This is a genomic window from Sphingomonas faeni (assembly GCF_040407495.1).
GTDB lineage: Bacteria > Pseudomonadota > Alphaproteobacteria > Sphingomonadales > Sphingomonadaceae > Sphingomonas > Sphingomonas faeni_D.
In genome coordinates, this window is record NZ_JAPZPP010000002.1 from 55,310 (window position 1) to 280,249 (window position 224,940).

Below are 224,940 nucleotides of genomic sequence, written 5' to 3' on the forward strand. Positions count from 1 at the left end.
GGCACGCTGACGCCCCGCCAGCGGTCGCCCCAGCGCCGATCGTCGTGAAGGTGAAGGACACGCCCCCGGCAGAGCTTCTTACGTGCGCTAGGCGCCCCGAGGGCCTGCCAGAGGATCCGTCGCTGATCGCGCAGATCCCGACGAAGATCCGCGCCGGCATTATCCGCCTCGCCCGCGCCTTCGCCGGCAACGCCGATCGCAACGATCGCCTGGTCAACTGGAATGCGCCAGGCAGCTGCCCGGTCACGAAGTCGGCACCGTGAAAAAGGTTGATAGCCTGCGCGCGCATCTGCTCGCATCTGTTCCCGAAATCAGGAACAGTCCGGAGTTGATGGAGATTTTCGTCGACAAGGGCGATGTGGCTGTGCGCGCAGGATCACTCTCGTTCGAGTATTCTTACACTGCTTCGGTATGGGTGCAAGACTACTCGGGCAGTGTAGACAACCTCTTAGTGCCGATCCTCGCGTGGATCGCTGCAAACCAGCCTGATCTATTCGAGAAGGGCAACCGCAAGCCGTTCACGTTTGAATCGGAGCTGCTCGACGCCGAGACGTGCGACATCACAATTTCGATCGACCTGACCGAACTGGTCCGCGTCGAGCAACAGCCGAACGGCCTCAAGGTCACGCATCTGCCCGAACCGGTTATGAACGACGCCTTTGCCGGCGTCCCGACTGGCACCAACCTATGGGCCGGCCTGATCGAGGACGGCACCGGCATGGTCGAGATCGTCACGCGATGAACGACTTCGCGCCGATCGAGCAGCTATGCCGCGATCTGCTGCTGCGTACCGCCGCGCCCGAACGCGCGCGGTTGATGCGCTCGATCGGCCGCGAGATCCGCAAAAGCCAGTCGGATCGCATCGCTGCCCAGCTCGATCCCGAGGGCGGAGCGTTTGCCCCACGCCGTCCCAAGCCCGATCGCGGCCGGAAGAAAGGCAAGCTTCGCCAGCAGAAGATGTTCCGCAAATTGCGCATGGCAAAGAGCCTGAAGGCGGGCGGCAACGGCGACGAAGTTTGGGTCGGCTTCGGCGGTCGTGCATCGCGGATCGCCAACATTCACCAGGCCGGCCTGTCGGATGCACCCGCACCTGGTCAGCCAAAGGTACGCTATGCCCGACGCGTCCTGCTCGGCCTGACGGAGGCGGAACAGCAGCGGATCCTCGACCTCATCCTCGCACAGGTTACGCCCGGCTGATCTTGTAGAAAGCGTTTCTACAAGAGTGGCCTGTGGCCACTAGCAGGACTGCCCGCCGACATGCCCGGCATGGCCGCCACCTCCAGTCCTACCACCGTCGATCTGTCGCGCTTCGATCCCCCGACGATCGTCGAGGCGCTGGATTACGAGACAATTTTCCAGCGCAAGGTCGCCCGCATGAAGGTGCTGTTGCCAACCTTCGACGCGACCGTCGATAGTGATCCGGCGACGAAGGTGCTGCAGGTTGCGGCCTATGATGAATTGCTGTTGCGGCAGGACTTTAACGAACGTTTGCAACAGCGCCTGGTCGCATATGCGACCGGCTCCACGCTCGACCATATCGGTGCCGCCATCGGTATTGCGCGACTGGTCGTCACGCCCGCGAACACCGCCACCGGTGCGCCGGCTGTCTACGAGACCGACGATAGCTTTCGCGCCCGCATCGTCCTCGGCCCCGAGGGCTTCTCCGTCGCCGGTCCCGAGCTGGCCTATGTGAAGCACGCAAAGGACGCGAGCGGCCTCGTCCTCGATGCCAGCGCCACGTCGCCGGCACCCGGAGAAGTCCTGGTCTCGATCCTGTCGGCCGAGGGCGACGGCACCGCGTCGGACGTGCTGCTCGACCAGGTCCGCGCGATCGTTACCGACAAGGCCATCCGCCCGCTTGGCGATCACGTCACGGTTGCGTCGGCCGTCCAGCGTCGCTTCGCCCTGGTCGCGACACTGTGGACGTTTGCCGGTCCCGATCCCGCATTGGTATTGAGCGCCGCAAGAGCGAAGCTGGCGCGCTATCTTGCCGACTCGCGCAAGCTCGGTCGCGACATCACCATGTCCGGCCTTTACGCGGCGCTGACGGTCGAAGGCGTCCAGCGCGTCGAGATCGCCTCGCCGGCCGCGTCGATCGTGTGCGATCTGACCGAGGCCGCGCTCTGCACTGACATCACCGTGACGCACGCCGGCTATGACGAATAGCCTGCTGCCGCCCAACGCGACCCTGCTCGAGCGCGGGCTTGAAGGTGCTTCGCTGGTCGTCGGGCTCGATCTCCCCGCCGATATCGACGATCCCTATACGTGCCCCGTCTGGCTGCTGCCCTGGCTCGCGTGGGGCCTGTCCGTCGATACATGGGACGCCGACTGGTCGGAAGCCGATAAGCGCGCCGCAGTAGCCGGGTCGATCGAGCTGCACCGCCGCAAGGGCACGCGCATGTCGGTCGAGCAGGTGCTCGCTCGGTTCGACCAGCTCGCGCACCTGGTCGAGTGGCATGAAGCCTCGCCGCGCCGCGCGCCGCATACGTTCGACGTCGTTGTGCCGATGGTGCTGCCGAACGGCACCGCGCCCGGTGGCCGGCGTGCGACGGCCGCGTTCGCCGAAGCGATCATCCGCGAGGTTTCGCGCGTCAAACCGCTGCGCGAACACATGACCGTCGTGCAGTCGATCGTCGCGCGCGGCTCGATCGGCATTCAGGGCGCGGCCCGCGTCGCGACGTTCCAACGCGAAGATTTCGCGCTCACCCCCGACACTTCCCCCGCATGGGCCAGCTACCTCCAAACCGAGGACGGCGAGCCGATCGAGGCGGGTGACGGCACCTTTCTGGACACCACGCCATGACAGCGCTCACGCTCACTATGACGACGGCCGGCCTTGGCCGCTTCACCGCCGCCCAGGCATCCGACGACATCGATCTGACGATCGCCACGGTCGGATTGACGGCGTCCGCGTTCGCCGTCGCGCCGACGCTCACCGCACTGCCTGGCGAGTTTCGCCGGATCGCGACGATCGCAGGCAGCGCGATCGGCGACAACCTCGTGCACATGATCGTCCGCGACGAGGCGGCGCTAGCCTATGACGTATTCGGCTTCGGCCTGTTCCTGGCGGACGGCACGCTGTTCGCCGTCTACGGCCAGGCGACGCCGATCGCCGGCAAGTCGGCCGCATCGACGCTGTTGTTCGCCCTCGATATCGCGTTCCCCACGTCGGACATCACGCAGCTCACCTTTGGCGACACCGACTTCCTCAATCCGCCTGCGACGTCTGAGACCAAGGGCGTGGTCGAGCTGGCGACGCTGATCGAGGCCGAAGCCGGCGATACCGCCCGCGCCACCACCGGTGCCGTCGTGAAAGCCATGCTCGCGACCGCCATCGAAGCGGTCGGCGAAGCGATCGAAGGGCTGATGCGCCGCACGATCTACGGGGCCGGCCTTGTCAAAGGTGGCGGCGACGGCTCGGCTAATCGGACACTTACGGTCGACGCCGCGACGGCCGAGCAGATCCGCGCCGGTACCGCGCCCGATAGTGTCGCCACGCCCGCCGCCCTCAGAGCTGCTGGCGCGGTTTATGTCATCCAGCAGGCTCTCACCGCCGATGGTGGGCATCGCGTCTGGAGCGATGGGCTGAAGGAATGCTGGGGGTCGGTCAACGTCGGTCCCGATGCCACCGCAAACGTGCTGCTGCCGGTCAATCACGAGACATTCGTCGTTCCCGCAGGCGTCGCTGGCTCGATAAACCAAGACGAGCAGAGCGTCGGCGTCCTCAACGTCACCACGGTAGGCTTCGCCGTGCGCAACCAAAATCCGCTGGCCACCACCTTCTACTGGCACACCAAGGGTCTCTGAAAATGTCGAAGATCTCCCAGCTCCCCGCGATCTCGCCCACCGGCAAGGAACAGGTCGTCCTGTTCGACGGTGAGAAGACCGCGCGCTCATTCCTGTCGGAGCTGAAGCTCGACGATGCGACTGGCAGCTTGCTCACCTCGGCGATCCTTGCCGGCACGCTGATCGCAGTCCCGATCGCCGGCGACACTAGCCACCTCCGCGTAGATCTCGACAGCGCAGCCGACGGCGCGCCCTTCGATGCGCTGATCGTCGCTACGAACGACGCGCCAGTCACCCGGATGACGGCGGGCGGAATCACGCGCGATGTCGTTGATCCTGGCGCGGTGGCGATCAAGGAGGGCGAACTTGGTCGCGGCAAGATCGCAACCTTCGCCTACTCGATCGGTGGGGGCGGCTTCGTGCTGCTCGGCCAGCGCGATCTAACCATCAGCGGCGGTGGAACGTCGTCGACGTATGACGAGGACTTCGTGAAGCAGCCTTGGGGCGCGGTGTCGTTCGCAGACGGTGCGCGCAAGGTCGAGACGATCACCAAGTTCCTTGTGGTCCCCGGCAGCTCGAACGCGCATCCGGGCTATGTGCCAGCCGGCGAGTTGCCCGCCGATGTCGGCGCTGCAGCGCTCAACGAGTTCTTCCCCGGCAACGACATGCACGTCACCGGCGTGACCGTCGCTGCACCGGGCGCTCCGATGGTGACGATCCTCGACCAGCTCGCCAACTCTCCCGAGTATATGGCCGGCAAAGCATCGTGGGTCATGCCGTTCTACTGGATGAACGACGCGCGATCGGTGTTCTATCACGACCAAGGCGGCATCCTCGCAGAGATCGCGGCCCTGCGCGCTGCTATCCCAGCCATTCGCCGCAAGAACGCCGAACCCGTTCTCGTCACCGGCTACCCGCCCGATCTGCGCGCCAGTCCCGTCGCGCTCGACCCGGACTATTATGCGGACCCTACGCGGAGCATGGCATTCCCGGCGGTGAAGGCCGCGCCGGTCGATGCCGAAGCCGACATGTGGCCGCCGAAGTCCGCGCCACTGACCGAACCCGTCGCCTGGACAGCAACGGGCATCAAGCGCGTCGGCTACAAGCGCATCGAGCATGTGAATCGGCTGATCCGCGAGGTTGCCGCTGAATTCGGCTGCGTCCTGCTCGACATTGAATATTCGGCATACTTCAACGCCATCGAGCATGTGCCGGATCTCGGGCCGGAGCTGGACGCCTATTACGACCAGGCCGACCCGCTTCATGGCAAGGGTATCTATGCCGCAGCCGTCCGGCCGGTGCTGCGTCAGTGGGCAGCGGCGGTAGCCAAGGGCGACACCTCGCAGCGCGTTTTCCGCGGCGATATGAAGGTGTCGACTGCCGAGATCGACGCTGCGGTTGTCAATGCCACCGCGCTTGCCAACGCGGCGCGCGACAAGGCGCTGGACTGGGCCGAAGGCACCGGCACCCCCGGTGGCGCTGGCACGCGATCGTCGAAAGCTTGGGCAGGCGTCGCTGGGTCGCAGGCCAGCGCCGCAGATGCCGCGCGCTTGGGCGCTGTCCAGGCGAAGACGTCGACCGAGAATATCCGCGACGGTTTCGCAGTCACCACGGCAATGGCGCAAGCGTCCGTGATGACGACGGCGCGCGTCTACTTGTCGGTCGCGGCGGGCCTGGCAGCAACCGCCGCCAATGACTTCTTCGACGTGTCGTCATCCGGTGACATCTTCGCGATCCGCTACCAGAAGGTCAACGGCGCGGCGGTCCTCGTCAACGTGTTGGTAAGCCGCGTCGGTATCGACCGGCTCGGCCGCTACATTCCGCCTTCGACCGCGACGGATATGTCGGTTGCGATAAACGCGGCGCTTGCTGATCCGTCAGTTGGTGGCGTGTTCCTGAGCCTTGGCGAGTATCGACTCGATCACGCGATCGTTATCCCAAGCGGCAAATTCCTTTCGGGCGCGGGGGAGGAACTCACCCGGCTTGTCCGCTTCAACAACATCGCCTCGTCACCGTACCTCGACTGCGCCCTGATCCGGTTCGAGAATGGCGCATGTGGGATCCGCGTTCGCGATCTGACGATCGTTGCCCCGAAGACGGGCACCAAGGTGACCGGCGTATGGGCCATCACCAATCAGAACTTTCTCGTCGAGCGCGTCACCGCCTTCAACATGGGCTACGCCTTCTTTGCGATGGAGCGCTCGCAGTTCGGTACGTTCCGTGACTGCAAATCCTACAACGCAAACGTACATTTCGAGACGACGCAGGCATACGATATCCTGTTCGACCGCGGTATCTGCGGCGCTGGCGACGGCGACAACCCGCTCGGCACCGAAGCGTGGTGGCACTGCCTGCTGGCTTCGCGCCGCATCACGTTCCGCGACATGGTCGGGTCGGGTCCAGGAGCGCCCTACCTGATCGTCGCCAACGACATCAACGGCGACCCGCTCGGTGGCCTGATCGATGATATTCGATATGAAGGCTGCAAAGTTCTTTCGATGTCGCAGGGCATTATCTGCATGCTGATATCGAAATACAACGGGATTGTCGGCAATATCTACATGACCGATTGCGTTACGAATGCGCTGTCGATTGTTGCCTTCATTCAGGAAGGACACGTGCAGCAGAAGAACTGCAAGTGGATCACGCCGGACTCTACGGTTTACGACGTGTCCTTGGCGGGGAAACTGGACGCGACTGATTGCGACGTCCTGTGCACCAACGCCGAGACGGGGAAATCCGGCGCTCTGCATGCAGGAATCGGATCTGCGAATATCCGCGTTACGGGCGGGCGCATTTCCATCCCTAACAATCCGCTGATCTCGCCTGCGGTTGCGGAAGTCTATATTTCCGCGACCACAGAGATTGTTACGCCTGGCGTAGCGACTGTCGCAAGATTTGGTCAGGTCTGGCCGGGTCGCCCTTACTCTTATGCCCTTCCCATCGATAACGATAACCCGCTCAAGCCCGGTGGTTATTATCTGTATGGACCGCCCCAAGGCAAAATTAATCGTTTCCGCATGAAGGGAGGGATCAAGAATACCGGAACGGCTGGTAAGTTTCGTTTTTACATCGATGGCTCATCGGGCCTGTCGAAACCATACGGGAATATGAGCTTTCAAAATTCCGATGGTACTTACGTCACGACGCCCGGATCGACGCCATACAATGTTGTAGATGTTAGCGTGGGGCCGAACGAGGTTCGCATGATTGATGTTGAATTGACGTGGATCGGTACCGACAACGGCTTTGCGCCGCAGCTTTTCGGTATCGAAGGTGCAGCCGTACTATGCCTTGCAGGCATGGAAATCGAAACTTCGCGGCTCAACTAAGGAAGCTGGAATGACCGACGAAATGAACCCCATAGAAATTCCGCCCGTTGACCCCGAATTCATTGCAGTCGCGATCGAGCGTCTCGACGTCGCGACGCATAATTACGAGGTGGCCTTGAAGGATGTTTGGGGCACCCGGCTCTCCTACTTCGTCGACGGCGGTATCGCGCTCGCTCGCGCCAAAGCGATTAACGCGATCGACCAGTTCAAGAACCTCGTGCCGGATCTCGAACGGCCGACGATGATCGAAAGCCCGCCGGCCATTCGCCATACCGACGCCGATCGACAAGCCTTTGTTGCGGTTCACCAGTCGAACATCGACGCGCTAAAAGGTTTTCTCGCGATTGCGGGTGACGGCTGACACCGGCGTCTAAACCAACGTCAACGCCGGGGCCGCTCTTGTAGAATACGTTTCTACAAGAGCGGCCTCTCGCCTCCGCAACCGTGCCGCGCATGGTCGCCGCTATGGTCGCCGCAACCGATAACCAGCGCCTGATTGGCGATCTTATCCGCGAAGGCGTGGTCGTATCCGTCGACCACGCTTCGGGCACTGCGCGGGTGGAAATTGCCGACGAACTGACAACGGGCGATATCCCATGGCTCGAAAGCCGCGCCGGCTCTACGCGCACCTGGTCGCCGCCAGCAGTCGGTGAACAGGTCGTTGTCCTTGCACCCGAGGCGGATACCGCGCGCTGCATGATCATCGGCAGTTTAAGCTCCGATGCTCACCCGCACCCGGCGAACGATGCCTCCACCCTCGCCGAATATGAGGACGGCGCGCGCATCGGTTATGATCCGGTGTCGCATGCGCTGACGGCTCTTCTGCCAGGTGGCGCAACAGTGCTGATCGTTGCGGACGGTGGCTTGTCGCTCAAGGGTCATTTGACGGTCGACGGCGACATCAACTCGACGGGCACCATTACAGGCGCAACCGACGTCGTCGGCGCAGGCAAGAGCCTGAAGGGCCATGTTCACCTCGGTGTGCAGCCCGGTGGCGGGCTTTCGGGGAAGCCGCAGTGAACGGCATGGACCGCACCACGGGTAAGCCGCTGGCCGGAACCGATCACCTCAAACAATCGATCGACGACATCCTCGGCACGCCGCTCGGCACCCGCCTCTGTCGCCGGGAGTATGGCTCGCTGGTTCCCCAGCTGCTCGATCAGCCGAACAATGAGTTGGGTCGGATGCGTATCTTTGCCGCGGCTACATTCGCTTTGCTTCGGCAGGAGGGCCGTGCGCGGATCTCGCGCGTCACGCTTTCCCCAGGCAACCGTCCGCATGAGGCCATCCTCACCGTCACCGGGCGGCGCACGGACGCTGTCGGCGCACCCGCCTTTTCCGTTTCGTCCTCCATCCGCGCCTTGTCGGCGCTCGCCTGAAAGGTCCGCATATGAGCTTCCTCCACGGGATCAACGTAGCCGAGGTCAAGACAACGACCCGCTCGATCGCCACCGTCGCTACCGCAGTCATCGGCCTGATTGCCACCGCCCCTGACGCGGTTGCCGGCGCATTCCCGCTCGACACCGCGGTCAAGGTCACGAACCTCAACGACGCGATCGAAAAGGCCGGCGCGGGTGGCACGTTGCGCGCCGCGTTGAAGGCTATCGCCGGTCAGGTCACCGCGCCGATCGTCATCGTCCGCGTCGCGCCTGGTGCCACGCCGGCCGACACGATCAACGCAGTCGTCGGCACCGACGTAGCCGGCGTTAAGACCGGCATGCAGGCGCTGCTCACCGCCCCTGCGCAGTTGAACCTCCACCCCCGAATCATTGGCGCACCTGGTCTGGAAGGCGAGCTAGTGACGAAGGCTATGGTCACGGTCGCCAAGCGCCTGCGCGCGCGGGTGTACGCCAAGGCGATCGGCAACGATCGCGGCGAGGCTATCGCCCACCGCGCCCTGTTCCTCGACGCGCGCGAGCTGACGTTGCTCTGGCCCAGCGTTACCGCGCCCTACGGCGCAGACGGTGCCAGCATCGGCGTGCCGGTTGCGGCGGTCGCCATGGGCGCGCGCGCAGCGATCGACCAGACGCAGGGTTGGCACAAGACGTTGTCGAACGTCGCGCTGCCGGAGGTCGACGGTCTGGCGGCTGACGTCACGTTCGATATTCAGGACGCGGCCTGCGACGCAAACGTGCTGAACGCATCCCAGATCGTAACCGTCGTCCGAATCGCGGGTGAGCTGCGTTTCTGGGGCAACCGCACCTGCGCCGCGCCGGAAAGCGACTTCGTGTTCGAAAGCGCTTGCCGCACGGCGCAGATCCTCGCCGACACGGTCGCCCTCGGCTTGGTGTGGGCAATGGACAAGCCGCTGTTGCCCAGCCTCGCCAAGGATATCGTCGAGCAGATCAACGAGAAGTTCCGCCAGGAGAAGCGCGCCGGTCGCATCTTCGGCGCGGTGGCCGTGTTCGACGGGACCAAGAACCCGGTCGAGCAGCTGAAGGCCGGCAAGCTGCTGATCGGCTATCGCTACACCTTCGTACCGCCACTGGAGGCGCTCGGGCTCGAGCAGGAGATCTCCGACGAGTTCTTCGCCGATTTCACCAGCCTCGTTTCGGACAGCTGATCGGTGAAAATCCCGCGCCGCGCTTACGTCATCTTCCTGCTGCTCGGCCTCGTGCCGTCCGTCCTGCTGTGGGCGTTCGGCAAGGTCGCCTGGTGGGCGGTGCCGCTCCTGACAATCCCGTTCGCCATCACCCTGATCGTCGCCCTCGCACTGCTGGCGACGATCCTGTGGATGGCGAACGGCTCCCACTGACCTCCCGCACGAAAGGCCGACGCGATGGCGTTCCCCAGCAAGCTTAAGCAACTGATGATGTTCAACAACGGCACCGCCTTCATTGGCGAAACTGTTTCGATCACGGTCCCGAAACTCGTCCGTAAGCTCGAGGACTACCGAGGCGGTGGTATGAACCGCCCGGTCAAGATCGATATGGGCGGTGAGGCGCTCGAAATGGAAGCGGTCTACGGCGGGCCGATGCGCGACATCTTGCGCCAGTACGGTCAGCTCAATCTGTCTGGCGTCCAGCAGCGCTTCGTCGGTTCGCACCAGAATGACGATACCGGCGCGGTCGACGTCGTCGAGATCGTCACGCGCGGCCGACACGAAGAGATCGACATGGGCGAGTGGAAGCCCGGCGAGGATACCGAGTTCAAGGTCAAGAGCCAGCTCAGCTACTTCAAGCTGACGTGGAACGGCGTCGTTGAGGTCGAGATCGATGTGCTTGGCATGATCGAGATCGTCGGTGGCGTGGACCTGATGGCCGAACATCGCGCCGCGATGGGCTTCTAACTTCCGCCGTTTCTCCTCCGCTCTGACCCAGCCACCGACCAAGTCCTGACAGGAACCGTACAATGACCGACCAGAACACCGCCAGCACTGGCAAACGCTTTTCCTCGTTCAAGCTGGATGCCGACATCACTATCAACGACCAGGTCGTGCATCCCGCGGGCACGGAGATTCAAGTTCGTCGACCTGGCGCGGGCGAACTGCGTGGCGTCGACATCTCCGCGACCATCAGCAAGTGCGACTTCACGCAGATCGAGAAGATCGCGCCGCGTATAACGCTGCCGATCCTGCATAAGGAACATATCGCAGTGATGGATCCTGCTGACTTCGTGCAGCTCGGCGGGGAAATCATCGATTTTTTGCTGCCGAAGGTCGTGAGGCAGGCGGCCTCCCAGCCCGAATAGAAGACATGATGGCGGACCTTGCCGAGTGCTGGGGGTGGGGTCCGCCGACGATGAACGACATGGGCGTTGCCGAGCTGATCGGCTGGCGGGCGCAGGCCCTGGAACGCCGCCAAAAGGATCGCTGACCGATGGACCGCAACCTCCGCATCCGTATGTTGCTCGAAGCCGGCGACCGCGCCAGTCGCCCGCTACGCGAGATTGCGGGGGGCTCGGTCAAGGCGGCACAGGGCCTCAAGGCCGCCAGAGAACAGCTCAAGGGCATTGACCGCGCGCAGGCCGACATCGGTAGCTTTCGCAGCCTGAAGGCCGGTCTGGCCTCCACCAGCGTCCAATTGGACCACGCTCGGTCCCGCGCCACTGCCCTCGGCAGGGAATTTGCGCAGACCGCCAATCCCAGCCGCGCACTGACGCGTGAGTTCACCCGAGCGCGAACCGAGGCGCAGAAGCTCGAACAGCAACATCACTCGGAAACGCGCGAACTATCGGCGTTGCGAGATCGGCTACGCGCGGCCGGTATCGCAACCGGTGACTTGGCGCGTCATGAGCGCGAGTTGCGTGACCGGGCACGACAGACGAACGAAGAGATAGCGGAACAGGAACGCCGCGTCGGCCGTCTCGCTGATCGCCAGCGACGCATGGCAGCGGCACGCGCTGGCTTCAGTGGTATTCAGGACCGCGCCGGTGGCGTCGCTGCTGGCGGGGCCGCTGCCCTTACTGCAGGCGTTGCAGTCGCTGCTCCGCTGATCGGTGTCGCTTCCGGTGCGATGGATCTCGAAGAAGGCATGGCCGGGGTTGCGAAGGTGACCGGCATGGCCGGCCCGCAGCTTCAGAGGATGACCGACAAACTGGTCGGCCTCAGTACCCATATGCCGATGACGGCCGTCGAGCTTTCTAGTATCGCCGCAGCGGCCGGTGCGGCCGGCGTTGGTATGGATAAGTTCGGTCGGCCACTGCCTAGCCAGGCCGACGACCTGGTCGCGTTCACCGACGCCGCGGCGCGCATGGGTATCGCGTTCGATATGACCGCCGAGGACGCCGGCAGTACGATGGCAAAATGGCGTCAAGCGTTCAAGATGACGCAGCCGGAGGTCGAGGCGCTCGGTGACCGCGTCAATGCTCTGACGAACAAGTTCGGTGGTCAGGCGACAACGGTCGCCGGCATCATCACGCGCATTGGACCACTTGGGGAAGTCGCCGGCATCGCCGCGCCACAGGTATCCGCGTTGGCGTCGTCGTTGAACTCGATCGGCGTCGAGGAAGAGGTTGCCGCAACTGGCATTAAGAGCCTGTTGCTGAATCTTACCAAGGGCAGCGCGGCTAGTAAGTCACAGAGCAAGGCGCTTAACACTCTCGGACTCGATGCAACCAAACTTGCGAAGTCGATGCAGGTCGATGCGAGCGGCACGATCATCACGGTGTTGGAAAAGATCCGCGCGCTCAGTAGGGATAAGCAGGCCAGCATCCTAAGCGAGATTTTCGGGACCGAATCGGTCGGTGCCATCGCGCCCCTGCTCACGAACCTCGACGGGCTAAAGCAACGCCTCAATCTCGTGGGCGATAGAAGCAAATACGCAGGGTCAATGACCGCCGAATTTTCTTCGCGCATTAGCACGGCTAAAGGGATGGCCGAGGTCGCTAAGAATTCGTTCGCAGCCGTGAGCCTGACCCTCGGGCAATCTATGTTGCCAGTCGTAAAAACGGGCGCACTTCGCCTCGGCGCTATCGCGCTCCGCATGCAGGCGTTCGCGACGCGTCATCCGGAACTGACGAAGAACGTTCTCATCGCGACGGGGGTTCTGGCGGCGCTGTTCTTTATGCTTGGCATGGGCGGCATTGCGATCGCTGCCATCATGGGGCCGATCGCGATCCTCAACGCTGGTCTGATCGCGCTCGGGGTTGCTGGCGGCATCGCGGCTATCCCGCTTCTTCCGATCGTAGCCGGGCTTGCTGCTGTTGCGGGGGCGGTTGCCCTCGTCGTCGCCGCGTGGAACCATTGGGACTCACTACAAGCAGCGTGGTTCGCATTCTGGGGCGGGTTGCGGCAAGGTTTCGTCGCTGCCGGCAATTTCATGGCCGCATGGGGGCCAACGGTCGGCCGGTACATCATGAATGGCCTGCTTTCCGGTTTGAGCGCTGGCCCGGTTATCCGCGCGATTTGGGGCATCGCGAAGGGCGCGATCGGCGCATTTAAATCCGCGCTCGGTATTCATTCGCCTAGTCGCGTCTTTGCCGGGTTGGGTGGTTATATGATGGAGGGCTTGGCTGGCGGCATTGCCGGTGGCGAAAGTCAGCCAATCCGACGAGTAGGATCCGTCGCACGTCGGCTCACGTCAGCAATGGCAATAGGGACGATCCCGGCCACGATGGCGGTCGCGAGCCCAGCGACGGCAGGCCCCTCAGTAAATCGGCCCGGTGTCAGCGCTACGTCTGGCGCACGGATCTATAACATCACCGTCAACCAGCTACCCGGGCAAGATGCCGAGGCACTCGCGCGCGCTGTTGCCGATGAGATTGATCGCCGTGAACGTGAAGCGGACGCGCGCGGCCGTTCCGCGTTCGCCGACACCCCCGACTATGAGACTGTCTGATGCTGCTTGCGCTTGGCCTGTTTACTTTCTCGATCGACACGGTCGCGTTCGATGAGATCGCTCGCCGCGCAGACTGGCGGCACGCGACATCACCCAGGATCGGCGCGCGTGATGCAACGCAGTTCACCGGTCCCGGCGTTGAGACGATCGGACTACCTGGCACCGTTTATCTTGAAATCGCAGACGGCCGTGTTTCGATCGACGAGCTGCGGCGCATGGCCGACACCGGGGAGGCTTGGCCGCTCGTCGACGGCCGCGGCTATGTCTACGGTGCATATGTCATCACCGGCATCGACGATCGCGGTAAAGCGTTCTTCCCAGACGGGACGCCGCGCCAGATCGACTTCTCGATCGACTTGCTCCGCGTCGATAGCGACGTCGCATGATTTCCAATATCGCAGCGATTCGCGTCGTCGTTGACGGCGACGACATCACGCCCCTGTTGGAGGGAAAGGTTCCGCAGCCGAACGGCCGTCCACCGCGTCGCCGTCTGGTGTCGCTCGGGATCAGCGAGAAGCGGGGCGAGGAAGCCGACCAGCTCGATCTGGTCATTGACGATACCGACGGGGCCGTAGCGCTGCCTCCCACCGGGGCGAGGATCCATGTCTGGCTTGGGTGGAAGCAGGGCAGCGAAGTTACCGCGGGCTTGGTCGACAAGGGGTGGTTCATCGTCGACGAGGTTGCGCATGGCGGCCCACCCGACCTCGTGACGATCCGCGCTCGATCGGCGGACTTCACCAGCGATCTAAAGACACGCCGAGAAAAGGGCTGGCACGGCACGACGTTGGGCGCGATCGTGACGGAAGTCGCGGAGCGCCACCAGCTCACGCCTCGCTGCGCCGCGAGCCTCGCCGGCATCGCCATTACGGCGAAGGCTCAGAACCGTGAAAGCGATCTGGCGTTCTTGCGTCGGCTCGGCCGTGAGCGGGGTGCTGTTGCCAAGATCGCCCGCGGCGTGCTGATTTTCTCGCCAATATCTGCCGGCGTCACCGCGACGGGCAAGCCAATTGCGACCGTCACTATCGCCAGGCGCGACGGCGATGCCCACCAATACAGCCGACAGAAGCGCGAGGACGTGCCCGGCGTGAAGGCGACATGGCACGATCGCAAATCTGGCAAACGGCAGCACTTTGTCGCGGGCAAGGCCGAGGGGGCGAAGTCGCTATCTCGCGTTTACGCCAACGAGACCGACGCTCAAACCGCTGCGAATGCGGCGAATGGTCGCGCCGGCCGCGAACCGGTTTCGCTGTCGCTCACCCTTGCGCTTGGTCGGCCCGATATACATCCCGAGACGAAGGCGACCGTCACCGGCTTCAAAGCTGCGATAAACACTACGGCCTGGTTGGTCGCGGAGGTCACGCACTCGTTTGGGGATCGTGGCTACACAACAGGGCTTAAGCTCGAAGCCGCGTGACCGGTTCTTGACGTCTCTAAAGGTCAGACAGTCCCGCCTGTCTGCATCGCTGGATAGCGACCGAAAGTACACCGCCTGGAGGATAGGTTAGCTTGCCATACTGTTGCAGATCCGGGTTGGGGGCCAGCAACGCGCGCTGATCTTCCGTAACCGCGTACTTACCGGTGTACGCGCCGGGCCTACTCTCTGCCGCGCCATTAAATGCGTACGCCTTGCCTTCAGCTTCAAGGAAAATGGTCGTATGACCATCGCCACAGTTAACTGTTACCGGCTCCTTTATTAGCGGCCACGTTTCGCCAACGTCAGACTTTGATATAGTCATATTTACGACCGGCTTTTTCGGGGGGGCACTTTCGGTGCATCCCGTCAGTATTACGGCTACCAATACTGCATAGCGGGCCTTGGTCTTCATATTTAAAACCCCATCGCCTCGTCCCAACGCATCACGCGATGAACGCAAGAAACCTGCTCGTTCGGCACTTCGAATTCGATGCCTGGATTAAACTGCCGTAGTACGACTAAGCCGGGGCGGCGACGGACCAGTTGCTTGATTAAAACGTGACGGACTTCTTCACCGTCGAACGTCGGCCCCCGCAGCTGCACCACGACGTCGTCTCCTACGCCGGGCGGGCGCTTCGGATCGACCAGAAGTCGTTGGCCGGAGTCGAACCTCGGCTCCATAGAATGGCCTGACACGGAAACGACGTATAGGTCTGGTCTGCCAGTGACCCCGACCGGACGGGCCATGAAGTCAGTGGGAGCCGTCATATGTACCTCGGTTTGCTCGACGTTCACGACGACTCCGTTCCCGTCGCCAAATTCGAGATCCGCGCCCAGTGCGGTGCCGTAAACCGGTAAAGTCTTTGGTAGGCGGCGGAACGCCTCGGTGGTCAGCGGTTGACCGGCGAAGGTGCGCTCGATGCCCTGCTCGCGGCCAAGCAACCAGTCCGAAGAAGTGCCTAGATGCTCTGCGATCGCTTCGAGACGCTCAGCGCCGGGCATTACGCCGCGCTTCAAGATGTTTCGAAGCGCGTCGGGCTGTCCAGCCGCCGCCATGGAGATCTCGCGTGCCGATACGTTCAGTTCGTCTAACTTCGCTTGGATGCGTTCTTTCAGGATATCCGGCGTTCGTTTCATGCGGAACTCATGCCGCACTCATGCACCACACGCGAGCGGTATGTATTCCGTTGACGTCGCGGCTTAAAAGCCGCATATCTGCGGAATGGAAGCTGCATACGAGAACGCTTTGCGAACGATCGCTGATTCGTACGCTGGTGAGGTCGCCCGCTGGGGCGGTAAGTCCCTCCCGCGGGTCGCGACGATCGTCGTGAACAGCGGGTCGTTCTTCAAGCGTCTTCAGAAGGGTCACACGTTCTCCGTTTCGAACCTAGACAAATTCGCAAGCTGGTTTCGCGTGTCAGCGAACTGGCCCGACCATTCGATACCTCACGAGGCAGTGGCTGCTCTGACAAGCATCGGTCGCCCGCCTCTTCCCGCCAACACCATGCCGCATCCGTACCGCACACCCGCCGCACCGGTCGATTGTAATCGAACGACAGTTTTCCAGTCCAAGGCTGCACGATGACCAAACCGCGTATCCCCGACAGCTTTCCGGACGCGATGGGCAAGGTCATTGCGCAACTCGGTCGCAAGCGCGCGGCCGCGGTCGTCGGTAAATCTGAAAGCACGGTCTACGAGTGGGCCAAGGAAGACACGGTGACGCTTCCGTCACTGTTGGAGGCCCTGGCGCTCGATACGGCGCACCGGCTTGCCGGGGGCGAAGACGCACCCTTCCGCGACGCGTTCAGCCATCAACTCGACGGCAAGGTTGATCAGCAGGACGCCTGCCGCCGCGCGCTTATCAGCGACTCCGTCGAGTTTATTGGCGAGGCCGCCGATCTTCAAGCCGCCCTTTTTATTGCCGCCCAACCCGGCGCTTCCCCGCTCGATCTTCATCGCGCGCTGGTCGAGGTAACGCAGGTTAGCGGCATCGTGGCCCGCATACGTCGGCGCCTGCCCAATTTCCTTCGTCCTGCCATGTCGACGGGGCCGGGGAATGCCGGGGGGACCCATCAGTGACTAAGATGACGAAGAGAAACTACACGCCTCGCATACCCGCGACGGAGTGCCCGCACTGCCTGACGCGCGCGATCGCGTACGACTCCGTCAAGCTCGACGTGTTTACGCGCGAGATTCGCTACGTCTGTCAGGACGCGGATTGCCTCCACACCTTCGTGGCGCAACTCGCCATTTTCCGTACCGTGCGGCCGAGTATGAAGCCAAACCCCGCGATTACCGAAGCAATCCTGCCGCACGGTCAGTGGCGCTCGAAGCCCGCGAACGATGACCAGCGGGTTCCTGCCAACGACGATCAGCCTGACGCGGCGGAGGTCGCGCCTTCCCCTGGCTAATCCCCTGACCTGATCCCCGCGGCCTCGGCCGCACGCCTCCTGAACCATCCCCCCGCCATCCGGAAGCACCCGCTTCCGGCAACGCTACCCCCTTGCCGAAAGGAATGCCCGATGATGCACGTCTTCCCGCGTACATTCACGATGCCGATGCAGCGAGGCGAGCGCGCCGCGACCGCCAGCGCCGCGCCCCTGACGTCCGCTGCCTACATCAAGCTGCGCCGCGAGGCGGCTGGCATGTCGATCAAGGAAGTCGCGGGCATGCTCGCCCGGAACGCTGATGAGGTCGCCCCTGCGCTCGACCTGATCCACGCGTTGGAAACGCCCGGCAACACCGCCCGCCGTCCCGAAACGCTTGAAGCCCTGCGCAGCGTCTTCCCGTTCGATCCGGACGTCTACCGCCAGCTCGCCACCGATCCAGTCGACAGCCGCCCTCGCATCTGCCGTGGCTGCGGTTGCAGCCATTGGGATCCCTGCACCAGCGACGAGCATGGTGCCTGCGCCTGGGCGACCGATACGGCCTGCACCGCGTGCCTGCCCGACACCGCCCCAGTGGAGTGCTGCCAGTGATCGCCGTGGCAACCAGCGCCACGCAGCTCGAGCGCGCCATGCGCCGTCGCCGCATCGCCAAGATCGTCCTCGCGATCCTGTTCGCGGTCATCTGGATCCCCGTCGCGATCGTCATGCTCGTCGCCGGCACATCGGATCGGCGTCGCTGATGCTGCACGATGTCCTCACAGGCTTGGCCCTGACCGTGTTCGGCAGCGCAGGCGCGACGGCGATCGGCGTCATGCGCGCGTCGCTCGCGCCGCAATGGAGCCGAATTTGCCGGCTGGCGCTCGGCAACGTCGAGCCCGAGTTCAAACCCCTGTCCGCGATGCCGTTCGCCAAAACGGTCCGCTCGTGACGTGGGCGACGTCGCAGTCTGTGGCGGCGACCGTGCCCTCTTCCAAGGGCTCGGCCGCGCCGGAAAGCAGTGCGACGTCCTCGCCGTCCGCAAGGCTTTTGCCTCGGTCCGCTTCGACGACGGACAAGCCGTCCTCTGCCTCGCCAAGGATTTTCACCCGATCAAGCGACGCCCGCCGCCCATGTTCTGACCCGCTCGCCGCTCTTGGCGAAACGCTTTCTACAAGAACGGCCGCTGGCGCGACCGCTCGATCCCCTCGCACCAACAGGATCTCCATGATGATCAGCGACGCTCCCCCCGAAGCTCGCCAGTCTCAGCCCTCGCCAAAGCCGACCAACCGTTCCACAAAACCGGAACAGCGCGGACTTCCGATTGCGATGCAGCGCATGATGGGCCTCGAAACGGCTTACCCGATGCTAGGCGGGAAAACCAAGTTGGCCGCGATCATGGGCGTTTGCCCCCGGGACCTTAGCTATAAGCTCAGCGCTGAACGCGGCATTTCAAACGTCGACTTATTTCTGACCGCCAAGGCACTCGAAGCGCGCGGTAACAAGATGCTGGAGCACGCCGCCAAGCTGCGCGCAGTGCTGGCCGACTGCGGTGACCACGGCCAGTGAAGCGTAACCCCGGATACCTGCCCAGCGAGGCAATCGGCAAGCGCGTACGCGTGAAGCTGGCGCACGGTGGCGAAGGCGCGACCGACGCCAACCCCATGAGCCCGCTCGGTTGGGCCGCGGACGGCAAAGGCGGCTGCAACTGGCGGCGCTCAGGCAGCCCTTTTGACATCGCGGAATACGAGGTGATCGCATGAACATGATCGCCACCGATTTGTCGCGCCGCAGCCTAGCGGCCGACAAGCTTGACGGCCGGCCAAGCGACAGCGGCCGCTTCCTTCGCATAAACGACGTCGTCGCGACCGTCGGCCTTAGCCGTGCAACGATTTACCGGCTGATCGATGCAGGCGATTTCCCAACCAGCACGGCGCTGACGAAGCGGTGCGTTGGCTGGTGGGAGGAAGAGGTCTGCGGCTGGGTAAACGCCCGGCGCTCAGGGGCATCCCGTACGCAGTGATCTCCAGGCTGGGGTCACCAAAGGGGGCACCGGGCATTTACAGAACAAAATATCTAGAGCATTTTCAGGGATTTATGATGGTTTACGCAGCAGCCACCTCTTCCGCCGGTACCGATCGATGGCGGGTCAGTTGGCCTTGTTCGGTGGGATCACCAGCATTGGTAGCGGGGCGACGGGTATGCCCTCCTCGACAAGCGCCTTGGCTTCGGCGAGGCTTGCCTGACCGTGAATCGTCGCTCGCTTCTCTTCGCCGAGATGCATGGCGCGGGCGCGATCGGCGAAGGCCGCGCCGACCCATTCCGAGGATTCCAGCGCCTTGGCCTGCTGCCGGGCAATTACCGTCATCGCCGCCTTGATCGCGTCCGGACTTGGCGGCGAGGGCCTCGCGTTGCCCTTGGACGGTATCGAGGGCGCCATCGGTGCCTTGACGACGTCGCCGTCGTTGCAGAGCGGGCAGCGGACATAACCGGCGGCGCGCTGCGCTTCGTACGCGTCGCTCGACGCGAACCACGCCTCGAACACATGCTCGCCACCGCATTTGAGGTCGAAGACGATCATGCCGCGGTCGTAACCGGGGGAATGGCGCGACGATGCGCGATCGCGGGGATGCGCGCGCGGACCTGCTCGACCTGCGTCAGATCGATGTCCGCGAACCCCAGTCCGGCTGCCTCGTCCATGTCGAGGATCACCTCGCCCCAGGGATCGACGACGAGCGAATGCCCGTATGTTGCGCGCCCATCCTCATGCACGCCGGTCTGCGCGGCGGCGACGACGAATGCGCCGGCCTCGATCGCCCGGGCGCGAAGCAGGACGTGCCAGTGCGCGGCGCCGGTCGGGCGCGTGAAGGCGGCGGGAACGGCGAGCAGCGTCGCACCGGCATTGCTCAGCGCACGGTAGAGATCGGCAAAGCGGATGTCGTAGCAGATCGAGGCACCCAACCGGCCGACGGGCGTATCGATCACGACCGCCGTCTCGCCGCCGACATAGGCTGCGGACTCGCGCCAGCTTTCCCCGGTCGGAAGGTCGACGTCGAACAGATGCAGCTTGTCGTAGCGGGCACGGATCGTCCCGGTCGGATCGATGACGAACCCGCGATTGGCGAACTTGTCATCCGGGCGGTGGACCGCGAGCGATCCGAGATGCACCCAGATACCGGCGTTCGCGGCCGCGGCGCGCACTGCGGCCAGCACCGGGTCGGCGTCTTCCGCGACGATCGACGCGGCGCCGCGTGTACGATCGCGGTCGATCAGCCCCGACATTTCCGGGGTGAACAGCATCGCGGCGCCGGCCGCTTCAGCCTCACCGATCGCGTCGACCAATGTCGCGGCGTTGACGGCGGGATCGATCCCGCTCGTCATCTGAAGAACGCCGATCCTGGTCATCAGGCGAGGAGGGGGTCGAGACCACCCTTGGCATCGAGCGCGGCGAGATCGTCGGATCCGCCGATATGCCTGCCGTCGATGAAGACCTGCGGCATGGTCATGCGGCCGCCCGACCGCTCGACCATCTCGGCCTTTTTAGGGCCGCCCATCGTGACGTCGAACTGTTCTGGCTCGACGCCCTTCGATGCGAGGAGTTTCAGCGCGCGCGTGCAGTATGGGCAGAACGCTTTGGTGTAGATTTCGACTTTAGCCATGCAGGCGGAAATGTGGTTTCACCTTCTGCTTGTCAATCGTCCGGCGACAGGACGCGCGCCCAACACAGGATCGTCACCGACCGCGCGCCCGCTTTTAACAGCGCACGAGTGCACGCGTCGGCGGTTGCGCCGCTGGTATAGACGTCGTCGACCAGCGCGACTGCCCTGCCTCGTATGCGATCTGGCGCGACCACCCCGAACGCGCCGGCCACGGCCTTTGCGCGCTGCCGACCGCCGAGGCCGCGCAACAAGCTGGTACGGCGTGTGCGGATCAGCACATCGCGGTCATGACGTACGCCTGAGAGCAGCGCGACCGCATTGGCGATCAAGGCGGCTTGGTTGAAGCCGCGCGACCATATCCGCCAGCGGTGCAGCGGCACCGGGACAAGCAGATCGATGCCGGGCGGCAGCAACCGGCGCATCTGTCGCGCCATGGTCTCTGCAAACGCGATCCGGCCACCATATTTCAGCCGCAGCGCCAGCGCGCGCGCAACAGGTCCGTAGGCGACGGCGGCGCGGACTCCGGCATGACTGGGCGGTGCGGCAAGGCAGGCTGGGCAACAGGCGCCCTCGCCGCGATCGAACGCAAAGGGTTGGTTGCAGCCTGCGCACCAGGGCGGACCGAGAAACCGAAGGGTAACGCAGCAGATCGCGCAGAACCGGTGATCCTCCGCGACCGGCACGCCGCAGCCAGGGCATCGCGGTGGCAGGGCGAACCCGACGATGTGACGGAAGGGGTCGCGTATTCTCATGCAGACCTCCCGCCACGCGACTGTTGACCTTGTCGGCGACGCGCGACCACGGCACAAGCGCAGACGTGTCCGATATCGTTTCAGAAAATGCCGCACCCGAAATCTTCGACCGTGCCGCTCGCCGCCTGCGCCGTGATAGAGCTGCGCCCCGCTATGCCGAGCACGACTTCCTGCGTGCGACGATGCTGGACGGGATCGGCGAACGCCTCGACGCGGTGACGCGGGATTTCGTCGACGTTCTCGATCTCGGCTGTTTCGACGGAAGCTTTGTCACACCGCCGGGCTCTCGCGTCGCGCGCTGCGATCCGGGATACGCCTTTGCCGCACAGTCTGACGGCGTGCAGATGGACGAGGACCGACTGCCCTTTGCCGATGCGTCGTTCGATCTAGTGGTGAGTGCGGGCGTCCTCGATCAAGTCGCAGACCTACCGGGCGCACTCGCACTCATCCGCCGGGTACTGCGCCCCGACGGCCTGTTCCTTGGTGCGTTTGTGGGCGCGGGAAGCCTGCCGACGTTGCGCAACGCACTTCGGACTGCCGAGGAGGACCGCCCCGTCGCACGGCTTCATCCGCAAATCGACGTGCGATCCGCTGGCGATCTACTCATGCGGGCGGGGTTCGCCTTGCCGGTCGCCGATGTCGAAACGCTCGACGTAGGCTATCGCGATCCAGGCCGGCTGTTCGGCGACCTTCGCGGCATGGCAGGCGGCAATATCCTGGCGCAACGCCAACCGTTGACGTCGAGTGTAGTCGGGCGCACGGTCGCGGCCTTCATGCAGGCCGCGGACGCGAGCGGGCGTACGCACGAGACATTCCGGATCGTCTTCCTGACGGGCTGGTCGCCCGATCCCTCACAACCCAAACCGGCACGGCGTGGCAGCGCGACCGCGTCGCTCGGCGAGGCGCTCAAGCCTCGCACCTGAGACGCTAGCCGATCATCCCGTCGCCCGCGGCATCACGGGCCAGGATCGCGCCCATCGCATCGAACAGCGCATCCATCGCGACGGGTTTGAAAATCACGTCGTCTGCACCCGCGCGAAGACACCGTTCGCGAAGTTGGGGCGCGATGTCCGCAGTAACGACAATGATCGGAACCCTGCCCTTCGCGTCCGTTCGCGCGCGGATATGTTCGATCGCCGTGATGCCATCCATGCCGGGCATCCGCAGATCCACGAGAACGATTATGAAGTCCTGCTCATCGAGGATTTCCAGCCCCCGTTCCGCACTTTCCGCCTCGACCATCGTCACGCCCGCCACATCGAGCATGTCTTTGACAACACGTCGGTTCATCCGGTCGTCTTCGATGAAAAGCACCTTCACTTCCGCCCCCGCAAGATATCAGTCAGCAAAGGCGAAATGGGCATCATATTGCAGCATCTACGCGTCAAGCGGCGTTCGATACAAGGTTCGGATTTGAGTTTTTAAAAGAGACTGATTTATGTAATAGGTACGAAATCAGTTCATGACCTGTTACCGGTTTTGAAATCACTCGGGTAATTCCGGTAGCGAGCAATTCCTGCCGTTCTGTTTCAGCGGAAACCGGCCATAGCAACGACGTTTCCGCCCCAGATGCCGCCGCTGCGACGGCGATCTTCGACAGTGCCGAAAGAGGATCTGCACAGGCCCTGATCGTCAGATCGTCGATCAATACACGCACCATGTCACCAGCTTCCAAGAGCGCGATCGCGTCCTTGACCGATCCCGCGAAGGCGGTGGCCCCGAAGTCGGGCGCCAGCAAGGTCTTGAACATGCTTCGGGTGATCGGGTTGCGATCGACGACCAACGTCACCGCGTCGGCGATCCTGGCGGCAGGTACGGCCTGAACGTCAGGTGCGCGAACGACCGGCAGCATGAGCGTAAACGTCGTGCCCTCTCCTACGACGCTGCTGACCGAGACGTCGCCGCCCATCGCGCGCGCCAGATTGCGGCAGATCGCAAGCCCCAGCCCGGTTCCGCCGAACTGTCGCGTGGTTCCGGCATCGGCCTGACGGAACGCTTCGAAGATGTCCTCCAGCTTGTCGGCAGGAATGCCGATACCCGAATCGGTCACTGCGACATTGAGTTGGTCGTCCTTGTCGACCTCGACCCGCAACGTCACCCGGCCGGATTTGGTGAACTTCAGCGCATTGGACAGGAGGTTGAAGATGATCTGTCGAATGCGCGCGGCATCGCCCATGATCATTGCCGGGCACCCGCCGAATTCGACGGCGAACGACAACCCCTTGGCCCCGGCCTGCTCCTCCCACATCCGGGCAGCATCGGTGATGGTCGCGCATATGTCGAATGGCGCCGATTCGATCGCCAGGTTTCCTGTCTCCATCTTTGCGACGTCGAGGATATCATCGACCAGCGTACGCATGCGCACGCCTGCATCATGCACCACGCCGATCCTTTCGCGCAGCGCCGGGTCGATTCTCATATCGGCAAGCATGACCTCGCTCATACCCAGGATCCCGTTCAATGGCGTCCGGATCTCGTGGCTGGTCGTGGCCAGAAACTCCGTCTTGGCCGCCAGCGCCTTGCCCAGCGCGTCGTTCGTCACAGCGAGGTCGTCGTTAGCCGCGCGGATCTGATCGCGGCTGCGGCGCAGCGTGACGATGCCGAACGCCAACAACGCGATGACGACCGCCACCGCGGCCGCGGCGCCCAGGAATACATAGCGCTGCGTTTGTGCCCGCGCTCGCTCGAAGGCGATGCTGCGTTGCAATTCGCTAGCCTTTAACTGGCTGATCTTCAGTTCCTGATTGGCAAAATCGAACCGCGCCGCCATCAGCGCGGTCTTCGTATTGGTCGCGAGTTTTGTCGCGTCGTCGTCCAGCCGCTTGAGCACCTGCAGTTGTGCTAGCGCCTGTTTCATGTCGCCCGTTGCGAGGAAAATGTCATACGCTGTCTTGCGAAAGTCCTGGTACGAATCGTCGGCCTTTTTCGGATCGACGCCAACTAGCGCCTCCATGATCAGTTTCCGAGCTTTCGGCAGATTGCCGTGTTGCAACGCGGACTGCGCGGCGGTCGCTTTCAGTCGCCCGATAAGGCTTTGATCGCTCGGATCGGCAAGCGCCTGGCCACGCGCAAGTGCCTGGTCGGCGAGGCCCAGATTACCCATGTCAAGCTGGACCCGCGCGATATTACCATAGATTTGCATGAGCAGGTTGTTGCTGCCTAGCTGCTTCGCTAAATCTAAGGCTTTTTTGAACTGGTCCGCTGCCATGGCGTATTGGTGCGATTCACCAAAGGCCAGGGCCCTGTTGTTATAGATCGATACCGAGATATTAATATCCGAACGGTATATGTCCATTGCCTGCTTATAATATTTGTCCGCCGTTTCGTTATCCTTCGCCTGCACGTAAAGAAGGGCGATAAACACCAGCGCGCGTGACTGTCCTCTGGGATCCTTGATCTTTCCGTAGATTTCGAAGGCCCTTTGATAATCCACCAGCGCGTTGCCGACGAGCAGCTCGTAGCTGTCCAGCCAGCCCAGCGAGATCAGGAGATCCGCGTATAGCTTCGATTGAGGCTGGAAGCGGACGATCGATGCCACCGCCTTTCGTACCGGCCCGTCGGCTTTGCCGGGCTGGTTGGTCCTCAAATACGCTTCGCCCTGCAACCACTGGGCGGTGGCGACTGCAATCCCGCGCGCACGTCGATCGACGATCTTTCCGCCAAGCTGCTCGGCAACGATTGCCTTGGGGAGCGCCTTGGCCGGATCGATCAGCATCGTGGCCTTGGCGTCGGCTGCGGCAACCTCGTAGTCGAGCGTGGGTGATCGCTGCGCATGCGCGTCGGTCGCCGACATCGCGCCGGCCGCCATGATCAGACCGAGGATGGTCCTGGCGACCGCGGACTTCATCGTCCTCAGCCCCGCTTCCACACCGTTGCAAGCCGGTTGAACGGCGCCCGGACGTCGGCGGCGAGGGCCTGATATTTCCCATCGTCCAAAAAGTGGATCAGGGCCTCCAGATTGATCGGCCGGCTGATGAGAAAGCCTTGGATCATGTCACAGCCCATCACCGAGAGCAGCGCCATTGCAGCCTGCGTCTCGACCCCCTCCGCGACGACCTCCATATCCAGAGCGTGCGCGAGATCGATGGTCGAGCGAACGATCAGCGGATCGCGGTTGGAACTGGTCAGCTGTGTCACGAACAGCTTGTCGATCTTCAGTTCGCGCGCGGGGAGCTGCTTCAAATACGCGAGCGACGACAAGCCGGCGCCATAATCGTCGATCGCGATGACAATGCCGATACCGGCGAAGACGTTGAGGTTCGCGATCGCACTGTCGGGGTCACGGATCACCGAGGTCTCCGTGATCTCGAAACCAAGCTGCGCGCCACTGGTCTCGACCAACGCGCAGGCCAAGCTCACGAACCCCGTGTCCGCCAGAAGTGCACCGGCGATGTTGATGAAGATACGGAGGTCGTGACCGTGCGCGGCAAGACTGACCTGATCCTTGATCGCGCGTCGAATCGTCCACAGCGTCAGCGCGACTATATCGCGCGATTCCTCTGCAAGCGGAATGAAGTCATTGGGCAGTACCAGGCCGCGAGTCGGGTGGTTCCACCGTACCAGCGCCTCCACGCTGGTAATCTTCTGCCGACGCAGATGGACCTTTGGCTGATATTGGAGGAACAGCTCTTCCCGCTCGATGGCGCGACCAAGATCTTGCGCGAGCTCCATCCGATCGATCGCGGCGGGACTGCCTGTCACATCCCGCGCTATCGCAACATGCTCGGTGCGCGCGTCGACCAGCGCGCGTTCCGCCTCCTCGATCAGATGAACCTCGTCGCGGTGCGCGGCCGCCGCCGCCGCGCCGAGTTGAACGTTGATCATGTGCGATTCGCCATCGATATCGAACGGAACCTCGAAAGCGACCTCGATCGCTGCGATCGCGACGTCGAGCGCCAGCCGCGCCTCGCTCTCGAACGCGATCTCGGCGACTTCGCGACCTGCAATCTCGACCCTGGAATCGGGTAACGCATCCCGGATTCTAGCCGCTACGTCGACGATCAGCGTGTCCGCTCGCGGCCGTCCGAGGTACCGACGCAAGACCGCAAAATTGGCGATCTCGGCCAAGACCAGGAACCGCCAACCGGACTGAGAAGCCTGGCAAAAACTGTCGTGAGCACGCGCCGCACGTGAATCGAGATCAACGAGTCGCGGGCCAGTCAGCGGCACTCCGCCCTTGAATTGCTCGTGCGGGACATTCCTCATGCTCCCCGAATAGGCGGGACGCATAAACATACCCTTAAGCTCTTACCACGCGTTCGCGACCAAATGATGGTTAACGATTTACAAAGATCATTGTTTAACGCGCCATTAAGCAGTATGAATCGGTTGCACCTAAACGGGTGCAACAAGGGAGCATAAAAATGCTGAATTTCATCATCGCACTCATCTACGGCACGGGCATTCGCCCCTGGTGAATGACTCGGTCGGCCCGAACATCGGTATTGTGTTGGTTTGTGGCACTTTTCGGTAGTCGGGCCGACATTCAAACCGATATGAATATACCAGCAGGTTCATGCTAAGCTTTGTGACTTTGCTGAGAACCCGCTTGGCATCTTTTCGTATGCCAGCACGGCTGGCGTAATCAGTGGTCATCGCCGACTGACAGAAGAATACTTCGTGCTAACTCTTTAGCTTAATAGGTGAACAGCACCACTTGGAGTTTGGACAAAAGTCCACCGATCCGTAGGACCGTGGACGCGATTGTCATTCAGCTAGACGATGGTCGTAGCGGACCGCGACGGAGCACTCGATGGTGTTCCGCCGGGGTTCCTGCGGCTTAGCGGGCACCGGCCTTGACGGCGTGGCGTGCGACGACCTGCCCTGGGTTCGAAAACTGCATCGCATCGTCGACGGAGCCGAACTTCAACGCCATCAGATCCAGCGCGTAATTCTGGTTGAGCTTCCACGGCTTGCGTTCGCCCTGCGTGGGTAGTGCCGCGGCGGCGCGCTGGACATAGCCCGAGGTGAAGTCGAGGAACGCCTCGTTCTTCATCGTCGGATCGTCGTTGTGCGGCGTCGCCTGGCGCAAGCCGCGCTTGGTCATCGTGTTGAGTAGGCGGCAGACGTATACTGCGGTCAGGTCCGCCTTCAGCGTCCACGACGCGTTCGTATAACCGAAGGTCGAGGACAGGTTCGGCACGCCGTCGAACATCATGCCCTTGTATTGGAGCCGTCCAGCGAGTTCGATCGGCTTGCCGTCGAGGCTGAACACGACTCCGCTCATCAGTTGCAGTTCGAGGCCCGTCGCGGTGACAATCACGTCGGCGGGCAGGTCCTTCCCCGAATCGAGATAGATGCCGTCGGGCGTGATTCGTGCGATCGTGTCGGTGACGATCGAGGCGGTGCCGGCGTTGATCGCCGCGAACAGGTCGCCATCGGGGACCAGGCAGACGCGCTGGTCCCACGGATTGTAGCGCGGGGTGAAATGCGTCGCGACGTCGTAGTCGGGGCCGAGATGATCGCGGACCATGCCGATCATCCGTTCCTTCACGACCGCGGGCTTCTTGCGGGCCATCCGGTAGAAGAACATCCCCATCAGCACGTTCTTCCACCGCGTGATGCCGTATGCCGCCTTGGCCGGCAATTTCCCGCGTAGCCAGTTCGCCACGCCGTCCTCACCGGGGCGCGCGACGATATACGTCGGCGAGCGCTGGAGCATCGTCACGTGCGCCGCGGTCTTCGCCATCGACGGGACCAGCGTCACGGCGGTCGCGCCGCTGCCGATCACGACGACTCGCTTGCCGCTATAGGCAAGGTCCTCGGGCCAGAACTGCGGGTGGACAATCTGTCCGGCAAAGCTCTCTGCGCCCTCGAACTCGGGGGAATAGGCCTTGGCGTAGTTGTAATAGCCCGCACACATGGACAGGAAGTTGCAGGTGAACGTGACCTGCGCGCCGTCGGGGCCGGTCGCTTCTACGGTCCAGCGCGCGTCCTCGGTTGACCACGCGGCGGACTTGACCTGGTGGCCGTAGCGGATCTTTCGGTCGATTCCGTACGCTTGCGCCGTTTCCTCGACATAGGCGCGGATCGAGGGGCCGTCGGCGATCGACTTTGCCGCCGTCCAGGGGTGGAAGACGAATCCCAGCGTGTGCATGTCCGAGTCGGAGCGGATGCCGGGATAGCGGAACAGGTCCCACGTCCCGCCCATCGACTGCCGCCCCTCAAGGATCATGTACGTCCGGTCGGGGCAGCGCGTCTGAAGGTGGTAGCCGGTGCCGATCCCGGAAATGCCGGCACCCACCACGATCACGTCGACATGTTCGGTCATGCTGCATCCTCGCGCCCCGGCGTTACGCCGTAGGTTTCATAACCGAACCTATCCTGTTGTGATCTTTACTCAATAGTCCTTCGTATATTTCACGCTCGCGCTCTGCCCGCCGCTTGATCCCGCCGCCGACAACAGGCTGAGCGCCTTGGTCAGCGCGACCTCGAGTTGCGTCGAGGTGAAGCCCTTCGCGTCGGTCACGATCTCAACATAAATGTTCTTCGTGATGTACTTACCCGCGGCGAGGCTAGTGCCGCGGCCGGTCGCCGAGTCGGCACCGAGCACGCGCAACCGGTCGAACCCGGTCGCCGAGCGGAGCTTGCCGAGCGGGTTCAGGCCACCGCCGCCTGACCCGCGCAGCGAGTTCAGTGCAGACGCCAACTGGATCGCCTCGGTAGCCGACAAATTGGCCGGGCTCGAGCCGAACAGCAGGCGGCTGAGCACTTCGTCCTGCGGCAGGACCGGCGTCGACGTGAACGCGATCTGCGGCTTCTGGCCGGTCCCGGTGACGTTGATGACGACGGTGATGTCGCTGGTGGTCGTGGTCGCCTGGATGTTGATATCCGGATCGGTCAGAGCGCCACCACGGAAGCGGATTTGGCCCTTGTTGACCTCGAACCGCTTGCCCGAGAACGAATACGTGCCGCGGACGATGTCGAGCCCGCCCGTCACGATCGGCGCGGCCGACGTACCGCCGATGTGCATGTCCATCTCCCATTCGGACTCGAGGCCCATGCCCGAGACGAACAGCTGGTTCGGCGCCCGGACACGAAGGTCGAGCTTGAACTTGCCGATCGGAGGCACGTCCGAGCGATCGGTCGAGACCGGCGTACGGATGTCGCTCTTGCGGCGAACGCCGGTGAGTTCGGGAACTTCGGCCTGGCCTTGGCGGATGATCTGGTAGCGTGCTTCGGGGATCTGGAGATCGCCCTGGATCAGGCCTCCATCGCGCCCGTTGGTCAGATGGATCGTCCCCGTTGTGGTCGCGCTGATCGCGTCGCTCTTGGCGAGCTGCGCATTGTTCAGCGTCGCGCGCAGATCGATCGGGAAGCCGCTGTCCGCCGCGAACCCGATCGTACCCTGCGCCTGCACGGTGCCGTCGCCGGCCTTCGCGTTGAGCTGCGTCAGTTGCAGGTCGGTGTTCGAGAACCGCCCTGCGATCCGCATCTGCGACAGACGCGTGCCATACGTCTCGTTGTCGTAAGTCAGGTTATCGGCGCGGACGACGCCGTTGAGTTGTGGTGCCTGCAACCGGCCCGAGAAGTCGGCGGCGACCGCGATCGGCCCCGACAGCTGCTGGTTCGGGATCGCGGCAAAGCTGAACAGCACCGCGGACGGGCCATTATAGCGGATCCCGCCCGACAGCGGCGCGGCCATCAGGCGCGTGCTCCACGAGCCATTGCCCGCTGGTAGCGGCCGGAGGTTGGCGACCATCCGGCCGATCACCGACGTCCCGCGACGCACCAGCGCACGACCGGTCGCACCGTCGCCGCCGAGGGTCCCGGCGAACACGATGTCGACGGGATCGGAGACGGCAGCGAGACCCGAGCGGGTGAAGTTGGTGACCGTCACGCGCACGTCGGCGGTCGGAAGTGCGGCCGAATTTGCTTGCGAGAAGTCGAGGCTGCCGGTCGCCTTGCCGCCGATCCCGAGGTTCGGGACCAGAGCGGAGAGCGTCGACAGGTCGAGGCGATCGAGGCGCACTTGGGCGTTCGTGCCGCTGCCGTAGCTGCCAGCCAAGCGCGCCGAGCCACCGCCTGCCCCACCGAAATCAATCCGGGTCGGCGACAGGCGATAAACGCCCTTCACCGTCTGGATGCGGGCCGGGTTTACGGTGCGGAAGGCGATGCCGTTGGCTTGGCCTTGGGCGGCTACGAGGTAATTGTTCGGGCTCAGTTTGGCGTTGACCGCTAGGCGGAAGGGGACGCCGTTGGAGCCGGTCAGCAGCGCCTGCGCGGTGCCGTTGCCGCCCACATAGTTGACCTTGGCGCGCGCCGCCGAGAGGACGATCGCACCATAGCGCATGTCCGCGACCTGCGCGTCGGCGACGATCTGTGGCGTCGGGGTCAGCACCGCGGTCGCACTGACGATCGCGCGGCCGATGGTGAAGTCGACCATGCCGGGGATCTTCGCGCCGTTGGCACGCGCCGCGACGTCGGCGCGCTGGTAGCCGCCCTGGTTGGCGAGGCGGACATTGCCCGACAAGCCCTGCCCGGCGAACTGGAGCGCACCCGCGAACGGGCCGGCCGCGGTCTGGACGATGCGGCCGCTGCCGACGATCCCGGCGAATACGACGCGACGTACGTCGACCGCGAGTTGCGCGCCCGGCTTGACCAGCACGTCGGCGGTGAATGGCCCGTAATTGGTGCCGCCGCTCGCGGTGACGGCATAGGCGCCGCCGCGGCCGACGATGCGCGCGTTGAGATTGACGAGGCCGACGCCGACACCCGGACGCGGCGCCCGCAGGACGACGACGGGAGCTGTCGCGCTCCCCGTCACGCGAGCAGACAAGGGGCCATAGGCCGTCGAATACGCGTCGGCATTCACCAGCACCGCGCCGGTGGCCGGATCGAACCGGCCTTCGCCGCTGGTCACACGGAATTGTGGCGCGTTCATGCGGAGATTGCGGAAGGTGACGATGCCTTCGGGGCTGTAGCCGATGTCCGAGCGGACGATCGCGTTACCGCCGAGGAAGCTGCGCGCGCCTTCGTTGAAGATCTGCGAGGTCTGCGCGACCACGCGACCGGTGATCCCGAAGCCGCCCTTGGGCCCCGGTACCAGCTTCGCATCGGTCGTCAGGTTGACGATGCCGATGCCATCGACGCGGTAGTTGTTGATCCGTCCCTTCAGCGCGCCGGTGTAGCGACCGGTCGCCATGTTCGCGACGACCACCGCGGTCGCGTCGATCTTGTCCGAGCGGATCTTGAGGTTGTCGGAGAGGACGTTGACGCCCGAGATCGCGAAGTCGCCGTCGATCGCAACGTTCGTGGCGAGCCCGCCGACCGCTGCGTTCAGACCGGTCACGCGACGTGCGCGTGCTTTCACCGGCACCAGAATGCGGTCGGAGTTCACGCGTGCAAGACCCTCGGCGTAGAGGTTCTCGACGCCCATGTCGCCGAACGCGATCGTTGCCGCGCGCACCTTGTAGTCGACGGTCGGCGTCGCGAACGCGCCGTCCAGCACGACGCGGGCCGTGACGTCGCGGCCGCGCAGGTTCGGGAGGATCGCGCCGGGCGTCAGCAGCTTCGCGTTGACCGCGAAATTGCCGAACCGGCTGTTGGCGAGATCGATCAGGCCACCGGCGTCGACCGCGAGCGCGTCCGACTTCAGCGTCATCCGCGTGTCGGCCTTGCGGTCGTTGAGCGTGGTGTCGATCGCGACGTCGAGCTGTGGCGACGTCAGGCGCTCGACCGGACCTTCGAGGTACAGGCCGGGACGCGTCGAGCCGCGGACTTCGATATGACCGTTCTTCGCGGTCAGCCCGAGGTTCGCCAGCTGTCCGCCGCCGAGTGTTGCGACGGCGCGACCCTGCCACGATGCCCAGCTGCCGCGGCCATCGACGCTTGCCGTCAGTGGCGCCTTGAACGCGCCCATCGTCGAGACGACTCCGCCGACCGGCGCGGTCAGCTTCACGTTGACGTCGAGCTTGTTCTGTTCGGGCACCGCGTCGAGCTTAAGCACGAGGCGATCGCCGCCAGCGATGCCGGGGCCAGTCAGCGCGGTGGCGTTGGTGGTCAGCTGCGCGCGCTTGTCGGCGATGTGGACCGCGCCGTCGATCTTGACGATATGCGTCTGGCCGGTGACTGGCTTGGCGATCAGGAAACGATCGATCACCAGACGGTTCACGTCGATGTCGAGATCGGGGAGCAGCGGCGCGTTGGGATCGGTCGGCGTCGCGTTGAGCACCGGGCGGCGCTGCAACGTGACCAGCGGCGTGGTCAGCGAGCGGACGTCGACATGGTTCTTGGCGAACGCGAATGGGCGCCAGTCTACTGCCAGCTTCGGGCTAGTGAGGAACACACCCTTGGGGTCGGACACGCGCACGTCGCTGAGTGTCATCGCGCCGTAGATCGAGCCGTCGATCCGACCGACCTTGATGTTGAGCCCAGATGCGGTGGTGTAGCCGCCGATCTGGTCGGCAACGAGGCGCCGGCCCGGATCGGTGTTGATCCCGAACAGCACGATCAGGACGAGCGCGACCAAGCCGACGATCAGGATCGCAAGCCATTTCAGGATGCGCTGCCACAGCGGGCGCCGTTCGACGATTACCGTTTCGGTCTGCTCGAACTGGTCCCGCTCAGCAGGGCCCTGTTCAACAGGTGGGGTGCCGTTTTCGGCCATCAGAATGCCTGCCCGATCGAGATGTAGAGGGCGACCTTGCCGTCACCCTTGCGGGGGTTCAGCGGAGTCGCGACGTCGAACCGCATCGGGCCGAAGCTGGTATAGAAGCGCCCGCCGATACCCGCACCGTAGCGCAAGGACGACAGGTCGGGCGTGCTGCTCTCATAGCTGTTGCCGGCGTCGATGAACGGCACGATGCCGAAATCGCCGAACCGGTAGCGGGCTTCGAGCGCAAATTCGTTGAGCGAACGGCCGCCGACCGGGTTGCCGTTGGGATCGAACGGCCCGAGCCGCTGATAGCCATAGCCGCGCACCGATCCGCCGCCGCCGCCGTAATAGCGCCGCGAGGGGGCGAGGTCGTCGCGGTCGACGCCTTGGATCGAGCCCGCCTTGGCACGGCCCGCGATGACGATGCTGCTGGATACGGGATAGTAGAACGTCCCCTCGATCATCGTCCGGATGTATGGCTTCACCGACCCCTGCACCGACGTTTCGGGGCTGAGGTTGAGCGTGAGGCGATAGCCCTTGGTCGGGTTGAGCAGGCTGTCCGAGCGATCGAACTTAATTTGGCCGGGCAGTGCGACGATGCCGTAGGTCCGGCGGACGTCCTTGCCTTGCGTAAAGTCGTAGACGCTTTCGTTCGTGCCGACGAGTTCGCCGCCGTAATAATAGGTCAGCGGCTTCTGCCAGATCGGCGTGGAATCGTAGCTCCAGCGGACGCCGACGCTGGTCGTGAACGCGTCATAGGCGTCGTAATTCGAGTGGTTGGCGCCGGCGGTCAGGCTGAACGTCTTGTCGCGCTTGCCCGCGTTGGCGCGGCGGAACGTGCCGGACACGCCCTGCTCCTGCGTACCAGCGATCACCGAGGCGATCAGGGCGCCCTCGTAGGGGAACAGGTTGCGGTGCTGCCATGTGCCTTCCGCGCGGAAGCCCTGCCCGGTCGAATAGCCGACATTGCCGCCGAGCGAGCGCGCCTTGCCTTCGCTCTGGCGGACCAGCAGGTCGACCTGCTCGGTGCCGTCGGGGTTGATCGTGCCGGTGCGGACCGGCTCGACCGACACAGTCGAGAACAGCGACGTCGCGACCAGCGCATCGCGCAGGTCGTCGGTCATCCGGTTGTCGTAGAGTTCGCCCGCCTTGAACCGCGGGAACAGGTTCAGATGCTCGAGATCGAACACCGGATCGCCTTCGGTGCGAAGCTGCCCGAACGACGAGCGCGGTCCGGTATCGACGGGCAGCGTGTAGGCGCCGGTCGGCGTCTGGTCGTCGAGCAGGATGTCGCGCTCGCCGACCTTGACGAACGGATAGCCCTGCTGCGGCAGCGTCAGGCTGACATTCGCCTCCGCGCCCTGGATCCGTGCGGCCTCGATCGGATCGCCGACCTTCAGCGGCAATTGCGTGCGGACGAGATCGGGCGGGGTCGTCGCGTCCGCCTTCACGGTGATCGACGAAAGCGAATAGAGGCGGCCGGGTTGCGCGCTGACCGTCGCCTTCAGCCGCGCGGGCCTGGTCTTGTCGGCGTCGGGGATCGTCTCGATCGTCGAGATCGCGGTCGCATCGTAATAGCCGAGCGACTTCAGCAGCCGCACCGCCAGCGCCTCGTCCTCACGCGCGCGCGCTGCGACCTGCGTGGCGTTCGCCGCCTTGCCCTTGCCCTCGGCGAGTGCGGACAGCGCCTTGTATTCGCCCTCGAGCCCGTCGCCAGCCTTGTCGAGCCCCTTGGTCGCGGTCTCGTAGCGGATCTCGGGCGCGTCCTTGTCCTTGATGTCCGCCGCGGTCTGGAGCGGGGTCGTGTCGAAGCTCGACAGCGGCGTCAGCGGTTGGGCGAGTTGCGGATCGCTGGGGCCGGTCGGCGGCAGGACGTCGCCCGTCAGCGCTGTTGCAGCAGTTGTTGCGGTGGCGGGTGTCGCGGGCGCCTGGGCGGGTATTTGCGTCGACGGAGCGGGCAACGGCGCCATCGCTTCCAACGGCGCGTTCAGGTCGCCGCTCAACGGCGGCAGGGCGCTGTCGAACTCGGCGTCGGGCACGATCGGCGCGTCGGAACGCGGGTCGTTCGACTGCGGTTGCTCGCTGGGCTTGGGCGCGTCGGGACCCTTTGCCGGGGCGGTGCCCGGCTTCACCAACTGCGCGGAACCGACGCCCGCGAATCCCGTTGTCGACGCTACCAACGCCAGAGCGAGCCAATGATGCCGGCTGTTCGAAGCTGTCACACGATCCCCTTCACGGGCAGCGATCGTGCTCGATTCACCCCCATCTTCGTCCACGTAACGCACATAGGACGGCTTGGTTTCACAAAAATTAACCTCAGACACAGCCGATTAGGCCACCGACCGGTATAACGACGGTATCGCGGCCGGGCCGGTCGATCCGTAGCGTCGCGGACGTAACGGTCGCGCCTGCGGAGATATCGGCGCGGACGGCGACGGCCATGTCGAGCGTCGCGGTCACGTCGCCGCCGCGGTATTGCGTGACGCCGCCGAAGCCGAAACCGATCGCGGGCGACTGCGTGGTCATCGCGTAATCACCGGCCTTGCCGTCGATCGCGAGACGGATCTGCGCGGGGTCGGCGGTCGCCATCGCGACGAGTTGCCGGCCGGCGTCCATGCTCCAGAGATACGCGCCGCACCCCTTGGCGGGGAGCTTCTGCGTGCCGATCGCGCCAAGGGGCCCCGGACCTGCATTGGCCGCAGCCGATGGGGCCGCGGCCTGCAGCGCGAGCATAAGAGCGAGCGATATCATGGCGTCAGGCCTATCATGAACAGCCACGCGGGATAAGCCGCGATCGCCAGCAACGCGCCGAACGGAAGCGCGGTGTCCGCTGCCATGGCACGTCCCTTGAGGTGCGCGGCGAGGACGACGCCGAGGCCGATCATGCTTGCGATGAGCAGGACGGCGGGCAACATCTGCCACCCGAGCCACAGCCCGATCGCGCCGAACAGCTTCGGGTCGCCGCCGCCCATGCCGTCGCGGCCGCGTATGCGTCGATAGCCGACCGCAACCAGCCACAGCGTGCCGAACCCGGCGAGACCGCCGATCAGCCGTTCCTGAAGCGGTGGGTCGATACCGAGCGCCGCGCCGACGAGCCCGGTCGCGGCGAGCAGCATCGTCAGCCGGTCGGGCAGCCAGAATGCGACGAGGTCCAGGCTTGCCAGCGCGAGCAGCAACCATCCGAATATCGCGCCGGCGATACCGACTACCCCCGGTGCGACGATCCCCGCTGCCACGCCGATCACAAGTCCCGCCAGTTCGATCCGCCAATGCACCGGACTGATCGCGACGCCGCACCCTTTGCACCGCCCGCGGAGAACGAGCGCGCTCAGCAGCGGTACCAGTTCGACCGCGCGGAGCGTCCGACCGCAGCCATCGCACGCCGAACGCCCCTGCATCACCGTCCGCCCGTCGGGCCAGCGCGTCACCAGCGCCGCGACGAAACTGCCGAGGATCGCGCCGAGCACGCCCAGCAACACCGCCCAGAACGCAGCCTCAGACACCTGTCTTGCGAACCAGATAGCGATACACGCCGAGGAGGTTGATCCCGAACAACACGATGTTCTGCGTGCCCAGCGCCCAGTCCCCGGTCAAGGCCGCACCGCTCAGCCAGGCGATCGACGAGCCGACGAACAGCACGAACCCCCACCCCGTCACGCGTCGGCCGAAATCGAGCGACACCATGAAGGCGGCGATCACCCCCGACGCTGCGGCACACCATTTGAGCGTCGTGATGAGTGTTTCCATGACGCGAGGTCTAGGCGCAACCGGCCGCGCTTTGTATTGCCGCACATCAACCCCAGATACGGGGCAGAAGAATATATGGAGAGTGAAGTGGCCGCCGATCGAGATCCCATCGTCATCCTGTCCTACGCACGCACGCCGATGGGATCGTTCCAGGGCGCACTTGCCGGCGCGACCGCGACACAGCTTGGTGCCGATGCGGTGCGCGGTGCGGTCGAGCGCTCGGGCGTGTCGGCGGCCGAGATCGAGCGGATTTACATGGGCTGCGTGCTGCCTGCTGGCTTGGGCCAGGCGCCGGCGCGGCAGGCGGCGATCAACGCCGGGCTCGGCGATCATGTCGAGGCGACGACGGTCAACAAGATGTGCGGATCTGGCATGCAGGCGGCGATCCTTGCCGCGGATGCGCTGGCGGCCGGGTCGGTCGACCTGCTCGTCGCGGGGGGCATGGAGAGCATGACGAATGCGCCGTACCTCTCGAAAAGCCACCGCGGCGGCGCGCGAATCGGTCATGACCGGATGTACGACCACATGTATCTCGACGGGCTCGAGGATGCGTACGAACCCGGCAAGCTGATGGGCAATTTCGCCGAAGATACCGCGCACGAATACCAGTTCACGCGTCAGCAGATGGACGACTACGCGATCGAGTCGCTGCACCGGGCGCAAGCCGCGCAGAAGTCCGGCGCGTTCGACCGCGAGATCGTGTCGGTCGATATTGCCGGTCGCAAGGGCACGACCACGGTCTCGCTCGACGAGCAGCCGGCCAAGGGCGACGTCGCCAAGATCCCGACGCTGAAGCCCGCCTTCTCGAAGGACGGCACGATCACCGCGGCCAACGCCTCGTCGATCTCCGACGGCGCGGCGGCCTTGGTCATGACGCGTGCGAGCGTCGCGGAGCGGCTCGGCATCACGCCGATCGCGCGGGTCGTGGCGCATGCCGCGCATGCCCATGCCCCGGCGTTGTTCACGACCGCGCCGGTGTTCGCGATGCGCAAGGCTATGGTGAAGGCCGGCTGGTCGGCGTCAGACATCGACCTGTTCGAGGTCAACGAAGCCTTCGCCGTCGTCGCGATGATCGCGATGCGCGACCTCGGCCTGCCGCATGACAAGGTGAACATCCACGGCGGCGCGTGTGCGCTCGGCCACCCGATCGGGGCTAGCGGTGCGCGAATCCTGGCGACGCTGCTGTCGGCGCTGGAGACGACGGGGCAGAAGCGCGGGCTTGCCTCGCTTTGCATCGGCGGCGGCGAGGCGACTGCGATGGCGGTGGAATTGATGAACTAGTATTTCTTCCCCTCTCCCTGAAAGGGAGGGGCCGGGAGTGGCATGCTCTCCGCATTTCCCGAGCGCAGGCTGACACGATGCCGCGTGTTCCTTCCGAGATGACGCGGCGTGCGCGAGAGTTGCGCAATCATCCGACGGATGCCGAGATCGCGATCTGGCATAGGATCGCGTATTCTCGCCCGCGGTTTACGCGGCAGTTGGTGGTGGAGCGGTTTATCCTCGACTTGGCGTGCCGGGAGGTGCGGCTGGCGGTGGAGTTCGACGGCAGCCAGCACATCGACTCGGTTCGCGACGCGGCGAGGACGCGGCGGTTGGAAGCGCTGGGGTGGACGGTGATCCGGTTCTGGAACTCGGATGTCGCGGGTAACCCAGACGGCGTAGCGGAAACAATTCTGGCAAACGTCTTCCGTCTTCAGCGGCCAACCCACCCCCAGCCCCTCCCCTCCAAGGAGGGGAGCTAAAAGGAAGCCGCCCCATTGTTAACTTCTTCCCCCCTCACTGGAAGGGAGGGGTTGGGGGTGGGTCGGCTTCCGGATCAAGCGATGCTTTCCAAAACGCCCCTCAAACCCTCAAGGCAAGACCTCCCCAGCCTCGACTCCCCAAAGCCCGCCAACGGCAACAAACCCCGCCTGCCCCTTCACGTCCATCCGGCACCAGCCATTGCCGCACTGGCTCAGCCGTCCGACCACGCCCGGCGCCGCGCGCCATAGCAGCCGGCTTCCCGCATCGGGCTTCTCCCGCAACTCCACCGGCCCCGAGCCATGCACGATCGCGGTCCGTGTGCCGCTGAGCAGGTTTGCCTGCATCCAGCCTTCCGTCCCGTCGGGGTCCGCGACCTTGCGCCATTCCTTAAAGATCGCGACGACCTTGATCGGCAGATCCTGGCGTTGATACAGCCAGCTCGCCGGATACGTCCGCGCCGGGCCGGTCCGCATCCGCGCGCGCGACGCCGAGATCGATGCGTAATAGGGCACGCGCTTCTTCGTCGCATCGGCCGCCGTCGCCGGGTCGGGCACCAGCGCGGCGGCAACAAGAGCGGAAAGCGCGACGGCGAGAATGCGCATTGTCATGTCCTAACTGGCGAACCGCCGTCCTATCGCGACGAACCGCTTTCCTCAACCGAAGTTGACACCCCGACGTCGACGGGACGTTGACGGGCACGAGCGGCTTCGCCAAGCCATCCGCATGATCGACACACGCCGCTGTCCGAACCCCAAGGTCGTCGTCACCCGCGAGCTGGCCGATACGCTGATGGACCGGATGGAGGCGCTGTTCGACACGCAGAACAACCGTGCCGACGTGAAGCTCGACCGCGACCAGCTTGCCGCGGCCATGGCCGATTGCGACGTGCTGGTTCCGACCGTGACCGACGACATCGACGCCGATTTGATCGCTGGCGCAGGCGACCGGCTCAAGCTGATCGCGAATTACGGCGCGGGCGTGAACCACATCGATCTGAAGGCGGCGCGCGCGCGCGGGATCATCGTCACCAACACGCCGGGCGTGCTGACCGAAGACACCGCCGACATGACGATGGCGCTGATCCTGTCGGTGCCGCGGCGGCTGGCGGAGGGTGAAAAGCTAGTGCGCTCTGGCCAGTGGAACGGCTGGAGCCCCGGCGGAATGCTCGGCCACCGGATCGGCGGCAAGGCGCTCGGGATCGTCGGGATGGGGCGGATCGGCCAGGCGGTCGCGCTGAGGGCGCGCGCGTTCGGGCTGACGATCCATTATCACAATCGCACCCGCCTGCCCGCCGTTCGCGAGGCGCAGCTCGCCGCCACCTTCCATGCGTCGCTCGACGATATGCTCAGCAGCGTCGACATCGTCACGATCCACACACCGCTGAACGCCGACAGCCGCGACCTGATCGATGCGCGCCGGATCGCGCTGATGCGACCGCATGTGTACCTGATCAACGCGGCGCGCGGCGGGATCGTCGACGAGGTTGCGCTGGTCGATGCGCTGGAGGCCGGACGTTTGGCGGGCGCCGGTCTCGACGTCTGGGCGCACGAGCCGATGATCGATCCCCGCCTGCTCGCGTTGCCCAACGTCGTGATGCTGCCGCACATGGGCTCGGCGACACTCGAGGGCCGGATGGCATCGGGCGAGCGCGTCATCCAGAATATCCGGATGTGGGCGGATGGCCATCGCCCGCCGGATCAGGTGCTCGACGGCTGGATCTGACTCCGCCGATACAATCTGCATCAATAGTTCGGAACCGATGCCGCGATGCAGCATTAGTTGGATACCCCCGGGAAAACAGGAGTATCCGAGATGAAGAAGTTCGCCGTTTCCGCCCTGCTGGTCGCATCTGCCGTGTCGATGAGCGCCTGCTCGACACTCAAGGGCGCGGGTATCGGTGCTGCCGGTGGCGCAGGCGTTGCCGCCGCGACCGGTGGTAGCGTCGAGAAGGGTGCAGCCGTTGGTGGCGCTGGTGGTGCGGTCGTCGGTACTGTTGCCGACTGATCTGTTAGCCCGCAACATGAACGATCCTCCCTCGCCTAGGGAGTGGCACCGAAGGTGACGGGGGTAGGACACGGAACCTACGTTTCGCTTTCCTCCCTCTCTGACTGGCAAGCGCCAGCCACCTCCCCCTGACGGGGGGGATCGTTTCTTTGATTTCAGACCGCGCGCATCCAGTGGGTCCGCGCTACCGTTCCGGTCAGGACTTTCGACCCGAACGCTTTGATGATCTTGGCCGCATCCGCGCTGTTCATCAGGACGACGCGCGTGCCGCCCGATGGCAGCGTCTCGATCGCACTGATGATCGCGCCATGCTTCTTGCACATCGCAACGACCTGCGGCTGTTCGACGCTGACGTTCACCGCGCGCGAGATCGGCACGACCGTATCCGCACCCGTCGTCACGATGCGGCCCCTGTGGTCACGATGGCAGAATAGATCGTCATGCGGCATTCCCGGCTCGGAGCGGGAGCGCAAAGCATCTCTCAGTCGCAGCCTGCCCGTACAAAGCGCCGCGATGGCTCAGCTATGCGCGCTAACGCCCCAAACGGCAATGGCGCGGCACGCTTTCGCTATGCTCGCACCCGCAGCAAAGCGAGACCGAAACCCACGAAGATCGCCCCCGTTACGCGGTCGAACGTGCGCCGCAACGCCGGGCGCGTCATATACCGCGCGAGCGTCCGGCCGCCGGCTGCGTACACGCCGTACCAGAAGCTCTCGACCACCGCGAAGGTCACCACCAGGATCGCGAACTGCGGTGCCTGCGGCGAAGCGCGGTCGACGAACTGCGGCAGGAAGGCGGCGGCGAACAGCAGCAGTTTCGGATTGCTGATGCCGATCACGAACCCGCCGCGAAACAGGCGCCACGCCGACACGGTCGGGGTGAGCGCCACCGGCGTCGTATCGTCGCCGACGTCGATCGGAGACCCCGCCCCTCGCCACGCCTTGATCCCAAGGAATATCAGATACGCGACGCCGGCATAGCGCAGCGCGTCGAATACGCGAGGCCATGCCGCGAGCAGCGCCGACACGCCCGCCGCCGACGCCGCCAGCACGAGCACCAGCGCGGTCAGGCAGCCCGCCATCGCAGCGACGCTGCGCCGTGCGCCGAACGCGATGCTGCGCGTCATGACGTGCAGCATGTTGGGTCCTGGCGTTCCGCATAGGAGGAATATCGCGACTACGAACAACCACCAGGCGTGTAGCGTCATTGTTGTTCCTACCTGCTGATCCCGCGGGGAAGGGAAGCGGATCGTTGGCAATTCCGAAGTGTTGGCTCAGGACCTCAGCAAACTCAAACTGTCGGTCTTGACCGTGTCGACAGCTACCGCATCTCCCCGGCGAAGGCCGGGGTCCAGTTGGGAGACGCTGCTACGTCTTGCAGCGCTCCGTTACCGCGACCTTTCCAACTGGACCCCGGCCTCCGCCGGGGAGGCGCTTTAATCGATCTGAATATTTATCCGACCTAATCCGGCACCCGCGGCATCGCGATCCAGCGCTATCGATCGGGCAGTATCGTGGATGCCGGACCGAAAGGTGCTGCCTGATGGAAAGGGCTCAGTCCCCCGTCAAAATCCGATCGACCAGCTGCCCGACACTCGGCACGAAGCCGTTCGAATAGAACGGATCCTTCTTGAAGTTGTACGCGGCATGGCCTGCGAACATCAGGTTCTGGTCGATGTCGCCGCCGTGCGCGATGTCCTGCAACGTCTTCTGGATGCAGAAGCTGCGCGGATCCGCGAGACGTCCGGTCGAGTTGGTCTCGGTATCCGCCCAGCTCGAGAACGAGCATTGCGACAGGCAGCCCATGCAGTCGGCCTGGTCCTTGCGGATCATGCCCTTCTCGGTCGGGCTGACGAACACCAGCGTGTTGTCCGGCGTCTTGAGCGCGTCGGTATAGCCCTCGCCGAACCACTGCCGCGCGCGCAGCAGGTCGTTGCGCGTGACCCAGAAGTTCTTGCCCTTCACGCCGACGTCGAGCTGGAACACGTGATCACCAGCCTCCTGCGTCGAGAACGCGATCTGGCGCTCGGAGCGTGCTTCCAGCGAGCGCAGGAAAGGGTTGCGCACCGCCGACGAATAGAACCCGGTCGGCGAGAATTTGTGCAGCAGCACGTCGCCTTCCTCGATCTGCGTGAGCGCGTCCTTCCAACCCTGCGGGATCGGGCTTTCGCGCGTGAGCAGCGGCCGCGTGCCGAACTGGAAGGCGATCGTGCCGAGCTCGGGATTGTCGATCCAGTCGTTCCAGTCGCGCAGATACCAGACGCCGCCCGCCATCACGATCGGCACGTCGTCCGAGATGCCGCCTTCGCGCATCACGTCGCGCAGCTCCTTCACGCGCGGATACGGGTCCTGCGGCTTCAACGGGTCCTCGGCATTCGACAGGCCGTTATGCCCGCCCGCGAGCCACGGATCTTCGTACACTACCGCGGCGAGCCACTCGGCCGCCTTCGAATAGGCACGCTTCCACAGCGCGCGGAAGGCACGGCCGGAGCTGACGATCGGCAAATAGCTGACGCCGTAGGACGCGGTGATCTCGGACAGCTTGTACGGCATCCCCGCGCCGCAGGTGACGCCGGCAACCTTGCCGCGCGTCCGCTCTAGAACACCGTGCAGGATCCGCTGCGCGCCGCCCATCTCCCACAGCACGTTGATGTTGATCGCGCCCTTGCCGTCGGCGATCTCGTAGGCGCGCTCGACCTGCTGGACCGCACCTTCGATGGCGTATTCGACCAGTTCCTCGTGACGGGCGCGCCGCGTCAAGGCTTCGTAGACCTGCGGGATGATCTTGCCGTCGGGATCGTAGCTGTCGGCGTTCACGGCAGAGACCGTGCCGATGCCGCCGGCCGCAGCCCAGGCGCCGGCGGACGCGTGGTTGGTCGCCGCGACGCCCTTGCCGCCTTCCACCAGCGGCCACACTTCGCGACCGTTATAGACGATAGGCTTCAGGCCCTTGAACACGACGTTACCTCTCCCGGAAAATACGGCCTACTAGAGCGCACGGACGCATCGTGCGAGCAATATTACGACCTAGGTTAGCGCACCCGGACGGTTCAATGCATCTTCGTACAATGCGCGATAGCGAGCGATCATGACCGCTTCGTCGAATTCCGCCCTTGCCTTGGCCTGGTTCGCAGCGCCGACCGACGCCCGCAGCGCCGGATCCGCGACCAGCGCCTGCATCGCGTCGCGTAGCCGCACCTCGTTGGCGATCTCGGTGACGAACGGCATATTTTCTGGCGATACCATCCGCTTGATGTCGCCGACCGGATAGCTCGCGATCGGCAGCCCCGCCGCCATCGCCTCGACCACCGAGATCGGAAACTGTTCGCTTCGCGACGACACGGCCAGCATGTCGAAATGGCCGATATAGCGGTAGGGGCGATCGAGAAATCCGGGTAGCACCAGCTTGTCCGCCATCCCCATCGCCGCCGCGGCCTGCAGGATATTGGCGCGCTCCGGCCCCCCCCCGATGATCACGAGCCGCACCCGGCCCGAGACCCCGCCGACCGCCCGCACCAGCGCCGGAAGATCCTTCACCTCGCGCAAACCCGCGAGTGCACCGATCACGACTTCCTTGGCGTTAGGCGTGAACCCCGGGATCGCCTTCGGTTCGGGCTTCTGTGCGTAATAGGCGGTGCCGATCCCATTGACGATCCGGTGCACCCGCTCGCGCGGCTGCTTCCAGGTTCGCAGCGCGATATCCTCGAGGACTTCGGACGGCACCGCCAGCGCGTGCGCGGCGCCCAGCGCAAGCCGCCGATAGATGTTGCGCTCGATCTTGAGCCCGCCTGCCTCGTCCGCGTTGAACCCGTCCTCGTGGTGGACGAGCGGCGGCGCACCCTTGGCGAACGCCCGCCTCGCCATCGCCCCGTCGATCGCCCCCCAATTATAGGTCAGCACCAGATCGAACCGCCGCATATACTGCGCGATCGCCTCGTAGCGCTTGACCGAAGGCTTGCCGTTCAATGGCGGCGGGTTCTGCGCGATCTCGTAGCGAATGCCCTTCGCGATCGAATCCCGCGCGCCCAAGGCGTCGGGCATCCCCGAGACGATCGTATGCTTCGCGCGATCCCCGAAGGCATTCATCAATCGAACGGCCCGCGCCTCCTTGCCACCAAGGTCGAACGTGGAATGGAGGTGCAGGATGTTCACGGGGGAAGCCATCAGCGTGCGATGCCGATTTCCTCAGACGGTTTCAAGCCGTGCCACGCCGTCAGCGAGCGCCAGGACGCTCGCTGAAGCGCGAAATGCCGGGGAGGACCTACCAGCTCAACCCCGCCCGCGCGTAGAGATAGCGGCCGTTGAACCCGAAGGGCGAGTAATAGGGGAAGCCGATCACGCCGGTAACGTTGTTGGCGACGATCGTCGCGTCGGGATACACGTCGAACAGGTTGCTGACGCCCAACCCGAGTTGCGCGCCCTTGGTCGCCTGATAGCGCAGCTCGACATCGGTGATGAGATGCTTGCCGCTGTGCACATCGGCGGCTTCGGTGGTCCCCGGCTGGTTGACGTCGCCGTAATAGGTGACGCGGGCAAGCGCACCCAGACGGTCGAGCGACCAGTCGATCGATCCCGTCACCTTCTCGCCCGGGGTACCGTCTTCGAGCGTCAGGATGCGACTGCGCGCGAACAGCACCGGCGCGGGGTTGAGCGTCGATGTCGAGGTCGGCACGCGCGTCACGTCGCTGTCGTTGATATTGCCTGCGATCGTGAAGTCGAACGTGCCCGCCGCGTCGGTCGGCAGGCGGTAATGCGCGACCGCGTCGATACCCTTGGTGGTGGAGGCAAGCCCGTTGATGAAGAAGCGCGCGGCGGTGGCGCCCGAGCCGGCAAGCAGACTGGTGATCTGTGCGTTGACCGCCGCAGACTGGCTAGCCGACGTCGTGATGTTCTCCGACAGGCCGATCTGGTTGCGGATCCGGATCCGATAGGCATCGACGGTCAGGTCGAACCGGCCGAAGCGGAAGACGGTGCCGACCGACAGGTTGGTCGATTTCTCGGGTTCGAGCGGCAGGCCACCGAGCCGCGTCGCGACCGGGCTGACCGACGGGAAGGTGCCGGTCTGGATCGGATTGCCGTTCTGGATGACGGTCGCGATCGAGGTGAAATACTGCTGCTGGAGAGCGGGTGCGCGGAACCCGGTCGAGGCCGTGCCGCGGAGCGCGAACCACGGCGCGAAATCGTAGCGTGCCGAGATCTTGCCGGTACCGGTGGTGCCGAAGTCCGAATAATCCTCGCCGCGACCGGCGAGTCCGACGAGCAGCTTGTCTGTCACCTGCGCTTCGAGATCGAGGTAGACGCTGCCGTTGCGGCGATGGCGATCGACTTCGTTGGCCGGCGAGAAGCCGCCAAAGCCTTGCGCGCCGGGTGCAGCATTCGCCGCGGCGCCGGTGACAGTACCGACAACCGGATAATCGTACGACGCGCGTTCGCCCGCCTGGATCTGGAAGCCCTCGCGGCGGCCTTCGAGACCGAACGCGATGTTGAGGCCCTGCAGGACGTCGAGTTTGCGGCTGACGTCGAGGCCTGCGACGAGCTGGTCGTACACCAGCGCGCCATCGGAGAAGTCGGTCGGCGTGGTGCGGCCATAGGCGTAGTTCGCCGAGTTCAGCGTGCGGAAGCCGATCTTGTTGCGGCCGTAGCTTACGTTCAGATCGACCGACCAGTCGGCGACCTCGCCCTTGATGCCGACCGCCGAGTTGAGATCGCGCGACTTGGTGTTGATGATCGGAATGAAATCACCGGTATAGCCGGCTAACGCCGTCGTGGCGCTCGCCAGACGAGGAAACGCGGCGCTGCGCGTATCGCGGTCCTGATAGCCGAGCCAGCCATACAGCTTCCACGTGCCGGTCAGCGTCGTGCCCGCGTTGGCGAAGATGCTGTACTGCTCAACGGTGGGATCGCCGAACCGGCCGGTCACGCGCAACGGCGTAACACGCTGATCGAAATCGGCGCGGTTGGTGGCCTGGCGGTTCAGATACTCGCCCGACACGGTCAGGAAACCGTCTTCGCCGAAGCCGACGCCCTGCCAGCCCGACACCGTCACGGCATGCTCGCCGTTCGTACTGCGGCTGCCACGCGCGGTATCGATGTCGGTGTTGTAGAAGCCGTAATTGACCGTCGCGCCGCCGCCCGACCGGGCCTCGCGCAGGCGAAGGTTGACGACGCCCGCGATCGCGTCGGAGCCATATTGTGCCGATGCACCGTCGCGCAGCACCTCGATGCGGTCGAGCGCGACGGTCGGAATGGTGTTCAGATCGACCGCTGCCGAGCCACGCCCGACCGAGCCGCCGACGTTGAGCAACGCCGCGGTATGCCCGCGAACGCCGTTGATCAGCACCAACGTCTGATCGGGCGACAGGCCGCGCAGCGTCGCCGGCCGGATCGCATCGGTGCCGTCGACCGCCGACGGCCGCGGGAAGTCGATCGAGGGTGCGATCGCCGACAGCGCCGCCCCCAGTTCGGTAGTCCCCTGCCGCTGAAGCGCGGCCGAACTCAGCACGTCGACCGGCGACGCGCTGTCGAGCCGCGAGCGACCGACCGACCGGGTCCCGGTGACGATGATGTCGTCCTGCGTATCGGGCAGCGCTGCAGCCGGGTCCTGTGCAGCGGTGTCGGCAACGGCGGGCGCTGGCGCATCCTGCGCATACGCCGCCTGCGCGCTGGCGAAGGCAAGGGTCGAAGCGGCGAGCGTCAGCGCGGTACGATAGGCAGTCATGCGATAATCCCTGATAGTGGATCGTTCTGCGACGATCTCGATGCGTAATGAAAGAAAGGACGCATTCAGCGGTCCCGATAGGTCCCGAGTGCACGGCCGATAAGTGAAAAGAACGCGCGACTGGATGCACGTCCTGCAACGTCCCATTCGGGATGCCACTGTACGGCCAGCACGTCGCCGCCGCATGGCCGTGCCGAGAACGCCTCGACCAGACCATCCGGCACCGCATGCGCCTCGATGCGGAGCCCCTCGCCCAGCCGATCGATGCCTTGGCGGTGGACCGAGGTGACCGTGATTTCGGGCCGTTCGATCGCCGCAGCCAGCAATCCGCCCGCGGCCAGCGCGACGTCGTGCGTATGATCGAACAGCGTCTCGTACGCGGTGGCGTCATCGGTCGGCCCGTGATGACCCTCGTCGAGCGCGTCGGTCAGCGTTCCCCCGAACAACACGTTCAGCTCCTGCAAGCCTCGGCAGATGCCGAACACCGGCCGACCCGCTTCGATCATCCGCCCGGCCAGCTCCATCGCCACGGCGTCGCGGTCGAGATCCAGCGCATCGTCCGCCGTATCTGCCTTGCCATAGCGCGCGGCGGCGACGTTCGACCGCGATCCGGTCAGCAACAGGCCGTCGAGCCGCCCCGCCAGCGCACGCGTATCCATCGCATCGGCCACCGCGGGTACCAGCAGGACGGTCGCGCCGGCATAGCGCACCAGCGGCTCGACGAACCGTGTCGCGACCGCCTGGATCGGTCGTTCGGCGATCTCGTTGCAGCACAACACGCCGATCACCGGCTTGATCGGCCCATCGTCGCTCCGGCAGCACGCAAACCGCATCATCGACTCGGCCGATGCCTCGGCACGCGCAGTTGGCCTGCGCCGTCCTCTGCCCTTCGCCGCATCGTCGCCTCCATCCAAGGCAACGATCATCCCCTATCGTGGTGGGATTTCCCAGTCGATTGAGCTTTCGACGGAGCAATTTTTAGTTGGCGCGCCGAAGGATGGCACCGTCAGCGCTTGCCGAAACACCGCGGTTCGGCAAGCATGGCCGAAAGGGGAGAAACCAGATGCTCAAGGCACTCTTGATCGGCCTGACCGCCACCGTCGCGCTGCCGCTCTATGCTCAGACGACACCAACGCCACAAACCAAGTCTGCCGCCACGTATATCCAGGCCGGCACGCTGCTCGATCGGCCGAGCCAGCCGCCGCGCGGCAACACCACGATCATCATCCGCGACGGCAAGATTGCCGAGCTGCGCGAGGGCTTCGTCGCGCCCGAGCAAGGCGCGACGCTGGTCGATCTGCGCACCGCGTTCGTCATGCCGGGGCTGGTCGACATGCACGTGCATCTTTGGGGTATCGGGGGCGATCCGATGCGCGCGCGGCTGGAGGCGCTCAACCGCGACCGGTTCGACGACGAGATGACCGCCGTCGCGAACGCACGCACGACGCTGAACGCCGGCTTCACCTCGGTCCGCGATCTCGGTGGCGACCCGCGCGGTATCCGTGCGCTGCGCGATGCGATCGATGCGGGGACGGTCGAGGGCCCGAGCATCACCAACGCGGGCGAGATGATCTCTGTGACCGGCGGCCATGGCGACGGCGGCAACGGGCTTGCCGAGGAGTTCGCCGACATGGTCCATAGCAAGGAGGTCAATCTGTGCGACGGCGCCGACGATTGCCGTCGTGCGGTGCGCGCGCAGGTCGCGCTGGGCGCTCGCGTCATCAAATTCGCCGCGACCGGCGGTGTCCTGTCGAACGTCAGCGGTGGCCTCGGCCGCGCGATGACCCCCGAAGAGATGCGCGCGATCATCGAGACGGCGCATGCGCTGGGCCGCAAGGTCGCCGCGCACAGTCATGCGGCGGAGGGCACCAAGGCGGCGCTGGAGGCCGGCGTCGACTCGATCGAACACGGTACGTTCCTCGACGAGGACACGATCCGGCTGTTCAAGGCCAAGGGCGCCTATCTCGTGCCGACCGAGATCGCGCCGGTCGCCGCGCTCGCGCAGGCGCGTGGTGGCGCCTTGCCGCCCGCGACGATCGTCAAGGCCGAGGCTGCCGCCGCCGCCATGGCCGCCAGCCATCGACGTGCCTATGCGGCGGGCGTGAAGGTCGCGTTCGGCACCGACACCGGCGTGTCGAAGCATGGCGACAACGCGACCGAGTTCGCGCTGATGGTGAAGAACGGCCTCACGCCGACCCAGGCGATCACGGCCGCGACGACCAGCGCTGCCGACCTGCTCGGACGCGACGACATCGGCACACTCGCGGTCGGCAAGACTGCGGACATCATCGCCGTACGGGGTTCGCCGCTCGACGACGTGACCCGCCTCGAGCATGTCGACTTCGTCATGCACCGCGGCAAGATCGCCAAGGGGCCGCAGCCGGGCATTTGACCGCAAGCGGCGCGACGCAATCGAACCGGGCGCCTTGGCAAACCCCCGCCGAACTGCGACCGTCGGCCTCAGGCGATCGCGGAGAACGACGACATGCTACGGGCGGGATGGATTCTGGGGATCGGGCTGTGTGCAGCCCCGGCCGCGGCGCAAAGCGTACGCGTCGACGGCGGCACGCTCGAAGGTGTTCGCCTGACGACATCGCCAGCGCCGGTCGATACCTATCGCGGCATCCCCTACGCCGCGCCGCCGATCGGATCGCTCCGGTGGCAGCCGCCCAAGCCTGCCGCGCGGTGGAGTGGCGTGCGGAAGGCGGACGCATTCGGTGCACGCTGCATGCAGCAACCCTTGTTCGCCGACATGAAGTTCCGCTCGCCCGGCATCGCCGAGGACTGCCTGACGCTTAACGTGTGGACGCCGGCCGGTACCAAGCCCGGCGCGAAGCTTCCCGTGCTGTTCTACATCCATGGCGGGGGCGCGATCGCGGGCGACGGGTCCGAACTTCGCTATGACGGCGCAGCACTGGCGCGGCAGGGCATCGTCGTCGTGACGATCAACTACCGGCTCGGCGCCTTCGGGTTCCTCGCGACCAGCGACCTCGTCGCGGAATCGCCGACGCACGCCGCGGGCAATTACGGCCTGCTCGATCAGGCCGCCGCGCTTGCCTGGGTGCGCCGCAACGCCGCCGCATTCGGGGGCGACCCGGCGCGCATCACGATCGGCGGGGAAAGTGCCGGATCGATGTCGGTCAGCGTGCTCATGACCTCGCCGCTGACCCGCACGCAGTTCGCGGGCGCGATCGGCGAGAGCGGCGGGGTGATGCCACCGACCTTCCGCCCCAAGTCGCTGGCACAGGCGACCGCGGATGGCGATGCATTTGTCCGCGCCGCGGGTGCGAGCTCGATCGCAGACCTCCGCGCGACGCCGGCCGACGCATTGCTCGCCGCGCAAGGGACCCAGCGTCTTGGCGCCAACTTCATCGTCGACGGGCTTTTCCTCACAGAGGCGCCGGTCGACACCTACGCAGGCGGACACGCGGCGCGCGTGCCGTTGCTGGTGGGTTCGAATTCGCAGGAGGGCAGTTGGACGGGCGTGCTGAACGGCCAGCCGCCGACGGTCGCGAATTACCGCGCCGGCATCGCCCGGCTCTACGCCGATGCGGATGCTCTGTTTGCGCTATACCCCGCGCGGACCGATGCGGACGTGCCGACCGCTGCGACCGCGCTCGCGAGCGACGCGTTCCTCGGCGCCTCGACCTGGAAGTGGTTCGACCTGCATCGCCGGACCCGGCAGCCGACCTATTATTACCATTTCTCGCATCCCCGGCCCGCAGCGCTGCCACCGCTGACCAATCCCGAGATCCCGCCGATGGGTGCGGTGCACAGTGCCGAGATCGAATACGCGCTCGGCAATCTCGATACGAACCCGGCCTATGCGTGGACCGCGGACGATCGGCGCATAGCCGCCGTGTTCCAGGGCTATTTCGCGGCGTTCATCAAGACCGGCAACCCGAACGCGACCGGCCTGCCGACCTGGCCCGTCGCAGCGTCGGGCAAGGGCGCGATCATGCGGCAGACCGTCGACGTGCAGACGCGGGCCGAGCCGTTCACCACGCAGGCGCGCTACGAGGCTGCGGTCCCCCTGCTTGAGCACCGCCGGCCCTGAACGCCCAGGCTCGCGTCGCGCGGCGCGTCAGATCCGATCGAGGAACACCGCGCCAGGCACCGTCAGCGTCTGGTCAGTGGCGGTCAGCCGGCCGTCGGTCTCGACCTTGAAGATCGCGACCGTGCCGGAGCGCTCGTTGGCGACCACCACCCGCCGCTGCGCGTCGAGAAGCAGGAACGCGCGTGGCCAGTTGCCGCCGGTCGCGATGTGCTGGAGCGGGCTTGGCACGCCCGCGGGATCGAGCGCGAATACCGCGATGCTGTCATGCCCGCGGTTGGAGACGTAGAGTCGACGTCCCGCGCGGTCGATCGCGATATGCGCGGCCTGCGACGCACCGCGATGCCCGGCCGGCAGCGTCGAGACGCTGTGCCGCGTGACGAACCGCCCGTCCGCCCCTGCGTCGAGCATGATCAGCGTGTTCGACATCTCGCAGACGACGTAGGCGATCGGTCGCGTCGGATGGCGCACAAGATGCCGAGGTCCAGCCCCCGCCGGCGCGTGCCATGCGACCACGGGCTCCGCGAGCGTCCCCGCGCGCGGATCGAAACGGTAGGCGAAGATCGCGTCCGCGCCGAGATCGACCGAATGCAGCCAGCGCCGATCCGGGCTGAACCCGACCCAGTGCGCGTGTGGTCCGTCCTGCCGATCATGGTTCGGGCCGCTGCCGGTATGACGGAACAGCGTCGGCTGGCTGGGCACGCCGGTCCGCTTGTCGAGCTGATAGAAGGCGACGCTGCCGCTGGAATAATTGGCGATCGCAAGGCACGCGCTGGCCCGGTCGATCGCGACATAGCAGGGGTCGGCGCCAGCGGTCGGCACGATCCCGCGCCGTGTCCAGCCCGGCGCGTAGGCCGCGATCTCGCCAGCTGCATTTTCGCGAACGAGGTAATAGGCACGGCCGGGGCCACCACCGACGCCGAACGAGGCGTCCGCGATCGTGGTGACCGGTGCTCCGACCTGCCACTGGTCCTGACGCGGATCGAAGCTGATCGGGTACAGGCCCTTGCCACCCTCCCGCGCGTAAGTCCCTGCGATCAGCGTGATCGCGCCCGATCCGGACCGCTTAGCGACCGCCGGGAAGGCGATCGTTGCCGCCATCCCGGCGAGGGCGGACCGTCGTGTCGTCGTCCAGTCGGTCATCGTCGGTCCTCGGCTAAATGCGGTATCGATGGCGGTTCATGCGTCATGCCTGGCGTGGAGGCAACGCGGCGTGCGCCGAAGCGCAGCTCTGGCTGGTGATGCGGGCTGGCCATGCGATCAGGGCTCGACCGCGTAGAGCGCGTGGTGCGTGAGGATGAACAGCGTCCGTCCGTCGGCGCCGCCGAAGATCAGTTGCAACGGGCGTTCGGGTACGTCGATCCGCCCGGTCTCGCGGCCGTCCGGGGCGTGGACGAATACCTGGCCGTTGGCCAGATAGACGCGTCCGTCCGGTCCGGCCGTGACGCTCTCGCCGCCGCGATTGGCGAACGGCTTCAGGTCGGTGACGCTGCCGCCCGTACCGAGCAGCCCGCTATAGGTCTTCGCCTCGGAGCCGTTGCTGACGAACACGCGCTCGCCGGGCCTGGCCTTGACGAAGCCGTACGTGTCGAGCGCGTCGGAGAAGCGCCAACCGAGATGGTTCGGCGGCCCCTGCTGGACGGTGCGATAGGCCGGCATCACGAGCGTTCCGTCGGGCGACACATATTCGCGCGCCTTGGGTCGGGCCATGTCGCGCGCGAACATCTCGCCGAGCGTGGTGAACTGGTAGGTCGCCGGATCGATCTGGTCCTTGAACTCGCCATTCACCCAGTAATTCCCCGGCACCGCTACGCTCGCATCGCGGTGCGTAGCGACCGGGGTCGGTGCGATCACCGCGAGACTGTCGGGATCGCCGGGCTTCAGGCTGTAGACCGTGCCCGCGGCGCCATCAGACGACAGTACCATCAGCTTGCCAGACCGATCGACTGCGAGATTGACCGGATCGAGCGGTGCGTCGCCGGCGACCGACAGCCCCTCGCCGGCCGACCAGCCGTAGATGCGATGCGTATCGTGTTCGACGAAGTAGAGCTTGCCCTTCGCATCCACTGCCGCGCCGGCGATCGAGTGGAAGCCGTCCTGCAGCTTCCGTACGACGGGACCGCCGAGGGTAGCTACCGGTGCGGCACCGCGCTTCACGTCGAGCACGGCGAACTCGCGCTCGCGCACCTCCAGGCCCGTGGTCATGTCCCGGACCGCGTTCTCGTAAGGGAACTTGCTCGCGCGCAAATCCGTGCTGCACCCCTCCGCATCGCAGAACGGCAGTCCGCTCTCCGCGTTCACATGGACGTTGCGAAAGCGGATATCGTCGGAATTGTAGAGCCTGACCGCGGTCGATGCGGGCTGAAGCGAACGGGTGACGCGGTAGGCGTGGTAGTTGGCGAACAGGATGTTGCTCGAATTGCGGACCTCGATCGACACGGCATTCCGGCTCTCGCCCGCCTCTTCTTCGGTCTGCGGCGCGAGGAACTCCCAGTTCTTTACGCCGTCCAGTATGATCTCCGCGCGCGCGTGATGCTCGGCGGACATCTCGTACACATGGCCCGGCGTGCTCGTATTCGAGACGTGCAGCCCTGCTGCGGCGAAGGTGTTGGGCGTCCAGAGATTGCTGAACGTGCCGCCCCCGCCATCGGTGACCGACAGGCTGGCATATTGCCCGTCCCAGCGTTTGCGCGGATCGGCATCGGCGGTGTGGTTGGCGTTGTAGGGATCGATGCGGACGCCGTCGGGGCCGTTGGAGCCGTGCCCGCCGTGGAACCGCACATCGTCGACCAGCGACTTCGCGCCGGCCTTCCATAGCAGCGCAGTCGCGCGCGGGTTCACGCCGCCGGTAAACAGGCCGATCCCCGAGACGATCGCGTCGCCGCCCTTCGCACTTTCGACCAGCGCCTTGGCCGGACCGATGCCGCGGAAGGCGGGCGTATCGTCGGCGAGCACGATCTGCGTCAGGTCCGGGTGGAGGCCGATCAGCACGCTGTCCGGCCGCAATCTTAGCGTGTTCGAGACGCGGTAGAAGCCGCTCGGGAAATACACGACGCGGTGCGTATCGATAGCGGCTTGGATCGCCGCCGTGTCGTCGCTGGAATTGTCACCCTTCGCGCCTGCGCTGCGTACGTCGAACCACAGAGCGACCGGTGGCAGCGACCGGATCGCCGGCTCCACGCGCTTGGGCATCACAGCGATCGGTGCGGCATCGATGCGCGTCTCGTAAGCGCCCGGTGCGCCCAGTCCGGGCAGCGTCAGGCCGTAGGAGAACGCCTTGACCCGGTATCGCGCGCCCTGCCCCGCCACCGACTTGCCGCTGTCGCGGAACCGGGCGAACACCGGCACGCCGCTGGCGGTCGCGTTTTCGAAGCCGATCTGCGTGTAGACATTGTCCTCGTTGCTGATGACGATCGCGGCCTTCGAGACGTTCTCGAACCGTACGTCCTTGCCCCACAGCCAGTCGCCATAGCCGCGGTCGATCTCAACCCCGACGGGCACGTTGCGGATGCTGGTGTTGACCAGCGTCAGCCCGGCCTCATGCTCGCGGATCGCAGCATCGCGTTGCCCCTCGAACGTCGAATCGAGCAGCGTGTATTGCCACGCAGGCGACGTCTTCTCGGTAAGGATCCCGTAGCGCCCCCCGAAGAACCGCAGGTCCTGGCCGACATTGCCGACCTGATAGATGCCGGCGAGCCCCGATCCGATATGGAAGTCGATATGGCTCAGATACGCGTGCTGCGCCAAATGGAAGCGCACCGCGGTCGCGGCTGGATTGCCGTCGCCGATCTCGAAATCGACGTTGCTCATTGCCGAATAGAAGGTCCCGGAGTTCGCATCGCCGATCGTCGCATCGAACGGCACGCTGGTCGGCGGCGGCACCGGTACCTTGGGCGGGGCCGCGCGACTATCGGCACGCGAGCCGGTGAAGAACAGCATGGTCGCCACGCCGGTCTGGAAGCCGGGGGTCGCGGCCCCGAGCGTGATCACCGGCCGGGTCTTGCCGATCCCGAACAGGCGGACGCCCGGCCAGATGAAGACGGTCTTCGATATCCGGTAGCGGCCGGCGGGCAGGAAGACGATTCCCTCGCCACCCTTCGCGCTCGCGGCCGCATCGATCGCACGCTGGAGCGCCGCGGTATCGTCGGCCACGCCGTCGCCTTGCCCACGCACCGTCACTGCGCGGGGATCGGCGGGTGCGGTCAGGAACGCCGAGCGCGATGCGGCTGACGCAGCCGCTGGCGCCCACGCGATCATCAGGGCGGCGGCGAGGACCGCGATACCGCGCGTCTTCGCTCGCGGGACGTGGATCATGAAACGGACTCCTGCATCGGTCGTTTCGAATAGGACATCCGTCCACCGCGGACGATCACGACCAAGGTCGTAATAGGCGGCGCACCGCGTTTCCCGGATAGGGGGACCCGCGGCGCGCGCCTGATGATACCGATCGACCCCGTCCTGCCATGGAGAGCCCGTGTCTTCCCTAGACGAACCAGTACGAATGCCCTCCGCTGCCAACCGTTACGCGATCGTCGTCATGGGGGTGAGCGGCAGTGGCAAATCGACGATCGGGGCCGCGCTGGCCGCGCGATTGAGCTGCCAGTTTCTTGAAGGAGACGCCTTTCATACGCCGCATAGCGTCGCGAAGATGCGCGCCGGCCAGCCGCTGGACGATCAGGACCGATGGCCCTGGCTCGATCGCGTCGCTGCCAGCCTGCGCGATGCGGCGGAGAGCGACGGCGTGGCGGTGACCGCCTGCTCGGCGTTGAAGCGGATCTATCGCGATCGGCTGTCCCGATCGGCAGGTATCCCGCTGTTGTTCGTGTTCCTCGATACGACCGACCAGGATGAACTGTCGCGGCGGCTGGCTCATCGTTCGGGGCACTACATGCCGACCAGTCTCATCGAAAGCCAGCTCGATACACTGGAAAAACCACAGCCTGACGAGCGCGCCCTCACCCTCTCCGCCGGCCTGTCGCCGGATCGGGCCTGCGACGTCGCGCTGGACTGGGTTCTACGCGAGAAAGCCGTCTACGACGAAGAACGCCTGGGAAGGACTGTGTGATGGAACTCGGACGACGTGATCTGCTGGTTGCGGCGGCCACGCTGGCGGCGACGTCGAACGCGGCCTGCGCGGCGCCTCCACGCAAGCTCGGCTATGCGATCGTCGGGCTCGGCTATTACGGGTTGCAGACGATCCTGCCGCAGTTCGTCAATTGCGAGCATTCGCGCGTGACGGCGCTGGTCAGCGGCGACCGGGCCAAGGCGCTCGCGACCGCGACGAAGTACGGCGTGCCCGAGCGATCGATCTATACCTATGCCGATTTCGACCGCATTCGTGACAATCCAGACGTCGACATCGTCTATGTCTGCCTGCCCAATGCGATGCACGCCGAATACACCATCCGCGCGGCAAAGGCCGGCAAGCACGTCATGTGCGAGAAGCCGATGGCTGTATCGGCAGCCGAATGCGAGGCGATGATCCGGGCGTGCAAGACCGCCGGCAAGAAGCTGATGATCGGCTATCGCTGTCACTTCGAGCCGTTCAATCTGGAGGCGATGCGGCTGGCGAAGTCCGGGGCGGCGGGCAAGATCCGCTACGTCCGTTCGGAGCATGGCTTCGTCCAGGGGGACCCGAACAAATGGCGGCTGAAGCGCGCATTGTCCGGTGGCGGGTCGCTGATGGACATGGGCATCTACAGTCTTCAGGCCGCACGCTACATGACCGGCGAGGAGCCGATCGCGGTTACCGCGCGCGAATCCACCGACCGTCGCGATCCGCGGTTTCGCGAGGTCGAGGACATGATCGAATGGACGCTCGAATTCCCGTCGGGCGCGATCGCCGGGTGCCAGTCGATGTACAGCGCCAACCAGAACCACGTCCTGCTGATGGGCGACAAGGGGCGCATCGAGCTGGAACCGGCGACGCGCTACGACGGCAACACGATGTGGACCGGCCGCGATGGCCGCGAGACTGCGATCACCAGCCCCCCGCCTGGCCCCGGCAAGACGCAGTTCGCGGGGCAGATCGATCATCTGGCGGAGTGCATTCTCGACGGGCGCGAACCGATCGTCTCGGGCGAAGAAGGATTGCGGGATATGCGGATCGTCGAGGCGATCTATCGATCCGTGCGCGAAAGCCGGACGGTGAAGCTGTGATCCGGCCGTTGCTTGCCGCTGCCGTGGCGCTCGTTGCGACTTCCTCCCTGCCCGCACAGACTGCGAGCGATCCGACGAGCTTTGCTGGATCAGCCGACGTGCGCGCGCGGATCGTTGCGTTGGAGAAGACGATGAAGCCGGGCCAGGGGTTCGCCATGGCGCCGCTCGTGCAGGCGGACGGGACGAGCGCCTCGCTCGAATATTGGAAGGCGCCGGGCAAGCCTGCGGTGCATCCGGACGAGGCCGAATACGCGACCGTGATGGCGGGCTCGGGAACGCTCGTCTCGGGCGGTACGCTGGTCGCGCCGAAGCTGCGCTTTCCGGGGCTGGTCGAAGGCGATCGGATCGAGGGTGGCACGACGCGGAAGCTTGCGGTCGGCGACGTGTTCCTGATCCCGGCGGGGACGCCGCACTGGTTCGGCATCGATGGCAAGCTGGTCATGCTCGGGACGAAGATCCGGACGTCAGGTCAGCGGAAGCCCAGCCAGTAGAGCAAGCCGATATTGACTGCGAGCAATGGCAGCGCGGTCGGTATCTGCGCGCGGATGACGGCGTTCCTGTCCTTGAGATCGAGCAACGCCGCGGGGACGAGATTGAAGTTCGCCGCCATCGGCGTCATCAGCGTGCCGCAGAACCCGCTGAGCATGCCGATCGCCGCGACCACCGCCGGGTCGCCGCCGTAATGGCGCACAAGCAAAGGGATGCCGATCGCCGCGGCCATCACCGGGAACGCCGCGAACGCGTTGCCCATGATCATCGTGAAAAGCGCCATGCCGAGCGTATAGGCGAGCACTGCACCGATCAGGCTGCCCTCGGGAATCGCGTGGCCGGCCAGACCGCCGACGACATCGCCGACGCCGGCGAGCGCGAACACTGCGCCGAGACTCGCGAGCATCTGGGGGAGCACGGCCGCCCAGCCGATCGCGTCCATCAGCCTGACACCCTCGGCGAGCGGGGTCGCTACGCGGGGGCGGAACCATAGGTGCATTGCGACCAGTGCGATCAGGACGCCGCAGGTCAGCGCGACGAGCGTCGCTTGCTTGGGGTCGACGAGGCTCGGGACTGTGCGGAACAGGACCGTTCCGCCGAGTGCTGCGGCTGGGATGATCAGCGCGGGGAGGAATATCCGGTTGCCTAGGCGGGTGGCTTCGACACGCCGTTCGTCGAGTGTGGTGGTGGCACGCCCGCCCCGCCCCATCGCGCACGAACCGGCGATCGCGACGAGCGCCAGAACGAGGACGCCGTTGCCGACATCACCGAGCTTTCCGCCGAGCAGGAAGCTGATCGCCAGCACCGCGTAGAAGGCCGCGTTGCCGAAGCGCTTCGGGTTGGTGCGGTCGGTTGCGCTCAGGACTGCGAACGCCGCGAACATCAGGCCGGCGATGCCGTAGATGAAGCCGGAGCCGATCATCGCACGCGTGCCAGTCGGCGGTCGAGCAGCCACAAGCGGAAGCCGTGGATCAGGAACGCGGCGATCGCGGTCGGGATCGCCCACATCGAGAGGTGGAGCGGCTGGATGACGATGCCGTAGCCTTCGAGCACACCCTTCATCAGCAGGATCGAACCGATCGCGATGAAGATGTCCTCGCCGAAGAACAGCCCGATATTGTCGGTTGCGGCGGCCATGGCGGGGATGCGGTCGTCGCCGGGCGGCAAGCCTTGCGCCTCGGCGGCGGCTTCGGCCATCGGCGCGACCAGTGGGCGGACGCTCTGTGCCGGGCCAGCAATCGAGGTCAGGCCGAGCGCCGCGGTAAGCTGGCGGAACAGGAGGTAGCCGGTAAGGAAACGCCCCACGGTCGCCCCCTTGAGCTTGCCGATGGCTAGTCTCGCGCGTTCCTGGAGACCGTGGCGTTCGAGCATCCCGATCACCGGGAGGACGATGTAGATCACGGTGACGTAGCGGTTCTCGTTGAACGCCTTCCCGAACGCGGCGAGGATCGCAAGCGGGGCAAGTCCAGCGGCAAGGCCGGTGATGAGTGCGGAGACCGCGACGACGAGCAGCGGATTGAACCGGAGCAGGAAGCCCGCGACGATCACCGCGATGCCGCAAAGGACCAGCATCGACGCTCAGCGCGCCTGCTTGGCGAGATCGGCGTCGAACGCGACCTTGGCCTTCGCGACGATCTTTGGGAGCAACGTCGGATCGACGAACGCGCTCGCGTCGCCGGCTTGGCGACGTTTGCCCTTGGCGATCACGTCGGCGAGTTCGGGGTGCGACGGCAGGACGATATCGGCGTGCAGTGTGCCTAGCATGGCGATGCTGCGGCGGTAGTCGGCGACGATGCCGGGATAGGCACGGTTGCCGATCAGGCGGTTGCCCGCCACGCTGACGCTGCACGGGAAGACGACGTCGAGGGGGCGCGGCTTGGCGGGGATTTGCATCGTCCAGGTCGTGCAGCCGGCCGTGTGTCCCGGCGTGGCGCGTGCGGTCAGCGTGGTGGTGCCGAGCGTTACCTTGTCGCCGTCGCGGACGCCGCGATCGACGTGGACGGGCGGGAAGCGGATGACGCCGTAGTTGGTCTCGCCGGGCGGTACGCCGGTTTCGAGCGCGGGGACGTCGCGGGCACCAGCTACCACGCGAGCGCCGGTCGCGCGCTTGAGCGCGGCTACACCCGCGGCGTGATCGAAGTGGGCGTGCGTGACGAGGATCAGCTTTACGTCGCGGGGGCGTACTCCCGCGGCGGCGATGTTCCGCTCGATCATGCCGGCATTTTCGGCGAGCGTGCCGTCGATCAGGATCGCGCCGGCGCTGGTCTTGATGAGGTAGGCGGCGATACCTTCGCTGCCGACATAGGTGATCGGGCCGGCGATCGGGAACGGGGCTTGCGGGCGCGTCCAGGCTGGCGGGTCTGCCGCGCCTAGCAGGAGCGGTGCGGTAACGGCGATTGCCAGCACACCGATACGAAACCCGAGCGATCCGCCCCCGCCAGGAGGAGCTGGCAGGCGTAGCCTGACGGAGGGGGCGGAATGCGATACCATCTGTTTCGTGTCCTCCCCCTCCGTCTGGCAAGAGCCAGCCACCTCCCCCTTGCGGGGGAGGATCGTAAAATGCGTGTCTAGCTTATTCCCACTCGATCGTGCCGGGCGGCTTAGAGGTATAGTCGTAGGTCACCCGGTTGATGCCCTTGACCTCGTTGATGATCCGGGTCGCGACGCGCGGGAGGAAGTCGCCGGGGAACTGGAACGCCTGTGCGGTCATGCCATCGGTCGAGGTGACCGCGCGCAACGCCAGCACGTTGTCGTAGGTGCGGCCGTCGCCCATCACGCCGACGCTGCGGACCGGGAGCAACACCGCGAACGCCTGCCAGATCGTGTCGTAGAGGCCGGCCGCGCGGATCTCCTCGAGGTAGATCGCATCCGCCTTGCGCAGGATGTCGCAACGTTCCTTGGTGACTTCGCCGGGAATGCGGATCGCGAGGCCGGGTCCGGGGAACGGGTGACGGCCGACGAAGATCTCGGGGAGCCCCAGTTCACGCCCCAACACGCGGACCTCGTCCTTGAACAGCTCGCGCAACGGCTCGACGAGCTTCATGTTCATGCGCTCGGGCAGGCCGCCGACATTGTGGTGGCTCTTGATCGTCACCGACGGACCGCCGGTGAAGCTGACGCTTTCGATCACGTCCGGGTACAGCGTGCCCTGCGCAAGGAACTCCGCGCCGCCGAGCTTCTTCGCCTCGGTGTCGAACACGTCGATGAAGGTCTTGCCGATGAACTTGCGCTTCAGCTCGGGGTCGGTGATCCCGGCGAGTCCGCTGAGGAACAGCTCCTCGACGTTCACGTGGATCAGCGGGATGTTGTAGGCGCCGCGGAACAGGCTGACGACCTGCTCGCTCTCGCCTGCGCGCATCAGGCCGTGATCGACATAGACGCAGGTGAGCTGCTCGCCGATCGCCTCGTGGATCAGCACCGCCGCGACTGCCGAGTCGACGCCGCCCGACAGGCCACAGATGACGCGGCCCTTGCCAACCTGCGCGCGGATCTCGGCGATCTTGGTCTCGCGGAACTCGGCCATCGTCCAGTCGCCGCTCAGGCCGCAGACGTGGCGCGCGAAGTTCGCGATCAGCTTGCCGCCATCGGGGGTGTGGACGACCTCCGGATGGAACTGCACGCCGTAGAAGCGCCGCGCCTCGTCGGCGACGATCGCATAGGGCGCGCCGGTCGAGGTGGCGACGGGGGTGAAGCCGGGCGGGATCGCGTCGACCTTGTCGCCGTGGCTCATCCAGACCTGGTGGCGCTCGCCCTCGGCCCAGAGGCCGTCGAACAGCGCGCAGTTGGACTTGACCTCGATGAACGCGCTGCCGAACTCGCCACCGTCGCCCGAGACGATCACGTTGCCGCCGAGCTGTGCGGACATGACCTGCTGGCCGTAGCAGATGCCGAGGATCGGGATGCCCGCCTCGAAGAAGCGCTGCGGCACGCGCGGGGAGTTCTCGGTGGTGACCGACGCGGGGCCGCCCGAGAGGATGATGCCCTTGGGCTGCATCCGGTCGAACGCGGCTTCGGCGGACTGGAAGGGGGCGATCTCGCTATAGACGCCGGCCTCGCGCACGCGGCGGGCGATCAGCTGGGTTACCTGGCTGCCGAAATCGACGATGAGAATGCTGTCTGGGTGCTCCATGTCGGGCGCATAGCCGGATGGGACCCGTAACGAAAGAGGCCGCGCCTCCCGGATGGGAAACGCGGCCTCTGATCGGGCTAAAATCTGATCCTCCCCCGCCAGGGGGGGGTGGCGCCGAAGGTGACGGAGGGGGAGGACACGCAACCGAGGTTGTCGCCGCCTCCCCCTCCGACAGGCTGTGCCTGCCACCTCCCCCTTGCGGGAGAGGATTGGAAGCTCAGGGCTTCGGCAAAACTTACGCCGCGTCGTCGTACTCAGCGTCCGACATTACCGGACCCGAATCCTGGCCCTTCGCCGAGACGTCGCGGTCGACGAACTCGATGACGGCCATCGGCGAGGCGTCCGACATGCGGATACCGGCCTTGATGACGCGGGTGTAACCGCCGTTGCGATCCGCATAACGGGTCGCGAGCGTGTCGAACAACTTGATCAGCTGCGCATCGTCGAGCAGCTTGCCGTGCGCGAGACGACGGTTGGACAGGCCACCCTTCTTCGCGAGCGTGATCAGCTTCTCAACGTAAGGACGTAGTTCCTTCGCCTTGGCGACGGTGGTGGTGATCTGCTCGTGCTTGATGAGCGCGGCGCTCATGTTGCGGAACAGGGCAAGACGGTGGGCCGAGGTCCGCTGAAGCTTACGGCCGCCTACGCGATGGCGCATGTTTAATACCTTTTCGTTCGTTCAGGGGCCGTGTGAGGTACCCGGGAGCTGGTCGCCGTTGAGGCCGCGACCGATCGCCTTTCGTTCAAAGGTTAGGATAAGGTTACGCCTAGGACGCTTCCTTAGCCCTTCCCTTCGTCTCCAGCCGGGTGGCGACTCGGCGAAGCCGTGTCGTCGAACGGGTCGGTCGAAACCGACCCGCCGGCCGGACTGTTTCGTCTCCGAGGCAAGCTTGCTTGCCCCGGTGCGAAATCAGCCCATGATTTCCTGCTCGAGCTTCTTGGCCATCTCTTCGATGTTCTCAGGTGGCCAGCCGGGGATTTCCATGCCCAGGCGAAGACCCATCGACGACAGCACTTCCTTGATCTCGTTCAAGGACTTGCGGCCGAAGTTAGGCGTACGCAGCATCTCGGCTTCGGTCTTGCCGACCAGATCGCCGATGTAGATGATGTTGTCGTTCTTGAGGCAGTTCGCCGAGCGCACCGACAGCTCCAACTCGTCGACCTTCTTGAGAAGGTAACGGTTGATCTGCTGCGTATCGCCTGCGGGCTCCGCACCACCGGCAGCAGGGGCTGCCTGGCCGATAGGGGCCGACGAGCGCGTGACCGACGAGTCGTCGAAGTGGACGAACAGCGCGAGCTGGTCCTGGAGGATGCGCCCGGCATAGCCGACTGCGTCTTCCGGGGTGATCGTGCCGTCGGTCTCGATCGTCAGCGTCAGCTTGTCGTAATCCAGGTCCTGACCGACGCGGGTCGGGTCGACCTTGTACGAAACCTGACGTACCGGCGAGTACAGCGCATCGACCGGGATCAGACCGATCGGCGCGTCGGCCGGGCGGTTTGCGGTCGCCGGCACGTAACCCTTACCGATGTCGGCGGTCAGCTCCATGTTGAGCGTCGCACCCTCATCGAGGTGGCAGATCACGAGATCCTTGTTCATGATCTCGATGTCGCCCGAGACGGCGATGTCGCCGGCCTTGACTTCACCCGGACCCGTTGCCGAGAGCTGGAGGCGCTTGGGCCCCTCGCCCTGCATGCGGATCGCGATCTGCTTCACGTTGAGGACGATGTCGGTCACGTCCTCGCGGACGCCGGCCAGAGACGAGAACTCATGCAGCACGTTCTCGATCTTGATCGAGGTGACGGCCGCGCCCTGCAGCGACGACAGCAACACGCGACGCAGCGCGTTGCCGAGCGTCAGGCCGAAGCCACGCTCGAGCGGCTCGGCGATGAAGGTCGCCTTGCGCTTGGTGTCGCCACCGGCCTTTTTCTCCAGGCCGCTGGGCTTCTTGAGTTCCTGCCAGTTCTTTGCGTTGACAGACACATGCTTCCCCTAATTTGGGGGCCGGCGAACGGGTGTGTCCGCCGACCAATAAAATACACCCGTGCGGCGCGATCAACCGCGCACGGGAGGCGGAGAATCAGACGCGACGACGCTTCGAAGGGCGCACGCCGTTGTGCGGGATCGAGGTCACGTCGCGGATCGACGTGATCTGGAAACCGACTGCCTGAAGCGCGCGCAGTGCCGATTCGCGACCCGAGCCGGGGCCCTTGACCTCGACTTCGATCGTGCGGACGCCGTGCTCGGCGGCCTTCTTGCCGGCGTCTTCCGCTGCGACCTGGGCCGCGTACGGAGTCGACTTGCGCGAGCCCTTGAAGCCCATTGCGCCGGCCGACGACCACGAGATCGCGTTGCCCTGGGCATCGGTGATCGTGATCATGGTGTTGTTGAAACTGGCATTCACGTGAGCGACGCCAGAGGTGATGTTCTTGCGCTCGCGCCGCTTAATGCGCTGAGGTTCGCGTGCCATGGTGTATTTCCTGACCTGTATCTGCGTGACGCCGGGCGGCCCGTTGGGACCAGCGCCGGCGGAGTAATCCATTGAAAAAGTGGATTACTTCTTCTTGCCGGCGATCGGCTTGGCCTTGCCCTTGCGGGTGCGCGCATTGGTATGCGTGCGCTGGCCGCGGACCGGGAGGCCCTTGCGATGACGCAGGCCGCGATAGCAGGCGAGATCCATCAGGCGCTTGATGTTCATCGAGGTCTGGCGGCGCAGATCGCCCTCGACGGTGTGATCGGCGTCGATCGTCTCGCGGATGTGCAGGACTTCCTGATCGGTCAGGTCCTGGACGCGGGCGGTGTCGGCGATGCCGAGCTTCGCGACGATTTCCTTGGCCTTGGTCGAACCGATGCCGTGAATATAGGTCAGCGCGATCACCACGCGCTTGTTGGTCGGGATATTAACACCCGCGATACGTGCCATGAACTTGGTTCTCCTGCTCCACGGGCTTCGGCATGGCTGCACAAAGCCCATCTCTTAGCGATGATCCGAACGCACGATAGCGACGAACGCAAACAAGCGCCGCCGGAACCGTCGTGTCGGGGAGAGTTCAACTAGGCGCGGGCGAACGCAGTGTCAAGCGAGCGGTTCCACGGCGGACGGTGCAGCGTGGCGCATCTTGAGCCAGCGGCGGAACGAGACGACCGTCCAGATCAGCTCGACCACCCCGAACGGCCACGCGCCCTGAAGGAAGCCGTAGATCGAACCGAGCACGCACCCGAACGCGAAACCGAGCGTCCACCAGTGCGAGCCGGCTTCCTTGGCGTAGCATAGCAGCGTGAAGGATACCGCGGCTAGGCCGAATAGGGAAAGGGAGTCCATGGGACACCCTGTGCCAGTAATCGTGAACAAGTGCCACTGCGCAGCACGCCCGACCTCCGAAGTACGATCAGCCCGGCGTACGGGAACTATCCAAAAAAGGTGGCGACACAGCCCACCGTTCTATGAAGACGGGGGCTTTATTCTTCCGTCCTTCATAGCCTTCTTCATCACCCGCTCAATAAGGCCACCACTACGTGGCAGACTCTGGTAATGATTCTTACCCTGTCTTGCGAGCAATGCAGTCTCGGGAAAAAAATTACCTCGCTGATCAACTACTTTAAATTGCAGGCACCCATCAGCAGTTCGCGACAGATCAACGTTCGCCAATGTGACCGGCTTGCTGTCAATCCAATCTATTACCCGTATTCTCGATTTACTGCGATAAACCGTGCCGGTGATCGTTGCCTCAGGCCATGCGAAGTGCTCGTTTAGGCCTTTCGACATTATCTCCCCGTGAACAGCGTCACCATCAAACCGAAGAGTAAAATCCAGTCCACTTCCGCCCGGTGTCGGCGTATTCTCGCTCGGGCTGGACGCAAGGGAAACCGGATCGAGATCCCCCACGTCAAAAGGATCGGCCTTGCAGGTCTTCACCAGGCTCCAATCGCCGTTAAATCTGGAGTCGACTGGCGCCCAAACACCCATTCCCTCAGCGGCTTCTGGCAATTCTTTTCGAAAGCTATTTATTTGCGCTGGCAGGTTGAGCAGCCTCATGAAAACAGCAACTAACCACCCCGAAATTGCAAACATATTTCTAAGCATAAGTTATCCCGGCAAGTAGGCCTGCCTCGATCAATACGCCGCCACCCTACCAACCTCCGCTGCGCTATCATAAATTATAAATGCCACTACTTCCGCCCGAACAGCTTCTCGATATCGCCGTGCGCGAGTTTTACCCAGGTGGGGCGGCCGTGGTTGCATTGGCCGGAATGGGGGGTGACTTCCATTTCTCGGAGCAGCGCGTTCATTTCAGTTACCGACAATATGCGACCCGCGCGGACCGAGCCGTGGCAGGCCATCGTGCCGGCTACCGCGTCGAGGCGCTCCTTTAGCGAGAGCGCTTCGTCGAAGGCGGCGAGTTCGTCGGCTAGGTCGGTGACGAGGCCTTTTGGGTCGCTCTGGCCTAGCAGCGCGGGGGTGGCGCGGACCAGCATGGCGTGGGGGCCGAAGCGTTCCAGGTCGAGGCCGAATTCGGAGAGTTCTTCGGCGCGGGATTCGAGGCGGTCGCAGGCGGATTCGTCGAGTTCTATGACTTCGGGCATCAGGAGGGCTTGGGACGCGATGGTGCCGCCGATCAGGGCTGCACGCATGCGTTCGAGGACGAGGCGTTCGTGGGCGGCGTGCTGATCGACGAGGACGAGGCCGTCTTCGGCTTCGGCGACTATGTAGGTTTTTGCGACCTGGCCTCTTGCTACGCCCATCGGGAAGGCCGCGGTCTGCGGTGGGGGCGTCCAAGCGGGTTCTGCGCGCGCCTGCGGGGGCGCGGCGAAGAAGGTCGGGCGGGCATCGTTTACCGCGCCGTAGTGGCGATTTGCCAGCGAGAGCCTTTGGGGCGTGCCCTCACCTTCCCATCCGCTTTGCGGACGGGCCCCTTCCTCTCCCCCGGGGGGAGAGGAGATGTTTTCCGGTTGCCACATCGAAAGGGCGGACTCGCTGGCGCGTTGGCTTCTGTGGCCGGCGGCGTCGAGGGCGCGACGGAGGCCCGAGACTATGAGGCCTCTGACCATCGCGGGGTCGCGGAAGCGGACTTCGGTCTTCGCGGGGTGGACGTTGACGTCGACCTGGTCGGTGGGGATGTCGAGGAACAGCGCCACCACCGCGTGGCGGTCGCGGGGGAGCATCTCGGCATAGGCGCCGCGGATCGCGCCCATCAGCAGGCGGTCCTTTACCGGGCGGCCGTTGACGAACAGATACTGGTGGTCGGCGATGCCGCGATTGTAGGTCGGCAGGCTCGCGACGCCGCCGAGGACCATACCCTCCCGCTCCAGGTCGATCGCGACTGAATTGTCGGCGAGCGCGCGGTCGGTGAGCGTGGCCACCCTGCCCGGCCGGTCCTCGACCTGCATCGCCGACAGCGCGCGGCGGCCGTCATGTTCCAGCGTGAAGCCGATGTCGGGCCGTGCCATCGCGAGCCGGCGGACGACGTCGAGACAGGCGGCGTATTCGGCGCGCGGGGAGCGGAGGAACTTGCGGCGGGCGGGGACGCGCGCGAACAGGTCTTCGACCACGACGCGCGTGCCGGGCGGGAGCGCGGCGGGGCCTTCGCGCTCGACCCGGCCATTGTCGACGGTGCGTGCCCAGCCTTCGGCGCCGCGGATCCGGCTTTCGATCGTGAGGCGCGCGACGCTCGCGATCGAGGGCAATGCCTCGCCGCGAAAGCCGAGCGTCACGACCGATTCGATAAACTCGTCGGGCAGCTTCGAGGTCGCGTGGCGTTCGAGCGCCAGCGCCATTTCGGCGGGGGTCATTCCGCAGCCGTCGTCGGCGACTTCGATCCGCGACGTGCCGCCTTCGACGAGGAGAATCGCGATGCGCCCTGCCCCTGCGTCGATCGCGTTCTCGACTAACTCCTTCAACGCGCTGGCGGGTCTTTCCACCACTTCACCGGCGGCGATGCGATTGACCAGATGCTCGGGGAGGCGCCGTATTGACATGGGTTTCCGTCTAGACCAAGCGACGGCATCCCGCGACCCGCAAACGCCATATATTAGAGTATAGGCACCCGGTGCTTAGAAACGCCGGCGGGTCACGCGAGATGATGTGCGTGCGCATGATTGTTGGTGGTGGTTCGCCCGTCCGGCGGCCAGGATTACGGGACCCTGATTGAATGGCCTTCTACTCGCGTTTCTTCAAGTTCATGTCGCACGACATGGCGATCGACCTCGGCACCGCAAACACCGTCGTCTACGTCCGTGGCCGCGGCATCGTCCTGAACGAGCCGTCGGTGGTCGCCGTCGAGACGATCAACGGGATCAAGCGCGTGAAGGCGGTCGGCGACGACGCCAAGATGATGATGGGCAAGACGCCGGGCAACATCGAGGCGATCCGCCCGCTGCGTGACGGCGTGATCGCGGACATCGACGTCGCCGAGCAGATGATCAAGTATTTCATCCAGAAGGTGCATGGGCCCCGGAAGTTCGCGCGCTGGCCCGAGATCGTGATCTGCGTGCCGTCGGGCTCCACCAAGGTCGAGCGCCGCGCGATCCGCGATGCGGCGTCGAACGCGGGTGCGTCGCAGGTCTGGCTGATCGAGGAGCCGATGGCGGCGGCGATCGGTGCGGACATGCCGGTCACCGAGCCGATCGGTTCGATGGTCGTCGACATCGGCGGTGGCACGACCGAGGTCGCGGTGCTGTCGCTCCGCGGGCTCGCCTACACGACGTCGGTGCGCGTCGGCGGCGACAAGATGGACGAGGCGATCGTCAGCTACGTCCGCCGCAACCATAACCTGCTGATCGGCGAAGCCACGGCGGAGCGGATCAAGAAGGAGGTCGGCATCGCCAAGCCGCCGGTCGACGGCATCGGCATGATCATCCAGATCAAGGGCCGCGATCTCGTCAACGGCGTGCCCAAGGAGATCCAGATCAACCAGGGCCAGATCGCCGAAGCGCTCAGCGAGCCGGTCGCGACGATCGTCGAGGGCGTCCGCGTCGCGCTCGAGAACACCGCGCCGGAACTGGCCGCGGATATCGTCGACCAAGGCATCGTGCTGACCGGCGGCGGCGCGCTGCTGCAGGGGCTGGACGAAGTGCTGCGCGACGAGACGGGCCTGCCGGTGACGGTCGCCGAGGACCCGCTGACCTGCGTCGCGCTCGGTACCGGTCGTGCGCTCGAGGATCCGTTGTTCCGCGGCGTGCTGATGAGCGGTTAACGATCTGTTTTTGCTTTAAGACACGCGGACACGAAATCGCGTTGTCCGAGTCGCGAGGGATCTGACCCTCGCGGTTCGGCGGCGCCCGAGACAGGGGGACAGGCGCATGGCGCCAGCCCGCGACCGGCGCACGGGGTTTTCCCGGCGTCGGCAATATGGTGTGTTCATGGGCTATGTGCTCGCCGTCGCCGGTGCGGTGGTGGGCCTAGTGCTGCTCGTCGCGTCGACGTTCAATCCGCCAGCGTTTTCCGCGCTGCGGATGGGCGTTGCGGGCGTGACGACGCCGGTTTCGACGGGATTCGCCACCATAGGCACGTCGATCTCGGGCATCCCCGATGCGGTCGGCAACTACTTCTTCGTGAAGCAGGAAAACGTCGCGCTGCGCGCCGATCGCGAGCGGACACGGACGCTGCTGATGCGCGCGCGGACGATCGCGTATGACAATCGCCGGTTGCGTAGCCTGTTGGCGATCCGCGAACGCTCGACCGCGCCGGTGGTGACCGCGCGGCTGGTGAGTTCGAGCGCGTCGAGCGGGCGGCGCTTTGCCCTGCTCAACGCCGGCCGCTGGAACGGCGTCTTACCCGGTATGCCCGTGCGCGGGCCCGATGGGCTGATCGGTCGCGTCGTCGAGACCGGGCCGAACGCGGCGCGCATCCTGTTGCTGAGCGATGGCGACAGCATCGTCCCCGTCCGCCGCACGCGTGACGGGATGCCCGCGATCGCGGCGGGGCGCGGCGACGGGATGATCGACATCCGCTCGGTTAACGCCACCAATGTCCGGTTCAATGCGGGCGACCTGTTCGTGACGACCGGCACCGGCGGGATCTACGCGCCCGGCGTCCCCGTTGCGCGCGTGACCAAGGCGGGGTCGGATTCGGTGATGGCGCGCGCGTTCGCCGATCCCGACACGCTCGATTTCGCACTTGTCGAGCGGATGTTCATGCCGGTGCCCCCGCCTCGCCCGGTAGCGCAGCAATGAGTCGCGCTCGCGTCGTCGACAGCGTCGATTACAAGCCGTTCGAGACCAAGATCCCGGCTGGCCGGTCGCGCGCGATCCCATGGGCGACCGTCATGGCGGGATCGCTGATCACGATCATCCCGGTGGTCGCGACGATCCCGCTGCTGCCGCCGTTCGGGTTCGTCATGCTGCTCGCGTGGCGGCTGCTCGCACGGTTCGCGTTCAAGCCCTGGGCCGCCGCGCCGCTTGGCTTTTTCGATGATCTCGTCAGCGGACAGCCGCTTGGCAGCGCGGTGCTGATGTGGTCGCTCGCGTTCGTCGCGATCGACATGATCGAACAACGCCTGGCCTTTCGCGACTATTGGCAGGACTGGCTGATCGCCGGCGGGCTGATCGCCGCGTGCATCCTCGTCGGCCGTTTCATCGCGGTGCCGGTCGGCGCGCATGTCGATACGATCCTGATCGCGCAGATCGCGGTCACGATCCTCATGTTCCCGTTGGCGGCCCGCATCGTCGCGGCGATCCAGAACAAACGCGGTGCCGAGTGAGAAATACACCGCGTATCGTCACCGAGATGTCGCAGGCGTACAGCTTCTCGCGGCGGGCGTGGATGCTGGGCGCAGCACAGGGTGGCGTCGGGCTGATGCTTGCCGGGCGGATGGCATGGCTGTCGGTCGCGCAGAACGAGCGCTACACGATGTTGTCGGAGAGCAACCGCGTCAACATGACGCTGCTGCCGCCCCGCCGCGGCTGGATCGTCGACCGCCACGGCGTACCGATCGCCAACAACCGCACCGATTTCCGCGTCGACATCATCCCCGACCGCCTGCGCGACAAGGAGCGCGTGCTGCCGCTGCTCGGCCGCATCCTCCAGCTGCCGCCCGAGGAAGTGGAGCGGATCGCGATCGATCTGGAGCACGCAGCCGGGTTCCAGCCGGTCCAGGTCGCCGAGAATCTGGACTGGGAGCGGTTCGCCGCGGTCAGCGTGCGCCTCCCCGAACTCCCCGGCGTCGCGCCTACCCGCGGCTTTGCGCGCAGCTATCCGGCCGGCGCCGCGGTCGCGCACCTGACCGGCTATGTCGGCGTGCCAAACGCCGAACAATACAAGAAGACGCACGACCCGCTGCTCGTCACGCCCGGCTTCAAGCTCGGCAAGGACGGGCTCGAAAAGATGCTCGAGACCGAGCTCCGCGGGGTCGCCGGTGCCAAGCGGGTCGAGGTCACCGCGCGCGGCAAGCTGGTCGCCGAACTCGCGACCAAGCCCGACGTCCCCGGCAAGACCGCACGGCTGACGATCGACGTCGGGCTTCAGGAATATGCCGCACGTCGCCTCGGCACCAACTCCGGATCGGTCGTCGTGCTCGACACCCGCACCGGCGAGATGCTCGCGATGGTGTCGATGCCCGCCTATGATCCGAACAGCTTTTCGGACGGGATCAGCCATCTCGAATGGCAGATGCTGAGCGACGACGATCACGTGCCGCTGATGAACAAGGTCACGCAGGGGCTGTATCCGCCGGGCTCCACGGTCAAGCCGATGAATGGCCTCGCGCTGATGAACGCAGGCGTCGATCCGTCGACCCGCGTGAATTGCTCGGGGGCGATGCGGCTCGGGACCAGCGTGTTCCATTGCCACAAGAAGAGCGGCCACGGTCCGCTCGATCTCAAGAACGCGATCATGCAGAGCTGCGACATCTATTTCTACGAGATGGCGCGGCGGGTCGGCTACAACGCGATCGCGCCGATCGCGCGCACGCTCGGCATGGGCCAGAAGTTCGACTTGCCGTTCTCGACGCAACGCTACGGCACGGTGCCCGACCCGGCATGGAAGCTGAAGAAGTACAAGCACGACTGGACCGTCGCGGATTCGCTGAATGCGTCGATCGGCCAGGGCTATGTGCTCGCCAACCCGTTGCAGCTCGCAGTGATGGCCGCGCGTCTAGCGTCCGGCCGGGCGTTGCAGCCGAGCATCCTGGCCAGCCATGTCCACCGCGACTCCCCTGCCCTCGCGATCGACTCCGAGCATCTCGCGCGCGTCCGCGATGCGATGTTCGGCGTGATCAACCAGGGCGGCACCGGCGGCGCGGCGAAACTGCTGATCCCCGGCGTCGCGATCGCAGGCAAGACCGGCACCGCGCAGGTCCGCCGCATCACGATGGCCGAACGGCGCTCGGGCGTGCTCAAGAACGGCCAGCTGCCGTTCAAGATGCGCGACCACGCGCTGTTCATCGGCTTCGCGCCCGCCGATAACCCGCGCTATGCGCTTGCGGTCGTGCTCGAGCATAACGGCCACACCGTGCGCAATCTCGACACGCCGATGATCGGCCGCGACATCATGACCTATATGCTCGACCGCGAGCGGGCGCTGAAGTCGCTCGCCGAGGTCGAACCGACCTGGGGTGGCGATATCCGCACGCGCATGGCGGCGACCGCGGAGACCTACCGCAAGGCGCAGTCGGCGCCCCCGGCGGCGATCGCCACCAAGACCGACGCGATCGTGCCCAGCGACGCGCCAGCGGTCGCCAACGCCACCGACATGGCGAACGCCACGCAGGAAGCGCTCACCGCGCCGGGCGCAACGGTCGCCGAAGATGATTCAAGGGACCGCCAGCCGTGAACCGTACCGAGCGTCAGCGATGAACCGTATCGTCCCCGAACCGCTCGCCAAGCTGCCGTGGCGCGTCCTCCTGCTGGTGGTCGCGATCGGCTGTTTCGGCCAGGTCGTGCTGTATTCCGCGGCCGGCGGCTCGCTCAAGCCCTGGGCGCTGTCGCAGGGCATCCGCTTCTTCGTCCTGCTCGCCGGTGCGATCGCCTTGTCCTATGTTCCCGAGCGAACGTGGAAGGCGGGCTCGCTGCCGACCTATGCGCTGATCGTCGTGTCGCTGATCGCGGTCGAGATTCTCGGCAAGGTCTCGGGCGGGTCGCAGCGCTGGCTCGACCTAGGCTTCATCCGCCTGCAACCGTCCGAGTTCATGAAGCCCGCGATCGTGCTCGCCTGCGCCAAATTCTACGACATGCTCCCGCCCGGAGAGACGCGACGGTTCAGCGCGGTATGGCCTGCGGCGCTATTGATCGGCGTCCCGGCCGCGATCGTCATGAAGCAGCCCGATCTCGGCACCGCGCTGATGATCTGCGCGGGTGGCGCGACGGTGATGTTCCTCGCAGGCATACCGCTGCGTCTGTTCGTCGGCGGCGCGATCACCGCCGCAGTGGCGATCCCGCTCGCGATCAACTTCGCGTTGCACGATTACCAGCGCAACCGCATCCTCATCTTCCTCGATCCCGAGAGCGACCCGCTGGGTACCGGCTATCACATCAGCCAGTCGAAGATCGCGATCGGCTCGGGCGGGATCTGGGGCAAGGGCTTCCTCCAGGGCACGCAGAGCCATCTCGACTACCTCCCCGAGGGGCATACCGACTTCGTCTTCGCGACGATGGCGGAGGAATGGGGCCTGGTCGGCGGCTGTCTGCTGATCCTCGCCTTCCTGCTGGTGATCCGCTGGGGGATCGAGGTCGGCCAGCGCGCGCAGACCCGCTTCGGCCGGCTGACCGCAGCGGGCCTGTCGACGACGATCTTCTTCTATGTCGCGATCAACCTTATGATGGTGATGGGCCTCGCCCCCGTCGTCGGCATCCCGTTGCCGCTGGTGAGCTTCGGCAGTTCGGCGCAGATGACGGTGCTGCTGTGCCTCGGTATCCTGATGTCGATCGACCGCCAGAACCGCAAGACGGTCGGCTGGTAGGTCGAAAAACCAACTTATTTCACGAAAAAGCGGCGCGATCGACGAAAACGGACTCGGATCGACGAAAAGGGGGTTGCGGGGCCCGATGAGTCTGCTAACAGCGCGCCTCCAGCAGCGGGGCGCCACACCAGGGCGCCACTCAAAACCGCCCCGGAATGGACGCATAGCTCAGTTGGTAGAGCAGCTGACTCTTAATCAGCGGGTCCTTGGTTCGAGCCCAAGTGCGTCCACCAGAGTTTCCAACGGCTTCGCAGCGATGCGGGGCCGTTTTGCTTTTGCCGTCCCCTGACTTTCCCCTTTTTGTGCTTATTTTACACTTCTAGGCGACGTCGGTCGCACAACCGGCGAGCGCCGCACGGTATGTATGAACTGCCGCCGTTCGAGGCGAGGCTGGAGCAGCACTGGCGGAGAGCGGAATGGCCACTTTCGGCACCCGTTGGGCGGAAGCTGCCGTTTGTTCAGGCTTGGCCCGACGGCATCAAGACGACTCATAACGGTTGCGCGAGCCTACCATCCGTCCAGTTCCGCACAGTCCGGTCGGTCGTCCCAACCAGCGGGCGACCGGCGCGTGTCAGCACTCGGCGTAGAACAATCGTCCGGTCACGATGGGACAATCGCCCCCCGTCGTTGCTTCATGGTTATTTGAAGCCGTTGTGCTCGGCACCGCAAAGTTGCTACTGTGTTCCGACAAAATGGTCTCTGCTAAGCGGGACATCGTGGCGGAGGAAACCGGCTTGAACGAGATTGTCGCATTAGCCGTTCACGACCTCGAGCGGAAGCATGGCGTCTACCAGATCAAGGCGGCGACGAAGACACTGCCGGTCACTGACACCACGCAGCGTGTGGTCGACGAACTGAACGACCTCTACAACCGGCGGGCGTCGAAGAGCTACGGCAAGTTCACGGCCAGCGAGGGCTATCCCACGCAGGAGCAGATCCGAGACTACATCGGCGATCCGGAGAAGGATTTTCTTCGGTTGACGACGCGGATGATGGAGACGCTCCGTCAGCAGGCGCAGGCACGCACGGCGTCGACAGGCGGCCACGTTCTTTTCGAGCACTTCCGCCGCGACCAGAAGGACTTCCTCCTCGTCGCAATCGTATCAGACAAGCTGAGCGCGATCCTGAAGGCGCAGGACGAGATGGAGGACGTGAAGCATCTCGACCTCGAGGGCTTCCGTTTCGCCGGCCGCATCAACCTGACCGCTTGGGCCGCGGGTGCCGAGCGTTACATCAGCTTCCTCAAGGGGAAAGGCGACGTATCCGAATACTTTCGCCTTTTCCTCGGCTGCGACTCCGTCGTGGAGGCACGGGTGGACACGTCTAACCTGGTTACGGCGCTCAAGGAGTTTGTCACTGCCGAGAAGATGTCGGAGAAGGACGGCAACCAGTTCCTCGCTCGCGCCAAGGCCATCTGCGAGCGGTCGTCTAACAAGCGTGAGGAGCTCGAATTCGAGGCGCTGGCGAACGAACTGCTGCCGAACGATCCCAAGCGCCTGACCGATCATCTTGGGGACACCGACCGCGCACTGAGCGACCGGTTCGTGCCGGACAAGCGCTCGCTGGCCTCGCTCGTGCGCTTTAAGGGCGGGACCAAGCAGTGGAAGGTTGAGTTCGACCGCGACGCAGTGAGCAGCCGCGCGGTGATCTACGATCCGGAGGCAAACACCATAACCCTGACGGGACTGCCTGACGACCTGATCTCACAGCTGCAATCCGAAGGCCTGGGTCATGGCTGAGATCGGCTTCGCCGACCTCATCGTGATCTACCGCAATACCGTCTTCGACGGCGCCGGTGGTGGCGTCCTGCACGTGGCGAGCGACCCCGTGGCGGAGACGATCCGAACGATTGAAGCCGATGATGCGCTCTACGATCTCACACAGATCGCGCTCGTCGCTCCGGGAGCGGTCACGGTCGGGGATCACGTCGCGATCACGATCAGGGCGCCCAATCACAGACTCGGATTGCTCGTTCGTGATCTCGATGCGCTCTTCAACGCGCCCGATGCGTCGTGGAACGAGCCTCCGGCCTACTATGTAATCGACGAGCGTTTTGCCCGAGGCGACGCCGCCGTTCCAGTTGCGCTTGCCAAATACAGATCGCTGTTGACCGTTACCGCGGTGCTTCGTGAAGCTGCCAACTACGTCAGCGACCTGCAGCGTGAATTAGTCTTCATCGACGACGAGAAGACGGTCGTGCCCGTCATCTTCTCGTCTGCCGATCTCTCGGAGGGCTTGGTAGAAAATGCCGCCAGACTGAGCCGCATCTTCGGCGAACCGCTGCACGGCGACGAGAAGACAGAGCTGGTGTCGGCCGCCGTAATCCAGTCGGTCCGCAGCATACGTCGTGCGGAACGGTTCCGCCATTTGATCAGCCACCTCGACGAGCTCTGCGACGAGGTAGAGAAAGGCTACAGGCTCTTCGTCTCCAGCTTCTCCTATTCCAAGATACGCAAGGAGATCGAGACGGCCCGCCTTGAGTACGTCGGCAAGATCCATAAGACCCTCGTCGACATACAGGGGCAGCTGCTCGGCATCCCCGTGGCCACCATCGTCGTCGCATCCCAGCTTAAGACCCCGGAGAGGTGCGGCCTCGCCTTCTGGACGAACGCGGGCGTGGTGCTGGGAGCCTGGATCTTTGTTGGACTGCTATGGCTGGCGATCCGCAACCAGCAGCACACGCTCACTGCCATCGAGAAGGAGATAAACGGTCAGAATTCGCGACTGGAGCGCGACTATGCAGCCGTCCGAGACGACTTCGTCGCCGTCTTCGATGATCTGGGCGGGCGGATCACATGGCACAGACGGGTACTCTGGTTCGTCCTGGTCTTGGCGCTGAGCGGAGCGGCCGGAGCCACTTACGCATGGCTAAGATTGACCCCGTCCGCCTACACGGCGTGCCTGTGAGGCCGAGCCTCAGGCGGTGACCGCCTCGATCGCGGCGGCGAACTCGGTGGCCGTCCGAAAGACTTTCCCGTCGTCGGTGAGCAGCCGCTAGGGCACCGATGCGGTAGCTTGCGACGATCTCCAATCTATGCCGTCCGCGCCGGTGATCGTCCGGTTGTGCCAAAAGCAGTCGATCGTCCTCGCCTGAGCGGCCGTTCGGCAAAGCGCCTCAACCCAAGTCGTTTGCTGCAAACCACCGCTAGCCCGAAAGCTGCCATCGCAGACGGCAGCGTAATCGCAGAAACGCCTGTTACCCTACCGACGCAGTTCTTCCGCCACCGTCGTAAAATAGGTTGGGAACGCCTGAAGCGCCGCCATAATGCGACTGTCAGCGGCGCGGCAGACGGCGCGGACGCGCGCTCTGTCCGTCGCGTCCGGCCAGATAACTCCGAGTGTGCCCGCCACTACGCGGTCCGCGAACCCCGCCTCATACATTGCGATCGCCGATGGAAGCGTCAGGCCGTATTTTACCCGCTTCTGCATAACGCTGAGCGCTAGATGCACGTTACCGTCGATCGGCTCGACAAGGTCGGCGATGGCCGCGACCAGCATCGCTACGTCGTAGCCAAACCCTCCGTCGCCGAGCGACACGGCGTCCTCGATAGTCGGGTTGCGGTTGGTGACCTTGACGCGTGCCTGCACGAGGATGGCCAGCAGGGCGTGGTAACCCCGGCCGTCCACCCAGGCGGCGAGCAACTGAGGCAGGACCGCCCGGTCAGTGAGTTTTCGGATTGACCCATCGCTGGCGTGAGGCAGGATCACCTCCCCGACGATGTCGAGCAGCGTACCGTCGATCGCGGCGTCGCGCATGCGGTCGATGTTGGCTGTGGCCCAGACCTGCAGATCGACGACGACCGCCGGTGGCAGGGGTGATCGGCGGATCAGGCTCTGCAGATCGCCATCCGCGCGCTCGCGTATTGACTCAGCGATCATGCGGAACACCGCAATCAGCGCGGCCCTGACGGCGTCGCCCGCCAGGTGGTAGGCGAGCGTGTTGGTCGCGAGCTCGACCACGCGATCTTCGGCGGCGGGGTCCGCGAAGTCCATGTTGGCCACCAGAAAGGCGGCGACCTGCTGGATGGCGCGGGCGCGCTCTTCGATGAAGGGTCGAAACTGGGCCGCGCTGATGTTGGGTTGGATTGCGATGGCTTCGGCGACGATGGCGTCGATCCGTGCCTGGTCCGCGAACGTGAGATTGAGCCATTCGGCCCGCATCTCCTGCACGACTGGCGCTGGCCCGCGCTGTTCGAACGCGTTGAACAGCTTGAGCAGTCCGCTGCTGCTCGGCTCCGAGTTCGCAGAATCGAGCAGTCGCTTCGCGGCCCGCCACTTCCATCCGTCCTTGCGATCCCCCCGTTCGTCAAAGATCGTTGGTGACGAGAAGATCACGCTGCCCTCTGTATGCATGCCCGCACGGCCGGCCCGGCCCATCAGGTTGTGGAAGTCTCGCACCATGATCGACTCCTTTCCCTGCTGGGTGGTCGTGATGATGAGGTAGCGGATGGGGAAGTTGACGCCCTGGGCGAGGGTGGAGGTGCAGATGACGAAGCTGGCCAGACTGACCTTCATTGCGTGCTCGACGGCGAGGCGAAGCCCATGTGGGGTCGCGGCGTGGTGAGAGAGGATGCCCATCCGGGTGGCCGCAGTCGCCGGGCATTCTCCGAGGTGCAACCCGGCGAGGAACGCAATCTTTCCGATCTCGACCGCGTCGCATGACTCGATCGGACGCGGCACAGCAAGGCCTCGAGCGTATATCTCGATGGCGCGCTTCGTGAGGCTAGTGACGCTGTCTTTGCGTCCGCAGAAGATGGCGACGCTGCCGTTGCCGACCAGATGCAGTCCGAGGGAGAGCCCGATGTCCTTAGCATCGCGGTTCGGAAACACTCGGGGTTGTTCACGTGGTCGCACCGCAAGAGGGGTGGTTGTGATGATCCTCGGCACGAAGTACTCGCTGGTGTCGGGATCGTTCGGCGCCACGTATTGCAATTGGCCACGCGCATGTTGCCAGCTCGCGAATGCAATGCTTTTGACGGTCGGAAGCAGACCCTGACCGCCGACGACAGCGTCGCGATCGCCGATCAGCCATTCGGCGACGTCCGGCGCGTTGCCGATCACCGCCGAGATCAGCATCGACTGCGTGCCCTGCGCCAGCTTCATCCGCAGAGAGGTGAGCAGAAGTTCGTAGGTCGGCCCGCGCGCCATTCCGTCGAACTGGTGGCCCTCGTCGTAGATGATCAGCCCGATCCGGTCGGCGAGCTCGGGCGCGCGCCGCAGCATGTAGAGCAGCTTCTCCGGCGTGACGATCAGAACCGTGTTATGGGCGAAGAGATCGTCGAGTTCGACATCGAACTGGAAAGCATCGCTCGCCTCGTCGAGCGAGATCGCATCGCCGGCGAAGGCGCTGGACAGGTCACCGCGGATGTCGTGGCACAGGGAGCGGTAGGGCGCCACGATGACGGCGAGACTGGCGCGGCCGGAGAGAAACGCGGCCCTGATGATGAGTTCGGTCGCGCGCGTCTTGCCGGCGCTGGTTGGCATCTGGATCACGGCCGACCTGCCGCGCAGCAGCCCGGCGGCGGCGATCCGTTGCTGCGCGGGCCATAATTCGATCGGGAACGCAGGCCTAGCGAGCGCGGGTCGCCATGTTTCGAGGGGTAGGTCCGAGAGAGGGGGAAGCAGAGTTCGAGAGGCGTTCGCGACCTTCAACCGGCTGACCGCGCACACGATGTCGGCGTAAAGCAGGACCCGCGCGTCCCCGGTCGCGTAGGCACGGGACCGCAGCGCCGCGCAGGAAGCGCCGATCTCGTCCGCCCCACCCTCAAGGCGGAAAAACCGACCGAGCGCATCCAACACCGGTGCCGTCACATCGCGCAGGAGATGGGCACCGTCTATTGGGCCCATATTGCCGCGAAGGATCCGGTGGATCATCAACCCGAGTCCGTCGGCGAGCTCAATGCCGGGCGTCTTCATCCGCCGCACGACGACGACCGCGCTGCCGACGTTGCCGCCGATGTAGTAGGCGGCGGCGCAGAGCAGCGACAGCTCCTCCGTCAACTCCACGTCCAAGTCGGCGTTGAGGAACGCGTCGAAGAAATTGGACACGAACCGCAGGGCTTCTGGCACCGGCAGGTCGTGCTGCCAAACGACCGGTCGCGGCTGCTCCCCGTCGACCGCCTCGCCGGCAGGCTGGCGCGCGATCGTCGCGGCCACGTCGCCGAGGATGCCGACCGCGATCGAGAAGAGCGCCGTGGGGTCGCGGGCGGCGATGCCGTCGTCCGCAGCAACACGGAACTCACGCAGCTTCGCCGTTGCCTGCGTGTTCGAGAGGACCAGCCTGGATGTGAACTCAGGCCTCATCAGCGGCCTGTTCGTAGAGGGCGTGGACGAGCCTCATCATCGCCGTTCCGCGGATGACGACGAGTCGCAATCCGGCCGCGTTCCCATGCGCTGAACCATCCACCACCGGAAGGTCGGTCGCGCCGAACACCTCGTTGTCGAGGACGGCGGCGGCTCCGTTCAATCGGACAAAGGGCAGGTCGCTTTCGTTCTGGAATCGCTGCACCCGAAGCGCAGCACCCATGTCGTCGCGGTCGACCATGCGCTGCTTCAAGGCGTTCAAAGTCATAGATTCCCGCATCGCGTCCTTGATGGAGTCCGTGACTGCGTCTTGGAGCCGGTTCGCGGCGGCCCCGGCGGTCAGGCCGGCCTTCGCCTCGACCACGAACATCTCGTCGTTCGGGTTCGCCGCACCGTCGGCCACGAACTTGAAACCGATGATGTCGGCACCCTTGGTGGAATCGTTGCGGTTGAACCGTCCCTTGTACCGGTCGCGGGGGCACCAGTAGCCGCGCTCGAATTCCAGGAAGTCGGCGACAAGTATCTCGGCGAAGTCGCCCGACCGCGTGCTCGGCCCGGGCGCCGCCTTGCCATCGGGGAAGATGGTCCCCCGCATGTATTCCGAGTTTGTCTTGCCCGTGCCTGCGACCATCAAGGGCAGCTTCGCGTCGTCGAGGTATTGCTGCCGGAAGTGCGTTGCCCAGGCGGACAGGATCGCCGCATCGCCGTCAGATTCGAGCGACCAGACCTCGACCTCGTGCCCGCTCGCTACGGCGATGCGTTCGCCGGTATCGCGCAGCCAGTCCATGTGAGCCGGCTTCGTCGCCAATTTTTTGCTCCCAGCTGCTCAGTGTCCGCGCAATCGGCAAGAAAGGCATCGACGGCTCATATATACTGTCGAAGAGCACGTCTTCCTTTGATCTACTACTATTTCGGCGCTGAACAACGTTAGATTGAGCTGTGCTCACAGCTAGTTCGGAGCAAGCCGCGAGAATGCGCCTCGAGTATGCCTCCGCTGCTTTCCGCCCGGCGGGTCGCAACGATGTCTGCTTTGGCAGTGCGGCAGCAGATTAGCGGGCAGTCTGCAATCGGCCCAGTTTCGGCCGGGCCGTGTCGCCTGAATGGACGTCCGCTTTCGAGAAGGGGTCGAACGGCTGTGAACGTCCGCACTTGGGTCTTCGATCATCGGCGATGGCAGGCAGCGGTCACGCCAAAGCGGGATTGCCACCGGTGGAGCGCGGGGCATGGTCATCGGCTAACGGCCTGATCCGGAACCAGAGCGCGTAGAGCGCGGGCAGGAACACCAGCGTCAGCACCGTTCCGCCGAGCGTCCCGCCGATCAGCGTCACCGCCATCGATCCCCAGAAAACCGAGCTGATCAATGGCACGAACGCGAGCACAGCAGCGAGTGCCGTGAGGATCACCGGCCGCGAGCGTTGTACGGTCGCTTCTACGACGGCATCATACGGGTCCATGCCGTCCCTCTCATGGTCGTGGATCTGGCCGATCAAGATCAGCGTGTTGCGCATCAGGATGCCTGCTAACGCGATCAGGCCGAGGATGGCGTTGAACCCGAATGGCTGCCCCGTCATCAGCAGCGTCGGCACGACACCTATCAGCCCCAGCGGCGCCGTCAGCAACACGATCGCCATCGCCGACAGGCTGCGGACCTGCAGGATGATAACGATCATCATCAAAACGATCATGATCGGGAAGATCGGGGCCAGCGCCTTGTTGGCCTTGCCTGCCTCCTCGATGGAGCCGGCCATGTCGATGTGATAGCCGGTCGGCAGTTTCGCGATCAGCGGTTGCAGCTTTTCTAGCATCGCGGTCGAGACGTCGGGGGGCTGCAGGCCATCGGCGATGTCGCCGCGTACGGTAATCGTCGGCACCCGGTCGCGGCGCTGAAGGATCGGGTTCTCCATCCGCACTTCGATTCTGCCGATCTGGCTGACCGGAACGCGTTGCCCCGCACTGCCGGTGAGCGTGTAGTCGCCGATCCGGGCAGGATCGAGTCGATCGGTGCCCGCCGAGCGCGCCACCACGTCGACGGTGCGGATGTCCTCGCGCGCCTGGCTGACGACTGCACCGCTGAGCAGGAACTGCAACTGCTCGGCAACGTCGCCCGACGTCAGGCCAAGCGCGCGCAGCCGGTCCTGATCTAGTACAAAATGCAGCGCAGGCGCGCGGTCGCCCCAGTCGGCGTTGACGGTTCGCATCGACGGATCGGCCTGAAGGATCGCCTGCGCCCTGGCCGCGATCGTGCGGACGGTACCGAGGTCTGGCCCGCTGATGCGGAACGCGACCGGGAAAGGCGAATAGGGGCCAAAGGTCAGTTTGGTCGCACGGACCCGTGCCTGTGGGGCAAGCCCATCCACGGCTGCCTGACGCAGGTTGATACTCAACGTGTCGCGCGCCTCCTCGTCGGAAGTGAGGACGATGATCTTGGCAAAGGACGGGTCGGGCAGTTCCGGTGACAGCGACAGGAAGAAGCGCGGTGCGCCTTGCCCCACGTAACTCGTTACGATCTTCGCCTCCGGCTGGTTGCGCAGCCACGCCTCGACCTGGTTCGCTGCGGCAGCGGTCTGCGCGATCGCGGTGCCCTTAGGCATCTGGACTTCGACCAATACCTCGGGTCGGTCGGACGCGGGAAAGAACTGCTTCTTGACCAGCGCCATGCCCGCGCCGGCGATCAGGAACGCCGCCAGTGTAGCCAACGTGACCAGCAGCTTGCGCCGCACCGCCCACGCGATCACGTCGCGCACCTTCTGGTAGCGCGGGGTCTGGTAGATCGCGGCATGCCCACCCTCAACCGGCTTGATGTTGGGCAGCAGCTTGACGCCCATGTACGGCGTGAAGATGACCGCGACGAACCACGAGGCGATCAGCGCGAAACCGACAACCCAGAAGATGTTGCCGGCATATTCCCCCGCGGTCGATTGCGCGAAGCCGACCGGCATCAGGCCGATCACCGTCACCATCGTTCCCGCGAGCATCGGCGCGGCGGTGTGGCTCCAGGCGTAGGCGGAGGCGCGGATACGGTCGTACCCCTCCTCCATCTTCACCACCATCATCTCGATCGCGATGATCGCATCGTCGACCAAGAGGCCGAGCGCGAGGATCAGTGCGCCGAGCGTGATGCGGTCGAGCGCCCGCCCGGTTGCCCACATCACGACCAGGACGACCGCCAGCGTCAGCGGCACGGCTGCGGCGACGACGATGCCGACGCGCCAGCCCAGGCTTATCAGGCTGACGATCATGACGATCGCCAGTGCTTCGAGGAACGTATGCATGAACTGGTCGACGGATTCGGCGATGTTGACCGACTGATCAGTGACCGGCGTCAGCGACATGCCCAGCGGCAGTTCGGCACCGATGTTCGCGACCTCGTCCTTCAGCGACTTGCCGAGATCGAGACCGTTCCAGCCCTCGCGCATCACAACGCCGAGCAGCAGCGCCGGTTCGCCCTGGCTGCGCACCAAAAAGGTGGCAGGATCCTCGTAACCGCGCTCTACGGTCGCAATCTCGGACAGGCGCAGCGTGTTGCCTCGCGTGACGATCGGCAGGTCTCGGATCTTGGACAGATCGTCGAACGCGCCGTCGAGCCGGACGACGATCTGCTGCCCCTTGCTCTCGATCGCGCCGGCAGGCGTAATGAGGTTCTGCTTGGCCAGCGCGCCAAAGATATCGCGCGGCGAGACGTCGAGCGTCGCCAGCCGCTCCTCCGCGAACTGGACGTAGATGCGCTCCGGCCGTTCGCCGACGATGTTGATCTTGTTGACGCCCGGAACGTGCAGCAGGCGCTGGCGCAGCTGCTCGGCCTCGCGGGCGAGCAACCGTTGCGGCTCTCCTTTCGCCTTCAGCGCGTAGAGCGCGAAGGTGACGTCGGCATATTCGTCGTTGACGAAGGGGCCGACGACGCCCCGTGGCAGACTGGATGCCTCGTCCGACATCTTCTTGCGAGCCTGGTAGAACTCGTCAGCGACCGCGGCCGGCGGGGTGGTATCGCGCAGCGTCAGCGTGGTGAAGGCGAGGCCGGGGCGGGTGAACGTCTCGCTGCGGTCGTACCAGCGCAACTCCTGCAGGCGCTTCTCCAGTGGTTCGGCGACCTGATCCTGCATTTCCTGCGCGGTCGCGCCGGGCCAGGCGGTGACGACGGTCAGCACCTTGATCGTGAAGCTCGGGTCCTCGGCGCGGCCCAGCTTCGAGAAGGCCCCGACACCGGCGAGGATGATCGCGATCAGGAAGAACAACGTCACCGATCGTTCGCGCACGGCCAGCGCGGACAGGTTGAAGCGTCCGGACGTATCCGGCCGATCGTCGGTCCGACCGCTCATCGGACGGCACCCGGCGCCGGGGCGGCAATGCGGACCCGCTGGCCCTGGTGCAGCATGTGCGCGCCGATCGCGACGAACCGCTGGCCCGGCGCCAATCCCGATGTGACCGTGGCCGTTTCCTCGTCGACAGCGGATACCTGCACGGCGTGCCAGGCGACGGTCGGCGTCGCGCCACCGCGCACGATCCATACGCCGGGCCCGCGGCCAGTATCGCGGAGCGCACCGAGAGGTATCTCCATGCCGGCCGATTTATCTGGTAGCGCAAGCGCGATCGTGACCGTGGAACCGAGCGGCGCACGGGCGGCCTCGCCGCCCAGCACATAGCGCGCCTCGAACGTGCGCGACGCCGGATCGGCCGAGTCCGCCAGCTGGCGAAGCGTGGCGGTACCGGTGCTGTCGTCGAACGTCCGTGCGCGCGCGACGGAGTTGAGCGGCGGGCGGAGCGTTTCCGGCAATTGCACCAACGCTTCGCGCGGACCGGACCACGCCACTCGCACGACGATCTGTCCGGCAGCGACGACCTGCCCCGGTTCGGCGAGCGTCTCCACCACGGTGCCGTCGGCGTCGGCCAGCAGAACCGTGTAGTCGGTCTCGTTGCGCGCTACCCGTGCCTGCGCCTGTGCCGCGGACAATTGCGCACGCGCCGAGTCCGCCGCGGCTTTCGCCTGATCATAGGCGGAGGCTGACACCGCGCCTGCGCCGACCAGATCGCGGAAGCGTCGTTCGTCGGCAGCGGTTTGCACCGCGCGGGCGCGGGCCGCGTCGACGGTGCCGAGCGCAGCGCGCGTAGCCAGCGCCAGGTCGGCGCCATCGATACGCATCAGCGGTTGGCCGCGGCGCACGACCTGCCCCGCGTTCACCAGTCGTGCGACGACCTTGCCGCCGACCCGGAAGCCGAGATCGCTCTGCACGCGTGCCGCGACGATCCCCGTGAATTCGCGCAAGGCGTCGTTTGCTGCGGTCGACGTCGTCACGCGTACCAAGGGTGGTTGGGTGCGGGGATCGGGTTTGGCATCGCCGCAACCGGTCAGCACCCCGCCAAGCAGGATCGGGACAGCGATGGCATAGCAACGAAAGCGGTTCGACACGCGGCGGTCCTCCCAAATACGGGAGCGTGCATGCTATCGAGTTACCAATATGTCAACTAGTCACAAACTTCCAATGCGATACCTACGGCGCCAGGCTCCGAAGAATGAGGCTCGTGACCTCGTTCTGCGCCTCAGGCAGCAGGTCCAGATTACGCTCCAGGTGAAGCGGGTCGATGAAGGGCATCATGGCGTAGAAGATCGCACGGCAAGTTTCGTCCAACGGCGTCTTGCGCTCGAACTCCCCACTCTCGCGACCCTCGCGAACCAGATCCTCGACGATCGATCTGAGCGTCGCCGAATAGTATTTCGCAGAATTCCACTGTTCGAGCGCGGAGAGCGCCGCGACCTCGTAGATCTTCCGATCGTCGAAGAACAACGCGACGCTGAGCGCCGTGACGCTGCGGAACATGCGACGAAACCGGTCGGTTGCACTGCCGCCTTCGTCCATCGCCACGCGCGCTTCAGCTATGATCCGGTCCAGACGATCCTTGCAAATCGCCTCGCCGATCGCCTGCTTCGATTCGAAGAAACGATAGATATAGGCTTTCGAGAACCCGATCCCGCGGGCCAGATCGGCCACGGTCGTCTTCTGGTAGCCGTAGCGCGCGAAACACTCGTTGGCTGCGTCGATGATCTGATCGCGCACCGCATGTTCGGCGGGGCCGCGTGCTAGCGTTTCGGAGGTGAGTGCATGGTCCATGAACCCAAATAATCGTGTAGGCGCGCATTGACAACAGGTGACCAATCCGTCCATCGGTAACAGAATTAGTCGGGTTGGGATTTTGAGATGCGATCTGTACCGCATGGGCGAGCGTCGGTTCTTGCACTCCTGTCTTTGTCGGGTTGCGCAGTGGGACCGCGCTATGTCGTACCGGTAACGTCGGCGCCTGCAACCTATGTGGGCGGGGCCGCCGTGGAAGCCCGGCCGGGTCCCGCCGACGCGGCCGACATGGTCAGCTGGTGGCGGACGTTCGGTGACCCTGTGCTCGCAGGGTTGGTCGAACGAGCGCTCGCCCAGAACCTCGACCTACAACAGGCGCGCGCCCGGGTGATGCAGACTCGTGCCGCATTGAAAGGTGCCAACGCTGCCCTGTTGCCGTCAGGTCAGATTAGCGGTCAGGTCGGCGAAACCTACCAATCGCTGGAGACGCCGATCGGTCGGATCGGCAGCGCCTTTCCGCAATTCGAACGCTCGACCGGAACGTACGAAGCGAACCTTGGTGCGAGTTGGGAACTCGACGTGTTCGGCGGACGCGATGCTGCCCGCGATGCCGCGCGGGCGGACTGGGAAGCATCGGCGGCGAGTGCCGTCGCCGCACAGCTGGTCGTCGCGGCGCAGACGGCTGACACCTACATCTCGGTCCGCGCGTTGCAGGCCCGCCTTGATGTCGCGCGCGCGCAGGCGGACACCCAACAGCGCCTCGTCGACCTGATCGCGTTGCAATATCGCAAGGGCTTTGCCGCAGAACTACAGCTCCGCCAGGTCGAAGGAGCGTCGGCGCAGGTACGCGCCAGCGTCCCTGCGCTCCAGAACGAACTGGATATCGCGACGAACGCGCTAGACGTGCTTGTCGGCGTGCAGCCGGGTAGTAGCCGGGCACAGCTCGCCGGTCCCGCTGCGATACCATCCCCTCCCAAGGTATTGACGGCGGGCGGGCCAGCCGCGCTATTGCGACGCCGCCCCGATATCATCGCGGCCGAACGCACGCTGGCGGCGTCGAATGCCCGGATCGGGGCGGCGGTGTCGGAATATTACCCGAAATTCTCGCTCAGCGGTCTGCTTGGCACAGCCACCACGGCTGCGGGTGGCCTGTTCGGCGGCAATGCGACACAGGCCAATGGCGTGCTGGGGCTGCGCTGGCGACTGTTCGACTTCGACCGCGTCGATGCCGAGATCAAGGCAGCGAAAGGGCGCAACGCAGAGGCCTTGGCGGCCTACCGCCTGGCCGTGCTGCGCGCGTCGCAGGATGTCGAGGACGCCTTTTCAACCTTGGTACAACAGGAAACGCGCGCTGCGATGCTGACACAGGGCGAGCAGTCGCTCACTCGGGCCAGGGCGACTTCCGATACGGCATACCGGGGCGGCGTCATCAGCCTTATCGAGGTGTTGGACGCGGATCGGCGCCTGTTGGAGACGCGCGACGGGGCGATCCAGGCGAGAGCAGCGGCAAGTCGCGGCGCGGTCGCATCGTTCCGGGCACTGGGCGGCGGCTGGGATCCTGCTCAAGTCACGACGTCGACCGGCGCCGGCATGATGCTAGCCGGCCAGACTAAGTAGAAGGAGGGAAGACCATGTCATCTGAGGCTGCCGAAGGAACCGATGGACTCACTCAAGTCCGCGCGCTGATCGCGACCGGACGGCAACCGCCGTTAGGCGAAAAACTCGGTATCTCGCTGATCGAAGCGGACCATGGACACGCGGTCTTCGAAGCCACGCCCGACGGAAGTTCCTACAATCCGATGGGTTCGGTTCATGGCGGCTATATCGCGACGATCCTCGACAGCGCCTGCGGTATCGCGGCGCACACGGCACTGAAGCCCGGCTACGCTTATACGACGCTGGAGTTGAAGGTCTCATTCGTGAAGGGCCTTAGCAGCACCAGCGGCACGATCCGCGCTACCGGCCGGCTGATCTCCATGGGCCGTCGCGCCGCCTTCACCGAAGCCACGCTGCACAACGACAAGGGGCAGGTCTGTGCGACGGCGACCTCGACGTTGCTGGTGTTCGAGGTGCCATCCGCAAAATAAGCAATAGTTGGCGCTCCCGAGCTTGATTTGGGACTTTCCCAGATCGCCATTTTCTTCGGGAGACGGGCGGCGATCGGAAATTCGCCGCCCCACGCAGCCTTTGCGGCAATATTAACGAGCGACCGAAGTTGGGTAGCCGAAAGTAGCTCGGGAACGTCCGGTTGTGGGTCGTCACCCCCGCAACTTGACGCGCAGCAGTTCCCAGGATTGTGCAGACGGTTCAGATCAACTCGCGAAGCGTGGGCTTTCCGTCGCGGCAAACGGGGGTCATTCTCGTCATCCAGGTTTCGAACACGTCAATCGCGATCGCCAAGCGCAGCCTGTCGTTCGGTTCGCCTCCTAAGGCCACGCCGGTGAGCGCTGGATCTCCAATCAGCGCGAAGCTGCCAAGCCCGATCAGTCTACCATTGCGAACGTGAACCGTCTGTGCAGCCACGTAGTTACCGACGGACAGCGTCGATCTCTTCCAGAGTTCGGTGCGGCTGTGCAGCAGTGGCGGGACCACCTTCTCTAAACGCCTGTTACGCGTATGAAGAACCATAGTCTCTCCTTCGGCGGTAAATTCCTCATCCTCCGGTGCCCAGAGTTCGAAAGCCAACCGCTGTCCGTCTGAGCGCTGTATGACAAGCGGACCGGAGAAGAGCATGCGGACGGGTCCGCTGGCGTCGTGCTCAATCACAAAATTTAGATAGGTGATCTGAGGCACCGGAACGAAACGCGCGCCGTCAAAATAGACCACTTGGAACCCGGCGCCAAACGCATCTCGCATGCCAAGAAAGCGCTCTTGAGCGAGATGCTGCGCAACCTGTGAGACGGCGCGGAAGCGGCGCAATTCGAGCTTGGTAAACTCGCCCTGGATATCGAGGAGCCTGTCTTCCGTGATCAGGTTGCGCCGCAGCCAGTCAGAGCCGGAGCCGCAGGCGATGACCTGCTCGCCGTCTCCATCTTGAAGAGAGCGGATTCCAGCACCGACCTTGCCTACCTTGTAGGTATGATCGTCGAGCCACGCCACGATGGCGCTCGTGGACTTACCACAGATCGCGCTCCTGCTTGCTAGCCACCCTTCGAGGTCGGCGGGCCTTAGCCCCTTCTTGATCCGGTCCCGGAGATCGACTGCGAGGCTACGAAGCGTCGTTAGCTTGCCTGCCCCCGTAAAGACCGCGCGATCGTCGTCTAGAAGCAACGTCTTCTGCGAGAAGCCAACCGGACGGTAAACCTTGGCACCGGTGTGTGGTCGTATGAAGACGCCCGTGGGCGTGACGTCCACTGTCGGTTGACCCACATGAGAAAGCAGCACGTCGGAGATAACGATGGGCGAGCTCGGCTTGAACAGTGCGGCGAGCGTCATGTTTTCAGTCCCATATACCTGTTCTCGTCCAGCTTTATGAGCTCTCAAACATACGATCCGACCACATGAATGAATGGTCGTTTTTAGGCAACGCTGATTAGACGGCGAGTGACCGGGATTGGGTCACTTTGCTTTGAGCGCCATCTCGGTCGCATCCCTGAGCGCTGCGCGGACCAAGGGAAATGCAATGGCTCGGCCCATTGCTGCTTCATCCGTTAAAAAAACGGTCCGGATGACCCGGCTGCCATGCGGCAGCCGGGTCAGTCAGCTTGAGGTGCATTACTCAGTTCAACACTCATGCTTACGAAGCTGACACTATCGGCGACGTGGCGGGGCACGAGGTACTGCGGCCCCCCATCAGACGTCTCGATCGTGACGAAGCGTGCAAACCGACCATCGTCAATCCATTCCGCTACGTCGAACGCGCACGAGGCAGCTGCCGCCAGCGATACCCGCCGACCCTCCACTCTATCGAACGATAGAATAGCGCCAAGGTCCTCCACCTGCTCTACCAGGTAGGCCGGCGCACCAAACAGATGCGTGAAGCTTGCCTGTTCGATCGGGCCGTCGATATAGTCCTCCATATCGGTCAGCACCTGCGCGATCGGCACACAGGCCCCCTTTGGCAGGCAGGCGCGCATGGCGGCCAGATTGTCGAATACCTTCATGAACATCTCCCTGTTGTCGATACGGGGCGATGATATTGCTGCGGTCAGCAGGGCTGCCGCGGGAGCAACTGGGCCGTCAGGATCGGCACGCAGACCGCCGAGGATGCTGACGCTGGCCCACGGCGCCGAGTTCCACAGATGCCCCGGCCGCTCGCGCGACCGGGGCGCCATCTGATCAGTAGCGCCGGCGGCTGATCGCCAGCATACGCTGAATGCGCGGCATGGCTGCGAGCCGCTCGACGTGTTCGGCACGGTACAACCTGCCCTCCGGCCGCGGCACAGGCTGCAGCCCCTGCCCGGTAGCATACCAACGGAGGAGCAGTTCTTCGGTCACCATCAACAACGCCGCGGTTTCGGTCGCGGTGATGAAGCGGGCGGAGGCGCTGGTGGCGACCAGCGGCCTGTCAGCGGCGCCGGATAGGCACGACTGTACCTTCAGTTCGGGCGTGTATTTGTCGGTATACATAGGTTCTTCCTTGTCGATGGTCGTCGTGCTGGTCGCTGGAAAGATCACTGCGCCGTGTTGGCGCGCAGGCGATCGGCGACGAACGCCGCAACATCCTCACGCAGATAGCGCACTGTGCTGCGGGATAGCTTCGAGTAGCGCGGCCCCTCCCCGGTTATCCGCCAGCGCTCAAGAGTCCGCTCGGTGAGACCGAGCATGGCGGCAACCTCCTGGGGCGTTAGCAGGCGTGGCAGCTGAGCCTCCACTTGATCAATCACCGCCGCGATCGGGTCGGGGACGTTCAGGAGTGAAGTTTCGACGGGTACGATCGAGGGCGGGGTCGCCGAACGCGGGGCCGCGGCCGGCGTCGGCACCTTACGGGTGGCGAGGGCAAACTTGCGTATTTCGCTCATCGGTACGTCTCCAAAAAAGAACGGCCCCGGGATCATCTCCGCAGGGCCGCAAGGTTTTAGGTGGTGGATGCCGATCAGCAATCGGCGGGTAGTGCGAGATTTGCCGCTTCTACGAGCCTCGCTGGGGCGAGGTGCGAATAGCGAGCCGTCATTGCGGTAGAGGCGTGGCCGAGCAGCTGCCCGACCTCGTAGAGGCTGCGCCCCTGCCCCACCAACCTGGAGGCGTAGGTGTGGCGCAGCTGGTGGAGGACGAACCCGGCGTCGATGCCGGCCCGCTCCTTCACCCGAACCCACACCTTCTTCAGATCGCTGATCGGTTTGGCCGGATCGTTCCCTGGAAACACCCACGGGCTATCCCCGGGCGGCAGCCCCCGGAGGATACGGATCGCCGCGTCTGATAGCGGTATGTAGCGGGTACGACCGCTTTTCGACGATGCGGCCGGCACGGTGAGGATGCGCCGATCGATGTCGACGCGTTCCCATCTGGCACCGAGGATTTCTCCCCGGCGAGCGCCTGTTGCTGCCAGCAACGCGATGGCGCAAGCGGCTGTCCGGCTCGGCTCTACCGCCAGCGCCTTGAACAGCGCAACCAGCTCGGCGTCGGTCAGGAACTGCTCTCGTCCCTGCTCACGCCGCATCTGCGCTCGCGTTGCTGGATTCCTACCGTCGTAGATTTCCCAGTGAAGAGCGACGTTGAAGACGCGCTTGATGAAGGCAGTGTACCTGTTGATGGTGGCGCCCGCGAGACCCTCGCGGGATAGCCGTTCTTGCAACTCCGCAACGTCGCCAGGGCGTATCTGATCAAGGTAACGGGAGCCCCAAGCTGCCTTGAGCCGCAGCCGGAAGAAGCTCTCCTGGTCACGGTACGAGCGCAGCTTGTCCTTTACATAGGGCAGATAGCGACCCTCAACGAATTCGCCGAAGGTCGGGATCGCTCGGGAGCGATCACGCTCGGCCGCTGGATCGCCACCGAGCGCAGCCGACGCCTTGATTTCTTGCGCGCGCTTCCGAGCCTGATCGATCGTCACATCGCCGTGGCGGCCGATCCTTACTTCCCGCTGGCGACCGCGGGCGTCGTTGTAACGGCAATAGTAGGTGACTTTCCCGGAGGCGCGAACCTCCATGAGAAAGCCGATCAGCTTGTCGTCGAACAGGCGCAACTTCGCCTTGCCTACCGGTACGGTCGGCGGGTTCGACGCCAAGCCGCGGGTCAACGCGGGCATGACGATGGTCTCCGATGATGGTTGGCGACGCCCGGCGATCAGCGCGGGGCGACAATATACTGTTGTGGGCCGTTGGTGAACTTTGCGGCCGAGGGAGTCAGAACATAGGGCCCGCGTGGATCAGCCAGAGGCCGTCACGGCCCGGCAGATGCGCGCCCAGTTCCTCGTCGGGGCTAGGCGTTGCGATCAGTTCGAGATCGAGTCCGAGCAATTGAGCCGTCGCTGTCCATGCGCCTCTGAGCATATGGTCGAACGGCCAAACAGGCATGAGGAACGCGGGTGATACGTGGCCGCAAGATGCCGGCGCGGCGGAACACATATCGACCGTCGAGCTACCGATCCGCGACCGAAGTCCGCTGATGACGCTACCGCCGACGCCGACGCCGGCTTTAACGCTGAAGCCTGCGACGTGCCCCCGATCGAGGAGGTTGCGTAATGTGCGGTCCAACAACTCCCTTTCCTCCTCTGTGAACGCCGCCGACCACGCCAGCACCTCAGCCGTATGCGCGAAGGCGACGGCCACGATAAGGTCCGAACGAGGCTCGCTCACGACCGCCTCCCATGCCCATGGCGTGCGCCGGGCAAGACCACGACGAGCCGGAACAACGTTAGGGCGACGGTCGGTGCACGATCGTTGGCAGATTGTGGATACCGACGAGCAACACGGCGCAGAAGAGCGCCGGCGGTCGACAACGCGCACCCGGCGGAACGGAACCGGTTCAACATGAGCCATCACCGATGTGCGATAAAGGAACGGGTAGCGGCTTGTCGTCGCGAATGAACAACCACCATCCGTCACTCGCATGTGATACGGCTACGCCTTCCTTGCAGCGCTCTGCAAATATCTCCTCCTCCTCAACCAAATGGTTTATAGCAGCCAACACGTCTCCGGCCGTCTGCACGATAAAGCCAGAACGACTTAGGTATAGCATCAGCTGGCTAGTTTCTTGAGACGTATCTTTCTCATCAAGCTGAACACCGTCCTGACGACGACACAGCTCTTCAAATGTTAGTGATTCATAGATGCGCATGCTTTTCTCCTAGCCACGGCAGGTAAGCCCGGGCACACGAATGACATGCGACTGACCGAACCGGCCGTTACGGCATCAGGTAGCGTGACGACTGCACCGAGTGTTGACACCGGTTGAGAATGTCTTAATGGCGCGTCGTCGGCGTACGCTGCGTCGATCTCTCGCCTTCTAGCGGTGCTCCTTCGGGCGCTTCGACCAAGGCGGAGCATGTCGCGGTCGATGACTGACCGGGGCACCGGCGGCCTCTTGAGGCTTCAACTACCCGCGGCCTTGAGAGGCCGTGCCAACGCCCCTCCAGGGGCCTCGCGATCAATGACCGACTTTGGTTCTGACGCGTACGCCTCTAGGGGCACGACCACCGTGGCCTCATGAGGTCATGGCCACCAGTGGCCCTTCGGGGCCCCGCGATCACGACGGGTCACCGTTCACGACGCGCACGCCCTTAGGGGCACAATCACCCGCAGCCCTACGAGGCCATGGCAGCAGTAGTTCTTCGGGGCTGCGCGTTCACGACAAGTCAACGGTCGGGACGCGTACGCCCTGGCGAGCTCAACCGCCACGGTTCTCGAAGGGCAGCTACTCCCTTGATCCGATTGGCGCTGCCGCAACGGCCCGATCAAGTTCGTCTCGGCGACGCTTGTCGGCACACGGAACGCACCATCGTAATTTGCAACTAAACGGAGTTGACCGACATGACGGAAAATTTTTGTATTGTTGATCCGTATGATGACGATAGCGGTTGGTTAAATGATGATCGCGCCGGCGAGGTATCTGGATCAATTCTCGACCGGATCGCGCAACAGGAGTGGTCACGAGAAAAGTTTGGCGATGATTACGCGCAATCTTTCTTTCCGAAGAAGGAAATGGGCTTCTACATTAATCTGCTCTTCGATCGGCCCTGCATCGATCTGGGGATCGAATTTGATGCCTTTTGGATTCCCGAGAATGCCGTGTCAGCAGACCATTGCGGAGAGCTTCTCTCGATCATTGAGAACCTTTCTGATCGGCGGGCCTTCTATATGGAGGTCAGCATTGAGGAGGACGACGAAAAGCATCCATGGTACAACACGCTGATCGACGACAGCTACCTCGCAAGGTTCATCCCGCTACTCAAGGTAAGCGAAACGACAATTCTATTCCACGCGCCACACCTGTACCAGGCGCTGGATCACCTTTTGGCACTTGAGGGAGTCGCAGCTTTCTTCGCGATGCCGCGCGGGCCTAGCGCCAAATTGCTTCACCTCGCCCGCTTGTGACGGAGCGACGATCGACGACCCATCTGGCGCAGGTGCGATGACCACCTGAGCGGGGGCTCTGGCGGCGCACGATGTCCGGTGCGCCGCCACTCACAGTTGCCACCACAATCAACCGTGCCGGCCGAGGAGCGACAACCAAATGAAGGAAAAAACACTTGAGGCGGATGCCGGCGCCGTATTCGACCTCTTAGAGATCGGCCCGGCCGCCCGGCTCGACCACGTCTCGCCGACTGACCTCGACGCATGCCGTCACGCATTGACGGCCGCTGGCATCCTCAACGCCGCAAGGAGCTTGGCACGTGGCCCTGGGTGGATGGTACTCGACCTCCATCGCGATATAGACGGCGTGACGGCCACGGCAGTCGCGGAACTGCATATCGCACCAGCTGGCGCCGACGCATACCGGATAACCCAGCGAAGCACCGTCCGGCTGCAGCCCCTCGATTACCTCTCGCACTTAAACGGCGGCACCGCGTCAAGGACCACCTATGACGGGAAGACCAACTACATCGGGCCTACTCCTGCCGACACCTGCCATTTGATAGAACACCAGTATCGCTACGCTGCGTCAATGGTTGACGAGCTTTGCCGTTGCCTTGACCAAGCATTGCCCAAACGAGCCGTCACCAGCGAGGTGTCCATGCGCCTGCGGCGGGCCGAGCTGTGCCGCGACAGGACCTCCGACGATCCGCCCGGCGCGGCGCTGCTCCTCTGCCACTCGGTTCCGAAGGGCACTCTTTGGCTGGAGCGCGGTGTCTACCGCGCCGCGGCAGCCGACGAGCGCGGTCACCTAGTGGTACGTTGGTGGCGGAAGCGGAAGGGGGCGGCCTATAAGGTGTATGCCAAGGCCCCCGCTTCGCCGGGGTGCCCCGGCGGGCTGCGTGAGGAGGTGAGCTGCCAGGGGCGAAAAGCGCTTGAGCAACTTGGCTGCCAACTGCGTGCCGAATGGACCGAGGTAGGCGTCGTCGAACTGCTGTCCGGCTTCGCCACTGCGGCGCTGCCCCTCCTCGACACGCTCGACCGCCACGTGACTGAGGTGTTGCACGGCGGCATGCGGCCGTCCGACCTCTTTGCGGCTCTTTCACCGCTGGTCATGCCGATGAGCGGCGCACCTACTGGCGGACGGCCGACATCACCAGAGCAAGTGGCGCAGCTGCGCTACGCATTCGACCGCCTGGTCCTCGCCGGGCAATATCGGGGTAAGGGATTGAAGAAGGGGCTTACTCTGCGCTCAATCTTGGATTCGCTTTGCGGATCGGATGGCCCGCTGGAGAAGCACCCCTCACTCTGTTTTTATGTCGTGAAACCGCAGTTTGTCTCAGCCAACCGCGCACTGGCTCTCGTTTGCGAGTGACGTAGTGCGGAAAGGGTAACGAGGAACGATTGGTCAAAAGGCTATGCCAGGTAACAATGGAGAAGCCGTAAGGTAGAGCAAAGGGACGGCCGACCAAGATACCCTGTAGGAGCCTTTCGGTCGATCAGGTAGCCAGGCCGCCGTAAACGTGACGACGACGATCAGGCGGATAACTCTCGGGTCCGCTAGGCCCAAGCAGGTTGGAAGTGCTCACACTACCCCTTGCGGTGCCGCGGCTGTCAAGGTTTGGGAAGGGTGGATAACATTGGGCGCGGTCCATGAAATGCGTGCCGCAGGCGGTTCATAGGAAGCTAACGGTGCGATCCGGCCTGCCAAGGCCGCGCCGTACGGTACCTCTGGTACCATCTTTCAACCCTTCACGGAAAAAAACAGATAGCCTCCCGTCACACCTTGCGGTCCTATGCGGTACGCGAAATCGACGTTTTGATGTGTCGCAAATTTTTCGTACCGCTCAATTCGTTTTTCATCGCGTACATAGGCCAAGACCACGCCAGCGGCGTAATGGGACTCGTCCTTGTCGATGACCGCGATATCGGCGCGTGCGCGAGACAGTGTTGATTCAAGGTTTTTGATAGTAGCTGCGTGCCATGCTCGCTTGAACTCGAAAGAGTACGATCGCTGTTCGCTAGCGAACCACAAGTCAGCCCGCCCAGGCACCTTCCGCCGCCGATCCGATCGATCTCGCTTCACGATCTCGTATTCGTTCAGTGTCAAAAAATCTTTTCGCGCTGCTGCCGCCGAAAGAAATCCTACCGCTGATACTTCGTTAAAGTCGAATGGCGATTCCTCGATGCGCTCTAAATACCGACCATAAAGCACATCGGCTTCACGCAACCATAGTTCCCAATCCGCCATCAGACCGCGTCGACGTCCATCCGCTGCTATACACTCGAATGTCATCGACGATCTCCGGGGATTTTCCATGTCCGTGATACGTAAAGCTAAGAGCGCCGTCGATTGTATTTTTCAGGACGCTACCCAAACACGTTGGCATTTCCTCTCTTTCCTCCCTCAGATCCTGACGCCCGCAACAATCCCCTAGCCGGCCCCTTGGCTTGCTGCGGGTATCTAGGGTGTATCAGGGCTACTTAGTCGTATGCCCGGTTCGGCACCAACCGCACAAACGGTTCGGAACGTACGAAAAAGGCCTTAAACGGGCTAGAAGGCGAGAGGAGACCTAGACCTTTTAATCAGCGGATCCTTGGCTCGAGCCCAAGTGAGTCCACCATTCTTTCCTCAGCGAAAACAGTCACTTAGCTGCTTCAAACGGCGTCACTGCCTTTGGTTGCCAGCGGGGCCGTAAGTCGGTCGTAAGAGCCAGCATGGCGCGGCTGCCCTATCGGCCGTCCGAGTGACACAAGGAGCCGCGCTCAGGGGCTGGCAAACGCGGCACCGCTACCTGGGTTCGACTTCCACCTCTCCCCCAGCGGAGGGCGCTCGCTAGCTTTTCGGGCCCTCAAGCACCCTGAACCAATCGCGAATCGCCAGCTTGAGCCGATCAACCTCATCCTCGGCCAATACCCCGCAGTGAGCGATGGTGCCCCGTAGCATGTTGAGCGCGTACATGACCCGCGAGACGGCGGACTGGTTGCTCAGCATGCCCGCGAAGTCTGACCAGTTCGCCCGGATGATGTCCCCCAGTTGGCCGAAGGTGGTGTAGTCGATGTCATCCTCGGACCGGACCGACACAGCCGCCTGGGCCTCGCGCTCTCGGTTCTTGCGCACTTCCTCGAGCACCCCCGGCGGTACGCAAGAGTCCCACCATGTCGTGCCGTGCGCGGCCTCCATTGTCTCAACAATCAGACGCCGAATGTCGTTCTCCAGAAGATAGAAGATTTCATAGTAGCGCGACATGTGAGCCGCGTTCTTGCGGTTGGCTATGTCGAACTGCTTGATGAACGGCTCTAGCTGCTCGTCGTCGGCTTGGCTCAAAGCACCTGGACTGCTCGTATCGAACTCTGCGACGGAGGCCCTAAGGCCGGTTTCGATGACCGCGCACTTGAGGACGAACAACTCGATAGTGTGCTCACTCATCCTAGTAGGTTCGCCTTGAGACTTCTGAAAATGGCGTTGTAGACCTCCACGTTAGTCGTCTCAGGCAGGACCACGTTAATGTTGTAAGCTAGTTGAAGCCGACTGCCGGGCGTGCCGTTCTGATCCGCAGGCGGCGTCGGTGGCGTGTCGTACGCTGGAGACGCATCGCCGCCCTCTTCCGCGTTCGCGTCCTCCCTCACCTGCTTGGCGTAGTCTTGAAAAGACTGGAACGTGGTCAGAATGTAGCGAACGATCCCTTCCTTTTTCGGGAGGCCCGTGATCGCCACGATTACATCGACGAGAGCGGGTTCATCTGCTCTGTGAGCATACTGGTTTCGACGAAATATCTCGCCGAAGCCGTTCCGAAGTGCCTGTAGTGCTGCCGCTGCACGGCCAGTGTCGGTCTGAAACTGCGCATACAGTTCGGTGGGTGCACCAGTCTGATTGAGCAGCCCCGTGGCTTTAAGGATGGGGATAATGGGACGCGCCGCTCCACCGGTCGTTCCCATAACCGTGCCTAAGAAGTCGCTCGTGAAGATACTCGGCTTCTCGGAGGTAGGAATCTTCTCCAATACTCGCCGCAGCACGCCGGGACTGGAGGTGTACGGCAAGCCCCCCGGAATCTTCCTGCGAACTGTCTTTTCTGTCGATGGGTGCGCAACTCCGCCTTCATCTGCAGTTGGTGCTTCGGATGCCAAATTCGATCCCCCTCACGTGGGATACTGACTTGATTCCGGTTAGGCGGCAAGTCGCTGCGGATCCCTGAATGGAACAGAACCCGGTTACCGTCCAGGCGCACCAGCGCGCACGCCGTCTGGGGTCTGTATTGAGCGAAGAACCCGCACAACATCGTCACCCAATCGTACAATCAAAGCAGCCTGCTCAATGGGCACGTCGTAACCATGCACAGCGTCATTAGCAGCCGGCAAGATGTCACGAATCGCAGAATGTAGCGCAGGCGGAATCACTTCGGCCCGCGCCAGGAAGTCGGCGGCTCGACCAAGGCCCACGCGATGATCGTCCGTGAGAGGGAACGAAAGCCTTCTCAGTTCTTTTTCGATATCAATCCTGACCCGTGCTAAGGCCAACGTTCGGTCGCTGATTAATAGCTCCTCCGAAGAAGGCTCCCATTTTTCGCGCGATTCGCTCGACTTAACCTCTTCAAAGTCAGCCGTGATAATTTCAGCAATCGAATTGCTAGTTGCCTCTGCGTCAAACCAAATACGTTCTTGGAAACGGCGACGCGAACCAAAAGTCTGGGTTGACAACTGAAGAAACGATGCAGTGAACATTCCCCCAAGCAACCAAAGTACGCCGACGGCATCCTGACTGAAATGTCCACGTATGGCTAAAAAAAGTGTTCCCGCGGCAAGTATCAGGAACAACCAAGATTGAACGAATTGACGCAAAGCGCTACTCATCCGAGCTCTTCCCAAAAATCTGCTTGAAGGTGTTCGCAACAAGCTCCGGAGCTACTGGAGACAAGCCCACTCCTAGGCAAAACAGCCCAACCCCGACCGGGAGGCCAGCAGCTATTACGCCAGCACCAACAACAACACCAGCAAAACTCAGCCCCACCTTAGCTCTTAGAGAAAAGAGTTGGGCTTTCCTCAATGCATTTTTATCTGCAATTACGTCGTCCTGCCGTCGTATCTCTCCACGCACCCGAGCCCATTTCGCAGCCTCTTCCGGAGTTCCAGAAGTTGCAATACGCTCGTCAATGGAAGTCCCCGCTGTAATTCCGGGCGGCTGTGAAGCCGCGACCGGGAGGTGACGAGATTTTTCCTCCTCCACATCAAACCGCAGTCGCGCGAGTTCTTCCCGCAATTCACGGTAATCGGTGCTCTGGCCAGCGCCTGGTGAGGGATTATCGTCCACGCCGCCGGGATGGCACTGGTGATGACGCTTCGCAAGCCAAACTCTGTGGTCGCGAAGCGTACCTCCAGCCGGGAAGCCTACTCACAAGAGCGCTATGTCTAAGAGTCCCACACATGTTCTTTGTGCCAACGCCCGACCAAGAGGAGCAGGACCTCGCCGTCGCGTCGGTCGAGCGTCCCCGCGTCCATCATCGCCCGCCACGCCAGCGCGAGGTTCTCCAGCGAGCCGTACTCGCGCTCGAACGGCGACAGCACCGGGGCATCGGTGCGCTCCAGCCGCCCGACCCGCGCGAGCATGGAACGTACCCGCGCCACGTCAGTCGGAGACCACGGGAATGTCGCGGCGGTCCGGTTCCTGGGCGGCCGCCTTCGCCTTGGCGCGCTCCGCAAAGCGGTCGAGCGACCGCTGGTTTGTGTCGAACAGCGAACGCACGGGAAGCTGGGGGTCCAACAGGCTCCCGACGTGTGCCAACAGAGGGCGTATCCGGCGGGCCATGCTACGCTGCCACTATACGCAACTGCACCAACACCTCGTGAGCGTCGGCACGGACGACGGGGTCGTCGCAGTCCCGCATGATCCGCGCCAGCATGCCGGCTACGTCCCGTCGAAGCTCGCCGCGTTGGTGGTCGGTCAGATTGGCGAACGCCCGCTGGGCCTGCTCGGTGCGGAGTGCATGGGCACCCGTCAACGGTACGACGTAAAGCGGGTACACCATCTGAGGGGCCATCTCGACCGCTCAGTTCACCGCGGCCTCGAAGTTCTCGACAGGCTCCAACGGCCCCTCAAATATCTTCCGGTGCACGCCGTCCTGCGACGGGCCGAACCAGACGACGTGCACGTGCGTGTCACCTGCTTCCGGCTCATCTATGACCACGCGGTTGTCTCCGCACTTGATGATTGGCATCACGGCATCTCCCTGCTGATTGATTTCTGACGGCGTTTGGTCACGGTTGCATCGCCTCTAGCGCGGCGCCCTGTCTCGCCCGAAGCTCAAGCCGTCGCCAACAGCGTCGTCGAAGCCTTGCTATCTGTCGGCATGTTCGATGCCCGCGGCATCGATAGCAATCATGCCATTCGGCGCGAGCTTGACGCGATGCGTGGCCCCGATGGTCCGCTAGACAAGCATGACCGCCGAGCCATCTACTATCTCAAGCCGACGTTCGCGCGGGCATGCGCCGTAATGCGTTCGCAGGTTGTGAACTGACGAGCATACCGTCCGCTTGCGGAAACCCTGTAGGAGAGGCTCAGCCGGATGCCGGTTGGGCCTTTTTCTTGATACCGCTCTAGGAGGGCTGCCGATCAACGTCGCCAACGGCGAGCAGGCCGGTTTTGCAGGAGTGCAGCCCTTCGTAGGCATCGCTGGACCGCGCGGGCTCCCAAGCGTCAGCCAATTGAGCGTAAGGCTGCAAAACGCGTTGGCGTATCCTCCCCTACCTCTCTCCAGAAAGCGCCTCTTGGATTTCCCCTGCTCGGCCCCTTGTCGAGATGCGGCAGTCTGCGGTGCGGTAGGGGCAGATGACGACCGATGCGGTTTATCGTTGCAAGGCGCAAGCGTTTGAAAACGCGCCTAAACGGCGCAATGCGGGCCATCGGCGGTGTGATGGACGGGACCTCTTAATCAGCGGGTCCTTGGTTCGAGCCCAAGTGCGTCCACCATTCACCACCTTGAAAAAAAAATAATTTTCTCGGTGGCGGAACTTTGTTTTCCCGTCACGTTCGACACGGTCTTCCGACACCCCCAATCATCGGCGGTCTTGAAACTCGGGCGTCCACTACCTTCAACCAAGGCGCGCGCTGTCGAGACTGACCGAAAAATGGTCCGCGCTATTTACCTATACTGGTGGGAGGCATAGCCTGCTGACTGCAGAGCGACTCTGCATCCGGGAGAAGGTCTATGAACAAGACGCGTTTGGCCGTGATCGCAACCGTGGCAGCGGCATTTGTTGGAATGTCTCAACCCTCAATGGCTGGCAATGACCCAGCGAGCGACTATGCTCGAAGCGTGTGCCTGAGCAACGGTTGGAAGGCTCTTGGGTATTCGACATACCTCGAATGCTACAACTATTTCTACATGGTCTACGGCACCCCGGATCAGCCGGAAGACCCCTTCGGATAAGCGTAGAGAGCTAATCCGCAGCGCTGGCGAGATCATCGGATGGGCTTGCCCATGGCGCACCGCACGCGTCAGCTTGCCAGTTTTCGGGTCCTTCTTTGGCCGCGCCCAGGCGGGCAGCTCGACGTCGTCGCCGGTCCTGTCGCCGGCGAGCTTCATCGGCCGGACGCATGCTGCCAGTCGCGCGATCGCCAGCAGTCGACCTTGATCGCGCCATCGTCCGGCAACCGTTCGAGTGCAAGGCCCATCAGCTGCCGCTCCGAAGGGTTGCCGTAGGATAGGAAGGCGGGCCGGAACCTACCCATGGTTGTCGCGCGTTCGAACCGCTCCAGTAGAGGAGCAGACCATGACCGACGGCAAGCAAACCGATCCGAGCGCAGCTGACTTCGAGGACACGGCCAAAAAGAGCGCGGAGGCCGGCATCGCGGACGAAAGCGCGGCGTACGAGCAGGCGATCGAAGGTGACGACGACAACGTCGCCGAAGGCAAGTGGAAGTCCACCGACGACGGCAGCGGCACGAGTGAAACCGACTGAACGACCCTGCGGTGTCGCGGTAGGCAGATCAGGATCCTGCATCCCGCGACACTCAGGGCCCGTGCAGACCGGACGTGAACAGCGCCCGTGGATCCTTCGATCTGCCGGTGATTGTGCTCGTCGTCATGGTCTCGGCTGCGGGCAGCATTCGCATGCGCCCCGATGCGGCGATAGCAGTGATGATCGGTACCCCGCTCGGCGCACCAGGCGCGGGAATCATTTCGATTACGGTCGGCTGGGTTCGGAGGACGGAGCCGGGCGGCGAGGACCAGCCAACCTGCTAATCCAACCGAGACGCCTTGCACGCTTACCCTATCAGCGAGCGACTAAGACCGGCCGCGACCCGTTCGTCCTCGCCGCAGACTGAACGTCAGCATGCGTAGCAGTTGGCGAGCGCGTAGCCTCAGCCGGCGCCGATCGGAGTTCAATACGACAGCGAAAAACGGATCGTCAGCAGGCCTTCGCGGCAACCACGTCACGCGTTTGCCGATCGGTACGGGTCGCCAGCCCGTTGTCGTGTCGATGAGCGTCGCATCGCAGTCTGCGCATCGCGTGTACGAGCGCCCGCGGTGAATGACGCGGCGTGCGCCTGGAAGATGCATGGCGAGGCGGCAATGTTTGTTCATGCTTATCTTCAAGAGAATAAGGAGCGATTTTGCAAAGTCTCGTTTGGCTGACCAGCATGTTACCGTCGCGCCGACTTTGGTTTTGTATAAATAAAACCGAATTTGCCACGGCGAACAGCTGCACCGTGAGATACCAACCCGCTCGTTGGCTGGCAAAGCGCTGGCTAACCAGTCACTTTCCGAGCCACCTGCCACTGTTTAAGGCAGAACGAAGGGGCGGTTTCAAGGTAACGGCCGGCCTCAAGCGCCGTGTGATCGCGAGGCGGGCCGACCGGATACGTTGGAGGATCGCCCCGCCAAGAGTCTCGCCACCGCGCAGCAGTTCACTGCCGCAGACGCATCGTCAACGGGATCGACCGTGCCGAGATGTCTTTCAAGCTACGCCCGTCGCTGGCTACTGGACTTGATCTCTCAAGCGAGGGACAGACCATCACAATCACATCAATGTTTTAACGCTCCTGCTTATTATTGGTAACCCTCCACGGTGACGTCTTCGACCAGCATCACGTACACCTTTTTTGCTTCAACTTGCTCACTTGTCGGATTCTTGTACATGAAGTCGACCCACCCAGTTCGTTGACGCCGACCGAGTTCTATTATCTCACGTCGATATCTTTTTCCCATGGCATCGGGTACGTCAGTTAAGTCCTTGCCGATGAGCGACGGATTATACGGATGCGCTAGTACAATTCCGGTCTTGGCGTCCCGCAGAGCGATATACTTTGCACCCTGAGCAAATTGCGGATCCTTGGCGTTGATCTTTTTGATCAGAGTGTCTTTGCCATTCGCCTTCATAACAGCGGCACCGCGCTCTACCATAGCGACCACATCCCGATCGGCCGACTGCGCCCCGACGGATGTACTGAATACCAACGCAACGGGCAGAGAAAAAAGCAATCCTAATCTCATTTCAAGCTCCTACAGTTCACATCGACTTCATGGTCAAAACCCATACGAAGCCATGGTTTTCAATTTTGTTGAAGTGAAATAGCGAATAACATTGCGTATCGAAAACTCACTATCACTCTAGCGCGCTGGTATTGATAACAAATCCGAACTCACCGCCGGTGTTGCTCATGTATTCGTCACTCAACATTCCATCGGGCACGATAAAGCTGGGCGATGTAGGACCCTGTGGAGCCTGCGAAGCGCTCATGCTTCCGTTATGGGACGACCAAGACTGCCCTGCGTCGCTCCAAATATCTTGAAGCCCGGAATCTATGAGGTACTTGTCAGCGACGCACCAATAGTTACCGGCGATCGGTGGTTGTCCACCGCCTCCGGCGCTGGTCGTTAGACAAAGACCCAGGGCAGTGTATCCGGCCGGGGCAATAGGCCACCAATATGACACGCTACTCGGGTTCTTTGATCCGTGGTCGTCCAGGATCCAAGCGAACCCGACCGGGTGCGCCAGGCTCTGCAGATCGCCGACACCAGGCGCCACCAACTGGATTGGAAACGGCGAGTTCCGATATGCGATGATAGCCTGGTCGCCCAAGGGCAACGCCTGACCAGATTGAGGCCCAATGTAGCGGTAGAACGATATTGGCGTATCGCCGCGCTCAGAAGTCCAAATATTCGTGAACGCGCTAACGTCCGCCTGCTCAAATACGAACGGAGTCAGGCCGTTAGGTGTAAGCGCCATGATCTGCATCCTATTTGCGTCGAATGCGGAAAGTTTGTCACGCTTAGTTGATCATGAGCAAACGGCTTTTGCGTATGGTAAGGAATGTATGCCTGATACTTCTTCGCACGCGGCCTTATGGGAGCGGTGTACATGACCGTCCGTTGCGATCGAGCAGTGAGCCGACATCTGCGTCAGTTCCGGCATGTACGGTTCCTCAAGCCGCGGTTCACTAGGAGCTGACGGTACCCATTGCGTATGCGCCCGATCCAAAGGGTGCGAGTACGGTGCGACCCAATCGGGCCGTTCCAGTTGTGGCAGATCGGGGTCGTTCTCCGTCGATCGTTCCATCACGATACTTTCTTGATTTGGTCCGATCCGTCTAGCGACTCATCGCCGTCTGCTACCATGTGACCCGCATCACGCGATTGACGCTTGCGTCATGCATTCCCGTATGATCCAAGCCGCGGTTGTCAGGCTAAGGCGCACGGTGCGCGGCGCCTGTAGGGGAATGACCGTGATGGATCGGGACCAAAGCCATGACTGTCCGCGCGTGATCATCGAACAGCTCGATGACATGGTGGCGTTCGCCGATGCCAAGAGTGATTTTGTGTTGGCCGCGTGGCTCGTTCAAGCTCAGGAGCGCCTGCGAGAACAGCATATGATCAAGTGACCTTCTTGCCTTATGTCAGGGAATAAGCTGATGTGGCGTGAGGCATGGGGAGTGACAGATGACTGGGAACGATCAGGCCGCTCAGCTGGCTGCTTCGATCCTGCGGTTCCGGCGATTCCGCGAGACGATACTCACGCCGGACATTTTTGGTGAACCAGCCTGGGAGTTGCTCCTCGAAGTATTTGTCGCGGATGCAAAAGGCGAAGCGATTACGGGGCGTATCGCAGCGGAACGGCGGGGGATATCGCCCGCGGTGATATCTCGGTGGCTCAAGCATCTAACAGTCCAAGGGCTGCTTGTCGGTGATGGCGACGGCAACGTGGACGACGAACTGACGTTGTCTGGCATCGGCATGGCGAAGATCGAAACGGTTCTTCTGGAAGCCCGAATCCTTAAAGATGAGTTTGCCCAGATCGAGATACGCTGAGCAAGGGCATCGCACACCGCGGGGCACATCCGGCGATAGCGTAAGCAGGGAAACAGATACCCGATTGGCACGGTGGGTTGGCGGCGGGTCGGCGTACTGCAAGTTTCCTGGACGCCTCAGATAGCTACCGTGAATGCGGTCCAGTACTTGTAAGCTATCGTGAAGACGCGGGATCGCAAGCCGCCCCGCCGATCAGCTATCGGAATCGTGGCAGACGCTGGTCGAGCCTGCCGGGGTTCCCATTTCGAACGTGGGACATCGCGGCATTCAGGTCGACGTCGGACAGCGACTTCCCCGATCGTTGCGCGTGTCGTCCCATTCGATCATCCCCACGGTCCTTTCTTGGTGACAGGGACGGACGCCCTGCCAGTGCGCCCCGCGGCCTCGTCCACGGTCAAGATCGGGATCGGCGCGTATTCCCGCGTGGCGTACAGACGGCGCAGGATCATCGCGAGGTCGCGCTCCGTCAGGCCCGATGCCTGATCGATCACCTGCCCCTCGGGCAATGGCTCAACCCAAGCAGCAAGGCGGTTGCATGCCTCGCCAAGTTCATGGTCCACGGAATCATCAAAGTCAGCCATAGGGTCAGCCTATTCCTGCTCCAACGATTCGGGCAAGGTGGTCCGCATGGACGAGCTCACCACCTCCATCGTCGGCATCGACTTCCCGAACGAGGACAAGTCGAAGAGCAACAGGCGCATGGAATGCATGATGTGCGCTCCGGGTGACCCGGTCGAGTTGCGGCCGGAGCCAAAGAACCCGTTCGACGAGAACGCCGTTGCCATCTTCAGCGACCGCGGCGCGCAGCTGGGTTACGTCAGCGCAGAGCGCGCGCCCCTGATCGGCAAGCGGCTGAAGGAAGACGTCGCGATAGCGGTCTTCCAGGCGATGCACGGGAACGGGGCCTATATCCGGATCCGGTTCGGAGGCGGGTTGCCTACCCTGCCCGACCCGGTGCCTGATGTTCCGAAGCCCGCCCCTCCCCGCCAGATGCGACCGGCGCAACGACCCGTGTACGATCCCGACGCTTTCTATCCTGATGAGGAAGGGCCGGAGTTCGGAGCGTGATCGGAATAGGTTGAGGATCGCAACCGTTCCCACCGCCGACGATTCCTTCCCCACCATCTGATCGAGATGGGTTCAGTGCTTACCGCCTCTCACCGTGGTCCGCTTTCAAGTTCGGCGATCCGCGCGATCGCGTGCAACAAACCTGCTCGAAAAGGTTTGGCTGAGTGTTCCTTACCTGTGCAGCTTAGTCCTGTACCGGCTCATCCGAGCATAGCAAACGGATCATGATGTGCGTCCGCGCTGGGACCTTGGCGGATCGCATTGGCCGAGTTTACGAATTGCCCACCCCGGTTATGCATGGGCACTAACGCCAAACTACCTGCAGATCGCTGCGGCCGTGACGTTATGTCTTGGTACCCGTTCCGAACTCTCGACCTACACAGGCGAACGTTGGTAATATTGTGAGCATTGCTGTAACAGGTAACCTCTTGGCACTCGTATCGTCGGTTACGACGGCGACGGCCCGCGCCTTGCTCAAGACGGGCAAAGACAAGTTGGCGATCCGGGGCATGATCGCCGGCACGTCCGCGATCTTGATGCTGCTGGTATGCTTTTTCGTGTCATTGCCAACGGCCGTGTCGCTCCCTGGCTGGGCGTTTGCAGCCTTCTCCATACGATTTATCAACTCGTCCTCATCAGAAGTTACCGCCTGAACGGCTTCTCGACGGCCTTTCCCTGGGCGATGCTCATCGCCGCCGTCGTCTTCAAGGAAGACGTCGGTCCACGCAAAGGGTTCGGCGCCGCGATGACCGCGGTGGGCGCGATCCTAATCATCTATCGATCCGCCTAGGGTATCTGTGCCCTGTGGAGCGCATCATACATCGCCTGCCGAACGTCACGTGCCATGCTATCGGCTGCCGGAAAGCGGCGATTAACCGAGGTTGCCTTAATCGAGATTGGCATGTTTCCCGCGGACATTTTCGACGCGACGTTTCGTTGACCGATGCCAGTGAATGGCTTTTGGAGAGAATGGACATGGCCGTTAAATTTGCAGGAACGATGAACGCCATCAACCGCGGGCTCGACGCGACGAAGCCCGAAAAAGGCGCGGACATCGTTGAGGATTGGGAAGCCGCACTGGCCGATATCGACACGCCGGGCGCCAAGGGTATCCTGCGCGACCTCGCGTCGCTCCGCAAGCAACTCGAAAAGGGCGAGCCCGACGCCGATCGGGTCCACGCGCTGTTGCACCGCCTCGGTACGGCCACGACGAAGATCGCCGACAAGGCTGAAAAGTCTCAGGACAAGCTGAAGGCGCTGGGCGAAGCGTTGACCGAAGCCGGTGAAGATGCGCCGGACGAGGAAGAGGACGTCGCTGCCGCGGCCAGCCCGAAGCGCGCGCGCAAAAAGGCCTGAACGGAGGACGGGCCGGCAGGTGCCGGCCCGTTCTCGTCTTCAGGCCTCGTTGGGATGCCGGCCCTCGACCGTCGTGTAATAGCGTCCGATATCCTGCCCCGTCAGCGCATGACCGCTCGCTTCCTCGATCAACGCGGCGATGTCGTCGTCCGTCCTGCCGGCGTTTCGCAACTGCTCGATCTCATCGCTGATCATGTTGACGAATGCCGGTATCGGAAAGCGTTCCTCACCAAGCCCCAGCGCGTCTCGCAAATGCTTTTGCGCGCCCAGTGCCTCGGGGAGCGTGAACGCAATCTCGTCTGCCATGACTAAGCTCCAAATCCTGAAGGACTGCGACGGGAGATTTTCGTCCCTGGCCGCAGCCCCGTCGACCACGAAATCAGGCGGTGACCGCCTCCGCCTTGGGATTGATCGCGGACGTCGCCATTGCGGTCAGCTTGTCGTCGGTCGCATATTCCTCGTCTAGCGTTTCCTTGAGGATCGCTGCGATCTCGGATCGGCCAAGCTGGTTGGCCCAGGCTATCAGCGTGCCGTACCGCGTGATCTCGTAATGCTCGACGGCCTGCGCGGACGCGATCAACGCGGCGTCGAGAACCGCCTTGTCCTCGATTTCGCCGGCGACTTCGTTGGCTTCCTTGATGATACCGTCGATCGCCGGGCAGGTCACCGCCTTCGCCTTCTCGCCGAGCAGTTCGAAGATGCGCTCAAGGCGCGTGATCTGGCGCTCGGTCTCTTCGAGATGCGTTTCGAAGCCCTGCTTCAACGCAGGGGCGGTTGCCTTGGCGGCCATCTTCGGCAGCGCCTTGGTGATCTGGTTCTCGGCATAATACACGTCCTGCAACTGGTGCAGGAACAGATCGTCGAACGTCACGATGTCTTTGGAAAACAGGCCCATGATACTTCCTCGCGTAGCTGCATGTCGCGAAGCGATCCGCTCCGGTTATGCCGCAACGTCTCGATCGCCGCGTAAGTTTCGCGAGATGCTGCGGCGGATCCTGAGACTGAGACCAGCGCCCGCCGGAGCTTTCGGCGCACCTTGCCGTCTCCCCGTCCTTGGATTTTCTGCCCGCCGACCGGTCGAAAGCACTGCTGGCGCGTTGGGGATACGAGCCGACACGGTAGAGGATGGAATTTGCCGCATTTTCTAGTTGCCGAGAGCGAAACCGCGGACGAACGCGCGGCACGGCGACATCATGCCGGGAAAAGTTCCGGCGAGACCTATGCTGCGACTCTCGTCCAGTTGCGTCCTGATGCCGAGATCACGATCGTCGCGCCCGCGGACGAGGATGGGGATGTGCTCGACGCCGACGACTTGCGCGGCTTCGATGCCGTCTTCGTCACCGGATCGCCGCTGCACGTCTACGACGACACCCCAGAGGTCCGGCGTCAATTGCGGTTCATGCGTGCCGTCTTTACGTCGGGAACGCCGTCGTTCGGATCCTGCGCCGGTCTGCAGCTTGCCGTTGCTGCCGCCGGCGGCACGGTTCGCAAGATGCCCGAGCGTATCGAAGCGGGGGTGGCGCGCCGGATCACGCCGACCGACGCCGGTCGGGATCACCCGCTGCTGGCGGGACGACCCGCAAGCTGGGATGCGCCTGCCATCCACGGCGATGAAGTCGAACGCCTTCCAGACGATGCGACGCTGCTCGCGAGCAATGCCGTCACCCGGATCCAGGCGGCCGAGATACGGCATGACGGCGGCGTCTTCTGGGGCGTGCAATATCACCCCGAACTCGCGCCCGGCGAGATCGCAGTCGCGTTGCGACGGCAGGCCAGCGACCTTATCGACGCAGGCCTTGCCGATACGACGGACGACGTCGAGGTCCGCGCGGCACAACTCGATATCCTGCATGACCATCCCGATCGTCGTTCGATCCACTGGGCGCTCGGCATCGATGCGCAATTCGCGCAGGAATCGAACCGGCGTATCGAGCTGTCCAACTTCCTGAACCACCTTGCCGAGCCGGACACCAAAGCGCCAACCGAGTAGGAGCGCGCGCATGGATTTAAGTCTGGCGAAACGACACCCTTTCTCAACCAGGAGCCTGAAAATGCCGACCACTCTCAAAGCCAAGTTCGATACACGCCGCGAAGCCGAAATGACCGTCGAACGCCTCGTCCAGGAGCAGGGGATCGACCGTCAGGACATTCAGATCGCCACCGACGGCGCCGACAACAGCGTCGGCGACGAAAAGGCCGGCGCGGACACGGCTGGCCGAGACCCCACCCCGCCATCGCGTGAAGATGCCGCGCTTGCCGGCAAGATCGTCGTTTCGGTCGCCATCGCGGACGACGCCCGCGCAACCGAGGTGAAGGCAGCATTTAACGAATTCGATGCCAGCGACGTCAAGGAGTAACGCTTGCGTGTCCGGCGTGAGGCACTGCCTTGCGCCGGGCCATTGCGCTGGACAGCCTTTCGCGACTTCTGCGACCTTAAAGCGGCGCCAGACTCCGGAACGCATCGATTACCGACGCTTCGTTGATCGGCTTGGTAAGGATGACGGCAGGCGGATCACATGGGACGCAAGCGTCGGGCGTGCCGGTAATGAACATCACTGGAATATTCCCATGGGCCGCGATGATGCGCTGAACCGCCAATGGGCCCGTCCCTTCGTGAAGCCTGACATCGGAAACGATCATCTGCGGACAATGCTTTCGAGCCGCATCGACGGCGGCAGTTTCGGTATCCGCCTGAGCGATCGATGTCGCACCCGCACGCTCGATCACGCTCATGATGTGATCGGCGATCAACCAGTCATCCTCGATCACAAGCACGTGGCACATTTGTAGTTCCCGAATCTCGTCAGACTGGGGCAACGCTCTCCGCAGCAGGTCGGGTCCGACAATTCATGCGCTGCGGATCATTCGGTAGTGGCCGAGGAGTTCGCCGCCGCCGCGAACCAGTCCGCATAGGACGTCGTCCGCGCCATATGACGGTTGAGATCGGGCGCTCCGTCGGTCCACCATACCGGCCCGCGCTCGCCCAACGCATGCTTGGCCGCATCGACGGCGTCGTGCGCCGCCTTCTCCGCCGCGGAGTCACCCGCCCGCCTCGCATGCGCAACACCGCGTCGGCCATCCATCAAAGCTGCAACATGGCGAACTCGGTCGGCCTCCGCCAGACCGGGATCGGCCGCACGCCATAATCGTCCACGCACAACGATATACCGTCCATCCGGCGTCGTCAGCGCAGCCGGCTTTGGCACCTACAGCGGGGCGTCGATGGCGAAGACGACACCGGTACTGCGATACTCGATTTTGGCCGTGCCGCGGATATGCTGCGCGAGGACGCGTTCGATCATCCGCGAACCAAAACCGGTCCGCGTCGGCGCGATCACCGTCGGGCCGCCCGATTCCTCCCAGGCGAACGCGAGCCGCCGGCCACCGTCGCCGATCCCGACGCTCCACGTGATCGTGACATGGCCACCGTCGTTGCTCAGCGCACCGTATTTGCTGGCGTTGGTCGCCAGCTCGTGGAGTGCCATCGATAGTGCAAGCGTGACTCGCGGCTCGAGGCGGATATTGGGACCGTCGACCGAGAACAGACGTCCACGACCGTCGTCGAACGGCGCCATGACGCCCGAGACGATATCGGCGATCGTCGCACCCTCCACTTCATCGCGAAGCAGCAGGTCATGCGCGATGGCGAGCGAGCCGATCCGCGCGCCGATCGTGTCGCGCGCCTCCGACATCGAGACGGCATCGCGCAGCGTCTGATTGACGATCGCGCTGACCGTCGCGAGCGTGTTCTTGACCCGGTGCGTGAGTTCGCCGGCGAGCAGGGCGCGGTGCTCCTCGACACGCTTGCGTTCGCTGATATCGGTCGAGAACCCGGTCATCGTCAGCGCGGTGCCATCCGCGCGGGTCAGCAATTCGCCGCGAACCGCGACCCACCGCAGTTCGCCGTCGCTCGTCACCACGCGGTACTCGATATCGTAATCGCACCCGGTGTCGGCGGTCGCCTGGATCGCCGCCAGCACCTGCGTGCGGTCCTCGGGGTGGATCGATCCGACGAATTCCTCATAGCCGAACTCGGCATCGGCCGCGTAGCCGAAGACGATCTTGCAACCAGGCGAAGCATCGAGGTGTTGGCTGCCAGGATCGAACGTCCACGAACCCAACCGCCCGGCCTTGAGCGCGAAGTCGAGGCGTGCGGTACTGTCCGCCAGCTGCGCTCTCGTATCCGCCGCGGACGCCTCCAACTCGCGCTGTTCGGCGGCGAGAGTGACGAGCGTCTCGCGCTCGAGCGTCACGTCATGCTGAGAGGCAATGCAATACCGAAGCTGCCGATTCTGATCCAGCACCGGCGACACCAGGAGTCGGTTCCAGAACGGCGTCCCGTCCTTGCGGTAATTGAGCAGATCGACCTCGATCCGCTCGGACTTGGCCACGGCCTCGCGAATGCGTGCAACCTCCTCCGCCTTCGTTTCCGGCCCTTGCAGGAAGCGGCAGTTCCGACCGACCACGTCGGATTCAGGGTAGCCGGTCAGACGTTCGAATGCCGAATTCACGTAAATTACCGGGTTGTCGACGAGCGTCGGATCGCTGATCGCCATCGGCAAATTGGCGTCGTTGAAGATCGCCACGAACGGATCGGCGGCATCGAGCGAGCGCACGAACGCGGCGATCGCCGCGACGCGCTCGGCATCCTCGTCACGCGAGATCTGCTGGTTCTTACTCTGTTCCAATCAAACGCTTAGCTATCCTGCTTTCTACCGGTCGACAATAGGAGCGAGACGCATACGTGTATCCGGGCACGCGCGCGATCATGCCGAAGTCATACAGGGAGGATCCCACTTCCCGATTTTACCGCTTAAATACTTGATTTCGATCAGTACTATTTGCTCGGTGGCGAAGCCACGGACATCCGCGCTGTCCCGCCGCTTGCCGTCTCTTCGACACGCCCCTACACATCAATTGCAATACCAATTTGATACCGGGGAGTTGGAACAATGCAAGGCAATGGCAAAATCGGTGCGAGTGTCATGGTCGCGATGGCGAGCCTGATGGCGGGCATCGGCGCGGTTCCGGTATCGGCGCGGCCAGTGACATTGCCAGCGCTGTTCCCCGCCCCCGCATCGATCGACCTCGGCACCGGCCATATCACGCTCGGTACGTCGGTCGCCCTGGTAGTCGCGCCGGGTACCGATCCCGAGACCGTGGCACTGGTCCGCCAGATCCTCACCAACGCGGGCATCGAGACGATAACCACGGCCACGCGACTATCGTCCAAGCCCGACCGTCCAAACATAGTGCTCGGCACCGGCGATACCGCCGTCGTTCGCGATGCCCTTGCCCGTAGCAACGCCACGCTCGAAGCGCATGCCGAGGGCTACACCATCGCCAGCGCCGCAGCGGGCGCCGGCATCGTCACGCTTGCGGGTCACGATGCCGACGGCCTGTTCCACGCGGTCCAGACGTTCCGCCAACTCGCCGGCCGCCCCGATTTTCCCGTGCTGGTGATCCGGGATCATCCGGCGATGCCGATCCGCGGCACGATCGAGGGCTTCTACGGCGCCCCCTGGTCGATGGCGGATCGCACCAAGCATCTCGACTTTCTCGCCACGGTGAAGGCGAACACCTATGTCTACAGCCCCAAGGACGATCCGTATGCGCGCGATCGGTGGCGTGAAGCCTATCCTGCCGCGACGTTGTCGTCGCTTGGCACACTGGCGAAGACTGCGCGGCGCAATCATGTCGACTTCGTCTATGCGGTGTCGCCGGGACCGTCGGTCTGCTTCTCGGACCCCGCCGATGTGCAGGCGCTGGAACGCAAATTCGACGCGCTGCGGGCGATCGGCGTCGGCAGTTTCTACGTCGCACTCGACGACATCGAATACACCAAGTGGAATTGCGAGCGCGACAAGACCGCGTTCGGCCCCTCGAGCGCAGAGGCGGCCGGCGTTGCGCAGGCGCAATTGCTCAACGCGGTGCAGGCCGGCCTGAGCACCAAGGATCCGGGTGCGCGCGCACTGATCATGGTGCCGACCGAATATTACGATGCGAAGGAAACCCCGTACAAGGCGGCGTTGCGCAAGCATCTCGATCCGCGGATCGTCGTTCAGTGGACCGGCACCGACGTCGTTCCGCCCGCCATTTCGATCCCCGACGCGAAGGCAGCAACCAAGGCATTCGGTCGCAAGACGCTGTTGTGGGACAATTATCCGGTCAACGACTATGCGCAGACCACCGGTCGGCTGCTGCTGGCACCGTATGCACGGCGCGAGGCTGGACTGTCGGGCGAGCTGACCGGCATCCTGTCGAACCCGATGAACCAGGAGGCACCGAGCCGCCCCGCGGTCACCGGCGTCGCCGCGTTCGGCTGGAACGACACGGCCTACGATGCCGAGCGGACCTGGCATTTCTCCGCGCGTGAACTGGCGGGTGGCGACGAACGCGCGACCGCGGCACTGCTGACGTTCTTCGATACGCAGCACATGGCGCCAACCTTCGGCAGTCAGCCTTGGCAGGAGCAGGCACCGCGCCTGAAGGCGGCACTCGAAGCGGTGCGGGAAGCGCTGGCGGATGGCGATACGGCGGCACGGCAGCGGGCGATCGCGGACCTGACCGCGCGCGCCGACGCGTTCGCCACCGCACCCGACATCATACGCGCCGGGACGATCGAGCCCGGCTTCGCGGTGCAGTCGCGACCATGGCTCGACGCGATGCAGCGCTGGGGCCGCGCGTTGCAACTGACCGCTGCGGGGCTGGACGCCGCAAACCGCGGCAGCGGCGCCGCGGATCGCTATTTCGCCGACGCCAAGCGGCTCGCCAGCGATGCGGCCGCGATCAAGACAATCTCCGGTGCGACCCGGTTCGACGGTCCGATCAAGATCGCTGACGGCATCCTGGACCGGTTCGTCGCCGATGCGCCGACGCTGATCGCGGTCGGTCCGAGCGATCGTGGCGAGGCCACCACGACGCGGTAACGGCTAGCGCGACCGTCGCTTGGTAAGTTTGGCCGAGTTTGCGGTTTCCTCGGCTTCAAGCCTGCGCCAGCGATCGAACCGCTCGGGGGTCAGCGCCCCCGCCTCGATCGCGGCGCGAACGGCGCAGCCGGGCTCGACGCCGTGCGAACAGTCCGAAAATTTGCAGTCCTGCGCCGCCAGCGCGAAATCGTCGAAGACCTCGGCGATGCCGGTTGCCGCATCGGACAGCTGCAATTCGCGCATTCCCGGCAGGTCGAGCAGCCAGCCGCCATGATCGAGACGGTGCATCTCGCGTACCGTGGTGGTGTGGCGGCCGGTGGAATCATGCGCGCGAACCGCCTGCGTCGCGATGCTGTCGGACCCACGCAGCGAGTTTACCAGCGTCGACTTGCCGACCCCCGAGGAGCCCAGAAAGGCGACGGTCTTGCCGGGACCGCACCACGCCGCAAGCCCGGCCACGTCGGCGGGATCGCGGCCGTTGACGGTCTGGACGAGCAAGTCCGGCTCGATCGCGCGCGCCGCCTCCGCAAACACCTCGGGCGTGTCGGTCAGGTCGGCTTTGGTGAGGACCACGACCGGGTCCACGCCGACTTCGCGCGCCAACACCAGATAGCGCTCGAGCCGCGCGACGCTGAAATCCTGGTTGCACGAGGCGACGATGAACACGGTGTCGACGTTTGCCGCGATCATCTGATCCCTGCGCGGATCGGCGGGCGAGCGCCGCTTGAACAGGTTCATCCGCTGGAGAACACGCACCGGCTCCACCGTCGCGCCGTCGACGAGCACCCAGTCACCGACCGTCGGGTGATCGTCGGTCGGCAACGCACCGGCAATATACGGCGTGATGAAACGCTGTGGGCCCAGCCCTGCGACCGCGATCTTGCCGCGATGGACTGCCATCACCCGGACCGGACGACATAGCAGCGCCTCGTCGGACGACATCTGCTCGCTGAAAAACGCATTCCAGCCAAGCTCTTCCAAAGTCTCTTCGGTCGATATCATAGGGTTACAGCAGCGGCTTTCTTTGCGATCCGGTCGGCGATCATCCCGTGCCGGGGCGATACCGACATGCCGATATGGGCGCTTTCGCAGTCGAAAGCACGCACTCCCCGTCGGAGCGAGGCAGGATGTCGCATGACCGCTCCGCCGCCCCGGTTCTCGAAGCCGGCATCACGTCATTGGAAATGGGTGGTGTTCTCGAACCCGTCATTCGTCTTCGCCATCTTGATCAGCTTCTTGACGAAGGTGCGGACATGCCGGTCGAAGCGCGTGTCGTTGTACACGCCGCGCCAGATATATTCGTCGCGGTCGAGCAGCGTCCGCAGATCCTCCATGAATGTAGCCTGGGCATTCGTCGCGGGCTTGGCCTTTATCAGCGTGCAGACCATTTCCTCGGCGGTGGCCTTGTCGCAATCGTCCTGGCTATCCCGGCCAGCGCGCTCCGCGACGACTTGATCGGACCGCGCGGCGACGACGCGGCTTTCCAGCCACTTGCGGACGATCGCGCCGTCCCAGGTTTTTCCCGCACCATCCACCACACGCAACTCCGGTTCCATCGCCGCTCTCGTATCGCCCTCACCGATCGCGCGCGACAGGCTGCGCGAAGATCGGACCGGCGAGCGGTGCGCCCCCGTACACCGCGATGGGGGCGCCGCGAAGATGCTTCTATGGCTCGCCGATCGGTGCCGCGATCGTGACACGCAGGCCGGGGCAATTGTCGGTCTCGGCCATCGTGCCCGCCAGTCGCGCGACCATCGACGCGAGCATCCGCGATCCGAACCCCGTGCCCTGCCCCGATTTGCCACTGCCTCGGTCGGCGACGATCAACAGGAACCGTGCCCGTTGCTGCTCCAGCGCGATCGAGATCGGCCCCGACCCGCCGGCATAGGCGTATTTGTTGGCGTTGATGACGAGTTCGGTGAGGATCAACCCGACATGCACCGCGCGGTCGGTCGACATCAGGATCGGCACCAGATCGAGCTGGATCTGCGCGCCCCACGAACCATCCATCGTCGACCGGATCTCGGTACACAGATCGCCGATATACCGCGCGAGGTCGATCGCCTGGAGATGCTCGTCGGAATGCAGCCGGCGGTGGACCATCGCCACCGCGGACAGCCGGCGCTGCGCCTCGATCAGATGCGAGGTCAGGACCGCGTCGCCGACCGCACGACCCTGCAACCCGAGGAACGCCGACACCAGTTGCAGGCTGTTCTGCACCCGGTGGTGCACCTCCTTGATCAGATAGTCCTTCTGCAACAACAGGCTCTCGTTGTCGGCGATCGTCGCCATGAGCTCGCGGTTGATCTCGAAGAGCCGGCGATGCTGGCGCGCATCGTACATCGTCCGTTTGAGCCGGCCCGCCGCCTCGACCTCGAACAGCGTCCAGGGTGCCGAGCGTCCGCGGACCGCCTCGCTCCAGATCTCGAACGAGGCGCGCGGCGTCAGCGGCGTGTGCGGATGGACGGGCACGTCCTTTTGCGGATTGCCCGCCCAGTTCACGACCGCGATCTGTTCGGCGCGAAACCAGAGCAGGACTGTCGGTTCTTCGGTGGCCATGGTCACCGCGAGCACGCCGCTTGCGAGATCCTGACACGCAACGGCGTCGGGCAGGTATTCGGCCATGCGATCGGTCGCGAACGGCACCGTCCGCGCGAGATCGACGACATGCGCGGCAATTTTTCGGATGTCGGCGTGCCGCGGCGATCGTCCGGCGACGAACAACTCCGTGCCGCGAACCGCCGCAAAGCTGTCCGCGCCGAGCATCCGGGCAAGATCGTCGCCGACGATCGCGAACAGCCCGGCGAGCGAGATGTCGCTGCCGAGCCGCAACATGATCGCGTCCTCGGCGGTACGCAGGCGGATGCGTTCGCGGAAGAGTTCGGCATCCTCCTTCGCGCGGATCTGTCGCGACAGGCTTCCCGCCAGCGCGCGACACGCCATGCGGGCATGCAGCGGGAGCAGCTTGGGCGTCGGATGATGGCAAGCGATCAGACCCCAGAGCGCGCCGTCGCGGACGATCGAGACCGAGGCCGACGCGGCGACGCCCATGTTGGCGAGGTAGCGCAAATGGGTGGGCGAGACGCTGCGCAAGGCGACGTCGCTCATGTCGAGCGTATCGTTCCCGAACGGTCGGAGCGGTGCCGGTTCGTAGGCGACGTCGGGAATGACGCGAACGCGGTTGCGGACGTAGAGCACGCGAGCCTGGCGCGGGATGTCGGAAGCGGGGAAATGCTGGTTGAGGAACGATCGCAATGCCGGATCGCGATCCTCCGCGACGACGACGCCGGTGCCGTCGTCGTGAAAGCGGTACACCATCACCCGGTCGAACCCGGTGACCTGACGGAAGATCCGTGCGGCGCGCTCGCACAATTCGCGCAGTCCGAAGGCGTGCTCGAAGGTCGCGGCGGCGTTCTCCATCGCCGCCAGCATCTCGATCGGCGACGGCATCGTCGGGGGCGCGGGTTCCAGTTCGACGATGATCGCGGTCGGCGACCGGTGGATAGTGGCATCGAAAACCGCGTCGATCCCTTCGATCTGGCGCAACGTGACGCCGGGGTCTCGGCCGGGAGGATCGGCAAGTCGCGCGGAGACCGGATGACGGAGGATCTCGTCGAGATGCAGCCCGAGCCAGTGGGGTGCGAGCAGCGTTTCGATCTCGCCGGCGCCAGCGACGATCCTGAGCGTGACCGGGTCGGCGACGAGGATCATGCCGTGCGGCTGGATCGAACCGGGCAGGTGGATTGGCTCCCGGTCGCACGCGGTGACAGGCGCGCCTTGCGGCACCGCGTCCGCGGGCGAACCTGTCGTCACGAGGCCTGGCATCGCGAATCCCATTCAGCCGGAGGCGAGAGAGCGGTCGATCTTCGTTACGCAGGCGATACAGACGCGTTTACGGCGCGCCGTCAACGACTTCGATCAAGACTCTGCAAATTCCGGGATTTGGTCGGTCGGTATCGCCCGACTGGGAACAGGCGATCCGCCGTGCGGCACAACGCGCGATGCCGTTGATCGGGATATCGATGCTTGTACTGGCGGATGCGGAGCCGCGCGCTGGCGGCCAGTGTCTTGGGGGCGGCTTACGGTACACCGCCCCCAAGGTCTTGGTCGTCAGGCCTTCTTCATCTGCTTGACGGCATGATCCGCGGCGCGTGCGGTCAGCGCCATGAACGTCAGCGACGGGTTCACGCACGAGATCGACGCCATCTGCGCACCATCGGTGACGTAGAGGTTCGACGCGGCGTGCGCCTGGCTCCATTCGTTGAGCACCGAGGTGCGCGGATCGCGGCCCATGCGGGCGCCGCCCATCTCGTGGATCGCGTCGCCGGGAACATGCTCGCTTTCGGTGCTCTTGACGTTGGTCAGACCCGCCGCCTTGAGCATCGCCTCGCCCTGAGTCCGCGCGTCGCTCATCATCTTCAGTTCGTTGTCGCGAAAGGTCACGTCGAAGCGCACCAACGGCACCCCGAACCGATCCACCTTCGACTGGTGGAGCGAAACCTTGTTGTCGGCATAGGGCAGGCATTCGCCGAACGCGCCCATGCTGAACCGCCACGGCGCGTATTTGCGCATGCCCTGCTTCATCGACGCGCCGAACCCAACCGGCGCAGCGGGGTTGCGATAGGCGCTGCCCTGATAGCCATAACCGCGCTTGAAACCGACACCCTCGTCACCGCCATTGTTGCGGAAACGCGGAATGTAGACGCCGCCCGGACGGCGGCCGAATTCGATGAACTCCTCCATGCCGGGGATGTCGCCTTCGATCCCGACGCGGAAGATGTGGTCCATCACATAGCGGCCGAGCGTGCCGCTCTCGTCGAAATAGCTGCGGTCGCTGCCCGGTGCGCGCGAGTTGAGCATGATCTGCGTCGAGGCGATCGCCGAAGCGCACAGGAAGACGAGGTCCGCGTTGACCGTCTCCGCCTGGCCGGTCTTGGCGTCGATATAGCGAACGCCGGTGACCTTTTTCCGTGCCGCGTCGTACACCAGGTTGGTGACGACCGAGTCCGACTTGAGCGTCAACCGTCCGGTCGCGCGCGCGGCCGGCAAGGTGACCGCCTGGGTCGAGAAATACGCGCCGAACGAACAGCCATTCCCGCACTGGTTGCGGAACTGGCACTTGGTGCGGTTCTGGTCGGGCTTGTCCTCGGTCATGTTCGACAGCCGGGTGTTGATCAGTTTGCGGCCGGGGAACTTGGTCTCGAGCCCCTGCTTCAGCCATTTCTCGGCGACGTTCATCGGCATCGGCGGTTGAAATTCGCTGTCGGGCAGATAGGCGAGGTTTTCGCGCGAGCCCGAAACGCCGATGTATTTCTCGACATAACTGTACCACGGCGCGACGTCGTCATAGCGGATCGGCCAATCGCCATCGATGCCGTCGCGCTTGTTCGCCTCGAAATCGGCGGGGCTCCAGCGGAAGCACCAGCGACCCCAGATCAGCGACTTGCCGCCGACCGCGCCCGGGCGGATCCAGTAGAACTTGCTACCCTCGTCATAGGCATAGGGGTTCAGCCGGTCGTCGTTATGGAACTCGCGGTTGCTGGGCTGGACATAGCCGTGCTTGCCGATGAAATAATCGCTCTCCACCAGCGCCTTGGGCATGATGTTGCGCGCCGGCACCTCGTAGGCGGGCTTGCCGTCATAGGTGTAGCCTTCGCCGTGCTCGACCATCTTGCCGCGATCGAGCATGAGGACGCGGAGGCCCTTTTCGGTCAACTCCTTGGCAGCGAAACCGCCGCTGACGCCCGAACCAATTACGATCGCGTCGAACCTGTTGGTCTCAGCCATGATCTTCCTCTCCTAATACTTAGAAAACACGCCCCGTCCGAGGCGCTCTCGTTTAAAAACGAAGCGCACGCAGTGTCCGGAAGCTTGTGGTGATGTCGGGCAGATAGGGCGCGGGGGCCTCGTCGTTCTCGACGTAGAAATGGCGGACGCCGGCGCTGCCCTTCAGCTTGAAGAGCGCGGCGAAATCGATCGTGCCCTGCCCGACCGCGGTCATGCTCCGATCGGGGCGCATGTCCTTGACGTGATAGGCGTAGAGGCGCGTCGACAGTCGCTCGACCAGCGTCGTCAGGTTTTCGCCGGCATGCATCGCCCAGTAGAGATCGAGTTCGAGCTTCACGAGCGCGGGATCGGTCTCCTTCAGCAGCCGCTCGTACAGGCTGACGCCACCCGGCTTGGTTGTGAACTCGAAATCGTGGTTGTGATACGCGAAGCCAAGCCCGGCCTTCTTCAGGTCGGTCGCGAACCGGTTGAAGTTCGGCAGCGCGGCGGTCCAGCCCGCCTCGTTGCGATGCTCGTCGGTCATGTACGGCAGCACGACGGTGGTCGCGCCGAGCGTCTTGGCCATCGTCACCGACTGGTCGAACTGCTTCAACAGCGCATCGTAGCTGATATGCACCGAAGGCGACGTCAGGCCGAGCTTGTCCATCGTCCGGCGCAGCATCGCGTGATCCATGCCGTCATAGCCGCCGCCGCCGAACTCGACCTCGCGGTAGCCGATCTTCGCGACCTGCCCGAGCGTCCCCACCGGGTCCTTCGAGAAGATGTCGCGGATCGTGTAGAGTTGCAGGCCGATCGCCTTCAACTGGGCGGCCGACGCGGTCGGCACGAACGCGAGCGCTGCAGCCGCACCGGAGCCGGCGAGCAGGGTTCTACGGCTGAGGATCATGCGGAATACACCTTGTTGACCTGAGAATAGGGGAACTGGCCGTTATACTCGCCCGGCACCGGCAGATATTCGCGCTCCTGCGTCATGCCGATTTCCGACGTGTAATAGCCGGTGACGACGAGCTGGCGGAATGCCTCGAAGAAGACGCCGCCCGACGGGATTTGGTCGTTCATCGCGAGCGTGAGAAGCGCGTCCTGCTGCGCCGCGGTCGCCTTCGCCCCGGCGACCTTATAGTCCTTCAGGCTGCGTGCCTCGATCGCGTCGAGCCCGGCGAGGATCGGCACGCGGTCGGCCGGCGCGGCCCAGTCGGCGAGCAGCTTCTCGATATACGCCGGCACGCCCGCGGCGATCGCGCCCGGTGTGTCGGTGGTCGGCAGCACGCGTTCGCTGAGCGCGATCATCAGCGCGCGCTGGGGGGCGGTGAAGACCGCGACGCTGGGCGGGCCTTCGCTGATGACGGGGATGCCCGCCGCCGCGCCGGGCGCCTGGCCGACACCGGCGGCGCGTGCGATCGGCGCGTATAAGGCGGTGCCGAACATGGCGACGACGCCAGCGAGTGCAGTTCTGCGATCGATCATTTACCGTCCTTCTTCAGGTCCTGCGCGATCGCCGCCTCGGGCAGCGGACGAACCCAGATGTTGCGGAACGATACCGGCGAATCGTGATCCTGGAGCTGGATCGGCGCGGCGTCGGCGTGCGCGGTGTAACTGGCGACCTTGCGCCAGATCGTGGTGCCGAGCATCGCCTGATGGTTCTGGACGAGCACGCCGTTGAGCAGTGCGGTGACGTACGCCGGGCGGAGCAGGCTGCCGTCGGCGGCAAAGCGGGGGCGCTCGAACACGATGTCGTAGGTCTGCCACTCGCCGGGACGGCGCGCGGCGTTCACGAGTGGCGGTTTCCAGCCATAGACCGCGCCGACGGTGCCATCGGCATAGGTCGGGTTCTGCGAGCCATCGAGGATCTGCAGTTCGTAGCGCTGCATGAACCAGATACCGCTGTTGCCGCGATCCTGCGACGTCTTGGTCGGCGGGTTTGGCGAGCGGAATTCGAGATGCATCTGCACGTCGCCGAAGCTCTGTTTCGAGACGAGGTTGTTCTCGCCACCGCTTTTCGCGCGCGACGGGATCGTCAGCGCGCCGTTCGCGATCGGCCACGCGATGCGATCGGGCCTCCACGCGTCGAGCGAACGGCCATCGAAGAGTACAACCGCATCGGCGGGCGGACCGCCGGGGGTGGCAGCTGGTGCGACGACGATCGGCGCGGGGCGGTCGGCGTCGTGAACGCGCCACTGGCCACCGGGCAGCATCGGCGTGTCCTTGAAGCCTGGCTTTTCCTGGGCCGCGATCGGCCCCGTCGTCATCAGCGCCATCGCCGTGCCAGCGCTCGCCATCAAACAGGTCTTCATGCGTATTTCCTTCATCCCCATTGTTCTCATGCCGCGTCGATTTCGCGATAGGCGGCGATCAGGCGATCCTCGCCCGCGCGACCGGCGATCGAATTGCCGTGTTCCATGCCGATCACGCCCGCATAGCGTTTGGTCTTCAGCCACTTCACGATCCACTTGAAGTTGATCTCGCCGGTTGACGGCTCGTTGCGACCCGGATTGTCGCCGAACTGGATATAGCCGATCTCGTCCCAGCAGGTGTCGAGCGTCGGGATCAGGTTCCCCGACTGGATCTGCTCGTGATACAGGTCGGCGAGCACCTTGACCGCCGGGCTGTTGGCACCGCGCGCGACCGCATACCCTTGCGAGATCGTCTGCATGTAGACGCCGGGATGATTGGTCCGCGTGTTGAGCGGCTCCATCACCATCGCCGCACCCGATGGCGCGACGATGTCGCCAGCGCGGCGCATGATGTCGATCACGCGCGCCGTCTGGATATCGACCGGAACCTTCGGGTCCATGAAGCCGGTGACGACGGTCATCCGCTTCGCGTTCAATCGCTTGGCGACGTCGAGCGAGGCGCGGATGTCGGCGAGGAACGCCTCGCGCTCGGCGCCATCGATCGCACCCAGCAACGGCCTGGACTTTGACCATTGGGGCATGCTGGCGACGAACACGCCCATCGTCATGCCGCGCTGCGCGAGCGCCTTGGCCATCTGCTCCTGCTCGGCGATCGAGCGCGTCGCCGCCTCGTTGTCCTCCCAGGCCGTGAAGCCCTGATCGGCCGCGTAGGCGATCTGCTCCAGCCTTCCGCCGCGGCTGGCGAAACTGCCTTCGTGCGGCGCGAAACCGAGCGAGAATCGCGCGGTGTTCGAACTGCGGCGTTGCCCCGCGGCCACGCCCGGTACCAGCGATGCGGCAGCGCCTGCCGCGAGCCCAGCCCCGAGCAGATTTCGGCGGGAGAGAGTCATGCGACCATTACCATCATTTCGACCCCTCCGCCTTGAGATACGCGATGATCGCCGCGCGCTTGGCCGGATCGGGGGTGGCGATCGGCATGCGCGTCCCCGGCACCTTCTTCTGCGGCGCGGTCAGATATTCGTTGAGCGTCTTCTCGTCCCAGCGCAGCTTGGATGCCTTCATCGCAGGCGAGTAGTTGAAGCCTGGCGCCGCGGCGGCGGCACGGCCGACCACACCGTACAGGTTCGGGCCTATGCCGTTGCGGCCACCCTTGACGACGGTGTGGCAGGCGCGACAGGCGGCGAAGGCGGGCGGTGAGGTCGCGGTGGATTGTGCGGTGGTCGGCACGGATATCGTGACCGCAGCAACCGTCGCGATGCTTCCCGCCACCAGAGCCATGAGCAACTTCATTCCGTCTCTCCCGAATCCATTGATGTCCATTTCCGGTCCGACCCGGCGTTGGCGATTACCGCTTCGATGAAGCGCATCGTGCGCAGGCCATCGGTCACGCCCGGAAACCAGCCTTTGCCATCGCCGCGGATTGCCGAGGCGAACGCGCGGTACAGGTTGGCGAACGCCTCGATATACCCCTCGGGATGACCCGCGGGTGTACGTACCAGCGGAGCGGTCGCGTCGAGCATACCAGGGCCACCGGTCCGCACGATCTCGGTCGGACGGTCGAGCCAGCGCAGCGTCAGCGTGTTCGGCTCCATCTGCGACCATTCGAGCCCGCCGCGTTCGCCGTGGATTCTGAGCCTGAGCCCGTTCTCCTCGCCCGCCGCGACCTGGCTCGCCTTGAGCGTGCCGCGGGCACCTCCCTCGAACCGGAGCAGCGCGCTGACGTCGTCGTCGAGCCGGCGACCTTCGACATGCGTCGTGAGGTCTGCGCAGACCGAGTGTACCGACAGGCCGGAGACATGCTCGGCGAGCTGGAACGCGTGCGTGCCGATGTCGCCGAGGCAGCCGCCGAGTCCTGCGCGGGCGGGATCGGTGCGCCATTCCGCCTGCTTGTTGCCGTCGGTGTCGATCGGTCGGCTGAGCCAACCTTGCAGATATTCGACCTGGACCAGACGGATCGCGCCGAAATCGCCGCGTTCGACCCGCGCGCGCGCCTCTTCGATCATGGGGTAGCCGCTATAGGTGAACGCCAGCGCGAACCGGCGGCCGCTGGCCTTGGCAGCGGCGGCGATCGCCTCGGCCTCGACGACGCTCATCGCCATCGGCTTTTCGCAGAACACGTGGAAGCCGGCGTCCAGTGCCGCGATCGCCATCGGCGCGTGAAGGTGGTTCGGCGTGACGATCGCGAGCGCTTCGATGCGCTCGTCTGCGGGCAATGTGCGTTCGTGCGCGATCAGTGCTTCAAGCGACGGATAGACGCGCTGTTGATCGAGCCCAAGCAATTCGCCGGTGCGCGTGTTGCGCCCGCCATCGGTGCTGAATGCGCCCGCCACTAGATCCCAATCGCCGTCGAGCGCCGCCGCCATCCGGTGGACGGCGCCGATAAATGCCCCCTCCCCGCCACCGACCATGCCGAGACGAAGCCGGATCATGCCTGCTCCTCGGACAGTCCGAGCAGCTTGCGGATCGCGGTGCGATCGATGCCGCTGGCGGCGAAGTCGTCGAACGGGTGGTCGGTCAGGCGGATCATGTGGTCGCGGATGAACGGTGCCCCCTCGCGCGCGCCGTCATCGGACCGTTTGAGCGCGCACTCCCATTCAAGCACCGCCCAGCCGTCATAGCCATATTGCGCCATCTTGCTGAAGATGGACGAGAAATCGACCTGCCCGTCGCCGAGCGAGCGGAAACGGCCGGCGCGGTCGACCCAGTTCTCGTAGCCGCCATAGACGCCGGTACGCCCGTTCGGGTTGAACTCGGCATCCTTGACGTGGAAGCACGAGATCCGGTCGTGATAGCGGTCGATGAAGTCGAGATAGTCGAGCTGCTGCAACACGAAATGCGACGGATCGAACAGCAGGCGCGCGCGCGGGTGGTTGTCGACGGCCGCCAGGAACCGCTCCCAGGTCGCGCCGTCATGGACGTCCTCGCCCGGATGGACCTCGAACGCGCAATCGACGCCCACCTCTTCGAACACGTCGAGGATTGGGGTCCAGCGGCGAGCGAGTTCGGCGAACGCTTCCTCGATTAGGCCGGCGGGGCGTTGCGGCCATGGATAAACGTACGGCCACGCAAGCGCGCCCGAGAAGGTCGCGTGCGCGGACAGGCCGAGATTGGCGCTGGCGCGGGCGGCGAGCTTGACCTGGTCGACCGCCCAAAGCTGGCGCTCGGCAGGTCTGCCGTGGACTTCGGGGGGCGCGAAGCCATCGAACAGCGTGTCGTACGCCGGGTGCACCGCGACGAGCTGGCCTTGCAGATGCGTCGACAATTCGGTGACTTCGATGCCGTGCCTGGCGAGGCCGCCGCGAAGATCGTCGCAGTACGTCTTGCTCTCGGCGGCAAGCTTCAGGTCGATCAACTGCGCGTTGCAGGGGATCTGGACGCCGACATAACCGAGGCCAGCCGCCCATTCCGCCAGCCCGTCGAGCGTGTCGAACGGGGCCTTATCCCCCAGGAACTGCGCGAGGAAAATCCCCGGGCCCTTCATGCCGGTCATGCTGCACTCTTCCTGGTGTCGTCGCGGAACGTGAACTGGAACAGCAGCGCGATCACCGCCGCAGCGATCGCGGGATACCACCACATATGCTGCCAGTCGGCGATGGTGGGGGATGCCGGCAGCTGCGCATACAGCAGCGCGCCGATCTGCGACCCGAGCAGCATGCCGACGCCGTAGGTGAACAATGTCAGCATGCCTTGGGCCTGCGCGTTCACACCCTTGGGCGTGGCGATCGTGCCGGTGTAGATCGCGCCGGCGACGAAGAAGAAATCATAGCACACGCCGTGCAGCGCGACGCCGAGATACACCGCCCAGATCGACGAACCGCCATCGCCGATCGCGAACAAGGCGTAGCGCAACGCCCATGCGGCCATGCCCACCAGCAGCAGCGGCTTCACGCCGAACCGGCGGTACAGCCACGGCATCGAGAACATGAACACGAGTTCGGACATCTGCCCGATCGCGAGCGTGCCGCCGACGTTGCTGATCCCCGTCGCGCCGACATAGGGCGAGGCATAGGCGTAATACATCGCGAGCGGGATCGAGATCAGCGTCGCGCAGGTCATGAAGATCAGGAACGAACGCTGCTTGAGCAACCCGAACGCCTCGACGCAGAACACCTGACGCAGCACGCTCTCGTCGCGCGGCGCGTCCGCGGTGACGTTCGGCAACGTAAAGCTGTAGAGCCCCAGCGCGATCGAGACGACCGCCGCGACGCGGAAGATCTCGGGGCTCGCCGATAGCCCTGCCCATCCAATGATCAGCCCCGCGGTGATCCAGCCGAGCGTCCCGAACGCGCGGACGAACGGGAATTTGTCGGTCCGCTCGCCGAAGCTTTTCAGCGCGATCGTGTTCGCGAGGCCGACGGTCGGCATGTAGAGGATCATGTAGCAGAGCAGCAGCCAGACGAACGTGCCACCATTCTCCGGCGTCACCAGCGACGGCAGCACGAACAGCAGCACGCCGCCGATCAGGTGCAGGATCACCATCAGCATCCGCGGGCTGACGTAGCGCGCGGCCGCCATGCCGAGCAGGAACGATCCGACGATCGACGCGATCGGACCGACCGAAAACGCGTTGCCGATGAGGGTACCGATCCCGACCGTCTGCATGACGAGGCCGAGGGTGACGGTCCAAGCGCCCCAGACGAAGAACTGCATGAACATCATCGCGCTCAGGCGGCCAGTCAGCGCGCCGCCGACCGAAGGCTCGGCCTGAAATCCATCGCTCGTCACGGCCATTCGCCACCTCTCCGATCGCAGTTTTCCTGCTTGTCGGACATGAAGCTACGGAGCCCCCGGCTGAATGTAAAGGATTACATGTGAAATATATCGACACGCCCTTTCACCGGATACATGACGACTTATGCCGACGATCATCGAAGTAGCCGCACTCGCCGGCGTCTCCACCGCCACGGTGTCGCGCGTGCTCAGCCGACCCGAACAGGTGTCGGAAGACACGCGGCTGCGCGTGCTCGCGGTGGTCCGATCCTCCGGCTACACACCCAACGTCGCGGCACGCAGCCTGCGGACGTTGCGTGCCGCCAAGATCCTGCTGACCGTCCCCGATATTTCCAACGCGTTCTTCGCCAGCGTCATCCGCGGCGCCGAAGAAGCGGCGCGGGATGCGGGATACTCGGTCGTGGTCGGCGACACCCGGCACGATCCGGACGTCGAGGACCAATATGCGGAGATGCTCTCGCGCCGCGAAGTCGACGGGCTCATCTTCCTCGGCCACCGTCTGCCCGCCAGCCTCGCGCCGCTGCTGTCGCGCAAGGGTGCTGCTGCGCCGATCGTCAACGGCTGCGAATACAGCCCGGACCTCGGCGTCCCCAGTGTCCACATCGACAACGCGGCCGCTAGCGCCGACGCGATCGAGCATCTGATCGATCTCGGCCACCGCAGTATCGGCGTGATCACCGGCCCGGAGATCAGCCCGATCAGCCGCGACCGCCTTGCGGGTGCGATCGACGCCGCGACCCGCGCCGGCCTGCGCGACAGCCTGCACGTCCGCATCGGCGACTATTCCGCCGGATCCGCCGTCGAGCAGACCCGCGACCTGATTGCGCAGGGCGTGACCGCGATCTTCTGCTTCAGCGACGAAATGGCGATGGGTGCGCTCAGCGCAGTCGGCGACGCGGGGCTGTCTTGCCCGAAAGACGTCTCGGTGATCGGCTTCGACGACCTTCCGCTCGCGCGCTATTTCCAGCCGCCGCTGACGACGATCGCCCAGCCAAAGGGCATGATCGGCCGCCGTACCGTCGAACTGCTGGTCGATATCCTGCGCGGTGTCGAAAGCCCGTCGCAGCAGGTTACACTCCAACACGAACTCGTGATCCGCAACAGCACTGCCCCGCCCCGGTCGGGCGACTGAGCGCAGACGGCATGAAGGGCGAGGTGGCGTGCTGTTCCGGCTCGTTGCCATGCTGCCCAGATCGGCGACCGGCGTCAGCCTGCATGCACGTCGGAATCCTTCCAGAGCGCCGCGGCCTTGGGCAGCAGGAAGTGACTGAACGGCAGGATCGCCGCACCGACCGCCGGCGCATCCTCGGACAGCGCAGCACGACGGACCGGCGCGATTGCGGGCGCATCGGTTGCATCCCGGATCAGAGCGTTGACGCGATCAGCGACCCGCTCCACCAGCCGGCTCGGGAGACGCCCGCCGATCAGGATGACCGCCGGATCGATCAGGCAGTTGATCGCGTCGAGCGGCGTGCAGAGCGTGTGCGCCGCCCGCTCGACCCATTCCTCGAGGCAAAGTTCGACGTCCGGCGCCCACTCGGCCTGGTGCAGCACCTGTCCGATCTCGAACCCCGAACTCGCCAGATGCTCGGCAAGCCCGGACAGCGAGACCAGCTTCTGCACGGTTTCGCGCCCTCGCTTGCCACCGCCGGCCGCCATGAACCCGAGCTCGCCGCTGCGTCCGTGCGTGCCGCGAACATACGCGCCATCGGCGACAAAACCGCCGCCCAGCCCCGACGACACGAGGATATAGAAGAAACTGCTGTAATTCTGTCCGAAACCAAGCTGCATCTCGCCCATTGCGGCGGCGGCGGCATCGTTCTCGACGAACACGGGCAGCGACAGCGGCTTGTCGAACAGCGCCGCCATGTCGATCCCGTCCCATGCCGCGTACGCCGCCGGACGGCCCGGCATCGCGACCAGCGCGAGGTCGTCCGGCCGCGCAACGCCGATGCCGACAAGCTTGGCGGGATCGACCTTCGCGCTTTTCAGCATCTGGCGTACCGAGCGCCGGAAAAGATCGCGAACGTCGTCGGGCAGCGCGAAGCTGATCTCGATCGACTTGCGCGCGAGGATCTGCGCGAGGAAATCGACCAGCACGATCGTGATATGGTCGCGGTCGATATTGACGCCGATCGAATAACACGCGTCGGCGCGAACGACGAGTTTGGTCGGCGGTTGACCGCGTCCGCCGCGACGCTGCCCTGCCTCCTCGATCATCCCTTCCTGCAACAGCCGCCGGGTAATGTTGGCGATCGCCGGCCCGGTCAGCCCGGTGATGCGCGCAAGATCGATCCGTGTCAGCGATCCGCCGAGGCGAATGGCGTGCAGCGTCACCCGCTGGTTATGATCGGCGGCGCGCTCGAGATTGGTCCCCGACAGGCGCGGCGGCGTTTGAAGAGTCATGCGGACCGATCACTTAGGCTGGAGAATAGAAAACGAAGCCGCCGTTCACCGCAACGTCGCGGCTTCCGGATTAACACGGACGTGATCCCGCGATTGCGAAGGCTTGGCAAGCGCGCGCTATTCGCGCCCCGTGAACGCGCAGCGTATTGCCCCGGTCTGAAGACCTTTTCCTGCATCCCCGCCCCCAAACTGTTCATTTGAATTATGCAATTTGTTGTTCTAATCCACTTGCACGGTTGTGCAAGAGCGGGCGATGAAGCCAGCCTGCCCCGATCGAAAAGAGGATGCGCGCGACATGGTTCACCTGGCACCCGGCATGATCCCTAGATCTTCGGCACCCGGCGATGTCGGCGGCGCCCTGTGACGTCGCCATTGGCCGCAACCGCCGGTGTGTCTGCAACCTATTTCCCTCCGAACGGGTGACCTCGATGTCCATCTTCACGCGATCATGCCTCATGGGTGCGCTGCTCACCACGATACTCGCCGGCCCCGGCTTCGCTCAGGATGCCGCCAAACCGAGCGATGCGGTCGATCCATTCATCGGCACCGGCGGCGAAGGCCATACCTTCCCGGGCGCCGTCGCCCCGTTCGGCATGGTGCAGTTGTCACCGGACACCGATACATCCTGCGTGATCCGCACCTGCTACGGCCATGCCGCCGGCTATCGCTACGACGATCCGACGATCGAGGGGTTCAGCCACACGCATTTTTCGGGCGCAGGGCATTCCGATCTCGGCGACATCCTCGTCATGCCGGTGTCGGGCGACACCGTGCCGATGGACCCCGGCACGCCCGCCGCACCCGGCTATCGGTCGCGTTTCTCGCATGCCACCGAGGTCGCCAAGCCGGGCTATTACGCGGTGACGCTGGACGGTCCCGGCGTGCGCGCGGAAATGACGGCAGGCACGCGGATCGGGGTGCATCGCTACAGTTTCCCCAAGGGCAAGGCGGCACACCTCGTCGTCGATCTTCGGTCTTCGCTCTACAATTATCCCGGCAAGATCCTCTGGTCAGGACTGCACCTGCGCGACGATGGCGTGCTCACCGGCTTCCGCGAGACGCGCGGCTGGGCACCCGGACGCAAGCTCTACTTCGCGATGCGGTTCTCGGCGCCGCTGGTCGGCCACGCACTGGTCAACCGTGAGAAGGACATTCCGTACAAGGGCTTCCAGGGGCCAGGACGCGGCAGCGATGCGCTGGCGGAGAAACTCGGCCAGGCACTCGAAGCGCGGCTCGATTTCGGTACGCTCGACGCACCGCTCGAGGTGAAGGTGGGGATCTCCGGGGTCGACGAAGCCGGCGCGCTCGCCAATCTGGACAGCGAGCCCGGCGGCTTCGACGCGGTCCGTGCCAAGACTGGAAGCGATTGGGATACGGCACTCGGCGCGATCAAGTTCGAGGCCGCGGCACCGATGCGCCGGATCTTCGCGACTGCCTTGTACCACAGCCTGCTCGCCCCCAGCGTCTGGAGCGACAGCGACGGGCGCTACCGCGGTCCGGATGATCAGGTGCATCAGGCCGACGGCTTCACGGTTCGATCGACCTTCTCGCTCTGGGATACGTTCCGCGCCGAACACCCGTTGCTGACGCTGATCCAGCCGGAGAAGACCAATTCCGACATCGTCCGCTCGCTGATCGCCAGCCAGCAGCACAGCCCCGACGGCATCCTCCCGGTCTGGCAGTTCGCCGGGCGCGAGACGTGGACGATGATCGGCTATCACGCCGTCCCCGTCATCGCCGACGCGTATATGAAGGGCATCGGCGGCTTCGACGCGGACGCCGCGTTGCAGGCGATGGTCGCGAGCGCGGATCACGCGTCCTATGGCGGGCTCGGCGAGTATATCCAGCGCGGCTACGTCCCGATCGACAAGGAGCCGGAGGCGGCGTCGAAGACGGTCGAATATGCCTATGACGACTGGGCGATCGCACGGATGGCACGGCGGATGGGCAAGACCGACATCGCCGAGCGGTTCGAAAAGCGCGCGGGGAACTGGCGCAACAGCTTCGACGCGAAGTCCGGCTGGTTGCGCGCAAGGCTTGCGAACGGCGCGTTCCGCACCCCCTTCGATCCGACCGCGATCAACTATGGCTCCGATTATACGGAGGGCAATGCGTGGCAATATAGCTGGTTCGTGCCGCAGGATCAGGCGGGGCTGTTCCGGCTGCTCGGCGGCGATGCGAAGACCGTGAAGAAGCTCGATGCGATGTTCGAGTTCGACAATTCGAAGGTCGACTACAGCCATGCGGAGGATATCGCCGGGCTGATCGGGCAGTATATCCACGGCAACGAACCGAGCCACCACGTCGCCTATCTCTATAATTACGCCGGTGCGCCGTGGCGGACGCAGGCACGACTCGGGCAGATCGTCGCGAGCCAATATGGCGCAAAGCCCGAAGGGCTGAGCGGTAACGATGATCTCGGGCAGATGTCCGCCTGGCTCGTGTTCACCGCGCTCGGCTTTTATCCGGTCGCGCCGGGTTCGAACGAATATGTCATCGGGCGCCCGTTCCTGTCGGAGGCGACGATCACGCTCCCCGGCGGCAAGCAGTTCGCGATCCGGACGGACAATCTGTCGGATGCCAACCCCTACATCCAATCGGTCATGTTGAACGGCGCGCCCCTCATCCGGAGCTATCTTCGCGACGCCGAGATCCGGCAGGGCGGCGAACTGCGGTTCGTGATGGGCGCACAGCCGAACAAGCGCTGGGGCCAGGATACGAAGGCCAGGCCGTTTTCGTCCTCGAGTGTTGGCTCGACCCGGCGTGCAGGGTCTGCACGGTGACCGAACGACTGTAAAAGCGCGATCAAAACACAACTTATGCTAGCCATGTTGGGTATAGCATTAATTAGTTCTTCACTGTTTTGACCAAAGCTCATAGTCGAGTGTTTCGTGTAAAAGGGAGTTTTTAAATGCGTAAAGTCATTCTTGCCGTGTCCGCAATCGCTGCAGCAGCGATGCCAGTTGCCGCCAACGCAGCCGCAACCGTTTCGGCTGCAAAGCCGGTCCGCGCCGGCACCTCGACCAGCGACGACAGCAAGGCTGCAGGTCCCGGTCTGCTCATCGTCGCGCTTGCAGCCGTCGCCGTTGGTGGCGGTCTGTACATGGCGATCGACGGCGGCGACGATAACTCCGACAGCAACTAAGACGGTGGGGCGGCATGTAGATGCCGCCCCATTTTCAATGCCTTAGCGACTAGTTTTTTACACCTTTAGCTGATCCGATACACCAGCGCTGCCGTCCGTACCGACGATGAAGCGCTTGTGGGGAGTTCGCCGACGATGAAACGTCGCGCTGGATCGTTCTGATACTTCCGCTCTTCGCATGACGCGCCTCGTATGGCACCGACGCATTGACCTTTAGCGCGGTCGACATCGAATTTCCCAACACCGACCGCAGCAAGAGCAACCGCCGGATGGAGTGGACTATGTCGTAGTGCTGCAGGCGCTGGTCGGCAGCATGGGCTATGTCCGCATCCGCTTCGGTGTCGGTGCGCCGACGCTTTCGGAGCAGGTAGTGGGAGAATTGTCGGCCTGATCACACGTCCGCGCGCGCACTTCGACCCTGATGCGTTCTATCCCGATATCGAAGGCTGCGAACGGGGGGCTTGAGGCTCTACAGCGTTATCCTTCCCTGGCGCTTACCAGACGGGCAGGGATGATATTTGACCCGCCTAGATCGCCTGCGCGCTGACGGTTCGACCGGTCGCTTCGAGATCGCGCGTGAGGTCCGCCAGGCAACGATCGACCAGCGCCTCGTCCGAACTTCGCACGACGAAGTTCGCGCCCGTCTTGCCATCGCGAAAGAACGGATAGCTGCCGATCGCGACGCCCTCATGCGTCTTCTCCGCATCGCGCAGGATGTCCGCGACCTCCGACTCCGCGACCCAGCAACCGATCGTCTTCGACACCACCGGGCGCCCGCCTTCCAGCGTGCTCGTCAAAGCGTCGAGCATTCCGGCGGTAATGTGCGGCACGCCCGCCATAATGAAGATGTTGCCGATCCGGATCCCCGGCGCGCCCGACACCTTGTTGTCGATCAGGTCCGCCCCGACCGGTACTCGCGCCATCCTTGCGCGCGCTTCCGTAAGCCCGCCGCGTGTCGCGTAATACGCCTCCAGCACCGCCATCGCGCGCGGATGATGCTCGACCGCGACGCCCAGCGCCTCGGCGATCGCATCCACGGTAATGTCGTCGTGGGTCGGCCCGATCCCGCCGGTCGTGAACAGGTAATCGTTGCGGGCGCGCAAAATGTTGACCGCCTCGACGATCGCCTCGGTCTTGTCGGCGACCACGCGCACCTCGGCGAGGCGGATGCCCTGCACGTTGAGCCAGGCCGCGATCTGCGCGACGTTCTTGTCCTGCGTGCGGCCCGACAGAATCTCGTCGCCGATGATCGTCAGCGCGGCCGTCCAGATGCGTTCCTCTACCATGCCCCTCGCATAGCCTCGCAAAACCGCGCCCGCCACGCTATATCGCGCGACATGACCGAATATGTAACCGTCACCTCGGACCAACCCGACGCACGCACCGGCGCCATCAAGCTCCACGGCCCCGCCGCGTTCGCCGGCATGATGAAGGCAGGGCAGCTCGCCGCCGAAACGCTCGACATGATCGTCCCGCACATGGTGCCGGGCGTGACCACCGCCGAGATCGACCGGCTCATCTACGACTTCATCGTCGCCGGCGGCGGCGTGCCCGCGACGCTTGGCTATCGCGGTTACACGCACAGCGTCTGCATCTCGATCAACCATGTCGTCTGCCACGGCATCCCGAGCGAGAAGACGCTGAAATCGGGCGATATCGTCAACGTCGACGTCACGCCCTTACTGGACGGTTGGCACGGCGACACGAGCCGGATGTATCTGATCGGCGACGTGCCGATCAAGGCGCGCCGGCTCGTCGAAGTCACCTACGAATGCCTGATGATCGGCATCGAGCACGCCAAGCCGGGCAACCGCATGGGCGACGTCGCCAATGCGATCCAGCGCCACGCGGAGAAGCACCGTTACGGCGTGGTCCGCGATTTCTGCGGGCACGGCGTCGGCCGCCTGTTCCACGACGCCCCCGAGGTCGTTCATGTCGGCAAGCCCGGCACCGGTCCCGAACTCCGCCCCGGCATGATCTTCACGATCGAGCCGATGATCAACATCGGCCGCCCCGACGTGAAGCTGCTCGACGACGGCTGGACGGCGGTCACGCGCGATCGCTCGCTGTCCGCGCAGTTCGAGCATTCGATCGGGATCACCGAGACGGGGTGCGACATCTTCACGCTCAGCCCCAAGGGCTACACGCAGCCGCCCTACGGTTGATACGGCGATCAGACGTGCGTCGCAAACTGCGGCTCTGCCCTATGGCCGATCATTCACCGCGACACTCTCTCCCCACCGTCACCCTGACGAAAGTCAGGATCCAGTGCCACAAGGCGCCGCACTCGGTTACCCTGGATCCTGACTTTCGTCAGGATGACGGGATCTGGGGGGCCCGACCCGGCACATGGCAACGAACGACGCTTTCGTTTAAATCAACCTGCGCCGCGCCGATGCGAAGGAGTTGCGCCGTCATGGCTGGTGATACCCCCGAGGTCGTATTCGACGATGACAATCCCGAATGGACCGAAGCCGATTTCGCGCGGGCACGGCCGATCGCAGACTTCCCGGAAATGGCAGCGGCCTTTCCGAACGGCAACAAGTCGCGCGGCCGGCCAAAGGGCTCCGTAACCTCTGGCAAGTCCCTCGTGTTTCTACGCCTCGACAACGACGTGCTCGAAAGATTTCGCGCGAGCGGCCCCGGCTGGCAGTCGCGGATGAACGAAACGTTGCGCGGCGCTAAGCCATAAGCGGGATAATTACGGTCCCAAGTCACATTGTCGTGGTTCGCACAGGTGACGTACGCCCCCCACCCCGCTAAAGCCTGCCCCATGACCGAGATCACACCGCAGATCGTCGCCGACCACGGCCTGTCCCCCGAAGAATATGAGCGCGTCCTGCGCGCCATCGGCCGCGAGCCGAACATGGTCGAGCTCGGCATCTTCTCGGTCATGTGGTCCGAGCATTGCAGCTACAAATCCAGCAAGATCCACCTGATGAAGCTGCCCACCAAGGGTCCGCGCGTCATCTGTGGCCCGGGCGAGAACGCCGGCGTCGTCGATATCGGCGACAACCAGGCGGCGATCTTCAAGATGGAGAGCCACAACCACCCGTCCTACATCGAGCCCTATCAGGGTGCTGCGACCGGCGTCGGCGGCATCCTCCGCGACGTCTTCACGATGGGCGCGCGGCCGATCGCCAACCTGAACGCGCTCCGCTTCGGCCGCCCTAATCACCCCAAGATGCGCCACCTGATCTCGGGCGTCGTCCACGGCATCGGCGGCTACGGCAACTGCGTCGGCGTGCCGACCGTCGGCGGCGAAGTGAACTTCCACTCGGCGTATGACGGCAACATCCTTGTCAACGCGATGACCGTCGGGATCGCCGATCAGGACAAGATCTTCTATTCCGCAGCCTCGGGCATCGGCAATCCGATCGTCTATGTCGGCAGCAAGACCGGCCGCGACGGCATCCACGGCGCGACGATGGCCTCGGCCGATTTCGGCGAGGATTCCGACGCCAAGCGCCCGACCGTGCAGGTCGGCGATCCCTTCACCGAGAAGCTGCTGATCGAAGCCTGCCTCGAACTCATGGCTACCGACGTCATCGTCGCGATCCAGGACATGGGCGCGGCGGGCCTTACATCTTCGGCCGTGGAAATGGCGTCAAAGGGCGGCGTCGGCATCGAGCTGACGATGGACGACGTGCCGCAGCGCGAGACCGGTATGACGCCGTACGAGATGATGCTCTCGGAATCGCAGGAGCGCATGCTGATGGTCCTGAAACCCGGCCGCGAAGCCGAGGCCGAGGCGATCTTCAAGAAGTGGGAGCTCGATTTCGCGGTGATCGGCCGCGTCACCGACACCGGCCGGATGGTGCTGACGTTCAAGGGCGAGACCGTCTGCGACATCCCGCTCGGGCCGCTTGCCGACGAAGCGCCGCTCTACGACCGCCCGCACGTGCCGACGCCGAAGCCCGCACCGCTCGAAAACGCGCCGCACAGCAGCGACATCGCCGCCGACCTGCTCACGTTGATGGGCTCGCCCGACGTCGCCTCGCGCCGCTGGATCTGGGAGCAGTACGATCACATGGTCGGCGCCGACACGGTGCAGCGCCCCGGTGGCGACGCCGCGGTCGTCCGCGTCCACGGCACGCAGAAGGCGCTGGCGATGACCACCGACTGCACCCCGCGCTATTGCTTTGCCGATCCCGTCGAGGGCGGCAAGCAGGCGGTTGCCGAAGCCTGGCGCAACCTGACCGCGGTCGGCGCGCTGCCGCTCGCCGTCACCAACTGCCTCAACTTCGCCAACCCGCAGCGCCCCGAGATCATGGGCCAGATCGTCGGTTGCCTCGAAGGCATGAGCGACGCCTGCATCGCGCTCGACTTCCCGATCGTCTCGGGCAACGTCTCGCTCTACAACGAGTCGAAGGCGACCGGCGGCGGCTCGGCGATCCTGCCGACCCCGGCGATCGGCGCGATCGGGTTGCTGGCGGACTGGCAGAAGAATGCGACGATCGCGTTCAAGGGCTCGGGCGACATCATCCTCGCGGTCGGCACGCGCGGCGGCCATCTCGGCCAGTCGCTCTGGCTGCGCGAATGCCACGGCCGCGAACAGCTCGACGCCGGCCCGCCCCCGCCGGTCGACCTCGCCGCCGAACGCCGCGTCGGCGACCTGATCCGTGAAGCGATCGCGTTGGGCCAGCTGACGGCCGTCCACGACGTCTCCGACGGCGGCATCGCGGTGACGCTCGCCGAGATGGCGCTCGCCGGCGGGATCGGCGCGATGATCGACCGCAAGCAGCCGTTCGACTGCGCGCGCTCGTTCTTCGCGGAGGACCAGGGCGTCTACATCGTCACCGTCGACGACCATTCGCTGCTCGACTTCCTCGGTGCGGCGCATGCAGCCGACGTCGAAGCCGAACCCCTGGGTCGCACCGGCGGCAAGCGCCTGATCTTCGAACGCCCCGACCGCGACGACGTCATCGCGCTCGACACGTTGCGCTCGGCGCACGAGGGGTTCTTCCCGAAGCTGATGGGCGTCGACGCAGCGCTCGCGTGATAGGTTCTGCGGCGGGTGGCCAGCAGTTGCTGGATTGCCCCCGCCCTGCCCCAACGCAAAGTAAGTAGAGCAAAGCAAAGCAGCCACCCCGGCGGAGGCCGGGGCCCAATTGGGATGGCCGCAGTAACGAGGCACTGTCTCCAGCGACTACCGTCCCCCGATTGGGCCCCGGCCTCCGCCGGGGTGGTTGTCCGTCGCGGTAAGGTACCAACTCAAACACAGCATGTGTCCCCGCGAAGGCGGGGACCCAGTCTGGGCTCCCGCCTTCGCGGGAGAACAACGAACCAAGATATGTCGTCCGATCTAGCTCGAGTAGAGCTCGGCCACCTCCCCTCTCCGTCATCCCAGCGAAAGCTGGGATCTCCCGCATCAGGCCGCAGCGCTCGTCAACAGCAACACCCCAGCTCCCGCAAGGGTGACGGGAGAGGCGGAGCAGCTTGGAGGACAAGAGGCGCAGTGCTGCAGGGCATCGCGCAGAAAAGACAGGTGGCGCAGATCACCGACCGGATAGCGGATTCACCAAAACGGGAGGTCACGCTACCCTAAGACACCCTGCAAAGCGCCCTGTCCTACACCACAGCGATATGCCAGCGTCGAACCATGACCGCATTACTCTCCTACCCCGCTACCAAAACGCCGCGCCCGAACCCAAGCGTCGATCGAGCGCTGCCCAGGTCCGTCCGACCCAGCCAACGCCGTCCGCTCCTAAAGTGCAGCCAAACGCGCCACTGTCATCGCCCAATCCCTACAACGGCCCCGCGAAATACTGCGCGAGCGTCTGCACTTTGTGCACTTCCGGCATTTCGCATGACCCCCGCCCCCTCCAAAATGGCCACGCCCGACGCCCTCCACGGTACCGACGCGACGACCATCACCGACGTCGAAAGCCCCGCAGTCCAACCAGCGCAACGCACCCGCGGAATGCTGCACCAGCGTCTGCACTTCGTGCACTTCCGGCGTTCCACATGACCCCCGCCCCCACCAGAATCGCGACGCTAGACCTCATCCGAGGGGTCGCCGTCATGGGCATACTCGCTTCAAACATCGCCGCATTCGGCTTCCCCGAATTCGCCTACATGACCCCCGCCTCGATGGGCTGGCCAAGCACGCCCGACCTCATCGCCTGGACCACGACCTTCGTCGTCATCGACGGCAAGATGCGCGGGCTCTTCTCGGTCCTGTTCGGCGGGTCGATGCTGCTGGTCATCGACCGGGCCGAGGCGAGCGGCGAAGACCCGGCGACCGTCCACCTCCGCCGCATGGCGTGGCTGTTCGTGTTCGGCATCGCGCATTTGTACCTGCTGTGGTGGGGCGACATCCTCGCGCACTACGCGCTGGTCGGCGCGCTTGCGTACATGTTCGCGCGGTTGCCAGTCCGCTGGCTGATCGGCGTCGGGCTTGCCTGCATTGCGCTCCAGACGGTCGAGCTGACGACGCTCGTCGCCTACACGTTCGACCTTCACGCCGCCGCGCACCGGCCCGGCGCGACTGCGCGGATCATTGCCAACTGGCAATCGTTGGCGGATCAGTTCGGCCAGCCGTCCCTCGCCGGCGTCGAGCGCGAACTGGCCGTCGGGCGCGGCGGATGGCACGATCTCGTCGCGTGGCGTTGGATGCACGCCGCTGGACCGATCACGTCCCTCACCGCCACGGGTCCGGAGACGCTAGGCTTCATGCTGTTCGGCATGGCGGGGCTGCGATCGGGGTTCCTGACGGGGGAATGGTCGCGGCGACGCTACACCGTGATTGCGGTCGTCGGGATCGGACTCGGCTGGATTTGCTATGCGGCCATCGCGGCGTTCGACATCGCCCACGGGTTCGACGCGCGCTATGTCGCGCTGTCGTGGCTCGCGCTCGCAACCCCGCTTCGGCCACTGACGATCATGGGTTACGCCGCGGCAATCATCCTGCTCGCACAGCCCGGCGGCTGGCTGACGACCCGAGTCTCGGCGGCGGGTCGAATGGCGTTCACCAACTATCTCGGCACGACGGTCCTCTGCACCACGCTGTTCTACGGATATGGGTTCGGGCTGTACGGCACATTGTCGCGAGCGCACCTCTATCTCGTGGTCGTGCCGATCTGCCTGCTGATGCTCCTATGGTCGAAACCGTGGCTTGATCGCTTCCGCTATGGTCCGCTCGAATGGCTGTGGCGCAGCCTGTCGCGATTCACGTGGCAGCCGATGCGCGGTTCGGCGTTCACGACGAACCGATCGGACTAGTTGCGACTAAGACGCAAAAGAGCTTGCGAGTGGTTCGCATTATCCGTATCTCCGGCTTACAGCTAGGGAGTTCCCATGGTCGTCTGCGTTTGCAATGCCATACGAGAATCCGACGTTCGCAACTGCGCACGCGGCGGTTGCACTACACCGTGCCAGGCCTTCCGTTCGATGGGCCGGAAACCCAAATGCGGCCAGTGTACATCGATAGCGCGAGCTATTATCGACGAGGAACGCGCCGCTGCATAAGCGTCGCAACAGCTAAAAAAGCCCGGAAAACCGCCATTTTTGGGGGTTGTGCTAATCTGTGTCAGCCCGCTACATGCTCCTCAGAGGTGACGGAGATATGGCCATGCGCGGCGACCCCCAAGTAATCGAATTCCTGAACGAGGCGCTCAAGAACGAGCTGACCGCGGTCAATCAATATTGGCTCCATTACCGGATGCTCGAGCATTGGGGAGTCTACAAGCTCGCCCAGTACGAGCGGATGGAATCGATCGACGAGATGAAGCACGCCGACTGGCTGTCGGAGCGCATCCTGTTCCTCGATGGCCTGCCGAACTTCCAGCTGCTCGGCCGCCTCCGCATCGGCGAGACCGTCGAGGAGGTCCTGAAGTCGGATCTGGCGCTCGAAGTCGAGGCCACCGTCCAGCTTAAGGGCGCGATCTCGTACTGCGAAGAGGTCAAGGACTACATCAGCCGCGACCTGTTCGCGCGCATCCTCGCCAGCGAGGAAGAGCATGTCGATACGCTCGAGCGCCAGTTCGAGATGATCGCACGGATGGGCATCCACAACTACATCCAGCTCAACTCGATCTCGGAGCATGATTCGCCAAAGGCTGGCGCGGCTCCGTATCTGAAGGGCTGAGCTACCGGCGATGCCGGTGAGCCGGTATCGCCTGAAAGACTTAATCCTCCCCTGCCAGAGGGAGGTGTCGCCAAAGGTAACGGAGGGGGAGGAGGCGGAACAGCGGTTTCGCATACCTCCCCCTCCGTCAGGCTGGCGCCTGCCACCTCCTCCTCGCGGGGGAGGACAAATTTTAGTCCCCGCCGAAGCCGGTCGGCACGGCGCGGCGACCAAACCCGCCACCGACAACTGGCTTGCGCGCGAGAACCGGATTAGCCTCGCGTTCCAACAGTGTCAGCGTTTCGACGAACAGCGGCCGAAGCTGGACGATGTGCTCGAGCGCTTCGTCAGGCGTATCCTGCATCTCCACACAGTCACGCGCGATCGTCTCGATCGCCTCGGCCAGATCGGCCAAGGGCTCGGCCCCGAACTGCCGTGCTTCGCCTTTGAGCGTGTGCGCGGGGATCACCATCGCCGCCGCGTTGAGCGCGCGCATCGCCGCTTCGATCGCTGCGACCGACTTCACGCCATCTTCGCGAAAATAGCCGAGAATTCGTACAAACCCCGCGCCCAGCTCACTCCGCGCCTGCGCAAACGCCGGCCAGTTGATCAAGGTGCTTCCTTCGAACGACACTGTCGCCTTCTCCCGTTCGGCAATCCGCCATGAAGGTCGGATCACGCTGTACCCAACTTGGGTAAACACAATGTTGTCACGCTACAAAAGTGTTACGATGAAAGTCGGCGAAACTTCATCCAAAACGATCTCTATTTTCGCATTCGCAGCCGTCGCAACCAACTCGAGCTCGGTCGGTGCCTTGGGGTCGTCGGCGATGACCGTGACCGCTTTCGCTCCGCCCCGTAGCGCCTTTGCGAGCCGTACCGCGGGCCAGGGGCAGCGCATGCCCCTGGCATCGATATGGACTACGGCGGACACCGCCTAGCTGCCTCCGCCGCCCCTGCCGTTGTCGTCGTACGGGTTCTTCGGTGCCCGGAACATCAAGCGGACGGGGACCGCGCCAAAGCCCAGGTCCTTGCGCATCGAATTGACCAGATAGCGTTCGTAACTTGCCGGCAACTGATCGACGCGCGTGCCAAAGATGACGAAGCTGGGCGGCCGCGTCTTGACCTGCGTGACGTAGCGCATCTTGATCCGCTTGCCGCCTGGCGCCGGTGGCGGGGTCGCCTCGATCGCGCGCTCGAACCAGCGGTTGAGTTCGCCGGTACCGACGCGCTTCGACCAGGCGTCGCGCGTGTCGAAACAGGCTTGCAGCAACTGGTCGATACCCTTGCCGGTTGCGCCTGACACGGTCATCACGGTGACGCCCTTGACCTGGCTCAGACCGTCTTCGAGCGCACGCTTGACGCCGTTGAACAGCGACGAGGCGCTTTCGGCGATATCCCATTTGTTGAGCGCGATGACGAGCGCACGGCCCTCCTGCAGCACCTTGTCGGCGATGCGGAGATCCTGCGCTTCAAGACCGAGCGTGGCATCGAGCAGCAGTACAACGACCTCGGCGAAGTCGACCGCGTGGAGCGCGTCCTCGACCGACATCTTCTCGAGCTTGTCCTGCACCTTGGCACGCTTGCGCATGCCCGCGGTGTCGATCAGGCGGACTTTGCGTGCTTCGCCACCGGTCGGGTGCCAGTCATAGTCGACGCTGATCGAATCGCGCGTGATCCCGGCTTCGGGGCCGGTGATCATCCGGTCTTCGCCGAGGATGCGGTTGACGAGCGTCGACTTGCCCGCGTTCGGACGACCGACGATCGCGAGCTTCAGCGGGCCTTCGTATTCGTTGTCCGGCTGTTCCTCGGGGGGCTCTTCCTTGCCTTCGAGCAGCGGGAGCAGGCCTTCGAACAGGTCGCCCAGGCCTTCGCCATGTTCCGCTGACAGCTGGACCGGATCGCCGAACCCAAGTGCTAGCGATTCGAGAATACCGTCTTCGCCGGCGCGGCCTTCGGCCTTGTTAGCGACGAGAATGACGGGAACGTCGGCGGTACGCAGCCAGCGCGCGATCTCTTCGTCGAGCGGGACGATGCCGGCGCGCGCGTCGAACAGGAACAGCGCGACGTCGGCCTGCTCGACGGCGGCTTCGGTCTGCTGGCGCATGCGGCCGGGCAAGGTCTGGGCGTCGTGGTCTTCGTAGCCGGCGGTGTCGATGATGCGGAATTCGAGGCCGATCAGCGACGCATCGCCTTCGCGGCGATCGCGCGTGACGCCAGGGCGATCGTCGACCAGCGCGAGCTTCTTGCCGACGAGGCGGTTGAAAAGGGTCGACTTGCCGACATTTGGGCGGCCGACGATCGCGACCACGGGGAGTTTGGACATGAGGGGGCCTTAGCGCGTGTCGCGGCAAAGGTCACCTAGTCCCTCTCCCCGCCGGGGAGAGGGAGTCGGCGTCACCTATACGCGGTGACCTTGCCCTTTTGGTCGAGCGTGTAGAGCGTCGAGTTCGCGACGATCGGTGGCAGCGAGAACGGCGTCTTGGTCTCGATCGTCGAACTTACCGTACCGTCGGTCGGCGAGACGAAGTTGATCTCGCCACGCGAATTGGTCAGGACGAGGTGATTACCAGCCAGGATAGGACCGAACCAGGTGATAGCATTGCTGCGCTTCTTCTCGTTCTGGAAGCGCGGCAGCTGGGCGATCCAGCGCGCCTTGCCGTTCGAGCGCGACAGGCAGACGAGGCGGGCATCGTCGGTGACCACGAACAGCCATTCGCCTGCGATCCACGGCGTCGAGATACCCGCGAAGTTCTGCTCCCACAGGCGCTGACCGGTCGACAGTTCGAGCGCGACCATGCGGCCACCCTGCCCGACCGCGTACACGCGGCCGCCATCGATCACCGGCGCGGCGTCGATGTCCGACAGGCTCGACACAGAGGTGGTGACCGAGGTGCGCGACAGTGCGTCCTGCCAGAGAATGCGGCCATTCTCGTAGCGATAGGCACTGAGTTCGCCGCTGGAGAAGCCGGCGACGACGGTGCCCTGGCTGACCGCGGGGGCCGCGACGCCGAACACGCCTTGCGTTTCGAGCGTGCCAGACTGGACCCACTGGACTTTGCCATCGGCCTGGTTGAGCGAGAACACCTGATTGTCCTGCGTCAGGACGTACACCGCGCCATTGGCGACGGTCGGCGACCCACGCAGCGGCGCACCGGGCTTGGCACGCCACAAGATCGCGCCGTCGGCGGCGTTCATCGCAACGACATCGCCGACTCCGTCGGTCGCGTAGAGCTTGCCGTCGTCATAGCTGACGCCGCCGCCGAAGCGTGCGGCCTTGTTGAGCTTGCCCTCGGTGATGCCCGCGCTCCACAGCGCCGCGCCGGTATCGGCGGTGAAAGCGTGAATAGTCGCGGTGACGTCGGTGACGAACAGCTTGCCGTCAGCAACGACCGGTGCGGCGCCGAGGCGCTCGCGGTTCGAGCCGCCGTCGATCGAGGCTTGCCAAAAGCGCTTCGGCTGATCGCCGAGCGCGAGTTGGCCCATCGACTTGGCGGGGTTGCCGCCGGGCTGAGCCCAGGCGTCATTGACCGCAGGCGCGGGCAGCAGGACCTGCACGTCGGCGATCGTCTTGTCGGTCTCGACCTCATTCTCGGAGACCAGGATCGAGACCCGGTCACCGATGGTCGGGGTCTTTTTGACGCCACCCTTGAAGATTCCACAACCGCTGAGCGCCATCAGCGCGGCGACGGCGACCGTCACCCGATATGTCTTCATCATTGCGCCTTGGTATCCTCGTTTGATGCAGCCGGGGTGATCACCCTGGCAGTAGCGCCCGTGCTGGCAACAGCGTCCACACCCAGTACGCCAGCCATCTGAACCGCGCGTTGACGGATCGTCTCGGGCACGCCGGTATCACGAGCGATCTGACCGAACAAAGTGCCCGCCTGCTGGCGCTGGTTCATGCGGAGATAGGAGATCGCGACCATCTCGCCGGCGCTACCGAGCCACGGACCACCGGGCACTGCGAGCGGACGAAGCCGTTCGACGATGACCTGCGGCTTCAGCGTGTCGAACTCGGCCGAGGTCTGGCGAACGAGTGCGAGATCGCGGAACGGCTTGGCCAGCGACGTATCGGCAGCGATCGCGCCGAGCTTGGCGGCGGCGCCCTTCAGATCGTCCTTCTGGAGAAGGACGTCGGCCTGCGTGAACATCGCGAGCGCTCGGTAGCCGTCGCGGTTCGACTTGGCGAGTTCGGCGAGCGGCTTTGACGCGGCTGCGGCGTTGTTGGCGCCGAGCGAATCATACGCTGCCTGAAGCTGTTCGCCCTCGACGCCAGCGGCCTCGCCATTGTGATGCTGCCAATAAAGGAAGCCAGCCAGTGCCGCGAGTGCGGCGACAACGCCGACCGCGACCCATTTGCCCCAGTTCGTCCAGAACCCGGCGAGCTGGTCGCGTCGCAGTTCTTCGTCGACCTCACGCAGGAATGCTTGATCGGTTTTCGGCGGGAGGGCCAAGGAATGCTCCGGGAATAGTGAGGGGGTGGGCGGCGCGGACCTTAGCCGCGCCGGAACCGAAACGGAAGCGGATCAATCCTTGGGCGCGTAGACCTGCTCGGCGCTCGGAAACGCGCGCGATCGAACGTCGTCCGCGTAGGTCTGCGTCGCGGATGAGATCGTGTCGGCGATGTCGGCGAACCGCTTCACGAACTTTGCCGTCCGGTCGAACATCCCGAGCATGTCCTCGGTCACCAGCACCTGACCGTCGCATTGTGCGGACGCACCAATGCCGATCGTCGGGCAGGCCACGCTGTTTGTGATCTCGATCGCGATCGGCTCGACCACGCCTTCGATCACCAGCGAGAATGCGCCGGCCTCGGCGATGCTCTGCGCGTCGGCGACGATCTTGGCGGCTTCCTCAGGCGTACGACCGCGGGCGCCGTAGCCGCCGAGGACGTTGACTGCTTGGGGGGTCAGGCCGACATGGCCCATCACCGGAATACCACGCTCGGTGAGGAACTTGACGGTCGGTGCCATCGCAGTGCCCCCCTCGAGTTTCACCGCAGCGGCGCCGGTCTGCTTGAGCAGGAATGCCGCACTTTCGAACGCCTTTTCGGGCGAGGCTTCGTAGCTGCCGAACGGCATGTCGATCACGACCACCGCATGATAGCTGCCCCGCACGACCGCCGCGCCGTGGGCCGCCATCATCTCAAGCGTAACGGGCACGGTCGACGGCAGGCCGTAGATCACCTGACCCAAGCTATCGCCGACCAGCAGCATGTCGCAGTGCGGATCGAGAAGCTGCGCGGTCCGAACGGTGTAGGCGGTGAGCATGACGAGCGGCGTCTTGCCCTTCTGGCGACGGATCGCGGGGATCGTCAGGCGCTTGAGCGGCGCCGGCGTCGGGTTGGCGCGACTCGTCGCGGTGTCGAGGGTGTAGGTCGTGGACATGGAAGCGCTAGTAGCGTGCGGCGTCGCGCTCGCCCAGTGCCGTGCGCGTCATACTGCCCAGCCCTTCAGTCGGGCATGGCCGACGAGCCAGAGCGTGAAGGCCGCGATCGCGATGATGACGACGGGCAAGCCGAGCGTCTCGCTTGCGCCCTTGTGCGCGACGATGTCGGTCGAGGCGAACAACCAACCGAACTGCGCGATCGTCGCCACCAGCGATGCGATCAAGAAGGGACGAGCATTGGCGCGCCGCATGAACAGAAGGATCGCGCCGACGAGACCGCTCAGCACGGCGATAGCGAACAGCGGATCATACCAGTTGGGCAGCGCCGCATAGAGCGCCCGGTCATAGGCGCTGGACTGCCCCATCGCGTCCGCGCCGAGCCTAAGCTGTTGCAGGCACATGAAACATCCGACGAGCCCCCAGAGAACAAGGACTCCGGTCGTCATGCGAAACCACAAAGGCCCCTGTCGTACGAAAAACATAGCGCCGCCCCTGCCTGTCTCAGGACAACAGACTGCGCGCCGCGGCGGGTATGCGCAAGAGGCGGTCGGAAAGCATCAAGATGTCGTGGATCCGGAACCGGAGGGACATCGGGAGCTTCCGACTGCGACGTCCCTCCGGGCCGTAATCATGACCTATCGCGCCCAACCTGAACGCGTCGTGACAAAACGCGCGTAGGATCAGAACGAGCGCGACACGGTCAGGCCATAGGTGCGCGGATCGCCGGGCTGTCCGACGACGAGCCCTGTGCTGCCCGACTGGAGCGCGAGCACTTCGTAATAATTGTGATCGAAGGCGTTGCGCAGCCAGCCGAACACGTTCCAGCTGTCCTTCGCCTTGAATCCCAAGCGGAAGTTGCTGAGCGCATATCCCTTGATGTCGGTGTAGGCCGAGCGCGACGGGTTGGACGAGAAGGTCGAGCGGTAGCTGCCGTCATAGCCAAGATACACCTGACCATCGAGTCCACCGATCGTGGCCGGCAGGTCGTACTCTGCGCCGTAGGAGAACGCCCATTTCGACACGCCGGGCAGGCGCTGGCCGGAGATGTCGCAATTGGCCGGGCTATAGGACGGTGTCGTCGATGTTCCCGCCTGACCGGCCGGGCTGGCGGGATGCGTCGCATCGGCGGTGGTACCGCCGGACAGTTCGGGCGGGCACGGTGCATCGACGAACTTGACGTATTTTGCGTCGGTATAGGCGCCGTTGGCGTAGACGCTGAACCGGTCGGTGGGGCGGAAGGCCGAATCGAACTCCAGACCGCGGGTCCGGACCTTGCCGGCGTTGGCGAGATAGCCGCGCAACACGCCAAGCTGCCCGTTGGTGACGGTGGCCTGGTAGTCGCTGATCTCGGTCCAGAACCCAGCAAGATTGAGCGTCAGCCGGCGATCCAGGAACTGCGTCTTCAGACCAAGCTCGAAATGGTTGACCTTTTCAGGCTTCACCGTGGCAGCCGACAGGATCGGGTTGTTGCTTCCGTCTAGCGGCAGGCCCGATAGGTTGATCCCGCCCGACTTGTAGCTGCGCGCGTAGGTCGCATAAGCATGGATGTCTGACGTCACGGTGTAGGCCGCCGTGATATCGCCCGACAGGTTCCAATTGTCGAAATCGGGCTGGTAGCTCTGCGGCGCGAGTACGCCGCGCTGGTCGTTGAATCTTGCCTCACCGGTGACGAGTTCGCCGGCACCGGTCGTCACGACCGAGACATAATCACCCTTCTTCTTGTCGTAGTTGAGCCGCAGGCCCGGCGCGATCTGGAACCGGTCGCTGACGTTCCAGGTCAGCTTGCCGAACAGCGCCGCGCTGGTGTTGGTAAAGCCGATGGTGTTGCGTGCGGTGAGCCCGTTCAGCGTCGCCGGACTCTTGCCGCCCGCGCTGGTCGGATTGAGCAGGAACGCACTTGCCGCCGGCCCCTGCACCTGAAGCCCCTGCGTATCGATCGTCTGGTAGAAATAGAACGCGCCAAGCACGTAATCGAGCGTGTGCTTGCCGTTCGAAGCGATCCGCAGCTCCTGGCTGTACTGCGTCTGCTGCGACGGATTGGCGGAGACGGTGGTGATCGGCAGGCCGATGAAATCGCGGTCGTTCGACGGATCCCAATGCCAGAACCGCCACGCGCTGACCGAAGTGATCGTCGCCGCACCGAGATCGAGATTGCCGAGCAGCGACACGCCCCCCAGTTCCTGCTTCGCGCGCAACGGCGTGTCGACATCGGTCACGCGGTCGAACGCGCTGGTGGACGGCACGACATAGCCCTGCGCGGCGGCGAGGGCGGCGTATTGGCGGGTGAGCGGGCGCTGGGTGGCGCCGGTGCGCGCGTAATATTGCACGCAGCAATTCGGATTCTGCTGGCCGTAGTCGCCCGACAATGCCAGATCGAGATTGTCGGTCGGCTTCCAGTATAGCTGTCCGCGGACGCTCTTATTGTCCTGCGCGTTAAGGTCCTTGCCGGTCGCGACATTGTGGATCGTGCCGTCGCGCTCGGTTACCGACGCGGACAGCCGGATCGCGAGCTTATCGGGGATCAGCGGGCCGGATACCGAGGCCTTGGCCTGGATGAACTGGTAGTTGCCGGTGGTGAGTTCGATCCGCGCCTCGGGCGTGAAGCTGGGCTTGCGCGTCGTGATGTTGATCGCGCCGGCAGTGGTGTTCTTGCCGTAGAGCGTGCCCTGAGGCCCGCGGAGGACTTCGATCCGCTCGGTGTCGGTGAAGTCGAACGTCGCCGACGCGATGCGGCTGTAATAGACCTGGTCGACATAGATGCCGACGCCCTGCTCAATTCCGTCGTTGGTCAGACCGAACGGCGCACCAAGGCCACGGATGTTGGCGGCGGAGTTGCGCGGGTTGGTCGAGTAGAATTGCAGCGTCGGCTGAAGCTGCGTGAGACGGTTGACATTGTACGCGCCGGTTTCGGCAAGCGCGGTGCCGCCGATGACGGACATTGCGATGGGAACGGTCTGGATGGTCTCGGCGCGGCGGCGGGCCGTGACGACGATATCGCCACCGCCACCCTGCTGCTGGTTGCCCAAGCGACCGCTCGCTGGTTCGGCAGCGGGCGTCTGCGGAGCGGTCGACTGGTCTGACGGCGTAGACACGGTAGCGACCTGACCGGCCAGCAGCAGCGCAAGCGTTAGCGACATGAAGTTTTTCCCCTGAACCTTGGCGCGCAAAGTCTACTGTTCAGGGGGATATTCAATGACGGTATCTCTTTGGCCGCGGAAAGCCGGCCTTTCTCGATTTTTTAAGGCGGCTCTTGACGCTCGAAAACGGCTTACCAGATCACCGCCGCGCGGCGCCTGATGGGCCGTGCGCCTGGGTCGCGCACAGGCGGATCCGGGCTTCGACAAATTGCTCAGACGAGGATTTTGATATGCGACTCGACCTTACCCCCTATCGCCGCTCGACCGTCGGGTTCGATCGGCTGTTCGACATGATCGAGACGAACGCGCGCGCCGCGACGTCCGACAATTACCCGCCGTTCAACCTCGAGCGGATCGCGCAGGACCGCTACCGCATCACGCTCGCGGTCGCCGGGTTCGCCCGCGACGAGATCGCGATCACCGCGCAGCAGAACCTGTTGCTGGTCGCGGGCAAGAAGGACGAGACCGCGTCCGAGGGGCAGTTGCTTCATGTCGGGATCGCCAACCGCTCGTTCGAACGACGCTTCGAACTGGCCGATTTCGTGCTGGTGCAGGATGCGCGGCTGAACGACGGACTGCTGGTGATCGATCTGGTGCGTGAAGTACCCGAGGCGATGAAGCCCAAGAGCATCGCGATCAAGACAGGCGCGCCGCTCGCTGCCGTCGATACGACGACCGACACCACTGCCATCGAGCAGGCGGCGTAACAGCATGTCCTTCCGCTAAGGGAGGAACCCGGTTGCGGAAGGGTGAGGCGCAATGTGCTCACCCTTCCCACCACGCCCCCTCCTCGTGGGAGAGGGCGTTTAGACTAGGCGACTCTGCTTGACTGCGGCTTCGATGAAGCTCGCGAACAGCGGATGTGGATCGAACGGCTTGGACTTCAGCTCCGGATGGAACTGCACGCCGACGAACCAGGGGTGGTCGGGGCGTTCGACGATCTCCGGCAGCGTGCCGTCGGGGGACATGCCCGAGAAGACGAGGCCGCCCTGCTCCAGCGCTTCCTTGTAGCCGGTGTTGACCTCATAGCGGTGACGATGGCGCTCCGAAATTTCGGTGCCGCCGTATATCGACGCCACGACGCTGTTGCCGTCGAGCTTCGCGTCATACGCGCCGAGCCGCATCGTGCCGCCCATGTCGCCCTCGGCAGCACGCGTCTCGAGGCCTTCGCGGCCCATCCATTCGGTGATCATGCCGACCACCGGCTCGTCGGTCGGGCCGAACTCGGTCGACGAGGCATTGGGGATGCCGGCGAGATCGCGCGCGCCCTCGACGCAGGCCATCTGCATCCCGAAGCAGATGCCGAAATACGGGATCTTCCGCTCGCGCGCGAACTTGACGGAGGCGATCTTGCCCTCCGCGCCACGTTCGCCGAACGCGCCGGGGACGAGAATCGCGTCGCACGGCTCGAGCTGTCCGGCGATGTCGCTCTCGGCATTCTCGAACAGCTCGGCATCGATCCAGCGGACGTTGACCTTCACCCGATTCGCGATGCCGCCGTGGACCAGCGCTTCGTTGAGCGACTTGTATGCATCCTGGAGCCCGACATATTTGCCGACCACGCCGATCGTGACTTCGCCTTGCGGGTTGGTCAGGCGGTCCATGATCTCGGTCCAGCGCGACAGGTCGGGCGCCTCGGCGGGCTCGATCCCGAACGCGCGCAGCACTTCGATGTCGAGGCCTTCGCCGTGATACTGGAGCGGCACCGCGTAGATGCTCTTCGCGTCGAGCGCGGGAATCACCGCGCTGGCGGGCACGTTGCAGAACAACGCGATCTTGGCGCGCTCCGACGGCGGCAGCGGGTGTTCGCAGCGGCAGACCAGCACGTCGGGCTGAACGCCGAGCGCCGCAAGTTCCCGGACCGAATGCTGGGTCGGTTTGGTCTTCAGCTCGCCGGCGGCGGCGATGTACGGGACCAGCGTCACGTGAATGCTGATCGCGTTGCCGCGGCCTTCCTCGTTCTTAAGCTGGCGAATCGCCTCGATGAACGGGAGCGATTCGATATCGCCGACGGTGCCGCCGATCTCGCAGAGGATGAAATCGATGCCGTCGGTCTCGGCGCGCGCGAACGCCTTGATCGCGTCGGTGACGTGCGGAATGACCTGCACGGTCGCACCGAGATAATCGCCGCGGCGCTCGCGTGTGATGATCTGCTGATAGATGCGGCCCGAGGTGACGTTGTCCGACTGGCGCGAGGGAACGCCGGTGAAGCGCTCGTAATGGCCGAGGTCGAGGTCGGTCTCGGCGCCATCATCCGTGACGTACACCTCGCCGTGCTGATACGGCGACATCGTGCCGGGATCGACGTTCAGATACGGATCGAACTTCCGAATCCTGACGGTATACCCGCGTGCCTGGAGGAGGGCGGCAAGCGATGCCGCCATGAGACCTTTACCGAGCGACGAAACCACGCCCCCGGTGATGAAAATGTACCGAGCCATGGGAAGAGTCTCGTAGCGTGTGTTGGGGACGAACGACAAGAGCCCCGCGGATCACGCAGGGGCCTTTTATCGGCGAATGGAGTGTTTAGCGGGCGAGTGGGACCGCAGAATTGTCAGTTGGCGTGGTGGTGGTGCCGGCGGGAACGCCAGCATTCTCGGCACCGCCAGCGAACGGAGCCGCGTCACCCTTGGGCTGCGCAGTCGGAACGGCAGTCGCCGCCGCCGGAGTGCGGGCGAGCGACGTGTCGATCGTGGTGGTGCGGTGATTCGCCGCGAGAACCGCGAGCAGGATCGAGAACAGCACGAACATCGTCGCGAGGACGCCGGTCGCGCGGGTCAGGAAATCGGCCGCGCCGCGTGCCGACATAAGGCCCGACGGACTGCCGCCCATGCCCAGACCGCCGCCTTCCGAGCGCTGCATGAGGATCACCGTGACGAGGGCGGCCGCGATGATCGCGTGGATGACGAGCAGAAAGGCGAACATTGCGCGGAAAACCCCGGAACTTTTGCGAAGGCGCGCACATAGGCGACGTCGCGGTTTCGATCAACCAGGTGATCGACCGCGACGCTGCCTCCGCATATCGCAAGGCAATCGCAAAACTACGGAAACATGACGTCCGGGCGGCGTTGTGAACCCGTAATGACGCTCATGACTGGGTATCGTGCACATAAATTCAGATGGCGGATCAACGCTGTGGCATCAATGGCAGCCAATACCTTATCGACCTGGATGACCGCTCTGGTGGATTATGTCCGCTCGGGTGAACCCGATCTGACCAATCGTCAGATGGCGCTTCTTCTACTCGTTTATCTCAAACCGGGGCCGCATACGGTCCGCGGGCTTGCCCGTGCGCTGAACGTATCGAAGCCGGTCGTCACGCGCGCCTTGAACAGATTGGGTGCCCTCGGCTATCTGCGCCGGCAACGCGACGATAGCGACAAGCGCAACATCTTCGTCGCGCGCACGACCGAAGGGGCAGATTTTCTTGAAGAGTTCGGGCAATTCATCGGCGACGGCCCAGCCCCAGCCGGCACTGGCAGTGGATCTGGTGGCCGCGCAGCCGCTCACGCTTGAGCCATTCGACGACCAGGCCCGCACGAGCTTTTCGCTGACGGGCCGCTCGGTCGACCTCGACCCTCGTACCCACGCGGTTCGCCGCGATATCGCCGATATTCGCCTCGCCGAATACGTATTCGCTCCACACTATGCCGTGCCGATGATACGGCCCGTCGCGCGCACAGCTTTGTTGCGCAGCGGACGAGACGAAGCGAGCGATACGATGGTCGACCTCAACCCTGGCGACAGTTTCGAAGTGCTGGAGATTGCCGGCATTTCCGCATGGGGCGTTGCGCGCCCGAGTGGGCTGGTCGGCTATGTCGAGGCCGCTGCGCTCGACCTTTCGACGACGGACGCGGCATGACCACGGTCTTCATCGATGGCGCGGTCGGCACCACCGGGCTCGAAATCCGCGAACGGCTCGCCGGCCGGACCGACATCACGCTGGCGCTGCTGGCGGAAGACCGGCGCAAGGATCCGGTGGCGCGGCGCGAGGCGCTGAACGATGCTGATTTCGTCATCCTATGCCTGCCGGACGAGGCATCGCGCGAAGCCGTCACGCTGATCGACAATGCGCGCACCCGCGTCATCGACGCATCCAGCGCACACCGCGTCGCTGCCGGCTGGACCTACGGCTTCCCCGAGTTGCCGGGCCAGGCGGAGAAGGTCGCGACCGCGATGCGCGTGTCGAACCCCGGCTGCTACCCCACCGGTTTCCTCGCGCTTGTCGCGCCTCTGATCGCGGCCGGTCTCATCCCCGCCGACCTCCCGCTGAGCGTTAACGCGACCTCTGGTTACTCGGGCGGCGGCAAGGCGATGATCGCGGCGTTCGAGAATGGCGAGCCTGCGACGGCCTTCCGCGCCTACGCGCTAGGCCTTGCGCACAAGCATATCGCCGAGATGACCCAGCATGCGGGCCTAACGCACGCACCGATCTTCGCACCCGCCGTGGCGAATACGTATCGCGGCATGGTCGTCGAAGTGCCGTTGCACCTCCACGCCCTGCCCGGCCGCCCTACGCTCGCGGCGATCGAAGACGTGTTGCGCGGTGCGTTCGATGGCTCGAAGCTCATCTCGGTTGCCCCCGGCGATATCGGCTCGGTCGATATCGAAGAGAATGCAGGGACCGATCGTCTGACGCTGCGGGTATGTGGCAACGACGCCGTCGGTCATGCGCGGCTGGTCGCGACGCTCGACAATCTCGGAAAGGGCGCCGGCGGTGCCGCGGTCCAGAACCTCAACATCATGGCCGGGGTCGATCCCGTAGCCGGCCTCGTTTTCTAGGACCGGCGTTTTCCGCCCGGTCCATCGCCAAATCCAGGAGCTTCCATGCACCGTAATCCCGTAGCCAAGCTGCTCCTGTTCGGCGCGACCGGCGATCTCGCGCAGCGCATGCTGCTGCCCTCGCTCTATGGGCTGCACGCCGATGGGTTGCTGCCCGAGGAACTGACGATCACCGGTGCCGCGCGTCATGAGCATGACGACAAGGATTACCGCAAGTTCGCCAAGAAGGCGCTCGACGAGTTCCTGCCCGAGGATCGCAAGGACGAAAGCGCGATCGGGACGTTCCTCGACCGGATCTTCTACCAGCCAACCGACCTGTCGGATCCGGCGAGCTTCCAGCCGCTGGCGGACAAGATCGGCGATATCTCCGGCGGGCTGGCGATCTACCTGTCGACCGCGCCATCGCTGTTCGAGGCCGCGATCGAAGGTCTGCATAAGGTGGGTCTTGCCGGCGAGACGGTCCGCGTCGGACTCGAGAAGCCGCTCGGCTACGACCTTGAGACGAGCCGCGAGATCAACGATGCGGTCGCGAAGGCTTTCCCGGAAGATCGGACCTATCGGATCGATCATTATCTCGGCAAGGAAACCGTCCAGAACATCCTCGCGCTGCGCTTCGGCAACTCGTTCTTCGAGCCGGTGTGGAACGCGCAAGGGATCGACAACGTCCAGATCACGATCTCGGAGACGGTCGGGCTCGAAGAGCGCGCGGGCTATTACGAGACGGCGGGTGCGCTGCGCGACATGGTCGCCAACCATATGCTCCAGTTGCTCGCGCTGATCGCAATGGAGCCGCCCGCACGCTTCGAGGGCACGGATGTCCGCGACGAAAAGTCGAAGGTGTTTCGCTCGCTGCGCATGATCAAGCCCGAGGAGGTCCCGCACGTCACGGTCACCGGCCAGTACGGCGAAGGCGCGGTAAAGGGGAAGTTCGTCAAGAGCTACTCGGATGAACTCGGCCAACCATCGACCACCGAGACGTTCGTCGCGATCAAGGCGCATGTCGACAACTGGCGCTGGCAGGGCGTGCCATTCTATCTGCGCACTGGCAAGCGCATGGCGACGCGCCGCAGCGAGATCGCGATCCAGTTCAAGGCGGTGCCGCATTCAATGTTCGCCGGGCGTGGCGGGTTGTTGCAACCCAACATGCTGATCATCCGCCTCCAGCCGGAGGAATATATCCAGCTGCTCGTGATGGCGAAGGAACCGGGTCTCGACCGCGAGGGCGTCCGCCTACGCGAGGTTCCGCTGAACCTGAGCATGGATGCCGAGTTCGCCGGCTCGCGTCGGCGGATCGCGTATGAGCGGCTGCTGCTCGACCTGATCGAGGGCGACCAGACCTTGTTCGTGCGCCGTGACGAGGTCGAGGCGCAATGGACCTGGATCGACGCGATCCGCGAGGGCTGGAAGGCCAACGCGATGAAGCCCAAGAGCTATGCCTCGGGTAGCTGGGGTCCGTCGGCCGCGATCGCGCTGACCGAGCGCGACGGCGTGACCTGGCAGGACGACTGAGTTTGTTTCTTTCCGTTCGTCCCGAGTAGCCTTCGAGCGAAGTCGAGAAGGCGTATCGAGGGATCGGCCCGATTGTGGCATTGTACCTCGATACGGGCTCTCGGCTTCGCTCGATCCCTACTCGGCACGAACGGCATTTTTGACAGCAATTTTCTGAGTGAGTTCAAGTTTATGACCGAAATCGAATGGTGGGAATATGACGACGCGGGCGAGCTCGCCAACGCAGTTGCGGGCGATATCCAGTTCGTCATCGAGAGCGCACTCGACGCGCGCGGCTCGGCAGTGATCGCGCTGGCGGGCGGCAAGACGCCGTTCGCTGCGTATGAGAAGCTCGCCCAGGCGAAGCTCGACTGGAAGAAGGTCACGATCATCCCCGGCGACGAGCGGATCGTGAAGCTCGGCGATCCGCTGTCCAACGTAACCGCGCTGGCGAAGATCTTCCTGCCCAAGGGTGCGCGCGTGAAGCCGATCGTCCCCGAGGCGATGTCCGACTACAAGGCGGCCGGTCGCTCGGCGGATGCGCTGATGCAGGACCTGCACTGGCCGCTCGACTTCTGCCTGCTCGGCATGGGCGGCGACGGACATACCGCGTCGATCTTCCCCGGTCCCGATTACGACGAGGCGCTGAGCGGCCCGAAGGAACGTCGCGCGCTCGGCGTGATGCCAGATCCGCTGCCGCCCGAAGCACCGCTGGCACGCGTGACGCTGTCGGCTGCCGCCATCGCATCGTCGAAGGCGCTGATGATCATGATCACCGGCGACGCGAAAAAGAAGGTCCTCGAAGTGGCGATCGAACAGGGGCCGTCGTCGTCCTACCCGATCGGCCGCGTACTCGCTGAGGTCGAGCTGCCGGTCGACGTGCACTGGGCGCCGTGACGATGCTGAACGCCGTCGTCTCCGCGGTCACCGACCGGATCATCGAGCGCTCGCGCGACAGCCGCGCCGCCTATCTCGCGTTGATCGAGCGCGAGGCGGCGGCGCAGGTCCGGCGCCCGGGTCTGGGCTGTGCGAACCTTGCGCACGCCTATGCCGGGACCGAGGAAGACCGCGACGCGATGAAGGCCGATGCCGGCATGAACATCGGCATCGTCACCGCGTATAACGACATGCTGTCGGCTCACGCTGTCTATTATCGCTACCCCGAGCTGATGAAAATCTGGGCGCGCGAAGCGGGTGCGACCGCGCAGGTCGCGGGCGGCGTGCCGGCGATGTGCGACGGCGTGACGCAAGGCTATCCGGGGATGGAGCTGTCGCTGTTCAGCCGCGACACGATTGCGCTGAGCACCGCGATTGCGCTGTCTCACGGCACGTTCGAGGGTGCCGCGCTGCTCGGCATCTGCGACAAGATCGTGCCGGGTTTGCTAATGGGCGCGCTGCGCTTCGGGCATTTGCCGATGGTACTGATTCCCGGCGGGCCGATGCCGACCGGCTTGCCGAACAAGGCCAAGGCTGCGGTCCGCGAGAAATTCGCGGAAGGGCTGGTCGGGCGTGACGAGCTGCTCGAAGCCGAGATCGGCGCGTATCATTCGAAGGGCACGTGCACCTTCTACGGCACGGCGAACACCAACCAGATGATGATGGAGGTCATGGGCCTCCACATGCCGGGCGCGGCGTTCGTCAATCCGGGCACCAAGCTGCGCCAGGAACTGACGCGGGCGGCGGTGCACCGGCTGGCGAAGATCGGCGCGCGCGGCGATGCGTATCGGCCGCTCGGGCATTGCGTTGACGAGAAGGCGATCGTGAACGCCGCGGTCGGCCTGCTCGCGACGGGTGGCTCGACCAATCACCTGCTCCACGTTCCAGCGATCGCGCGCGCTGCGGGGATCATTATCGACTGGGAGGATTTCGACCGCCTCTCTTGCGCGGTCCCGCTGATCGCGCGCGTCTATCCCAACGGCTCGGCGGACGTGAACGCGTTCGAAGCGGCGGGCGGCATGCCCTATGTGATCCGCGAGCTGCTCGGCGAAGGGCTGTTACACGGCGACATCATGACGATCGGCGGCGAGGACCTGTCGGCGTATGCGAAGACCGCGGTGGTCGACGGCGACACGCTCGGCTGGCGCGACACGCCCGACAGTGGCGACGAGACGATCCTGCGTCCTGCGACCGCGCCGTTCTCGCCGGATGGCGGCATGCGGATCCTCGCGGGCAATATCGGCCGTGCGTGCATCAAGGTGTCGGCGGTCGAGCGCGAGCGGTGGATCGTCGAGGCGCCTGCGGTGGTGTTCAACGACCAGTTGGATGTGATCGAGGCGTTCAAGCGGGGCGAGTTGGACAAGGACGTCGTCGTCGTCGTCCGGTTCCAAGGGCCGCGCGCGAACGGGATGCCGGAGCTGCACAAGCTTACGCCGCCGCTGGGAGTGTTGCAGAATCGCGGGTTCAAGGTTGCGCTGGTCACTGACGGACGCATGTCGGGGGCGAGCGGGAAAGTGCCGTGCGCGATCCATTGCTCGCCCGAGGCGCTGCTCGATGGTGCGATCGGGTTGATCCGAGACGGTGACATGATCCGGGTGGACGCAGTTAAGGGTACGCTGGAGGCACTGGTCGATGCCGACGAGTGGGCGACGCGCCGCATGGTCGCGATACCGCCGCCGGTTAGTGGCATGGGCCGCGAGCTGTTCGGCATGTTCCGCGGGCTTGCCGACGAGGCCGAAAAGGGTGCGTCGGCAATGCTGGCGGGCGCTGGGCTTTAGAACGTCACACACGCCGCCGTCGCCTCAGCCACACCCCGTCATCCCGGCGAAAGCCGGGACCTCGCTCCACGGGGACGGACTATGCGGCTTGAGATCCCAGCTTTCGTTGGGATGACGGGGGCGGCGGTAATGATAAAATCGGACGGAGGATGACATGGAAATCGTAGCGGCGGATATCGGCGGCACGCATGCGCGCTTCGCGATCGCCGAGGTCGAGAACGGACGCGTCGTGTCGCTCGGCGAGCCTGCGACGCTGAAGACCGCAGACCATGCGTCGTTGCAAACCGCGTACCAGGCGTTCGAGGCGGGCCTCGGCCGTCCCCTCCCCCGCGCGCTCGCGATCGCGGTCGCATCGCCGGTCGCGAACGATGTCATCCGGCTGACCAACAACCCGTGGATCATCCGCAAGTCGCTGATCACCGAACGGCTGAAGGCCGACCAGTGGGTGGTCGTCAACGATTTCGGCGCGGTCGGTCATGCCGTCGCACAGGTGCCCAGCAGCGACTTCATTCATCTCTGCGGGCCCGATACGCCGCTGCCATCCGAGGGCATCACGACGATCTGCGGTCCCGGCACCGGGCTCGGCGTCGCGCAGTTGCTGCGGCGCAAGAACGGCTATCAGGTCCTGGAGACCGAGGGCGGGCACATGGACTTCGCCCCGCTCGACGGGATCGAGGATGCGCTGCTGAAGCGGCTACGAAAGACGTTCACGCGGGTTTCGGCGGAGCGCGTCGTCGCCGGGCCCGGCATCGTCGCGATCTACGAGACGCTCGCCGCTTTGGAAGGCCGCGCGGTGCCAAGTCATGACGACAAGACGATCTGGACCGAGGCGATCGACGGTACCGATTCGATCGCGCTCGCCGCGCTCGACCGGTTCTGCCTCGCGCTCGGCGCAGTCGCTGGCGATCTCGCGTTGGCGCAAGGCGCAAAGGCGGTCGTGATCGCAGGCGGCTTAGGCTTCCGGATCAAGGATCGTCTGATTCGCTCGGGCTTCGACCAGCGGTTCGTCGCCAAGGGTCGTTTCCAGGGCATGATGGCGGCGTTGCCCGTCAAGCTCATCACCCATCCCCAGCCCGGCCTGTTCGGCGCCGCGGCCGCCTTTGCACAGGAACATACCCAATGACCGCCACTATCGCCGACATCATGCAGACCAGCGCCGTCATCCCGGTGCTGGTGATCGAGGACGCCGCGCTCGCACGACCGCTCGCCGAGGCGCTGGTTGCCGGCGGTCTGCGCGTGCTCGAGGTGACGTTGCGCACCGGCGCCGCGCTGGAGGCGATCGCCGAGATGAAGAAGGTGCCGGGCGCGATCGTCGGCGCGGGGACCGTCGTCAACACGCAGCAGTTTGCGCAGGTCCGCGATGCTGGCGCGGAGTTCATCGTCTCGCCGGGCCTGACCGAACGCCTCGCCACGCCGATCATCGAGAGCGGTATTCCGTTCCTGCCGGGGATCGCCAACGCCGCGGACATCATGACCGGACTCGACCTGGGGCTGACGCACTTCAAGTTCTTCCCGGCCGAGGCGAATGGCGGATTGAAGGCGCTGAAGGCCTTGGCGGCGCCGTTCTACCAGTGCAGCTTCTGCCCGACCGGTGGCATTACCGAGGCGAGCGCGCCCGAGTGGCTGGCGTTCAAGCCGGTGCTCTGCGTGGGGGGGAGCTGGGTAACCGGCGGGACGATGGCCGAGATCGAGATCAAGGCTCGTGCGGCTAACGCTTTACGGGCCTAGTCGTCATCCCAGCGAAAGCTGGGATCTCGTGCCACACAGTCCGTCCCTGCGGCCTGATATCCCAGCTTTCGCTGGGATGACGAGAGTGAGTCGGAACACCCGCGCTACATCTCACCGCGGGCTTTCCGGATCGCGTACCATTTCTTCACGTTGGCGTTGTGTTCGGCCAGCGTGTTCGCAAACACGTGGCCGCCGGTGCCGTCTGCTACGAAGTAGAGCGCCTGGGTCTGCGCCGGGTCGAGCACCGCGTCGATCGAAGCGCGGCCTGGGTTGGCGATCGGGCCGACTGGCAGGCCGGCTTCGGCGTAGGTGTTGTAGCCGTTCTTCGCATGCAGTTCCGACCGCAGGATGCGACGGCCCAGCGGGCGGCCCTTGGTGATCGGGTAAATCACCGTGGGGTCGGCCTGGAGCGGCATGCCGTTGCGCAGGCGATTGCCGTAGACTGCGGCGACGGTGCGGCGTTCGGAGGGCTTGCCGGTTTCCTTCTCGACGATCGAGGCGAGGATGATCGCCTGTTCTGGCGTGCTCACCGCGATACCGGGCTTGCGCGCGGCCCAGGCCGTGGCGAGGTAGGCCTTCATCGCCGCCTGCATCCGCGTGACAACCGATGCGCGGGTGTCGCCAGCTTGGAAGGCGTAGCTGTCGGGGAGAATCGAGCCTTCCGCCGGGACGGGCACGGTGCCGGTGAGGCCATCCGCCTTCGCCAGCGCGTCATGGACGAGGACGGAAGGATAGCCTTCGGGGACGACGACGAGGCGCTGGACGACCTTGCCGCCCTGCATCAGCTTGAGGATGTCGGACTGGCTGGTGTGCGGCGCAATGCGGTATTCGCCGGCCTTGATCGGGTCGCCCGAGCCGAACACGCGGGCGTACAGGCGGAAGCGTCGAGCCGAGGGGATCGCGCCGGCCTTTTCGAGTTCGGTGGCAGCGCCGGCCAGCGTGCTGCCTTCGCCGATCTGCACGGTCAGCGTGCGGGGAGCTGGGCCAGCGCCGCCCCAGCCTTGGACGACCAGGAACAGCGCTACGACTGCCGCTAGGCCGATGATCAATCCGAGACAGCCGACCTTACGCATTGGTACTCCTTGGATCCCCGTGAAGGCGGGGACCCAGACTGGGCCCCCGCCTTCGCGGGGGGAGCAAGCTATTATCGGACCTTGGTCATCACCAGCGACGCGTTGGTGCCGCCGAAGCCGAACGAATTGTTCAGTACCGCGCGGACTTCGCGCTTCTTGGCCACGTGGGGCACGAGGTCGACCCCCACGCAGCTGTCGCTCGGATTGTCGAGGTTCAGCGTCGGCGGGACGATCTGATCGCGCAGCGCGAGGATGCAGAAGATGCTCTCGACCGCGCCGGCACCGCCGAGCAGATGGCCGATCGCGGACTTGGTCGACGACATCGACAGACCCGAGATCGCATCGCCGAACAGGCGACGGACCGCACCCAGTTCGAGCTCGTCGCCGAGCGGCGTCGAAGTGCCGTGCGCGTTGATGTAATCGATGTCCTCGAGCTTGAGGCCCGACTTCTTGATCGCCATCTGCATCGAGCGGAACGCGCCGTCACCTTCCGGATGCGGTGCGGTCACGTGGTACGCGTCGCCCGACAGGCCGTAGCCGATCACCTCGGCGTACATCTTCGCGCCACGTGCCTTGGCGTGCTCATATTCCTCGAGCACCAGCACGCCGGCACCCTCGCCCATCACGAAGCCGTCGCGATCCTTGTCGTAGGGACGCGAAGCCTTCTCAGGCGAATCGTTGAAGTTGGTCGACAGCGCGCGCGCCTGTGCGAACCCGGCGATGCCGAGCGGGCAGACAGTGCCCTCCGCGCCGCCTGCGAGCATCACGTCGGCATCGTCCATTGCGATCATCCGCGCTGCATCGCCAATGGCGTGCGCGCCGGTCGAGCAGGCGGTGACGACCGCGTGATTCGGACCGCGCAGGCCGTATTTGATCGAGACCTGACCCGAAATCAGGTTGATCAGGCGACCATGGACGAAGTGCGGCGACACGCGACGCGGGCCCTTGGTGTGGAGCACGATCGATTCGCTCTCGATGCCCGGGAGGCCGCCGATGCCCGAGCCGATCGAGACGCCGGCACGCCAGCTCTCTTCAAGCGTCATTTCGGTCAGTCCGGCGTCTTCCAGCGCCTGACCAGCCGCGTCGATGCCGTAGATGATGAACGGATCGACCTGGCGCTGGACCTTGTGGTCGACGCGCTTGCCGGGATCGAAGCCGTACTCGTGGTCGGCCGGCTTCACCTCGCAGGCGATGCGGCACACCTGATCAGACGCGTCGAAGCGCGTGATCGGGCCCGCGCCCGACTTGCCGGCGAGGATATTCGCCCAGGCCGTTTCAACATCCGCCCCCAGGGGGGTGACCAGGCCTAGCCCGGTTACGACGACACGCCGCATGGCTTCAAACTCCGTCTGCTCTCAAAACGAAACGGCTCCCCGCCCTCTTTGCCCAAGGACGGGGAGCCGCTCAAATCACACCCTTCAGGGCAGGTCCAAAGGTTTGAACCCTAGACCCTGATCAGGCCTTGTGCTCGTCGATGTAGGTGATGGCGTCCTTGACGGTCGCGATCTTCTCGGCGGCATCATCGGGGATCTCGACACCGAACTCTTCCTCGAACGCCATGACGAGTTCGACGATGTCGAGGCTGTCTGCGCCCAGGTCGTCGATGAAGCTCGCGTCCTCGGTCACCTTGTCGGCTTCGACGCCGAGATGCTCGACGACGATCTTCTTCACGCGGTCAGCTGTCTCGCTCATGGTAGTTCCCTCTTCAAATCTGGGGGTTTTCGGTATTTCCTGAACGCACCTAGAACGCGGCAGTTCAGCGCGCAAGTTCAGATCATCGCCATCCCGCCGTTCACGTGCACGGTTTGTCCCGTGACATAGCCGGCTTCACGGCTGGCAAGGTACACGATCGCCGCGCCGATGTCTGCGCCTTCGCCGAGCCGGCCGGCCGGAATCTTCGCGGTGAGCGCGGTCTTCTGCGCATCTGGCAGCGCGTCGGTCATCGGCGAGGTGATGAAGCCGGGCGCGACGCAATTGACGGTGATGCCACGGCTGGCGAGTTCCTGCGCCATCGATTTCGACATGCCGATCAGGCCCGCCTTCGATGCGGCGTAGTTCGCCTGGCCGGGATTGCCGGTGACGCCGACGATCGAGGTGACCGAGATCATCCGCCCGAACCTGGCCTTCATCATTGGCTTGGCGGCGGCGCGCATGAGGCGGAACGCGGCTTCGAGATTGACGCGGATGACGCTGTCCCACTCGTCGTCCTTCATCCGCATCGCGAGATTGTCGCGGGTGACGCCGGCGTTGTTGACGAGAACGTCTAGCTTGCCGCCGAGGGCTTCGACGGCTTGCGGGACGAGTGCGTCGACGACAGCGGCGTCGGAGAGGTTGCAGGGGAGCGCGACGTGGTCGCCACCGAGGCTGGCGCGGAAGGCTTCGAGCTTGTCGGCGTTGGAGCCGGATAGCGCCAGGCGTGCGCCCTGAGCGGCCAGGGCCTTGGCGATCTCGGACCCGATCCCGCCGGATGCCCCGGTGACGAGGGCGGTCATGCCTGTGAGGTCGAACATTTGTCAGTCTCCAAGAAGGGTGTTCACGCGGAGACGCGGAGACGCGGAGGGGCGATGGTCGTTGACGATCCGTCGCACACCCTCCTTGAGCGTCGCGCCACCGAAATTGATAAGCAGCCCGACGGGCTGCTTGGTGAGGCGTAGATAAGTCAACAATTGTTTGCCGTGGACTGCGGTCAGTTGCTCTACCGATTTGATTTCAACGAGAAGGCGTTCATCGACCAGGAGATCGATCCTGAAGGCCGCTTCGAACCGCATGCCATCGAATTCGATGTCTACCGGTCGCTGCCGCGCCACGTGGTAACCCAGACTGGCAAGCTTACCCGCCAAGACCAGCTCGTAGACGCTTTCGAGGAGCCCCGGACCCAGCTCGCGGTGGATGCGAAGGGAGAGATCGAGCACATCGCCACTGATCTGATCGATTTCTCTCAAATCTTCTCTCCGCGGCTCCGCGTCTCCGCGTGATCACATCTTCTTCACGAGTTCCTCGATGTCGTCCATCGTGATCACGCTCGTCGTTTCGACGTCGGGGGCGATGCGCTTGACCATCGGGCTGAGCACCTTGCCGCCGAATTCGACGAAATGGCCCACCCCCGCCGCATGCATCGCCAACACCGATTCGCGCCAGCGGACCATGCCGGTGACCTGCTGGACCAGCAGGTGACGGATCGCGCCGGGGTCGGCGACGGCGGTCGCGTCGACGTTGGCGAAGACGGGAACGAGCGGCGCGCGGAGGTCGGCGTCGAGGAGCGCCGCTTCCATGGCTTCGGCGGCGGGTTGCATCAGGGGGCAGTGGAAGGGGGCGGATACTGGGAGCAATACCGCGCGCTTGGCGCCTAGGTCCTTAGCCAGCGCGATGGCCTTTTCGATGGCAAGGCGGTGGCCGGAGATGACGACCTGCGAAGGGTCGTTGTCGTTGGCGACGGCGCAGATCAGTTCGGGGCCGCCTTCCGCCAGGATCGCGTCGACCGCGGCGCCAGCGATGACCTGCGCCTTTTCGAGGTCCGTGCCGAGCAGCGCGGCCATCGCGCCCTCGCCTACCGGGACAGCAGCCTGCATCGCGCGGCCGCGGAGTTTCAGGAGGCGGGCGGTGGTCGACAGGTCGAGCGCACCGGCAGCGCACAAGGCGGTATATTCGCCGAGGCTGTGGCCGGCGACGTAATCCGCCTTGTCGGCAAGGCGGATGCCGCCTTCCTTCTCGGCGACGCGCAGGGTCGCGATTGCGTTCGCCATGATCGCTGGCTGCGCGTTCTCGGTGAGGAGCAGGTCGTCCGCGGGCCCTTCGCTCATCAGGCGGAACAGATGCTGGCCGAGCGCCTCGTCGACTTCGGCGAAGACCTCGCGGGCGGTGGCACTGGCGTCGGCGAGCGCCTTGCCCATGCCGACAGACTGGCTCCCCTGGCCGGGGAAGATGAACGCGCGCATGGCCTCTCCTCTGTGTTCGGTCTTCGTTTGAACGCGGGGCCTATAAAGGTGCGCGTCGAGTTGCAACCTGAACGAACCCCGCGGCCTTGCGACAATATGCGACCATTTCGCCGACCTTGCGACAAGCGCCTGCGACAATCGGCTCCCAAATTATGGAGGACGCCGCAGCAACGGCGCCGTGTTTTCAACGGGAGATTATCATGAAGACGTTCATCCTCAGCGCACTTGCCGCTACCCTCGTCGCCAGCCCACTGCTCGCCGCGGCGCCTGCCGAAGCGCAGCAGCGCCGCGAAGTGACCACCGTGCGCCACAACGACAATGGCCGCACCGTCGTCACCAAACGCACCGTCGTCCGCACGCCGCAGTATCGCAACTGGCGCGCCGGCCAGCGCTTCGATCGTCGCCAGGCGCAGAACTACCGGGTCATCACGACGTACCGCAACTATCGCCTCGCCGCCCCGCCGCGTGGCAGCCAGTGGGTCCGCTCGGGCAACGACGCGTTGCTGATCAACGGTCGCGGCAACGTGGTCCAGGTTCGTGGCGGCGCGTTCCGGTAACGCCACAACCCCGTCATCCTGACGAAAGTTGGGACCCAGGGGTACGAGACGCCGTCCTCCTTGGCTCTGGATCCTGACTTTCGTCAGGATGACGGTAGCCGAGAGGACGAGCGGACACCTTGCCTTTCCCCGATAAACGGGTAAGGCGCTCTGCAACCGGGGTGAGAGATTCGCGTCTCTCGCCCCTGTTTGCATTCTAGACGACAGCCGGAGGGGTGCACGCATGGGGCGTGTATCAGCGATCGGCCAAGACGAAGGACAAGACATGGCTCTTTACGAGCACGTGTTCCTTGCGCGCCAGGATCTGGCACAAGCGCAGGTGGACGCACTGGCGGAAATCGCCACCAAGATCGTGAACGACAACGAAGGTCGGGTCGTAAAGACCGAGAACTGGGGCCTGCGTTCGCTGGCGTACAAGATCGCCAAGAACCGCAAGGCGCACTATGTCATGCTCGAGATCGATGCCCCGGGCAGCGTGATCGCAGAGCTGGAGCGCCAGACCCAGATCAACGAAGACATCATCCGTTATATGACGGTCAAGGTCGACACCCTCGAAGAGGGCCCGACCGTGATGATGCGCAAGCAGGATCGTGACCGCGAGCGTCGTGGCGACCGTGAAGGTGGCCGTGAGGGCCGTCCCGATCGTGGCGATCGTCCGGACCGTGGTCCCCGTCGTGACCGCGAAGAGGGAGCTGAATAATCATGGCACGTCCATTCTTCCGCCGCCGCAAGAGCTGCCCGTTCTCCGCCAAAGACGCTCCCCGGATCGACTATAAGGACGTCCGGTTGCTGCAGGGCTTCGTGTCCGAGCGTGGCAAGATCGTCCCGTCGCGTATCACTTCGGTGGCCGCAAAGAAGCAGCGCGAACTGGCCCAGGCCATCAAGCGTGCGCGTCATCTGGGCTTGCTGCCCTACATCGTTAAGTAAGGAGCGCCCACATGGACGTCATTCTGCTTGAGCGCGTCGAAAAGCTTGGTGCTATCGGCGACGTGGTGAAGGTCAAGGACGGTTACGCGCGTAACTTCCTGCTTCCCAACAAGAAGGCGCTTCGTTCGAACGAAGCCAACCGCAAGGTGTTCGAGTCGAACCGTGCGAAGATCGAATCGGACAACGCATCGCGTCGCAGCGATGCCGAGACCGAAGCGAAGACCTTCAACGACGCGACCGTGACCCTGATCCGTCAGGCGTCGAACACCGGTCAGCTCTACGGTTCGGTCGCGGTGCGCGATCTGGTCGATGCGCTGGTGGCCGACGGTCACAAGGTCGGCAAGTCGGCGATCGTGCTCGACAAGCCGATCAAGGCGATCGGTGTCTACACCGTCAAGGTCTCGCTGCACCCCGAGGTGTCGGTGGCCGTCAAGGTCAACGTCGCTCGCTCGCCTGAAGAGGCCGAGATGCAGGCTTCGGGCGTCGACGTGATGTCGTCGATGTTCGAGCGCGACGAGGCTGGCTTCGTCGAGGATTACGATCCGAACGCAGAGCCCGGCGCGACCGCCGAAGCACCGCGCGACCAGGAGGAAGAGGCGCAGGGTTGATCCCTTCGCTTCCCTTCTTGGCTTGCATAGAAAGGCCCGCCCGGAGCGATCCGGGCGGGCCTTTTCTTTTGTGCTTTTGCGATCCGGCTCAGGGGCAGGTTACGCAGGCGCCGATCATTGCTGCGAAGGGGATGAGGGCGCAGAGGATGGGGACTAGGTGTTTCATGACCGGGTGACTCTTGGGGGTGTTATCCGGTTAATGCTCGGGGTGTAGAAAGGTTGCCGGGACGTGAACGAATTTTGTACCGATCGGTTTTCGGTGCGGGAGAAGCCACCCTCCACCACCACCCCGGCGGAGGCCGGGGCCCAGTTGGGAAAGCTTGAGTAACGGATCGCAGCGTCCATCATCCGCTTCCCCCAACTGGGCCCCGGCCTTCGCCGGGGTGGTGGTACTCAGAGGTCAGCTTTCGACGTTTTCAGGCTTTTCGATCAGCGCAGGCCCCTCGCCTAACGCCAGCGCATCGACCGACGACACATCCTCCAAGTCCCGCGCGCCAGTCTCGATGTTCAGGTCGCGGAACTTGCGCCCCGTCACCATCAGGCGGCCGTTGAACGAATTGGTGAAGCCGTTGAAGTTCTTCACCGCGCTGTTGAGGCCGACGCCGACCTTCCGCAGGTCGTCCGCCACCTTGGCGAGGCGATCGTGCATTTCCTTGCCAAGCTCGCCGATCTTGCGCGCTTCGTTGGCGAGTTTTTCCTGGCGCCAGACCGCTGCGACCGTGCGGGCGATCGCGATCAGGTTCGTCGGAGTCGCCAGCAGCACGCGCTTTTCGAAGGCGAAGTCCCAGAGCGTCGGGTCGTGTTCGAGCGCGGCGGAGAGGAAGTGTTCGCCGGGGACGAACATTATGACGTAGTCCGGCGTGTCCGCGAACTGGCTCCAATAGGCCTTGTTGCCGAGGCCGTTGACGTGCGCGCGCATCGAGGCTGCGTGGGCAGCCAGGCCGATCAGGCGTTCGGCGTCGTCGACCGCGCCGAATGCGTCCTGGTAGGCGTTAAGCGAGACCTTCGCGTCGATCACCAATGCTCGACCGCCGGGGACGCGGATGATCGCGTCGGGGCGGAGTCGGGCACCGTCGTCGCCCACCGCTACCGAGACCTCCGTCTGGAAGTCGGTGTGTTCGCTGAGGCCGCAGGTTTCCAGGACGTTCTTGAGTTGTTGCTCGCCCCAGCGGCCGCGGGACTTGGGGGCGTTGCGGAGCGAGTTGACGAGTTTGGCGGCTTCGGTCGAGACCTTTTCCTGGCCCAGGCGCATCTGTTCGATCTGGCCCTTGAGGTCGCCGAACGCGTCGCGGCGCTCGGCCTCGACCTTGGCGACGCCCTCCTCGTAACGTTGCAGGCGGTCGCTTACCGGTTGGAGCATTGACTTGAGGTTCAGGCCGGCGGATGCTTCGGACTGGCGGAAGCGGGCGTCGGCGCGTTCGAGGAAGGTCTTCTGCGCGTCGCTCAACAGCTTGTTGGCGACGTCGCCGAACTGCGCGGCCATGACGTCCTTCGCCTCGCGGAGTTCGAGCAGGCGCGCTTCGAATGCCTCGCCTTGGGCTTTGAGCGTCGCGATTTCGGTGCGGGCGGCGTCTCGGTCGGCGCGGATCGTCGCGAGATCGAGGCGGAGACGATCGGTGTCGGTTGCGCGCTCGGCGTTCTGCGCGCGGAGCGTGGCGAGGTCCTGCATCGCGGCGTTGCGTTCGCGCTCGACCGCATCGCGCGCGGTGCGGATGAGGTCGGCGTCGGCGACCTTGGTCTGCGCGACGGCGAGTTCGCTGGCGAGGGTTGCGGCTCGGCGGGAGGCTAGCAGCCAGCCGAGGAGGATGCCGGCGGCTAGCGCGAGGACGGCGATGATGGCGAACTCAGCCATTTTGCGCCCGCGAATTTAGCTGGAAGTGCACAAAGTGCAGACGCTGGCGCAGCAATTTCTCAGGGGAGAATGTGCGCATCGGCGAGCGGGTTTGGGAAGGAGATGAAGACGTCATGGGTGGAACATACGTCGAACGATTGATGTAGGACAATCGGAATATGTTGTTCTTCCCGCGGAGGCGGGGGTCCAGGGTTACGGGCGGCGGCGCTCGTGGTCCTGGGCCCCCGCCTTCGCGGGGGAACTAGGGAGAGCGCTGCCGCCCCGCCCGTCAGCACCCCCCCAGAAAAAACACCACCCCGGCAGAGGCCGGGGCCCAATTGGAAAGGTCGTGGTAACGAACGACTGCGCTCAGTTGGCGACGTCCCCCAATTGGGCCCCGGCCTTCGCCGGGGTGGTTGTGGATTGGGTGAATAAGCCGCGCTCTCAGGGACACACTCTCAACACAGAGAGCAGCGACTCCCCCTACCCTCACCCCAGCTTGCGCTGCTTCGCCAGCCTCTTCAGCACCATGTCCCGCTTCAGGCGGCTGATGTGGTCGATAAACAATACGCCGTCGAGGTGATCGATCTCATGCTGCATGCAGGTGGACAGCAGTCCGTCGAAATCCTCCTCATGCGCCGCCCCGGTCTCGTCGAGCCACTTCACGCGGCACCGCGCCGGGCGCGCGACCTCGGCATATTGCTCCGGGATCGAGAGGCAGCCCTCGTTGTAGGTGGAGACCTCGTCGCTGACCGACAGGATCTCGGCGTTGATGTACGCCTTGGGGTTCTTGATCGGCTTGTCGTCCTCGTCCTTCTCCTCCTGGAGATCGATGACGAGGACGCGCTGCTGCACGCCGACCTGGGTCGCGGCGAGGCCGATGCCGTTGAAGTCGTACATCGTCTCGATCATGTCGGCGACGAGCGTGCGGATGGAGTCGTCGACCGTTTCCACCGGCTCGGCGACGAGGCGCAGGCGGGGATCGGGGACTTCGAGAACGGTCATGACGGTCATAGCGCGTCCGCTAAGGTACGCGTGGGCATCACGTCAAGCCGATGGGCGTCAAGCCATTGGCCTTCTGGCTCTTAATGCCTGCGCCAGCGTCCCCTCGTCGAGATAGTCGAGTTCGCCGCCGACCGGCAGGCCGTGTGCGAGCTGGGTGACGCGGACGGGGAAGCGTTCGATGCGCTCGGCGATGTAGTGCGCGGTGGTCTGGCCTTCGAGCGTGGCGTTCATCGCGAGGACGACTTCGTCGATGCCGCCGGCTTCGATGCGGCGGACGAGGCTGTCGATGCTGAGGTCCTCCGGGCGGATGCCTTCGAGCGCGGACAGCCGGCCGCCGAGGACGTGGAAGCGGCCGGGGAACAGGCGGGAGCGGTCTAGCGCCCAGAGATCGGCGACTTCTTCGACGACACACAGCGAGCGCTGGTCGCGGCGCGGGTCGGCGCAGATCGCACAGGGGTTGGTGGTGTCGACGTTGCCGCAGGTCGAGCAATTCTCCAGCCGCTCGTCGACCGCGGTCAGCGCCTCACGCAACGGACCCAGTGCTGCGTCGCGCTTCTTGAGCAGATGCAGCACGGCGCGACGTGCGGACCGGGGGCCGAGGCCGGGGAGCCGGGCCAGCGCCTGCGTCAGCGCCTCGATCTCGGGGGATGCCATAGGGAACAGATAGGGGGTTGCGCGGCTCCCCGCCAGCGTGTTCGAGAGGAGCCATGCGGATCATCTTCATGGGAACGCCGGACTTCGCAGTGCCGGTGCTGGAGGCCCTCGTCGCGGCGGGGCATGAATTGGTGGCGGCGTATTGCCAGCCTGCCCGGCCAGGGGGGCGGCGTGGGCGCGAACTGGTGCCGTCGCCGGTGCAGGTTCGGGCGGAGGCGCTAGGGATCGAGGTGCGGACGCCGGTGTCGTTCAAGGCGTCATTGCCGGAGGGACTGGAGGCTCGCGAGGCGTTTGCGGCCTTGAACGCGGACGTTGCGGTGGTTGCGGCCTATGGCCTCATCCTGCCGCGTGCGGTGCTGGAGGCGCCTAGGTTCGGGTGCCTGAACGTGCATGGGTCGTTGTTGCCGCGGTGGCGCGGGGCGGCGCCGGTGCAGCGCGCCATCCTCGCGGGCGATGCCGAGACGGGCGTCGGGATCATGCAGATGGAGGCGGGTCTGGATACCGGGCCGGTTCGGCTCGAGGGGCGGACGCCGATCGTCGGCAAGACTGCGGGGGATCTGACGTCTGAGCTGTCGACGATGGGGGCCCGGTTGATGGTCGAGGTGCTGGGCAACCTCGACGCCTACCCTGCCCGGCCGCAGCCCGAGGAGGGCGTCACCTATGCCGCGAAGATCGACAAGGCGGAGGCGCGGATCGATTTCGAGCGGTCGGCGATCGAGGTCGAGCGGCTGGTGCGGGCGATGAACCCGGCGCCGGGGGCGTGGTTCGAAGTTGCCGGCGAGCGGGTGAAGGTGCTGGCGGCGGACGTGTTGCCGTTCTCGTTCCTTGGGTGCGAAGGGCTGACGGTCAATGCCGAGCTGACGATCGGGTGCGGCGACGGGGCGATTCGGCCGACCCTGGTGCAGCGCGCCGGGCGCGGCGTGACCTCGGCGGAGGAAATGCTGCGCGGGTTTCTGATTCGGTCGGGGACGCAGCTTTGACGCGGTTCGCGTTGACGGTGGAATTCGACGGGCGGCCGTTCATGGGCTGGCAGCGGCAGAAGCATGGGCCGAGCGTGCAGGCAGCGCTGGAGGCGGCCGTGCTCAAGATGACCGGCGAAACCGCGTCGGTGCAGGCGGCGGGGCGGACCGATGCGGGCGTGCACGGGATGGCGATGCGCGCGCATGTCGACATTGCGAAGCCGCTCGCGGCATTTCGGTTGATGGAGGGGTTGAACGCGCTGGTGAAGCCGGCGCCGGTTTCGGTGCTGGCGTGCGAGGTGGTCGACGACGATTGGCATGCGCGGTTTTCGTGCATCGGGCGGTCGTACGAGTACCGGATCGTCAACCGGCGCTCGCCGCTGACGTTCGAGGCGGGGCTGGCTTGGCAGGTGCCGCAGTTGCTGGATGCGGACGCGATGGCGGAGGCTGCGGGGGCGCTGGTCGGGCGGCATGACTTCACGACGTTTCGGTCGGCGCATTGCCAGGCGGATAGTCCGGTGCGGACTCTTGATCGGCTTGAGGTGGTGCGGGAGGGGGAGCGGCTGTTCGTGTACGCGGCGGCGCGGTCGTTCCTGCATCATCAGGTGCGGTCGATGGTCGGGTGCCTGGCGCTGGTGGGCATGGGGCGCTGGGCGGTTGGCGATGTTGCTGCCGCGCTTGAGGCGAAGGATCGGGCGATGCTGGGGCTGAATGCCCCGCCCGATGGGTTGTTCTTCGTGAGTGCGGTTTATCCGGAGATTTAGCCAACGGCTTTGATCGCCACGCTTATCCTCCCCTGGCAGGGGAGGTGGCAGCGCGTTGCGCTGACGGAGGGGTGACCCGTTATCGATGGGGCGACACCCCTCCGTCGCTGCGCGACACCTCCCCTTACAGGGGAAGATGGTTAGCGGACGAACTTCGCGGCGAGTTCGACATGCGTCGACCAGCGAAACTGGCCAACCGGTTGCACCCAGTCGATCCGCCAACCCGCGTCGCACAGTTCCTTGGCATCGCGCGCGAAGCTGGCCGGATTGCACGATACATAGGCAATCACCGGCGTCTTGCACTCCGCCAGCGCCGTCGCCTGTTCGCGCGCGCCGGAGCGGGGCGGATCGATCACCACCGCGTCGAAGCGGTCGAGTTCGGCTACCGTCAGCGGGCGGCGGTAGAGATCGCGGTGTTCGGGGTAGACGGGCCGCTGGGTGCGGTGCGCGGCGGCCTTGAGCGAGCCAAGCGCGTCGCGCGCGCCTTCGGCGGCATAGACCTTGGCGGGGATCGCGAGCGTGAAGGTGCCGAGGCCGGCAAACAGGTCGGCGACCGTCGCGGGCTTGCCGATCGCTTCGAGCACGGCGGCGGTCAGCGCGGCCTCGCCGTCGGGCGTGGCCTGAAGGAACGACGCGGGCGGCAGCGGCACCGGGACGCCGCCGAGCGTGATCGTGACCGCGTCGGGCTCCCAGCGCGTCTCGGGCCCGAGACCGTCGTCGAAGGCTACGCGGGCGATCTTGTGGTCTTCGCAGAATTTGGTGAGCGCTTCGGCGGCGGGAAGGCCTTCGGGGGCGAAGCCAGTGATCAGGATGTCCGCGCCCTGGTCGGCGAGCGTCAGGTGGATGTCCGCGCGGCGGCGGAAGTTGAGGCGCTTGAGCAGTTGGCGCAAGGGCTGGACGAGCGCGAAGAGGCGCGGATCGAGGATCCAGCATTCCTTGATGTCGACGATCGTGTGCGCCTTCTCGGCGGTGAAGCCGAGCGTGATCTTGCCGCCCTTGGCCTCGGCATGGAGCGTCGCGCGGCGGCGGCTGCGTTCAGGGGAGATGTGCGGGGTGCGGATCGGGGCGGACAGATCCTGCCCGTCGAGCGCGGAGGCGATGCGGTCGGTGACGAACTCGGCATAGGTCTGGTCGTCGAGATGCTGGAGCTGGCAGCCGCCGCAGGTCGGGAAATGCACGCAGGGGGGCGTCTGGTGGTGCGGGCCGGGGATTACCGTGCCGTCGGCGGCGAGCGTGTCGCCGGGCGCCGAGAAGGCGGCGTGGCGGCCGTCGGCGGTCATGCCGTCGCCGCGGGCTGCGACGCGGATGACGGTGTCGATGTTTGTGTTGGAGGTCGAGTCAGTGGTCATGGGGCCGCTCTGGCGGACCGGAGCGCTTCCGCCAAGTCGTCGGCGATGAAAGCCGCGCCCAATCGGCGGGCAGCGTCACCGTGGAGCCACACTCCGGCGGCCGCAGCCTCAAGTGGTTCGAGCTTTGCGGCGAGCATCGCGCCGATTGCGCCGGCGAGAACGTCGCCGGTGCCGGCGGTGGAGAGCCAGTCGCTGGCCCCTTGCGCGATGCGGACGCGGCCGTCGGGCGCGGCGATGACGGTGTCGGCGCCCTTGAAGACTATGATAGCGTTGGCGCGGGTGGCGGCGTCGCGGGCTCGGGTGATCTTGTCATCATTGGATTTGCCGAAGAGCGCGTCGAACTCGCCGGCGTGTGGGGTGAGGATGACGGGGACCTTCAGGGCTTTGATGCGGTCGGGGTCGATCAGGCGGAGCGCGTCGCCGTCGATGATCAGCGGGTGGCCGGAGGTCAGCGCCACGTCGAGGCGAGCCCTGGCGGTATCGTCGCGACCGAGGCCCGGGCCGATGACGAGTGCGCCGATGCGATCGTTGGCGAGCGCGTGATCGGAGAACGGCGTGCGGACGAGCGCGTGGGGCGGGCCTTGGCTGTCTCCGAGTAAGGTCACGTAGCCGGCACCGGCGCGCATTGCTGCCAAGGCTGCGAGATCGGAAGCGCCGGACATGCTGCCGCCTATGATCGCGACCATGCCTCTCGTATATTTGTGCGAGTCGGGGCCGGGGGATAGGAGCGACGGGACCTTGAAGATTTCAGCTTGGCTGACGGTGGGGACGCCGATGTCGAGGAGACGAATTTGGCCGCAGTAGCGCGCGGCGGGCTGGAGGACGTGCGCTGGTTTCACAGCGCCGAGCGCGAGGGTGAGGTCGAAGACGGGCGGCGTGCTGAGCGCCTCCCCTGAGTCGGTGGCGAGGCCACTGGGCAGGTCAATGGCGATGCTCAGTTGCGCGGCGTTCGCGAGGGCATGGAGACACTCGACCACAGACCGTTCCCCCGCGGACGCGGGGGCCCAGGATAGGCCGCTAGCTGAGCCCTCGGGATTTAGCTGGGCCCCCGCGTCCGCGGGGGAACGGTTGGGGGTCGGTGTTGTACTGGCGTCGAGCGGACGCGTCAGGCCGGTGCCGAACAACGCGTCTACGAGGATCGGGGCGGGCTTTGCCCCCGCCAGCGTTTCGACCGCGCCTGGCCACCCTGCCCTCGCCGACTTCGCCGCATCCGTTTTCGGTTCCGACAGCGCCGCGACCCTGACCGAAACACCCATTTCCGCCAGCACGCGCGCCGCGACGTAGCCGTCGCCGCCGTTGTTGCCGGGGCCGCAGAGGATCAGAACTTCGTTCGTACCCGCCAGCCGGCGGACTACCTGAGCGATCGCGGTGCCGGCGCGCTCCATCAGCGTGTCCACGGAGACGCCGGTGGCGATGACCGCGTCCTCCGCCGCACGCATTTCGGCGGCTGTGAGGACCGGCTGGCCTTCGATCCCGATCATGACGGCTTCGTCGTACCCTTGACGGTGGCCGGGAGGCGGTAGCGGTTACCGCCCAGTGCGACCTCGATGCCGTCCGCGCCTATGACGGTGACCTTTGCCGCCTCGGCGCCGTCCGCGGCTATCACGCCGCGGCCGTCCTGCGTCACCAGCAACCGGCGGAAGGCTCCGTCGGGATGGCGGATCGTGAGGATCAGGCCATCCTTGCCTTGCGCCTGCTCGAACGTGCAGGTCGACGCGAACGCGGCTCCACCCTGTGCACAGGCGATGCGGCTGTCCCCGGCGGTTTCGGTGCGCTGCTTTGCCGCGACCTGTTCGCTGCTCGGCTGCCCCCGCCCGCACGCTGCGAGTGGGAGCGAGAGAAGCAGGGCAACCGTCGGTATTCGCTTAGATATCCGCGTAGACATGGGTTTCGGCTGCCGCTCCAGGATGCGTGACGGCACCCTTGTACGCCGGGCCGACGGTCTTCGCATAGCGCCAGAGTGCGCCCGACCCGTAATCGTTGGTGCGCGGCACCCACGCGGCACGGCGCGCCGCCATCACGTCCTCCGGAACGTCGAGGTCGATCGTACCGGCTTCGGCGTCGATGTGGATGATGTCGCCGTTCTCGACCAGCGCGATCGGGCCGCCGTCCGCTGCTTCGGGGCCGACATGGCCGATGCAGAAGCCGCGCGTGCCGCCCGAGAAGCGGCCATCGGTGATGAGCGCGACGCTCTCGCCCATGCCGAGGCCGTAGAGCGCGGCGGTGGTCGAAAGCATCTCGCGCATGCCCGGGCCGCCCTTTGGCCCTTCGTAGCGGATGACGATGACTTCGCCTTCGTTGATCTCGCGCTTCTCGACGGCGGCGAAGGTGTCCTCCTCGCAATCGAACACGCGCGCTGGTCCCGAGAACTGCAATCGGTGCATGCCCGCGACCTTCACGATCGCGCCATCGGGGGCGAGACTGCCGCTCAGGCCGACGACGCCGCCGGTTGGGGTCAGCGGGGTCTTGATGTCGTAGATCACCTTCTGGTCGGGGTTCCACGTCACCTGGTCGATGTTCTCGCCGAGCGACTTGCCCGTTACGGTGAGACAATCGCCGTTGAGGAAACCGCCGGCGAGCATCGTCTTCATCAGCATGTAGACGCCGCCGGCCTCGTACATGTCCTTGGCGACGTACTTACCTCCGGGCTTGAGGTCCGCGATGTAGGGCGTTGTCTTGAATATCTCGGCGACGTCGAACAGGTCGAATTCGATCCCGGCTTCGGACGCCATCGCGGGGAGATGCAGCGCCGCGTTGGTCGAGCCGCCGGTCGCGGCGACGACGCGGGCGGCGTTGATGAACGCTTCGCGCGTGCAGATGTCGCGTGGGCGGATGTTGTCGGCGAGGCACTCCATGACCTGCGCGCCGGCGGCCACGGCGATCTGTTCGCGCGTGGTGTAAGGAGCCGGCACCATGTTGCTGTTCGGGATCGACAAACCGATCGCTTCCGCGACGCAGGCCATCGTGTTCGCAGTGTATTGGCCGCCGCATGCGCCGTGGCCGGGACATGCGACCTTCTCGATCGCGTGGACCTCAGAGAGCGGGCACGCGCCAGCGGCGTATTTACCGACGATCTCGAACACGTCGACGACGGTGACGTCGCGGTCCTGATAGCGGCCCGGCAGGATCGAGCCGCCATAGACGAACACCGACGGGATGTTGAGGCGGAGCATTGCCATCATCATACCGGGGAGCGACTTGTCGCAGCCGGCGAACCCGACCAGCGCGTCGTAGCAATGGCCGCGGACCGAAAGCTCGACCGAGTCGGCGATGACTTCGCGGCTGACCAGCGAGGCCTTCATGCCCTGATGGCCCATCGCGATGCCGTCGGTGACGGTGATCGTATTGAAGCGGCGCGGCATGCCGCCACCCTGGATGACGCCGGCCTGCGCGGCATCGGCCTGCGCATCGAGCGTGGTGTTGCAGGGCGCGGAGTTGTTGCCGGCGGACGCGAGCGCGACGAACGGGCGGGCGATCTGCTCTTCGTCAAGGCCCATCGCGTAGTAATAGCTGCGGTGCGGGGCGCGTTCTGGGCCGACGGAGACGTGGCGGCTTGGCAGGCGCGATTTATCGAATGTGCGGGTCATGGCGAACGCCTATGTCGCGGGAGGGGGTATTTGCGCAAGAGAGTTGCGTCGATTTTTAAGTACGGGAGCTTTGGAAGGCGTTCGGGTTCATTCACAATCCTCTCCTGCAAGGAGAGGTGGCGCGAAGCGATGGAGGGGTATCGCGCCATCGAGAGCGGATCACCCCTCCGTCAGCGCTATGCGCTGCCACCTCACCTCGTAGGGGAGGATAGACAATCTCGACGCGCTCATGCCTCAGCGCGGTGGGAGAAGTCAGAGGCCTTCGAGAGCTTTCGCGACGCCGTCCATCGTGAAAGGCTTTTGCAACCGAGGGCGATCGCGAAATTCTGGCGCGACGCCGTCATCGCCGCCGCCGGTGGCGAAGACGAAGGGGACGCCTTTCGCGGCGAGCGCTTCCGCAACGGCCGTGCTCTTTTCGCCCCCGCGCAGGTTCACGTCGAGGATCGCGCCGTCGACGCCGCCCTCTTCGATCCGCTTGAGCGCATCGGCGACGGTATCGACCGAGCCGGCGACCCCCTTGTCCAGCACTTCGAGGAAATCCTCGAGCATCATGGCGATCAACGGTTCGTCCTCGACGATGAGGATCTGTTGGGTAGCGGTCATGGCTTCCGCATAGTCGGGATTGTTACGACTTGCCAACATCTTGTTCGAGTTAACGCGTAGCCAGCACGTCCCGTGCCGCTTCGGCGAGTTCCTGGACCGAGAATGGCTTCGGCAGGAACGCGACGTTGTCGAGGTCGATCGACTTGCGCAACTGCTCCTCGGCATAGCCCGACATGAACAGGATCGGCAGGTCGGGGAATTTCTCGCGCGCATGCCGCACCATCGTCGGGCCATCCATCTGCGGCATGACGACGTCGCTGATGAGCAGGTCGGGGCGGCCGTGTTTCTCCAGCACTTCCAGCGCGATCTCGCCGTTTTCCGCGGTCAGTACCGTATAGCCCTGCCGCGTGAGCGCGCGCTCGGCGACGGCGCGGACCATGTCCTCATCCTCGACCAGCAGGATCGTGCCCGTGCCCCACAGGTCGACCGGCTTCGGCGTGGGCTTGATGACCACGGGACGAGTCGCGGCGGGCGCCGCGTGGACCGGCAGGTACATCGAAAAGGTCGCGCCCTGCCCCGGCTTGCTGTCGGCGAAGATGTAGCCGCCGGATTGCTTGACGATGCCGTAGACCGTCGAGAGGCCGAGGCCGGTGCCCTTGCCGAATTCCTTGGTGGTGAAGAACGGCTCGAAGATCTTGGGCAGCACGTCGGGCGGAATGCCGGTGCCCGTGTCCTGGACGATCAGCGCGGTATAGTCGGCGACGGGCAGGATGTCGGACGCCATCTCTCGCACTTCGGCTGCGGGGACGGCGCGCGTGGTGATCGTCAGCACACCGCCGCCGCGCGCGTTCGCCGAGACGATCGCGTCGCGCGCGTTCACCGCGAGATTGACGACGACCTGCTCCAATTGGCCCGGATCGGCGCGGACCGGGCCGAGATTGCGGCCGTGCGTCATGTCGAGGCGGACGTTCTCGCCCATCAGGCGCTTGAGGAGGTTGGAGACCTCCGAGACGACGTCGGGGAGTTGGAGGATCTGTGGGCGGAGCGTCTGCTGGCGCGAGAAGGCGAGCAGCTGGCGGGTCAGGCTGGCGGCGCGGTTCGAGTTGGTGCGGACCTGCTGGATGTCGTCGTAATCACTGTCGCCGGGCGAATGGCGCATCAGCATCAGGTCGCAATGGCCGATGATCGCGGTCAGGATGTTGTTAAAATCATGCGCGACGCCGCCAGCGAGCTGGCCGACCGCCTGCATTTTGGTGGCCTGCGCCACCTCGCGCTTGAGGCGGCTTTCCTCGCTATTGTCCTTGAGGCTGAGCAGGACGGCGGCATCGCCGAGCCCGCGCGCGCCCGCGATGGTGAGCGCGACCGGCTCGTCGGGGTGGTCCTTGAGGCGGACCGCCATGTCGGCGGAGTGCGTCGCGCCGTTCGCGAATTTCCGGATCGCGTCGGCGACCGCGGCCTTGTCCTCGCGGACGACGAGATCGCCCGGATAGAGCGGCGGTGCGACCGAATTGACGCCGGCGGCGCGCAGGAACGAGTCGTTCATCTGCAGGAAGCGGCCGTCGCGATCGACCAGCGCCATGCCGAACGGCATCATGCTGACGAGGCTGCGGACGTGGGCGGAGGCGCTGGCGCCGAGCGCAGGGGCGTTTTCCTCCTCGTCGAGCAGCGCGACCAGCACGGGGGCGTCGTCGCCGTCGAGGAACGGGATCTGAAGGACGCGGAGTGGTGTGCCTTCGAGGCCCTCGCGTTCGAAGCGGACGAGGCCGCGGCTGTCGGTGATGAGGAAGCGGGCGAAATCGCGGCCTTCGATCGAGTCGTATTCGTCGCCGCACGCCCGCGCGCGGAGGACACGGTTGGCGGTGCGGACGCGACCATCGGGCGAGAGTAACGCCGCCATGATGCCGCTGCCGCCGAGCCGGTCTCCGGTCGGGCCGGTCAGCAGCGCGGCGAGCGTCTCGGCGAGGTCGTGTTCCTGCGCGGTGACGAAGCGCCAAACGAGCATATCGGCATCGTCGCCGGCGCGCGCGATCTGCGCGGAGAGGCAGACGCCGCGGGCGTTGAGGCGCTCGACGTGTGCGGTGCCGTCGCGCCACGCGGAGCGGCCGGCGTCGGCGAGCGCTGCGTTCCCGGCTTCGTCGAGCGGCAGGCTGGGGGGTGTCGGGAAGCCTTCGAACAGCGCTTCGTAGGCGTCGTTCGCGCAAACCAGGCGCCCGGCGCGGTCGGTGATCGCGAGGGCGTCGGTGCCGGCTTCGGCGACGGTGCGGGTGAGGTCCCAGTCGACGGGGCGCGGCGCGTCCCTGGCGACAGGGTTGAGCAGGCGCCATGCGATCAGCGCGCCGATGACGATGATGGCGGCGGCGAAGAAACCGGCGGCGGCGATCCAGCTGCCGACGAGCAACAGCACGATCGCGGCGGCGGCGACGCCCGAGGCTATGGCGACGAATGCTGCGTTGCGGGCGGGAGTGGGTAAAGCGAGCGATGCCATCGGCGACGTCATCCGCTCAAGCGGGGTTGGGCGTCAAGCGGGATGCGGGATTGTTGGGGGCGATGGCCCCTGATCCCCACGACACTCCGAAAAGGAAACACCACCCCGGCGGAGGCCGGGGCCCAGTTGGAAAGATGGTCGTAACGAAGCGCCGTCCGTCGTCAGCAACGTCTCGCAACTGGGCCCCGGCCTTCGCCGGGGTGGCGGCTATGATACGTCCACCTCGCCCACTCTTGTTCCCCCGCGGGGGCGGGGTCCAGGGTTAGGGGCGGTAGCGTTTGTTACTTCTGGGCCCCCGCTTTCGCGGGGGAACTAAAAGCGCTCGGTCTTCCCTTACCAGATCCGAACGCGCTGTTCCGGCGTGAGGTACAGCTTCTGCCCGGGCGTCGGCTTGTACGCCGCATACCAGGGGTCGAGGTTGCGGACGACCCACGCGCGCTGCTGCGACGGCGAGTGCGGATCGGTCAGCAAGCGGTTTCGGAGATTGGCTTCGCGGTAGTTGCGACGCCAGACCTGCGCCCAACCGAGATAGAAGCGCTGGTCGCCGGTGTACCCGTCGAGGACGGGCGCGGTCTTGCCTCCCAATGCCGTGTGGTACGCGTCGTAGGCGACCGTCAGACCGGCGAGATCGGCGATGTTCTCGCCCATCGTCAGTTCGCCCTTTACGTGCATGCCGGGGAGCGGCTCGTAGGCGTCGTATTGCGCGCCAAGCTTGCCGGTAAGCGCCTTGAAACCGGCGATGTCCTTGGGCGTCCACCAGTCGGTGAGCTGGCCCTTGGCGTCATACTTGGAGCCCTGGTCGTCGAAATGATGGCTCAGCTCGTGGCCAATCACCGCGCCGATGCCGCCGTAATTGACCGCGTCGTCGGCCTTCGGATCGAAGAACGGCGGCTGCAGGATCGCGGCGGGGAAAACGATCTCGACCATGCCGAAATTGGCGTAGGCGTTCACCGTCATCGGCGTCATGCCCCACTCCCAGCGCTGCAACGGCTTGCCGAGCTTCGAGATATTATCCTGGTGCTGCCACTCGTTCGCGCGCCATTCGTTGCCGAACGCGTCGCCCGAGGTGATCGTCAGCCCGGAGAAATCCTTCCACTGGCTCGGATAGCCGATCTTCGGCGTGAACGCGGCGAGCTTGGCGTGCGCCTTCACCTTCGTCTCGGGCGCCATCCATTCGAGCTTGTCGATCCGGCGGCCCATCGCGGCGAGCACGTTCTTGACGAGCTTGTCGGCTGCGGCCTTGGTTTCGGGCGGAAAATACTGTGCGACGTAGAGCTTGCTGACCTCGTCATCGAGCGCGCCGGAGGTGAACTGGACGCCGCGCTTCCAGCGGGCTTCCTGCTCGGGCGTGCCGCCGAGGACAGTGCCGTAGAACGCGAACTGCTCGGCGTCGAACGCCTTGGGGAGGACGTCGGCATAGCCATCGAGCGAGCGCAGGATCAGCTGGTCCTTGAGCACGCCGATCGGCGCAGTCGAAACCAGCTTGGCGATGCCGGTGATCGCGGAGGGCTGTGCGACGATGACGGTCGGGACGGGCGTGCCGATCCCCTTGAAATAGCCGGCGAAATCGAAGCCGGGCGCGCGCTTGGCGAGATCGGCGACGGTCATCTTGTTGTAGGTCTTGGTGGCGTCGCGGCTGTCGACGCGGGTCCAGCTGACCTTGGCGATCTCGGTCTCGAATGCGAGCAACGCGGTGGCGCGCGCTTCGGCATTGGGTTCGCCGGCGAGCGTCAGCATCTTAACGATGTGCGCGCGGTAGGCGTTGCGTGCTTCGACAAGTTTCGCGTCGGCGCTGAGGTAGTAATCGCGGTCGGGGAGGCCGAGGCCGGACTGGCCGAGCGAGAGCGCGTATTGTTCGGGCTGCTTGTCGTCCTGGCCGACGCCGCCGCCGAACGGGCCGCCGATCCCCGCGCGGGCTGCTTCGGCGAGGAGGGCAGGATAGCCGGAGCGGTCTTTCAAAGCGGCGATTTTCGAAAGCCACGGCTTGATCGGGGCGAGGCCCTTGCCTTCGATCGTGCCGGTGTCGAGGAACGTCGCGTAGGCGCGGCCGATCTTGGAGCTGGGGTCTTTCGCGGCGGTGTCGAGGATACCGCGGGTGCGCGTCTCGGACAGGTCGGAGAGAAGGTTGAACGAGCCATAGTTCGACTTGTCAGCGGGGATCGGGTTGGTCCTCGCCCAGTTGCCGTTGGCGAACGTGTAGAAGTCGTCGCCGGGCTGGACGGTCTTGTCCATGCCCTTCTCGTCGAAGCCGAACGTTCCGTATTGCGCGCCGGTGGACGCTGCGGGAGCGGGCTTTGGTTCGGAGGTTTGCGAGATGGCGGCGGTGACGCCGGTGATGGCGGTTGCGGCGAGTAGGCCGGCGACGATGAAGGACTTCATGGGGTTCTCCTAATCTCGTCATCCTGACGAAAATCAGGATCCAGAGTTGCAGGCGGATGCGTGCGTGGCTCTGGATCCTGGGTCGAGCCCAGGATGACGGGGCTCTTTGGTACGGGGCTCTATCGGGCGGGGCGGCTAAGCCGATCGTTTACCAGATGCGGACGCGGTTGGCGGGGGCGAGATAGCTGGCTTCACCCGGCTTGGCGCCGAACGCGGCGTACCACGGATCGAGGTTGCGGACCGTGAGGACGCGCTGGTGGCCCGGCGAATGCGGGTCCGAGAGCAGCGTCTGCTGAAGTGCGGCGTCGCGGAACTTGGTGCGCCAGACGCCCGCCCAGCCATAGTAGAAGCGCTGGTCGCCGGTGGTGCCGTCGATGATCGGTGCCTGCTTGCCGCCGAGCGACTTGTGATACGCGTCGTAGGCGACCGTGAGGCCCGCCAAGTCGGCGATGTTCTCGCCGAGCGTCAGGCCACCCTGGATATGCTGGCCGGGCATGGGCTCATACGCGTCATACTGCTTCACGAGCGCGTCGGTGAACACCTTGAAGCGCGCGACGTCCTGCGGCGTCCACCAGTCGGTGAGCTTGCCGTTCAGATCGTACTTGCGGCCCTGGTCGTCGAAATGGTGGCTAATCTCGTGGCCGATCACCGCGCCGATGCCACCGTAATTGACCGCCGGGTCCGCCTTCGGATCGAAGAACGGCGGCTGGAGGATCGCGGCTGGGAACACCACCTCGTTCATCGTCGGGTTGGCGTAGGCGTTGATCGTCATCGGCGTCATGAACCATTCGCCGCGATCGATCGGCTGGCCGAGCTTCTTCAGGTCGCGAGCGAATTCGAAGGCATTGGCGTGCGCGACGTTGCCGACGAGATCGCCGCGTTGGATCTGGAGCGCGGAATAATCGCGCCACTTGTCCGGATAGCCGATCTTCGGGGTGAAGGCGGCGAGCTTGGCGAGTGCCTTGGTCTTGGTTTCGGGCGCCATCCATTCCAGGTTCCGGAGACGCTCGCCCATCGCCGCGATAACGTTCTTGACGAGATCGTCCGCCGCCGCCTTCGATGCAGGCGGGAAATACTTCGCTACGTACTGCTGGCCGATCGCCTCGCCCATCGCGCCCGACACGGTCGTGACACCGCGCTTCCAGCGGACCTGCTGCTCGGGCGTGCCGGACAGCGTGGTGCCGTAGAAGGCGAAGTTGGTCTTGTCGAAATCACCCGATAGATACGGCGCGTAGGCGCGCAGCACCTTTAGCATCGCATAATCCTGCAGGACGTTGACCGGCGTGTCGGCGAACACCTTCGCCTCGCCGGTCACCGCGCTCGGCTGTGCGACGAGGTAGAACGGACGGCCGGTGACGCCCATCGCGGTCATGTACTGCGCCCAGGGGAAGCCCGGCGCCTTCGCGGCGAAGTCGGCGGCGGTCCATTTGTTGTAGGTCTTGTCGGCGTCGCGGCTCTCGATCCGTGTCCAGTGCGCGGTGGCGAGGCCCTTTTCCATGTTGAACACGGCGGCGGCGCGGGTGGCGGCGTTGGGCTCGCCGGCTAGCGTCAGCATCCGCGTCAGATAGGCTTCGTACGCGGTGCGGATGGTCGCGAGCTTGGCATCGTCCTTCAGATAATAGTCGCGGTCGGGAAGGCCGAGGCCGCTCTGCCCAAGCTGGACGACATAGGTGGTCGGGTCCTTGTCGTCCTGCGACACGCCGACACCGACAAGGCCGCCGACGCCCTGGCGCTGAAGCTTGGCGATCTCGGTGACGAGCGCGGTCTTGTCCCGGGTCGCCTTCAGCGCGGCGAGCATCGGCTTGACCGGCGTCACGCCCTTCGCGTCGACCGCGGCCTCGTCCATGAAGCTCGTGTAGAAATCGCCGACCTTGTCGCCGGGCGTCTTGGCGGAGACGTCGAGGATCGTGCGGGTGCGTTCGAGCGACAGGTCCTGGAGGACGTGGAACATGCCGTAGGACGAGCGATCGGCGGGGATCGGCGTGGTCTTTACCCAGCCGCCATTCGCGTAATCGAAGAAGTCGGTGCCCGGCGTCACGCTCGTATCGCGGCCGGCCATGTCGAAGCCGAAATCGCCGATCTGCGGCTTGCTCGCGTCCTTGGCCGCAACCGGGCCCTTGGCAGCCTTTGCGAGCGTCGGCGAAGGCGTACTAGTTTGCGCGAAAGCCGATGCGGCGGACGCGAGCAGGATCACGGTAACAATCGACTTGCGCATCAAGAACCTCGGAGAAAGATCGTCTGGATGCGGTGTGTTCTACGCCGATAGGACGGTCCGTCAATTCGGGTAGGTCAATATTAGTGACGATTGTTACGAACTGGGATCGTTCTAGGGGTTATCATGCCGGTTGCGCCACTTGCGCGCGATCCACAGCCGCCAGCCCAGCGCGCTGAGCGCATAGCCACCGACCGAACAGACGATCGTAATTACCAGCAGACCAAGCGCGGTGGCGGGCCCGGCCTGCATCAGCCACGGAATCCATTCGGTCCGCGCCGCCGCCTCCGCGACCGGCTGACCGGGGACGTGCGCATCGAGCCGAAGCATCGACGATCCGATCCAATAGGCCGCGATCCAAAGCGGCGGCGTGGTCAGCGGGTTGGTGATGAACGTGGTCAGCGCGGCGGTCGGCACGTTGGCGCGGAACGGCAGCGCGAAGATCGCGGCGACCGGCGTCTGCGCAACCGGTATGAGGATGCCCGCAACCATTCCGAGCGCAACGCCGCGGGGCACCGAGCGACGGGTAAAGCGCCAGAGTTCGGGTGCGAGAACGCGGTGCGCGACCGGGCGAAGGAGACGATTTTTCTCCATCGATTCGCGGGTCGGGAGATTACGATGCGACCACGCCGCGAGACGCGCGAATATGCTCAAGACGATAGGGTCATCGACACCGGCGCCATGTCGGTTATCCGCGATCCCGCATGATCCGGCCCTGCTCGCGTTTCCAGTCCTGTTCCTTCACCGAATCGCGCTTGTCGTGGTTCTGCTTGCCCTTCGCGAGCGCCAGTTCGATCTTCGCGCGGCCCTTCGAATTGAAGTAGATCATCAGCGGCACAAGCGTCATGCCCTGGCGCGCGACCGCACCGAACATCTTGTTGATCTCGCGCTCGTGCAGCAGCAGTTTGCGCGGGCGCTTGGGCTCGTGGTTAAAGCGGTTGCCGTGGCTGAATTCGGGGATGTTCGAGTTCACCAGGACGACGTTCTTGCCCTTCACCTCGGCATAGGCCTCGGCGATCGAGCCCTCGCCGCCGCGCAACGCCTTCACCTCGGTGCCGGTGAGCGCGATGCCCGCCTCGAACACCTGCTCGATGTAATAGTCGTACCGCGCGCGCCGGTTCTCGGCGACGATCTTGGTCTTCTCGAAGGTCGGGGGTTTGGGACGTGCCATGGGACGCGCGATGTAGGAGGTCGGAGCGCTTAGGGGAAGCGGCTCGATCGATTATCGATCTGGATCTGCTTGCGCCATCATCGAGTTGCGGCGCACACTTATCCGTGGAGTATAGACGATATGGCGCGGCATTCGCCCGAACCACAGCGTCCACGTGACGGAGGATCCACTGCGAAGAGCGATTGGCAGCGAAACTCATTCCACCAGAACGCGCATCTCCGGTGTAGGCGGGACGCTCTCCTTTCACCTACTTTTGCTGCTTGCCTTCTGGTTCTTCGGCACGTCATCGCGGCCTCTACCGGTTGACGAGCGGAAACTGATAACATTCGACGTGATTCCGGAACCACCGCCCCCGGCACCGCCGCCGCTTCCCACGCCCAAGACACCGCCAGAACCACGCGCATCCAAGCCGTCAGGGTCTCCGCGACCATCGCGTGCACCGTTGGCACGGGCGTCAAACCTGCAGCTTCCCAAAATCCAGGACGTTACGATTGCCTTCGATGCACCGCCGCTTCCAAGTCCGGGCACTTCGGACGCGCCCGCTGTAGGCGTGTTGGGAAATCTACCTGCATCGGGCACCGGAACCGGAGGCAGTGGCATCGGCAACGGCAATGGTACGGGCCGGGGGCAAGGCCGATCGGCTATGAAAGGTGCGACATGGCTACACTATCCAACACCCGGGGAAACGCGAAAATACTGGCCGGCGTTGGCACTTCAATCGCACATGTCCGGTCGCGCGCTACTGTCCTGTATCGTTCCACGTCCGGGGCCGCCCAAGCGGTGTCGCTTGCAGTCCGAGACGCCCGAAGGCGCCGGCTTCGGCGCGGCTGCCTTGCAGATGTCCACCACGTTCCGGATACGCCCTGTAACGCGCGATAGCAGGACGGTCGACATGGAGATCATGATACCGGTAGTCTTCGACTATAAGGAACTCCCGAAGCGCTAAGGCTCCGCGGGCGCCTACACCAATCCAGCGTGAGCCAATCCCGCATCGACGGCGGCGCGTGAGGCTTCGCCGGCGGGGGTCATCGGCAACCGGAGAGTATCGGGGAAGCCGGGCCGCACCTTGGTCATGGCGTACTTCACCGGACCCGGCGAGGCATCGGTGAACAGCGCCTCGTGCAACGGATAGAGTTGGTCCTGATAGGCCAGCGCCTTGACGAAATCGCCGGCCTGGCACGCCGCCTGGAACTCCGCGCAGAGCTTCGGCGCGACGTTGGCGCTTACCGAGATGCAGCCGGTGCCGCCCATCACGTTGAACGCCAGCGCGAGGTCGTCATTGCCTGACAGTTGGCAGAAATCCGGTCCGCAAGACGCGCGGTGCTGAGAGACGCGGGCAAGGACGCCGCTGGCATCCTTCACGCCGACGAACACGTCCGGGAACGCTGCGATGATCCGGGCCAGCGTTGCCGGCTGGATGTCCGTCACCGTTCGCGCGGGGACGTTGTAGAGGATGATCGGCAGCGGGGTCGACTTGGCCAGCGCTTCGAAGTGGCGGAAAATGCCCTCCTGCCCCGGCCGGTTGTAATAGGGCGGCACCATTAGCGCGGCGTCAGCGCCGGCGTCCTTCGCGGCACGCAGGTTCGCGGAAGCGACGCGCGTATCGTTCGAGCCCGCGCCGGCGATGACGGGGACGCGGCCCTTCGCCTGGTCGACGCACACGCGGACCACGTGGAAATGCTCGTCGTACGACAGGGTCGCCGCTTCGCCGGTCGTCCCGCACGCGACCAGCCCCGACGAGCCCTCGCCGATCTGCCATTCGATGAAGTCGCGATAGGCGGGTTCGTCGAAGCTGCCGTCGGCGGCGAACGGCGTGACGAGCGCCGGAATAGATCCTGAAAACATGCGGTGGCCTGCGGTCCTGTTGCGCCGGATGTCTTGCAAAATCCGGATTTCGTTCAGGACAGATACGGGTTCGGGGCGTATGCTGTCCACATGGTAGCATCGATGTTTAAAACGAGCCTTCTCCTTGCAGTCGTGGCGGGGACGGTCGCCGCGTCGGGAGGCGGGCAGCAGACGCTGGATCGCTACAGTACGCAGTTGGCCAATATGGGCCCCAACGCGCAGCCGATGGCGACGGATGGCGCGATCGCCTCCACCATCGCGCAGTGGCGGGCGTTGCAGCAGACCGATGCGCTGCCGTTCGACAGCTATGCGGGCTTCCTGATGGCGCATCCGGGCTGGCCTAACGAGACGGCCAACCGGCGTGCGGCAGAGCGCAAGGCGGCGACCGGATCGCCGACGAGCGTCGTCGCGTTTTTCCGTCGTTATCCACCGCAGTCCGCGTCGGGCGGCGTCGCGTATGCGCGGGCTTTGCAGGCGACGGGCGCGCGCGATCAGGCGTATGCGGCGGTGCGGACGGCTTGGCGGAGCAGCGGCCTGACGCCGACCGACGAGGCGATGGTCGTGTCGGGCTTTCCGGGTGCGCTGACGCCGGACGACCAGGACGCGCGGATGGATGCGCTGTTGTGGGCGGGCCAGACCGGCGCGGCGCAGCGGCAATTGGTGTGGACGAGCGCGGCACGGCGGCCGATCTTCGAGGCGCGGCTGGCGTTCCGGACGAACGCGCCGAACGCGTCGGATATCTCGGCTTCGACACAGACTTTGTATGCGAACGACGCGGGCTATGTGGCGGACCGGGCGCAGTGGTTGCGCAATTCTGGCGCGAGCCCGTCGGCGCGAGCGTGGTTGGCGCGGCCCCGGTCATTGGTGACGCGGCCGGGCAATGCCGCCGAATGGTATGAGGTGCTCGTTACCAACGCGAACGGCGCGGCGAACGATGGGCAATATCAGGTCGCCTACGACATCGCGCGGCAGATCGACGATGCGTATCCGTATGGCGCGGACATCGCGGCGAAATCCTATGCCGAGCGCGACGAGTATACCAATCTTGCCTGGCTCGGCGGACGCGTGGCGATGAAGCAGCTCGGGCGGCCAGCGGACGCGATGACGCTGTTCGACCGGTACGCGCGCGGCTCGCGTTCGCCGCAGGTCCGGTCAAAGGGGTATTATTGGGCGGGGCGTGCGGCGGAGGCGGCCGGGTTGGCGCCTCAGGCTGCGGCGTTCTACGGGCAGGCGGCGGGGTACCGCGATCAATATTACGGGCAACTGGCTAACGAGCGGACCGGTCGGGCGCTGGTCGCGCCGCCCTCGGTTGCGTCGATCGTCGTGGATCCAGCGACGCGTGCGGCGTTCGATCGGCGCGAGACGGTGCGTGCGGTGAAGTTCCTCGGGCAGATCGGCGACTGGCAGGACCAGACCGCGTTCGTCCGCCAGATCGCGGCGGACGCTACGACCGATACCGATCATCTGCTCGCCGCCGAACTGTCGAAGAGCATCAACCGGCCGGACCTGGGCGTGATGGTCGGGCGGAGTGCGCTGGCGAACGGGCTCAGCGATTATTCGGCGGTCGGTTTTCCGATGGTGGCGGTGCCTGCCGGGTACGAGGACAACTGGACGATCATCCACGCGATCTCGCGGCAGGAGAGCCAGTTCGATCGTGCCGCGGTGAGCCACGCGGGCGCGCGCGGACTGATGCAGCTGATGCCGGCGACCGCGCGCGAGCAGTCTGGGAAGATCGGCCTCGCGTACAACCAGGCGGCGCTGACGACCGATCCGAACATGTCGATCATGCTGGGGTCGAGCTATTTCCAGCGGGTGTATGCCAATTACGGCAGTTATCCGCTGGCGGTGGCGGCGTATAATGCCGGCGGCGGCAACGTGAACAAATGGCTCCGCGCGAACGGCGATCCGCGGACCGGGGCTGTGGACATGGTCGATTGGGTCGAGGCGATCCCGTACCAGGAAACGCGCAACTATGTGCAGCGCGTGCTGGAGAATGCGGTGGTGTACGACCTGCTGAACCCCGCACGGGCGAAGAGCCGGGGGGCGGCTCGACTGTCGTGGTATCTGGGGAAGAACCGGCCGGGTTGAGGTCTCGCTACCTCATAAGATTGTTCTCCCGCGAAGGCGGGAGCCCAGTCTGGGCTCCCGCCTTCGCGGGAGAACATGGTAGGGCACCGCATGGATCGCCCCAACTACATAACCCCCTCCGGCTACGCCGTACTTCGCAGCGAATACGAGCAACTCCTGTCGACCGAACGCCCCGCCCTAGTCGAAGTCATCTCCTGGGCGGCAGGCAATGGCGACCGGTCCGAGAACGGCGATTACATCTACGGCCGCAAGCGCCTGCGCGAGATCGACCGCCGGCTCGGCTGGCTGTCGAAGCGGATGAAGGCGGCCAAGGTCGTCGACCCCGCCGCGCAGGAAGATCGCTCGCGCGTGTGGTTCGGCGCGTGCGTTACGGTCGCGGACGACGATGATATCGAGCGGGTCCTGACCCTGGTCGGCGACGACGAGACGGACGCGAGCAACGGGCGGATCGGCTGGAACTCGCCGTTCGCACGCGCCTTGCGCGGCGCTGCGATCGGCGACGTGCGTCGCGTGGATTTGCCCGCCGGCGAGCGCGAATATGAGGTGATGGCGATCGCCTACCCCTGACCTTGCGATCCTCTCCCGCAAGGGGGAGGTGTCGCCGAAGGTGACGGAGGGGGCGGACGCACAACAGTGGTCACCCCTTACCTCCCCCTCCGTCTGGCAAGCGCCAGCCACCTCCCCCTAGCGGGGGAGGATCGTGAGAGCGCGCGCCGTCAACGATGCGTTTCGATCTACGCGAATTGACCTTGCGCCGCCTCCGTGTGACGTTTCGCCCACGCAACGACACTCGAGGAATCTCCATGCCGATACCCGCCACCTGGTCCGCCCGCCTGCTCAGCGTCATGCGCATCGTCGTTGCGCTGGTGTTCTTCAGCCACGGCATCTCGAAATTCTTCGGTCTGCCCCCGTTCCCGATGCCGATGAACCCGCTGCTGACGGTCGCGGGCGCGCTCGAAGTCGTTGGCGGCGGGCTGTTGATCATCGGCCTGTTCACGCGGCCGGTCGCGTTCGTGCTGTCGGGCATGTCCGCGGTCGCGTATTTCATGGCGCACATGCCGAAGGGCCCCTTCCCGATCGCCAATGGCGGCGAGGCGGCGGTGCTCTACTGCTTCGTCTTCCTGTACCTCGCTGCGGCCGGTGGCGGCGCGTGGAGCGTGGACGCGGCGCGCGCGCGGGGCTAACCTTGCGCGCATGATCGATACCACAACGCGCAACATTGCCCTTCTGATCGACGCGGACAATGCGTCCGCGGCGACCCTCGACCCGGTGCTGACCGTCCTTGCCGAACTCGGCACGGTCAACGTCCGGCGGGTCTATGGCAACTGGTCGAAGCCCGCGCTGAAGGCGTGGAGCGACATGTCGATCAAGCACGGCATCGAGCCGCAGCAGCAGTTCGACCTGACCAAGGGCAAGAACGCGACCGACATGAAGATGACGATCGACGCTATGGACCTGCTGTTCCGCGGGCGCATCGACGGCTTCGGAATCATGTCGTCGGACAGCGACTTCATGCCGCTCGCGACGCGTATCCGCCAGGACGGGATACCGGTGTATGGCTTCGGCACGAGCCGCACGCCGGAAGGGTTTCGGCAGGCGTGCACGCGGTTCATCGACGTGGGCGCGCTGAACGAGACGTCGCAGGCTATGCCCGCGCCAGTGCCTGCTCCGGTGGCTGGCGAGAAGCCCGCTACGCCTGCGCCGGTCGCTCGGCCGAAGACCGCGCAGCCGATCGACGAGCAGGTGATCAAGCTGCTGATCGACGCGTACAATGCAGTGAAGCGCGACGAGAAGGGGTATGCGAGCGTTGCTGAACTGGGGCAGCTGGCGGGAAACCGGTCGAGCTTCGATGCGCGTAATTACGGGTTCAACCGGCTGTCGGACCTGATCGAGACGATTCCGAACTTCCAGCACGAGCGTCGCGAGGGCGGTCGCTCGTTCGTCAAGCGGCTGCGGTAGGCAGTTCAAGCCTGACTAAAAGGTGAACCACCCCGGCGGAGGCCGGGGCCCAGTTGGGGGACGTTGCTAACCGAGTGTAGTGCGTCGTTACTGCGACCTTTCCAACTGGGCCCCGGCCTTCGCCGGGGAGGTCGCTTCTCTATGGAACCTGCGAGCTCGAGACTCACCCGGTAGGCTGCAACCGCCCACCCGGCTCGCTCATCCCGTGCGCCTGTTCCTCGCTGTCGTCGGGCACCACCAGCGCACCCTTCCGCCAGTTGCCGTAGCGGTAGTACCATGCCGCAATCGCCAGCGTCGCGAGCGACCCCAGCGGGAAGCTCCACCACAACGCGTCCGCGCCGAGCCACGGTTTCGCCAGCAGTGCAAAGCCGATCCGCACCGGATACAGCGCGACGATCAGCGCGATCAGCGGCGCGATCACGGCACCGTTCGCGCGGACGGTCGAGAACAGCACCATCGTCATCCCGAACAGGATGAAGTTCCAGCTCGCGATCAACTGGATATGCCGCGCGATCGGCAGCGCGGGGCTGTCGCTACCGATGAACAGCGTCATCACCGGGCGGTCGAACAGGATTACCACGCCAACCATCGCGCCGGTCAGTGCGATGTTGAACAGCAAGCCGTACTTCGTGATGTCGCCGACCCGGTCCCACCGCCCCGCGCCGATATTCTGCGCCGCCATCGAACTGACCGCCGCTCCGATCGCCAGCGCGGGCATCTGGATATACGTCCACAGCTGCTGCGACACGGCGTAGGCCGCCGCGGTATCGACGCCGAGCCGGTTGACCAGCCCGACCATCGCGAGCCCGGCGGTGGACATGACGAGCATCTGCGCGCCCATCGGCAGGCCCTTCCGGACGATCGTGCCGGTCAGCGCGCGCTGGGGAATGAGGTAGCGGAGTTCGTTGCCGCGTAGCCGCAAGGGCAGGTCTCGCGCGTAGATATAGGCGATCAGCCCGAGCAGCGAGACGTGGCTGGCAACCAGCGTCGCGGTTGCCGAGCCGGCGATGCCCATCTGTGGGAACGGGCCGATGCCCGCGATCAGCAGCGGGTTGAGCGCGCTGTCGAGGATCGCGCTGAGCAGCATGAACCAGAGCGGCGTCATTGAATCGCCGGTCCCGCGCAGCCCCATCATGAGGAGGACCATCATCATCGACGCAGGCAGTCCGAGGAAGATCACGCGCAGATAGGCGAGTGCGAGCGGCATCGCGTCGCCGGGCGTGGCGAGCAGATGCAGGATCTCGGGCGCGAACACCCAGCCGAGTGCGGCGATGACGACCGCACCGCCGAGGACCAAGCCGACTGCGGAGCCGAACGCCCGGCGTGCACCCTCCAGATCGTGGCGGCCGAAGCTCTGGCCCACCAGGATCGTCGCCGCCATGCCGAACCCGAACACCGCCCCGAACGTCAGGAACATGATAATGTTGGCGTTCGAGGTGGCGGCCAGCGCTCCCTCGCCGAGATAGCGCCCGACCCAGATCGCGTTGATCGAGCCGTTGAGCGACTGGAGGATGTTCGAGCCGAGCGTCGGCAGCGCGAAGGCGAGCAGCGTGCGGCCGATATGGCCGGTGGTGAGGTCGCGCTGACCGGGCTTGCCGCGAGGACGCTCGGACTTGGGACTGACGGTTTCGCGGGTGACGGCGCTCGTCTCGACATCGGGTGGAAGGTCGCTCACACAGTCTCTCCGTCAGGCCGAACTCGGTCCGGCATATACCGGCGAACGGGCAGGCGCTCTGTCATGTCGAGTGCCTAGCCGCGGAGTGAACTCCGGAACAAGCCGGTAGGTCCGACCTTCGAACGAACGTCGCCGTGTTTCCCCGCGAAGGCGGGGTGAAGACTGGGCTCCCAACTTCGGGAGAAAAAGATGACGGCGGCATGCCCGGGGCAGTCGAGCCGCCCCCAAAACCGTCACCCCAGCGAAAGCTGGGGTCTGCCGGTCATCGGGTGGCCGCTGCGCTTTCTAACTGGGATACCCCAGCTTGCGCTGTGGTGACGGGTTTGGTTTGAGTGAGACGGCGTTACAGTATGCATTCCCCTTCCGCTTGCGGGAGGGGTTAGGGGAGGGCGCGACGTACGTACTGGCGTCCGGCTTATTGGGCACGCCCCTCCCCCAACCCCTCCCGCAGGCGGGAGGGGAGCAGGTCAGCCCAAGCGTCCGAGTGCCGCCTGCAACCGTGTAGCTTCGGCAGCCTTGTCGGCGTGGTCAGTCTTGGCCTTTTCGACCGCTTCGGGCTTCGCCCGCTCAACGAAGCTCGCGTTCGACAAGCGTCCGGCAAGCGCATCGCGCTCCTTCTCCGCCGCCGCGATCGCCTTCGTCAGGCGGGCGCGTTCGGAATCGAGGTCGATCACGCCTTCGAGCGGGAGGATGAAGGTCGCCTCTTCGACCACGACCTGCGCCGCGCCGCCGGTGGCTTCGCCCTCGGCATGCGTCACGCGGGCGAGACGCGCGAGCGCAGGCGCTTGGCGTTCGAGCCGCGCCAAGGTTGCCGCATTCGCATCGCGGACGTGGAGGGGCAGGCGCGCGCCCGGCGGGACGTTCAGTTCGTTGCGCGCGGTGCGGATTTCCTGAACCAGGCGGATCAGCCAGTCGACTTCCTTGCTCGCCTCGGGATCGAGCGCGCGCGCGTCCGCCATTGGCCATTTCGCGACGATCAGGTCGTGATCGCGCGGGCCCATCGCGTGCCAGAGTTCCTCGGTGATGAACGGCATGAACGGGTGGAGCAACACCAGGATCTGGTCGAGCACCCAGCCTGCAACCGCCTTCGATTCGTCATCGATGACGCCGCGCTCGTCGCCGACCATCTGCGGCTTGATGAGTTCGAGATACCAGTCGCAGAAGCGGCTCCACGCGAACTGGTAGATCGCGTTGGCGGCGCCGTCGAAGCGGTAGTCGGCGAGCGCCAAGTCTACCGTCTGGACGGTCGCGATCGTCTCGGCGATGATCCACTTGTTGACCGCCAGTTCCGCGCGCGGTGCCTCGAGCGTCGTACTGGCGACGATGCCGTTGGCCTGTGCGAACCGCGCTGCGTTCCACAGCTTGGTGGCGAAGTTGCGATAGCCCTCGACGCGCTTTTCATCCATCTTGATGTCGCGGCCCTGGCTCTCCATCGCCGCCATAAAGAAGCGCAGCGCGTCGGCGCCGTAGGTGTCGATCAGCCCGAGCGGGTTGACGACGTTGCCCTTCGACTTCGACATCTTCGCGCCGTCCGCCGCGCGCACGAGACCGTGGAGGTAGAGCGTGCGGAACGGCACGTCCTTCATGAAGTGCAGCCCCTGCATCATCATCCGCGCGTTCCAGAAGAACAGGATGTCGAAGCCGGAAATGAGCACGTCGTTGGGGTAGCGGCCGCCGAGCGTAAGATCCGATTCTTCGGGCCAACCCATTGTCGCGAACGGCCAAAGCGCGCTCGAGAACCAGGTGTCGAGCACGTCGGGGTCACGCCACAACCCGATGTTGCCATCGTTAGTAACTTGCCAAGCTCGATTTTCGTTTTGGCAAGCTACGATCTCAAGTCCAACCGGACTTTTAAAGCCAGCCACTTCGTACCGAGAACGAGCCTGTAACACCGCTTGGTGTTCCGTTTCAGCGATAAAGATTTCAGGCCGATCGCCCCGAGAGAATCGTCCGCTTCTCGACGGTTCATCTTGAATAATCGAAGTCTCGTCATCGCTGATCCCAGGCCCGAACCACGCCGGGATCTGGTGGCCCCACCACAACTGCCGCGACACGCACCAAGGCTGGATGTTGTCCATCCAGTTGAAAAACGTCTTCTCCCAGGTCTTCGGCACGATATCGATCGCACCAACGCGAACCGCCTCGATCGCCGGCTGCGCGAGCGTCTTTGCGTCGACATACCATTGGTCGGTCAGCCACGGCTCGATCACCACGCCCGAGCGGTCGCCATACGGCGTCTGGATCGTGCGCGGCTCGGCGTCGTGCTCTTCGCCGTCCTTGTCGACATGCGCGATCAGGAAACCTTCGTCCTTCAACCGCGCGACGACAGCTTTGCGCGCCTCCGCGGTCGTCAGCCCGAGCAGCTCGTCGGGGATCAGCCCATCCGAAACCTGCACGACGCGCGCCTTCGCATCGAGCATGTTGAGCATCGACCCCGCGGCCATCCCTGCCCGCTTGCCGACCTCGAAATCGTTGAAGTCGTGTCCCGGCGTGATCTTCACCGCGCCCGACCCGAGCTCCGGATCGGCATGGTCGTCGGCGATGATCGGGATCAGGCGGCCGGTGATCGGGAGCTTTACCTGCTTGCCGATCAGTGACGTATAGCGCTCGTCCGCGCCGTTCACGGCCACCGCCATGTCGGCGAGCATCGTCTCGGGCCGCGTGGTCGCGACCTCGATGAAGCCCGATCCGTCGGCCAGCGGATAGCGCAGGTGCCAGAAGCTGCCCTTGATCTCGCGCGTCTCGACCTCGAGGTCACTGATCGCGGTGCCGAGTCCGGGATCCCAGTTCACCAGGCGCTTGTCGCGGTAGAGGAGCCCCTGTTTGTGGAGGTCGACGAACACCTTCAGGACGGCCTTCGAAAAGCCCTCGTCCATCGTGAAGCGCTCGTTCGCCCAGTCCATCGAACAGCCGAGCCGGCGGAGTTGCTGCGTGATCTCGCCGCCGCTCTCTTCCTTCCACGCCCAGACCTTCGCGACGAATTCCTCGCGCGTCATGTCGGTGCGCTTCTGCGGCGGGGTCAGCGCGCCCATCTGACGCTCGACCACCATCTGCGTCGCGATTCCGGCGTGATCGGTGCCGACCACCCACAACGCATCCTTGCCTTTCAGGCGGGCGTGGCGCGTGAGGATGTCCTGCAACGTGTTGTCGAGCGCGTGGCCGATGTGCAGCGAGCCGGTGACGTTGGGCGGCGGGTTGACGATCGTCCACGGCTCGGCGTTCGGACGGTCGGGGCGGAACTGGCCGCTCGCCTCCCAATGCGCGTACCAGCGCGATTCGATGGAGGCCGGGTCGAAGGTTTTGGGAAGCTCGCTCATGCGCCGAGCCTTAGCGAGCGTGCCCGCGCTAGGCCAGCCTCAGGTACGCCAACGTCAGGTACGGGCGCCGGGTTTGTCGAGCACCTGGCGGATCCGCTCGTTCAGTTCGTTGCGGCGGTACGGCTTGCGGATCAGCTCGAACGACCGACTGCCCTCGTCGATCGCCTCGTCGGCGAACCCGGTGGTCAGCAGCACCGCGGTATGCGGATAATCGCGCCGTACCGACTGCGCGAGCGCGACGCCGTTCATCCCGCCGGGCATGAGGATATCGGTGAACAGCAGCTTGAAATCGGAATCGCCGGCCAGTGTGTCTAGCGCACCGCGCGCGCTGTTCACCAGCACGACTTCATAGCCGAGATCTTCGAGGATCGTCCGGCCAAGCTCGCCGACCTCCATCTGATCCTCGACCATCAGCACGCGTTCGGCGCCACCGGTGCGCGGCGCGAGTGGCGCGGCAGGCTTGCGCTCGACCGCACCACTAGCGCGCGGGAAATACAGCGAGAATTCCGCGCCGCCGCCAGCACCATTGCGGACGGTTGCAAGGCCGCCCGACTGGCGCATGAAGCCGTACACCATCGCGAGGCCAAGCCCGGCGCCCTTGCCCATTTCCTTGGTGGTGTAGAACGGTTCGAACAGCTTGTCGGCGGTCGTCAGGTCGACGCCGGGGCCGTCGTCGCAGATGCTGACGACAACATATTCGCCGGGTTCGAGCTTGGCGAGACTGGCATCCTCGGGCAGCACCGCGTTGCGCGTCGCGATCGTCACCTTGCCCGCGCCGCCGGTGGCGTCGCGCGCGTTGGCGATGATGTTGAGCAACGCCATCTCGGCCTGGACCGGATCGACCCGGCAATTCCACAGATCCTCCGCGAAATCGCGCTTGAGCGTGATGCCGCTGCCGACGCTGCGTTCGAGGATCACACGGAAATCGCCGATCAGCTGGTTGAGGTTCATCAACCGATCGCGCAATTCCTGTTTCCGCGCGAACGCGAGCAATTGTTGCGTCAGGGTCGCGGCGCGCGTCGCCGAGGTCGAGATCGCATCGACCGCGCGGCGTGCCGACTTGTCGTCGGGATCGATGCGCGCGTCGAGGATGTCGGCATAGCCCTGTATGACCTGCAACAGATTGTTGAAGTCGTGCGCGATGCCGCCGGTCAGCTTGCCGACCGCTTCCATCCGTTGCGCCTCGTGCAACGCTTCCTCCGCCTCGCGCCGCCGCGAGATGTCGAGCTGGCTGGCGAAGAAATATTTGAGCGTACCGTCCTCGCCGAACACCGGCGAGACGAACAACGCGTTCCAGAACGTCGAGCCGTTCTTGCGGTAGTTGAGGATCTCGACCGCGACTTCCTCGCGATTCTCGATCGCTGCGCGGACTTCGGCGACCGCGCTGCGGTCGGTCTCGGGACCTTGCAGGAAGCGGCAGTTGCGGCCGAGAATCTCGTCCTGCGAATAGCCGCTCATGAACGAGAACGCTTCGTTGCAGAAGATGATCGGATTGTCGTCGCGGTGCGGGTCGGTGACGACCATCGGCATCCGCGTATGCTTTACGGCGGCGAAAAAGATGTCGCTGCCTGCATCTGCGGGCGAGATGTCGTTTCGCCCGCCGTGCGACAAAGGACGATCCGGTTTTTCCGCGGGGGTAATGGTCTCGATATCGGACATGCGTAACAAAACCCCGCCACGACCGGCGTTGTTCCGTCACTGCAGCCCCCCCTTTCCAGGGGCGAGCGAACTAGGACTGCTGGTTCATGATCTTTGCGATCTCCCGCGAGACCATGTCCTCGACCATCCCCGGCAAATTCGCGTCGATCCATTCGCGGAGCATCGGGCGGAGCATCTCGCGGACGAGCCCCTCAAGCGTGCCGTCGCTGTTCGATTCGGGCTTCACCATCATCCGGGTCAGCGCTTCGAGCGGGGCGCGGCTGGCAGCAGCCGTCTGGCGCGAAACGATCGGCTCGGACAACTCCTCTGCGACCGGGGGCGACACAGGCTGTGGCTTGGGGGCAGCCGCCTTCGGTGCCGGCTGGCGCGGCTCCGGTGCGGCATCGACGGACGTCAGCACCGGCGATTTCGGCGTGCGGGGCGTACGGTCGGCCATCGGCATCGGGTCGCTCAGTTCGAGGATCTCGTCATCGTCCATCTCGTCATCGAGATAGGGGGGATCGCGATAAGGGGGATCGAGATCGACCGGCGCCGACATCGTCCGTGCCGGACGGCGCGACCGACCCGGTGCGTCGCCTTCCTCGGCGATGATGCGTTTGATCGACGAGAGGATTTCCTCCATCGACGGCTCGCCGTTCACGTCCCCCATCCGGACCATCCCAAACCCCGTAGCCGCGCGCACCCCTATTGGCGGCTCGGCGCCGCCATACCTGTCGTCAAGGCGGGGTTCCTGTCAACTGGCGTATCGAGCAGCGGGTCACGTTGCGGTTGGACGTGGGCGTCCTGCGCAGGCGATTGCGCCGTGCGGGTAGCGACCGGCACCGGCTCGCCATCACCGCCGAAATCCCAGATCTTGTGGCGGACGCGCTGATAATTGGCGACCGGATCGTAGAGTACGCCGCCATCGAGGCCAAGGTTACGGGCCTCGGCCTGCCCCATCGCTGCCAGCAGCGCGAAGCCGGCGACATAGGCGTCGCGGCGCGCGGTCACGAGCGTCACCTGGCTGTTGAGCAATTCCTGCTCGGCGTTGAGGATGTCGAGGATGGTGCGGGTGCCGACGCTGTTCTCGGCGCGGACACCTTCGAGGCTGAGCTTGTTCGCATTGACCGCGGTCTCCGAGGACTGGATCACCTGCTCCGACGATCGCCAGGTGGCATAGGACGAGCGCGCCTGTGCGATGACGTTGCGTTCCGCCGCCGTGACGCTCTCGATCGCGCGCGACTGCAACGCCTCGGCCTGGCGGACCTGCGCGGCGGGGCGGCCACCCTGGAATATCGGCAGGGTCAGCGACAGTCCGGCCTGCACGGCCTTGTTCGCATTGGGCGTGCTGCCCGCGCCGATGCCGCCACCGCTCTGCGGGATCGAGTTCAAATAATTGGTGTAGCCAGCGCCGCCGACTGCGCTGATCTGTGGCAAGCGAGTCGCGCGCGCAACGCCGACGTCATAGCGCGTCGCGTCGCGCTCCTTGGCCGCGGCGATCAGCACGGGATTATTCTCGATCGCGACCGTCACGGCCGAGGCCGGGCTGTCGGGCAGATGCGGCAGCGTCGGCGGCGCCTCGAGAACGCCCGGGGGGCTTCCGACCAGCTGGATATAGCTCTCGCGGCTGGTGATCAGCTGCGCCTGCGCCGACTGGAGCTGCGCGCGGGCGAGAGCCAGACGCGCATCGGATTGCGCGACGTCGGTCCGTGTCAGGTCGCCAACCTGGAACCGGTCGCGGCTTGCCTGGAGATTGATGTCGAGCACGCGGACATTCTGCGTGTTTAGGCCGACGATCGCCTCGTCGCGGATGACGTCCATGTACGCGGCGACGACGTTGGTGAACACGTCGGCTTCTGTGCTCCGCAGCGTTGCACGTCCACCCTCGACACGGGTTCTTGCCGCGGCGACCGAATTTCGCACCTGCCCCCCGAGATACAGCGGCACGGATACGTTCGCCCGCGCCACGCCCTGCCGCTGCGGCGCCAGGAAGTTGTTCGCCGCGTTGAGGACGAACTCGGTATAGTCGCCCGTGACATTGGCCGACGGCAGCCCGGCGGCGCGGGCGATCGGGACATTCTCGTCGGTCGCCCGCAACGTGGCGCGTTGCCCGGTCAATGTGGGGTTGGTGTTGTAAGCCTTGGCCAGCGCCTCGCGTAGCGTCTCGGCCTGAGCCGGTGCAGCGCTATAGATCAGCGCAACACTCACAAACAGGCGGCGGATATGAGCGGTGCGCGGCATGCGGTGCCTCAGAACTGAAAGGGTTTGGGCGTTGCGAAGCCGGGCAGCACGACGCATTCGACATCGACGAACGCGACGAGCGCGAAGCCGCCATCGGTCTTGCGGCCCGACGCAAGCCGGGTAAGCCCGCGCTCGGCGATGCCGGCGGTCACGCGACCATCCGGGCGGACCTGCGCGATCAGCGCGTCGGGCACCGATTCGACCGCGCCGTCGACGATCAGCACGTCATACGGCGCGCCGGCAACGTGGCCGTCCTGCATCGGGCCCTCGGCCAGTTCGACATTGCCGACGCCGGCGAGCGCAGTGCGCGCGATCGCCAGCAGCGCCGGATCGCTTTCGACGGCGACCACCGATCCGACGATCTCGCTCAGCACCGCGGCGGTATAGCCGGTCGCAGCACCGATCAGCAGAACACGGTCGGTCGCGGTCAGATACGCCTCGGTGAGCAGTCGGCCCGTCGCCATCGGCAGATTGGCATAGCGACCCCCGCCGAGCGCGATCGCCGTGTCGCGATAGGCGATCGACCGGACGTCGTTGGGCAAGAACTGCTCGCGCGGTACACGCGCCATCGCCGCAACGACGCGCTGGTCGTTGACGGCGTTGGTGCGCAACTGGCTCGCGACCATCGCGTGGCGCATCGTGTCGAACGTCGCCGCCGAGAGTTCGGTAGCCGCGCCGCTATCGATCGCTGCCGTTCCAAGAGTGTCGGTATCGAGAATTGTCGTCGTCATGGGCCATCCTGTCGCACAGCTGTTTTAGTTGTGCAATACACTTGTTGCGTACCGTCCTGATATCGCGCGACCGCGTGTGCGCCAAGCACCGGTTGATCGGATTCAATGCGGACTGTGCTTCGGGCCGGGCGATTAGAGCGCCGGTAAGGCTTGGCAGGGCCGACGCGTCGTTCGGACTCCATATCGCAACACCCGGAGGTGAAGGCGCCCCGCCCGCCCGTGTGACACCGAGATGCCGCGGGCGGAGCGCCGAGGGTGCACGCGGAAGACCTGAGCACTACCTCTGCGCCCGCCCTAGCAGCGAATGTCGGCATCGTCGCCAGAAATGACCCGATGCGATCCTAACAAATGTCTAGATTCGTTGGCGGATTGCTGACGAACCTCGCGATGAGGGGCGGCATCGATGTCGTGCAGCACCTGGGTCGGCGATCCCAAGACCGCATCGCGCGCGCGCAAGCTGGCGTCGAGAAACGGCTTGGTCAGTGCCATGAAACGACGCGGCGTCATGCCGAGAAACGTGCTCGAATCACGCAGGAAATGCGACGCGTCGAAATAGCTATCGTCGATCAGCGCATAATCCGCCGCCTCGCCCGCGGCCATCAGGCGCACGAGCGATCGCAGGAAGCGCGCGCGCATCAACAGCATCTTGGGCGGAAATCCGAAATGTCGAACCGACAGACGGCGAAGCGCATGCGTGGCGATATCGAGTCGATTCGCGGCGGACGCCATATCGGCGGGACCATCGCTAGCGAGGATTTCCATGAGCTGCCGGACCAGCACCGCGTCGGCGTGCGGCGGCCCCAATCGCTCGAGTAACAGCGCGTCGAGGATCGATGCGACCTCGGTATCGTCCGAAGCCGCCTGAAGTGCCGCGATCAGGCGGCTCGTGAACCCGCGACCGAGCACATCCTCGAGCGGCACGATCCGGTTGCGGAAATCGCCGGCCGGTCGGTGCATCAACCTGCCCCACCCCAGCGCGCTGATGCCGAAACCGATCATCACGCCGCCGTGCGTCGTCGCCTTCAGCGCCTGGCTTGTCGGCCCGAACAGGCTTGCGGCGGGTAACGGATCATAGGTCCGGCGCCCGATCGATACCGCGATCGGCCCGGCATCGATCGCTATCCGGACGTTGGCGGTCGCCGGCAGGAACCAGTCGACCTGCCCCTCCCCGCCAGGCGGCGCGCTCGACCGATAGACGTGATAGCCGGTGATGAAGTCGGCCAGTACGGCGGCCGGCCGATCGTATCGGATCGCCATCCCGGCCGGCATTGCAAACACCGCCTCCCCGACGTCCGCCGTGTTCGTCCCGCCCGTTACCGCATGTCTTCTCAAGCGACCCGCCCCTCCAAGTCGATACATCGTTGCCCTGAACCTTATGGAAAGAACCATTCTTGCGCGAGTCTCGATATGGCACCGATGCGATCCGACCACTCATCCGGTCGCCGACGCGAATGGCCGACCGGGAATAATCGCCGACAGATCCCAACTGGCGGTTGACCGCGGGCGAAAAACGAAGCATTTGCGCCGCCTTCACGCAATCGGGGCCCGATGGCGGAGTGGTGACGTAGAGGACTGCAAATCCTCGCACCCGGGTTCGATTCCCGGTCGGGCCTCCAATTTGCAACCGTTGATTTTCAGGCAGTTAGCATTGTCTAACTAGGCCTTGCAGCGAAGCGTTCGGCTGGACGGGAATGGAAAGCGGACGGTCCGCTTCTGCGTGTCGGTAAATTGAACGGGCACGGGTATACGCAAACGATCTCGCGACCTGCTCGGTGATCCTAACGGCGGTCCACAGACGTCTCGCCTCGACGACGCATTGCCCCATGCGCTTTGACACGGTCGAACAATAGCTCGAGATCGTCGCGGCCGATGTCGAATGTCTCACCAAGGTCGGCGAGCGCTGCGTCGAGATCTTCAGGATGGGGGATGCCGTCATTTTCCGGACCGGCAGGCACCTGCAGACCTGATGCAGGACGATGCGGGTAAGAATGGCCCGACAGGCGATGAAAGGCTATCCCGGCCGCGGTCAGGATCACCGCGTTGATCCCCACCGGCAGTAGCGGAAACATCCAGCCGGCGGCGGCGACGGCATGACCGCCGATCACCGCGGTCAGTGCCGCAGCGCCGCCGGGAGGGTGCAGACAGCGCAGCAATGACATCGCCAGGATCGCACCGCCGACTGCCAGACCGCTCGCAAGCCCAGGCGATGACACCATGGATGCGATCCCGACCCCGACAAGGGCGGAAACGACGTTGCCACCGATCACCGACCAGGGTTGCGCGAGCGGACTGGCAGGAACGGCAAAGACGAGTACCGCCGAAGCGCCCATTGGCGCCACGAGCAGAACGGCGGGCCACCCGTCTCCGAATACCATCGCCGTCACGAGTGCGGTGAAAGCGATGCCGACCGCGGCGCCGAGACACGCGACAAGTCGACCGCCGAACGTGGCACCGGCAAGGATCGGAACAAACAGGGCCCGCAAGCATATCACTTTCATCAAGAGGTTCGCACCGACCTGGCCGGCGTCGAGCGGCTGCCTATGGACGCAAGCGGACGTGATGGGATTTGGTTCAGCTGCGATCCAGTTGGCGGGGTCGCCTCACCCGTCTGGGGTATTGCCGGGGTACATCGCAACATACGAAGTCCAGAAACCACGCGTTGATGCGGGATAGGTTACGATGCGACGGAGAGTGTCTCCACCATAGCATAAGACGATGCAACGATTTTGAACCAATAGCATTGCTACCCAAAGATTCGAACCTAAGGTGTTATCGCGCGACGCTGGTAGATTATGTAATTGGGGAAATTCAATGCCAAATCCTACTGAAATGCTACTTATAATCGTTAGTTCGGGTGGAACCCCCCTTATTGAGCAATCGGTCGCTTATACTTCATCAATGACTGCTCGTGGCGTACTGGAAGGTGGTTTTCTCGCTATGCAATCACCAGCCAATCCCGATCCTTTTGAGATTACAATTAAGTATTATGGGGAAAGTGAGTCGACGAGTTTCCCGGGCTTCCTTGGCTATGAAATCGAGAGCTTGTGCAACCTCCCTGGCACTGCCCAACAATATTGGGAGCTATTGATAAATGGAACCCCCTCTCAGACCGGCGCCGATACGACGATACCACCACCGGGCTCCACTGTGGCTTGGCGGTACATTCTAGCTTCGGCTAGCTCCGGCAATGCGGAAACTTTCGCCGAGGATTTGCATCGCCGTCGCCAGGCGCTGGTATCATAGATCGATCTAAGGTTTGTGGGAAAGATGGAACAAGACGTTTAAGCCCATTTTGAGGGTGATCGGACGACCATGTCTGCGGCAGAGAGGATATCCGCCGCAGAAAGATAGATAATGCTAAAGCCTGTTTTCCATTCTGACTTGCTGCCCTTTGTCATCAACTGGGTGATAGCGGCCAGTGGTAACTTTTATAAATCGGTTAGCCACCGCACGCGGGACACGATGGATATCCGTCCACAATTTCAAACGAGTTATCCTTGCGAACACGGTGTAATACCGTATTTATCAAGGCCTGGTCGAGCTTCCAATCTCAAGACATCTAGCCGCGACCGAGCGCCATGCGTTCGAACGCTGGCTCATCCCAGCAAAAGCCTGGCGCCTAGCGCCGCGAACAGCGCGGGGGGCATTGCTACTGCGCCGACCTTCAGGAAACGCCAGAAGCCGACGTCCTCGCCTTCGCGGCGGATAGCGGTCAGCCACAGGATGGTCGCGAGCGAGCCGGTGATCGACAGGTTCGGCCCCAGGTCCACGCCGATCAGCAGGCCGTCCGTGACGATCTGTGGAACGTGCGCCTGCTGGAGCGTGGTGCTGGCGATCAGTCCGGCCGGCAGGTTGTTCATCAGGTTCGATCCGAACGCCAGGATCGTCCCGGCCACGCCGGCAGTGGTCGATGGCGACTGGGCCGCTCCCGCCGCGAGCCAGCGCGCCAGCATCGCGATCACGCCGGTGCTCGCCAGCGCCTCCACCAGCACGAACAGCCCCGCGACCAACGGCAACACCGCCCACGATACCGAGCCCAGCGTCGGGATCGGCGATTTGCGTCCACCGATACAGATAGCTGCCATCGTCGCGAACCCGGCAAGGCAGGTCGGCGGTCCGAGGTCGTAGCCCTGCGCCGACGCCGCGATCAGCAGCACGGCGGTCGCGACGATCCCACCCAGCGCGATCTTGCCGCCCCGCGGTAACGTACCGACGTCGACGATGGTCTCGCACCGGCCGGTGAGACGCTCGCGCTCGACCCAGCGCAAAACTAGGAACGTGACGCCGATCGACAGCAGCGACGGCAGCGCGAACGAGGCCATCCAAGCGCCCAGCGACGGCATCGCGCCACCGTACAGCACGAGGTTAGCGGGGTTCGAGATCGGCAGCACGAAGCTCGCGGCGTTGGCAATCAATGCGCAGGCAAAAAGCATCGGCAGTGGATCCGCCTTCGCCCGCTTCGCCGCGGCATAGACCGCGGGGGTCAGCACCACCGCAGTCGCGTCGTTCGACAGGACCGTGGTAACGACGATCCCGACACCGAAGACGAGCGCGAACAACCGGCTGGTCGATCCCTTGGCCAGCCTGACGGCGTGCTCGGCGACCCAGTCGAACAGCCCTTCGTCGCGGGCGACTTCGGACAGCAGCATCATACCGATCAGAAAAAGATAGACGTCGCCGCCCTTCAGCACGGCCTGCCACGCGGCAATGGGCGTCATCAGTCCGAACAGGAGCAGCAGCGCCGCGCCTGAAACCGCCCAGACCGCTTCGGGCAGTTTGAACGGGCGCGTGATTACGCCAAAGGTCGCAGCGAAACAGATTGCCCATATCGCATAGGTCTGCACCGTCATGCCCGAGGTATCCGCATTGCGGATCGCCGCGCCGTCATCGTCGTTGCGCCAGTCACCAATCGAATCCGTTCTTGTTGGGGCCGCGTTGTGCGCCATCGATGCCACGCTCCGGCCACGCTCCGATCGCGTTGACGTCGCGGCCGAGCGCGGCGGGCCGATTGCGCTTTGGCCGCGGGCCGGCGTTGCGGACGAGGATCTCGACCCGATCCTCGCTTTCACCGCTGCGGACGGTCAGGCGGTGAAGGCCATCGGCCACGCCGTCCACTGACGCGGTCCAGAGCGACGGCGTGCCAGCGACCTGCGACATCGGTATTTCGCCATCCTCGTCGATGTGCAGTGTTACGCTATCTGTCTCGCCAAACACTTTCGCACGAACGATGAAGGCACGACCGGGCACGTTGTCGGCGCGGCCAGGATCGGTGATCAGCCGGCGATCGACCGGGCTGGTGATCTGCACGAGAGGCCAGGGATCGTCGATCGCGTGAAACCGCCAGCTCGGTACGCCGTCGTCCAGCGTGACGATCGAAAACCCCGGTGCGCCTTCCTCGATCTGGCCGGTCGAGCGGGTCGCACCGTAGACGACGCGACCGTCGTTGAGCAGTTCGTTGTAATGCGTGTGGCCGGTATCGACGAACGCGACGCGGTGCGCTGCGAACAGCCCCGCGATGCCGTCCGGATCGTCACGCAGATCGCCGGGATAGGCATGCATGAACACCGCGGTCGGCTGGCCCGCGACCGCCGCAGCGCTCAGTTCGCGCTCGATCAAAGCGCGCTGGTCGGGGGCGATCCGGAAATCGGGACCGCCCTTGCCTGCCGATACGATATCGAGAAACACACAGCGATACCCGGAGATCGTCTCGGCATAGGGCGCCATCCGCGCGGTAATTGCGCGCATCGCGGTCAGATCACCGGGTTCGAAATCATGATCGCCCGCCAGCACGTGCCACGGCAGCGCCAACCCCGACATCGCCTCCGCAATCCGCGCATATTGATCGTCCGTGCCGTGGTTGGCGTTGTCGCCGGGTAGCAATGCGAAGTCGACCGCGTCGCCTAAACGCGCTTGCGCAACGGCCACCAGATCGCGAAATCGCGACAGTCCTTGATACCCATCCGCCTCGTCGACGTGAAGATCGCCGAAGTGAATCCAGGTCAGGCATCCTGCCATTATACTAGCCCCAAAGTTTTCGCACGCTTCTTGGTCGAGCGTCGCCCCATAGCGAGGCTGACTGATCATCGTTCCGTGACATTTTATTCATGATCCGAAGCTGAACCGCGTCGTTCAGTTTCGGTTTAGCTTCTGACTTCATTGGAAAATACCCAATCGAACTATATTCATAGTCCGCGGAAACTTTCCGTCGAGCGATAGCTTTAGCGATCCAATGGCCGACGGGTTTCCCGACCGTGCCGGGTTCAGCGACACCGACTTTCAGGGAATTGCCATGGCCAGCACGACGGGTGACGTTTTCGCCGAAGAGGCCAGCAAGAAGGGCGGCGGCCGGGCGGGCGGCAAATCCGGACCGAACAGGACGCTCGACGCGCTGAACTTCTTCCTCGCCGACGTGCGGGACGGGCTCGGGCCGTATCTGGCGATCTATCTTCTTGCGGTACGCGGTCCGGCACATGGCTGGAACGAGGCGACGGTCGGCATGATCCTGACGATCGCTGGGATCGTCGGACTGATCTCGCAGACACCCGCCGGCGGCCTGATCGATCGTGGCAAGAACAAGCCGCGGATCGTCATGATCGCCGCCCTGCTCGTCACACTCAGCAGCATCTCGCTACCGATCGTCACCGGCTTCACTGCGGTCGCGGTAACCCAGTCGATCGCGGCCGTCGCCGGCGCGGTGTTCGCCCCGGCGATCTCGGCGATCACGCTCGGCCTGGTTGGTCCCAAGCTGTTCGCCAAGCGGGTCGGCCGCAACGAAGCGTTCAATCACGCCGGCAATGCGGTGTCGGCGGCGCTCGCGGGTGTGCTCGCATGGAAGTTCGGGCCGGTCGTGGTCTTTTGGCTGATGGGCGCGCTGACCGTCGCCAGCATCGTGACCGCATCGCGGATCGACAATGACGACATCGACAACGCAGTCGCGCGCGGCCTCGACTGTGAGCCCGAAGACGATTGCGAGGAGCCGAGCGGCTGGAAGATGCTGATCGAGAACAAGCCGCTGATGATCTTCGCGGTCACCGCCTTCCTGTTCCATCTCGCCAACGCAGCGATGCTGACATCGGTCAGCCAGTTGCTGTCGCGAACCGTCGGCAAGGACCAGGCTACGTCGCTCACCGCCGCCTGTATCGTCGCCGCGCAATTGGTGATGGTGCCGGTCGCGATCGTCGTCGGTCGCAATACCGAGAGATGGGGCACCAAGCCGCTGTTCCTGATCGCGTTCGGATTCCTCGCGGCGCGCGGTGCGCTCTACACCGTGTCGAACGATCCGTGGTGGCTGGTCGGCGTGCAGGCGCTCGATGGCGTCGGCGCGGGGATCTTCGGTGCGATGTTCCCGGTCGTGATCGCAGACCTGACCAAGGGGACCGGTCGCTTCAATGTGAGCCAGGGTGCCGTCGCCAGCGCGCAGGGTCTGGGCGCCGCGCTGTCGGCGACGCTGGCCGGGGCGATCATCGTCTGGTCGGGCTACACGGCGAGCTTTCTGACGTTGGCGACTGTCGCCGGGATTGGGCTCGCGCTGTACCTGTTCGCCATGCCGGAGACGAAGGCCAAGGCAAACCCAACCGCGTAAAACCTTGGGCGCAGGCTACGTCCTCTCCTGTCCCTCCGTGGTACATACCGACTAGTCCGTGACGAAAAACTACCAGGAACCAAGCGCTTACCAGGTGGTTTATGCGTCCAGTCCGGTCGCAACGGTGGCGTAACAAAGCTGCTCACGATGCCGCCGATCGCATGCGTGCGATGCAAGACGAATGTTCTCGAAAGGTTACGATGATGAACAAGGACGAATTTCAGGGCGGCGCCCGCTACGTTGGCGGCAAGGTCGAGAAGGCTGTCGGCGATACCGTCAACAGCCGTGACTGGCAGGTCGATGGCGTCGTCGATCAGGTCGCCGGTGGCGCGCAGAACCTGTATGGCCGCGCCAAGTCCGCGATCAACGATACGGTCGACGGAGCGCCCGAGCTAGCCGACAAGATCGGTAGCGAAGCACGCGAAGCGGGCGAACGCGCAGCAGAAGTAGCCCGTCGCGGTGCCGCCTCCGCGCAGGCATCGGCACAGGAGGCCCCCGTGTTGTGGGCGCTCGGCGCCGCTGCGGTCGGCTACGGCATTGCCTGGCTCGTTCATGGTAAGCGCGACTGATCCCGTGGCTACGGACCCCGTCCCTTTGGCTCCTGCCCTCAAGTCGCTTCGGGACTCCGCGGATCTGCGCCACCTGCGCCAGATCATCGCGGGGCTCAACGAGGGCGTGATCCTGATCGATCCCGATCAGGCGATCCTATGGGCAAACCATGCGGCGCTCGGAATGCACGGCGTCGAGTCGGTCGAGGATCTGGGTGGGACGGTCGACGAGTACCGCCAGCGGTTCCAGCTGCGGTATCGTAACAACCACAAGCTGAACGATTCGGACTACCCGATCGAACGGGTCGTATCAGGCGAGGCGTTCTCGCAGGTCGTCGTCGAAGTCGCGGTCGCTGGCGAGCCGGATCCGCGCTGGGTCCATCAGGTTCGCAGCCTCGTCCTGACCAACGAGGCGGACGAGCCGGAATGCCTCGTCCTGATCATCCAGGACGTGTCGGCGCGGTTCGAGGCGGAGGACCGTTTCGAACAGTCGTTCAACGCCAATCCCGCGCCGGCGATCATTGCCCGCCTGTGCGACCTTCGTTTCGTGAAGGTCAATCAGGGCTTCATCGAGATGACGGGGCACGACCGCGACGCGATCCTGTCGCGCAGCGTCTACGACATCGACGTGCTGGCGCGGGCCGACAAGCGTGACCTCGCCAAGGAACGCCTGAACGAAGGTCGCACGATCCCGCAGATGGAGGCTGAGCTGGACCTTCCCGGCGGCACGACCAAGCTGGTTATCGTCGCGGGACAGCCGATCGACATGAGCGGGCAGCCTTGCATGTTGTTCACCTTTGCCGATCTCGAGCCGCGGCGGAAAGCCGAACAGGCGCTTCGTCACAGCGAGGAACGGTTCACCACGACGTTCTCGCTCGCTCCGGTGGCGCTGGCGATCGGCGCAATCGATGGTCACCGGCTATGTGACGTGAATGCAACGTTCACCGCCCTGACGGGCTACGCCGCGGACGAAATCGTCGGGAAACCGCTCGACGAGATCGATTTGTGGGAAACCCCGGCGCTGCGGGAAGCGATGGAGCGCGAGATCGAGGCGGGCACGCCGATCCGCGACCGCGAGGTGCGCCTCCGCGTCAAGGACGGCGAGGTCATCGACTGCATCGTGTCTACGGAACCGATCATGCTGGGGAACGCCGCCTGCGTGTTGTGGGCGATGCGCGACATCACCACGCGCAAAGCGTCCGAGCGCGAACTGGTCAACGCGATCGAGGCGGTGATGAAGGATACGAGCTGGCTCAGTCGCTCGATCATGGAGAAGCTGGCACGCATCCGTACGCCGCAGGTCGAGCCGGTCGGCGTCGGGCTCGACGAGCTGACGCAACGGGAGCGCGAAGTGCTGGCGCTGATCTGTCGCGGGCTCGACGACAAGTCGATTGCGCGGACTCTCAACGTATCGGGCAACACTGTGCGCAATCATGTCGCGCGCATCTATTCGAAGATCGGCGTCAACCGTCGCAACGCGGCCGCCGCATGGGCACGCGCACGCGGCTTTGACGGCGACTCGATGCCGGCACCGACGCCGCGTGCCGATGCTCATTCCAGGGAGGCGACGGCATGACCCGCGCGAAGGATCCCAAGCAGGATGATATCCGGCAGGGCGATGTGGCGGATGACCGCAACGTCGGTGTCGTGGCGGAACGTGCGCGCGTCCAGCAGGCCCGGGAGTCGGTGCAGGATGCGATCGGCAAGATCATCGGCGAGCCGGTCGGCGAAAACCCCGACGGCAACACGGACAGCCACGACACCGACGAGACCGAAGACACGCGAAAGCCTGTCTCGCCACCGGTGGTGAAGCGCGCGACCCTCATCGACAACGACGGCGCGGACTGACGCCCTCGTTCGACACTTTTTTATAACAGGAGTAATTATGGCTACCCATCTGACGCCCGGCGGCTTGCCGGTCGATGACATTCGCTATGCGAAGACCCCGACGCGCATATCCTGGGGTGCGATCTTCGCGGGCGTCGTGCTCGCGATCGCTATCCAGCTGGTGCTCGGCATCCTCGGTACCGGCATCGGCCTGAGCCTCGTCGATCCGGTCGAGGGTACCACGCCGGGGGCAGCCGGTTTCGGCATCGGCGCGGGTATCTATTGGGTGATCACGACGATCATCGCGCTCGGTGCAGGCGGCTATGCCGCAGCGCGCGTTGCAGGCGTCCAGGATCGTTTCGACGGTCTGGTCCACGGTCTGGTCGTGTGGGGCGTCACGCTCATCCTGACGCTGTACCTGCTCACATCGGCGGTCGGCGGCATCATCGGTGGTGCATTCCGCACCGTCGGCTCGGTCGCGACCGCAGCCGGTAGCGGCATCGGCGCTGCAGCACCCAAGGTCGCCGACGTCGCGAACGTCGACGTGACCGACGTTCGGCAGGAAGCTGCCGAGTACCTGTCGGACGCGCCTTCGGACCCTGCACTGATGACGCCTGAGCAGGCGCAGAAGGAAATCGCCAAGCAGTTGCCGGCCGTTGCCCGCGGTGGCCAGGACGGTGCGCAGGCCGAGAGCCGGATCGTCGACATCGTCGCCGCCCAGCGCAAGATCAGCCGCCCCGAGGCTCAGGCCCAGGTAACGCGCGCCAAGGCACAGTTCGTGAAGACGAAGAACAACACGATCGAGACCGCGAAGTCGGCCACCGACGCAGCCGCCGGTGCCGCAGCCGGAACGTCGTTCATGGTCGTGATCGCGTTGCTGATCGGTGCCGCAGCCGCTGGCTTCGGTGCGACCACCGCAGCCCGTCGCCGCGTATGATGCCTGATATCGGTACTGGATACCGATAGGCGCGCTGACAACGCAGACCGTCGACGCGGCGCTTCAGCAGGAATGTTGGAGCGCCGTCGTTCGATCAGTCCAACGCACACTTCAAAACATATGGACGGTCTGTAGATTTGCGGCCCGTGGAGAACGACGACATGGGCTCTTCCTCCAACGACAAACTGACGCTTCGCTCGGCAATAGCCTGGGCACTGCATCTCGCCGACGCGCAAAACGACACACTGGTCGCTGCGATACTCGCCAATGCGCTGGAAACGGCGGAACGGTCGCTTGCCGGGCAGTCTGGTGGCGATCCCGACGACGCGGCAACGACGGCCGTATAGACAGCATCGGGCTTCCCGCACGGGAAACGGCTCGCGCGAGAAAAGGGGATAACACGTGCGAGCCGCAGTCCGGATCGCCAGCTACGGTCTTGGGGACGCTCGCCGGCCTGTGGCTCATGCGCCCGCATATCGCACGGATCAAGCGGATATTTGAATTCGGAGTATGGCGACTCAGCACGTTGATGAATTCACCGCCATTCAGCGAACCGCCGCACCGGAGTTCCAATCGATGCCGGTCTTTGCGAAGCAAAGCATCGGCGTATACCCCTCAGATCGCCGATACCCGTCAGATCAATGCATCGAGCAGGCCGATCAGCGGACGATCCGCTGGCGGCATTGCCAAATTGTGCATCTCCGAAGGTCTGACCCAGCGTAGTGCGGCGGCTTCGAGTGCGCGCGGCACACCGCTCCATTTGCGCGTGATATAGAGCAGCAACAGCAGGTGACGCCCGCCCAGCGGTGCGCTTGCGAACGCTGCGGGCGCCAGGCACGCGTGCGGCACCGCAATACCCAGTTCCTCTTCCAGTTCGCGGATCAGCGCGTCCTCGGGCGTCTCGCCCGGTTCGACCTTCCCGCCAGGAAACTCCCACAGTCCCGCAAGCGACTTCCCCGCTGGGCGCTGCTGCAGCAAAACGCGCCCGTCGATGTCGACAAGCGCGGCCGCGACGACGGGTAACAGCAACGATCCCGCCGCACCGAATTGCGTGTTGGTCATTCCTTAAGCTCCTGACGACTAGACCGGCCCCATGAGGCCGAAAGATTTCGCAACGTCGCTGGTCATGCGAACGATCGCGCGTGCGATGCGCCAGCAGCGGGGCGCGACTGCCATCGAATATGGCCTGATTCTCGCCTTGGTCGTGATTGCGATGATCGTCGGCCTGAGCGCGTTGGCCAACTCGACCACGGGTATGTGGAACACCGTCGATACCAAGGTCAGCACGGCCCGCTGACATCGAAAGAAACCAGGGCGCCTTAAACCTTTCTAAACTCACCGCTTGGTATTCTCAAACCGCTGATCCGGCCCGTCCGGTCCAGCCGGGTGACACTGACGCAATCCAACGATGGAGACCGGAATGAAGACGATTCGCAAGTTTTTCAAGAATTCCAAGGGCGCAACCGCAATCGAGTACGGCCTGATTGCCGCGCTGATCGCCGTTGCTGCTATCGCTGCCATGCAGGGCCTGGGTAACAGCCTGAACAAGACGTTCAACAACGTCTCGACCAAGCTGAACGCATCGGCCACGTAAGTAGCGGCCATCAGGCTAGAAATTGGGGCGGCGAAACTTCGGTTACGCAGCCCCTTTTTCGTTGCCGATAATTCTCGCCCTCAAAGACGTCCCATCTTGAGGAACTTCGCCTGACGATCCTTGCGCAGATCGGCGGGCGCCAAAGCCATCAGGTCGGTCAATGCCGACGAAAGCGCGTCGCCCAGCGCGGCGATCGCCGCTGCGCGATCGCGGTGCGCACCGCCCAGAGGTTCGGCGACGATGTCGTCGATCACGCCGAATGATTTCAGGTCCTGCGCGGTGATGCGCATCGCTTCGGCGGCCTCGGGCGCCTTGTCGGCGGTGCGCCACAGGATCGACGCACAGCCTTCGGGGCTGATCACCGAATAGATCGCATGTTCGAACATCAGCACGCGGTTACCCGCGGCAAGCGCGACCGCGCCACCCGAGCCACCCTCGCCGACGATCGCCGAGACGATTGGCACGCCAGCATTGAGACAGGCTTCGGTCGAACGGGCGATCGCCTCCGCCTGGCCGCGCTCTTCGGCCTGGATGCCGGGGAACGCGCCGGACGTGTCGACCAACGTGATGATCGGCAGGCCAAATCGGTTGGCGAGTTCGACCAGGCGGATCGCCTTGCGGTACCCCTCGGGCTTGCCCATGCCGAAATTGTGGCGGAGGCGGCTCGCGGTGTCGTCGCCCTTTTCGTGACCGAGCACCATGATCTTGCGACCCCGGAACGTCGCGAAGCCACCGATGATCGCCTGATCGTCGCCGAACGCGCGATCGCCTGCGAGCGGCACGAACTCGTCGAACAGCGCGGCGACGTAATCCTTGAAGTGCGGGCGTTCCGGATGGCGTGCGACCTGTGTCTTCTGCCACGGGGTCAGGCGCGCGAACGTGTCCTTCAGCAGCTTGTCGGACTTCGCCTGTAGACGGGCGATGTCGGCGGCTAGGTCGACGCTGCCTTCGGCGGCGGTGTCGCGGAGTTCGTCGATCCGGCCCTGGAGTTCGGCGATCGGTTTCTCGAAGTCGAGGAAGCTTGGCATCAGCGGCGGTTACGGTGCGGGATCGCTCGCGTCAACGCGGCGGCATATCCGCCAGCGGGTGGCGCGTGTTGACCAGCTCGACGAGGCGGCTCGAATCGACGTGCGTGTAGATCTCGGTGGTGGCGATATCGGCGTGACCCAGCATTGATTGCAGCGCGCGCAGGTCAGCGCCGCCGGCGAGCAGATGCGTGGCGAAGGCGTGGCGCAGGACGTGCGGGCTGACACGGTCGGGGGGGATGCCCGCCTCGGCGGCGATCGCCTTCACCAGTTGATACAGGCGGATGCGCGAGAGATGACCCTTGCCCGAGGGGAACAGCCAGAGACGATCGGTCGCGACGTGGGTGCGCCAGATCGCGACGGCGGCGCGCGCTCGGTCGGAGATGGGGACGAGTCGCTCGCGCCCGCCCTTGCCGCGCAGGATTAGGAACGGGCGGTCGGGGTGAACGGCGTTGCGCGGCAGGCTGACCAGTTCGGTCGCGCGCAGGCCTGAACCATAGAGAAGCTCGAACAGTGCGGAGAGACGCAGGTCGTTCGGGTCTAGCGGATCGCGGGCGGCGCGCTCGGCGATCGCTGCGAAGAGGCGGTCGACATCGGCGTGACTGAGGATCTTCGGCAAGGTGCGTACCGTGCCGGGTCGGGGCAGCGCTTTGCCGGGATCGTCCGCGCGGTGGCCTTCGTCGGCGAGGAACGCGAAGAAGCGGCGGAGCGAGGCGGATTTTCGCCCCACGGTCGAGCGGGACAAGGCCGACCACGCGTTCGCGAGCTTGGCCAGAGCGTCCGCATCCGCGTCGACCAGTCCGCCTTCCAGCGCCTGCGAGGCAAGCGTCAGGTCGCTGCGATACGCCGCCACCGTGTTGGCAGCGGCCCCGACCTCCGCAGTCATCATTTCGAGGAACCGATCGATCAGCGCGCGATCGCTGGCGTGGCTCACGCGCGCGCGATCGCCTCGGCCGCGATCATCCGCGCCTCCCCGTCGAGACCGACGCCGCGCAGTGCACCGACGATGCGGTACAGCGCTTCCGGGGGGATCTCCTTCCAGCTCCCCGCCTGCATGCCGACCGCTGCGAGCAGGACGACCGTCCCGGCCTGGCCGTCCCGCGCCGCGCGATCGAGCGCGCGGGTCCAGGCATTGTCCGCGCCGATCCGAACGCCGAGCGACTGTGCCGCACGTTCGATATCGCCCTGGTTGAGACGACCAAGGCCTGCCAACCCTGCGAACAACATACGCTGCTTCAACGCCGAATCGCCTTCGCCGCCGGTATAGGACGCAAGGTCGGAATAGCTGAGGCGGCGATACGCGTCTGGATCGCTGAGCATTATCATCGCCCAGGCGTCGCTGCCGGCGGGTACCGATCCCAGCCAGCGCGCCGCGGTGCGGTCGAGCCCAGCGGACAGCATCGAAGCGACCAGACGGTCGGCTTCGGCCTTCGCCAGCGCCGGGTTCAATCGCGAAGCCGCCCGCGCGGTCAGCACGAGCCGCGCATAGCTCGGACGCGCGTTCGCGCCGCCCCACAACTGACGCAGCGCGGTGAGCCGCGAATCCGGATTGCGATCGGCATAGGCCGTCTGGAGATCGTTGGCGGTCGCTGTCGCATTACTCTGCGTATCGTCGTCGGTCGCAGCCGCAGCGTAGAGGTCGACGAGCGCGGCGCTGGAGAGCACCCCCTGCCCCGCGGCAGCCTCCGCTGGCGCCAGCCGATCGCCGAGCGCGACGGAGGGCGACAAGGCCTGCCAGTATTTCACCTGAGAACCCGCGGTGCCGTACAGCTCGTCGGGTACCGTAACGCCGGTCGCCATCGCGAGCCCGAACCGCCACGCGGTCAGCCGGTCCACGCCGTCCCACTCGATGGTCACAGCCTGACGCCCCTGCGCCCCCGCCCCGACGACTTTCTGCGCGAGCAGCAGGTCGACGCCGCTGGCGACGTTGCGACGCTTGGCGGTCGCGATCAGCGGGCTGGCCTGCGCGGGATTGCCCGACAGCCCGGCGCACATCGCCTGCGCCATCGTCCAGCCGCGCGCCGGGGCGTAGCGCATCGCACCCGTCACCAGCGGACACAGGCCAGCCGGATCGCCGGTCGCCAGAGCGGTGTTCATCGCGACCTGATAAAGCTTCGGCGTGTAATTGCCGGTGTCGACGTTTTGCGCGACCGCCCGCGCCGCGACCGATTCGCCCATCCGCAGCAACAGCCACGCGCGCTCGGCAGCGAAGTCCGCGCCGTTGGTGCGGCTGGGCGTATCGACATGCGACACCAGCGCGCGGCGCAACAGGATCGACATCCAGCGCGACGGCAGCGGCGCACTGAGGCGGCGCATCAGCGTCTCGACATATTGGCCGTCCGCTTCACCGAACGCATCGGTATCGAGACCGCCTTCGCTAGCCGTGACCGGCCCTACCGTCGCGAGCGAGCGACGCGCGGATGCCGGCATCTCGTACTGCGCGAGCACCGCGGGATCGACCTGCGCCGGCGTCGCGACAGGTACCACCGGCTGCGGGACACCAGGTGTCGTCGGCGGCAAAGGCTGGATCATCGCGCCGGACTGTGCGGGTGCCGGAGCCGGCTGCGGCGCGCTCGGCTGCGTCGGACCCGTCGGACGGGTCGGCTGCGTGCCAGCAGGCGGCGTTGGTCGTGGTGCGGGCGCAGGCGTTGGTTCGCCGAACCCCGGCGGAAGGATCGATTCGGGCCGATCCTGCCCGATCGCCGGTGCCAGCGCGACCAAGGCTCCGACGGCAACCGCCGCCGCTAAGGATGCCTTAAGAGAGGTTCGCAAGCGTCACGGCCTTCTCGACGTGGCTCTGCGGACGCTCGGTCGCGCGGCCTGCCAGCAGGAACAGGCCGCCGACCACGACCACAAGAACGACGACGACCGAGACGATGAAACGGGACATACGACGTAACCTTGTAGTGGACGGGGGTAGTGAACGGGGCAGAAATTCGCGCGCCAAGAGCTTTTGCCCTCGCGCGGAGCCGCTGTATAGCGCGGGCTACGATGTTGCAAAGCCACAACCCTTCCGGCGGACCCTCGGGCGGCCGCCGCCCTGCCCCGATCGATCGCCCGATCGTGCTCGTCGGGCTGATGGGCGTCGGCAAGACCACCGTCGGCCGCCGTCTCGCCCTGCGCATGAACCTGCCGTTCGTCGATGCCGACCACGAGATCGAGGCCGCGTCGGGCATGACCGTCGCCGAGATCTTCGCCAAATACGGCGAAGAGTATTTCCGCGATGGCGAGCGCCGCGTGATCGCACGGCTGATCGACGGCACGCCCAAGATCATCGCGACCGGCGGCGGTGCGTTCATCAACGACGACACGCGGGCGCTGATCTTGCGCGATGCGGTGTCGGTGTGGCTTAGCGCGCATCCCGACATCCTGGTCGAGCGCGTCGGCCGGCGCGACACCCGGCCGCTGCTGCGCAACCGCGACGCGGGGAAAGTGCTCGCCGAACTGGCGCGCGTGCGCAACCCGATCTACGCGCAGGCGCATATCCACATTGTCAGCAACAAGACGCCGCACGAAGCGACCGTCGCCGCTATCCTGAGGGCGCTTGGCCGATGAAGACCGTTACCGTCGAACTGGGTGCGCGGACCTACCCGATCCATATCGAAGCTGGGTTGCTCGCGCGGGCGGGTGAGTTCCTCGCGCCGCTCGCGAAGGGCCGGCGGGTGGCGATCGTCACCGACGAGAATTTGTCGGTTCACCTCGCGACGTTGCAGGCTTCGCTGACCGATGCGGGGATTGCATCCGAGGCGATCGTTCTGGCCCCCGGCGAAGGCAGCAAGAGCTGGGCGACGCTGGAAATGCTGTGCGACCGGTTGCTCGAACTCGGCGTCGAGCGCGGGGATCACGTCGTGGCGCTCGGTGGGGGCGTGATGGGGGACCTGGTTGGGTTCGCCTGCTCGATCCTGAAGCGCGGGTGCAACTTCGTGCAGATCCCGACGAGCCTGCTGGCGCAGGTCGACAGCTCGGTCGGCGGCAAGACCGCGATCAACACGAAGGCCGGCAAGAATTTGATCGGTGCGTTCCATCAGCCGGTGATGGTGCTGATCGATCCGCAGGTGCTCGACACGCTGCCGATCCGGGAACTGCGCGCCGGTTACGCCGAGGTCGTCAAATACGGCCTGATCGACGATTTCGCCTTCTTCGAATGGTGCGAGGCGAATGGTGCTGCGTTGTTGGCGGGTGACATCGGCCTGCGCGAATACGCGATTGCGCACAGCGTTTCGGCCAAGGCGCGGATCGTCGCGGCGGACGAGCATGAGACGAACGGAACGCGCGCGCTGCTTAATCTCGGACATACGTTCGGGCATGCGCTTGAGGCGGAGACCGGGTTCTCGCAGGCGCTGATCCACGGCGAGGGTGTCGCGGCGGGTTGTTCGCTGGCGTTCGGGTTCTCGGCGTCGCAGGGGATTTGTTCGGGGCAAGATGCCGAGCGAGTAGCGGCGCACTGGCGGGACGTCGGGCTTCCCGACGGTCTCGCGGCGGCGAAAATCGGCGCGAGCGGCGCGCGGCTGGTCGATCACATGCGGCATGACAAGAAGATGGCGGCGGGCACCCTCCCCTTCCTGCTCGCGCGTGGGATAGGCCAGACGTACCTCGACAAGACCGTCGACCTCGCCGACGTCGAAACCTTCCTCGACGCGCTGCCCCGCTGATGCCCAACGGTGTCGCCAAGCAGAATTTGCCGACCAAGGTGTGCCCCGCGTGCGAGCGGCCGTTCACGTGGCGGAAGAAGTGGGCGCGCGACTGGGACAACGTGATCTACTGCTCCGACGCGTGTCGGAAGAAGCGGTAGCGTTCCAGGACCCGCAAGCAGCTTGTTCACCCGCGAAGGCGGGTGCCCAGACTGGGTCCCCGCCTTCGCGGGGAAACAATTCTGCTAGGGGCGAGCCGCACTCCAAGCCAGCCACAACCACCCGCCGATCAGCAAGGCCCCGCCAATCGGCGTTATCGCCCCGAACCAGCGTGGCGCACCCAGCGCCATCACGTACAGCGTCAACGCAAAGATCGCCGCGCCGACCACGAACAGCCACGCTGGCCCCCGCGCCTCCATCCGGATCGCGACCAGCGCCGCTACGACGTGGACAAGCTGATACTGCGCGCCGGTCTTCAGCCACTCCGCCGCCGCCCCACTCGCGCCGTGCGCACCGAACGCCCCCGCCGCGACCGCGATCGCGCCGGACAGCGCCGCCAAGATAGCGATGATCATTGCGTATCATTCCCCCAGGGAAAGCGTTTCGCGGTCTCGGCACGCGCCGCGCGCATGTCGCCGGAGTCGATCTGTAACTGCAACCGCTCCTTGTCCCGCGCGCGGTATTGCTCCTCCGCGCGGTCGATATCGGCCGGTGCGATCTCGAGCCCGCGCATGACTAGGCGCGCCATCTTCACCGCGGACTCCATCACTTCGCGTACCACCGCCGTCGCCGACGTGTTCTTCAACTTGACCAGCGCACGGCGATCGAACGCGCGGACATAGATCGCAGCATCCGGGAAAGCCTCGTGCACGCCCTCGATCGTGTCCGGATCAAGCTGGTCGCCGTCCATGCAGAAGCAGATGATCTCCGCTTCCGCTGCGCCCGCCTGTCGCAACAGGTCCAGCCGCGTGCCGTCGCCGTAATAGACCTTTGCGCCGAACTCGCCGGCGATGTCGATCATCTCGATATCGGTATCGATCAGCGTAACCGGGATATCCTGCGCGAGCAGCATCTGGCCGACCGTCTGGCCGAATCGCCCATAGCCGACGATGATCGCGTTCGCGCCGTCGACCTTGGGGCCATCGCGCTCCTGCCCCTCGGCGATCGGCTCGGTCCGGAAGCGCCGCGTGATCCCCATTAGGAACGGCGTTGTCGCCATCGACAGCGTGATGATCGCGCCGAACAGGCTGGCCGCCTGCGGTTCGATCAGCAGCCCGGCCTGCGCCTGCGCGAACAGCACGAAGCCGAACTCGCCGCCCTGGCTCAGCAGCAGCCCAAGCGCGAACGCCTGCCGCCACGTCATCTTGAACGCCATGCCGATCAGCATGATGACGCTGGTTTTGGTCGCGATCAGCGCGGCGGCCATCGCCATCACGAAGAACGGCCGCTCGGCGATCGCGTTGAGATCGAGCACCATGCCGACCGCGAGGAAGAAGAGCCCGAGCAGGATAGATCGGAACGGCTCGACATCGGCTTCGAGTTCATGCCGATACGGGCTGTCCGCCAGCATAACGCCGGCGATGAACGCGCCGAGCGCGGTGGAGAGCCCAAGCCATTCCATGATCGCGGCGCTGGCGATCACGGTGAACAGCCCGGCGAACACGAACATCTCGCGCTCGCCCAGATTGCCGATCAGCCGGAAGAACGGGCGCAACAGGAAGCGCCCTGCGACGACAAGTCCGACGACCGCGAGCACGGTGTAGATCGCGAGCAGCCACCCGGGAGGTGCATTCGCGTCCGCCGGATTGCGGCTCATCGCTGCCACGATCGTGATGAGCGGAACGATCGAGAGATCCTGGAACAGCAGGATCGAAAACGCGCGCTCGCCGAACGGCGTCCGCATCCGCCCCGAAGATCGCAGCATCGGCAGCACCTGCGCGGTCGACGACAGCGCCAGCGGCAGGCCGAGCGCAAGCGCAGCGGGGAGCGAGAACTTCGCCCCGACCCAGACGATCGCCGTGATCGCCAAGCCGCAAATCGCAACCTGAAGGAGCCCCAATCCGAAGATCTCCTCCTTCATCTTCCACAGCCGCGACGGGTTCAGTTCGAGCCCGACGATGAACAGCAGCAGCGTGATGCCGAGTTCGGCGAACCCGAGCTTAGATTCCGCATCGCCGACCAGGCCAAGCACATGCGGCCCGACGACCGCACCCGCGACCAGATATCCCAGCGTCGCGCCGAGCCCGAGCCGGCGGAACAGCAACACGAACATCAGCCCGAACCCGAGCAATACGACGCCGTCGCGCAGCAGCGACGGCGACGTGCCCTCCGCCATCAGACCTTCGCCTTTGCAGCGGTATCGGCAGCCTCGGCAGCCGCTTCGAACGCGAGCCGGATCGACGGGTGGCGCGCCGTGTAGTTGAGCGCGGGGGTGAAGATATCCATCCCGGGCCAATCGGGCGCATCGCCCTCACGCGCAAGCCACGCCGTCAGCGCGTCGCGCGTGGCGGCGAGTTCTGCGGGGGTGCGGCCGAGGATGTTCGACGCGAGAAGAGACGAAGATGCCTGGCCTAGCGCGCAGGCGCGAACCAGCAGCCCGACCTCGCTGACTTTGCCCTCGTCGTCGACCGCGACGTCGATCGTCACGCGGCTGCCGCAGATCGGCGAGCGTTTCTCCGCCGTCGCCATCGGCTCGGGGAGGCGTTCATGGTGCGGGATCGAGGCGGCGAGGCGGAGAATCTCGGCATTGTAGAGGGGCGCGCTCATGGCTTCGGCTCGCTTGCATTATCGGATCTGGAAGGCGGCGTTCTCGCGCCGAAGACGGGCTGGCCGCGGCGGCGGCGGTCGACGAAATCGGCAATGCTCGCGCTCGTTGCGTTGAGCAGCGGATAGGTGCGCGACTTCGTCATCCATTCGGGGCGGCGCGCCGGTCCGCCGCCCATCGTGTCGATGACCAGCGTCGCGAGCAGGAAGACGAGGCTGGCAAGGATCAGACCTTTCAGCGCGCCGAAGCCGAAGCCTAGCGCACGGTCGACTGGCCCCAAAATCGACGTCCGGGTCCGGGCGCCGAGCGCGTTGGCGACCAGTCGACCGCCGATATAGGTCACGCCGGTGATGATCGCGAACGCGAGCACCGCGGCACCGCCGACCGTGCCGACCATCGGCGACAGCGCGGCGGCCAGGGGGATGTGGAACAGCTTCAACATCGCCACCATCGCCACCCAGGCGAACATCGACAGCACTTCGGTGACGAACCCGCGCACCAGCCCCAGCACCGCGGACCCGGCGACGGCGATCAGGACGACGATGTCTAGGGCGGTGAGGTTCATCGTCTCTGGAATAGGGACGCGCGGCGCGAACCGCTAGTGCGCGCGGCGACCGACGCGCTCTAGTGGTTCAAACCGAACACACCGTAGCGCTCGCGCCACGCGGCGACTTCGTCCTGCAGATGCGCGGGTGCAGCCTCGCCCGATAGGACGAAGCGGGCGACGTCGGTGTCGGGGTGCATCAGCATTTTCTTCGCCCCGTCGCTGAACCAGACCGGGACCAGTTGGTCGCATACGCCGTCGAGCACAGTGGCCGCCATGCCGTTCGCGATCGCGTCGCTGCCGGCGAGGACGCGGACATTGATCGAGACGCCTTCGAGGCAGTTCTGCGGTTCCTTGACGAAATTGAGCGAGACGAGAAGCCCGGACCGGTCGGGCCGTGCTTCGTCGGGCAAGCTGGCAACCCGTCGCCAGGCGCAGAACCAGGTGCGGCAGATGCGCGGGCGGACGGCGTGGATCCCGCACCCCTTATTGGAGAGGTGGATGCACGGCGTTCCCGCGGGCTTGGCGAACTCGGGGGTGTCCACGGTCAGTTCTGTGCAGCACGCGGTGCAATCTCCGCACTCTCGAACGGGCAGGATCGGCCCCAGCAGCGTGGTTTCCACGTCGGTATGGGCT

Annotated in this window: 229 protein-coding genes and 2 tRNA genes (2 of these 231 only partly in view); 103 read left to right on the forward strand and 128 right to left on the reverse strand. The window is 64.7% G+C overall.

From position 1 onward, the window contains the following. From O6W96_RS05005 to O6W96_RS05095, 19 genes are all read left to right on the forward strand, one after another. Positions 1-10 carry the 3' end of a hypothetical protein gene (locus O6W96_RS05005; protein WP_353468572.1) on the forward strand. The gene continues 455 nt to the left of window position 1, outside the view, so the window shows 10 of its 465 coding nt (coding positions 456-465); the start codon falls outside the window, past its left edge; it ends in the stop codon at positions 8-10. Positions 11-50: 40 nt separating this feature from the next. Beyond that, positions 51-263: a hypothetical protein gene (locus tag O6W96_RS05010; protein WP_353468573.1), complete on the forward strand. Its 213-nt coding sequence runs from the start codon at positions 51-53 to the stop codon at positions 261-263. Next, the gene (locus O6W96_RS05015) at positions 260-742 is read left to right on the forward strand and encodes a phage tail protein (protein ID WP_353468574.1); all 483 of its coding nucleotides are present in this window, start codon (positions 260-262) and stop codon (positions 740-742) included. Before O6W96_RS05010 ends, O6W96_RS05015 begins: the two co-directional genes overlap by 4 nt. Then, complete coding sequence (locus tag O6W96_RS05020) at positions 739-1,197, forward strand: phage virion morphogenesis protein (RefSeq protein ID WP_353468575.1); 459 nt, start codon at positions 739-741, stop codon at positions 1,195-1,197. Before O6W96_RS05015 ends, O6W96_RS05020 begins: the two co-directional genes overlap by 4 nt. Positions 1,198-1,266: 69 nt before the next feature. Continuing rightward, positions 1,267-2,166 (forward strand): baseplate assembly protein, encoded by a 900-nt coding sequence (locus tag O6W96_RS05025; RefSeq protein ID WP_353468576.1) that lies wholly within the window; start codon positions 1,267-1,269, stop codon positions 2,164-2,166. After that, the gene (locus O6W96_RS05030) at positions 2,156-2,803 is read left to right on the forward strand and encodes a phage tail protein I (RefSeq protein ID WP_353468577.1); all 648 of its coding nucleotides are present in this window, start codon (positions 2,156-2,158) and stop codon (positions 2,801-2,803) included. Before O6W96_RS05025 ends, O6W96_RS05030 begins: the two co-directional genes overlap by 11 nt. Continuing rightward, positions 2,800-3,807, forward strand: coding sequence for a hypothetical protein (locus O6W96_RS05035; protein WP_353468578.1), 1,008 nt, complete (start codon positions 2,800-2,802; stop codon positions 3,805-3,807). The genes O6W96_RS05030 and O6W96_RS05035 overlap by 4 nt, the downstream gene beginning before the upstream one ends. Positions 3,808-4,205: 398 nt before the next feature. After that, positions 4,206-7,118 (forward strand): hypothetical protein, encoded by a 2,913-nt coding sequence (locus O6W96_RS05040; protein ID WP_353468579.1) that lies wholly within the window; start codon positions 4,206-4,208, stop codon positions 7,116-7,118. A 10-nt stretch (positions 7,119-7,128) separates the two neighbouring features. Then, positions 7,129-7,479: a hypothetical protein gene (locus tag O6W96_RS05045; protein ID WP_353468580.1), complete on the forward strand. Its 351-nt coding sequence runs from the start codon at positions 7,129-7,131 to the stop codon at positions 7,477-7,479. A 104-nt stretch (positions 7,480-7,583) separates the two neighbouring features. Next, positions 7,584-8,138 (forward strand): phage baseplate assembly protein V, encoded by a 555-nt coding sequence (locus O6W96_RS05050; RefSeq protein WP_353468581.1) that lies wholly within the window; start codon positions 7,584-7,586, stop codon positions 8,136-8,138. A 5-nt stretch (positions 8,139-8,143) separates the two neighbouring features. Then, positions 8,144-8,497, forward strand: coding sequence for a GPW/gp25 family protein (locus O6W96_RS05055; protein WP_353469357.1), 354 nt, complete (start codon positions 8,144-8,146; stop codon positions 8,495-8,497). 11 nt (positions 8,498-8,508) lie between these two features. After that, positions 8,509-9,681 (forward strand): phage tail sheath subtilisin-like domain-containing protein, encoded by a 1,173-nt coding sequence (locus O6W96_RS05060; protein WP_353468582.1) that lies wholly within the window; start codon positions 8,509-8,511, stop codon positions 9,679-9,681. A gap of 3 nt (positions 9,682-9,684) precedes the next feature. Further along, entirely contained in the window at positions 9,685-9,873 is a 189-nt protein-coding gene (locus O6W96_RS05065; protein ID WP_353468583.1) for a hypothetical protein, read from the forward strand. Positions 9,874-9,897: 24 nt separating this feature from the next. Then, entirely contained in the window at positions 9,898-10,407 is a 510-nt protein-coding gene (locus O6W96_RS05070; RefSeq protein WP_353468584.1) for a phage major tail tube protein, read from the forward strand. 62 nt (positions 10,408-10,469) lie between these two features. Further along, positions 10,470-10,808 carry a phage tail assembly protein gene (locus tag O6W96_RS05075; RefSeq protein ID WP_353468585.1) on the forward strand — a complete coding sequence of 113 codons (339 nt, stop codon included), beginning with the start codon at positions 10,470-10,472 and terminating at the stop codon, positions 10,806-10,808. Between the two features lie 5 nt (positions 10,809-10,813). Further along, positions 10,814-10,933, forward strand: a complete 120-nt coding sequence (locus O6W96_RS05080; RefSeq protein ID WP_353468586.1) for a GpE family phage tail protein — start codon at positions 10,814-10,816, stop codon at positions 10,931-10,933. Between the two features lie 3 nt (positions 10,934-10,936). After that, a complete protein-coding gene (locus tag O6W96_RS05085) occupies positions 10,937-13,396 on the forward strand; it encodes a phage tail tape measure protein (RefSeq protein WP_353468587.1) in 2,460 nt (819 codons plus the stop codon). Then, positions 13,396-13,782 carry a phage tail protein gene (locus O6W96_RS05090; RefSeq protein WP_353468588.1) on the forward strand — a complete coding sequence of 129 codons (387 nt, stop codon included), beginning with the start codon at positions 13,396-13,398 and terminating at the stop codon, positions 13,780-13,782. Before O6W96_RS05085 ends, O6W96_RS05090 begins: the two co-directional genes overlap by 1 nt. Further along, on the forward strand, positions 13,779-14,810 hold the full coding sequence (locus tag O6W96_RS05095; RefSeq protein ID WP_353468589.1) for a contractile injection system protein, VgrG/Pvc8 family: 1,032 nt from the start codon (positions 13,779-13,781) through the stop codon (positions 14,808-14,810). The genes O6W96_RS05090 and O6W96_RS05095 overlap by 4 nt, the downstream gene beginning before the upstream one ends. A gap of 16 nt (positions 14,811-14,826) precedes the next feature. Here the strand turns inward: O6W96_RS05095 and O6W96_RS05100 are convergent, their stop codons facing one another. Together O6W96_RS05100 and O6W96_RS05105 are read right to left on the reverse strand one after the other, a co-directional pair. After that, positions 14,827-15,222, reverse strand: a complete 396-nt coding sequence (locus O6W96_RS05100) for a DUF2511 domain-containing protein (protein WP_353468590.1) — start codon at positions 15,220-15,222, stop codon at positions 14,827-14,829. Positions 15,223-15,224: 2 nt separating this feature from the next. Then, positions 15,225-15,947, reverse strand: a complete 723-nt coding sequence (locus O6W96_RS05105; RefSeq protein ID WP_353468591.1) for a S24 family peptidase — start codon at positions 15,945-15,947, stop codon at positions 15,225-15,227. Between the two features lie 444 nt (positions 15,948-16,391). On the opposite strand from O6W96_RS05105, the gene O6W96_RS05110 reads away from it, so the two are divergent. The 9 genes from O6W96_RS05110 to O6W96_RS05150 all read left to right on the forward strand — a co-directional run bounded on the left by O6W96_RS05110 (position 16,392) and on the right by O6W96_RS05150 (position 19,196). After that, on the forward strand, positions 16,392-16,889 hold the full coding sequence (locus O6W96_RS05110) for a hypothetical protein (protein WP_353468592.1): 498 nt from the start codon (positions 16,392-16,394) through the stop codon (positions 16,887-16,889). Positions 16,890-16,894: 5 nt separating this feature from the next. Next, positions 16,895-17,221: an ogr/Delta-like zinc finger family protein gene (locus O6W96_RS05115; protein WP_353468593.1), complete on the forward strand. Its 327-nt coding sequence runs from the start codon at positions 16,895-16,897 to the stop codon at positions 17,219-17,221. Positions 17,222-17,332: 111 nt separating this feature from the next. Then, a complete protein-coding gene (locus tag O6W96_RS05120; protein ID WP_353468594.1) occupies positions 17,333-17,788 on the forward strand; it encodes a hypothetical protein in 456 nt (151 codons plus the stop codon). Beyond that, complete coding sequence (locus tag O6W96_RS05125; protein WP_168711545.1) at positions 17,785-17,937, forward strand: hypothetical protein; 153 nt, start codon at positions 17,785-17,787, stop codon at positions 17,935-17,937. Before O6W96_RS05120 ends, O6W96_RS05125 begins: the two co-directional genes overlap by 4 nt. Next, positions 17,937-18,125 (forward strand): hypothetical protein, encoded by a 189-nt coding sequence (locus O6W96_RS05130; protein WP_353468595.1) that lies wholly within the window; start codon positions 17,937-17,939, stop codon positions 18,123-18,125. The genes O6W96_RS05125 and O6W96_RS05130 overlap by 1 nt, the downstream gene beginning before the upstream one ends. 1 nt (position 18,126) lies before the next feature. Then, positions 18,127-18,315, forward strand: coding sequence for a hypothetical protein (locus O6W96_RS05135; RefSeq protein ID WP_353468596.1), 189 nt, complete (start codon positions 18,127-18,129; stop codon positions 18,313-18,315). Positions 18,316-18,403: 88 nt separating this feature from the next. Continuing rightward, positions 18,404-18,742: a hypothetical protein gene (locus O6W96_RS05140; RefSeq protein WP_353468597.1), complete on the forward strand. Its 339-nt coding sequence runs from the start codon at positions 18,404-18,406 to the stop codon at positions 18,740-18,742. Then, positions 18,739-18,936: a hypothetical protein gene (locus tag O6W96_RS05145; RefSeq protein WP_353468598.1), complete on the forward strand. Its 198-nt coding sequence runs from the start codon at positions 18,739-18,741 to the stop codon at positions 18,934-18,936. Before O6W96_RS05140 ends, O6W96_RS05145 begins: the two co-directional genes overlap by 4 nt. Continuing rightward, entirely contained in the window at positions 18,933-19,196 is a 264-nt protein-coding gene (locus O6W96_RS05150) for a helix-turn-helix transcriptional regulator (RefSeq protein ID WP_353468599.1), read from the forward strand. Before O6W96_RS05145 ends, O6W96_RS05150 begins: the two co-directional genes overlap by 4 nt. A 126-nt stretch (positions 19,197-19,322) precedes the next feature. On the opposite strand, the gene O6W96_RS05155 is transcribed toward O6W96_RS05150, so the two are convergent. Genes O6W96_RS05155 through O6W96_RS05170 form a run of 4 tightly spaced genes read right to left on the reverse strand, consistent with a single transcriptional unit; the run spans position 19,323 to position 21,584 of the window. Continuing rightward, positions 19,323-19,754 carry a DUF1178 family protein gene (locus O6W96_RS05155; protein WP_353468600.1) on the reverse strand — a complete coding sequence of 144 codons (432 nt, stop codon included), beginning with the start codon at positions 19,752-19,754 and terminating at the stop codon, positions 19,323-19,325. Beyond that, positions 19,751-20,578 (reverse strand): carbon-nitrogen hydrolase family protein, encoded by an 828-nt coding sequence (locus tag O6W96_RS05160; protein WP_353468601.1) that lies wholly within the window; start codon positions 20,576-20,578, stop codon positions 19,751-19,753. The genes O6W96_RS05155 and O6W96_RS05160 overlap by 4 nt, the downstream gene beginning before the upstream one ends. Further along, positions 20,578-20,832, reverse strand: a complete 255-nt coding sequence (gene grxC / locus O6W96_RS05165; protein WP_353468602.1) for a glutaredoxin 3 — start codon at positions 20,830-20,832, stop codon at positions 20,578-20,580. The genes O6W96_RS05160 and grxC overlap by 1 nt, the downstream gene beginning before the upstream one ends. A 32-nt stretch (positions 20,833-20,864) precedes the next feature. Then, a complete protein-coding gene (locus O6W96_RS05170; protein ID WP_353468603.1) occupies positions 20,865-21,584 on the reverse strand; it encodes a ComF family protein in 720 nt (239 codons plus the stop codon). A 65-nt stretch (positions 21,585-21,649) separates the two neighbouring features. Between O6W96_RS05170 and O6W96_RS05175 the strand changes: the two genes are divergently transcribed. Then, positions 21,650-22,507, forward strand: a complete 858-nt coding sequence (locus O6W96_RS05175) for a class I SAM-dependent methyltransferase (RefSeq protein ID WP_353468604.1) — start codon at positions 21,650-21,652, stop codon at positions 22,505-22,507. 4 nt (positions 22,508-22,511) lie between these two features. On the opposite strand, the gene O6W96_RS05180 is transcribed toward O6W96_RS05175, so the two are convergent. The 9 genes from O6W96_RS05180 to O6W96_RS05220 form a co-directional block, all read right to left on the reverse strand. Beyond that, positions 22,512-22,904 carry a response regulator gene (locus tag O6W96_RS05180; protein ID WP_353468605.1) on the reverse strand — a complete coding sequence of 131 codons (393 nt, stop codon included), beginning with the start codon at positions 22,902-22,904 and terminating at the stop codon, positions 22,512-22,514. Between the two features lie 64 nt (positions 22,905-22,968). Beyond that, complete coding sequence (locus O6W96_RS05185; protein WP_353468606.1) at positions 22,969-25,431, reverse strand: tetratricopeptide repeat-containing sensor histidine kinase; 2,463 nt, start codon at positions 25,429-25,431, stop codon at positions 22,969-22,971. A 5-nt stretch (positions 25,432-25,436) separates the two neighbouring features. After that, positions 25,437-26,789 (reverse strand): EAL domain-containing protein, encoded by a 1,353-nt coding sequence (locus O6W96_RS05190; protein ID WP_353468607.1) that lies wholly within the window; start codon positions 26,787-26,789, stop codon positions 25,437-25,439. Between the two features lie 574 nt (positions 26,790-27,363). Continuing rightward, positions 27,364-28,854, reverse strand: coding sequence for a flavin-containing monooxygenase (locus O6W96_RS05195; RefSeq protein WP_353468608.1), 1,491 nt, complete (start codon positions 28,852-28,854; stop codon positions 27,364-27,366). Between the two features lie 69 nt (positions 28,855-28,923). Beyond that, the gene (locus O6W96_RS05200) at positions 28,924-33,192 is read right to left on the reverse strand and encodes a translocation/assembly module TamB domain-containing protein (RefSeq protein ID WP_353468609.1); all 4,269 of its coding nucleotides are present in this window, start codon (positions 33,190-33,192) and stop codon (positions 28,924-28,926) included. After that, entirely contained in the window at positions 33,192-35,402 is a 2,211-nt protein-coding gene (locus O6W96_RS05205) for an autotransporter assembly complex protein TamA (protein WP_353468610.1), read from the reverse strand. Before O6W96_RS05205 ends, O6W96_RS05200 begins: the two co-directional genes overlap by 1 nt. Positions 35,403-35,496: 94 nt before the next feature. After that, positions 35,497-35,931 carry a hypothetical protein gene (locus tag O6W96_RS05210; protein ID WP_353468611.1) on the reverse strand — a complete coding sequence of 145 codons (435 nt, stop codon included), beginning with the start codon at positions 35,929-35,931 and terminating at the stop codon, positions 35,497-35,499. After that, positions 35,928-36,683 (reverse strand): prepilin peptidase, encoded by a 756-nt coding sequence (locus tag O6W96_RS05215; RefSeq protein WP_353468612.1) that lies wholly within the window; start codon positions 36,681-36,683, stop codon positions 35,928-35,930. The genes O6W96_RS05210 and O6W96_RS05215 overlap by 4 nt, the downstream gene beginning before the upstream one ends. Further along, complete coding sequence (locus tag O6W96_RS05220; protein WP_055879041.1) at positions 36,676-36,927, reverse strand: hypothetical protein; 252 nt, start codon at positions 36,925-36,927, stop codon at positions 36,676-36,678. Before O6W96_RS05220 ends, O6W96_RS05215 begins: the two co-directional genes overlap by 8 nt. 87 nt (positions 36,928-37,014) lie before the next feature. On the opposite strand from O6W96_RS05220, the gene O6W96_RS05225 reads away from it, so the two are divergent. Beyond that, positions 37,015-38,208 (forward strand): acetyl-CoA C-acyltransferase, encoded by a 1,194-nt coding sequence (locus tag O6W96_RS05225; RefSeq protein WP_435372190.1) that lies wholly within the window; start codon positions 37,015-37,017, stop codon positions 38,206-38,208. 77 nt (positions 38,209-38,285) lie between these two features. After that, positions 38,286-38,669, forward strand: a complete 384-nt coding sequence (locus tag O6W96_RS05230) for an endonuclease domain-containing protein (protein WP_353468614.1) — start codon at positions 38,286-38,288, stop codon at positions 38,667-38,669. Between the two features lie 108 nt (positions 38,670-38,777). On the opposite strand, the gene O6W96_RS05235 is transcribed toward O6W96_RS05230, so the two are convergent. Further along, positions 38,778-39,278 carry an SH3 domain-containing protein gene (locus O6W96_RS05235; protein WP_435372191.1) on the reverse strand — a complete coding sequence of 167 codons (501 nt, stop codon included), beginning with the start codon at positions 39,276-39,278 and terminating at the stop codon, positions 38,778-38,780. 115 nt (positions 39,279-39,393) lie between these two features. Here O6W96_RS05235 and O6W96_RS05240 point away from each other — a divergent pair, with 115 nt between their 5' ends. Together O6W96_RS05240 and O6W96_RS05245 are read left to right on the forward strand one after the other, a co-directional pair. Further along, positions 39,394-40,392: a 2-hydroxyacid dehydrogenase gene (locus tag O6W96_RS05240; RefSeq protein ID WP_353468616.1), complete on the forward strand. Its 999-nt coding sequence runs from the start codon at positions 39,394-39,396 to the stop codon at positions 40,390-40,392. A gap of 90 nt (positions 40,393-40,482) precedes the next feature. Next, entirely contained in the window at positions 40,483-40,674 is a 192-nt protein-coding gene (locus O6W96_RS05245; RefSeq protein ID WP_093399163.1) for a hypothetical protein, read from the forward strand. A gap of 155 nt (positions 40,675-40,829) precedes the next feature. On the opposite strand, the gene O6W96_RS05250 is transcribed toward O6W96_RS05245, so the two are convergent. From O6W96_RS05250 to O6W96_RS05275, 6 genes are all read right to left on the reverse strand, one after another. Next, positions 40,830-41,075, reverse strand: a complete 246-nt coding sequence (locus tag O6W96_RS05250; RefSeq protein ID WP_353468617.1) for a hypothetical protein — start codon at positions 41,073-41,075, stop codon at positions 40,830-40,832. 167 nt (positions 41,076-41,242) lie between these two features. Further along, positions 41,243-41,881 carry a LysE family translocator gene (locus O6W96_RS05255; protein ID WP_353468618.1) on the reverse strand — a complete coding sequence of 213 codons (639 nt, stop codon included), beginning with the start codon at positions 41,879-41,881 and terminating at the stop codon, positions 41,243-41,245. 346 nt (positions 41,882-42,227) lie between these two features. Beyond that, positions 42,228-43,631, reverse strand: coding sequence for an NAD(P)H-dependent flavin oxidoreductase (locus O6W96_RS05260; protein WP_353468619.1), 1,404 nt, complete (start codon positions 43,629-43,631; stop codon positions 42,228-42,230). 69 nt (positions 43,632-43,700) lie between these two features. After that, entirely contained in the window at positions 43,701-44,837 is a 1,137-nt protein-coding gene (locus O6W96_RS05265; RefSeq protein ID WP_353468620.1) for a glycosyltransferase family 4 protein, read from the reverse strand. A gap of 97 nt (positions 44,838-44,934) precedes the next feature. Then, positions 44,935-47,391 carry a TonB-dependent receptor plug domain-containing protein gene (locus O6W96_RS05270; protein WP_353468621.1) on the reverse strand — a complete coding sequence of 819 codons (2,457 nt, stop codon included), beginning with the start codon at positions 47,389-47,391 and terminating at the stop codon, positions 44,935-44,937. Between the two features lie 65 nt (positions 47,392-47,456). After that, positions 47,457-48,227: a gamma-glutamyl-gamma-aminobutyrate hydrolase family protein gene (locus O6W96_RS05275; protein ID WP_435372203.1), complete on the reverse strand. Its 771-nt coding sequence runs from the start codon at positions 48,225-48,227 to the stop codon at positions 47,457-47,459. Positions 48,228-48,454: 227 nt separating this feature from the next. On the opposite strand from O6W96_RS05275, the gene O6W96_RS05280 reads away from it, so the two are divergent. Then, positions 48,455-49,783 carry a metal-dependent hydrolase family protein gene (locus O6W96_RS05280; RefSeq protein ID WP_353468622.1) on the forward strand — a complete coding sequence of 443 codons (1,329 nt, stop codon included), beginning with the start codon at positions 48,455-48,457 and terminating at the stop codon, positions 49,781-49,783. 93 nt (positions 49,784-49,876) lie between these two features. Further along, the gene (locus O6W96_RS05285; RefSeq protein ID WP_353468623.1) at positions 49,877-51,448 is read left to right on the forward strand and encodes a carboxylesterase/lipase family protein; all 1,572 of its coding nucleotides are present in this window, start codon (positions 49,877-49,879) and stop codon (positions 51,446-51,448) included. 27 nt (positions 51,449-51,475) lie between these two features. Here O6W96_RS05285 and O6W96_RS05290 read toward each other — a convergent pair whose 3' ends face one another. Further along, a complete protein-coding gene (locus tag O6W96_RS05290; protein ID WP_353468624.1) occupies positions 51,476-52,588 on the reverse strand; it encodes a lactonase family protein in 1,113 nt (370 codons plus the stop codon). Between the two features lie 117 nt (positions 52,589-52,705). Then, on the reverse strand, positions 52,706-55,759 hold the full coding sequence (locus tag O6W96_RS05295; protein WP_353468625.1) for a glycosyl hydrolase family 28-related protein: 3,054 nt from the start codon (positions 55,757-55,759) through the stop codon (positions 52,706-52,708). Positions 55,760-55,946: 187 nt separating this feature from the next. Here O6W96_RS05295 and O6W96_RS05300 point away from each other — a divergent pair, with 187 nt between their 5' ends. Genes O6W96_RS05300 through O6W96_RS05310 form a run of 3 tightly spaced genes read left to right on the forward strand, consistent with a single transcriptional unit; the run spans position 55,947 to position 58,095 of the window. Further along, positions 55,947-56,510 carry a gluconokinase gene (locus tag O6W96_RS05300; protein WP_353468626.1) on the forward strand — a complete coding sequence of 188 codons (564 nt, stop codon included), beginning with the start codon at positions 55,947-55,949 and terminating at the stop codon, positions 56,508-56,510. Next, a complete protein-coding gene (locus O6W96_RS05305) occupies positions 56,510-57,604 on the forward strand; it encodes a Gfo/Idh/MocA family protein (RefSeq protein ID WP_353468627.1) in 1,095 nt (364 codons plus the stop codon). Before O6W96_RS05300 ends, O6W96_RS05305 begins: the two co-directional genes overlap by 1 nt. After that, a complete protein-coding gene (locus O6W96_RS05310) occupies positions 57,601-58,095 on the forward strand; it encodes a cupin domain-containing protein (protein WP_353468628.1) in 495 nt (164 codons plus the stop codon). Before O6W96_RS05305 ends, O6W96_RS05310 begins: the two co-directional genes overlap by 4 nt. On the opposite strand, the gene O6W96_RS05315 is transcribed toward O6W96_RS05310, so the two are convergent. The 11 genes from O6W96_RS05315 to mutL all read right to left on the reverse strand — a co-directional run bounded on the left by O6W96_RS05315 (position 58,074) and on the right by mutL (position 68,196). Continuing rightward, entirely contained in the window at positions 58,074-59,015 is a 942-nt protein-coding gene (locus O6W96_RS05315) for a DUF979 domain-containing protein (protein WP_353469359.1), read from the reverse strand. The genes O6W96_RS05310 and O6W96_RS05315 overlap by 22 nt on opposite strands. After that, the gene (locus tag O6W96_RS05320; RefSeq protein ID WP_353468629.1) at positions 59,012-59,665 is read right to left on the reverse strand and encodes a DUF969 domain-containing protein; all 654 of its coding nucleotides are present in this window, start codon (positions 59,663-59,665) and stop codon (positions 59,012-59,014) included. The genes O6W96_RS05315 and O6W96_RS05320 overlap by 4 nt, the downstream gene beginning before the upstream one ends. A gap of 6 nt (positions 59,666-59,671) precedes the next feature. Next, entirely contained in the window at positions 59,672-60,583 is a 912-nt protein-coding gene (bla, locus tag O6W96_RS05325; protein WP_353468630.1) for a subclass B3 metallo-beta-lactamase, read from the reverse strand. A gap of 82 nt (positions 60,584-60,665) precedes the next feature. Further along, positions 60,666-62,222, reverse strand: a complete 1,557-nt coding sequence (gene guaA, locus O6W96_RS05330) for a glutamine-hydrolyzing GMP synthase (RefSeq protein ID WP_056482672.1) — start codon at positions 62,220-62,222, stop codon at positions 60,666-60,668. Positions 62,223-62,457: 235 nt separating this feature from the next. Continuing rightward, positions 62,458-62,880 carry a 50S ribosomal protein L17 gene (gene rplQ / locus O6W96_RS05335; RefSeq protein ID WP_056482675.1) on the reverse strand — a complete coding sequence of 141 codons (423 nt, stop codon included), beginning with the start codon at positions 62,878-62,880 and terminating at the stop codon, positions 62,458-62,460. 252 nt (positions 62,881-63,132) lie between these two features. After that, positions 63,133-64,203 (reverse strand): DNA-directed RNA polymerase subunit alpha, encoded by a 1,071-nt coding sequence (locus O6W96_RS05340; RefSeq protein ID WP_031395236.1) that lies wholly within the window; start codon positions 64,201-64,203, stop codon positions 63,133-63,135. Positions 64,204-64,300: 97 nt separating this feature from the next. Then, positions 64,301-64,690 (reverse strand): 30S ribosomal protein S11, encoded by a 390-nt coding sequence (gene rpsK, locus O6W96_RS05345; RefSeq protein WP_031395237.1) that lies wholly within the window; start codon positions 64,688-64,690, stop codon positions 64,301-64,303. An 84-nt stretch (positions 64,691-64,774) separates the two neighbouring features. Beyond that, positions 64,775-65,143 (reverse strand): 30S ribosomal protein S13, encoded by a 369-nt coding sequence (gene rpsM, locus O6W96_RS05350; protein ID WP_056015521.1) that lies wholly within the window; start codon positions 65,141-65,143, stop codon positions 64,775-64,777. Between the two features lie 153 nt (positions 65,144-65,296). After that, positions 65,297-65,542 (reverse strand): hypothetical protein, encoded by a 246-nt coding sequence (locus tag O6W96_RS05355; RefSeq protein WP_056047934.1) that lies wholly within the window; start codon positions 65,540-65,542, stop codon positions 65,297-65,299. A 120-nt stretch (positions 65,543-65,662) separates the two neighbouring features. After that, entirely contained in the window at positions 65,663-66,292 is a 630-nt protein-coding gene (locus O6W96_RS05360; RefSeq protein WP_353468631.1) for a hypothetical protein, read from the reverse strand. Between the two features lie 98 nt (positions 66,293-66,390). Continuing rightward, on the reverse strand, positions 66,391-68,196 hold the full coding sequence (gene mutL / locus O6W96_RS05365; RefSeq protein ID WP_353468632.1) for a DNA mismatch repair endonuclease MutL: 1,806 nt from the start codon (positions 68,194-68,196) through the stop codon (positions 66,391-66,393). A gap of 173 nt (positions 68,197-68,369) precedes the next feature. On the opposite strand from mutL, the gene O6W96_RS05370 reads away from it, so the two are divergent. From O6W96_RS05370 to O6W96_RS05405, 8 genes are all read left to right on the forward strand, one after another. Next, a complete protein-coding gene (locus O6W96_RS05370; RefSeq protein WP_055878614.1) occupies positions 68,370-69,413 on the forward strand; it encodes a rod shape-determining protein in 1,044 nt (347 codons plus the stop codon). A gap of 106 nt (positions 69,414-69,519) precedes the next feature. Next, entirely contained in the window at positions 69,520-70,392 is an 873-nt protein-coding gene (gene mreC, locus O6W96_RS05375) for a rod shape-determining protein MreC (protein WP_353468633.1), read from the forward strand. Next, entirely contained in the window at positions 70,389-70,919 is a 531-nt protein-coding gene (mreD, locus tag O6W96_RS05380; protein WP_082440961.1) for a rod shape-determining protein MreD, read from the forward strand. Before mreC ends, mreD begins: the two co-directional genes overlap by 4 nt. Before the next feature lie 26 nt (positions 70,920-70,945). After that, positions 70,946-72,988, forward strand: coding sequence for a penicillin-binding protein 2 (gene mrdA / locus O6W96_RS05385; protein ID WP_353469360.1), 2,043 nt, complete (start codon positions 70,946-70,948; stop codon positions 72,986-72,988). A 19-nt stretch (positions 72,989-73,007) separates the two neighbouring features. After that, positions 73,008-74,114, forward strand: a complete 1,107-nt coding sequence (gene rodA / locus O6W96_RS05390) for a rod shape-determining protein RodA (protein WP_107963663.1) — start codon at positions 73,008-73,010, stop codon at positions 74,112-74,114. 157 nt (positions 74,115-74,271) lie between these two features. Then, positions 74,272-74,347: transfer RNA gene (locus O6W96_RS05395), tRNA-Lys, on the forward strand. Positions 74,348-74,767: 420 nt separating this feature from the next. After that, on the forward strand, positions 74,768-75,853 hold the full coding sequence (locus O6W96_RS05400; protein WP_353468634.1) for a nucleoid-associated protein: 1,086 nt from the start codon (positions 74,768-74,770) through the stop codon (positions 75,851-75,853). Further along, complete coding sequence (locus O6W96_RS05405; RefSeq protein ID WP_353468635.1) at positions 75,846-77,021, forward strand: hypothetical protein; 1,176 nt, start codon at positions 75,846-75,848, stop codon at positions 77,019-77,021. The genes O6W96_RS05400 and O6W96_RS05405 overlap by 8 nt, the downstream gene beginning before the upstream one ends. Before the next feature lie 294 nt (positions 77,022-77,315). Here O6W96_RS05405 and O6W96_RS05410 read toward each other — a convergent pair whose 3' ends face one another. From O6W96_RS05410 to O6W96_RS05430, 5 genes are all read right to left on the reverse strand, one after another. Then, entirely contained in the window at positions 77,316-80,417 is a 3,102-nt protein-coding gene (locus tag O6W96_RS05410; protein WP_353468636.1) for a DEAD/DEAH box helicase, read from the reverse strand. Then, positions 80,407-81,225, reverse strand: coding sequence for a virulence associated protein (locus tag O6W96_RS05415; RefSeq protein ID WP_353468637.1), 819 nt, complete (start codon positions 81,223-81,225; stop codon positions 80,407-80,409). Before O6W96_RS05415 ends, O6W96_RS05410 begins: the two co-directional genes overlap by 11 nt. A 376-nt stretch (positions 81,226-81,601) precedes the next feature. Further along, positions 81,602-84,733, reverse strand: a complete 3,132-nt coding sequence (locus tag O6W96_RS05420) for an efflux RND transporter permease subunit (protein WP_353468638.1) — start codon at positions 84,731-84,733, stop codon at positions 81,602-81,604. Further along, a complete protein-coding gene (locus tag O6W96_RS05425) occupies positions 84,730-85,821 on the reverse strand; it encodes an efflux RND transporter periplasmic adaptor subunit (protein WP_353468639.1) in 1,092 nt (363 codons plus the stop codon). The genes O6W96_RS05420 and O6W96_RS05425 overlap by 4 nt, the downstream gene beginning before the upstream one ends. Positions 85,822-85,903: 82 nt before the next feature. Then, positions 85,904-86,521, reverse strand: a complete 618-nt coding sequence (locus tag O6W96_RS05430; protein ID WP_353468640.1) for a TetR/AcrR family transcriptional regulator — start codon at positions 86,519-86,521, stop codon at positions 85,904-85,906. An 87-nt stretch (positions 86,522-86,608) separates the two neighbouring features. On the opposite strand from O6W96_RS05430, the gene O6W96_RS05435 reads away from it, so the two are divergent. Together O6W96_RS05435 and O6W96_RS05440 are read left to right on the forward strand one after the other, a co-directional pair. Further along, positions 86,609-88,099: an efflux transporter outer membrane subunit gene (locus tag O6W96_RS05435; protein ID WP_353468641.1), complete on the forward strand. Its 1,491-nt coding sequence runs from the start codon at positions 86,609-86,611 to the stop codon at positions 88,097-88,099. A gap of 14 nt (positions 88,100-88,113) precedes the next feature. Continuing rightward, the gene (locus tag O6W96_RS05440; protein WP_353468642.1) at positions 88,114-88,569 is read left to right on the forward strand and encodes a PaaI family thioesterase; all 456 of its coding nucleotides are present in this window, start codon (positions 88,114-88,116) and stop codon (positions 88,567-88,569) included. Between the two features lie 220 nt (positions 88,570-88,789). Here O6W96_RS05440 and O6W96_RS05445 read toward each other — a convergent pair whose 3' ends face one another. From O6W96_RS05445 to O6W96_RS05475, 7 genes are all read right to left on the reverse strand, one after another. Further along, entirely contained in the window at positions 88,790-89,917 is a 1,128-nt protein-coding gene (locus O6W96_RS05445; RefSeq protein ID WP_353468643.1) for a hypothetical protein, read from the reverse strand. A 260-nt stretch (positions 89,918-90,177) separates the two neighbouring features. Continuing rightward, a complete protein-coding gene (locus tag O6W96_RS05450; protein ID WP_353468644.1) occupies positions 90,178-90,585 on the reverse strand; it encodes a hypothetical protein in 408 nt (135 codons plus the stop codon). A gap of 175 nt (positions 90,586-90,760) precedes the next feature. Continuing rightward, entirely contained in the window at positions 90,761-91,051 is a 291-nt protein-coding gene (locus tag O6W96_RS05455; protein WP_353468645.1) for a hypothetical protein, read from the reverse strand. Between the two features lie 44 nt (positions 91,052-91,095). Continuing rightward, positions 91,096-91,524 (reverse strand): helix-turn-helix transcriptional regulator, encoded by a 429-nt coding sequence (locus O6W96_RS05460; protein ID WP_353468646.1) that lies wholly within the window; start codon positions 91,522-91,524, stop codon positions 91,096-91,098. Then, positions 91,518-92,666, reverse strand: a complete 1,149-nt coding sequence (locus O6W96_RS05465) for a site-specific integrase (protein ID WP_353468647.1) — start codon at positions 92,664-92,666, stop codon at positions 91,518-91,520. Before O6W96_RS05465 ends, O6W96_RS05460 begins: the two co-directional genes overlap by 7 nt. 97 nt (positions 92,667-92,763) lie before the next feature. Continuing rightward, positions 92,764-93,216 (reverse strand): hypothetical protein, encoded by a 453-nt coding sequence (locus tag O6W96_RS05470; protein ID WP_353468648.1) that lies wholly within the window; start codon positions 93,214-93,216, stop codon positions 92,764-92,766. Between the two features lie 169 nt (positions 93,217-93,385). Beyond that, on the reverse strand, positions 93,386-93,697 hold the full coding sequence (locus O6W96_RS05475; protein ID WP_353468649.1) for a hypothetical protein: 312 nt from the start codon (positions 93,695-93,697) through the stop codon (positions 93,386-93,388). Positions 93,698-94,380: 683 nt separating this feature from the next. On the opposite strand from O6W96_RS05475, the gene O6W96_RS05480 reads away from it, so the two are divergent. After that, entirely contained in the window at positions 94,381-94,953 is a 573-nt protein-coding gene (locus O6W96_RS05480) for a hypothetical protein (RefSeq protein WP_353468650.1), read from the forward strand. A 139-nt stretch (positions 94,954-95,092) separates the two neighbouring features. Then, on the forward strand, positions 95,093-96,307 hold the full coding sequence (locus O6W96_RS05485; RefSeq protein WP_353468651.1) for a hypothetical protein: 1,215 nt from the start codon (positions 95,093-95,095) through the stop codon (positions 96,305-96,307). A gap of 369 nt (positions 96,308-96,676) precedes the next feature. Here O6W96_RS05485 and O6W96_RS05490 read toward each other — a convergent pair whose 3' ends face one another. From O6W96_RS05490 to O6W96_RS05525, 8 genes are all read right to left on the reverse strand, one after another. Further along, entirely contained in the window at positions 96,677-97,162 is a 486-nt protein-coding gene (locus O6W96_RS05490) for a hypothetical protein (protein WP_353468652.1), read from the reverse strand. A 606-nt stretch (positions 97,163-97,768) separates the two neighbouring features. Then, positions 97,769-98,362: a Swt1 family HEPN domain-containing protein gene (locus O6W96_RS05495; protein ID WP_353468653.1), complete on the reverse strand. Its 594-nt coding sequence runs from the start codon at positions 98,360-98,362 to the stop codon at positions 97,769-97,771. Further along, complete coding sequence (locus O6W96_RS05500; RefSeq protein WP_353468654.1) at positions 98,359-99,060, reverse strand: DUF5343 domain-containing protein; 702 nt, start codon at positions 99,058-99,060, stop codon at positions 98,359-98,361. The genes O6W96_RS05495 and O6W96_RS05500 overlap by 4 nt, the downstream gene beginning before the upstream one ends. Positions 99,061-99,144: 84 nt before the next feature. After that, positions 99,145-99,783, reverse strand: a complete 639-nt coding sequence (locus O6W96_RS05505) for a hypothetical protein (protein WP_353468655.1) — start codon at positions 99,781-99,783, stop codon at positions 99,145-99,147. Then, positions 99,776-100,240, reverse strand: a complete 465-nt coding sequence (locus tag O6W96_RS05510; protein ID WP_353468656.1) for a hypothetical protein — start codon at positions 100,238-100,240, stop codon at positions 99,776-99,778. Before O6W96_RS05510 ends, O6W96_RS05505 begins: the two co-directional genes overlap by 8 nt. Positions 100,241-100,338: 98 nt before the next feature. Next, a complete protein-coding gene (locus tag O6W96_RS05515) occupies positions 100,339-100,536 on the reverse strand; it encodes a hypothetical protein (RefSeq protein WP_353468657.1) in 198 nt (65 codons plus the stop codon). A 200-nt stretch (positions 100,537-100,736) separates the two neighbouring features. Beyond that, entirely contained in the window at positions 100,737-100,955 is a 219-nt protein-coding gene (locus O6W96_RS05520; RefSeq protein ID WP_353468658.1) for a hypothetical protein, read from the reverse strand. Between the two features lie 21 nt (positions 100,956-100,976). After that, positions 100,977-101,144, reverse strand: coding sequence for a hypothetical protein (locus O6W96_RS05525; protein ID WP_353468659.1), 168 nt, complete (start codon positions 101,142-101,144; stop codon positions 100,977-100,979). 132 nt (positions 101,145-101,276) lie between these two features. Between O6W96_RS05525 and O6W96_RS05530 the strand changes: the two genes are divergently transcribed. Together O6W96_RS05530 and O6W96_RS05535 are read left to right on the forward strand one after the other, a co-directional pair. Continuing rightward, a complete protein-coding gene (locus tag O6W96_RS05530) occupies positions 101,277-101,444 on the forward strand; it encodes a hypothetical protein (protein WP_353468660.1) in 168 nt (55 codons plus the stop codon). A 690-nt stretch (positions 101,445-102,134) separates the two neighbouring features. Then, positions 102,135-102,356, forward strand: a complete 222-nt coding sequence (locus O6W96_RS05535) for a hypothetical protein (RefSeq protein WP_353468661.1) — start codon at positions 102,135-102,137, stop codon at positions 102,354-102,356. Between the two features lie 152 nt (positions 102,357-102,508). Here the strand turns inward: O6W96_RS05535 and O6W96_RS05540 are convergent, their stop codons facing one another. Further along, a complete protein-coding gene (locus O6W96_RS05540) occupies positions 102,509-102,658 on the reverse strand; it encodes a hypothetical protein (RefSeq protein ID WP_353468662.1) in 150 nt (49 codons plus the stop codon). A gap of 41 nt (positions 102,659-102,699) precedes the next feature. Here O6W96_RS05540 and O6W96_RS05545 point away from each other — a divergent pair, with 41 nt between their 5' ends. After that, a complete protein-coding gene (locus O6W96_RS05545) occupies positions 102,700-102,888 on the forward strand; it encodes a hypothetical protein (RefSeq protein WP_353468663.1) in 189 nt (62 codons plus the stop codon). Between the two features lie 74 nt (positions 102,889-102,962). Continuing rightward, on the forward strand, positions 102,963-103,172 hold the full coding sequence (locus O6W96_RS05550) for a hypothetical protein (protein WP_353468664.1): 210 nt from the start codon (positions 102,963-102,965) through the stop codon (positions 103,170-103,172). Positions 103,173-103,979: 807 nt separating this feature from the next. On the opposite strand, the gene O6W96_RS05555 is transcribed toward O6W96_RS05550, so the two are convergent. Then, entirely contained in the window at positions 103,980-104,423 is a 444-nt protein-coding gene (locus tag O6W96_RS05555) for a cache domain-containing protein (protein ID WP_353468665.1), read from the reverse strand. Between the two features lie 112 nt (positions 104,424-104,535). After that, complete coding sequence (locus O6W96_RS05560; protein ID WP_353468666.1) at positions 104,536-105,168, reverse strand: hypothetical protein; 633 nt, start codon at positions 105,166-105,168, stop codon at positions 104,536-104,538. Positions 105,169-105,592: 424 nt separating this feature from the next. Between O6W96_RS05560 and O6W96_RS05565 the strand changes: the two genes are divergently transcribed. Together O6W96_RS05565 and O6W96_RS05570 are read left to right on the forward strand one after the other, a co-directional pair. Next, complete coding sequence (locus O6W96_RS05565; protein WP_353468667.1) at positions 105,593-105,811, forward strand: hypothetical protein; 219 nt, start codon at positions 105,593-105,595, stop codon at positions 105,809-105,811. A gap of 58 nt (positions 105,812-105,869) precedes the next feature. Then, on the forward strand, positions 105,870-106,238 hold the full coding sequence (locus O6W96_RS05570; RefSeq protein ID WP_353468668.1) for a hypothetical protein: 369 nt from the start codon (positions 105,870-105,872) through the stop codon (positions 106,236-106,238). A 323-nt stretch (positions 106,239-106,561) separates the two neighbouring features. On the opposite strand, the gene O6W96_RS05575 is transcribed toward O6W96_RS05570, so the two are convergent. After that, on the reverse strand, positions 106,562-106,819 hold the full coding sequence (locus O6W96_RS05575) for a hypothetical protein (protein ID WP_353468669.1): 258 nt from the start codon (positions 106,817-106,819) through the stop codon (positions 106,562-106,564). A gap of 46 nt (positions 106,820-106,865) precedes the next feature. Between O6W96_RS05575 and O6W96_RS05580 the strand changes: the two genes are divergently transcribed. The 3 genes from O6W96_RS05580 (at position 106,866) to O6W96_RS05590 (ending at position 108,662) form a co-directional block, all read left to right on the forward strand. Beyond that, complete coding sequence (locus tag O6W96_RS05580; RefSeq protein ID WP_353468670.1) at positions 106,866-107,306, forward strand: HIRAN domain-containing protein; 441 nt, start codon at positions 106,866-106,868, stop codon at positions 107,304-107,306. A 547-nt stretch (positions 107,307-107,853) separates the two neighbouring features. Next, on the forward strand, positions 107,854-108,096 hold the full coding sequence (locus O6W96_RS05585) for a hypothetical protein (RefSeq protein ID WP_353468671.1): 243 nt from the start codon (positions 107,854-107,856) through the stop codon (positions 108,094-108,096). A gap of 14 nt (positions 108,097-108,110) precedes the next feature. Further along, positions 108,111-108,662, forward strand: coding sequence for a hypothetical protein (locus O6W96_RS05590; protein ID WP_353468672.1), 552 nt, complete (start codon positions 108,111-108,113; stop codon positions 108,660-108,662). Between the two features lie 39 nt (positions 108,663-108,701). On the opposite strand, the gene O6W96_RS05595 is transcribed toward O6W96_RS05590, so the two are convergent. Together O6W96_RS05595 and O6W96_RS05600 are read right to left on the reverse strand one after the other, a co-directional pair. Then, entirely contained in the window at positions 108,702-108,968 is a 267-nt protein-coding gene (locus tag O6W96_RS05595) for a hypothetical protein (protein WP_353468673.1), read from the reverse strand. A 73-nt stretch (positions 108,969-109,041) separates the two neighbouring features. Next, positions 109,042-109,557 (reverse strand): ferritin-like domain-containing protein, encoded by a 516-nt coding sequence (locus tag O6W96_RS05600; RefSeq protein ID WP_353468674.1) that lies wholly within the window; start codon positions 109,555-109,557, stop codon positions 109,042-109,044. Positions 109,558-109,794: 237 nt separating this feature from the next. Between O6W96_RS05600 and O6W96_RS05605 the strand changes: the two genes are divergently transcribed. Together O6W96_RS05605 and O6W96_RS05610 are read left to right on the forward strand one after the other, a co-directional pair. Then, positions 109,795-110,652, forward strand: coding sequence for a type 1 glutamine amidotransferase (locus tag O6W96_RS05605; RefSeq protein WP_353468676.1), 858 nt, complete (start codon positions 109,795-109,797; stop codon positions 110,650-110,652). Between the two features lie 61 nt (positions 110,653-110,713). Beyond that, positions 110,714-111,019 carry a hypothetical protein gene (locus O6W96_RS05610; protein WP_353468677.1) on the forward strand — a complete coding sequence of 102 codons (306 nt, stop codon included), beginning with the start codon at positions 110,714-110,716 and terminating at the stop codon, positions 111,017-111,019. A gap of 76 nt (positions 111,020-111,095) precedes the next feature. Here the strand turns inward: O6W96_RS05610 and O6W96_RS05615 are convergent, their stop codons facing one another. From O6W96_RS05615 to O6W96_RS05625, 3 genes are all read right to left on the reverse strand, one after another. After that, positions 111,096-111,446 (reverse strand): response regulator, encoded by a 351-nt coding sequence (locus tag O6W96_RS05615; RefSeq protein WP_353469361.1) that lies wholly within the window; start codon positions 111,444-111,446, stop codon positions 111,096-111,098. Positions 111,447-111,523: 77 nt separating this feature from the next. Beyond that, on the reverse strand, positions 111,524-111,868 hold the full coding sequence (locus O6W96_RS05620) for a hypothetical protein (protein WP_353468678.1): 345 nt from the start codon (positions 111,866-111,868) through the stop codon (positions 111,524-111,526). Further along, on the reverse strand, positions 111,869-113,350 hold the full coding sequence (locus O6W96_RS05625; RefSeq protein WP_353468679.1) for a PAS domain S-box protein: 1,482 nt from the start codon (positions 113,348-113,350) through the stop codon (positions 111,869-111,871). 264 nt (positions 113,351-113,614) lie between these two features. On the opposite strand from O6W96_RS05625, the gene O6W96_RS05630 reads away from it, so the two are divergent. After that, positions 113,615-115,591, forward strand: coding sequence for a beta-N-acetylhexosaminidase family protein (locus O6W96_RS05630; RefSeq protein ID WP_353468680.1), 1,977 nt, complete (start codon positions 113,615-113,617; stop codon positions 115,589-115,591). 3 nt (positions 115,592-115,594) lie between these two features. On the opposite strand, the gene rsgA is transcribed toward O6W96_RS05630, so the two are convergent. The 12 genes from rsgA to O6W96_RS05690 form a co-directional block, all read right to left on the reverse strand. After that, positions 115,595-116,593, reverse strand: coding sequence for a ribosome small subunit-dependent GTPase A (gene rsgA / locus O6W96_RS05635; RefSeq protein ID WP_353468681.1), 999 nt, complete (start codon positions 116,591-116,593; stop codon positions 115,595-115,597). Between the two features lie 173 nt (positions 116,594-116,766). Continuing rightward, positions 116,767-117,147: a hypothetical protein gene (locus O6W96_RS05640; RefSeq protein ID WP_353468682.1), complete on the reverse strand. Its 381-nt coding sequence runs from the start codon at positions 117,145-117,147 to the stop codon at positions 116,767-116,769. Between the two features lie 109 nt (positions 117,148-117,256). Then, positions 117,257-119,404: a histidine kinase dimerization/phosphoacceptor domain -containing protein gene (locus O6W96_RS05645; RefSeq protein WP_353468683.1), complete on the reverse strand. Its 2,148-nt coding sequence runs from the start codon at positions 119,402-119,404 to the stop codon at positions 117,257-117,259. Positions 119,405-119,701: 297 nt separating this feature from the next. After that, positions 119,702-121,378: a GMC family oxidoreductase gene (locus O6W96_RS05650; protein WP_353468684.1), complete on the reverse strand. Its 1,677-nt coding sequence runs from the start codon at positions 121,376-121,378 to the stop codon at positions 119,702-119,704. Positions 121,379-121,430: 52 nt separating this feature from the next. Beyond that, complete coding sequence (locus O6W96_RS05655) at positions 121,431-122,264, reverse strand: sugar phosphate isomerase/epimerase family protein (RefSeq protein WP_353468685.1); 834 nt, start codon at positions 122,262-122,264, stop codon at positions 121,431-121,433. After that, positions 122,261-122,842, reverse strand: coding sequence for a gluconate 2-dehydrogenase subunit 3 family protein (locus O6W96_RS05660; protein WP_353468686.1), 582 nt, complete (start codon positions 122,840-122,842; stop codon positions 122,261-122,263). Before O6W96_RS05660 ends, O6W96_RS05655 begins: the two co-directional genes overlap by 4 nt. Further along, positions 122,839-123,669 carry a 3-keto-disaccharide hydrolase gene (locus O6W96_RS05665; RefSeq protein ID WP_353468687.1) on the reverse strand — a complete coding sequence of 277 codons (831 nt, stop codon included), beginning with the start codon at positions 123,667-123,669 and terminating at the stop codon, positions 122,839-122,841. Before O6W96_RS05665 ends, O6W96_RS05660 begins: the two co-directional genes overlap by 4 nt. Positions 123,670-123,695: 26 nt before the next feature. After that, a complete protein-coding gene (locus O6W96_RS05670) occupies positions 123,696-124,619 on the reverse strand; it encodes a hydroxypyruvate isomerase family protein (RefSeq protein ID WP_353468688.1) in 924 nt (307 codons plus the stop codon). Between the two features lie 13 nt (positions 124,620-124,632). Beyond that, entirely contained in the window at positions 124,633-125,019 is a 387-nt protein-coding gene (locus O6W96_RS05675; RefSeq protein WP_353468689.1) for a c-type cytochrome, read from the reverse strand. Continuing rightward, positions 125,016-126,158 carry a Gfo/Idh/MocA family protein gene (locus tag O6W96_RS05680; RefSeq protein WP_353468690.1) on the reverse strand — a complete coding sequence of 381 codons (1,143 nt, stop codon included), beginning with the start codon at positions 126,156-126,158 and terminating at the stop codon, positions 125,016-125,018. The genes O6W96_RS05675 and O6W96_RS05680 overlap by 4 nt, the downstream gene beginning before the upstream one ends. Then, on the reverse strand, positions 126,155-127,219 hold the full coding sequence (locus O6W96_RS05685; protein WP_353468691.1) for a sugar phosphate isomerase/epimerase family protein: 1,065 nt from the start codon (positions 127,217-127,219) through the stop codon (positions 126,155-126,157). The genes O6W96_RS05680 and O6W96_RS05685 overlap by 4 nt, the downstream gene beginning before the upstream one ends. Then, on the reverse strand, positions 127,216-128,460 hold the full coding sequence (locus O6W96_RS05690; protein ID WP_353468692.1) for an MFS transporter: 1,245 nt from the start codon (positions 128,458-128,460) through the stop codon (positions 127,216-127,218). The genes O6W96_RS05685 and O6W96_RS05690 overlap by 4 nt, the downstream gene beginning before the upstream one ends. Positions 128,461-128,584: 124 nt before the next feature. On the opposite strand from O6W96_RS05690, the gene O6W96_RS05695 reads away from it, so the two are divergent. Continuing rightward, complete coding sequence (locus O6W96_RS05695; protein ID WP_353468693.1) at positions 128,585-129,592, forward strand: LacI family DNA-binding transcriptional regulator; 1,008 nt, start codon at positions 128,585-128,587, stop codon at positions 129,590-129,592. A 74-nt stretch (positions 129,593-129,666) separates the two neighbouring features. Here the strand turns inward: O6W96_RS05695 and O6W96_RS05700 are convergent, their stop codons facing one another. After that, entirely contained in the window at positions 129,667-130,866 is a 1,200-nt protein-coding gene (locus O6W96_RS05700; RefSeq protein ID WP_353468694.1) for an ROK family transcriptional regulator, read from the reverse strand. Positions 130,867-131,294: 428 nt separating this feature from the next. Here O6W96_RS05700 and O6W96_RS05705 point away from each other — a divergent pair, with 428 nt between their 5' ends. Further along, positions 131,295-133,649: a GH92 family glycosyl hydrolase gene (locus tag O6W96_RS05705; RefSeq protein WP_353468695.1), complete on the forward strand. Its 2,355-nt coding sequence runs from the start codon at positions 131,295-131,297 to the stop codon at positions 133,647-133,649. Positions 133,650-133,777: 128 nt separating this feature from the next. Then, positions 133,778-134,011, forward strand: coding sequence for a hypothetical protein (locus O6W96_RS05710; protein ID WP_353468696.1), 234 nt, complete (start codon positions 133,778-133,780; stop codon positions 134,009-134,011). Positions 134,012-134,538: 527 nt separating this feature from the next. Here O6W96_RS05710 and O6W96_RS05715 read toward each other — a convergent pair. Then, complete coding sequence (locus O6W96_RS05715; protein WP_353468697.1) at positions 134,539-135,297, reverse strand: competence/damage-inducible protein A; 759 nt, start codon at positions 135,295-135,297, stop codon at positions 134,539-134,541. 51 nt (positions 135,298-135,348) lie between these two features. Between O6W96_RS05715 and map the strand changes: the two genes are divergently transcribed. From map to bfr, 6 genes are all read left to right on the forward strand, one after another. Further along, complete coding sequence (map, locus tag O6W96_RS05720) at positions 135,349-136,176, forward strand: type I methionyl aminopeptidase (protein ID WP_353468698.1); 828 nt, start codon at positions 135,349-135,351, stop codon at positions 136,174-136,176. 251 nt (positions 136,177-136,427) lie between these two features. After that, complete coding sequence (locus O6W96_RS05725) at positions 136,428-136,703, forward strand: BrnA antitoxin family protein (RefSeq protein WP_353468699.1); 276 nt, start codon at positions 136,428-136,430, stop codon at positions 136,701-136,703. A gap of 81 nt (positions 136,704-136,784) precedes the next feature. After that, positions 136,785-139,013 carry a phosphoribosylformylglycinamidine synthase subunit PurL gene (gene purL / locus O6W96_RS05730; RefSeq protein WP_353468700.1) on the forward strand — a complete coding sequence of 743 codons (2,229 nt, stop codon included), beginning with the start codon at positions 136,785-136,787 and terminating at the stop codon, positions 139,011-139,013. A 1,022-nt stretch (positions 139,014-140,035) separates the two neighbouring features. Further along, complete coding sequence (locus tag O6W96_RS05735) at positions 140,036-141,235, forward strand: DUF418 domain-containing protein (RefSeq protein ID WP_353468701.1); 1,200 nt, start codon at positions 140,036-140,038, stop codon at positions 141,233-141,235. Between the two features lie 75 nt (positions 141,236-141,310). Further along, complete coding sequence (locus O6W96_RS05740) at positions 141,311-141,481, forward strand: (2Fe-2S)-binding protein (protein WP_082441433.1); 171 nt, start codon at positions 141,311-141,313, stop codon at positions 141,479-141,481. Positions 141,482-141,584: 103 nt separating this feature from the next. Continuing rightward, entirely contained in the window at positions 141,585-142,100 is a 516-nt protein-coding gene (bfr, locus tag O6W96_RS05745; protein WP_056486959.1) for a bacterioferritin, read from the forward strand. 172 nt (positions 142,101-142,272) lie between these two features. On the opposite strand, the gene O6W96_RS05750 is transcribed toward bfr, so the two are convergent. The 8 genes from O6W96_RS05750 to O6W96_RS05785 form a co-directional block, all read right to left on the reverse strand. Then, the gene (locus tag O6W96_RS05750) at positions 142,273-142,713 is read right to left on the reverse strand and encodes an Hpt domain-containing protein (protein WP_353468702.1); all 441 of its coding nucleotides are present in this window, start codon (positions 142,711-142,713) and stop codon (positions 142,273-142,275) included. Between the two features lie 81 nt (positions 142,714-142,794). After that, entirely contained in the window at positions 142,795-143,013 is a 219-nt protein-coding gene (locus O6W96_RS05755; protein ID WP_353468703.1) for a sulfurtransferase TusA family protein, read from the reverse strand. A gap of 3 nt (positions 143,014-143,016) precedes the next feature. Next, positions 143,017-144,405: a ribosome biogenesis GTPase Der gene (gene der / locus O6W96_RS05760; protein ID WP_056050847.1), complete on the reverse strand. Its 1,389-nt coding sequence runs from the start codon at positions 144,403-144,405 to the stop codon at positions 143,017-143,019. 71 nt (positions 144,406-144,476) lie between these two features. Next, positions 144,477-145,799 (reverse strand): PQQ-binding-like beta-propeller repeat protein, encoded by a 1,323-nt coding sequence (locus O6W96_RS05765; RefSeq protein ID WP_353468704.1) that lies wholly within the window; start codon positions 145,797-145,799, stop codon positions 144,477-144,479. Continuing rightward, positions 145,796-146,536 (reverse strand): tetratricopeptide repeat protein, encoded by a 741-nt coding sequence (locus O6W96_RS05770; protein ID WP_353468705.1) that lies wholly within the window; start codon positions 146,534-146,536, stop codon positions 145,796-145,798. The genes O6W96_RS05765 and O6W96_RS05770 overlap by 4 nt, the downstream gene beginning before the upstream one ends. Before the next feature lie 72 nt (positions 146,537-146,608). Beyond that, positions 146,609-147,469 (reverse strand): 3-methyl-2-oxobutanoate hydroxymethyltransferase, encoded by an 861-nt coding sequence (panB, locus tag O6W96_RS05775; RefSeq protein ID WP_353468706.1) that lies wholly within the window; start codon positions 147,467-147,469, stop codon positions 146,609-146,611. Between the two features lie 48 nt (positions 147,470-147,517). Further along, positions 147,518-147,916: a hypothetical protein gene (locus O6W96_RS05780; RefSeq protein WP_353468708.1), complete on the reverse strand. Its 399-nt coding sequence runs from the start codon at positions 147,914-147,916 to the stop codon at positions 147,518-147,520. Between the two features lie 234 nt (positions 147,917-148,150). Continuing rightward, on the reverse strand, positions 148,151-150,607 hold the full coding sequence (locus O6W96_RS05785) for a TonB-dependent receptor (protein ID WP_353468709.1): 2,457 nt from the start codon (positions 150,605-150,607) through the stop codon (positions 148,151-148,153). Positions 150,608-150,837: 230 nt separating this feature from the next. On the opposite strand from O6W96_RS05785, the gene O6W96_RS05790 reads away from it, so the two are divergent. Next, positions 150,838-151,314, forward strand: a complete 477-nt coding sequence (locus O6W96_RS05790; RefSeq protein ID WP_353468710.1) for an Hsp20 family protein — start codon at positions 150,838-150,840, stop codon at positions 151,312-151,314. A gap of 99 nt (positions 151,315-151,413) precedes the next feature. Here the strand turns inward: O6W96_RS05790 and O6W96_RS05795 are convergent, their stop codons facing one another. Together O6W96_RS05795 and secG are read right to left on the reverse strand one after the other, a co-directional pair. Next, positions 151,414-153,048, reverse strand: a complete 1,635-nt coding sequence (locus tag O6W96_RS05795; RefSeq protein ID WP_060526950.1) for a CTP synthase — start codon at positions 153,046-153,048, stop codon at positions 151,414-151,416. 85 nt (positions 153,049-153,133) lie between these two features. After that, positions 153,134-153,532 (reverse strand): preprotein translocase subunit SecG, encoded by a 399-nt coding sequence (secG, locus tag O6W96_RS05800; RefSeq protein WP_353468711.1) that lies wholly within the window; start codon positions 153,530-153,532, stop codon positions 153,134-153,136. A 246-nt stretch (positions 153,533-153,778) separates the two neighbouring features. On the opposite strand from secG, the gene O6W96_RS05805 reads away from it, so the two are divergent. From O6W96_RS05805 to eda, 8 genes are all read left to right on the forward strand, one after another. Then, positions 153,779-154,123: a MarR family transcriptional regulator gene (locus O6W96_RS05805; protein ID WP_056486087.1), complete on the forward strand. Its 345-nt coding sequence runs from the start codon at positions 153,779-153,781 to the stop codon at positions 154,121-154,123. After that, entirely contained in the window at positions 154,089-154,469 is a 381-nt protein-coding gene (locus O6W96_RS05810; RefSeq protein ID WP_353468712.1) for an SH3 domain-containing protein, read from the forward strand. The genes O6W96_RS05805 and O6W96_RS05810 overlap by 35 nt, the downstream gene beginning before the upstream one ends. Further along, entirely contained in the window at positions 154,466-155,389 is a 924-nt protein-coding gene (gene argC, locus O6W96_RS05815; protein ID WP_353468713.1) for an N-acetyl-gamma-glutamyl-phosphate reductase, read from the forward strand. Before O6W96_RS05810 ends, argC begins: the two co-directional genes overlap by 4 nt. Positions 155,390-155,434: 45 nt before the next feature. Continuing rightward, positions 155,435-156,898: a glucose-6-phosphate dehydrogenase gene (gene zwf, locus O6W96_RS05820; RefSeq protein ID WP_353468714.1), complete on the forward strand. Its 1,464-nt coding sequence runs from the start codon at positions 155,435-155,437 to the stop codon at positions 156,896-156,898. Positions 156,899-157,069: 171 nt separating this feature from the next. After that, complete coding sequence (gene pgl / locus O6W96_RS05825) at positions 157,070-157,774, forward strand: 6-phosphogluconolactonase (RefSeq protein ID WP_353468715.1); 705 nt, start codon at positions 157,070-157,072, stop codon at positions 157,772-157,774. A 2-nt stretch (positions 157,775-157,776) separates the two neighbouring features. After that, positions 157,777-159,591 (forward strand): phosphogluconate dehydratase, encoded by a 1,815-nt coding sequence (gene edd, locus O6W96_RS05830; protein ID WP_353468716.1) that lies wholly within the window; start codon positions 157,777-157,779, stop codon positions 159,589-159,591. 154 nt (positions 159,592-159,745) lie between these two features. Continuing rightward, entirely contained in the window at positions 159,746-160,714 is a 969-nt protein-coding gene (gene glk, locus O6W96_RS05835; protein WP_353468717.1) for a glucokinase, read from the forward strand. Next, complete coding sequence (gene eda / locus O6W96_RS05840; RefSeq protein WP_353468718.1) at positions 160,711-161,319, forward strand: bifunctional 4-hydroxy-2-oxoglutarate aldolase/2-dehydro-3-deoxy-phosphogluconate aldolase; 609 nt, start codon at positions 160,711-160,713, stop codon at positions 161,317-161,319. The genes glk and eda overlap by 4 nt, the downstream gene beginning before the upstream one ends. A gap of 104 nt (positions 161,320-161,423) precedes the next feature. Here eda and mltG read toward each other — a convergent pair whose 3' ends face one another. The 6 genes from mltG to fabD all read right to left on the reverse strand — a co-directional run bounded on the left by mltG (position 161,424) and on the right by fabD (position 166,327). After that, positions 161,424-162,392: an endolytic transglycosylase MltG gene (mltG, locus tag O6W96_RS05845; RefSeq protein ID WP_353468719.1), complete on the reverse strand. Its 969-nt coding sequence runs from the start codon at positions 162,390-162,392 to the stop codon at positions 161,424-161,426. 71 nt (positions 162,393-162,463) lie between these two features. Continuing rightward, on the reverse strand, positions 162,464-163,726 hold the full coding sequence (gene fabF, locus O6W96_RS05850) for a beta-ketoacyl-ACP synthase II (RefSeq protein WP_056050875.1): 1,263 nt from the start codon (positions 163,724-163,726) through the stop codon (positions 162,464-162,466). Positions 163,727-163,847: 121 nt separating this feature from the next. Further along, positions 163,848-164,084 carry an acyl carrier protein gene (locus O6W96_RS05855; RefSeq protein ID WP_031393971.1) on the reverse strand — a complete coding sequence of 79 codons (237 nt, stop codon included), beginning with the start codon at positions 164,082-164,084 and terminating at the stop codon, positions 163,848-163,850. Positions 164,085-164,161: 77 nt separating this feature from the next. Further along, on the reverse strand, positions 164,162-164,902 hold the full coding sequence (gene fabG / locus O6W96_RS05860; RefSeq protein ID WP_353468720.1) for a 3-oxoacyl-[acyl-carrier-protein] reductase: 741 nt from the start codon (positions 164,900-164,902) through the stop codon (positions 164,162-164,164). A 3-nt stretch (positions 164,903-164,905) separates the two neighbouring features. Next, the gene (locus tag O6W96_RS05865; RefSeq protein ID WP_353468721.1) at positions 164,906-165,334 is read right to left on the reverse strand and encodes a GxxExxY protein; all 429 of its coding nucleotides are present in this window, start codon (positions 165,332-165,334) and stop codon (positions 164,906-164,908) included. Positions 165,335-165,367: 33 nt separating this feature from the next. Next, positions 165,368-166,327: an ACP S-malonyltransferase gene (gene fabD / locus O6W96_RS05870; RefSeq protein ID WP_353468722.1), complete on the reverse strand. Its 960-nt coding sequence runs from the start codon at positions 166,325-166,327 to the stop codon at positions 165,368-165,370. Between the two features lie 200 nt (positions 166,328-166,527). On the opposite strand from fabD, the gene O6W96_RS05875 reads away from it, so the two are divergent. The 4 genes from O6W96_RS05875 to rplI all read left to right on the forward strand — a co-directional run bounded on the left by O6W96_RS05875 (position 166,528) and on the right by rplI (position 168,419). Next, positions 166,528-166,884, forward strand: a complete 357-nt coding sequence (locus O6W96_RS05875) for an RcnB family protein (RefSeq protein ID WP_353468723.1) — start codon at positions 166,528-166,530, stop codon at positions 166,882-166,884. Positions 166,885-167,149: 265 nt separating this feature from the next. Beyond that, entirely contained in the window at positions 167,150-167,584 is a 435-nt protein-coding gene (gene rpsF, locus O6W96_RS05880; RefSeq protein WP_056050884.1) for a 30S ribosomal protein S6, read from the forward strand. Between the two features lie 2 nt (positions 167,585-167,586). Beyond that, a complete protein-coding gene (rpsR, locus tag O6W96_RS05885; RefSeq protein WP_031393978.1) occupies positions 167,587-167,811 on the forward strand; it encodes a 30S ribosomal protein S18 in 225 nt (74 codons plus the stop codon). A gap of 11 nt (positions 167,812-167,822) precedes the next feature. Next, positions 167,823-168,419, forward strand: coding sequence for a 50S ribosomal protein L9 (gene rplI, locus O6W96_RS05890; protein ID WP_056050886.1), 597 nt, complete (start codon positions 167,823-167,825; stop codon positions 168,417-168,419). Between the two features lie 400 nt (positions 168,420-168,819). On the opposite strand, the gene rmuC is transcribed toward rplI, so the two are convergent. The 3 genes from rmuC to recR all read right to left on the reverse strand — a co-directional run bounded on the left by rmuC (position 168,820) and on the right by recR (position 171,909). After that, complete coding sequence (rmuC, locus tag O6W96_RS05895) at positions 168,820-170,271, reverse strand: DNA recombination protein RmuC (RefSeq protein WP_353468724.1); 1,452 nt, start codon at positions 170,269-170,271, stop codon at positions 168,820-168,822. Between the two features lie 468 nt (positions 170,272-170,739). Further along, positions 170,740-171,264 (reverse strand): peptide deformylase, encoded by a 525-nt coding sequence (def, locus tag O6W96_RS05900; RefSeq protein WP_353468725.1) that lies wholly within the window; start codon positions 171,262-171,264, stop codon positions 170,740-170,742. A gap of 48 nt (positions 171,265-171,312) precedes the next feature. Continuing rightward, complete coding sequence (recR, locus tag O6W96_RS05905; RefSeq protein WP_056052820.1) at positions 171,313-171,909, reverse strand: recombination mediator RecR; 597 nt, start codon at positions 171,907-171,909, stop codon at positions 171,313-171,315. A 53-nt stretch (positions 171,910-171,962) separates the two neighbouring features. Between recR and fmt the strand changes: the two genes are divergently transcribed. Together fmt and truA are read left to right on the forward strand one after the other, a co-directional pair. Next, positions 171,963-172,889: a methionyl-tRNA formyltransferase gene (fmt, locus tag O6W96_RS05910; RefSeq protein WP_353468726.1), complete on the forward strand. Its 927-nt coding sequence runs from the start codon at positions 171,963-171,965 to the stop codon at positions 172,887-172,889. Then, on the forward strand, positions 172,886-173,632 hold the full coding sequence (gene truA, locus O6W96_RS05915; RefSeq protein WP_353468727.1) for a tRNA pseudouridine(38-40) synthase TruA: 747 nt from the start codon (positions 172,886-172,888) through the stop codon (positions 173,630-173,632). Before fmt ends, truA begins: the two co-directional genes overlap by 4 nt. A gap of 140 nt (positions 173,633-173,772) precedes the next feature. On the opposite strand, the gene O6W96_RS05920 is transcribed toward truA, so the two are convergent. The 11 genes from O6W96_RS05920 to dapA all read right to left on the reverse strand — a co-directional run bounded on the left by O6W96_RS05920 (position 173,773) and on the right by dapA (position 189,203). After that, the gene (locus O6W96_RS05920) at positions 173,773-174,981 is read right to left on the reverse strand and encodes a class I SAM-dependent RNA methyltransferase (protein ID WP_353468728.1); all 1,209 of its coding nucleotides are present in this window, start codon (positions 174,979-174,981) and stop codon (positions 173,773-173,775) included. After that, positions 174,978-176,462, reverse strand: coding sequence for an NAD(P)H-hydrate dehydratase (locus tag O6W96_RS05925; RefSeq protein ID WP_353468730.1), 1,485 nt, complete (start codon positions 176,460-176,462; stop codon positions 174,978-174,980). Before O6W96_RS05925 ends, O6W96_RS05920 begins: the two co-directional genes overlap by 4 nt. Next, complete coding sequence (locus tag O6W96_RS05930) at positions 176,459-176,866, reverse strand: hypothetical protein (protein ID WP_353468732.1); 408 nt, start codon at positions 176,864-176,866, stop codon at positions 176,459-176,461. The genes O6W96_RS05925 and O6W96_RS05930 overlap by 4 nt, the downstream gene beginning before the upstream one ends. Beyond that, positions 176,847-178,568, reverse strand: a complete 1,722-nt coding sequence (ilvD, locus tag O6W96_RS05935; protein ID WP_353468733.1) for a dihydroxy-acid dehydratase — start codon at positions 178,566-178,568, stop codon at positions 176,847-176,849. Before ilvD ends, O6W96_RS05930 begins: the two co-directional genes overlap by 20 nt. A 252-nt stretch (positions 178,569-178,820) precedes the next feature. Further along, positions 178,821-179,171 carry a response regulator gene (locus tag O6W96_RS05940; protein ID WP_136189691.1) on the reverse strand — a complete coding sequence of 117 codons (351 nt, stop codon included), beginning with the start codon at positions 179,169-179,171 and terminating at the stop codon, positions 178,821-178,823. A 49-nt stretch (positions 179,172-179,220) separates the two neighbouring features. Continuing rightward, a complete protein-coding gene (locus tag O6W96_RS05945; RefSeq protein WP_353468734.1) occupies positions 179,221-181,596 on the reverse strand; it encodes a hybrid sensor histidine kinase/response regulator in 2,376 nt (791 codons plus the stop codon). 333 nt (positions 181,597-181,929) lie between these two features. Then, complete coding sequence (locus tag O6W96_RS05950; protein WP_353468735.1) at positions 181,930-183,975, reverse strand: M13 family metallopeptidase; 2,046 nt, start codon at positions 183,973-183,975, stop codon at positions 181,930-181,932. Positions 183,976-184,123: 148 nt separating this feature from the next. Beyond that, positions 184,124-186,190 carry a M13 family metallopeptidase gene (locus tag O6W96_RS05955; protein WP_353468736.1) on the reverse strand — a complete coding sequence of 689 codons (2,067 nt, stop codon included), beginning with the start codon at positions 186,188-186,190 and terminating at the stop codon, positions 184,124-184,126. 111 nt (positions 186,191-186,301) lie between these two features. Further along, positions 186,302-186,781, reverse strand: a complete 480-nt coding sequence (locus O6W96_RS05960) for a DUF2062 domain-containing protein (RefSeq protein ID WP_353468737.1) — start codon at positions 186,779-186,781, stop codon at positions 186,302-186,304. Between the two features lie 94 nt (positions 186,782-186,875). Then, positions 186,876-187,358, reverse strand: coding sequence for an SsrA-binding protein SmpB (gene smpB / locus O6W96_RS05965; RefSeq protein ID WP_055879372.1), 483 nt, complete (start codon positions 187,356-187,358; stop codon positions 186,876-186,878). Between the two features lie 960 nt (positions 187,359-188,318). Then, the gene (dapA, locus tag O6W96_RS05970; RefSeq protein ID WP_353468738.1) at positions 188,319-189,203 is read right to left on the reverse strand and encodes a 4-hydroxy-tetrahydrodipicolinate synthase; all 885 of its coding nucleotides are present in this window, start codon (positions 189,201-189,203) and stop codon (positions 188,319-188,321) included. A 102-nt stretch (positions 189,204-189,305) separates the two neighbouring features. On the opposite strand from dapA, the gene O6W96_RS05975 reads away from it, so the two are divergent. The 4 genes from O6W96_RS05975 (at position 189,306) to O6W96_RS05990 (ending at position 193,250) form a co-directional block, all read left to right on the forward strand. Next, positions 189,306-191,291, forward strand: a complete 1,986-nt coding sequence (locus O6W96_RS05975; RefSeq protein WP_435372192.1) for a transglycosylase SLT domain-containing protein — start codon at positions 189,306-189,308, stop codon at positions 191,289-191,291. Positions 191,292-191,381: 90 nt separating this feature from the next. Next, positions 191,382-191,858, forward strand: a complete 477-nt coding sequence (gene greB, locus O6W96_RS05980) for a transcription elongation factor GreB (RefSeq protein WP_353468740.1) — start codon at positions 191,382-191,384, stop codon at positions 191,856-191,858. A 236-nt stretch (positions 191,859-192,094) separates the two neighbouring features. Continuing rightward, positions 192,095-192,475, forward strand: a complete 381-nt coding sequence (locus O6W96_RS05985; RefSeq protein ID WP_107952409.1) for a DoxX family protein — start codon at positions 192,095-192,097, stop codon at positions 192,473-192,475. Positions 192,476-192,485: 10 nt separating this feature from the next. Then, positions 192,486-193,250 carry an NYN domain-containing protein gene (locus O6W96_RS05990; protein WP_136189682.1) on the forward strand — a complete coding sequence of 255 codons (765 nt, stop codon included), beginning with the start codon at positions 192,486-192,488 and terminating at the stop codon, positions 193,248-193,250. A gap of 163 nt (positions 193,251-193,413) precedes the next feature. Here the strand turns inward: O6W96_RS05990 and O6W96_RS05995 are convergent, their stop codons facing one another. From O6W96_RS05995 to O6W96_RS06025, 7 genes are all read right to left on the reverse strand, one after another. Beyond that, on the reverse strand, positions 193,414-194,799 hold the full coding sequence (locus O6W96_RS05995) for an MATE family efflux transporter (protein ID WP_435372204.1): 1,386 nt from the start codon (positions 194,797-194,799) through the stop codon (positions 193,414-193,416). 593 nt (positions 194,800-195,392) lie between these two features. Next, positions 195,393-198,242, reverse strand: a complete 2,850-nt coding sequence (locus O6W96_RS06000; protein WP_353468742.1) for a valine--tRNA ligase — start codon at positions 198,240-198,242, stop codon at positions 195,393-195,395. A 54-nt stretch (positions 198,243-198,296) separates the two neighbouring features. Beyond that, positions 198,297-199,901, reverse strand: a complete 1,605-nt coding sequence (locus tag O6W96_RS06005; protein ID WP_353468743.1) for a histidine kinase famiy protein — start codon at positions 199,899-199,901, stop codon at positions 198,297-198,299. A 70-nt stretch (positions 199,902-199,971) separates the two neighbouring features. Further along, on the reverse strand, positions 199,972-200,550 hold the full coding sequence (locus O6W96_RS06010; RefSeq protein ID WP_353469363.1) for a DUF2497 domain-containing protein: 579 nt from the start codon (positions 200,548-200,550) through the stop codon (positions 199,972-199,974). A 35-nt stretch (positions 200,551-200,585) separates the two neighbouring features. Continuing rightward, positions 200,586-202,121 carry a TolC family outer membrane protein gene (locus O6W96_RS06015; RefSeq protein WP_353468744.1) on the reverse strand — a complete coding sequence of 512 codons (1,536 nt, stop codon included), beginning with the start codon at positions 202,119-202,121 and terminating at the stop codon, positions 200,586-200,588. Positions 202,122-202,129: 8 nt separating this feature from the next. Then, entirely contained in the window at positions 202,130-202,759 is a 630-nt protein-coding gene (locus tag O6W96_RS06020; RefSeq protein ID WP_353469364.1) for a protein-L-isoaspartate O-methyltransferase family protein, read from the reverse strand. 387 nt (positions 202,760-203,146) lie between these two features. Continuing rightward, complete coding sequence (locus O6W96_RS06025; RefSeq protein ID WP_353468745.1) at positions 203,147-204,109, reverse strand: hypothetical protein; 963 nt, start codon at positions 204,107-204,109, stop codon at positions 203,147-203,149. A 285-nt stretch (positions 204,110-204,394) separates the two neighbouring features. On the opposite strand from O6W96_RS06025, the gene O6W96_RS06030 reads away from it, so the two are divergent. Further along, positions 204,395-204,468 (forward strand) — tRNA-Cys (locus tag O6W96_RS06030). 162 nt (positions 204,469-204,630) lie between these two features. On the opposite strand, the gene O6W96_RS06035 is transcribed toward O6W96_RS06030, so the two are convergent. Continuing rightward, the gene (locus O6W96_RS06035; RefSeq protein ID WP_435372193.1) at positions 204,631-205,350 is read right to left on the reverse strand and encodes an HPP family protein; all 720 of its coding nucleotides are present in this window, start codon (positions 205,348-205,350) and stop codon (positions 204,631-204,633) included. Positions 205,351-205,750: 400 nt separating this feature from the next. Here O6W96_RS06035 and O6W96_RS06040 point away from each other — a divergent pair, with 400 nt between their 5' ends. After that, positions 205,751-206,095 (forward strand): hypothetical protein, encoded by a 345-nt coding sequence (locus tag O6W96_RS06040; RefSeq protein ID WP_353468746.1) that lies wholly within the window; start codon positions 205,751-205,753, stop codon positions 206,093-206,095. A 353-nt stretch (positions 206,096-206,448) separates the two neighbouring features. Here the strand turns inward: O6W96_RS06040 and O6W96_RS06045 are convergent, their stop codons facing one another. Both O6W96_RS06045 and O6W96_RS06050 read right to left on the reverse strand, forming a co-directional pair. Continuing rightward, entirely contained in the window at positions 206,449-207,702 is a 1,254-nt protein-coding gene (locus O6W96_RS06045; RefSeq protein WP_353469366.1) for an arsenic transporter, read from the reverse strand. Positions 207,703-207,754: 52 nt separating this feature from the next. After that, positions 207,755-208,867 carry a metallophosphoesterase family protein gene (locus tag O6W96_RS06050; protein WP_353468747.1) on the reverse strand — a complete coding sequence of 371 codons (1,113 nt, stop codon included), beginning with the start codon at positions 208,865-208,867 and terminating at the stop codon, positions 207,755-207,757. A 214-nt stretch (positions 208,868-209,081) separates the two neighbouring features. Between O6W96_RS06050 and O6W96_RS06055 the strand changes: the two genes are divergently transcribed. From O6W96_RS06055 to O6W96_RS06080, 6 genes are all read left to right on the forward strand, one after another. Next, entirely contained in the window at positions 209,082-210,434 is a 1,353-nt protein-coding gene (locus O6W96_RS06055; protein WP_353468748.1) for an MFS transporter, read from the forward strand. Positions 210,435-210,637: 203 nt separating this feature from the next. After that, positions 210,638-211,003 carry a CsbD family protein gene (locus O6W96_RS06060; RefSeq protein ID WP_353468749.1) on the forward strand — a complete coding sequence of 122 codons (366 nt, stop codon included), beginning with the start codon at positions 210,638-210,640 and terminating at the stop codon, positions 211,001-211,003. 25 nt (positions 211,004-211,028) lie between these two features. After that, positions 211,029-212,558 (forward strand): PAS domain S-box protein, encoded by a 1,530-nt coding sequence (locus O6W96_RS06065; protein WP_353468750.1) that lies wholly within the window; start codon positions 211,029-211,031, stop codon positions 212,556-212,558. Next, positions 212,555-212,830, forward strand: a complete 276-nt coding sequence (locus O6W96_RS06070) for a hypothetical protein (protein ID WP_353468751.1) — start codon at positions 212,555-212,557, stop codon at positions 212,828-212,830. Before O6W96_RS06065 ends, O6W96_RS06070 begins: the two co-directional genes overlap by 4 nt. A 37-nt stretch (positions 212,831-212,867) precedes the next feature. After that, positions 212,868-213,746 carry a hypothetical protein gene (locus O6W96_RS06075; RefSeq protein ID WP_353468752.1) on the forward strand — a complete coding sequence of 293 codons (879 nt, stop codon included), beginning with the start codon at positions 212,868-212,870 and terminating at the stop codon, positions 213,744-213,746. 161 nt (positions 213,747-213,907) lie between these two features. Further along, positions 213,908-214,093, forward strand: coding sequence for a hypothetical protein (locus O6W96_RS06080; protein WP_353468753.1), 186 nt, complete (start codon positions 213,908-213,910; stop codon positions 214,091-214,093). A gap of 286 nt (positions 214,094-214,379) precedes the next feature. Here O6W96_RS06080 and O6W96_RS06085 read toward each other — a convergent pair whose 3' ends face one another. Continuing rightward, on the reverse strand, positions 214,380-214,808 hold the full coding sequence (locus tag O6W96_RS06085) for a (deoxy)nucleoside triphosphate pyrophosphohydrolase (RefSeq protein ID WP_353468754.1): 429 nt from the start codon (positions 214,806-214,808) through the stop codon (positions 214,380-214,382). A gap of 64 nt (positions 214,809-214,872) precedes the next feature. Between O6W96_RS06085 and O6W96_RS06090 the strand changes: the two genes are divergently transcribed. Both O6W96_RS06090 and O6W96_RS06095 read left to right on the forward strand, forming a co-directional pair. Beyond that, positions 214,873-215,043 carry a Flp family type IVb pilin gene (locus O6W96_RS06090; RefSeq protein WP_353469367.1) on the forward strand — a complete coding sequence of 57 codons (171 nt, stop codon included), beginning with the start codon at positions 214,873-214,875 and terminating at the stop codon, positions 215,041-215,043. A 123-nt stretch (positions 215,044-215,166) separates the two neighbouring features. Next, positions 215,167-215,340 carry a Flp family type IVb pilin gene (locus tag O6W96_RS06095; RefSeq protein ID WP_187503955.1) on the forward strand — a complete coding sequence of 58 codons (174 nt, stop codon included), beginning with the start codon at positions 215,167-215,169 and terminating at the stop codon, positions 215,338-215,340. Between the two features lie 80 nt (positions 215,341-215,420). On the opposite strand, the gene O6W96_RS06100 is transcribed toward O6W96_RS06095, so the two are convergent. Genes O6W96_RS06100 through O6W96_RS06115 form a run of 4 tightly spaced genes read right to left on the reverse strand, consistent with a single transcriptional unit; the run spans position 215,421 to position 219,255 of the window. Then, positions 215,421-216,368, reverse strand: a complete 948-nt coding sequence (locus tag O6W96_RS06100) for an acetyl-CoA carboxylase carboxyltransferase subunit alpha (RefSeq protein ID WP_353468755.1) — start codon at positions 216,366-216,368, stop codon at positions 215,421-215,423. Positions 216,369-216,399: 31 nt separating this feature from the next. Further along, complete coding sequence (locus tag O6W96_RS06105) at positions 216,400-217,254, reverse strand: tyrosine-type recombinase/integrase (RefSeq protein WP_435372205.1); 855 nt, start codon at positions 217,252-217,254, stop codon at positions 216,400-216,402. Positions 217,255-217,295: 41 nt separating this feature from the next. Next, a complete protein-coding gene (locus tag O6W96_RS06110) occupies positions 217,296-219,137 on the reverse strand; it encodes a hypothetical protein (RefSeq protein WP_353468757.1) in 1,842 nt (613 codons plus the stop codon). Next, positions 219,121-219,255 (reverse strand): hypothetical protein, encoded by a 135-nt coding sequence (locus O6W96_RS06115; protein WP_258191373.1) that lies wholly within the window; start codon positions 219,253-219,255, stop codon positions 219,121-219,123. The genes O6W96_RS06110 and O6W96_RS06115 overlap by 17 nt, the downstream gene beginning before the upstream one ends. Before the next feature lie 101 nt (positions 219,256-219,356). Between O6W96_RS06115 and O6W96_RS06120 the strand changes: the two genes are divergently transcribed. The 3 genes from O6W96_RS06120 to O6W96_RS06130 are packed head-to-tail and all read left to right on the forward strand — an operon-like array spanning position 219,357 to position 221,157. After that, positions 219,357-219,920, forward strand: a complete 564-nt coding sequence (locus tag O6W96_RS06120; RefSeq protein ID WP_056062416.1) for a shikimate kinase — start codon at positions 219,357-219,359, stop codon at positions 219,918-219,920. Beyond that, positions 219,917-221,017 carry a 3-dehydroquinate synthase gene (aroB, locus tag O6W96_RS06125; protein WP_353468758.1) on the forward strand — a complete coding sequence of 367 codons (1,101 nt, stop codon included), beginning with the start codon at positions 219,917-219,919 and terminating at the stop codon, positions 221,015-221,017. Before O6W96_RS06120 ends, aroB begins: the two co-directional genes overlap by 4 nt. Beyond that, positions 221,017-221,157, forward strand: coding sequence for a DUF2256 domain-containing protein (locus tag O6W96_RS06130; protein ID WP_130324180.1), 141 nt, complete (start codon positions 221,017-221,019; stop codon positions 221,155-221,157). The genes aroB and O6W96_RS06130 overlap by 1 nt, the downstream gene beginning before the upstream one ends. Positions 221,158-221,241: 84 nt before the next feature. Here the strand turns inward: O6W96_RS06130 and O6W96_RS06135 are convergent, their stop codons facing one another. The 5 genes in view from O6W96_RS06135 to O6W96_RS06155 are tightly spaced (at most 59 nt apart) and all read right to left on the reverse strand, a layout consistent with a single transcriptional unit that may run on beyond the window. Then, positions 221,242-221,571, reverse strand: coding sequence for a DUF423 domain-containing protein (locus tag O6W96_RS06135; RefSeq protein ID WP_353468759.1), 330 nt, complete (start codon positions 221,569-221,571; stop codon positions 221,242-221,244). Beyond that, a complete protein-coding gene (locus O6W96_RS06140) occupies positions 221,568-223,331 on the reverse strand; it encodes a cation:proton antiporter domain-containing protein (protein WP_353468760.1) in 1,764 nt (587 codons plus the stop codon). The genes O6W96_RS06135 and O6W96_RS06140 overlap by 4 nt, the downstream gene beginning before the upstream one ends. Continuing rightward, positions 223,331-223,762 carry an iron-sulfur cluster assembly scaffold protein gene (locus O6W96_RS06145; protein WP_353468761.1) on the reverse strand — a complete coding sequence of 144 codons (432 nt, stop codon included), beginning with the start codon at positions 223,760-223,762 and terminating at the stop codon, positions 223,331-223,333. Before O6W96_RS06145 ends, O6W96_RS06140 begins: the two co-directional genes overlap by 1 nt. Continuing rightward, on the reverse strand, positions 223,759-224,325 hold the full coding sequence (locus O6W96_RS06150; RefSeq protein ID WP_353468762.1) for a CvpA family protein: 567 nt from the start codon (positions 224,323-224,325) through the stop codon (positions 223,759-223,761). Before O6W96_RS06150 ends, O6W96_RS06145 begins: the two co-directional genes overlap by 4 nt. 59 nt (positions 224,326-224,384) lie before the next feature. Next, on the reverse strand, positions 224,385-224,940 hold the 3' portion of the coding sequence (locus O6W96_RS06155) for a YkgJ family cysteine cluster protein (protein WP_353469368.1). It continues 5 nt past the right edge of the window; 556 of the gene's 561 nt are visible here — the last part of the coding sequence; its start codon lies beyond the right edge, outside the window; its stop codon occupies positions 224,385-224,387.

What these genes read in the sequence shown, in the direction of transcription:
- glk (WP_353468717.1), top strand. Translation starts at nt 159,746, where the DNA reads ATGGAAATCGTAGCGGCGGATATCGGCGGCACGCATGCGCGCTTCGCG.
- greB (WP_353468740.1), top strand. Translation starts at nt 191,382, where the DNA reads ATGGATCGCCCCAACTACATAACCCCCTCCGGCTACGCCGTACTTCGC.
- O6W96_RS05095 (WP_353468589.1), top strand. Translation starts at nt 13,779, where the DNA reads ATGATTTCCAATATCGCAGCGATTCGCGTCGTCGTTGACGGCGACGAC.
- map (WP_353468698.1), top strand. Translation starts at nt 135,349, where the DNA reads ATGACCGAATATGTAACCGTCACCTCGGACCAACCCGACGCACGCACC.
- O6W96_RS06075 (WP_353468752.1), top strand. Translation starts at nt 212,868, where the DNA reads ATGGCTACCCATCTGACGCCCGGCGGCTTGCCGGTCGATGACATTCGC.
- O6W96_RS05515 (WP_353468657.1), bottom strand. Translation starts at nt 100,536, where the DNA reads ATGCTCGCGCGGGTCGGGCGGCTGGAGCGCACCGATGCCCCGGTGCTG.
- grxC (WP_353468602.1), bottom strand. Translation starts at nt 20,832, where the DNA reads ATGGCTAAAGTCGAAATCTACACCAAAGCGTTCTGCCCATACTGCACG.
- argC (WP_353468713.1), top strand. Translation starts at nt 154,466, where the DNA reads ATGACCACGGTCTTCATCGATGGCGCGGTCGGCACCACCGGGCTCGAA.
- O6W96_RS05670 (WP_353468688.1), bottom strand. Translation starts at nt 124,619, where the DNA reads ATGACTCTCTCCCGCCGAAATCTGCTCGGGGCTGGGCTCGCGGCAGGC.
- O6W96_RS05990 (WP_136189682.1), top strand. Translation starts at nt 192,486, where the DNA reads ATGATCGATACCACAACGCGCAACATTGCCCTTCTGATCGACGCGGAC.
- panB (WP_353468706.1), bottom strand. Translation starts at nt 147,469, where the DNA reads ATGTCCACGACCTACACCCTCGACACCGCGACGAGTCGCGCCAACCCG.
- fabF (WP_056050875.1), bottom strand. Translation starts at nt 163,726, where the DNA reads ATGCGGCGTGTCGTCGTAACCGGGCTAGGCCTGGTCACCCCCCTGGGG.
- O6W96_RS05405 (WP_353468635.1), top strand. Translation starts at nt 75,846, where the DNA reads ATGGCTGAGATCGGCTTCGCCGACCTCATCGTGATCTACCGCAATACC.
- ilvD (WP_353468733.1), bottom strand. Translation starts at nt 178,568, where the DNA reads ATGACCCGCACATTCGATAAATCGCGCCTGCCAAGCCGCCACGTCTCC.
- O6W96_RS05255 (WP_353468618.1), bottom strand. Translation starts at nt 41,881, where the DNA reads ATGACGCTACACGCCTGGTGGTTGTTCGTAGTCGCGATATTCCTCCTA.
- O6W96_RS05090 (WP_353468588.1), top strand. Translation starts at nt 13,396, where the DNA reads ATGCTGCTTGCGCTTGGCCTGTTTACTTTCTCGATCGACACGGTCGCG.
- O6W96_RS05110 (WP_353468592.1), top strand. Translation starts at nt 16,392, where the DNA reads ATGACCAAACCGCGTATCCCCGACAGCTTTCCGGACGCGATGGGCAAG.
- O6W96_RS05295 (WP_353468625.1), bottom strand. Translation starts at nt 55,759, where the DNA reads ATGATCCACGTCCCGCGAGCGAAGACGCGCGGTATCGCGGTCCTCGCC.
- O6W96_RS05690 (WP_353468692.1), bottom strand. Translation starts at nt 128,460, where the DNA reads ATGGCCGTGACGAGCGATGGATTTCAGGCCGAGCCTTCGGTCGGCGGC.
- O6W96_RS05955 (WP_353468736.1), bottom strand. Translation starts at nt 186,190, where the DNA reads ATGCGCAAGTCGATTGTTACCGTGATCCTGCTCGCGTCCGCCGCATCG.
- O6W96_RS05985 (WP_107952409.1), top strand. Translation starts at nt 192,095, where the DNA reads ATGCCGATACCCGCCACCTGGTCCGCCCGCCTGCTCAGCGTCATGCGC.
- O6W96_RS06095 (WP_187503955.1), top strand. Translation starts at nt 215,167, where the DNA reads ATGAAGACGATTCGCAAGTTTTTCAAGAATTCCAAGGGCGCAACCGCA.
- O6W96_RS05075 (WP_353468585.1), top strand. Translation starts at nt 10,470, where the DNA reads ATGACCGACCAGAACACCGCCAGCACTGGCAAACGCTTTTCCTCGTTC.
- O6W96_RS05790 (WP_353468710.1), top strand. Translation starts at nt 150,838, where the DNA reads ATGCGACTCGACCTTACCCCCTATCGCCGCTCGACCGTCGGGTTCGAT.
- def (WP_353468725.1), bottom strand. Translation starts at nt 171,264, where the DNA reads ATGACCGTCATGACCGTTCTCGAAGTCCCCGATCCCCGCCTGCGCCTC.
- guaA (WP_056482672.1), bottom strand. Translation starts at nt 62,222, where the DNA reads ATGGAGCACCCAGACAGCATTCTCATCGTCGATTTCGGCAGCCAGGTA.
- rplQ (WP_056482675.1), bottom strand. Translation starts at nt 62,880, where the DNA reads ATGCGCCATCGCGTAGGCGGCCGTAAGCTTCAGCGGACCTCGGCCCAC.
- O6W96_RS05780 (WP_353468708.1), bottom strand. Translation starts at nt 147,916, where the DNA reads ATGACGACCGGAGTCCTTGTTCTCTGGGGGCTCGTCGGATGTTTCATG.
- O6W96_RS05975 (WP_435372192.1), top strand. Translation starts at nt 189,306, where the DNA reads ATGTTTAAAACGAGCCTTCTCCTTGCAGTCGTGGCGGGGACGGTCGCC.
- mutL (WP_353468632.1), bottom strand. Translation starts at nt 68,196, where the DNA reads ATGTCAATACGGCGCCTCCCCGAGCATCTGGTCAATCGCATCGCCGCC.
- O6W96_RS05960 (WP_353468737.1), bottom strand. Translation starts at nt 186,781, where the DNA reads ATGGAGAAAAATCGTCTCCTTCGCCCGGTCGCGCACCGCGTTCTCGCA.
- O6W96_RS05485 (WP_353468651.1), top strand. Translation starts at nt 95,093, where the DNA reads ATGAAGGAAAAAACACTTGAGGCGGATGCCGGCGCCGTATTCGACCTC.
- rpsK (WP_031395237.1), bottom strand. Translation starts at nt 64,690, where the DNA reads ATGGCACGCGAACCTCAGCGCATTAAGCGGCGCGAGCGCAAGAACATC.
- smpB (WP_055879372.1), bottom strand. Translation starts at nt 187,358, where the DNA reads ATGGCACGTCCCAAACCCCCGACCTTCGAGAAGACCAAGATCGTCGCC.
- aroB (WP_353468758.1), top strand. Translation starts at nt 219,917, where the DNA reads ATGAAGACCGTTACCGTCGAACTGGGTGCGCGGACCTACCCGATCCAT.
- O6W96_RS06115 (WP_258191373.1), bottom strand. Translation starts at nt 219,255, where the DNA reads ATGTCCCGTTTCATCGTCTCGGTCGTCGTCGTTCTTGTGGTCGTGGTC.
- zwf (WP_353468714.1), top strand. Translation starts at nt 155,435, where the DNA reads ATGCACCGTAATCCCGTAGCCAAGCTGCTCCTGTTCGGCGCGACCGGC.
- O6W96_RS05230 (WP_353468614.1), top strand. Translation starts at nt 38,286, where the DNA reads ATGCCGCGTGTTCCTTCCGAGATGACGCGGCGTGCGCGAGAGTTGCGC.
- O6W96_RS05070 (WP_353468584.1), top strand. Translation starts at nt 9,898, where the DNA reads ATGGCGTTCCCCAGCAAGCTTAAGCAACTGATGATGTTCAACAACGGC.
- O6W96_RS05705 (WP_353468695.1), top strand. Translation starts at nt 131,295, where the DNA reads ATGTCCATCTTCACGCGATCATGCCTCATGGGTGCGCTGCTCACCACG.
- mreC (WP_353468633.1), top strand. Translation starts at nt 69,520, where the DNA reads ATGGCGCCAGCCCGCGACCGGCGCACGGGGTTTTCCCGGCGTCGGCAA.
- mltG (WP_353468719.1), bottom strand. Translation starts at nt 162,392, where the DNA reads ATGCGTAAGGTCGGCTGTCTCGGATTGATCATCGGCCTAGCGGCAGTC.
- O6W96_RS05875 (WP_353468723.1), top strand. Translation starts at nt 166,528, where the DNA reads ATGAAGACGTTCATCCTCAGCGCACTTGCCGCTACCCTCGTCGCCAGC.
- O6W96_RS05530 (WP_353468660.1), top strand. Translation starts at nt 101,277, where the DNA reads ATGTTCGATGCCCGCGGCATCGATAGCAATCATGCCATTCGGCGCGAG.
- O6W96_RS06145 (WP_353468761.1), bottom strand. Translation starts at nt 223,762, where the DNA reads ATGAGCGCGCCCCTCTACAATGCCGAGATTCTCCGCCTCGCCGCCTCG.
- O6W96_RS05805 (WP_056486087.1), top strand. Translation starts at nt 153,779, where the DNA reads ATGACCGCTCTGGTGGATTATGTCCGCTCGGGTGAACCCGATCTGACC.
- O6W96_RS05270 (WP_353468621.1), bottom strand. Translation starts at nt 47,391, where the DNA reads ATGACTGCCTATCGTACCGCGCTGACGCTCGCCGCTTCGACCCTTGCC.
- O6W96_RS05930 (WP_353468732.1), bottom strand. Translation starts at nt 176,866, where the DNA reads ATGTCTACGCGGATATCTAAGCGAATACCGACGGTTGCCCTGCTTCTC.
- O6W96_RS06060 (WP_353468749.1), top strand. Translation starts at nt 210,638, where the DNA reads ATGAACAAGGACGAATTTCAGGGCGGCGCCCGCTACGTTGGCGGCAAG.
- O6W96_RS05150 (WP_353468599.1), top strand. Translation starts at nt 18,933, where the DNA reads ATGAACATGATCGCCACCGATTTGTCGCGCCGCAGCCTAGCGGCCGAC.
- O6W96_RS06130 (WP_130324180.1), top strand. Translation starts at nt 221,017, where the DNA reads ATGCCCAACGGTGTCGCCAAGCAGAATTTGCCGACCAAGGTGTGCCCC.
- O6W96_RS06055 (WP_353468748.1), top strand. Translation starts at nt 209,082, where the DNA reads ATGGCCGACGGGTTTCCCGACCGTGCCGGGTTCAGCGACACCGACTTT.
- rpsF (WP_056050884.1), top strand. Translation starts at nt 167,150, where the DNA reads ATGGCTCTTTACGAGCACGTGTTCCTTGCGCGCCAGGATCTGGCACAA.
- recR (WP_056052820.1), bottom strand. Translation starts at nt 171,909, where the DNA reads ATGGCATCCCCCGAGATCGAGGCGCTGACGCAGGCGCTGGCCCGGCTC.
- O6W96_RS05655 (WP_353468685.1), bottom strand. Translation starts at nt 122,264, where the DNA reads ATGATCCTCAGCCGTAGAACCCTGCTCGCCGGCTCCGGTGCGGCTGCA.
- O6W96_RS06105 (WP_435372205.1), bottom strand. Translation starts at nt 217,254, where the DNA reads ATGATGACTGCGGAGGTCGGGGCCGCTGCCAACACGGTGGCGGCGTAT.
- O6W96_RS05795 (WP_060526950.1), bottom strand. Translation starts at nt 153,048, where the DNA reads ATGGCTCGGTACATTTTCATCACCGGGGGCGTGGTTTCGTCGCTCGGT.
- der (WP_056050847.1), bottom strand. Translation starts at nt 144,405, where the DNA reads ATGTCCAAACTCCCCGTGGTCGCGATCGTCGGCCGCCCAAATGTCGGC.
- O6W96_RS05195 (WP_353468608.1), bottom strand. Translation starts at nt 28,854, where the DNA reads ATGACCGAACATGTCGACGTGATCGTGGTGGGTGCCGGCATTTCCGGG.
- O6W96_RS06010 (WP_353469363.1), bottom strand. Translation starts at nt 200,550, where the DNA reads ATGGGGGACGTGAACGGCGAGCCGTCGATGGAGGAAATCCTCTCGTCG.
- O6W96_RS05450 (WP_353468644.1), bottom strand. Translation starts at nt 90,585, where the DNA reads ATGAAGGTATTCGACAATCTGGCCGCCATGCGCGCCTGCCTGCCAAAG.
- fabD (WP_353468722.1), bottom strand. Translation starts at nt 166,327, where the DNA reads ATGCGCGCGTTCATCTTCCCCGGCCAGGGGAGCCAGTCTGTCGGCATG.
- O6W96_RS05765 (WP_353468704.1), bottom strand. Translation starts at nt 145,799, where the DNA reads ATGATGAAGACATATCGGGTGACGGTCGCCGTCGCCGCGCTGATGGCG.
- rpsR (WP_031393978.1), top strand. Translation starts at nt 167,587, where the DNA reads ATGGCACGTCCATTCTTCCGCCGCCGCAAGAGCTGCCCGTTCTCCGCC.
- O6W96_RS05300 (WP_353468626.1), top strand. Translation starts at nt 55,947, where the DNA reads ATGCCCTCCGCTGCCAACCGTTACGCGATCGTCGTCATGGGGGTGAGC.
- O6W96_RS05785 (WP_353468709.1), bottom strand. Translation starts at nt 150,607, where the DNA reads ATGTCGCTAACGCTTGCGCTGCTGCTGGCCGGTCAGGTCGCTACCGTG.
- rsgA (WP_353468681.1), bottom strand. Translation starts at nt 116,593, where the DNA reads ATGATATCGACCGAAGAGACTTTGGAAGAGCTTGGCTGGAATGCGTTT.
- O6W96_RS05725 (WP_353468699.1), top strand. Translation starts at nt 136,428, where the DNA reads ATGGCTGGTGATACCCCCGAGGTCGTATTCGACGATGACAATCCCGAA.
- O6W96_RS05570 (WP_353468668.1), top strand. Translation starts at nt 105,870, where the DNA reads ATGACTGGGAACGATCAGGCCGCTCAGCTGGCTGCTTCGATCCTGCGG.
- O6W96_RS05920 (WP_353468728.1), bottom strand. Translation starts at nt 174,981, where the DNA reads ATGACCACTGACTCGACCTCCAACACAAACATCGACACCGTCATCCGC.
- O6W96_RS05060 (WP_353468582.1), top strand. Translation starts at nt 8,509, where the DNA reads ATGAGCTTCCTCCACGGGATCAACGTAGCCGAGGTCAAGACAACGACC.
- O6W96_RS05715 (WP_353468697.1), bottom strand. Translation starts at nt 135,297, where the DNA reads ATGGTAGAGGAACGCATCTGGACGGCCGCGCTGACGATCATCGGCGAC.
- pgl (WP_353468715.1), top strand. Translation starts at nt 157,070, where the DNA reads ATGACCGAAATCGAATGGTGGGAATATGACGACGCGGGCGAGCTCGCC.
- eda (WP_353468718.1), top strand. Translation starts at nt 160,711, where the DNA reads ATGACCGCCACTATCGCCGACATCATGCAGACCAGCGCCGTCATCCCG.
- O6W96_RS05140 (WP_353468597.1), top strand. Translation starts at nt 18,404, where the DNA reads ATGATCAGCGACGCTCCCCCCGAAGCTCGCCAGTCTCAGCCCTCGCCA.
- fmt (WP_353468726.1), top strand. Translation starts at nt 171,963, where the DNA reads ATGCGGATCATCTTCATGGGAACGCCGGACTTCGCAGTGCCGGTGCTG.
- edd (WP_353468716.1), top strand. Translation starts at nt 157,777, where the DNA reads ATGCTGAACGCCGTCGTCTCCGCGGTCACCGACCGGATCATCGAGCGC.
- O6W96_RS05585 (WP_353468671.1), top strand. Translation starts at nt 107,854, where the DNA reads ATGCTTTTTCGTGTCATTGCCAACGGCCGTGTCGCTCCCTGGCTGGGC.
- O6W96_RS05475 (WP_353468649.1), bottom strand. Translation starts at nt 93,697, where the DNA reads ATGCGCATCTATGAATCACTAACATTTGAAGAGCTGTGTCGTCGTCAG.
- dapA (WP_353468738.1), bottom strand. Translation starts at nt 189,203, where the DNA reads ATGTTTTCAGGATCTATTCCGGCGCTCGTCACGCCGTTCGCCGCCGAC.
- rodA (WP_107963663.1), top strand. Translation starts at nt 73,008, where the DNA reads ATGAACCGTATCGTCCCCGAACCGCTCGCCAAGCTGCCGTGGCGCGTC.
- O6W96_RS05020 (WP_353468575.1), top strand. Translation starts at nt 739, where the DNA reads ATGAACGACTTCGCGCCGATCGAGCAGCTATGCCGCGATCTGCTGCTG.
- O6W96_RS06140 (WP_353468760.1), bottom strand. Translation starts at nt 223,331, where the DNA reads ATGGCGGAGGGCACGTCGCCGTCGCTGCTGCGCGACGGCGTCGTATTG.
- O6W96_RS05105 (WP_353468591.1), bottom strand. Translation starts at nt 15,947, where the DNA reads ATGAAACGAACGCCGGATATCCTGAAAGAACGCATCCAAGCGAAGTTA.
- O6W96_RS05525 (WP_353468659.1), bottom strand. Translation starts at nt 101,144, where the DNA reads ATGCCAATCATCAAGTGCGGAGACAACCGCGTGGTCATAGATGAGCCG.
- O6W96_RS06000 (WP_353468742.1), bottom strand. Translation starts at nt 198,242, where the DNA reads ATGAGCGAGCTTCCCAAAACCTTCGACCCGGCCTCCATCGAATCGCGC.
- O6W96_RS06135 (WP_353468759.1), bottom strand. Translation starts at nt 221,571, where the DNA reads ATGATCATCGCTATCTTGGCGGCGCTGTCCGGCGCGATCGCGGTCGCG.
- O6W96_RS05200 (WP_353468609.1), bottom strand. Translation starts at nt 33,192, where the DNA reads ATGGCCGAAAACGGCACCCCACCTGTTGAACAGGGCCCTGCTGAGCGG.
- O6W96_RS05045 (WP_353468580.1), top strand. Translation starts at nt 7,129, where the DNA reads ATGACCGACGAAATGAACCCCATAGAAATTCCGCCCGTTGACCCCGAA.
- O6W96_RS05950 (WP_353468735.1), bottom strand. Translation starts at nt 183,975, where the DNA reads ATGAAGTCCTTCATCGTCGCCGGCCTACTCGCCGCAACCGCCATCACC.
- O6W96_RS05640 (WP_353468682.1), bottom strand. Translation starts at nt 117,147, where the DNA reads ATGGAACCGGAGTTGCGTGTGGTGGATGGTGCGGGAAAAACCTGGGAC.
- O6W96_RS06035 (WP_435372193.1), bottom strand. Translation starts at nt 205,350, where the DNA reads ATGAAAGTGATATGCTTGCGGGCCCTGTTTGTTCCGATCCTTGCCGGT.
- O6W96_RS05190 (WP_353468607.1), bottom strand. Translation starts at nt 26,789, where the DNA reads ATGAGGAATGTCCCGCACGAGCAATTCAAGGGCGGAGTGCCGCTGACT.
- O6W96_RS06015 (WP_353468744.1), bottom strand. Translation starts at nt 202,121, where the DNA reads ATGCCGCGCACCGCTCATATCCGCCGCCTGTTTGTGAGTGTTGCGCTG.
- O6W96_RS05305 (WP_353468627.1), top strand. Translation starts at nt 56,510, where the DNA reads ATGGAACTCGGACGACGTGATCTGCTGGTTGCGGCGGCCACGCTGGCG.
- O6W96_RS05540 (WP_353468662.1), bottom strand. Translation starts at nt 102,658, where the DNA reads ATGGGTAGGTTCCGGCCCGCCTTCCTATCCTACGGCAACCCTTCGGAG.
- O6W96_RS06080 (WP_353468753.1), top strand. Translation starts at nt 213,908, where the DNA reads ATGGGCTCTTCCTCCAACGACAAACTGACGCTTCGCTCGGCAATAGCC.
- O6W96_RS05565 (WP_353468667.1), top strand. Translation starts at nt 105,593, where the DNA reads ATGATCCAAGCCGCGGTTGTCAGGCTAAGGCGCACGGTGCGCGGCGCC.
- O6W96_RS06100 (WP_353468755.1), bottom strand. Translation starts at nt 216,368, where the DNA reads ATGCCAAGCTTCCTCGACTTCGAGAAACCGATCGCCGAACTCCAGGGC.
- O6W96_RS05945 (WP_353468734.1), bottom strand. Translation starts at nt 181,596, where the DNA reads ATGGCATCGCTCGCTTTACCCACTCCCGCCCGCAACGCAGCATTCGTC.
- O6W96_RS05410 (WP_353468636.1), bottom strand. Translation starts at nt 80,417, where the DNA reads ATGAGGCCTGAGTTCACATCCAGGCTGGTCCTCTCGAACACGCAGGCA.
- O6W96_RS05275 (WP_435372203.1), bottom strand. Translation starts at nt 48,227, where the DNA reads ATGATGCGGTTTGCGTGCTGCCGGAGCGACGATGGGCCGATCAAGCCG.
- O6W96_RS05600 (WP_353468674.1), bottom strand. Translation starts at nt 109,557, where the DNA reads ATGGGCCTGTTTTCCAAAGACATCGTGACGTTCGACGATCTGTTCCTG.
- O6W96_RS05495 (WP_353468653.1), bottom strand. Translation starts at nt 98,362, where the DNA reads ATGAGTGAGCACACTATCGAGTTGTTCGTCCTCAAGTGCGCGGTCATC.
- O6W96_RS05420 (WP_353468638.1), bottom strand. Translation starts at nt 84,733, where the DNA reads ATGAGCGGTCGGACCGACGATCGGCCGGATACGTCCGGACGCTTCAAC.
- O6W96_RS05265 (WP_353468620.1), bottom strand. Translation starts at nt 44,837, where the DNA reads ATGGCTTCCCCCGTGAACATCCTGCACCTCCATTCCACGTTCGACCTT.
- O6W96_RS05210 (WP_353468611.1), bottom strand. Translation starts at nt 35,931, where the DNA reads ATGATATCGCTCGCTCTTATGCTCGCGCTGCAGGCCGCGGCCCCATCG.
- O6W96_RS05080 (WP_353468586.1), top strand. Translation starts at nt 10,814, where the DNA reads ATGATGGCGGACCTTGCCGAGTGCTGGGGGTGGGGTCCGCCGACGATG.
- O6W96_RS05280 (WP_353468622.1), top strand. Translation starts at nt 48,455, where the DNA reads ATGCTCAAGGCACTCTTGATCGGCCTGACCGCCACCGTCGCGCTGCCG.
- O6W96_RS05615 (WP_353469361.1), bottom strand. Translation starts at nt 111,446, where the DNA reads ATGTGCCACGTGCTTGTGATCGAGGATGACTGGTTGATCGCCGATCAC.
- O6W96_RS05695 (WP_353468693.1), top strand. Translation starts at nt 128,585, where the DNA reads ATGCCGACGATCATCGAAGTAGCCGCACTCGCCGGCGTCTCCACCGCC.
- rmuC (WP_353468724.1), bottom strand. Translation starts at nt 170,271, where the DNA reads ATGGCTGAGTTCGCCATCATCGCCGTCCTCGCGCTAGCCGCCGGCATC.
- O6W96_RS05285 (WP_353468623.1), top strand. Translation starts at nt 49,877, where the DNA reads ATGCTACGGGCGGGATGGATTCTGGGGATCGGGCTGTGTGCAGCCCCG.
- O6W96_RS05430 (WP_353468640.1), bottom strand. Translation starts at nt 86,521, where the DNA reads ATGGACCATGCACTCACCTCCGAAACGCTAGCACGCGGCCCCGCCGAA.
- O6W96_RS05085 (WP_353468587.1), top strand. Translation starts at nt 10,937, where the DNA reads ATGGACCGCAACCTCCGCATCCGTATGTTGCTCGAAGCCGGCGACCGC.
- O6W96_RS05030 (WP_353468577.1), top strand. Translation starts at nt 2,156, where the DNA reads ATGACGAATAGCCTGCTGCCGCCCAACGCGACCCTGCTCGAGCGCGGG.
- O6W96_RS05160 (WP_353468601.1), bottom strand. Translation starts at nt 20,578, where the DNA reads ATGACCAGGATCGGCGTTCTTCAGATGACGAGCGGGATCGATCCCGCC.
- O6W96_RS05170 (WP_353468603.1), bottom strand. Translation starts at nt 21,584, where the DNA reads ATGAGAATACGCGACCCCTTCCGTCACATCGTCGGGTTCGCCCTGCCA.
- O6W96_RS05130 (WP_353468595.1), top strand. Translation starts at nt 17,937, where the DNA reads ATGCTGCACGATGTCCTCACAGGCTTGGCCCTGACCGTGTTCGGCAGC.
- O6W96_RS06020 (WP_353469364.1), bottom strand. Translation starts at nt 202,759, where the DNA reads ATGCGCCACGCGATGGTCGCGAGCCAGTTGCGCACCAACGCCGTCAAC.
- O6W96_RS05740 (WP_082441433.1), top strand. Translation starts at nt 141,311, where the DNA reads ATGGTCGTCTGCGTTTGCAATGCCATACGAGAATCCGACGTTCGCAAC.
- O6W96_RS05940 (WP_136189691.1), bottom strand. Translation starts at nt 179,171, where the DNA reads ATGACCGCTACCCAACAGATCCTCATCGTCGAGGACGAACCGTTGATC.
- O6W96_RS05665 (WP_353468687.1), bottom strand. Translation starts at nt 123,669, where the DNA reads ATGAAGACCTGTTTGATGGCGAGCGCTGGCACGGCGATGGCGCTGATG.
- mreD (WP_082440961.1), top strand. Translation starts at nt 70,389, where the DNA reads ATGAGTCGCGCTCGCGTCGTCGACAGCGTCGATTACAAGCCGTTCGAG.
- O6W96_RS05650 (WP_353468684.1), bottom strand. Translation starts at nt 121,378, where the DNA reads ATGGCTGAGACCAACAGGTTCGACGCGATCGTAATTGGTTCGGGCGTC.
- O6W96_RS05185 (WP_353468606.1), bottom strand. Translation starts at nt 25,431, where the DNA reads ATGAAGTCCGCGGTCGCCAGGACCATCCTCGGTCTGATCATGGCGGCC.
- O6W96_RS05660 (WP_353468686.1), bottom strand. Translation starts at nt 122,842, where the DNA reads ATGATCGATCGCAGAACTGCACTCGCTGGCGTCGTCGCCATGTTCGGC.
- O6W96_RS06085 (WP_353468754.1), bottom strand. Translation starts at nt 214,808, where the DNA reads ATGACCAACACGCAATTCGGTGCGGCGGGATCGTTGCTGTTACCCGTC.
- O6W96_RS05735 (WP_353468701.1), top strand. Translation starts at nt 140,036, where the DNA reads ATGGGCATACTCGCTTCAAACATCGCCGCATTCGGCTTCCCCGAATTC.
- O6W96_RS05155 (WP_353468600.1), bottom strand. Translation starts at nt 19,754, where the DNA reads ATGATCGTCTTCGACCTCAAATGCGGTGGCGAGCATGTGTTCGAGGCG.
- O6W96_RS05355 (WP_056047934.1), bottom strand. Translation starts at nt 65,542, where the DNA reads ATGGACTCCCTTTCCCTATTCGGCCTAGCCGCGGTATCCTTCACGCTG.
- O6W96_RS05320 (WP_353468629.1), bottom strand. Translation starts at nt 59,665, where the DNA reads ATGCTGGTCCTTTGCGGCATCGCGGTGATCGTCGCGGGCTTCCTGCTC.
- O6W96_RS05535 (WP_353468661.1), top strand. Translation starts at nt 102,135, where the DNA reads ATGAACAAGACGCGTTTGGCCGTGATCGCAACCGTGGCAGCGGCATTT.
- O6W96_RS05685 (WP_353468691.1), bottom strand. Translation starts at nt 127,219, where the DNA reads ATGACCGGCATGAAGGGCCCGGGGATTTTCCTCGCGCAGTTCCTGGGG.
- O6W96_RS05855 (WP_031393971.1), bottom strand. Translation starts at nt 164,084, where the DNA reads ATGAGCGAGACAGCTGACCGCGTGAAGAAGATCGTCGTCGAGCATCTC.
- mrdA (WP_353469360.1), top strand. Translation starts at nt 70,946, where the DNA reads ATGTCGCAGGCGTACAGCTTCTCGCGGCGGGCGTGGATGCTGGGCGCA.
- O6W96_RS05680 (WP_353468690.1), bottom strand. Translation starts at nt 126,158, where the DNA reads ATGATCCGGCTTCGTCTCGGCATGGTCGGTGGCGGGGAGGGGGCATTT.
- O6W96_RS05120 (WP_353468594.1), top strand. Translation starts at nt 17,333, where the DNA reads ATGATGCACGTCTTCCCGCGTACATTCACGATGCCGATGCAGCGAGGC.
- O6W96_RS06040 (WP_353468746.1), top strand. Translation starts at nt 205,751, where the DNA reads ATGACTGCTCGTGGCGTACTGGAAGGTGGTTTTCTCGCTATGCAATCA.
- secG (WP_353468711.1), bottom strand. Translation starts at nt 153,532, where the DNA reads ATGTTCGCCTTTCTGCTCGTCATCCACGCGATCATCGCGGCCGCCCTC.
- purL (WP_353468700.1), top strand. Translation starts at nt 136,785, where the DNA reads ATGACCGAGATCACACCGCAGATCGTCGCCGACCACGGCCTGTCCCCC.
- O6W96_RS06150 (WP_353468762.1), bottom strand. Translation starts at nt 224,325, where the DNA reads ATGAACCTCACCGCCCTAGACATCGTCGTCCTGATCGCCGTCGCCGGG.
- O6W96_RS05435 (WP_353468641.1), top strand. Translation starts at nt 86,609, where the DNA reads ATGCGATCTGTACCGCATGGGCGAGCGTCGGTTCTTGCACTCCTGTCT.
- bfr (WP_056486959.1), top strand. Translation starts at nt 141,585, where the DNA reads ATGCGCGGCGACCCCCAAGTAATCGAATTCCTGAACGAGGCGCTCAAG.
- O6W96_RS06090 (WP_353469367.1), top strand. Translation starts at nt 214,873, where the DNA reads ATGCGAACGATCGCGCGTGCGATGCGCCAGCAGCGGGGCGCGACTGCC.
- rpsM (WP_056015521.1), bottom strand. Translation starts at nt 65,143, where the DNA reads ATGGCACGTATCGCGGGTGTTAATATCCCGACCAACAAGCGCGTGGTG.
- O6W96_RS06005 (WP_353468743.1), bottom strand. Translation starts at nt 199,901, where the DNA reads ATGTCCGATATCGAGACCATTACCCCCGCGGAAAAACCGGATCGTCCT.
- O6W96_RS05055 (WP_353469357.1), top strand. Translation starts at nt 8,144, where the DNA reads ATGGACCGCACCACGGGTAAGCCGCTGGCCGGAACCGATCACCTCAAA.
- O6W96_RS06050 (WP_353468747.1), bottom strand. Translation starts at nt 208,867, where the DNA reads ATGGCAGGATGCCTGACCTGGATTCACTTCGGCGATCTTCACGTCGAC.
- O6W96_RS05545 (WP_353468663.1), top strand. Translation starts at nt 102,700, where the DNA reads ATGACCGACGGCAAGCAAACCGATCCGAGCGCAGCTGACTTCGAGGAC.
- O6W96_RS05555 (WP_353468665.1), bottom strand. Translation starts at nt 104,423, where the DNA reads ATGAGATTAGGATTGCTTTTTTCTCTGCCCGTTGCGTTGGTATTCAGT.
- O6W96_RS05575 (WP_353468669.1), bottom strand. Translation starts at nt 106,819, where the DNA reads ATGGCTGACTTTGATGATTCCGTGGACCATGAACTTGGCGAGGCATGC.
- fabG (WP_353468720.1), bottom strand. Translation starts at nt 164,902, where the DNA reads ATGTTCGACCTCACAGGCATGACCGCCCTCGTCACCGGGGCATCCGGC.
- O6W96_RS05455 (WP_353468645.1), bottom strand. Translation starts at nt 91,051, where the DNA reads ATGTATACCGACAAATACACGCCCGAACTGAAGGTACAGTCGTGCCTA.
- bla (WP_353468630.1), bottom strand. Translation starts at nt 60,583, where the DNA reads ATGGTATCGCATTCCGCCCCCTCCGTCAGGCTACGCCTGCCAGCTCCT.
- O6W96_RS05520 (WP_353468658.1), bottom strand. Translation starts at nt 100,955, where the DNA reads ATGGTGTACCCGCTTTACGTCGTACCGTTGACGGGTGCCCATGCACTC.
- O6W96_RS05630 (WP_353468680.1), top strand. Translation starts at nt 113,615, where the DNA reads ATGCAAGGCAATGGCAAAATCGGTGCGAGTGTCATGGTCGCGATGGCG.
- O6W96_RS06070 (WP_353468751.1), top strand. Translation starts at nt 212,555, where the DNA reads ATGACCCGCGCGAAGGATCCCAAGCAGGATGATATCCGGCAGGGCGAT.
- O6W96_RS05360 (WP_353468631.1), bottom strand. Translation starts at nt 66,292, where the DNA reads ATGTTTGCAATTTCGGGGTGGTTAGTTGCTGTTTTCATGAGGCTGCTC.
- O6W96_RS05245 (WP_093399163.1), top strand. Translation starts at nt 40,483, where the DNA reads ATGAAGAAGTTCGCCGTTTCCGCCCTGCTGGTCGCATCTGCCGTGTCG.
- O6W96_RS05700 (WP_353468694.1), bottom strand. Translation starts at nt 130,866, where the DNA reads ATGACTCTTCAAACGCCGCCGCGCCTGTCGGGGACCAATCTCGAGCGC.
- O6W96_RS05440 (WP_353468642.1), top strand. Translation starts at nt 88,114, where the DNA reads ATGTCATCTGAGGCTGCCGAAGGAACCGATGGACTCACTCAAGTCCGC.
- O6W96_RS05315 (WP_353469359.1), bottom strand. Translation starts at nt 59,015, where the DNA reads ATGATCGGCTCCGGCTTCATCTACGGCATCGCCGGCCTGATGTTCGCG.
- O6W96_RS05505 (WP_353468655.1), bottom strand. Translation starts at nt 99,783, where the DNA reads ATGAGTAGCGCTTTGCGTCAATTCGTTCAATCTTGGTTGTTCCTGATA.
- O6W96_RS05370 (WP_055878614.1), top strand. Translation starts at nt 68,370, where the DNA reads ATGGCCTTCTACTCGCGTTTCTTCAAGTTCATGTCGCACGACATGGCG.
- O6W96_RS05115 (WP_353468593.1), top strand. Translation starts at nt 16,895, where the DNA reads ATGACGAAGAGAAACTACACGCCTCGCATACCCGCGACGGAGTGCCCG.
- O6W96_RS05445 (WP_353468643.1), bottom strand. Translation starts at nt 89,917, where the DNA reads ATGACGCTCGCCGCACTGTTCAAGCCGAGCTCGCCCATCGTTATCTCC.
- O6W96_RS05580 (WP_353468670.1), top strand. Translation starts at nt 106,866, where the DNA reads ATGGACGAGCTCACCACCTCCATCGTCGGCATCGACTTCCCGAACGAG.
- O6W96_RS05710 (WP_353468696.1), top strand. Translation starts at nt 133,778, where the DNA reads ATGCGTAAAGTCATTCTTGCCGTGTCCGCAATCGCTGCAGCAGCGATG.
- O6W96_RS06025 (WP_353468745.1), bottom strand. Translation starts at nt 204,109, where the DNA reads ATGGCGATCCGATACGATCGGCCGGCCGCCGTACTGGCCGACTTCATC.
- O6W96_RS05560 (WP_353468666.1), bottom strand. Translation starts at nt 105,168, where the DNA reads ATGCAGATCATGGCGCTTACACCTAACGGCCTGACTCCGTTCGTATTT.
- O6W96_RS05050 (WP_353468581.1), top strand. Translation starts at nt 7,584, where the DNA reads ATGGTCGCCGCAACCGATAACCAGCGCCTGATTGGCGATCTTATCCGC.
- O6W96_RS05240 (WP_353468616.1), top strand. Translation starts at nt 39,394, where the DNA reads ATGATCGACACACGCCGCTGTCCGAACCCCAAGGTCGTCGTCACCCGC.
- O6W96_RS05925 (WP_353468730.1), bottom strand. Translation starts at nt 176,462, where the DNA reads ATGATCGGGATCGAAGGCCAGCCGGTCCTCACAGCCGCCGAAATGCGT.
- O6W96_RS05035 (WP_353468578.1), top strand. Translation starts at nt 2,800, where the DNA reads ATGACAGCGCTCACGCTCACTATGACGACGGCCGGCCTTGGCCGCTTC.
- O6W96_RS06120 (WP_056062416.1), top strand. Translation starts at nt 219,357, where the DNA reads ATGTTGCAAAGCCACAACCCTTCCGGCGGACCCTCGGGCGGCCGCCGC.
- O6W96_RS05100 (WP_353468590.1), bottom strand. Translation starts at nt 15,222, where the DNA reads ATGAAGACCAAGGCCCGCTATGCAGTATTGGTAGCCGTAATACTGACG.
- O6W96_RS05220 (WP_055879041.1), bottom strand. Translation starts at nt 36,927, where the DNA reads ATGGAAACACTCATCACGACGCTCAAATGGTGTGCCGCAGCGTCGGGG.
- O6W96_RS05675 (WP_353468689.1), bottom strand. Translation starts at nt 125,019, where the DNA reads ATGAAGTTGCTCATGGCTCTGGTGGCGGGAAGCATCGCGACGGTTGCT.
- O6W96_RS05595 (WP_353468673.1), bottom strand. Translation starts at nt 108,968, where the DNA reads ATGGCAGACGAGATTGCGTTCACGCTCCCCGAGGCACTGGGCGCGCAA.
- O6W96_RS05290 (WP_353468624.1), bottom strand. Translation starts at nt 52,588, where the DNA reads ATGACCGACTGGACGACGACACGACGGTCCGCCCTCGCCGGGATGGCG.
- O6W96_RS05610 (WP_353468677.1), top strand. Translation starts at nt 110,714, where the DNA reads ATGCCGACCACTCTCAAAGCCAAGTTCGATACACGCCGCGAAGCCGAA.
- rplI (WP_056050886.1), top strand. Translation starts at nt 167,823, where the DNA reads ATGGACGTCATTCTGCTTGAGCGCGTCGAAAAGCTTGGTGCTATCGGC.
- O6W96_RS05465 (WP_353468647.1), bottom strand. Translation starts at nt 92,666, where the DNA reads ATGCCCGCGTTGACCCGCGGCTTGGCGTCGAACCCGCCGACCGTACCG.
- O6W96_RS05025 (WP_353468576.1), top strand. Translation starts at nt 1,267, where the DNA reads ATGGCCGCCACCTCCAGTCCTACCACCGTCGATCTGTCGCGCTTCGAT.
- O6W96_RS05235 (WP_435372191.1), bottom strand. Translation starts at nt 39,278, where the DNA reads ATGACAATGCGCATTCTCGCCGTCGCGCTTTCCGCTCTTGTTGCCGCC.
- O6W96_RS06045 (WP_353469366.1), bottom strand. Translation starts at nt 207,702, where the DNA reads ATGACGGTGCAGACCTATGCGATATGGGCAATCTGTTTCGCTGCGACC.